This is a genomic window from Nitrobacter sp. MLSD-S21, assembly GCF_058809865.1.
On record NZ_JBXASZ010000001.1, the window covers coordinates 535,658 to 759,408 of the forward strand.

Below are 223,751 nucleotides of genomic sequence, written 5' to 3' on the forward strand. Positions count from 1 at the left end.
GGCCGTGGTGCCGTTCTGGGCGTTGGCATGGCTCAATCGTCCGCTCGTCGGCGTTCGACCCGTCGCGGAATCGGTTTTTGCCGGTCTACTGATGATTGCTGCGGTTTATGTCGGATTTAACGAAGGTCCGAAGAACTGGCAGTCGCTTTGGACCTGTCTGATATACGCCGTGCTTGGGATTACGCTGTGGCGGGCGCGGGCCGCGCAAACCCCAGAATAAGCAGGCCGATTGCAAGACCCGAAAGGCCGACATTATAGAGTACGATTCCGACGCCGGCGGCGACGAGCCCCGCGGTCAACAGCACGATCGACGGCCGGATCACGTGCAGCACTGCGACGACCAGCGCCGTAATGCCGAAGACATGGTTGCGAAACAGATACGTTGCGACGCTCCGGCCCCTGCACAGCATGGTTTGCAGGCCGGCGTCGCAAGCCAGTGATACCGTAGACAGCTCGATCGCAAGATAACGAAGATAGAGCGCGTAACCGACGCTCAAGAAGCCCACGATCAGCAGCCATTGCACCTGATAAGGCGTCAGTCGGAACGGATCTTTTTTCATCGCGTGAATATGATCCGGATCTGTGGACCCCACAACCCGAAATCCGGCCCTTGCCGGATGCATCAGTGTGAAACGGAAGAACCGAATGTCGACGGCTTTGGCGGCAGGGGCAAGGGCGGGGGTGGAGCCGGTGCTTCGACGCTTGTCGACTTCCGGCTATACCGATGTCGCGACGCGTGCGCTGCCTTCGGCCTTTTTGTTGCGAGGGCAATATCATTGTCTTTGCTGTCTTCGAGAAGGCGCTGGCCGTCGAAAACGGCGGTATCGCAGGTTCTGCCGTTCTCGGATAGCACAGCGCAAATCCTCGCCGCGGCTGCCGCGTCGGCCAGCGGCCCGGCGACCAGACGCATCTGCGTGCCGCTCCCGTTATTGGTTTCCTTCAGCACGATGATCGGATGCAGCGGAGTCAGTTCTTTTGCCTCTAATTTCAGAAGGCCTTGCCAAAGCGCTCGCAAACCTTTGATCGAACTCGCGCTTCCGAGATTGACGCCGAAATCGGTGCGCGGCGCCGGAACGGGGCTAGGATAGGAAGGTGGCTGCACGGCATCTGCGATCGTAGGAATGGAGGCAGCTACGATTTGCGCTTCCTTATGATGAAGGTTTCGCGCGGGTTCGGATTCGGTCCCACGGGTTGCTGCTTGGTCTTGTCCGTGAGGCAATGTTGCGGTCGGATCATGTGCGGTCGAGGCTGGCTGTGCTGCGGCTTCAGGCGTGATGGGTGTCGCGACTGCCCCGGACTTCTCCGTTTCAGGCGTGGTCGGCGTGGACCGCGAACCTGCGGTGGGAGAGGGTGCTTGCTGAATGTTTGCGGACCTCGATGAAGCATCCGCGGGGGAGGGGGTGGCGACCAGGAGCTTCACCGCCGCCGCGGTGGTGGAAGCAACCGGTGCAGAGAGAGGCGCATCCGTAGAAGCATTTCTGGTTGTCGATGCGTCTAAACCCGATGAGTCCGGTTTTCTGGCTGGATCGGGCTCAATAGCCGGCGGCATGGAGGCCGTAATCGTTACGGCGTCGGTTCCTCGCGCCGCGTTCCGGCTAATGGAGCCGGTGACGGATTCGAATCCCTGTTCGAGCGCGGCGATACGGGCAAACAGCCGGTCGCGATCACCGTTCAATGTGTCGATAGCGGACGAAAGTCGTCTTATTTCCTTCTTGGCCGCTTCCGCAATCTCCAAATGCGACGATTGCTTTGCGAGATCGGTGGCGACGACTTGGTGGGGCCGGATACCGGCACCGGAATTGTAAGCCAGGAGAGCGACGATTACGGCCCCGACTGACCCGACGCCCCAGAATCCGAGCCGCAATAAAGCGCGGCGGTCGAATCCTTCCTCTTCGGCAAGAAAGCCGCCCGGCCAGCCACCGCTTTCGGTGGTCTGCACGCCTTCGGCTAAACCATTCTGATTCTTCGCCATAACGATGACGCCGGGCCCCCGCTCCGAATCATGTCCGGATGTTAACAGGAAACCTGCTCGATCTCAGGGAGGTTGGCGGTTTTCACTTTCGACAAAAAAAGCTTAATGACGGCGACGTTTGATGCGCTAACCACGAGGATTCGAATGAACGGCCGGAGTTGTCTGACCATCGTGCTTGCAGCGGGTGAGGGGACACGGATGCGCTCCTCGCTGCCTAAAGTGCTGCATTCGGTCGGGGGGCAGACGCTGTTGTCGCATGTGTTGGCGGCCGCGCCGGGCGGACCGGGAACGTTGCTGGCGGTTGTTGTTGGCCCTGGCCATGAGGCTGTGGCCGATGAAGCGAGGCGGGTGCGGCCCGATGTCATGGCGTTCGTCCAGGACCAGCGCCTGGGAACAGCACACGCTGTCCTTGCGGCGAAGGAGGCTATCATCCGCGGCGCCGACGATCTGCTGATCGCGTTCGGCGACACGCCGCTGATCTCGGCCGATACGTTCACCCGCATGCGAGCGCCGTTACAGGCCGGTGCGTCGCTGGCCGTGCTTGGCTTTCATGCCCGCAATCCTACGGGGTACGGTCGGCTGATCGTGACCGATGGCCGGCTTACGGCGATCCGCGAGGAAGCGGATGCCAGCCATGACGAACGCCGCGTTACGCTTTGCAACGCTGGCGTCATGGCGTTCGACGGCAAGACAGCGCTGCAAATCATTGAAAAGATCGGCAACACCAACAGCAAGGGCGAATACTATCTCACCGACGCCGTCGGCATCGTCGGCGAGCTTGGTCTGACGGCGGCGGTGATCGAAACCAGCGAGAACGAAGTGCGCGGCATCAACACCAAGGCTCAATTGGCCGAGGCCGAACAGGTCATGCAGACACGATTGCGCACGGCGGCGCTCGACGCTGGAGTGACGATGGTGGCTCCCGAGACGGTCTTTCTTTCCGCTGACACCTCATTCGGCAAGGACGTGACCATCGAACCCTACGTAGTCATTGGGCAAGGCGTGACTATCGCCGACGGCGCGGCTATTCACGCATTCTCGCACTTGGTGCAGGCGTCAATCGGCAGGAACGCTTCTGTCGGTCCCTACGCCCGGCTGCGGCCGGGAACGTCGCTGGGCGAGGGCGCGCGGATCGGGAATTTCGTCGAGACCAAGGCCGCCGTTCTCGAAGCCGGAGCCAAGGTCAACCACTTGACTTATATCGGCGATGCCTGTGTCGGGGCCAACGCGAACATCGGTGCGGGAACCATTACCTGCAACTATGACGGCTTTAACAAGCACCGCACCGAGATCGGCGAGGGCGCCTTCGTCGGCTCCAATTCGTCCCTGGTCGCGCCGCTTAAGATCGGCGCCGGAGCTTATGTGGGATCGGGTTCGGTCATCACCAAAAACGTGCCTGACAACGCGCTTGCGGTCGGCCGCGGCCAGCAAAGCCTGCGCGAGGGCTGGGCAAAGAGATTTCGCGAGATGAAGCTGCTCGCCAAAAAGCCAAAGAGCGGTTGAAGAAGGAGCCACGGCGAGCAGGCCCCGGAGAACCGAAGATTCACTCGTCTTCGAATTCGGAGAATATAGCCCGCGTGAGGCGCCAGCCGCGCGGCTTCGCCCGCTGTGGCTTCTCATCCGGGGTATGCCGGACGATCTTCGGCTTTGCGGCCGTGCTGCGGAAAGGCGGTGGCCAATGGGCAAGGCGGGATGACGTTTGCGCAAGCGAGCGGGTGGATGCTCGGGAAAAGCGATGCAGTCCGGTGCTCTTGAAATCGCGTGTGTCGCTCACGTTCCATGGCTCCTCTATCATGGAATCTTTCTGCATAAATATTGCGCGTTCGTTAAAGAAGGCCGCAAAATCGAATGGTGGCCGACTCGCCATGGGAGGGGGCGCAGGGCGGAATGCTCAAAGCCTGGACGATTGGTGTGCGGCGATAAAATCCGTCGCGAAGCGTCGGAAAACAGCATAATGTCTGGAATGCCTGCTCCGGTGCCCCGCTTATCGACAGCGATCCCAAAATCAGCCTACCTCACCGCACATTCAACGCATGTGCGCTCATTTCCATTTGGCGCACGGTTTCCGGTTGTTAGAGAGGAAAAAACGACATGAACAGCGAAATGAAGATTAAAATTGTGTTGGCAGTCATTCTCATCGTCGCAACATTGCTAGGCCTCAACGCGCTGATCGCGGCTGTTCAGAAAAACGATCATGGGGCGACCCATACGAGCAATGTCTGGCAGCAGGAACTGCCGCTGCAAGCCGAAAAGATCTGGAAGGCCTGATATTTGTTAGGTGAGGATCCGGGAATTGATGAACCGTATGCTCCACGAGGGTAACAGCCTCGGGTGGTTGAATCAGGCCCTTCCGGGCCTCCGTTTCATTTCCGTCTCGATCTCACCTATAGCCTGACGCAAGGCGAAAAGTGCTTGCTCATCTACCTCGAACGCGATGGAGCCAAGTTCGGTCGTCGCCAGTTCTATCGCGTAGCGACCATCAGGCCGGATCAAAGGGCGTGAAGCCTTTACCGTAACGATGCTCAGTTGATCGGGGAAATTCAATACGTCCATCGGGAGACCCTCGGATAGGACGAAGGGAAAAGGCGCCCAGATCCCGATCATGCCCTTTTCTTGCGTGAGGAGTCGAGAGGGGTGGAAGCGAGATTTTATCGGATCTCATGCTTCGCAGCCAGTCGCTCGCGGTATGCTTCCAGTCCGCGTCGCCAATCCTGCCCGGGTTGCCATTCGCCCCTTTCGTCCATGGCGCCGGACTCCAGCATTGCGGCTGCGATCTCCCAGTGGCGGTCCACCCACCCCTGAATTTCCGATTCAGTCATCTGGTGAGACCGGCAGATTCGTTCAGCCATCGCTCGGGCAAGCGGTTCGATGTTTGATGACATGGACATCTTGATAAATGTTGTTAGGTGCTGCGCGACAAACGGTGCTCTATCTAGATCATGATCCCAATGGAAACCGGCTTTTTGGGCAGGATCATGTTCGATCAAAAAGACGCTCACTCAATGTAGTCGGAACCAGAGTTTCGACCCATTGCGAAGAATGTGCGCATCCGCATCCGCTTGACGCGGGGGTGACCTAGTTTACCGGTGACCTTTTATCTCGCTGCACCATGTCGAGGATGGTTTGCAGCATTTGCGCCGCCTTCCGGTTGGTCAAATCTCCTTTGGAATGCGCTGCTATTCCTTGTTCCAGCATATCCGACGCCTTCTCAGTTGAGATAATTCCGCTCTCGATAAGACCCCAGAACGCGAACTGAGCCAGCGTGAATGCTGCGATTGCAGAACTTTCAGCTTCGTTCTCAAGGTTTTCTTCTGCCATTTAAATCTCCTATGCTATGTGCTGAAGAACAAGGTTGAAATCTCATGCCCGCCAACGGAACGTGTAAAGGACTGAAGTTTTTCGTGCATGAAGGCGACGGCGTTGTAAGACGTGAGTTATGCGACGAAAGCTCCGACGGGTCACGCCTATCGAATGGCACATCATAACTTTCCCGAGGTCTCGTGTACTGGCAGAGTTTCATGGCGGTGTTTGGTGTCCGATGCCGGAACGCCAAAGCCGATGATAAGTGGGCTCACGAAACTATCACTCACCAGTAAGACTCGTCGGACGGTGAGTAACGGAAATTCTAGATGAACCGTGCCCTTCGGCTGATTTTGTTCCTCGTTCTCGTGGTCGGTGGCGGTTTGGTTATCGGCTTTCTGACCATGCCGGGCGCATGGTATGCTGGCCTTGCCAAGCCGTCATTCAATCCACCCAATTGGCTGTTCGCGCCGGTCTGGACCGTCCTCTACATCCTCATCGCGATCGCCGGCTGGCGCGTATGGCACGCCGATGCTTGTGGGTGGCCGATGCGGCTTTGGTGGGGACAGCTCGCTTTGAATTTCATATGGTCTCCGGTCTTCTTCGCTGCTCACCAGATCGGGATCGCGCTCGTCATAATCCTTTTGCTGCTCGCCGCCATTTTCGCCTTTATCGCCACGGCATGGCGGCTGGATCGGGTTGCGGCATGGCTGTTCGTGCCCTATGCCGCGTGGGTTGCCTTCGCCTCGCTCCTCAACGCTTCGCTTTTTGCGCTGAACTGACCGAATGGGCCGGGTCATCACCGTCAACGATCGGATGCAGAGCGGCTATCGCTATCGGTTGATGGCACCGTCCGGCCGTAATTTCGATCCTGCCTTCCGGCCCGAACTCACGCCGAAGCAGATGCTCGAACTCGGCGTGTTTTGCGGCAAATATCTGACCGATTGCCGGGACGAGTTTCCCGCGAACTGGTTCGCGCGGGCCAAGCTTTCACCCTCGGGCCGCGATTGTTCGCTCAATTATTTCGGCGTCGATGCCAGTCAGCCGCTTTCGGTCTGGCGAAGGAAAGGCTGGATTCATCCCGACGACCCGCGTGGTTGGTTTCAGTGGTATTGCCGCTATTACATTGGACGGCGCATGCCGGACGAGGACGCGCGCCAGATCGGCCGCTGGAAGGCGATGCGGCGGCATGTCTCTCAAGTCAGGAAGCATCGCGAGCCGGGCGATCCCATGTGCCGGCCACGCCAACGGCAGGCGCTCTTGCATTGGGCCTATGACAGCCGGAAAATCTAGAAGGCATCCACACGGTCCTGCGCAACCGGCTTTATGTCGCCTGGTTCGAAGGGAACGCGCTGGTCTGAAAAATGGCTCCCGGGCTGGATTTTATTCCTTGTCCATCTTGGCAATGTGTATTGCCTTGACACGCGCCACGCCGAACATGGTCCAGGTGACGGACGCGATCGACAAGAATGGATGTCGAGGAACGTTACTGAGCAGCTTCGGCTCGTGCGGCCACATCTGCGATTCCGGATCTGCATCGGCTCATTCGTTCAGCAAGCCTGTTGAATAGTTCAGCGTTGTTGGTCGGTTGTACAGAGAAGCTTAAGGACGCACCCTCTTTCAGTGAGATGAAAGATGAGTCGTCCAGAAAGATAGAACAAGGCATGGCATCGACATCGTCGGTCTGTGCAACTGAAAATTCCTGTGAATGCGCGAGCGTTGCGCTGATAATCAGCGCAATCGCACTTAAGAAAAACTGTCTCATTTTCGGATGCCCTCAGCCCTGCAGCAGACCTGCCTCTGCGCCGTCCGCAGGTAAACAAAGAACCAATCAAAGTCCCTGTAAGCGCGGTGAATAGACCCGCAGTGGCGGCAGATAACGGAGAAAAGATTAATGTTAGACGCTTAACAACAGGTTCTATTTGACCTCGGACGACACGCGCCAGATGCAGCGCGCGTTGGCGAAAAAGCCGGTGAGCCCATCATGCCCACGTCGATCGACTTGGGCTTGGCGACTAGAGCGGCAGGTTTCCGGCTCGTCGCGGTTAGGCGGGAGCGATGGTGAAGAGGAGGGCGGCGTCGGCGGCCGATGTCCCAATTGCATTTGAGCAATCAGCATAGCTGCCGTGGCCGCTCGAACACGGGTTTCGTTTTTCAGAAAATTCCGCTGCTGTCACATCAGATGCTTCGCTCGGGAAAAGCGCTCCGCTCGCTTTTTCCGGCTTGACTGTCTAGGACATAGTTCTCATTTTGTTCTCTTTGGTCAAGCCGCCCAAACTGCGTTTCCCACGGCATTGGAGCGTACACAGGAAGGGTGCAGGCCTTTCGTCGTCAGTGATGTGCGAAAGGTGTGCTGGTCGCTTACGTGCCTTGCCGAAACGATCTTCAAGGCGTTCGTTTCGCCCATAATCACTGACCTCGGATGAAGCCCGGAGCATTGCGAATGGCGCATCGGTTGATCTGAATCAATTTGGACGGCGACCGCCAGGCAAATAATCAGTCCCTCGAAGTCGTGAATGGCGTTCAAGTATGTATCTAAAGGGTGCGATCCTAATCTTAGGAGGCCCAAAGTCATGTTACTTAATCGGGTTCTCGTTGCTGGAGGTCTAGTCGCGGTCTTTCTGGTTTTCACCCTAAGTATGGCTTACCGATGAAAGCCCCACGGCTATTAATCTAAAAGCATCGTCGAGCGACGCTCCGTCCGCTGCTGACGACAGCTGTCATCTAACAATCGCTGTTCGACGTCCTTCCATTTAGGGCGCGGGCCATATAGGCGCTCGGCGCCGGCGTGGCTGGCGGAACGTTTCTGGGCCGCGTGGTTTATCCAGCCGATGCAATTCGAGGAATGGTATCATGAAAAAGCGGGAACCATTTCCGGACGACGTGTTGGAGCGCGAAACGCGAGCTATCCAGGCCATTGATGCAGCCCACAAACTGCCGAGCGGTCCGGCGCGGATCGAGGCTCTTAAGGCGGCGGCAAAACTTCGTCCCGGTGACGCAGGATCCCAGGCGACCGGAACAAGCTGAATCTGTTTGGCCGACTAATGGATCGACCGGGCGATATGGTTTTCCGGTTGCTTATTTGTGTGTTGCCGCGGTCATCCACGCCGCTCGTTTTTGCACGCACCAGTCCTCGCCTGTCTATGCGGCTGGCTAAGGGCAGCCGATACAAAACCCCGTCAGACGACGGCAGCCACGCGCTGGCCGGTTGCAGCTCATGCCGGCGCTGAGGATCTAAGCGGGAACGCTGAGACTGAGTTGGGCCTGCAAAAAGGCCCGCCAGTGGTGAGAAGACGCGGCGGGCCAATTCGGGTTCGGGGATCATGAAGCTGTGGGTCAACCCGTTCCTGTGATTCAATACAGCCGAAGCAAAGTTGTTCCCCGGGGTTTGATACTGGAGGTGGGGTTGACGACGATGTGACTGCCGCATTGCGCTAGATCAAATAATGCGCCTGAAAGTGATGCTTGAATAATGCTTACGCTACGGGCCCGCCCTGGGCCCTGTTTCTCCTCTGGACTGACCCGGCTGCCTTAACCAGCGGCTGGGTCTTTTTGCTTTTACCGGATCCTTCGCCAGTTTCCGCTTTCCCAATTGCGCCCCTTCTTACCTTCCGGGTTACAGATCGGCGGCGGCTTCTCGCCAAATATAGCGTCGCAAACATAGGTAGATTGCGATAACAGATGAAGTTACGGGGCTAGGTTTGTAACCATTCGAGGGCCTTTACCCTCTCTCCACTGGCGAAGACCCTAATCTCAGGATGTGCAAAGTGTTGTGCTATCGTGGGGGCGATTTTCAAAAAGGCATCGTCCGTAACAATGGCAACGCGATCAATGTTGCGGTGGTGGTCGTGTACGAATCTAAAATGCTCAATAAGCGCGCCGAAACTGTCCCATCCGGGAAAGGATGCTGCCTCAATTAGCAATCCAGTCAGCTTGCCTTTCTCGCGGATATAGGGGTCTATCTCTCCGGAAATTTCACGGAAATCTTCAGCCGAAAGTGCGCCTTTCGGCTCCACAACCAGCACGCCAGCATCGCTGAGAAGCTCGAACCCGATCACTGGACGTTTTCCTGTTTCCTCCGGCTAGCCCCGGATTTGGGACATGAGGCGACGATTGGCCTTGATCTAGGTCAAACGGAAGTGAGTTTCGCTCGCGAGCCACGATGCCGCTGAGTGACGATTCTCAATCTCGGGATCTTCGTTGATCATGCTTCGAGGCACCTGCGCCATCTAAGGACGAGAAGGTCTAGTATCTAACGCAACATCGAATCTAAGCCGATCCAGCACTTGCCGAATGTTAGGGCAGATAGCGCCGCCGCTGTGTTTGCATTTTAGCGCCATCTCCTCTTGTGAAAACGAGAAGGACTTTTCCGATCCGCTGCCCTCAACGTGGGCTTCGATGCCGCATTCGGGACATTTGATTGTGTCGGTGTCGCTTTGCATTTTTACATCCGAGAACAAAGAGTCGAGCCACAACTAAAAATCAATTCCTTCGCGGTCGGCAACTGCAAGCCATGCCGTTTCGCCTTCAGGGGTGATTTTACAGACAGGCATTGGGGCCTTGGATCTTGATCCACACTGGCCACGTAGCCTCTGGCTAAGAGCCGTTTAAGTGTATCATAGCCGGCTCTCTTCATCACGGTCAGGCTGATGCCGCTCTTGCTTCGGTAATAATCGGCTAGAAGACGAGCACTGTGGCCGCGAACCCGGCGAGGACGCCGAACCTGACGTCGACGATGAACACAGTCTCGGCTGGGGCATGGGTGACGTCCAAGAGGGCGGTGTTGGAGCGTCGTCACCAACCTTGGGGAAGGCATCGGCGCCGTCCGAAAGAAGCGGGCTGCGTCGCTGACAGGTGGGAAGGTACTGCGCTGGTGCGAGGTGCTGGCGTAGTACGAGTCACGCGCGAAGGCTTGCCTCGGAAACGTGGCGGGCTACTTCCAAAAGCGGGGAGAGATGGCGGGGAAGGCTGTTTTGATCTTTTGAAAAGAACAACAAAATCAGCTACTTTTCGCTGAAAAATGGCTCCCCGGGCTGGATTCGAACCAGCGACCATTCGATTAACAGTCGAATGCTCTACCACTGAGCTACCAGGGAACACGCGAAGCATCCTTCGCAAGAAGGCAGCCTATAACAAAGCCCCCAACGCTTGCAAAGCAGAAAAGGGCAATCCGGCGCCTCTGGACAAAGGTAAGGTGAATCCGGCGAGGATCGTGCATTTCCTGCGACCGATGGAAAACGCTGCGACAAAATGCGACGGCAAATCAGGCATGCTTAGCAAGGGCTTGCATCGACCATGGGGGTGTCTTAGTCCTCCGAGAACTTTGGCACGGGTTAAGGATCGCCGATGTCTGATTTTTCGACCGCTCGCGGAAAAATGGTTGACGGTCAGGTGCGGACCAGCGACGTCACCGATCCGCGGGTTATCGACGCGATGATGGCGCTTCCGCGGGAGATTTTCGTTCCCGAGGATCGCCGCGCGCTGGCTTACCTGGATCTCGATCTGGACGTCAGCGAAAGGGGGGCGCCGAAGCGGTATCTGATCAAGCCCATGGTCGTCGCCAAAATGATCCAGGCAGCTGAGATCAAAAGCACCGACAACGTCCTCGTGGTGGGCTGTGCCACCGGCTATACCGCCGCGTTGGCGGCGAAGCTCGCGGATCGAGTGACGGCGACCGAGAGCGACCCGGCGCTGGCGGCGAAGGCCTCGGACATTCTTGCAAGCCTCGGACTCGGTCACGTGACCATCGTTACGGCGGCGGCGTGCAAAGGAGCGCCCGCCCACGCACCTTACGACGTCATCATTTTGGAGGGTGCGACCGAGATTGCCCCAGATACGCTTTACGGACAGCTCGCTGGCGAGGGTCGCCTGGTTGGCGTGTTTGCCATGAGTGGCGCACCTCGGGCGGTCATCGTTACCCACTCGCATTCCGATTTCGGACGCAGGGCTCTCTTCGATGCGTCGGTTCCGGTCCTGCCGGGCCTCGAACAACCACCAGCCTTTGTATTTTAACGAAGCAGTTCCGGCGTCGCGCGCGGTCCGGTCAAAAGTCATAGGGTTATCGGGTTCTTATTGATGCCCGCCGGACCTGGAATCCTTGTTTTTGCCAACCCTCGGGCATACGTTCCGCATAGCTTCGGCCAAACGCCGGCCGCCGACTTGGAGGGTTGCAGATGGGTTCACTGAGCATCTGGCACTGGATCGTGGTGGTCGCGGTGATCCTGCTGCTGTTCGGCCGCGGCAAGATTTCCGACCTGATGGGTGACGTCGCGCAGGGCATCAAGGCCTTCAAAAAGGGCATGAAGGATGATGAGAATACTGCGGAAAAGCCCGAACCCGTGAAGACGATCGATCATAATGCGGATGGGTCCGGTGCGGCACGGTAACACCGGCAGCAAGGTCATCTAACGCAGGCTCCGCGCGAGGCCGTTTATCCGCAGTGATACATAATCGAGGCGCGACAACCAGGGATGCGGTACTATCGAAACACGTCGATCCCTGTGCCGGCTTAAAGCAAGATCTGACAAGACGGGACGTCGGCTGCGGTGCGGAAACCGACGCAAGCCTCGCGTAAGCGGAAAGTTTCATGTTCGACATCGGGTGGAGTGAACTGCTCGTCATTGCGGTCGTCGCGCTGATTGCCATCGGCCCCAAAGAGCTGCCTGGCGTGCTGCGCACGATCGGCCAGTGGATGGGCAAGGCGCGCAGGATGGCGGCTGAATTTCAGGGTCAATTCAACGAGGCCATGCGTGAGGCCGAAATGGCCGACCTGAAAAAATCCTTCGACGAGGTGCGCGACGCGACCAGCGGTCTGACCCGCGGCAACCTGATGACCCGGCTAACCGACTCGCTCGGCGAGCCGCCCAGACTCGAGGACCTCGACAAGCCATCCGCACCCGCCAACTCCGCTTCCGTGAGCGGGTCGGCGCCGCCGGAAGCGGGGGGTCCTGAGACTTTGATGCAAGCCGACGCCGAGGCGAGCGCATCCGGGCCGCTGGTGATCACGCCGGAGGTTCAGGATGCTCCCGTTGAACCGCCTGCGGCTGCGTCAGAAACGCCGCATGAGGCGGGCAGGGGCGAGACGATCAGGGACGCCAAAGCGTCATGAGCGACGAAGACATCGAGGCCAGCAAGGCCCCCCTGATGGATCATCTGATCGAACTGCGCTCGCGGTTGATCAAGGCGCTGGTCGGCTTCGGCGTGGCATTTATTGCCTGCTTCTTCTTCGCCAGGCAGATTTACAACATCCTGATATGGCCGTTTGTCTGGGTCGCGGGGCCGGAGAATTCGAAATTCATCTACACCGCGCTGCTCGAATACTTCATCACCCAGCTCAAGCTCGCGCTGTTTGGCGCCGCCTTCATTTCGTTTCCGGTCGTGGCGACGCAGATCTACAAATTCGTGGCGCCCGGACTCTACAAACATGAGCGCAACGCTTTCCTGCCTTACCTGATTGCGACCCCGGCCTTCTTCGTGTTGGGCGCGACGGTGGTGTATTTCGCGGTGCTGCCGATGCTGGTACGGTTCTCGCTCGGGATGCAGCAGATGGCTGGTCCCGAAACCGCGGAAATCCAGTTGCTGCCCAAGGTCGGCGAGTTCCTGTCGCTGACGATGTCGTTGATCTTCGCCTTCGGCATTGCCTTCCAGTTGCCTGTGATCCTGACTCTTCTGGGGCGGATCGGCGTCGTCACAGCGAAAATGCTGCGCGCCAAGCGTCGCTATTTCATCGTCGGCGCGTTTGTCATCGCGGCGGTGCTGACGCCGCCAGATGTTCTGAGCCAGATGTCCTTGGCGCTGCCGCTGCTCCTGCTTTACGAAGGCTCGATTCTCGCCGTGGCTGTCGTGGAGAAGAAAGCGGCTAAGCCGTCTGCCTCCGCCGCCACCTCGCCGCCAGCGGAAAACCCGGCGGAGTAGAGCGCCACTGTTTCCAATCGCAGCCGTTCAGGCTACTGAATGCCCGTTTTCGCGGGCAAAGACCTTCGTGGACTTCAACCGCTTTCTTTCCGGGGCCGATCTTCCATGCACGACATCAAAGCGATCCGCGACAACCCGCAAGCGTTCGACGCCGCGCTGAAGCGGCGAGGGCTTGAGCCGCTGTCGTCGTCGCTGCTCGCGATCGATGAAAAACGCCGCGCGGCAATTCTGGAGTCGGAGCAGGCGCAGGCGCGCCGCAACGCGGCTTCGAAGGAAATCGGCGAGGCCAAGAAGGCCAAGGACGACGCGCGTGCCGCGAAGCTGATGGCGGAGGTCGCCGAACTCAAGACCAACATGCCGCAGATGGAAGCGGCGGCGAAGGCGGCGGATGAGGAGCTCCGCAAGGAGCTTGCGCAAATTCCGAACCTTCCGCTCGACGAGGTGCCCGACGGCACGGACGAGCACGGCAACGTGCAGCATCACATCTTCGGAAAAAAACGCGACTATGCGTTTACGCCGAAACCGCACGACGACCTCGGCGGCGCGCTCGGCGACATGGATTTCGAGGCGGCGGCGAAACTGTCGGGCTCGCGCTTCGTGGTGCTGAAGCGGGGACTGGCGCGGCTCGAACGCGCCATCGGACAATTCTTCCTCGACGTCCACACCGGCGAGCACGGTTACACCGAGGTCAACCCGCCGCTGCTGGTACGTGACGCTGCGATGTTCGGCACGGCGCAATTGCCGAAGTTTCGAGAGGATCAGTTTTTGACAACTGCCGGTGATTTGGCTGAAGCCGTCAGCGCCTTGGCTGAGCAAGCTATAAAGGGTACGATAGAGGAGCTTCCTCGCTTGGCAACTGAAGTCGAACGGAGCCTTGGGGAAAGTGCATCAATCGAAACGGTTGCCGAGAGGATGTCAGAAATCCTAGCCGCTCATTTTCCAGAGTATCAGGCTGAAGTTCTCGATAGATGGATTTCGGATCGTTCGACGCATTGGCTCATCCCCACCGCAGAGGTCTCACTCACAAACCTCGTCCGCGACTCCATTCTCGATGAAAAAGAACTGCCGCTGCGCTTCACCGCATTGACGCCATGCTTCCGCGCGGAAGCGGGCGCGGCGGGGCGCGATACGCGCGGCATGATCCGCCAGCATCAGTTCACCAAGGTGGAGCTGGTGTCGATTACCACGCCCGAGGTATCGAAGGACGAACACGAGCGGATGTTGTCATGCGCGGAAGAAGTGCTGCGGCGGCTCGATCTGCACTACCGCGTGATGACGTTGTGCACCGGCGACATGGGATTCGCTTCGCAGAAGACCTACGACATTGAGGTGTGGATGCCGGGGCAGGGGGAGGGCGGCGCCTATCGCGAGATTTCGTCCTGTTCGGTGTGCGGCGATTTCCAGGCGCGGCGCATGGACGCGCGTTATCGCGCAAGCGACGGCAAGCCGCGCTTCGTGCATACGCTCAACGGCTCAGGCACCGCCGTCGGCCGCGCGCTGATCGCGGTAATGGAAACCTATCAGCAGGCCGATGGCTCCATCGCCGTGCCCGATGTCTTGCAGCCTTACATGGGCGGCCTGAAGGTGATTGCTAAAGGCATGTAGTGAGCGGGACCTTTGGCTCTCGGATTTGCCGGGACGGCGAGTTTGCCAGCCTCGGCCGGGCCGGATATGAGATGTCCCCGAACGGCTAGAGCCTTTCCGCTTCTGATAGAACAGAAGCGGGGCTCTATGGTTTTGATTTGGCGCGTTTTCTTCACGCGAACCGCTATCCACTTCGCTCGAAAACGCTCTCGCGGCGGCCGAAAGAGGCACTCTCACGAATGCGGATTCTCTGTACCAATGATGATGGCATCCACGCGCCGGGCCTCGAGATCATCGAGCAGATCGCAAAGGAGCTGTCCGACGATGTCTGGGTGGTCGCACCCGAGCACGATCAGTCCGGCGTCTCGCATTCGCTGACGCTCAACGATCCGCTGCGGCTGCGCGAACTCGGACCTCGCCATTTCGCGGTGAAGGGCACGCCGACCGATTGCGTGATCATGGGATCGCGGCACATTCTCGGCGACAAAGGGCCGGATCTCGTGCTGTCCGGCGTCAATCGCGGCCGCAACCTCGCCGAGGACGTGGTGTATTCCGGCACCATCGCGGGAGCGCTGGAGGGCACGATGCTTGGGCTGCCGTCTTTCGCGCTGTCGCAGGAGTTCAGCCTGGAGACCGGCGACAGGCCGGTGTGGGAAACCGCGCTTACGTTCGCGCCGCAGATCCTCCGCAAGGTGATCGATATCGGCATCCCGAAGAACACGGTGGTCAACGTCAATTTTCCGGCCTGCGCGCCGGAGGAGGTGGCTGGGGTGCTGGTGACGCGGATGGGGAAGCGCAATCTCGGTTTTCTCAAGATCCATGAACGGCGCGACGGCCGCGGCAATCCGTACTTCTGGATCGGATTCGAGAAGGTCGACGCCGTGGATACGCCCGCGTCGGGCACCGATCTCGCGGCGATCGCGGCGCAATGCGTTTCGGTGACGCCGCTGCGGTTGGACCGCACCGACGATGCATTCGGCGAAATCCTGAAGGCGCGCTTCAAGTAGACTTGCTTGGTGTCTTGTCGCTTGCAGAAGATAAAGACGCCCGACTTCAAAGCGGCCATTCGCCGCCTTGTTCGGCTGGCTCAGGCCGCGGCGCTGCCCTTGAGCGTGCGCTGGATCACGGCGGCAAGACCATCCATCTGGAAGGGTTTCTGCAAGGATGGACGGTTGCGATATTCGGGCGGAAGCCCTTGCGTGCCATAGCCCGTTGCGAAGATGAAGGGCCGGTTGCGGCCCGCGATAACCTCGGCCACGGGCGAAATCAGCTTCCCGTTGACGTTGACGTCGAGAATCGCGACGTCGAAGTTTGTGGTATGCGCGAGCTCCAGAGCTTGCTCGATGTCGCCCGCTTCGGCGGCGATGCTATAGCCGAGTTCCTCCAGCATATCCGCAACCATCATACGGATCATCACCTCGTCTTCGACGAGGAATACCGAGCCGCCGGGCGGCCTTGTTGATACCATGGTAGAAATCTCGATCTTTCGGCCAACGCAGGGTCGCAAATTATGCGGACGAACGCAATCCGTGCCGTTGTCGCGCCCGGGCAGGACGGCCTGAGCCGTCGCGCGGGCTGTTTCCGCCGGAACAAATACTTGTCCCGCCGGATTGACCCGGCGGGTGATCTGCGCAGATTGCGTCAACTTATCGTGGTAATCGTTCGGCGAAGCGCCAGCGCTTGAGAGTTCGCCCATGCCCCCCGCGGATCGTTTGCCGCCCGAAAAGATGATGTTTCAGCTAAACCTGCGGCGACGCGGTATTAGCGATCAGCGCGTGCTTCGCGCGATGGATAACGTCCCGCGCGATGCTTTCGTCGAACAGGACGATCGCGAGGATGCCTGGTGCGATACCGCGCTCGGCATCGCCTGCGGGCAAACCATCAGCCAGCCTTTCGTTGTCGCCTACATGACCGAGCGGCTGGAATTACGTGACGATGACCGGGTGCTGGAGATCGGCACCGGCTCAGGCTATCAGACCGCTATCCTGTCGCGCCTTTGCCGCGAGGTCGTGACTATCGAACGATATCGGGTGCTCGCGGATCGCGCCCGTGTCCGGCTGGAGCAACTCGGTTACGATAATATAGAAGTTCTGCTGGGGGATGGCTTCGACATTCCTGCCGGAGCAGGGCAGTTCGACCGCATCATGGTGACTGCGGCAATGGAGCAGATTCCAGAGGCGCTGACGACCCGGCTTGAGCCGGAGGGGCTTTTGATAGCACCTGTCGGTCCGCAGAACGGACGGCAGACACTGATCCTCCTGCGACGTGCCGCCGCCGGAATTATCCGCAAGGAGCTGATCGACGTCCGCTTCGTGCCGGCGCTGCCAGGTATCGCCCGCGAACTCTAACCCGGCCCCCCGTCCGGCGGCTGCCGCAACACATTGTTCCAGCGATGTTAATTTTGAAGGCCGCGGCGTGTCAGGGTTAAAGGCTTGTTTACTGCCGGGGGTGTTTACTCAATTTGTATCAAGTTGCGTATGAGTGAGTAACATGTCCCGTGTCGTCGAGTTGCTTTACTCGCGTCGCGTACCGCAAGTAGCGGTGCTGGCGCTGGTGTCCATCGGTTTTGCCGGATGCAGCGCGGACATGTCCTCGCGCCTCGCTCAAATCGACCCCCAGCAATCAAATTTCGGATGGCAGCGTGACACGACCGGCGCGGTGCCTGCGGCGCCCGCCGCTCCCGTGGCTCCAATTCAACGCAACGAGTTGCCGCAGTATTCGCGCGCGCAATACCAATCCCAACCGCTGCCTCCGATATCGACGCCAAAATCCTATCCGGTTGCATCGGGCAATGAACGCAGCGTCGTTTCGCATTCAGCTCCCGTGCACCCGATCGAGCCCGCCAGTGCTGTCACAGCGCGGGACGGCTGGAATCATAGCGGCAGCACCCCGATCATTGTCGGCACCAGCGATACGCTGGAAGGATTGTCGCGCCGATATGGCGTATCCACTGCTGAAATCCTGAAGGCCAACGGCTACCACGGTCCTCGCCGGTTGCAACCTGGCCAGCGGCTGATCATTCCGAAGCGCGCGTCAGTGGCGGAGACCCAAACTGCTCCGGCCGCGAAGCCTGTGGGCGCTATGGCTGCGTCCGGTACCCACTACGTCAATCGCGGCGACACGCTGATGAGCATCGCGCGCCGCAATCACGTTTCCGTCGGAGAGCTTGCTCGCGCGAACGGATTACAATCGGGCGCGAAACTGACGACCGGCATGAAGATCACGGTGCCGACGAAGGTTGCTGTGGCGTCCACGCAGCCTGTTGCCGTTCCGACTGCACCCCTTGCTACACCTGCGCCTATGCCGGCAGTTCACGCGGCTGCTGCGCCCGCTGGTCCGGTGCAGAAGGTCAACCTCGCGGTTGCGACGGCGACACCCGAAGCAGCCGTGGTCAAACATGCGGTGAAAGACGCAGAGGCAACCGGCGCTTTGCCGACATTCCGCTGGCCGGTGCGTGGCCGCGTGATCACGGCCTATGGCGCCCGGACCAACGGTAAATCCAATGACGGCATCAACGTCGCCGTACCCGAGGGCACACCGGTAAAGGCTGCCGAGGATGGCGTCGTTGCTTATGCCGGCAACGAACTTAAGGGCTATGGCAACCTGGTTCTGGTTCGGCATTCCAACGGCTACGTGACCGCATATGCCCATGCGAGTGACGTGCTGGTGAAGCGCGGAGATTCCATCAAGCGCGGACAGGTCATTGCCAAATCGGGTCAGTCGGGCGAAGCGGGGTCGCCGCAGCTTCACTTTGAGATCCGAAAGGGATCGACACCGGTTGACCCACTGAACTTCCTTAATGGGGCATGAGATTCTCAGCGGTTCCGTTAGCCTAGATTATTATACACCTGAGTTGGCCGCGAAGTCCGCTTCGCGGCCAACTCCGTTTTGATACTCGCTGCAACGATGTTTGCGCGATCGAATCGTGAATTCCGGATAAATATAACGCTTACGGCAGTATAGGTTCAGGATGACGTCAACCGAGACGGATTTGGCGCACGAAGGGTGTCGGGCCGGGGACCATTGAACTTGTGGGAATCAATGCTCATGGCAGCTCCTATCGCATGACGTCCCATGTGCGTGGGGAGCGGCGCGCGGTCGAGGTATTTGCGGCATTTTTGAAGCTCGGCCTGACAGCGTTCGGCGGTCCCGTTGCTCATCTCGGCTACTTCCGCGATGAATTCGTGATCAAGCGGAAATGGCTTGAAGAAAAGGACTTCGCCGATCTTATCGCGCTGTGCCAGTTCCTGCCGGGCCCTGCATCCAGCCAGGTCGGCATAGCCATCGGTCTGGCGCGCGCCGGTTACGCCGGAGCGGTCGCGGCGTGGACGGCGTTCACGCTGCCGTCGGCTCTGGCACTGGTTACATTCGCCTACAGCATATCCTTGTTCGGGAGCGCGTTGGGCAGCGGGTGGCTGCACGGCCTTAAGGTGGCCGCCGTCGCAGTGGTGGCGCTCGCGATTCTCGGCATGGCGCGAACGCTGACGCCCGATCGCGAGCGCGCCAGCGTCGCGGCGTTGGCAGCCGTCACGGCGCTGGTGATCGATTCAGTCTGGGGGCAGATCGGCGCGATCGTTGTCGGTGCGATCGCCGGCATGACCGTGTTGAAGCGCGAGGCCGTACCGGCGGATCACTTCGGTGCAACACCGCGGACGAACAGGGCGATTGCAATATTCGCGCTGGCGGTATTCGTCATTTTGCTCGTGGGATTGCCTGTCGTGTCGGCCGTCTCCGGCAATGCGGACTTGCGGCTCTTCGATACCTTTTTCCGCACCGGTTCGCTTGTGTTCGGCGGCGGACATGTGGTGCTGCCGCTGCTCCAGGCGCAGGTGGTGCCGCCGGGATGGGTGAGTAACGATGCGTTCCTGGCGGGCTATGGCGCTGCGCAAGCCGTGCCGGGGCCGCTTTTCACGTTTTCCGCCTATCTCGGCGCGGCGATCGGCGGCTGGAAAACGGCTGCGCTGTGTCTTGTTGCGATCTTCCTGCCGTCCTTCCTGCTCGTCATCGGCGTGATGCCGTTCTGGGACGCATTGCGGCGGCGGACCGCGACGAGGGCGATGCTGCGCGGCATCAACGCCGCGGTCGTCGGCCTTTTGCTGGCCGCCTTTTACAATCCGGTCTGGACTTCGGGCATTCTGTCCAAGGGAGACTTCGGACTGGCTGTGGTTGCCTTTGTGTTGTTGCTCGTGTGGCGAACGCCGCCCTGGCTGGTCGTTGTCGGTTGCGCCGTCTGCGCGGAGCTGCTGGCGGCGCTGTGAATTTGCAGCAGGTCGATTACGTCGCGATCCGCACGCCAAGCCGGCCTGCGAGCTCCTGCGTGAACTGCCAGGCAACGCGGCCGGAACGCGATCCGCGCGTGGCCGACCATTCCAGCGCCTCTCGTTTCAGTTCAGCATCGTCGAGCCTGATGCCGAAGTGGGAGCAATATCCGCGCACCATCGCGAGATAGTCATCCTGGCTACATTGATGAAAGCCGAGCCAAAGGCCGAAGCGGTCAGATAGTGAGACCTTTTCCTCGACGGCCTCGCCGGGATTGATCGCGGTCGATCGCTCGTTCTCGATCATGTCGCGCGACAGCAGGTGACGACGGTTTGATGTCGCATACAGGATGACGTTGCCGGGGCGTCCTTCGATGCCGCCCTCGAGCGCGGCCTTCAGCGACTTGTACGAAGCGTCATTGCCGTCGAACGACAGATCGTCGCAAAATACGATGAAACGAAACTCAGATGAGCGAAGCAGTTCCATCAGGCTGGGCAGGCTTTCGATGTCCTCACGGTGAATTTCGATCAGCTTGAGCAGGCCGCCGACTTCGGCATTGACACTGGCATGTGCCGCCTTCACCAGCGACGACTTGCCCATGCCGCGCGCTCCCCAGAGCAGGGCGTTGTTCGCTGGCAGGCCCTTGGCAAAGCGAACAGTGTTCTCCATCAGGATGTCGCGCACTCGGTCGATGCTCTTGAGCAGGCCAAGATCGACGCGGCTGACTCGCGAAACCGGCATCAATCGTCCGTCAGGATGCCAGACGAATGCGTCGGCGCGCGTCATTGCAGCGTGATTGTCGGTCCGTTCAGCGGCGGCAGTCGTGGCGGCGGCGATCACTTCGAGAGCACAGGCGATCCGGTCCGCGGCATCGGACGCAACGGCCGCTTTCCGACCTTTTGTCGCGCCCCCCCGACGACCGGAGTGATCTCCTGGTACCTTAAGAGGGGTTTTTCGAAGGCTTGTTTTCCGAGACTTTTTTGCCATCTTTGCCTTTCCTGAGCGCACACCCTTAGCGAGGTGACCTGGCTCCTGCAAGCAGCGGAATAATGAGGCCCGATCAAGGGTCTGGTGGCGTTGCAATTGGGACCGTGGCCGTTATAGTCCGCGCGAATTTGCCCTTGATCGGCCTGACTCTGTGCTCGTGCCGGTTTGCTCCCAAGGAATAGCCCGAATGTTTATTACCCCTGCCTTTGCCCAGGCCGCCGGCGCCACCGACACCAACAACTTGTTGATGTCGCTGCTGCCCTTCGCGCTGATCTTCATCATTATGTATTTTCTGATCATCCGGCCCCAGCAAAAGAAGGCGAAAGAGCACAACGAATTGGTGAAAAATATCCGTCGAGGTGACACCGTCATCACGTCAAGCGGTCTCGTCGGAAAGGTCACCAAAGTGGTGGATGACGACCAGATCGAGTTCGAGATCGCGGACGGCGTCCGGGTGCGGCAGATGCGGCAGATGATTTCGATTGTCCGCGCCAAGGGCGAGCCGGCCAAGGGCGAGCCGACAAAAGGTGAATCGGCAAAGGGCGCCGCTAAAGGAGATGGCTCCAAGGACGACGCCGCGGCGAGCTAGGTGGTCCAGGCGATCATTCCTCGAATCTGACGAGTTATCTCGATGTTGTATTTTACACGGTGGAAGGCGCTGGCGATCATCATGACCGCTCTCGCGATCTGCCTGTGCGCCGTGCCTAACTTCTTTCCCGAGGCACAGGTCAAGACATGGCCGAAATGGGCGCAACGCCACATCGTGCTCGGACTCGATCTTCAGGGCGGTTCATATCTGCTGCTTGAGGTCGATTCCAACTACGTCAAAAAAGAGAAGCTTGATCAGGTTCGCGATGACGCCCGCAAGGCGCTACGCGACGCACGGATCGCTTATACCGGCCTTGCCGCCAAGAATGGCGCCGTCGAGGTCCGTATCAGCAAAGAGGAGGAATTCCAGACCGCGCTAGGCAAGTTGCGTGAGTTATCGCAGCCGCTTGGAGGTCTGCTCGGCTCGAACGGCCAGCGTAGTCTCGAAGTCAGCAGCGCGGACGGCGGGCTGATCCGCCTGACGGTGCCGCAGGCTGCTATCACTGACCGCATCCGCCAGTCGGTTGAACAATCGATTCAGATCATCGAGAAGCGCGTCAACGAACTCGGCACCGTTGAGCCCCTGATCCAGCGTCAGGGCGCCGACCGCATTCTGGTACAGGTGCCGGGATTGCAGGACCCGACGCGGCTAAAGGAAATCCTCGGCAAGACCGCCAAGATGGACTTCCGCATGGTCGATTCGAGCGTTTCTCCCGATCAGGCCGTGCAGGGCCGGGTGCCTGCCGATTCCGACGTGTTGATGAGTTCGCAGGCGCCCAAGACGCCTTACGTCATCAAGAAGCAGGTGCTCGTCTCCGGCGGCGATTTGACTGATGCTCAGCCAGGATTCGATTCGCGTACCGGCGAGCCGATCGTGACTTTCCGCTTCAACAGCAACGGCGCGCGAAAATTCGCCCAGGCGACAACCGAAAACGTCGGACAGCCGTTCGCCATCATCCTCGACAATGAGGTGATTTCGGCACCGGTCATCCGCGAACCGATCACCGGCGGCTCCGGTCAGATTTCCGGGAATTTTACGGTGCAGGAGGCCAACGATCTTGCGATCCTGCTACGTGCCGGCGCGTTGCCGGCGCCGCTGACAATCATCGAGGAGCGCACAGTCGGACCCGGCCTCGGACAGGATTCGATCGAAAAGGGCGAACTCGCCGCCTATGTCGGATCGATCATGGTGATCCTGTTTATGCTGCTGACTTATCGGCTGTTCGGGGTATTTGCCAACATCGCCGTCGCCATCAACGTCGCCATGATCTTCGGCGTGCTATCGTTGCTGAACGCGACACTGACGCTGCCCGGCATTGCCGGCATCGTGCTGACCGTGGGCATCGCGGTCGATTCCAACGTGTTGATCTACGAACGCATCCGTGAAGAAATCCGGGGCGGTCGTACTGCTATTTCAGCCATCGACGCCGGCTTCAAGCGAGCGCTGGCAACGATTCTGGATTCCAACATCACGACGTTCATCGCTGCCGCCGTGTTGTTTTATATCGGCACCGGCCCGGTGCGCGGGTTCGCCGTAACGCTCGGCATCGGCATCATTACAACGGTGTTCACTGCATTCGAGGTGACCCGGCTGATCGTCGCGACCTGGGTGCGCTGGAAGCGACCGCAAACCGTGCCGATCTGATGACCCGGAGCCGGCTGTGACCCAATGGATCTTAATCGGGCTCGGTGCCCTCATCGTCGTACTGACCATCGTCAGTTGCTTCGGCCTGCTGCCTTCGCTGCGGATCGTTCCCGACGACACGCGTTTCGATTTCACGCGCTTCCGCCGCATCAGCTTTCCGATTTCCGCCGTGCTTTCGATCGTCGCGATCACGTTGTTCTTCACGCATGGCTTGAATTTCGGCATCGACTTCAAGGGCGGCACGCTGCTCGAGGTGCAAGCCAAGACGGGCGAGGTTGACATCGCGGCGATGCGCTCGACGCTGAACGGTCTCGGCCTCGGCGATGTCCAGCTTCAACAGTTCGGCGGCCCGACGGAAGTTCTGATCCGCGTCGCAGAGCAGCCGGGCGGAGACGCCGCACAGCAGGCTGCGGTGCAGAAGGTGCGCGGCGCGCTGGGCGACAGCGTCAACTATCGCAGAGTCGAGGTGGTCGGGCCGCGCGTGTCCGGCGAACTCCTTGCCTACGGCATGGTCGGCCTGATGCTGGCGATCCTCGGCATCCTGATGTATCTCTGGTTCCGGTTTGAGTGGCAGTTTGCGCTCGGAGCCATGGTCGCGAACGTCCATGACATCGTGCTGACCATCGGCTTTATGTCGATTTCGCAGGTCGACTTCGACCTCACAAGCATCGCGGCGCTTTTGACAATCCTCGGCTACTCGCTCAACGACACCGTCGTTATTTACGACCGGATCCGCGAAATGCTGCGGCGTTATAAGAAAATGCCGATGCCCGAACTGCTCAACGCGTCGATCAACTCGACGCTTTCGCGCTCGATCATCACTCACGTCACGGTGACCTTGGCGCTGGTCGCTTTGCTGCTGTTCGGCGGACCGGCCATCCACAGCTTCACCGCGGTGATGACCTTCGGCGTGGTGCTGGTCGGCACCTACACCTCGATCTTTATCGCGGCTCCGATTTTGATCTACCTTGGCGTCGGTGAGAGCCGTGCCGATGTCGAGGAGAAGCCGGCCAAACCCGAGAAGCCGGCTAAATCGCAGAAGCCAGCAAAGCCGTGAGTGCCGACCCGCCGGGCGTGCCGCATCTTCCGCGGCCGGCCGTCATCGAGGCTTATGGCAACGGTGGCTTTCGCTTCGACACCATGTCGCATCGCGGATCGCTGCTTTGCCTGCCGGACGGCGTCTGGGCGTGGCCCGTAACGCGCGCGGATGACATCGACCGTCATGCGCTGGCGCGTGTGTTTGCGGGCTCGCCTCTAATCGATACGCTGTTAATCGGTACCGGGACAGAGGTCTGGCTTGTTCCCACCGAGCTGCGCACAGCCCTGCGCCGCGTTAACATCGGAGTGGACACCATGCTCACGGGACCGGCGATCCGGACTTACAACATCATGCTGGGCGAACGGCGCAGAGTCGCGGCGGCGCTGATAGCCGTTCCATGATTTCCTCCCGCCATCGGCAGCGCCTGACGGCGCTGATAGCCGTTCCATGACAAACGCTAAATCAAGGCAGCTCCTGACGGCGTGATCGCCGTATAGTGGCAAGCGTCATGTTGATGAGCTCCCTATAGGTGAAAAACTCTAGCGCGCATGATTGTGGTGTCATGAACGGTACAACGCAGAACACGTCCGCGGCGTTTTGTGCGGAACTCGTGCGAACTCATGACTTCGACAACTATGCGACGACTTTGTTCGCACCGCTCCGGTGTCGTCGTGCTCTGCTGGCTCTCTATGCTTTCAACGTGGAGATCGTCAGGGTACGAGAGCAGATCACCCAGCCGTTGCCGGGCGAAATCCGCCTGCAATGGTGGATCGATATGGTTAGCAGCACTGGACATGGGGGCGTTGAAGGTAATCCAGTCGCGGCAGAACTTTTGCTAGCGATCCGGGATCATGGTCTGCCGGTCGAGCTGTTGTCGCGACTGATCGAAGCGCATCAGTTCGATCTTTACAACGATCCGATGCCGGACATGACGGCGTTAGAACGATACCTCGGCGATACATCGTGCGCGCTGTTTTCGCTCGCCTCGCGCGTCGTCGGACACCGATCGGAGGAGGCGGATCATCTGGCGCGACACGCTGGTCTCGCGGACGGTATAGCGCGGGTTATCGCCAAGTTCGGTTTTGACGTTTCGCGGCGGCAGTCGTATGTGCCGCTGCCGTTGCTGGAGCAGCACGGCGTCGATCTGGAACAGATGTTCGCGGGCCGGGACACGTCTTCACTTCGCGTGGCCATTGGCAAACTGGCCGATGAAGCACGATCGCATCTGGAGGTGGCGCTGGGTCTACTGCCCAATCTGCCGCCGCAGTCTCGGGGTGTCTATCTTCCACTCGCGCTTGCGCGTCGCGCGCTGAACGATGTCACCGGCCCTGACATCAATCCCTTTGTGCCGCGGCCCGTATCGCGGCTGCGTATCTTGTGGACCATGTGGCGGGCATCGCGCACTCGGCCGTTTCGCGGTTGAACGAGGTCAGGACGGCAACGCCCGGTCGGTCGATTCGAAGTTGAAGCGGTCTCGAAGGTTTTTCCGGCTACCCAGGATGTCGCGGAAGAATTCACGATCTTCCGGACTAGTGATCAACGGCTCAATCAGATCGATCTGATTCATTGCGATGAGTTGCAGGATTTCGGTACGCACTTTGCCGCCGGCACCGCGTGGAAGGCGCGAAACGACCTGGATGTGCTCGGGGGGTTTCGGCTCGTTTGCAGCGGCGAGCTTGGAACGCAACCGCGCTTCGAGCCCGGGCAGGTCTGCCTCGACAAAGGCGTAAAGTCCGACACCGCTGCGGCGGTCCGCGAAGGCAACAATGGCGGCATCACGGACCGCAGGATTTTCCCTGATGCGCGCGACCAGCACAGGAGCATCGTTGACAAGACGTCGGCCCCCGCCTTCGCGGTCGGTGAAACTGAACAGGCCGCGCGTGACGGCTTGGTAGACCTTTTTGCCGGTCATCAGCCAAATGCGCGCAATGACCGACTTTCGCTCAAGTAACTTACGCTCGCGTGGCGTCAGGGCGTCGGGCGCATAAGTGCGTTTGTGTTTGAGAAGGTGCCGCAGGTCTTCGTAAGCAGCGATGCGAAACAGGCGTGATCGTCGTTTGAAGCACGCGGCGAGCTGGAAGTCCGTCAGATAGGCGTTGCCTTCGTTGCCGCGCAGCCAGTTCTGTTCCTTGGCAAGATCATTGTGACATATGCCGGCGCGATGCAACTTGCGCAGCGCTGCCTTGGCCGATCGGAAGTAGGATAGGTCACCGTGGGGTCTGGCGAGATGCAGCGCCACGCCATCGATGAAGTCTCGTACCAATGCGCTGCGGCCGCTCCACAAAAGTTTTGGACCGACGCCGAGATCGCGAGCGAGTGTCAGCGCCTTACGTTCCCGCTCGAACAAATGCCTCGCCACAAGGTGCGACCACCAGGGCACCTGATCAAGGCGCCGCAGCACCGCGTTGATCTCGCCGGAGGCTGTCCGAAGCCGCCCGCGCTCCACGGTCGAAAACACGTCGCGCTTCAGCAGGACTCCTTCAGTCCAGCTCGTGGACAGGAATGCTGCGTCCTGCTTTGGAAGTGACATGAATGATCCTGGAGATGGCGTGTTGAACCTATGCCGCTGCTGCCGGACGAAGTGCATTCGCGATCCAGCGATCGAGGTCCGACAGCGCGCGCGCGCAGATCGCCTGTTTTTTTGCGATTGCCTTTTCGTTGCCGCGCAAACGAGTGCCGTCCGGCTTTTTGTTTGGTGGACTAGCGAGCGGGGGAAACAATCCGAAATTGATGTTCATTGGCTGGAACGAGCGTGGTCCCGCGTCAATGGTCTCGATATGGCCGCCCGTGATGTGGCCGAGCAGAGCACCCAACGCTGTGGTCTGCGGCGGGGCTTCAAACGTATGTGTCCGCGCATCCGCGGCGGCATAGAGTCCGGCTATGAGTCCGATAGCGGCGGATTCCACGTAACCTTCGCAGCCGGTCATTTGTCCCGCAAAGCGCAGCCGCGGCTCGGCACGCAGCCGTAGCTGGGTGTCAAGGAGCTTCGGCGAGTTCAGAAATGTGTTGCGATGCAAGCCGCCGAGGCGGGCAAACTCCGCGCCTTCAAGACCAGAAATGGTACGGAAGATGCGAGTCTGCGCGCCATGTTTCAGTTTGGTCTGAAAGCCAACGATATTGTAAAGCGTGCCCAGTCTGTTGTCCTGGCGCAGCTGGACGACGGCGTAGGGCTTGGTGGTGGGATCGTGCGGATTGGTAAGGCCTACCGGCTTCATCGGACCGTAGCGCAGAGTTTCGCGGCCGCGTTCGGCCATGATCTCGATCGGCAGGCAGCCGTCGAAGTAGGGGGTATCGGTTTCCCAGTCTTTGAAGTCGACCTTCTCGCCCTCAAGCAGCGCGTCCACAAAGGCGTGATACTGCGCTTCGGTCAGCGGACAATTGATGTAATCGGCGCCGCTGCCGCCCGGACCAGCCTTGTCATAACGAGACTGGAACCAGGCTTTCGACATATCGATGGAGTCGCGATGAACGATTGGCGCGATTGCGTCGAAAAAGGCGAGCGCGGATTCGTCGGTCAATGCGCGGATCGCGGCGGCGAGAGGGGCCGAGGTGAGGGGACCCGTGGCGACGATGACGTTGCTCCAGTCCGCGGGCGGCAAGCTATCGATTTCGGCACGGTCGATCTCGATCAGCGGATGGGCGTCAAGGGCTTCGGTGACCGCAGCGGAAAAGCCATCGCGATCCACTGCGAGCGCGCCGCCTGCCGGAACCTGATTAGCATCGGCGCAGCGCATGATCAGCGACCCTAGCTGGCGCATCTCGGCATGTAAGAGTCCGACCGCGTTGTTGGAAGCATCATCGGACCGGAACGAATTTGAACAGACCAGCTCCGCCAGCCCGTCGGTCCGGTGCGCCGCGGTCATTCGGTGCGGTCGCATCTCGTGCAGCATCACTTGAACGCCCTGACTCGCGACCTGCCAAGCGGCTTCCGAACCGGCCAGGCCGGCGCCGACGATATGGACCGTAGCGCGGGAGGATTCAAACTGTGTCATGGGACGAGGGGTAGCGCGTTTTCAAGCCAAAAGGAACGCGTTAGCGCGAGTAGCGGCGACGACACTCTCGTTTCCTTGTATGATCCGCCTTGGATCTGGAACAGAAATGGATGCTGATCCGGCACTTGCAACGCGTGGACGGTATTCACGTCCGGACTTGGTCTGCCAGGAATGCTGACTGTGGAACGCAGCGGCTGCCTCGGTTGGCCAGCGAGCCAGTTCAAAAGCTCCCGACACCGAGACAGCCTTGCGAGAACGAGCGTCTTTCCGTCAATCCGAACTATCGAAGAACCGGTGCTTGCGCCCGTATGGGGGCAACAAGACGGACGGAAAATCGGCCGCGTAGCGTTTTTCTTTCTCCGTTTCCGGAGGCTCGTGTGCTGACGAGGTTAAAGGGCTCTCGATCGCTTTACGATAGAGATGCCACGTCGCATGACCCAGCAACGGCATGACGATCGTGAGGCCGAGGAAGAAGGGAATCGACCCGAGCGTCAGCAGGACAACAACGATCAGACCCCATTCCGCAGCTGCGATCGGATTCTTCGCAACCACGCGCATTGACGTCAGCATGGCGTCGCTCATGTCGGCGTGTTGATGAAGCATTAGCGGGAACGACACAATGCTGATGCACAGCGCGACGGCCGCGAACAGGAACCCGACGCCGACGCCGATCATGATCATGCGCCAGCCCTCGGACGTGGCGAAGACCTGCGTGAAGAAATCGGGCATTGCCGCTGCCGGAGTGTTACCGAAGGTGGACACGTAGATCGCGTGAGCCACTGCCACCCACACGAAGAAAATGACCAGGAGCAAGCCGCCCAGTCCAAGCATCGATCCAAACGACGGCGCCCGTAGCACTCCGAACGCGTGCCAGGCGGAGGCTTCTTGGCCGAGCTCGCGGCGATAGCTCAGTTCATAAAGTCCTAGCGCCGCAAATGGCCCAATCAGGGCAAAACCGGCGGCGACCGGAAACAGGAGCGGCAGGACCGAGTAGCCAAGCGCTATTCGCGCTAAAACAATGCCAATTATGGGATAGATAACGCAAAGGACGATGGCGTGGCTGGGAACCGCCTTGAAGTCTTCCCAGCCCAACCTCAACGCATCGAGGAGGTCGGGTAAGCCGATGTGACGGACCACAGGTCTGTCTGCGCCGGCCATTCCCGAGTGTGACGTAATGTCAACAGGATAAGTGGCCATGTTCGTTGTCTCCCTTTCGCGGGTCGATCTCTGGCCGCCGGAAGGCGCGAGTTCGCCCCTTCGGAAACGATCACGATCAAGACCAGACGCAAGGGCAAGCAACCTGGTCTTGCCGCGACCTGTAAGACCATTCTAATTCCGATCTGCGATTTTAGTTGCTCACGGTTGAGTGAATTTTGATGTCACTCTGCGCCGGGTGACCGGCATGCCGGCACACGTTGGTTCGACTGCCTGCCGTTTTTGTTGTTGCAGCGGAGCGTGCAGGTTTGAATACAACTGGTGCCGAATGCGCTGCCAGCATGTCCGCATTGGCAAGCCACAGTGAGCCGGTTACTCTTTTGGCGATCCGGCGGAAATAGACGCGAGGTTCCGCCGCGAATTTGGTTCAAAGACTGAAGCAATTGGGAGCGGCACAATGAGCATATTTGGAAAGATCATGAGCGCCGTCTTCGGCACGCACGCCGAAGCGGCAACACCGACAGGTGAGGCGGGTAGCGGTGCTGCGCCCTCGTCGGAGGGCTCGGCATCGAAGGGCGTCGATGTCGCGGCCATTCTCGACAAAGCCGTCACCGCCAAGAAGGAAAAGCTGGCATGGCGGACCTCGATCGTTGATCTGATGAAGGCGCTTGATGTCGACTCCAGCCTGAGTGCTCGCAAGGAACTGGCGAAGGACCTGAAATACCCGGGCGACACCAACGATTCCGCGGCGATGAACGTCTGGCTGCATAAGCAGATGATGGCTCAACTGGCAGCTAACGGTGGCAAGTTGCCGCCCGACATGAAGCACTGATGGGATAGAAGAGCGCATCTGGACGGTCCGCTGATGGACACGTCGTCTCGATAAGAGAAAGGCGTGCGTTTTGATGAGGCTGCGAACGCATGCGTTAGACGCGGCCTCATTCCACTCGGTCGGCTTCTTCCGGATGCTTGTCGAGATAAGCGGCCACGAACTCGCAGCGGGCTGCGACCTTGAGGCCCTCAGCCCGGATCAGCGTCAGCGCGCCCTTCACCAACGTCGAGGCGATGCCACGGCCACGCAGTTCGCGTGGCACTTCTGTGTGAGTGATCACGACCATACCGGGCGCAAGGCGGTACTTTGCGAAAGCAACGCCGCCTTCGGCTTCAAGTTCAAACCGGCTCAGGGCTTTGTTGTCGTAGACGGCGGTCATGCCTGAGACGGGGCCTCGCGCCTTCTCACAAATTAGGCCTCAGCAGATCGGCATAGTCCGGATGTTTCTCGAGCCACGCCTTCACGAAGGGGCATTGAGCGCTAGCCCTGAATTTATCCGCGCGCACCTGATCCAGCGCGCCCTTCACCAGCTCTGAGCCGATGCCCTTGCCTTCGAGTTCGGGCGGCACCTTGGTGTGCGTGAAGACAAGAACCCCGTCCAGAAATCGATAGTAGGTTGCAGCGATATGCCCGTCCACTTCGAGTTCGTAGCGATGCTTTTCCATGTTGTTGACGACTTCGGACATTTCACAGCCTTTGTTCTTTATGCCTGAGAGGCAACATTCAAAGTTTTAGTGGGCCAGTCAACAGCCGCAGAACACCTGCGGCCCGTCATTTCTGCGCTATTGCTCGCCTTGGATGATGCCAGACCACGCTTGGATGAGGAGGGTTGGGTAAAGGCGTGTCAGCCGAAGTGCAACCCGCAGATTTGGACCCTTTGGTGCTGCGGTGCTGCCGGCGGACCCCGGGTCGCGCTATTTGGCCGCGGTTGGCTGGACAAGACCTCGGCGGGATGGCATCAAACCAGTCGGAATGCGAACCCTTGCGGAGGGTCCGTGAAACTCCCGCGACGGATTTGCGGCAATGAAGCAGTTTTTCCTCAAACTCTTTACCTGGTGGAACAGCCAGACCTTCGGTACGCAGCTTTGGACCGCGCGATTTGGCGAACTGGTCGGCAAAGACAGCCAGGGTAACTGCTATTACCGGACGCGCGGCGGGAAGATCGACCCGACGCTTGGCTTCGAGCGGCGCTGGGTGATCTACAATGGCCTTGCGGAAGCCAGCCGCATTCCGCCCGAATGGCATGGCTGGATTCATCACATCGTGGATGTTCCACCTACCAAAGAGAACTATCAGCCGCGCGAATGGCAGAAGCCGCATGTGCCGAACATGACCGGGACGCCGGCAGCCTATCGGCCGTCCGGCTCGACGCTGGCGAGCGGCCGCCGTCCGAAGGCGACCGGCGATTACCAGCCCTGGACACCGGGGCACTAGAAAAACCGGCATCAACGCGGTGATGCCGGTCATGCGAGCCGGTTTTGCGAGCAAGCGCTGTCAGCGCTTGGTGCCCGCGAAAATGCCGCTGCCGAAATAATTGTTGTCTCCCGAAATCCCAACGCGCCCACCCATTTCGCCGACCGGGCTGCTCGGACCCTGGAAGAAGCTGCCTTGCAGGGTCATGCTACGATTGTTGTTGTTACCGGCGATCATACCGCCGAAATTGCGTGGGTCGTTGTCAAAATTAACGGTGCCGGAATAGTTGGTGTTGTCGAGATTGGTCACGCTCACCGCACCGGTGCGCGCTCCAAAATCAACGGTGTTCGAGAACCCTCCGGCGACGAAGCCTGCATTATTCACGTTGGCGATGACGTGTCCGGTATAGGTTGCTTGGCCTATCGTTGGGACGTCGCTGATGCTGCCCACTGGCCGGCCGGCGACCCAGGTGCCCACGAGGACTTCGCGCGGGGTTTGGGTGTTCGGATTGGTACTCGTCGATTCAACCGACCAGAAACCCCAGCGCGTATATTCGCACTGACAGGGCGTCAGGTTCGGAATTGCGCCGTTGACGATCTGGCTGGTGGCTGCGCCGTTGGCTGACACCATCACGCCGTTAACCGGTACGCCGTTGACAACACTGTTGTTGGGCGTATTCGCGTAGAAATTGTTGTAGTCTACGTAAGCGCTGTTGGCCGGGCCGCTCGATCCTTTCGACCCGAACTCGAACAGCGCGTGAATTGTGCCGGCAAGCTGCGTGAACGGATTTCTCGAGTCGAACGCGTAGATATCCAGGTTTCCCTGTACGCGATTATTGGCGGCGTCGAGGGTGATTTCGGACGTGCCACTTACCGGTCTCATCGTGGGCTGGTTGTCGTTGATGACGTCCACTCCGCCGACATATCCGCGCAGCGTCACCGACGGCCGGGCGTTGGGCGGGGGCGTGTTGTTGTCCGTCGGTAGAGAGTTGTGATTGTCCGGCGGTGATTTGTCCGTAAGCTGATCCTGTGCGATCTGTTGCACCGCCTCCGCCTGATTGGAGATCTGGATCGACTGGGTGAAAGCTGATGAAATCGCGCTGAGTTGCTCGACAATAGGGGGCGGAGCGGGCGTGGGAGGAGCACCCGATCCGGTCACCATTCCGTTGGAGGATCCTGTCGCTCTTTGCGCAGCCGTCGCAATATTCTTCGCCGATGCCGCGCCTGCGCGTACGCCGCCCGTTTGACCGGCCGCGCTCTGGAAGATAGCGATCTGCTGCTGCACGAACCCTGGCGGCGGTAGGTCGGGCGGCGTTGGGGGGGCACCGGCTTGTGTCTGTGTGAACTCGCCGGCGCCCAGCGCGACGGACCGGCCACCGGACGTGACGGTCATTGTGCCATAGCCGGAATAGATGCCGCCTTTTCCGTCAGTCATCATCACGCCGCCACGAATGCCGATCAAAGCCGACGCGGTCTTGATCTCGGCATCGCCGTTGTGGCTGATCTGACCACCTACGAAACGCAGCGCGCCCTTGCCGAGAGTTGCCGCCAGCTTGCCGGTGTTGGCTTTCGGGTCATAGACGTATTCATCGATTGTGAGGTCGCTGTTCGGACCGATGGTCATCGAGGTCTTGTCGAGGAACAGCAACTGCACCGAGCCGCTAGACTTGGTCTGGATGTGTTCCTTGTGGGCGATCGATTGGCCGATGACGATGGTCTTCAGGTTGGCGGTTGCGGCGGGGTTGACTGCCGATGCAGTGCCGACCTGCTGAGCCTGCGCCGTTGCGCCCCCGAGCGCCAGCGCAGCCGCCGTCATCGCGATATAAAGCCCCTCCGTCCGGCTCATGGCAATTCCCGACACTCAAAACTGACAAATCCGGGGCAAGTATACCCTTGAATAATCGGAATGCGCCAACCCCCGATCCTCTCAAAAACCCTATACGAGCGATTGATCGCGTCTGTTGCTGTAAATCCACGCTGAGCACCTGCATCCTCAGAACCTGCGGAGTGGGGCGTGCTACTCGCCTTGCGGGTGGTGCCGATCCGGCACTAAAGGGGACCGCGGTTCGACCCTCGGTGTCGTCTGCATCTGCGTTCCGCGCGACCAGTTACTCGATGGGGAAAGCGCACTGCAGCAGCCGTCAGTGGACGCGGAGCAGGCCGCCCTTTCCCCGCCGCAATCGACGTGTTAACCGGATGCGGCGAGCGGCTCGGAGCCTTTAATCCCTGTACAATGGTCCGGCCCTGATTCGAGCCTCACAAAGCCGCGCATGATGTTTCGAACTATTGTTATAGCCGGTTGTGCAGCTTTTGCGAGCGCTGCCCTCGTCGTTGCCGCGCCTTCTGCGCGCGCCCAAATTGGTAATATTTTTTCAGACTCCCCGCCGCGTCCGCCCGGCGCGATTCCACAGGGTCAGGTCGCGCCTGAGGACGACGAGGAAGAAGTGCCCGACTTGCCGCAACAAGGACGGGTGCTGCCGGCGCCCATGCATCCTGCGCCGGGGCAAGGTGCTCCACCGCCCGGCCCGGTTCAGTCCCAGCCGCTGCCGCCGCCGCCCGGCACCACCGTGGTTCCGCAGAATGCCCCAAGTGGCAATGCTCCAGGTGGCGTAGCCGTCGCGCCGCCTTCACCTCCTAAGGCTCCCGAACAGAGTTCCACGCGACCGGCGCCGCCAACGCCGGCCACGCTGCAACCCGGCGACGAGGTCGTCACCGAGGCCCCGGCCGAGAAGGTTGTGAACAAGAAGGCGGCATTTTCCGGCCTTGACAAGATCACCGGCCGCATCATCCATTTTGATGAGGATGTCGGAGAAACAGTGCAGTTCGGCGCGCTGCGGGTGAAGACCAACGCTTGCTACACGCGGCCCGCGACCGAGGCCGCTAATACTGACGCCTTTGTCGAGGTCGATGAGATCACGCTTCAGGGCGAGGTGAAGCGGATTTTCTCCGGCTGGATGTTCGCGTCAAGCCCAGGCCTGCATGGCGTTGAGCATCCGATCTATGACGTCTGGTTAACCGACTGCAAGGATCCGGAGACGACTGTTATCGCCGCGCAGCCGGATGAGCCGAAGCCCGCGCCGCCTTCGACCAAGCGCCCACGGCCATCCGCGCGCCAGTCGCGTCAGCCGGCACCGCCATCCCAACCGGCGCCATCGCCTCCGCCACAACGGCAACCGCAGGGCAATCCTTCGTTCCCGCCATTCGGGCGATAGTCCTGAAAGCCTCAACTACGGTTGGCCGGCCGGGAGGCAATTTTGGGTGGCTCTCTCGTGATCCGTCCGTTGCTAACAATTTATTCGCATCTGAGGGCCTATTGCTCCGATCGGCCCGTTATCGTCGGCGATTCGAAACATTGCTAATCAGCCCATACGAGTGCCGCAGCCTAATTTTCTGGAGCTACTTACGATGCGTTTCATCGAGAATCTGCGAATCGGCACAAAGCTCGCGATCACATCGTTACTCAGCGTCGTTATGGTTGTCGCACTGATCTATGCTCAGATGAGCGGTAGCGATGCGGTGCGCCAAGCTAACGAGAAAGCAGGAAATCAGAATCTGCTCGCAAAGAAAGGCATCGAAGCGAAATCATCGACTCGCGGCATGATAATCGGAGTCCGTGATATTCGTCTCGCAAGCACGCGGGCGCAGCTGCTGGCTGCACAAGAAGATGTCGTTAATCATTACAAGGCTGCACGGGGATTCATCAGTGAAGCCCTTAAGCTTTCGAAGTCGGCCGAAAACCGTGCGAGACTTGAGAAGATGAATCAGCTTGCCGACCAGTATCTGAACAATGCGGCCAAGCCGATTGGCGCAGCACGCGGCGAATTGCTGGAGATCGAAGCAAAACAGGGTGCCGACATGAAGGCGGATGTCGGCGCAGGGCTTGCCAAGCTTGAGAATGAGGCTGTCCGACTGACGAAGGAAGTCGCCCTACCGACAGCGAAGGAGTTGGCCGAAGTCTCGGAGAAGGTCGTCGAGTTCGCCACGGGGCGCGTTGAAGAGGAAAAAGCAGCGGCGGCACGCGAAGGAGCGTCGGCTGAACGGATCTCGATGATGCTCGGTGCCGCGGTTGCACTGCTGCTAATCGGCGCCTGCGTCTTGTCGATCGTCACTATTGCCAAACCGATCTCGGCGCTGACCAAATCCATGCTGGAACTGGCCGAAGGCAATTTCTCGGTCGTGCTGCCAGGACTTGGCCGCAAGGACGAAGTTGGCGCCGTCGCTGCCGCCGTCGAGAGGTTCAAGGTCGTGTCCGAGCAGAAGGCTCGCGAGGAAGCCGAAGCGAAGAGGAATCAAGACGAGATTGCCACCCAGCAGCGGAAGGCCGACATGATCAAGCTGGCCGATTCGTTCGAAGCTGCCATAGGCGAGATCGTGGAAACAGTCGCGTCCGCCTCGACCGAACTGGAAGCCTCGGCCAGTACGCTGACTTCCACAGCCGAACGGGCCCAGCACCTGACAACGACGGTTGCGGCTGCTTCCGAGGAAGCATCGACCAACGTTCATTCAGTTGCCGCCGCAACCGAAGAGTTGGCATCGTCCGTCACCGAGATCGGCCGTCAGGTGCAGGAATCAGCGCGCATTGCGAATGAAGCAGTCGACCAAGCCCGTAAAACCAATGATCGCGTCGGTGAGCTGTCTCGTGCCGCGGGCCACATAGGAGAGGTCGTTGAGCTGATCAACACAATTGCAGGTCAGACAAACCTGCTTGCCCTCAACGCCACTATCGAGGCGGCTCGGGCGGGCGAGGCTGGCCGGGGCTTTGCGGTGGTTGCTTCCGAGGTGAAGGCGCTCGCCGAGCAGACCGCGAAAGCCACCGGCGAGATCGGCCAGCAAATTTCAGGCATCCAGGCCGCGACGCAGCATTCGGTCGATGCCATCAGGGAGATCGGCGGCACGATCGAGAAGCTCTCGGAGATTGCCTCGATCATCGCGGCAGCGGTGGAAGAACAAGGGGCTGCGACGCAAGAAATCTCGCGGAACGTGCAGCAGGCCTCGCAAGGGACCCAGCAGGTATCTTCCAACATTACTGACGTACGGCGCGGTGCGACGGAAACAGGCACAGCCTCGTCACAGGTGTTATCGGCGGCGCAGTCACTGTCCAGTGACGGAAACCGGCTTAAGCTCGAAGTCGGGAAATTCCTGAATTCAGTTCGAGCTGCGTAAAGACACTGGCACGCGCTGGGCGCGCCAAAGGCGTTTCAGTGCGGTCGATGGCAAGTGCCGAAGATGTCACCCGCGGCTGGCGATGATCCGGAGCGCTTCGGCGCCTGGTACCGGCTGGTCAAGCGGCAGCGTCCCGAAATCGGCGTCGCCTTCCAGCGCAACATCCAATAAGGCCCGGTAACGCCGGCGCGGGATTTCAATTGCACCGAATCCGCGCAGATGGTCGGTCACAAATTGGGTGTCGAGCAAGACGAAGCCTCCCGCGATCAATCGGGCGACCAGATGCACGAGCGCAACCTTCGACGCGTCCCGCACGACATGGAACATGCTCTCCCCAAAAAACGCGCGGCCGAGCCTGACGCCATAGAGGCCGCCCGCGAGTTGGTCATTTTGCCAGACCTCGACACTGTGACAATGGCCGAGTTCGTGCAGACCTACATAGAGTTCGCGAATACGACGGTTGATCCAGGTATTGTCGCGTCCAGGTTGTGGCGCGGCGCAGCCATCGATCACCGCGTCGAAGGCTGTATCGACGGTCACGGTGAAACTGTCTGATCGGACGGTGCGCGCGAGCCGCGACGGGACTCGGAAGCTCTCAAGCGGAATGACGCCGCGCATCTTCGGCTCGACCCAGAAGAGCGTCGGATCGTCGACACTTTCCGCCATCGGAAAAATGCCGCAGGCATAAGCGCGCAGCAGCAATTCGGGCGTGATCTCGGACGAGGCGGTCTCGCGGGACATCCAGAGTCTTATAGCAGAGCTCTAAGTCTACCGCGTCGATAATCTGCTAAAGCGCGTCCAAAAGTTCAGACTGTTTGCCAACAGATCCCGCTCGAACAAGCGGATACTGCACAGTGTTTTTGATCGCGCTATTTGCCTTGCCTGCAGTTCGCTTCTAATTCTGTGGAAACGAATTGAGCGCCGTTTTGAATCAGACGCCAGGTGCAGGCGCGTTTGCGGTTTGGTGCTGCCGTGCTCAGGCCGCGGTCGCAGATAAGGGTTCTGTGACTGGTGGAATTCCCCGGCGGAACCGCAACACGATACGCGTGCCTGCATGGGCCGGATCGCGTTCGGCTTGAGCGTCGAGCTTCTGCGCCATTGCGGAGACGATCCGCTGGCCCATCCCGGTCGAGCGCGGATCGGTCTTGGCATTGAGGCCAACGCCATCGTCGGCGATTGACAGCACGACATCATCCCCATTGGTCGCGAGTTCGACGTGGATGGGGCCGGGGCCATCGGGATAAGCGTATTTGACTGAATTCATCACCAGTTCGTTGACGATGATTCCGATGGCCACGGCACGGTCGGGATCGATCTCGATCGGTTGGGCCTTCAGGTCGAGACGTGACAGCTGGTTGCCTTCGGTGGAACGTCGGAGGTCCTCGAGCAGAGCTTCAAGATACTGGTTGAGCAGGACGCTCTTCAGGTCGTGTGAGGTATAAAGCCGACGATGCACCTGCGCCACTGCTGCCACCCGTCCCATTGCATTCGTAAGGGCGGCCTTGATGTCTTCCTCGGGGCTTGAGCTGGCTTGCAGGTGAAGCAGCGACGCGATGATCTGGAGGCTGTTGCCGATGCGATGATTGACCTCGCGCAGCAGCATCTCGCGCTCGGCGGCTAGCGCCGCATAGCGGTCGCGCGAGGCGCGGACCTCGGCTTCAGCCTCGTCGCGCGCTTTTCGAACGAGCGCTTGCCGGATCGCCACTTCAGCCGCGAGGTGCAACAGCGGAACGAATTCGCCGAGCGTATCTTTGACAAGATAGTCGGCAGCACCCGCTTTGAGCGCGGTCACTGCGATTTTTGAGTCTTGCGAGGCGGTGACGAACACCACGGGGGGCGCGTCGGGAATTGCCAGAATTCGTCTTAGTGTTTCCAACCCGTCCAGGCCAGGCATGTATTGATCGAGCGCTATCACATCGATGCCGCCATGCGCGATGCGTGCGAGCCCGGATTCACCGTCGGGTGCATGCTCCACGCAAAATCCATGGCGCGTCAGGCCGCGCTCCACCAGGCGAGCCAGCGCCTTGTCGTCATCCACGTACAACAGGGTAGGCTTGACTTTCATGGAGCGGCCTGAGGTACCTGGATGATGGAGAAAAACAGACCGAGCTGCCGGATCGCGTTGGCGAAACTGTCGTAGTTCACCGGCTTCGTAATGTAGACGCTGCATCCGAGTTCGTAGCAACGCTTGATTTCCTGAGAATCGTCTGTTGTCGTCAGCACGATTACTGGTGCGCACTTTAGAACTTTGTTTTCCTTCACGCGCCGCAGGATATCGATTCCGGTCATGTCAGGCAGATTAAGGTCGAGCAGGATGAGCAGCGCCTCTCCCTTATGAGGCATACCGTTGCCATCCGCCCCAAACAAGTAGTTGACGGCTTCCGTACCGTTGCTGAACGGCTTGATCTCATTATTGACACCGGAACGCCGAATATTGCGCTCAATCAGCCGGGCGTGCCCTTCATCGTCTTCGATCATGATGATGGTGACTGGCGTGGTCATGATTGTTTGTCCCGGTTGGTGCCGATCCATGCGACAGGAAGCGTAACGGTAAATGTGCTGCCGGTATTCAGCTCTGACGAGACCGATATGGTTCCTCCGAGCCTTCGCACCAATGCACGGACGTGTGCGAGACCGATACCCTGGCCCGGCCGGTCCTGCGGTCCCGCCCGGCGGAACAGATCGAAAATACGCTGGTGATCCTTCGGATCGATGCCGCGGCCGTTGTCTGTGATCTCAAAAATCGCGAAACCGAGCTTACGCCGACCTCGGATAGCAATATCACCGGGAACATTAGATTTGAGGTATTTCAAGGCATTGTCGATCAAATTGGAGAAAATCTGTTCGATCGCGATGCGGTCGCTGACAATATCCGGCAATGGTTCGACCCGGATCTGAGCGTTGGCCTCGGCGGCCTGATGCGCCACGGTGGATGCAATGCTCTCGATCAGGTCGCGCATGGTGATCGCAGAGGGATGAAATTCGCGACGGCCCTCGCGGGTGAGGCTGAGGATCGCGCTGATCAGCCGGTCCATCTTGGCGATCGACGACTTGATGAACCCGAGCGCCTCGGTGAAATCCTGCGACAATTGCTTGTCCGGTTCGTCGAGAACCGGTTCGGTGGCGGCCGCTGAATCTTCCGTCGCCGGAGGCGGGAGGCCGCCGGGCCGGCTCAGGTCCGCGATCCGTTTGAAGAGGTCGCCGCGCAGTTCCTCGAGCTCGCTGGTGAAACCCATAATGTTGACCAGCGGCGAGCGCAGGTCGTGGCTGACGATATAGGCGAAACGCTGGATTTCCTCATTGGCCTCGCGGAGGTCGCTGGTGCGTTCCTTGACGATGGACTCGAGATTGAGATTGTTATCGCGCAACTGGGCTTCGGCGACGTCGCGCGCGCGGCTTGAGCGTCGCACCAGGAAGATCGACAGCCCTGCGAACACCACGACCAGTCCCGAACCGATGCTGGTGATCGATGCCGAGAGCGACTGGCTTGCATCGGCCGATGTCACCCGCGCCGAGAACAGGCGACTTTCCTCAGCCCTCATCTCGCTGGCGAGGTTACGGATATGCCCCATGGTGTCACGGCCGGCCTCCTGGCGCGCGATCTCGGCAGCTTCGTTCTGCCGGTTCGCCAGCGTCAGGTCGATGCCCCGCCGCAACTGTTCGATCCGTTGATAGGTCTGCGGGATCATCTGCTGGAGCCGCTGCTGCTGATAGGGATTATCGATCGTCAGCGTCTTGAGCCGCTCGATACTCGGCGAAATCTGGCTGCCCGCTTCCTCGAAGGCGCTGCGGAATTCCGGCCTCTGCGTCAGCAGGAAGCCGCGCTGCGCGCTTTCGGCGCGCCGCATCTGCAACAGGGCCAGCGAGATTTCATTCTCGATTTCCATGCTGTGCAGAACCCAGCGTGCGTCGTGGCGTGCCTTGTTGACAAAATAGACGGACATCGCACTGATCAGCGTCAGAACCACCAGACCTGCCGTCAGCAGGATCAGCTGGCCAAGCGCAGTGCGTGACGATCTGGTGGACGTCACCGTGATCGCATCATGTTCGGATCGAGACAGTCTGAATCGCCCCCGCGCGGTTACCAGCTATTTGCTAAACGTCTCAATCCGCAGTCGGTTCCGCACTTCTGCCCTACATAATTTCAGTCCGGGCGGAGTGGGTTCAGGCTCCTGTCAGACCGCCGCTGGAGAGGTACTGCTCCAGCCAATGGATGTGGTAGTCGCCGTCGATAATGCTCGCCTCGCGAACCAGCGCCCGGAACAGGGGCAAGGTGGTCTCCACACCATCCACAACCATCTCGTCGAGTGCTCTGCGCAACCGCATCAAGCATTCGGCGCGCGTCTTGCCGTGAACGATCAGCTTGCCTACCAGCGAGTCGTAATAGGGCGGGATCACATACCCCTGATAAACGGCGGAATCGATCCGGACGCCGAGTCCGCCCGGCGGATGAAATTGCGTGATTTTGCCGGGGGAGGGACGGAAGGTGACGGGATTCTCTGCGTTGATGCGGCACTCGATCGCGTGGCCGCTCACGACGATTTCCTTCTGGGTGGCGGGAAGGTCGCCGCCGGCGGCGATACGGATCTGCTCCAGCACCAGATCGATGTCGGTGATCATCTCGGTGACAGGGTGCTCGACCTGAATGCGAGTGTTCATCTCGATGAAGTAAAACCTGCCGTCCTCGTACAGGAATTCGACAGTGCCGGCGCCGCGGTACCTTATCTCGCTCATGGCACGGGCAACGGTTTCGCCGATCTTGTTTCGGGCTGCCGCCGTCAGCGCAGGCGAGGGGCCTTCTTCCCAGACCTTCTGGTGGCGCCGTTGCAGCGAGCAGTCGCGTTCTCCCAGATGAATGGCACCGCCGCGGCCATCGCCAAGCACCTGAATTTCGATGTGACGCGGCTTCTGCAGATATTTCTCCAGATAGACGGAAGCATCGCCGAACGCCGCTCGCGCCTCGTTCCCCGCGGCCGAGATCGCTATCATCAGGTCGTCGGCTGTCTTGACGATCTTCATGCCGCGCCCGCCGCCGCCGGCGGCCGCCTTCACCAGTACGGGAAAGCCGATCGCCTTGGCAATCGCCATGGCGTCGTCGTCGGGACCGATGCCGCCATCGGAGCCCGGGACCACCGGAATGCCGAGCCGCTTCGCGGTCTTCTTGGCTTCGATCTTGTCGCCCATGAGGCGAATGTGCTCGGCCTTGGGACCAATGAAATGCAGGCGATGGTCGGCGAGAATTTCGGCGAAACGGGCGTTCTCAGACAAAAAACCGTACCCGGGATGTACCGCATCGGCGCCAGTGATCTCGCAGGCTGCCAGCAGCGCCGGGATGTTGAGGTAGCTGTCCTTCGTTGGCGGCGGTCCGATACAAACGCTTTCGTCCGCGAGCCGGACATGCATGGCGTCGGCGTCGGCGGTGGAATGTACCGCCACGGTCGCGATACCGAGCTCCTTGCAGGCGCGCAGGATGCGCAGGGCGATCTCGCCGCGATTGGCTATCAGGATTTTGTCGAACATTACTGCGTCCGCGGTTCGAACGGCGTCATTCAATGATGACCAGCGGCTCGCCGAACTCGACGGGCTGGCCATCCTCGACCAGAATCTGCGTGACGGTGCCCGACCGCGGCGACGGAATCTGGTTCATGGTCTTCATGGCTTCGATAATCAGCAGCGTCTGACCTGCGGCGACCTTGGAGCCGACCTCGATGAAGGGCTTGGCGCCGGGTTCCGATGCCCAATAGACCGTTCCGACCATTGGCGAAGGAACCATGCCCGGATGCTTGCTGATGTCGGCGACGCTCGCAGCCGGCGCGGCGGCAGGGGCGGGCGCAGCCTGATAGGCGGCCGGTACTGCCGCCCCGACGGTGACATTGCGTGCGACACGTACGCGAAGTCCGTCGCGCTCGATTTCAATTTCCGTGAGCCTGGTCTCGTCGAGCAGCGCAGCGAGCTCGCGGATCACATCGCTCTCCTCGCGCGGTTCGTTGCCGGTTTTGATTTTTGTAGGTTCTCCGGGCTGGCGGGACATGATCTCGATCCGAAACTTTCTGGGAAAATGACTGATATGTCAGGGTTACTTTTTCGACGAGCTCACCGCGCCGATTTTGGCGGCAAGGCCATTGATCGCTAGTCGGTAGCCATCAATCCCGAAGCCGGACAGGCTTGCGAACGCGGCTTTTGCCGTGAAGGAATGATGTCGGAAGTCCTCGCGCGCATGGATGTTGCTGATATGAACTTCGACGGTCGGAATTTTGACGGCAACGAGCGCGTCATGAAGTGCAATAGAGGTGTGCGAGTAGCCGCCGGCGTTGATGACGATACCGGCCGCCTGTTTTGCATGAGCCTCATGGATGAAATCGATCAGTTCGCCCTCACGATTTGACTGGCGGCAATCCGCAGCCAGTCCAAAATCGGTGGCCGTTTCGGTGCAAAGCTTTTCGACGTCAGCAAGGGTGGCGCGGCCATAGGTGTCCGGCTCTCTCGTCCCTAGCATATTAAGGTTCGGGCCGTTGAGCACGTAAATCGTTTTGGCCATCTGAATTCCCGAAACGGTCTCCGCCGCTGCGCGCCGGGGTTCGGGTCGTTATATGTAACAAGGGAGCCAAGGGGAAGCCTGAACACTCTCGGATTCGGCTTCAATATACCTCACGCTATTCGCGAGGAATCTTTTAGAACATACGGAAATTATTCGTTAACCAACGTGAACCTGGTACGGAGTGGGCGTCGCCCAGTTGAGCGGTCCCCCGCGGCACGGGTCCAGGATGGAGGACCCGCGCCGCCAATAGGAACTTAGATCAGGCATCCAGAACCGCTACGATCTCCAGGGTGCGCGGGTCCACGACAACAATCTCGTTGCGGACCAAGAAGAACTGATAGCCGCTCCAGGCCGGATAAATGTCAACGATTGCCGTTGGCAGAGGGTAGAAATTCACCGTTCGCGGCACCCGGGTTCCAACCGCAATCGAGAAATTGACATTGGTGACTGGCTGAACCCTTTCGTTCCTGATGACCGTTGTAATCTTGCTGCGTTGTTCGGTCGAAAGCTTGGCGCCGGAACTCGCCTGACCTGTGGTCGTGGTTGACTTCCTGTTGCTGTCGCCAGCGCTCTTGGAAGAGTCCGAATCCCTTCCGGTTCGCTCTGCGGAATTCCGATCGCGATCCTTGGACTTTCCGTCTCGGTCCTCAGCCCGCTGGTTTCGGTTCTCGTCCTTTCTATTGCGGTCCTCGCTCCGCATGTTCTTCTCAGATTTGCCGGGATCACTGCTCTGCGACCGCATGGAGTTCGACCTGTCGTGATCCATGTCGCTCCGAGCGCCTCGGTTTTCATGAGAGGACTTTTCGTAAGAGTCCGTCGGCTTCGCCTGCATGTCGGAACTCGGAGATGGCCGATCGGTCGCGCCGGACGTCGACGGTGCACTTTGCGAAGCGGCTGATCCGCCGCCGGCGCCTTGGCTCATACCTTGCGCGTAAGCAAATCCGGTTCCAGCAATCAACGCCGCAGCGGCGGTTGATACGAGAAAGTGTTTGGTCATCGCTGTCTCCTCAGTGCGTGGGATGCCTTCAACAACGGCGCGATGAGGAGCGATGTTCCGACGCAAACGTGGGTTTCCGGGGATTGTTTTATGAATGCCCGATGAACGGGCGATGGCGCGCGAACGACAAAGCCCCGTTCTACGGAGAGCACTGCTTTGAAGCAGGAGCAAGCAATCAGCAGGAGGCCTTGCCACAACGCGCCGTGTTTATTTTCTCCTTGAGGTTTTCGAGACCCACGGCGCCCACGACGACTTGCTTGCCGATGACGTAGCTTGGTGTGCCATTCATGCCCATGGACTCGGCAAGCTTGAAGTTCTCCTCGAGCGTGGCGCGCACCTCGGGGCTTGTCATATCCTTCTCGATCTTGGCGATGTCGAATCCGGCTTCCTTGGCGGCGGCTAGTGCTCGCGACTTGTCGGCCTGACCGCGGCCACCCAAAAGCTTCTGATGGAAATCGAGATATTTTTTTCCGGTGGGATCCTGCATTCGCGCCGCCACGGCAACCTGCGCAGCCTCAACCGAACTCTGACCAAGCACGGGAAACTCCTTGAGCACGACCTTGAGCTTCTGATCCGACTTCAGAAGTTCAAGCATGTCGATCATCGCGCGCTTGCAGTAGCCACAGTTGTAATCGAAGAACTCGACGAAGGTGACGTCGCCGTTTTTGTTGCCGAGCGTCACGCCGCGCTGCGAGTTGAAAATGGCGTCCGCGTTCTCCGTGACCGCGGACTCATGCTTTAACGCTTCGGTAGCCGCTTGGCGCTTGCCGAGTTCGGTCGAAACCTCTTCCAGAACTTCGGGATGGGCGAGCAGATAGCGTTTGACGATCTGTTCAATCTCGCCGCGCTGGCTGTCGGAGAAGCTCTGAGCTGACGCGGCGGGCGCTGCACCGAACGTGAGCGCAAGAAGGGCGGGAGCGAGAAAACGGAGAGAGGACATTGTCAAATCCTTTGAAAGGGGCAGCGTGGCGGAGCCGTCTAATCTTTCTTGTCCGGGAGCTTGGCTGAGACGATGTCATCCGCCTTGACCCATCCGGGAGTGCCGATTGCGAAACGGGTTTTTGCGCGTGATGCGAGTTCTCGCGCTGTCTTGTTGTCGCCGCGCAGAAACGCGGCCTGAGCCGATGCCAAATCGGCTTGTGCATAGTCGCCCTTGCGGCCGTAAGCTATTGCAAGCTGCATATAACCGAGCGGGGCCTCCGGCTCTCGTGCCAGCGCTGCCCGCAAAATTGCAATGGCTTCGTCGGCATTCGCCTTGTTATTGGAGGCCACGAGCGCCTGACCCAGCAACATTTCGATGAGCGGAGCGTTTTGCGAGAGCTTTACGGCTAGCCGCAGCGGCGCAATGGCCTCCGCGGGACGGCCTCCCTCGAGCAGGGCCTGCCCACGCACCTCGTGGAAATAGGGATTTTGGGGTTGCTGCTTGATAAGCGCATCGATTTGCTCGATGGCCGAGCGAAGATCGCCATGCAGATACGTGCTGATAGCATGTGCATAGCGGGCGGGCAGGCTGGTGTCGGACCGCGGATAGCGCCGGTATACCGTATCATCACGTTCCATGAACGCCGATATCTTGGCTCGTACCATGTCGTGGCGCATCTGCAGCGCCGGATCGTCCTTCTTGTCCCAATTGGGACTTGTCTTAACGAGTTCCGCTAGCGCGGCGACGCGGTCGGCCGGCATCGGATGCGACTGCACGTACGGATCAGCGCCGTGCGCAGCAAACAGGCTTTCGTCGGTGAATCGCTTGAAGGTTTCGTACATCCCCCGGGCGGATTGCCCGGTGGCGTTGAGGAATTTCACGCCAGCGCGGTCGGCGTTTTCCTCCTGCTGGCGCTGGTAGCCCAACAGGCTTCGGCGCGCGATCTCCTGAGGTGCGCTGATTGCGGCCGCGCCGATATTGCTGCCGGCGCTGTTGCTTCCGCGGCCGGCCCCGGCGGCGAGAGCGCCGGCGCCGAGAAGCATTGCGATGATGAGTTGAGTCTGGGTCCGAGCAAGCTGCTCGCGAAACTTGGACAGATGGCCACCGGCGAGATGTCCGGTCTCGTGCGCGAGCACGCCGATCAGCTGGTTCGGCGTGATCGATTGCATGATCGCGCCATAGTTCACGAAGATGCGGCGGCCGTCGGCGACGAAGGCATTGAATGACTTGTCGTTGATGATGACCATCTGAATGTTGTGCTTCTGTAACCCCGCCGCGTTCAGGATCGGCCGCGTATAGTCGCGCAGCAGTTGCTCCGTCTCGCTGTCCCGCAACATCGGCAGTCCGCTGGATTGCTGCGCATGGACCGGAATAGAGGTGCTCGCGAGCGCGCAGGCGGTGACCAGCGTAATCAGCTTCGAGACACGACGTCGTGCGGAGGTGAGGGGCCGCCGGGTCATCTCTTCTTTAGTCATTGCCTTCGGAATCATTGGCGCTGGTTCGAATACGTTGTATGTCCTAACAACCCGCCGAATACGGCGGTAACGCGGCCTTCGGTGATCGCCGCAGGCGAAAGCGCATTAACAGATTTCCATGGTCGATGCGACATCGAGAGAGCGGGCCGCCGGCGTGCTGACGGCATCTAGCCGCAGCCAGGTTCCACCCTTCATGGTCATGGACGTCATGGCGGCGGCGGCGCGGATCGAGGCCGGAGGCGGACACGTCATTCACATGGAGGTCGGGCAGCCGTCGGCGCCGGCGCCTCGAACCGCGCTGAACGCGGCTCGTGCCGCGCTGGAGCACGGCCGGATAGATTACACGTCTGCACTCGGTATCCCCTCGCTGCGGCAACGGATCGCGCGACACTACCACGAGTCTTACGGTTGCACGGTCAGTCCTGAGCGGATCGTCGTGACGACGGGATCATCGGGCGGCTTCATTCTTGCATTTCTTTCGATGTTCGAGCCGGGCGACCGCATTGCGGTGACGGTGCCGGGCTATCCGCCGTACCGGCACATCCTGACTGCGCTTGGCTGCGAGCCGGTGCTGATCGAGACATCAAGTGAAAACCGTCACGCACTGAGCGGAGAGGCGCTGTTGTCGGTACACCGCAAGACACCGCTGAAGGGAGTGCTGGTCGGAAGTCCGGCAAATCCGACGGGAACGATGATGTCGCGCGAGGCGCTGACGCATCTGATGACGGCTGCCGAAAGCGAAGGCATCCGCTTTATTTCCGATGAGATCTATCACGGTCTTGATTATGCGTTTCCCGCCGTAACCGCGGCTGAACTGTCACCGCGTGCGCTGGTCATCAACTCATTTTCGAAATATTTCTGCATGACCGGCTGGCGCGTCGGCTGGATGGTCGTACCGGAACAACTGGTGCGGCCGATCGAACGGCTGCAACAGAATCTATCCATTTCGGTGCCGATGCTGTCGCAGATCGCGGCTGAGGCGGCCTTCGCAGGCCGCGAGGAAATGGAGATCGTGAAGCGCGGCTATGAGGAGAATCGCCAAATCCTGATTGCGGGTCTGCCGCAGGCCGGCTTATGCGAATTCCTGCCTGCGGATGGCGCGTTCTACCTCTATGCTGACGTCTCGAAATTCACGACAGACAGCCATGATTTCGCACGCAAGATGCTGGAGGAGGCACACGTTGCCGTGACACCCGGCGTCGATTTCGATCCAGTCCGCGGCCGCTCGTTCTTACGATTTTCCTACGCCCGTTCGGCCGCCGAGATGCACGACGCTGTCGCGCGCATCAGGCGATGGCTCACTTAGGCTGCCCGAAGCCCCACATCCTGTGGCAATCCGTGATGCTGGCTGACTCCGGTATCATTTGCGTTCGCCTGCATCATGGCTCGGTCGTTGATCCAATCCGCTTATCCGGCGACCACGCCAGGCAACGTTTGAAATCCTTCCGTAAGTCCCGGCATTTTATTGCAATTCCTTACGGAATTCGATCGTTTAGCAGCAAGCCGACGTTGCGCAGGGGGTTCGATTTTGGCATGGTCGCGCCCGATTTGATGTCGCCTTGCGACAAAGCGGACCTCCTTAATACGTCCGTTCGCGGGCTCGCGGCATTGTCGGGGCAACTTCCGGAATTCTGAGGCAAATTCAATGACAGCATTAGTAGTGATTGTGCTCTGCGGAGCGCTTTCGATCATTTATGCCATCTGGGCGACCTCGTCCGTATTGAAGGCGGATGCGGGAAATCCGCGGATGCAGGAAATCGCCGCGGCCGTGCGCGAGGGCGCCCAAGCCTATCTGCGCCGGCAGTACACGACGATCGGAATGGTTGGCGTCGTGATCTTCGCGCTGCTCGCCTACTTCCTCGGGGTGCTGGTGGCTGTCGGTTTCGCGATCGGTGCGATCCTGTCGGGCGCGGCCGGCTTCATCGGCATGAACGTTTCGGTCCGCGCCAACGTGCGCACCGCGCAGGCGGCGACCAAGTCGCTGGCCGGCGGACTGGAGCTTGCCTTCAAGGCCGGCGCGATCACGGGGATGCTGGTCGCCGGTCTGGCGCTGCTCGGCGTGACCATCTATTTCGCCTATCTTACGCACGGCGCGGGTTACGCCGCGAACAGCCGCACGGTTGTCGACGCGATGGTCGCACTCGGATTTGGCGCCTCGCTGATCTCGATCTTCGCCCGTCTCGGCGGCGGCATCTTCACCAAGGGTGCTGACGTCGGCGGCGATCTCGTGGGCAAGGTCGAAGCCGGCATTCCGGAAGATGATCCGCGCAATCCGGCGACGATCGCCGATAATGTCGGCGACAACGTCGGTGACTGCGCAGGCATGGCCGCCGACTTGTTCGAAACCTACGCGGTGACCGCCGTCGCCACCATGGTGCTTGCCGCGATCTTTTTCGCAACCTCGCCGTTGCTGGTGAACATGATGACGCTACCGCTCGCTATCGGCGGCATCTGCATCATCACCTCGATCATCGGGACATTCTTCGTCAAGCTCGGCGCCAGTGAGTCGATCATGGGCGCGCTCTACAAGGGCTTGATCGCCACCGGCATTCTGTCCCTGCTAGGCGTTGGCGGCGTCATCTATTGGCTGATCGGATTCGGTCCTCTGGCGGGCGTCAGCTATACCGGCCTCGAACTGTTCGCGTGCGGCGTGGCCGGCCTTGTCGTCACCGGACTGATCATCTGGATCACCGAATACTACACCGGCACTGATTATCGCCCGGTGAAGTCAATTGCGCAGGCGTCAGTAACCGGGCACGGCACCAACGTTATCCAGGGGCTCGCAATCTCGATGGAATCGACCGCGATGCCTGCGATCGTCATTATTGCGGGCATACTGGTGACCTATAGCCTCGCCGGTCTGTTCGGTATCGCGATTGCCACCACCACCATGCTGGCGCTGGCCGGCATGGTCGTCGCGTTGGACGCGTTCGGTCCGGTAACCGACAATGCCGGCGGCATCGCCGAAATGGCGGGCCTACCGAAAGAAGTGCGCAAGTCGACCGACGCACTTGATGCTGTCGGTAACACCACGAAGGCAGTCACCAAAGGGTACGCGATCGGCTCCGCTGGGCTCGGCGCTCTCGTGCTGTTCGCGGCCTACAATCAGGATCTCAAGTTCTTCATTGGTGATGCCGCGAATCACGCCTATTTCCAGGGTGTTAACCCGGACTTCTCCCTGAACAATCCCTATGTCGTGGTCGGCTTGCTGTTCGGCGGCCTGCTGCCGTACCTGTTCGGCGCGATGGGGATGACCGCGGTGGGACGTGCAGCGGGCGCGATCGTCGAGGAAGTCCGTCGCCAGTTCCGCGAGAAGCCCGGCATTATGCGGGGCACCGACAAACCCGACTACGGCAAGGCGGTGGACCTGCTGACAAAAGCGGCGATCAAGGAAATGATCATTCCGTCGCTGTTGCCAGTGTTGTCGCCGATCGTTGTCTACTTCCTGATCTACGCGCTCGCAGGCGGTGGTGCAGCCGGCAAGTCGGCAGCCTTCTCGGCGGTCGGTGCGATGCTGCTTGGCGTGATCGTGACAGGCTTGTTCGTCGCAATCTCGATGACCTCGGGCGGCGGCGCTTGGGATAACGCCAAGAAGTACATTGAGGATGGCCATCATGGCGGCAAGGGCTCCGACGCGCACAAGGCGGCGGTGACCGGCGATACCGTCGGCGATCCCTACAAGGATACGGCCGGACCTGCGGTCAATCCGATGATCAAGATCACCAACATCGTGGCATTACTGCTTCTGGCGGTTCTGGCGCACTGAGACATCACGATGCGAACAATAAAAAACCCGCGGCGCATGCTGCGGGTTTTTTTATTGTGTACGAGGTGAGGATCGATGAGGACGGACGTCGCTCTTAAGCTGGTCACAGCACGCGAGAAAACGGCAGAACGTCGGATCGCAAATGCCAGCGACCTCCGACTGAAATCCGGTCCGGGGCGGAGTCGCTAAAAAGATAAAGGGCGGGATCGGTCCCGCCCTTTTTGCGTCAAATACAAAACTCGATCCCGCCGAATGCGGGATTGGTGTGTGTCTCACCACCAGGTGCGGCAGACGCGGTGACCCGCACCCCAATAACGGCATCGGCGGTGCATGGGGCGAACTGCCGGGCGGACCACAACCACGGAACCACCACGGTTCATGCGGCAGCCACCGTTGGGGCCGCGATGGAAGCCACGACCGCAGCCGCCGGCGACCTGAATGACGTCAGCGTTCACGCCTGTCGCTGGCGGAGCCAACGGCATGGCATCGGCGATACCGAAGGTTGCGACAGTGGCAACTAGGAAGGCTGCTGCAAAAATTGATTTCATTAATCGTCCTCTGGTTCGGCCGCGACAGCGCGGCAGCTCTAGTGACTCGCACTGGGAACGTCGGCCATGACTCTGTCCAGAATCTGGCGAAACCTGATTCGCCCGAGTATGCCGGTTGGGCAGTTTATTTATTCATACGTTAATCACAACCCAAGCATCAAGAAGTGAGTATCTACAGGTTCATAGTCGCTTACACCGGTCGGTCATGAACGACATGGGTAGGAGAGTTTGATGCTGTCGACAGAAGAAAAACGAGTCGCATTCCACAAACTGCATGATAGCGGCTGCTTCGTGTTACCCAATCCCTGGGATATCGGCAGCGCCAAGGCGTTGCAGGGATTGGGCTTCAAGGCACTCGCGTCGACCAGCGCCGGGTTTGCATGGTCGATCGGCAAAGCCGACAACCACGTTATGCTGGACAATCTTTGTGGCCATCTGAGCGCCTTGTGCGCGGCGGTCGATCTGCCAATCAACGCCGATTTCGAAAATGGCTTTGCCGATGAACCGGAAGGAGTTGCAGCCCACGTGTCGCGCGCGGTGAAGACGGGCATCGCCGGCTTATCGATCGAGGATGCCACGGGCGACAAGGCAAAACCGCTTTACGACGTCAATCTGGCGATCGAGCGCATCCGCGCCGCACGCAAGGCCATCGATACCGATCGCAGCAACGTCCTGCTGGTCGGCCGTTGTGAGGCTTTCCTGTGGGGAATGCCCGATCTCAAACTGACGATCGGGCGGTTGCAGGCCTATGCGGAGGCGGGGGCCGATTGCCTTTATGCACCAGGTTTGAAGTTGAAAGCCGACATTGCGGCCACGGTAAAGGCCGTTCACCCCAAACCGCTCAATCTGCTGATAGGCTGGCCGGGTCTCAACGTTACCGAAGCGGCCGATCTCGGCGTGCGGCGTATCAGCGTCGGCGGGGCATTGGCGCGTGTGGCGTGGGCAGGTTTTCTGCGCGCGGCAACGGATATTGCTGACAGCGGCACATTTGACGGACTCGGCTCGGGCTATCCGGCCGGCGAGCTGAACCGGATGTTCTCTGCATAGTCCCTTTTGCTCGGAGCATATTTTGTCGCACGTGCCTCGTCATCCCAAACCGTGGACTTAGAGGCTTGACGATCGGGGGACGGTTTCAGTCGGCTCGTGGCTACAATAACGTCCTTGCGCCAGACAGCTCTGCAACGACACAAGCCGAAATTGTCCGGGAATTTCTCGTAACGAAATTACGACCCCTTTTTATGCTCGTTTTTATGCTCGTTCCAGCGACCTGATTTTTCTCAAGTGCTTGATTCATGAGATAACAACACTGGTTCTAAAGGATTTGCATCACTAGCTTTAGGAAGGCGGCCAAGGACGAAGAGGGCGCAATGGGTATCAATCAGGGTTCGATCAGCCTCGATCAGAAATACACCCAGGATTCAGGCCACGTCTTCATGACCGGCCTTCAGGCGCTGGTCAGATTACCGATGGCGCAAATCCGCCGCGACCGCGCCGCTGGCCTCAACACCGCAGGCTTCATTTCCGGTTATCGCGGTTCGCCCCTCGGCGGTTACGATCAGCAACTCCTTGCCGCTCGCAGTCATCTCGAACGACACGAGATCAAATTCCAGCCTGGTGTGAACGAGGACCTCGCGGCGACAGCGATCTGGGGTTCGCAACAGGTCAATCTGTCCCCGGGTGCGCGCTATGACGGCGTCGTCGGGATTTGGTACGGCAAGGGGCCTGGCGTCGACCGCTGCGGCGACGTATTCCGTCATGGCAATGCTGCGGGTTCGGCGAGACACGGCGGCGTGCTGTGCCTGGCGGGCGATGATCATGGCGCTAAGTCCTCGACCTTGCCGCATCAGTCTGATCATGCGTTCATCGCTGCGCTGATGCCGTATCTCTATCCGTCCAGTCTCCACGAAATGATCGAGATGGGGCTGCTCGGCATCGCGATGTCGCGCTATTCGGGCTGCTGGGTCGGGATGAAGGTCATCACCGAGACGGTGGAGACGACGGCCGAAATCGATCTGACCGACGAGATGAAGCCGTTCGTCATTCCGCCCGATTTCGAGATGCCGCCAGGTGGACTGAACCTGCGTTGGCCTGACGACCGTTATGATCAGGACCGGCGTCTACAGGATCACAAAGGTTTTGCCGCGGTCGCGTTTGCGCGCGCGAATAAGATCAATCGCATTACCATGGATTCACCGAACGCGCGGTTCGGGATCATGGCGTCTGGAAAAAGCTACGAGGATATCCGCCAGGCGTTGCGCGAGCTGGGCATTACCGAACAGGTCGCCGCGAAAATTGGTCTGCGGCTTTACAAGATCGGAATGCCATGGCCGCTGGAACCGCAGGGCGTGCGCGAATTCGCCGTCGGCCTCGAGGAGATATTCATCGTCGAGGAGCGCCGTGAGATCGTCGAGAACCAGGTCAAGCAGGAGCTGTTCAACTGGCGCGACGACGTGCGGCCACGCATCATCGGCAAGATGGACGATCACGACAAGCGTTTCCTGCCGTTCGCGCAGGAATTGGGCGTCGCTTCCCTGGCGACATTCCTGACTGAGCGTTTACTGCACTTGAACCTTAATCCCGAAATCGCCGAGATGCTTCGAACCAAGGCTGACTGGTTCAACGGTCGTCAGGCGTCGCAAATGCAGCCGGCGACCCCGGTCACGCGTGTACCGTATTTCTGCTCGGGGTGTCCTCATAACACCTCGACCAAGGTGCCCGAAGGCAGCCGGGCCACAGCCGGCATCGGCTGTCACTTCATGGCGATATGGATGGATCGCAACACTGAAACGTATACCCATATGGGCGGCGAGGGTGCGCCCTGGGTCGGTACAGCGCCTTTCACCAACGAGAAGCACATCTTCGCCAATCTTGGCGACGGCACCTATTTCCATTCCGGGAGTCTGGCGATCCGGCAGGCGGTCGCTTCCGGGGCGAACATCACCTACAAGATCCTCTACAATGACGCCGTAGCCATGACCGGCGGCCAGCATATCGACGGCGATTTGTCGCCGCAGCGGATAACCTTTCAGCTTCACGCCGAAGGCATCCGCGACATCTATCTGGTGTCGGAGAACCCGAACAGCTATCGGGCTGCCGACATCGCACCGGGTACCCGGACCGCGCATCGCGATGACCTCGATGCGGTCATGAGAACCTGTCGCGAGATCAAGGGAGCTTCGGCTATCGTGTTCGTGCAGACTTGCGCCGCCGAGAAGCGGCGGCGTCGCAAGCGCGGCACCATGGAAGATCCGCAACGCCGTGTGCTGATCAATCCCGCAGTTTGCGAAGGTTGCGGCGATTGTTCGGTGCAATCGAACTGCATTTCGGTGGAGCCGCTGGAGACCGAGATGGGGCGCAAGCGCACCATCAATCAGTCGTCCTGCAACAAGGATTATTCCTGCCTCAAGGGGTTCTGCCCTTCGTTCGTCACGATCGACGGTGGGCGATTGCGAAAGCGTGCGCCGGCGGACCTCGGCGAGATCGGCGACTTGCCCGAACCGGTTACGCGCCCTTCGCTCGATCGGCCCTACAACATCGGGGTCGGAGGGGTAGGCGGCACCGGCGTGCTGACGATCGGTGCGCTGCTTGGTATGGCGGCCCATATCGAAGGCAAGGCCAGCATGATCCTCGACATGTCCGGTCTCGCCCAGAAGGGCGGCGCGGTTTTGAGCCACGTCCGGCTGTCACAAAACCCCGCGGAGGTGACTTGCTCGCGCATCGTCACCGGCACGGCAGATCTCGTCATCGCCGCTGATGAAGTGGTCGCGGCAGCCAAGGAAACGATCACACTCTGCGAATCGAGCCGCACTTACGGTCTTATCAACACTCACCTTATTCCGACCGCCGCTTTCATTCTTGATCGCGATTTCAATTTCCAGAGCGCCAAGGTTGGCTGCGTCCTTGAAACCGCCTTACGCAAGGATTCGACCTTCTTCGACTTTACCAGGCCGGCTGAAATCCTGCTTGGAGACTCCATCGCCACCAATATGATGATGATGGGTTACGCCTATCAGAAGGGTTGGCTGCCGCTGACCGCGACGGCAATCGAGCAGGCGATCGAGGTGAACGGTGTTGCCGTGAAAATGAATGTGGAGGCCTTCCGGCTTGGACGGCTTGCAGTGGTGGACCCTGCGCGCCTTGTCGCGATGATGAAGGGGATCGATGAGACGGCTCCGCCGAAGGTGCTGGAAGACATGTCGCTGGACGAGATCGTTGTACATCGCTCGGCGTACCTTGCCGGATATCAGAATGCGAGGCTTGCGGACAAATATCGGGCGATGGTGAGCCGGGTCCGGCAGGCAGCGAGAGACGGCGGTTACGGCGATGCCTTGCCGCGTGCGGTTGCGATCAATTACGCCAAATTGCTCGCCTACAAGGACGAGTACGAGGTGGCGCGACTCTACACTGATGGTCGGTTCGAGAAGCAGCTCGGCGATCAGTTCGAAGGAGACTACAAGATCAGCTTCCATCTCGCGCCGCCGGTGTTCGACAGTAAGAAGGATGCGCTCGGGCGGCCTGCCAAGAGATCCTATAACGGGTCACGGATGATGCCGGTTTTGCGTTTGCTGGCGAAAATGAAGGGCTTGCGTGGCACCGCCCTCGACATCTTCGGATACAGCGCCGAGCGCAGGTTGGAGCGAAACCTGATTGCGGAATACGAAAACGATGTGGCCGCTGTCCTCGACAGACTTTCGCCGGCCAACGTCGAAACCGCGATCGAACTGCTGTCGCTGCCTGATCGTATCCGGGGTTACGGCCCGGTCAAAGAGAAGGCGGTGGCCGACACCAAGGCCCGGCATGCGAAGTTGCTGCGCGACCTCGCGAATCCTCCTCCGGTGCCACGGCAGATGGCGGCGGAATAGGCGGCTAAAACAGCGCTCCTGGCCAATGGGGTAACCCTGTCACAGAGCGACGTTGCCGCCAGATCGATCCTCATGTTCCCTGAAGCGGCGATCCGGCCTATATAGGACCATCGGGAGCCGGTCTAAAACACCATGCCATCTGGGTTCAGAGCACTTTTTCGGCGGATACAATCGTCGTCCCTGTCGATCGGCCAGATTACCTTCGGCGGATTCTTTTTGGTGTTGGCGATCATAGTGACAACCAGCGTGGCCAATGTCGTCGCGACGCGGCATCTCGACAATACCTTCGCCGAACTGCAGCGGTTGGACAGCGTAGGCGACCTGGCCGAGGAACTCGACCGCCGCCTGAACGAATTGCGGCTGGCGGCGCGTGATTACGTCACCGATCCAAAGACTCAGTCCAGCCGGGTGTGGGACGCCACATCGTCATTGAACGAGCTGCTCAAGAAGACACGCATCAAGCTAGCTCCGAAGCAGCAGGAGATGATCGATGGCGTCAAACCACGGCTGGAGACCTACCGCAAGGGTATAGAGCGGGCGGCCAACCTGATTGCAGACCGCGCAAAGCTGATCGAAACGCTGTCGCCGCTTCGCGAAAAACTCGAACTCATAATCGAGCAATCCGCCGATCAGTCTGCATCAAGAACACTGTTTCGAGCGCAAAGCGATGTCGCCGCCGCATTGCTTGGGCATGACCCCATGACCGCGGAACGGGCGGCTGAAAAGATGCGCGCTATTCGTGTCGGGGAGCCCAAGGTGCGTGCCGCTGTTGAGGCCTACGCCGATGCCGTGATTGCGATATCCTTGCGGGAGCAAAAGATCGCAGATCTCGATAGGGACGTGCTGGGTGCGGAAGGACGGCTGATCGGGCGAGTAACGGAACTACTGCGCGAACTCAGCGCAGAGCGCGAGCGGGTATTATCGCGCGATTTTGCGCGGACGCTTGCTGAAACCAAATGGCAGAGCATCGTTCTCGGCGGCGTGGGAATAGTGATTGGCTTGCTTGCGGCGGCGTTCGTGGTCCGCCGGACGGTCCGTCCACTGAAGGCGATCGCAAGGGCGATCCGGAAGCTGGCTGGCGGCCAGAAACAAACGTCGATCCCATCAACCGGTGTAGAAAACGAGATCGGGGATATCGCACGGGCCGCCGAGGTGTTTCGCCGAACGCTCGCTGAAGCGGACTCTGCGCGAGAAGCCGCTGTTCGAGCGCTTGCCGAGCAACGCCTCGCCGAGGAAAGCTATCGTAAGCTATTCGAAGGTTCGGTCGACGGAATCTATGTCATGACGCCGGCCGGTCAACTGCTTGATGCCAACCCGGCGTTGGCGCGAATGATGGGGTATGACACCCCCGACAATCTCATCCGTGGCATTGGTAACAGCGCGCAGACGGTTCACGTCGATCCCGAGGTGCCCGTCAAATACCAACTCCGAATGGAGCGCGATGGGACCGTTCGCGGGTTCGAATATCAGGTGCGTCAGTTCGATGGCGGTATCCTCTGGCTCTCCGATAGCGCGACTGCCATACGCGATGAAAGCGGTCGCATGATCCGTTATGAAGGCGTGGTTCGCGATATCACTGATCAGCGGAGAGCCGAGGAGGCGATCGCAGAAGGGCGGCGGCTGCTGCAACTGGTGATCGATACCGTGCCCGCGGTGATTAACGTCAAGAATGCGGAGTTGCGTTACGTTCTGATGAATCGCTACATGGCAGGCATCTTCGGAATAGAACCCGCCGATGCGATCGGACGAACGACGCACGAGGTTATGTCGCGTTACGATGCGGCAAAGACGGATGAGACTGACAGGAGGGTTCTTGAGAGCGGTAAGGAACTCGGCTTTTACGAAGAAGAGTATAAGGATGCATCGGGTGAGATGCGGCAATGGCTTGTCAATAAGCTGCCTATCCGCGACGCCGACGGTCACGTCGAAAATATCGTCACGGTCGCGCTCGATATCGGCGACCGCAAGCGGAGCGAACAGGAAATGCGGCGCGCCAAGGACGCGGCCGAGGCGGCGCTACGCAATCTCCGCGAAACACAGAACTCGCTGATCGAGGCGGAAAAACTCGCGGCGCTCGGTCGCCTGGTGGCGGGCGTCGCTCACGAGGTCAACAATCCTGTCGGCATCAGCTTGACGGTGGCCTCTTCGCTGGAACGGAAAATTACCTTGTTCACCGAGGAGGTGGAGCGTGGGCAGTTGCGGCGCTCAAGCCTCAACGATTTCATCGCGGCGAATCGCGATGCCGCGTCTCAGCTTGTCGCCAATCTCAATCGCGCTGCCGAGCTGGTGCAGTCATTCAAGCAGGTTGCCGCCGACCGCAATTATTCAGACAAGCGAGCTTTCGATCTCGGCGAACTCACCGAGCAGGTTGTGATGAGTCTGCGTCCCGGCCTGCGCAAGCACAATGTGACGCTGACGGTCGATTGCGAGCCCAATCTCACCATGAACAGTTACCCTGGGCCTTACGGCCAGGTGCTGACTAACCTTTTCCTTAATTCGGTGGCACACGCTTTTCCGGACGGTAAGGGCGGCGCGGTCGATATTGTCGTGCGGCGAGTAGGCGGGGACAATGTCCAGATCCTATTTTCCGACAATGGTTGCGGCATGAGCCCCGATGTGCAGCGCAAGGCATTCGATCCGTTCTTCACGACGCGGCGCGATCAAGGAGGAACGGGTCTGGGTCTGCACATTGTCTACAATATCGTAACGAGCCGTTTGGGAGGGCGTCTCGAACTTGATTCCGGTTCCGGACAAGGCACGCGCATCCACATCGTTTTACCGCAGGTCGCGCCGATGGAACTCGCCGCGGAATAACTCGACTGCACAGCAAATGGCTATAATCAGGAGTTCCCCGGGGTTTCCGTGAAACGGTGAAAGACTCTATCGGTCAATCTGCTTCCGCCAACTTTCGCAGCGTGGCCTCGAAAATCTGACTCGCCTTTCCGACCAGCGCTGTGCCGTTCATCGTGCCGGTCGTATCAGTGAATGTTCCGGTAACGCCGATTCCAACCGATTCCGAATTGCCGAACAGCAGGTTCGCGTCGCGACTTGGCGTATGGCGTTGAATCAGAACTTCGCCCCTGAAAGTGCCATCCTCTTTTGTGAAATAGCTGCCCGTATAGAACAGATAAGCATCACCGCCCAGAATTTTTCCATCGCGAAACATCAACACGCCGCTGCCCTTGCCCACACGCCCATCAAGCAAGGCGATGTGAATCGAATACAGCCCATTTTTCATGGTGATCCGCTCGCAGCCGCAATTTTGTCTTGTCCCGATCTCATTATGTCAAAAAGGGCGCAAGCGCGTCAATGCGACACCCCAAGCCAAGGCGCGCGCCTTTTAAAGGGAACCTGCCAGAGCAAAATCCGAGAACTGGAGCCCGCCGGTTTCCGCGAGACTTGGCGCGCTCGGAGAGATTCGAACTCCCGACCCTCGGAATCGAAATCTTAGGCGCCGCCAGAGAAATCAATAGTTTAGCGCTGCGGTGTTGCGATGGTGTTGCTGTCAGCTGCCCAGCAGCCGAACCTGTATGTCCTCGGCAGCCTTCTGGTCGGCCTCGGCATCTTTGAAAAGGTGCCCGTAGGTATCGAAGGTCATCTGAATGGTGCTGTGGCCCATGAGCGTCTGGATCCTCTTCGGATTCATGCCGTTTTCGATCCAGAGCGAGGCGCAGGCGTGGCGGAGGGAGTGCATGCCGTATCTGGGGGCATCTCTCGTAACCGGGTCGCCGCCTCTGTTGATGGTGGGTTGTCCGTTTTCATCCAAAGCCGGCTCGCGGACAGTCATGCCACCCGCCATCAGAATGGGGTTCAGGCCGCGCTTGGCGATGTTGGAGTGGGATTCGACCTGACCATTGCCAGTCGGGAAAACGAGGCCCAGCGCTCCTTTTGGGCACACGAGCTTCCACTCGCGCAAGGCATTGATCACGATCGGGGGGCAGGGGATAGACCTATAGCCGGCTTTCGACTTCAGCCGGCCGATCTTGTGGAAAGCATCGGCGCGCTGGCTGACAATTATCTGGCGTCCCTCAAAGTCGACATTGGACCAGAACAGCCCGCGAAGCTCGCTTCCGCGCAGACCGCAAAATATCGCGACCAGGATGAGAGGCCGCCAACGACCAGTGGCGCCCGCGATGATGACTTGCAGCTCGGCCTTGGTCGGAATGACAGGGCGGGGGTCCTCCCGCCTGGAGAAATTGAGGTCGAGCCCGGCGGTGGGGTCGACCGCCGCCAGGCCGCGTCGGCGAGCTTCCCGAAAGATTGCGCCCAGGGACTGAACCACACGCCGGACCATTGAGGGAGAGCGGCCGGCTTCGCGCAAGCGATCGGCGAAATCGCTCACGCCGGGCATTGCTAGATCGGAGAGCCTTTTTGCCCCGATGAAAGGGGCAATGTGTAGGTCGACGTGCTCTTGGTAACTTTGGATCGTGGTGGCCTCGAGGCGTTTCTCGTCGCAGCGCTTGATCCACAAGGCCGCAGCTGCCTTCACCGTCGGCGATAAACTGTCGGGTGTGTGCAGTCCGCGCTTCACATCGTGCTGAATTTCGACGAGCCAAGCCTCACCATCTGATTTGCGATCGAACAGCTTGGCGCGGCGCTTGCCGGCGCCGTCGACGTAGGATGCTTGCCAGCGGATGAGGCCGGAGGGCAACTTTCGCTTGCGGACGGTACCCATCAGATCAGTCCTCGCGATTACAGGAGGGGTAGGCGGGTTACGGCCGGAACGAGGGTTACCCCGTTCGAAATATCTTTAAGATCCTCCGCGATGCAACGAAGGGACCATTCGCTTATGGATGCTGTTGTCGACAGCCCGAAGCGGGAATTTTCAACTTCCTCTTTCGTGAAGGGACCAAATCCGAAGTGATGAGAAAGAGGCATTTTTCTGTGACGCTCATCCCAAGACAACTCTGCGGATAGGCGCGTCCGATCTACCGACAGCCCTCGTACTCGCTTCATTTTATCGGGGGTCTGGAAAAGGTAGATGAGAGCATCTAACAGCTTCAAATTTCCGGTTAAAAAACAGTGACCGTTTTCCGGCTTCTTAGCAGCGAGCGATTTCGTCTTCTCGTCAACATCGGCCAACGTGTCCGTCGCCAGGGCCGAGAGGATGATTTTGGACACTGTATCATCGGTGGCACGCACGCCACTGCCCGGGCCACGCCCCGGCGGGGCATTTAGATATCCCGATCGCACGAGCAAGCGCTGCCGCTCATAAACTGCATCGGCACTAAGGCTCAGATGCAGGGCAAGGAACGGAGCGTATGTCTTCAGGCCAATCATTACGAAAGATGGCTTAAGCAAAAATAGTGGTGAGGTCCAACATTATTTCTTGCGAACAGGTCGTGAACATGCTCAAAGGTGGATAAATACACCTTTTGGAGTGCGACCCATGACAGATAAGGAAGAGAGTGACCGACGGCTTGTTTATGAGGTTCGAGAGGCCGGGGCGTTGCTTGGTCTTACCAAAAACGGAAGTTATGCCGCGGCCAAGCGGGGCGACATTCCCACGATCCGGATCGGTAAGCTGCTGAAGGTACCGAAGGTCGCGTTTCACAAAATGCTGGCGAACGCTGGAACGACGGGGCCGTCAGAATGATGGCCGCTTTCGCTGCCGTCCTCACATCTGACTCGCCGTCGCGGGCAGTCGTGTCTGAATCCGCAGACGATTATCCCCACGTGGTAGCCGTGCTCAACAGCCGTTGGCGCATCGTCGAATGTCGCCACTGCATTCAGTGGATTCTCCAGCACCGCAATAGCTCAGGAAGCGTCTCGACAGGCGATTGGCGTGGCCGATCGTACTGCCGTACCCGAGAGGCGTTAAGGCGCTGCTGCGATGCGCAGGCGGGCGAGATTGGGCCTTCAGCTCGCAACGTCGTTGCTGCACTCCCTGCGCGGATCAAATGGAGGCGAGCATGAGCGTCGTCCTTCCATTCCCACTTGCTCGCCGCAGGGACCTCATTTGGAGGCAGGCTCAGTACGCCTCACAGCTCTCTCGCGACGCGGCGGAAGGACACATCGCCCGCCAAGTGCGGACGCAAGCCGACGTGATGCGCCGAAAGGGCGTCGATGAGGCTCTGATCTCACGAGAGTGTCAGTCCTTCGAAAATGCAATCCGCGAATTGCTGATCCGATCAGCGTCTGGCGGCGTGCGATGAGCCGGGTGTGGAAAGGCGCTGATAACTCGCGGAAGCGAAAAGCGAGGTCCTTGCCGACTGGCTCCGGCTTTTGCGTGCCCTTGCCGAAGGATCTTCTTGCGAGCCCCGCGTGGTCAGCGATGTCGCGTCAGTGCCGGCGTCTTGTCGACGCGCTGATGATCGAACACGCCGAGCACGGCGGCGAAGAAAACGGTCGGCTGAAAGCCCCTTACGACACGCTTCAGATGCGGGGCATGCGACGCTCGGACATCAAGAACTCGATACACGAGGCCGGCGCCCTCGGGATCATCGCTGCGGATCTGGGTCGCAGGTCGCATGGCGCAAGAAGGCTAGCCTCAACGTTTCGCCTGACGTGGCTTGGGACCTCCGATGGCTTGATGCCGACGAACGAATGGAAAGCGATCAAAACGGATGAGGAAGCCCTCGCCAGGGTGGAAAACGCCCTTCGCATTTTAGCCCGACAGCGAGCGATCAAGGCTGCCGAACGTGCTGCTCGGAGCGACAACCGGGAGGCGAAAGCGGCATGAATACAATTTTCCCCCAGTACCGTTTTCTGCAATTACCAGTACCGGTTTCGTTACTTTTGAGTAGCGAAAGCGGTACTTGGTGGAGAGCCAAAAACCAACAAAACCGGGCACTCTCGCCAAGTACCGTACGGGGGTACTGCTATCTAGATTATGCTAGTAGGGGGGCAACGCTGTGAGCGTGACCGCCACCCTAACCTCCATAGGCCGCGAGCTCGACGAAGCCTTCGGTCAAGCTCGCGAAGCGTACGCCTTCGCGCCCTCGTCGTTCACCGCATCGGCCTTGGCTGCGATCGCCGCTGCCCGCGATGCCTTCGCGGCCTACCACGCCGTCGTGATCGAGGAGGATGGTCTGGAAGCAGAACCGTCATCGGTTGAAGCTCTCCAAACAGTGGAGGGCGCGGCATGACCTCCGATCAGCTCGTCCTCACCCTCATCCGCCGCTCACCGTCTGGAGCCAGCGCTCTGCAAATAGCGAAGGCCGCTCTGGGTCCGAGAGCCAGGCGTCATTCCAAAGACAGTTTGAACATGATTGGCCTCGCGATTGCCGCCCGTCTCTGCGGTTCGGGTGTGCTCGAGGCAACCAAAACCAATCAATTCAGGCTCAAGGCGGAGAGGGCGGCATGACAGGGCTGTCCGCACAGCCATCGTCGCAGCGTGGTGGTGCGTCGTCTGTCGCCGAAGCCGGTCCTAACGCTCCGGTAGGAACAAACGACAGCGGCGTGGCGTTTGGTGGGTTGTTCCACCAAGGACTTTCCGATGAAGAGATTGGCCCTAAGCGCCCACATCGTAATTGCGGCCATGCCGGCGCTGGCGCAGACGAAAGTCCATCCGGAGGAATTCTACGTCATTCGCGACTCAGCCACGAAGACCTGCACCGTCATCGACAAGAGGCCCGCGACCATGACGAACGTCCTGACGAACCCGTCGGCCCCGTCCACTATTGTCGGGCTCGGCGTCTTCAAGACCAGGGAGGAAGCGGAAGCCGCCCTGAAGAAGATGGATGTCTGCGACGACGAAGATACGCGGGACGACAAGCACGGCCATTAAGCGCGTCGCGATCATCGCATCAGTCCACAGCCGCCTTCCAGTCAGGCAGGTCGTCACCTGAGCACCTAGCAAGCCCGCTCGTGAGCGCGGCATGCGCACATCTCCGGACACTGCGCTTCGGTTTTACCGAGTCAGCAAGGCACGGTGGCGGCAGGGCTCGTGCTCTGCGTGCAACGTTTAGGGACCGTATCGGCTCGGCCATGGGGTGCGCCGCTAGGCCGGCCCAGGATCTCTGCAGGTAACGCATTCTAAAAGTTGAACTTCCCTTCCGTTGGAGTGCCCAATGAAACTGGATGAAGACACCGAAGTAACAGCGTCTATCCTGGCTTTGGCGCTGGGAATATCCCGAAAGCGCGTTGAACAGCTTGCGGGTGACGGGGCCATCCCACGCCTCGGGAAGGGTCGCTTCCCGCTACTTGCCAGCATCGCCGGATACGTTGCCTGGCTGAAGGACGAGCAGCGCCGGGTTGCGAAGTCCGCCGGCAACAGCCGGATCAACGATGCGCGCGCCGCGGAGATCGAGGTTCGCACCGCCGAGCGTCTGAAGACCTTGCAGGGATTGGGACGGGACGAGGGCTTGGCGGTGGTCGACGCTGTCCTCGGTCCGATGCGCAGCGACCTACAATCTGTGCCAGCGCGCGTGACGAAGGATCTGGCGCTCAGGCGGCGCCTTGAGGGTGAGCTGAACGGCGTTCTGGACAGCGCTGCGGATCGCGCCCGAATATTTCGACGTCGACCGTCGGCTGATGGCCAGCCTGTTGGTAACCGACGCGCGCGCCGTGCGGCGGCGGCTGAAAAAAGAGCCTGAAGGGTCGAAGGGCCAAGCGATGTCCGAAGCCGAGCAGCAGGAACTGTTACGTTTGGAAAACCGTCTCCTCGAGGTTTTGACAGACGTCGCGCGGCTCCGGATCAGGATGTCCAAGGGGACCGCGCGCGTTGCTGGGAAGGATCAGCCAGCCGCGCCGGTACCAATGTCGACCGAAGTGGCAGTGCCCTCCGACCTGATCGATCTCGCTGCTGCGGCGAAGTTGGCACATCGCCCGAAAGACACGATTCGATCTTGGTGTCGGGAAAATCGCGTCGGCGAACCGGGTGGTTTTGGTTTCAAGGTCGCTAGCACACGATGGATGGTGTCGCGAAAGCCGTTTCTGGACTTCATCCGGCGGTGAGAAATCGCGGCAATCGCGTTAATCGCGTTTTAGCAGCTTGGCACGTCGCGGTTCAGGAATCATCTTTCCACTCGGAAAAAAGAGGGCGAAGGACATGACACACGCTGAGACCGCGACCGCCGAGCGCGAACGTATTGCAAAGATTTTGAATTGCCCGGAGGCGTTGGGCCGTGAGCGGTCCGCAATCATCCTCGCTCTTCAGCCGGACATGCACGTTGAAAAAGCTCGGACTGTCCTGTCAGGCGCGACGCCCGCTCGTCTGGATTTCGAGCGCGGCCAACACATTTCACGATCCCTGAAGGAAAGCACCCGATGAATATGAAAACGATTATCGCGCCGGTGACCTTGCTGCATGAGGGTCAATACGTCCCGCCGGGCACCAAGGTGTCACTGCCGGCAGAAGAGGCCGACAGCATCGTTGAACGCTTCGGCTCGTTCGATGGGCCGGTCGTCATGACCACTGCCGACCTCGAATCGATCAACGCACTGAATGAAAATCATGCCCGCTTCGCCAAAAAGTAAGCCGCCTTCGCTGGAAGAGCAGCTTGCCAGAGCGCGCCAGGATCTCGAGGTTGCGCGTGATGTGGCCGAGCGCATTGCTAACGAAGAGGCAGCGAACCTCGGCAGCGACGAACTCTTCACCGGCTGGCTTCGGAAGAAGCGGGTCGCGGAGCAGGATCAGAGTCGCCTCGAGGCTTTGATCACGTCGCTCGAAAGGCAGATCGATGCATCGGAGCATGCGGCGAAGCTGGAAGTGTTCGCAGCGAGATGGAATGCAGTTGCGGAGCGAAGCGTCGCGGTCAAAGCGATGTACGAAGTAAATTTGCTCCAGGCTTGGGAAATCGTCGCTAAGGTCATCGAAGCCGCGGCGCAGTTGGAAATTGATCGTCAGGTGATCCTTGGCGCGATGCCGGCGGGATTTGAGCCGCCGGCTCCCATTTACCAGCCTGATCTCGAAATTCGCTGTCGTCCATGCCGCGACAAGACGATCTTGAAAACCGAGGTCGTGGACATGCTGACCGACAGGGAGGGGCGGCTATTCGTCGACCAATCGTGCGCGGCAGCCAAACGAGGCGTGGCACGGCAATTTCGTCACGTGACCTATTTGCCAATGCAAACATCGTCCCAGACGCCGCCCTTTTGGCAGCAGCTCGTTTTTCCGCGTCTCAGCTCCGTTGGCGGACCGCTATATGACGGCACCAAGACAAGTTCGCCGCAGGAAGCACTCGCGGCTCTGCGGATGGAACGCCCGGTCGACGTCGAGCGTGAGCCGATGATGCGGATCGAGCCGATACGACAACCGTCTGTCGCTGACTTCGATGGGCCACCAGCCATCTGAAGTCGACGGCAGTGAGGCCGGCCGTGGTTTCCTGGTTTCCGCGGCCGGCCCTTCGTCGGTCCGGGTAGTTAGCCCGGGCCGGTAGCCAGCACTGAGGATCCCGCCGATGTCGAAGATCATTGAAGCAAAAGCCGTCATCAGCGCCCAGGACAAAACCGGGGCGGTGTTCGATAAGCTTGCCAAGAAGTTCGAGGGCATCGCCAAAACCGGGAAGGCCTTCGAAAACATCAAGCCGCCTATGTTCGGCAAGGCCGGCTGGGGCGTGAATTTCCAGCGCGATATCGATGCTCTGCGGATATCTAGCAAAGAGCTCGCGGGTATCCAAAAGGACTGGGGCGCTTTCAACGCCGCAATGTCCCGTAACGGTCCAATGCGCGCATCGCATTATTTCGGCGCGGTCGATCAATGGAAGACAAAGACGCTTGCGAACCTTCGTGAAGTCCGGCTGGGGATGGATGAGACGGAGAGGGCTCACAAACGCTTCCTCTCCGGGGCGAGCCATTATGCCCGGCACACCGCCAGCCATGTCCTAGGCGGGTTCGGCGCCGCTTACGCCACGGGCCATGCCATTAAGGCTGGAGCTCACGCCGCGGCCGCGCGCAATCGCGAAGAGATCAGGGAAGAAATCGCGGGCTTTTCGCCGCAGCAACAAGAAGATGCCAACCGGGTGGCTGACGAGATATCGCGGCGTTATCCGTCCCTCTCCCGCACCGACGTGCTGGAAGATCTTCGCAAGAACACAGCGCGGCTTGGGACATTCGATCGAGCGAAAGAGATCGCTGAGATTTACGCCAAGGCCCGCATCGCCAACTCGATCGCTGGCGGGGATGCTCATGAGTTAGAGCAGGTTGTACGAGCGGCTGAAGGTACAGGCGCTGCCAATACGCCTGATCAGTTTAAGTCGTTTTTGAATGCCTGGATGAAGGCGCGCAGCGTGAACGCGGACTATACCGGCGACCAGTTCCGTTCAGACCTAGCAGCGGCCGGTGCCGCTAAATACGGTCTTGGCAAAGACTACATGGAGAGCATTTTCCCGATCTTGGCGTCACATACGTCGGGCTTTGGTGTGAAGCTTGCGACCAGTAACTCCGCATTGATCGGCGGCCGGCAGACGGCTCGATCCCGTGCGGCGATGAAGAAGGCCGGTCTGCTCGATAAGAATGGCAACCTGATCGATGAGGATGCCTATATAGAAAATCCTTTCGAGTGGACGCAAAAGCATATCAAGCCACGGCTGGAAGCAAAGGGTGTGCACTTCGGCGAGCACATGTCGGCCCACGACAAAGGCATCGTTGAGGCTGAAACCACGAAGATGTTCTCGGCCAAGAACACGTCCGATCAGATCATCACCAACCTTCTTGATGCAGCCCTTGTCGAGAAAGCACGCCACCGGAAGACGAACGTCGACGAAGTCGACAAGCTGCAGCATCGTGATGCCGGCATTGCGTGGCAGGGAGTCGAAAAGCAGCTGGGCGACTTCGCCACGACTGTGGGGAATACAAGCTTCGTCATTGGACGGATGGATAGTTTCGCCAATGCGCTGTCGCGCTTCACATCGACAATCGAGACCGGTAATGTCCCGCTCGAATCCCGCGGCGGCAAGTTTCTGAATTGGCTTAAGGGCAACCAGGCCCCGCTAGAAGGCCCGATCCCCATGCCCAAGGGCGATCCGCGGCGCTTGCCCGACGGATCCATCCTTCCGATGCCGACGAGCGATCCTCGCAATCAGATCCCGGATTTTCCCGACGGCCTGCCGCTGCCAATGCGAGATCCTCGGCGCCTGCACAACGGAAAGCGGATTCCATTTCCTATGACAGATCCTCGCAACGAGGGCGAGAGTTGGTCGCCGCCTCCGGTGGATGGCGGACAGCAGGCTGCGGCCGCACCGGCGAAGGTCGACGTGGAGGTCAGGCCGAGCTCGGACCTGGGCATCAATGTGAAGGTCGAGCCGAGCTCGTATTTCACGACATTAGTTGTGAAAATGGAGAACGCTATCAAGCTGGTCAGCTCGATAGCATCCAATCACAACGGCCCCGGCTCATCTGGTCGATCATCCCCAGATGCTGGCGCGGCTTCGTCAGGTGGACAATGAGCTCTATGTTTTGAGGAAGCGCGCTGCGCCTAACGATTATTTTCTTGGAAATCGGCGAGAGCCGTGTCTACTTGTTCCAGCCGGCAACTGTCCGGTCCAGGAATCGATCAATTCTTAGCCTCGCCTGCAAATGGCGAGGCTTTTTTTGCGTCTGCGCGGCGTCAAGAATTCAACGCTGTGTGGCAGACCAGCTACAGCCGCAACCGAGGTCAAACCGTTAGGATGGATGCTATCGATCGATTCCAACTTTGGGGTTCCCTCATGAAGAAAATTCTGCTTGCGACAGCAGCCGTACTGGTCAGCGCATCGGTTGCTTCCGCCGCTGATTTGGCGGCTCATCCCTACACCAAGGCACCGGCCTACGCGCCACCTGCTCCGATCTACAACTGGACCGGGTTCTATATCGGTGGCCACATCGGCGGTGCCTTCGGTGGCCAGAACAACGTTCTCGCACCGGGTTTTCTCTTCAGCAATAACGATGGCCGGTTCATGGGCGGTGGTCAGATCGGCTACGACACGCAATTCTCGCCGAACTGGGTCTTCGGTATCGAAGCCAACTACAGCTTCCTCGACACCGGCAGCAACTTCGCCAACCGCGGCCTCGGTTCGGTCACCGGCCGGCTCGGCTACTCCTTTGGTCCCGCGCTGCTATACGCCAAAGGCGGCTACGGCTGGGCTGATTCGCGCTTCACCAACGGCTTCGGCGGCAACGGCGGTCGTGACGGCTACACTGTCGGCGGTGGTCTGGAATACCTGTTCACCCAGAACTGGTCGGGCAAGATCGAGTACCAGTACTACGATCTCGGCACTGTGAACTTCGTTGGACCGGTAGGCGCCGCCGGGACCTTCCGCAACGACCAGCACACCATCAAGGTCGGCCTGAACTACCGCTTCAACTGGGGTGCTCCGATGGGCGCTCCGCTTGCCCCGGGATACTGATCGCGTCGTCAAACTGATTAAGGAAAGGCCGGCAGTGATGCCGGCCTTTTTCTTTGCTGGTCTCGAAACGCTGGCTTTAGGCTTCGCTACAGGTCCTACGCCATATTTTACGTCGCGTGACTCATGGCGTTTGCATATTGCTCTCGGTGTCGGTTTCGGCTGTCCCATTGAGATAGGCGGCCATGGCCGTCAGGTCGAACCGACCATCGAGCGCGACGATCCCATCATTTCCCATCGTGCTGCCGTAAGCATCCAGGTCGGTAGCAGAAGCGCGTAGGGCTTCATACAAGTCTAGTGGTGTAATCGAACTCGTTGCCATGCTGCCTATCTTTCGTACGCTAGAGGACCTTCGGTTCCTGCACTCAAGATCGATGCAATAGGGATCTTGAACAGCTCTTCGCCTGCCTCGTTAGTCACCAAGATGAAGTTCTCTTCGCGCACCATGTCAGGTTTTTCAGTTCCGACGCGGTGAGCGATGAAGCTTCCGTGTTCCCTGGCCTCTTCGTCGTTGATGCATTCGTGGCCGATCAGATCGTTAGCTGGAAGCCAGCCTGCTAAATGGAAGAAGTACCTGGGCATGGTGCGGCAATTCCGGCGACGGTCCCGACGTTCCAAATTCGATTGCCCAATCGAGCGGAGGAACCGCTCCTATGGAACTCGAACGGTGCTGCGTCGTTGACGGCCGTTACCGAGCATCGAAGGTCAACATCTCTGATCGTCGGGGATTTAACATGATCGATAATAACACCTTCAAACTCGTTTGCGAGAATTGCGGCAGCTTGACCATCAGGGTTGCGGATCCGGAGCAAGTAGACGCAGCCGCGATGGTCGAGTGTGGTCGCTGCGGTTCTCCGCGGGGAACGTGGGCAGCTCTTCGAGATCTCGCCAGGCAGCCGGGAGCAACCGTATTAGATCTGTGGACAGACCGTCGACTCTTTATGGGCTTAGGCTACTCCGATGCGTCGCTACTATTTTGATTTGCGACGGAGATGATCTCACGCTCGACGAAGAAGGGCTCGAACTCGCATCGGTTCATTCCGCGCAGGAGGAGGCGGCGCTGTCGTTGGCGGACCTCGCAAAGGAGGCCATCCGTAGTCACCAGATCGACGGAGAGGGCGGCCTCTTAGCGGTTGAAGTTCGCGATGATAATGGTCCTGTCTTGCAGGCGCGGTTTACGGTCCGCTTGAATTCTTAGCCCGTGGCGGGAGAAAAGCAGGTTGATGGCGTGGTGGATAGGAACTCTCTCACAGGTTCTTTTTTAGGACGAAGTGGGTTCGAACATCTGGAGCTAATCAGCGATGCGACCAAAGCCAACAGAAGAAGAAATTCGCAAACGTGCCCATCAACTGTGGGAACAGCACGGAAAGCCTGAGAATCGCGTTGATGAGTTCTGGCACATGGCAGAACGTGAATTGTCAGGGATGCAGGATCGCGGTGAGGATATGAAGGGAAGTCCGGACGACCAAAATTGAATTGGTTCTGCGGCTTCGCCGAGTTGTGTCGACGGGGAGCACAAACAGGAAGGCATTCATGCCGAAGCTGTCCCGCGTGCTCGAAACGGCCCTTTACGTGGCCGACCTCGATAAAGCCGCTGCTTTCTACACCGACGTCATGGGTCTTGCGTGCATCCATGCTGATTACCGGATGCGCGCCTACGACGTGGGCGGCAATGGCGTTCTGCTGTTATTCCCGAAGGGTGGATCTTTGCAGCCGATCGAGACCCCAGGGGGCTCCATTCCCCCTCACGACGGATCAGGTCCGATGCACGTCGCGTTCTCCATCGCCGCCGACGAGCTGGCTGCATGGCAGGACCATCTTAAAGCTGCAGGGATTGCTCTGCAGGGTCGGACGGAGTGGCCGAGGGGCGGGATCAGCCTCTACTTCCGCGATCCCGACGATCACTTACTGGAGATCGCCACGCCTGGACTCTGGCAGGGATACTGAGCTTGCGATGTTTTCCGCACCGAGGCCCAGCCTGGGCCGCCGAACGGTGCGTGAGCCGCGAACCTTGCGCCGGAGCAAGGACGCTCTTACACCTGATACAGCGCAATGGTAAAAGGCTGGCAGCATGAGCACGATAGAGAGCATCTGCGCCGATCTCGGAATAACGATTGCTCAGTGTCACGAGCCCACCGGCCCGTTGCGGACGAAGGCCGGTCAGACGCTCCGCCGGATGATCCTCGAGCACGGCGAAGGACATGTGATCATCACGCTGCGAACCATTGTGGAGTCGTCTGGGAATGAACGGGCGCTGACGGCGTCTGGAATTCAGGGCGTCAGTGATCTCATTCTTGCGCATCCGTCTTGGTCTGACCGCGGACTGGCCTGGATCGAAGCATTCGACAACATCGATTTGATCGAGCTCGCCAAGATGGCGAAGGCGAACCGAAAGGCTGTCCCGAAACGCGAGGCCATGGCAGCGATGCTTTATGAGCGCCTGGCTCCGATCTTCGATCCGCCACGCCAGGTACGCAAGTATACCAGAACGACGACGCAACAGGCGCATCCGGAGACGTCGATTATTGGAACGTGAGAAGCTAGTCCCGCGGGCTTCGGTTGGTCGGCCTGAGCGACAGTCCTTCGCTGTGCACCCTCCAGCGGACCGATGCCTCGGTTCTCTTGAGCTTCATCGCGATCAAACGGGTCGGGGTGTTTTGCTTAATGAGGGTCTTGAGCTGCTTAACATCGTCCTTCGACCACGATCGTGGATTTGAACGGCCGTCTTTCTTTTCAGCGCCACCTTTAGCGGACTTCTTCGCCGTCTTTTTCACGGGATTCTTCGGCGCCTTCTTTGCCTTTTTGGCCATGGTCCCTCCTGCAGGTTGATGAGCGAGTCTATGTGATTCTCGAGACAGGCGCGAAATGCGTCTCGCAATGAGTGGAAATGCGGCGCGGCATGGACGTGGAACGAAACAGCTCGGGAGCGTTATCATTTCATGGACAATGAGGATTTCCCATCGCCGCGATTGCCTACCGATCAGGCCACACCTCCTGAGGCAGCTTCGAATTCCAGGTGGCGCAATCCATTTTGGATTGGCGGCCTCGTAAGGCTGCATATTGCTCGTTCTGCTGTACCTATCGGTTTAACAGCTGGCTCCGCACGCGGTTAACCGAACCTGATTCCCGATCCGCCCGGCTTTCCTCCAGGCGACGCGACAGGCGAAGCGAAGTTCGTCCTCAGTGATCATCAGGACGAACTCGCTCGGAATTCCGACCGGGCTTTGCACATCGAGCGCTGCGCCAAATTGCGATAGATTTCGCACGGTGCAGTCGATAGCGTCGCCACCGTCAATTTGAATGCTGCCAGCCTTCAGGACCCGCTGGCGCTTTGTGCTGCGACGTTCGTCCATAGACCGCTCAGATAATCACTTTTCGATACTACTCCAAACCCGCTCTCCATTCTGGTCGGTGCGGGCAGAGTCCTTCTCTCGACACTCTCGCGCGTAGTTCAAGAGTGCGTCACACGTCTGCTGGTCGTTGATGGATCTAGCCAACCGCTCGGCTCGCTCAGCCTGTTCGCGAAAACTCGGGATCATGTGCCACCTCGTTTTAGGCACAAGTTGAGGCAAATGCCTTCGTTCCTGGAAACGTCGGCTCAGGCTTAACGGCGGGTAAATTGTCGGTTTCGTTCAACCCGGACACAAACTGAAACCCGCCAGGCGATGAGGCTCGCCGACGGGTCTAGAGTGGACGGCGCACCGGAGGAGGAAAGGCCGTCCGTCCCCGATCACTCAATGACTTTGACAGCGGACGCATTCCAATTCACTCGGCCATTTAGAATTCGCGCGGCCAATGCAGCACAGAGGCGATCTCGAGCTTATTCAGCGTGAGAACTTCTTGTCGCAGTCCACCAGAGCGCTCATATTCCATGATCGTTCAATAGGAGTTCGACAAAGTGGCGATTGGTACTGTGAAGTGGTTCAACGGGCAGAAGGGTTATGGCTTCATTCAGCCGGACGGCGGCGGCAAGGATGTCTTCGTGCACATCTCGGCGGTGGAGAAGGCTGGGCTTGGCTCGCTCAACGAAGGCGACAAGGTGAGCTACGAGGTCGTCATGAACCGCGGCAAGGAAAGTGCGGAAAATCTGAGGGTCGGTTGATCCATCGCGCCCGCCGAGGGTGACCGGCGGGCTATTATCCCGCAATGCGCATGAGGACGTTTCCTTCGGTTAGCGATCACCGTTCACTCCGACGGATCGCGTGGATCCACCGGCGGCTGCAATCCAGGCGACCGGGACCATGCATCAAACCGGGCTGCCTTTTCCGCCTGCTCGATTTTTTTCAACAGAGCATCACGAGCGGGGCCAGGCTCCAATTTGTCCGCCTGCTCTCGCGTCTTCGCAGCCCAGGCTGAAAGACGGTCCTGAAGGGTGAGTTGCTTGCCGTCATGACGTTCCGCCATCGCTGCACCTCCACCATTTGAAACTTGCAAATTCTAGCGCCGAACAATTTTCTCGCGCGAGCCATTTCTCGCCCGTGCAATCAATCGGGGGTGCGGTGGATTGTCTCGCTCATCGATGCTCGCGGCTTAGCTACGCAGCGTGATGCTCTCTTCACCGTGAGAGCAGGTCGGTCCCTGCTTGCGTGAAAGTCACATAGGTGCCGCTTTCGTGCATCGATAACCAGCCGTTCGCAATGGCCCGGTCCATTCCGGCTCCATATTCGGCTGGCGCCCCGCGAAGCTCTTTCAGGAATGGCCAGTTGATCTTCTCGATGTGGATGCGGCCATCCTCTACCGGTTCGATCGAACAGGCGATCTCGATGAGCTTGCGGGCGGCCGCGTCTGGATCGGCATAGGGTCGGGCTTCAGCGAATCTTATCATACCGACTCCGCGTCCTCTTTTTCGCCTGTCGCAACGACCCTGAGCGATCCGTCCGGCAGTGGCCTTTGCAGCGCCTTGGCTACGTCCCACGGCGCGCGCATCCAGACATCATGCTCCTCGCCGGTGGTCAGGATCACCGGCATCGCCTTGGGATGCACCTTACCAACCTCTGCGTTCGGCTGACAGGTCAGGAAAGCGAAGACGTCTAGGGAGACCAACCCTTCCTTTGCCTTGCGCACGCAGGTCCAGTTCGTCCAGATCCCGGCAAAGGCCAGCAACGGCCGGCTCTCATCGATCGCGAACCAAATAGGGACTTTCTTGCCGTCGATCGTGTCGTATTCGGAAAACGATGTGAATGGCACCAAACACCTGTTGTCAGGTTCGAGCCATCGCTTCCAGTGCATGCTCGACGTGTTGCGGATGTTCGTCACGCCGCTGTCTGGCTCGATCCGCAGCAGTTCCTTGAAGTCGACAGACTGACTCTTGGCCTCAAGCTTGGCCGCACGCTTCTTTGTGGCTTCCATCAGCGCGAATTGCGATGACGGCATCCCCCAGCGCGCCATGACGATCTCGCGATCACTCTCGCTGTCGTTGCGCACGATCGGCGCCGGATAATCTGGAAATATGCCGGGCATTGAGGGCAGGTTGCCGACGTGGCTATTCATCGCTCCGAATAACCGGCGGATCGCGTCGGCGTTCTTCGTCATCGAATAGAGGTTGCACATTCCTATCGCTCGCCCGGCCACCATACCGAGGGCGGCTCGTTCGCCGAGATCGGTGATCGCCTCAAGGCAACCAGTTGTCCGCGCTTGAACCGGTAGCCGCGGACCTGCGAACAGTCCTTGCAAGCCATATGGCGTTCGAGCTCATGGATAGGAGTAGCCTTCGGTCGACGCACGGTCGTCAGATCAACGGCGGAATGCAGGTCGCAGCCAGCGCATCGGACTTCGAGATAGCGGAAGCCGGCACTGAGAGCGTCTCCCAGCATCGGTGAGGGTTGAGCGGGGCCGCGAAAGCCGAGCATGCGCTGCGACCAAGCGATGCAAGCCAACTTATCGGCTTCGATGCGGGCTTCCCGCGCCCGGCGGGCGGACATGCGAACTGACGTGCCGAAAGGTGCTCTCGCGACTTCGTGGTCATGACCGAAAGTGGAGCGGGTCACCATCGGAGTCCAGCCGCTACCGGTTGGGGCCAGTTCCCGATTGCCCCAAGAGCTAGGCGATATACCGGTGCGAGCTTACATTTCCGGCGTCGCAAGTGGAGTATCGCGATGGTCCGTACCCCGAAAGACCTTGCCGATCGGATGGCGGCCCGGCGCCGGCAAGCCAAAGCCGACGACGGCTATGCGCGGGAGACCTTCACACAGCCGCGCGAGCAGGCGCGCCAGACGGCGAGGCGTTCCTGGATCGCTGGCCGGCGGCGGCATACATGTCCGAGATCGAGAATTGGCGCGAACTACCCGGCGGCGAGATCGAGTTCACGATGAAGCGGCTGCGAAGTGCCGATTAATGTGCGAACCCGGCCGACATGTGTCGCCGACGGGATGCGAGCGCCAACTGCTGGCTGGACCGTTCGTAAGCAGGCTAGAAGCTAACCGCCGCTACAATGAGTCCCGACCCGATGAGAGACGCCAGAAGTCCGAAACTGCCTGCAGCCAGGAACAGGTTGTTAGTCGATTCCTGATGCATTTCATCTTCTCTGCCTTCATCCATGCTGATCTCCTGTTTATGAATGTTACTCCTTGGCGTCGGGGATGTTCTTTGCGCCAGACTTAAGGAGCAATGCCTGGGGTCGGGAAGCGTTCCGAGATTACGGATCACCGGGTCGAATCCCGCCGGAAGGTAGACAGCGGGCTAGATCAGACAGCAAAAGGCCCGCCGGTTGCAGTCACAGCGGGCCTGTCGGGAGCGGGATCGGGGATGCCGGCCGATCAACCGTTCCGGCCGTATAATGCAGGCGAGGGAATGTGGTTTCAAAAGAAAAGCCCGCCGGGGAGGGCGGGCTCGGGGGCGCTACCTTGGAGGTCACGCGCGATCTTGAGTGGCCGCTAAATAGTGAGCGGCCAGGCTGGCGTAAGGGACATAGACATCAAGCCATTCTCGATGCGGTAGCATCAGTGTAAATGCCCGAGGCTGGCCGCCACAATTAGTCCTACCCCAACGATAACGAGTAGAAGTCCACCGTAGCCGAGAACATAGAATATATTGTCGGTCGGTCCCCGAGGCATCGGATCTGGTCTGTCCATCTCATCCATTTGAAATCATCCTGTCTTCTGTCGTGGTGGCGTTTTTATTCCGATCCGCCCATTGCCCAGACCGTTGCCATCGTGATGACAATTGCTATGAACTGTAGAAATACCCGCGCCTGCATCAGGCTTTGTGAGAGCTGGGGCCTTCCGCCTCGCACCATATTTGTGAAGCCCATCAGCAACACCGCCGCGACGGAAGCTAGTGCAGTGGGCAAAAAGACCTGGCTCATGAATATGGTCATCGGCGTTGCATCCGGATGATCCTAAATTTAGCAACACCGTAGAGTGGGATGGGTTCCTAAGCCTTCCAAGATTTGGCTTGGGTTGACCGAGGATGGTTCTCTAACCAGCCGCATTTCCGTTAATGACTCAATAAATCGGAATCAGCAAAGGGCGGCACTACGCGTCATGATGCAGTCCTTACGGCTTCCACGCCGCTCCGGCGGGGTTATTCGAGAGACCTAGAGGGGCATAATTTCAACTGAGAATGCTTGTGCGCTTCCGCCTTCTCTCACGGAAAGGAGCGCGCCATGCAGGTGCGGCGTCGTTTCAAGCAGACTACATCGCTTCAGGACCGCCTCTCGGAGTTCGCCGAGGGCGAGCGCGCCAAGGCGGAAAGCATGCCCGACAGCGCTGAACGGTACGAGCATCTCAAGAAAATCCGGCAGGCCGAAGCCGCGGCCAATATCGAGGCGTGGGCGAACTCGCCGAAATTGCAGCCGCCGAAGTAACTGGACGCTGCGCCCGAGGCTGCTAGCAACTAACGCACGTCGTACGCGTTGGCGCGTATGCCTCAGCTTTTCATCTTTGCAATCGTGGCCGGCCTGCTCGTGATCATCGCTGTATTGCTGAGGGTTGGCTTCTTGGCAGCCGCAGCTTAAAATCTGCGACCACCAAAAAGGCCCGCCGGGAGTTGGAGACGGCGGGCCAATTCGGGTTCGGGAGCCGGGTGCGGTAATCAGTCCCGTTCCGGGCGATTCAATGCCAAAGGGTGGAAGAGCGTTCCTTAATAGTGAGATGTTCGAGCACGGGCTTTTTAAACCCTAGTTGTGATTATTTTCCGGCTCCTACCGTTGCACATCTTGCAGATTACCCGAAGCGAGAAGCGCCTCTAGGTCGTCAGCCTGGCGATCATGGCCTTCCGCAAGGCGAGCAAACGTATCGCGCTTCGCCTGATTGGTTGCGAGCCGACTGATCATCCTGCATTCCTCTGCTTTTTTCCGCAGCTTTTCAGCCCATTCCCGAGCATCTTTCATTGTCCTGCCTTCACCTTCAGCGCCTCTTCCGTGATAGTCAGGATCAACTCTAAGTCGCGGCGCACGACGACCGGGTCGGAGCTCCTCAGAGCAACGCGGACCAGCGTCTGGATATCGGCTAGGGCTCCTTTGGGATCGCCGGTTGGCGGTTCTCGGCTATGCGTGTGGTCAGCGTTTCGAAGCCGCACGCCGGCCCCGCCGCCGTTTTCGGGGATGAATTCCACGCCAGCCTCTTCGAGGGCGCGCCGGATCGAGACCCATGTCGACGTCCTGGGGATCGCCTTTCCTCGCTCAATGCTGTTTAACGCCGCCGCTGAAATATCCGCTGCTTTCGCCAGATCAGCTTGCTTCATGTTCAGCATGGCTCGCGCGCCGCGAATCTGAGCGGATGTGATCATCCCTGCGTATAGCGCTTAGAACCTTTCAAAAGTACTTTCGCTCGCCTGTTTCAATTAGATCTTCGTTTTCATCGCTGCGATTCCCGCCGGGGTAATGCGATAGGCGGCAGGCTCAATGACTTCGATCCAGCCTTTCGCTTTCATCTTGTCGATCGTTTCCGGCGCGGGCTGAATATGTTTCCTCTCTAGCTGACCTCGTTCGAGCAGCATCTGCAAGATGATCCGCTCTCGATGAGTAGGCAGGTGACTAGCTCTCGCCGGCATCGTTTGCCTGTTTTCCTAACTTCGCCTTTTCATTCTCCGCCGTACCGGCCTCACGAGCTAGCCGCTCCGCCCGTAGGCGTTCACGATTTCTGGCGAATTCCTCTGCTGCTTTTGCGTTCTCAGCTGTGGCCATTCTAGCCTCGGCTTCCCGGCGCTCTTTACGAGCCTTCTTTTGCTCTGGCGTGAGCGGCTTGCGTAGTTCGAACTGTTCGGGCTTCTTCATTTCAATGCTCTTCTTCAGCCGATTGCCTTCTCGACTCCGGCTGATCTTCTAAAAACGATTGAATGCCATCGGTTTCGAGCACACGGTGAAATTCGTCATATGCCTCCTTATCGGTGGCAAACCGATCTTCCCAAACAGTCGATCCCCCCTCGTGATCGGTCACTTCAAGCGTCCAACCTTCATCTCCTTCCACCAGCCGATAAATTTCGACGTGAACGGTCATGCCGTCGCGAGCCACCGGACCACCCAGCGGCGAAACTTCAATTTCTGGGTCTTCCTCAATCATGCGTCGAACCCTACCTTCCCAGTCCTTTGGCTTCCTTAAGTAGCTTCTCGGCCTTCTCCACCGTCTCTGCCATGGCACGCGGTAAGGCGTCCCTTGTGCGTTTCCGGGCGCGCTCGCGGTTCGAGGCCGCTTTATCCGGTTGAATGCGCTCCAAGCGGCGGGCGGACGTGCGGTCCGTGCCCGCATCGCGGCCGACGATCGTTCGGACGGTCTGCAATGAAAGCCCGGTTTCGTCGGCAACGGCGCGGAACGATTTACCAGTTCTGCGAAGTCTCAGCACGAGGGCGCATTGTGCGGACGATGCGTCAAGCGGGCGGCCGATAGGCTGTGGCGCGACGTTCGCGTTGTATGTGGGAACGAACCTATTCCATTTGGCCAGGAGCTCGTTATAGCGGCTCACCAAGTCGTCGTATCTCTGGATGAATGGATCCCACGTCCACACGCCCTTGTCATTCAGGGCCATGTCGAAGGCCTCTTTCCAGCGCTCTATGACCGCGTTGCCATCGCTCACCTGTTCTACCATCTGGTCAATGAGGTGACGGGCTTCATCCCGTTCGGCCTTCAACTCTGCAATACGGCGTTCGGCGTCAGCACACCGGATCTGAAGGTCCTGCACATCTGCATCATGCGTTTCCATGTGTGCAAAATATCAGATTTTCAACACACCAAAAAGCAATAAAATCAGGCGTTTCTTTCATTAGAAGGATGCGGAGACGGTCTAATTAAGCCGTTGCTGTATATCAACCCGACCGGCGCAGCCGTGCCATGCACGACAGCTTAGCGAGATCGGGCCTATAGTTGCGCAGCTTGCGTTGCCGGATCGTGTTTCCGTAAACTTTCCGGCCTTCCGCGCGTTGGGTCGGGAGGTTTGAAGGAACAATATGAAAAGGCCCGCCAAATCTGCCGCAGAGCTGGAAGCTCTCATTCGTGTTGGGATAGAAGAAGTCTGCGCGTGGCCGACGGGTATGGCGATCACGGTTCAGCCGGATGGCGAGACCTGGAAGGCGACTACCATGCAGGAGGATGGCGAACCCGACGAGGGACTTATCAACATCCTTGAGGCTGTCGTGAATCGGCTTCGCGCCGAATTCGACTTGGCAATCTGATGCGATGTGTTCCGTCCCAGCGGACAAATGGTATTGTATCATCCGCGGAGTCGCCGGAGTTATGAACTCGAATGATCAGCGAAAAACTCGGGCGTCAACTTCGCCGCTACCATCGCGCGCTGCCTTCGACAGGTGCCGCCGCTCGAGATCGTAGGAACGAAGCCGGCGCCTCGGCATACAGTCGGGCGAGCACGTTGTGCGGCAATGTTTGCAAGCCGCCTCGCCCTGACGGGATGGGGCATACGACGATTCCGCTCACGGACCGCAAGCGATGATCCCTGAATGGACGCGACACTGTGTGTTTCACACAGCTCTTGCATCCCCCCGGCCCGGTACAATATGCTAGCGAGAGGTGCTAAGGTTTGTATGGGTTCCCTAAGTAACTGAGTTTTAATGCAATTTCGGAACAATCATTAACAGTTCGACGTTATATAGGCGATATCTCACTTGGATTGAGGTCCGCAAAATGACCAGCTCGCTGAGAATTCGCCGTCTACATACCCCCCGGTCCACAGCGAGGACTGTCCTGACGGGATTCCTTCATGGGCTAGCCCAAATGGGTTCTGCCGCCACGGTTGGAACTCTCTCGGGGTACCCTAAAAGCCGGTCAGAGGATGCCTTCCGTTCCGATTGGAACCATGTTGGAAACGATATGGAGCGCGGAATAGAAAAGGCGCGATCGCGTGAAGAAGCCAAGGCGTAACCGGCCGTCTGTGCCTACGCCGCAGCAGCCAAATCCTCATCAAAATCACAATCAGCAGACTCAAACCGTCGTTCACACGACGGTGGGGTGGAATGGTCCGTTGCCGCCACCCGCGGCTCTGGATGAGTTCAATCGCATTGTGCCTGGGGGAGCTGAACGAATCTTCGTGCAGTTCGAGGAGCAGGGACGCCATCGTCGCGACCTCGAGCAGAGACAGTCGAAATTTGTAGTTCGCGACGCGCACGTTGGCCAGTTGTTGGCGGGGCTTTTCGCATTCATGGGCTTGGGGGTGAGCGCTTTGGCGATCTACTTTAATCAACCGGTCACCGCTACAATACTCGGCAGCGGCACGATCGCCCCGATCGTCTACGCATTTCTCAGGCAAACCTGGCGGTCCAAAGAATAACCCCGCTCCGGCCGGGTTAGTTCAGGTCCGCCGCTTGGGGCAGCGGCGATCAATTCAAGCCCAACATGCCATAGAGCGACACGACAAGTACGGCTAAGCTTCCGACAGCCATTATCATCAGAAAGTAGAGTTCGAGCAGTTCGGTGCCGGGTGACATTGGGCGCTTCCGTACGATGAGAGCTTATAAACGTTCTAGCACGATTTAGTTGCATGGAGCTGAACGCTCAACTCATTCTATCGGGCGCAAAAAGGCCCGCCGGGGAAGCGCCAGCGGGCCAATTCGGGTTCGGGAGCCGGGTGCGGTAATCAGTCCCGTTCCGGGCGATTCAATGCCAAAGGGTGGAAGAGCGTTCCTAGCCGTTTCGTCGCGACCGTCGCGCTAACGCTACGTCAGATGCCAGCGCCTGCTCTTCAGCCAGGTGGCGGCGGTGGTTGGCGCAAAACTCGCGAATTTCCCGATTCTTCTCAGCCTTTTTGCGAAGTGTCTCCCGGTAGGCCTGCAACTCTCCTTGAATGAAGTGGTCATTTGATTGGAAATGCAAACTTGATCGGGCGCGTACCATGTCGTGGAGCTCGTTCATAATTTTTTCCTTATCATCAATGCTGACTAGCGGCTTCAAAACCAGCGCCGCCCAGAGATCTGACTGCCGAAAAAGGGCTGTTATGAGACGCGCAAAAGCGCCCCGGAGGGGATGGATTTTTAAGCAAATCAGTGAGAGCATGTCCGTGGGCTTGATAACCCGGACGAAAGCTACAGGTCGCATTCCCTGGTAGGAATCTCCCGTTCGCCTGGCAGCGAAGGGGCAGCGACCGAATGAAGGCAGCGCATTGGCGTGCGCTCCAACCTGGCCATTATGGCCGGGAGGGCCGCGCCATGTCCAGAGCCTTAGGGCTTAAAAGCGCGAGCCGCCTGTCGCTTTCGCAGGTTATCAACTCCCGGCTGCCGGTCTGACACCGGCGACGGCCTTGATAAGCCGAAGCGAAAGCAAAGCCCAATGACCAAATCCACACAACAGTCGCCCCGTGCGTCCAAAGCAAAACCCGTCGTCCGACAGCGGAAGAGCAGATCGCCAGCGAGCGAGTCTCCAAGGTCCGAAGAACGGACCTTGGTCAAAACCGACATCAGCCCGGAAGATTTCTTCAGAGCGTGGAGCCAGAAAAAGCGAGAGGCGTTGATCGAGCTGCTGATCGAGATGTCAGACGTGGAGGCCGGCGACGCGGACCTTGAACCGATCCTCGCCTCGGTGGAAGCTACCAATCAAACGAAATGGGCGTCAGGCAACCAGGACGATCGTGAAGGTGATCCCGGCTGCGATGATCGCGAGGACGTCTGCGAGGATGAGGGAGCCGAGCACGATGGTCGCGAGCCCGATAATGACGAGGGTGGTGAAGCGGAAAAGGAGGACAACGAGCCTTCGTTGGGTTGGACCTGCGCCGCATCCGAAGGGAATGGCGCCTGGGGCAGCGACAACGACCGAGAGGCAGACGGTAGTCACCTCACCGAGGCCGCACGGCAACGATACAAGCCGTTCGACCGTTACGGCCACAGCAACCCTGATGGCATGCATGTGGACGTCGAGCGTGGCTTCGGCCGGGGCAGCCGTCGGCTCATCAATCTTTCGGATCAGCAACGCGAGGCTCTGGCACCCCGCATCACCTGGGGCGAGGTGCGGATATGAGCGACCCGGACAAATATCAACGCGTCCTGTTCAGGATGGGAAACGACATTCACATCATTCGAGACTGTTGGCGCTTCTCAACCGCGTCTTGGCGTCGACTGATCCAATCGACGAGGATGTCGCCAACGGGATGCTGAGAGTGCCACGCTGATTCAGCAGAGTGCAGACGTGCTGCTCGCAGCCTGGAAAGAAGCATACCCGCCAAGAGCGGTTACCGGAGAGTGATCCCGGCCGCGCAACGGAGAACCGCCGGTCACGCTGGCGGGTTCTTCGTGCGACGATTCGCGAACGAACTTGGAACATCCGTGTTGCGTTTGTGTTGCGTGCAACAGTCGGGACTAATCGGGAAAGCCTTGAATTACAAAGGATTGTGCGAAACGAGCCTGCGACACGAAAAAGAGCAAAAGAACAAAACCGAAATACGAAAAGTATTTATTTTACTTAGAGTTAAGTGGCGCGCTCGGAGAGATTCGAACTCCCGACCCTCGGAATCGAAATCCGATGCTCTATCCAGCTGAGCTACGAGCGCAGGCCTCCTTATAGGAACTGCGGGGTCCGGATGTCACGCGATTTGGCGAGCCGTCCTTCTTCCGGGAGTATTCCAACGGCCGATCGTTGGATGAGTTCGGATTGCTCTGACCGCGTTCGCCCTATGCCACTAAGCTATTGATTTTATTGAATCAATGTGTGGTAAAAAGGTGACGTCGCTCTAAAATCGTGTCAGCCAGCGGCTATCGTTGTTCCAATCGGGGAGGCTGTCGCTAATCTGGCCGCCATAACGTTGCGAATTTGCTCCATATTTCCACGGAGATGGAAGGGAGCTTCGCATCAAGTTAGTAGTTTTGGTGGGTGGCGTGAAACTTATTCAGACCGCGAAAGTCGCGTTCGTCTTGTTTACGATGACTGCGTGCTGTTCGGGTGCCGCGGCCCAATCGACGACGTCTCCCATTTCCGCAGCATCCGTGGTTCAGCAGGATTACGATGCGCTGTTCCAGCAGATGTATAAAAACCCTTCCGATTTGGAAGCCAGTTTCAAGTTCGCCGAGCAAGCCGTCAAACGCGGCGACTATGAAGCAGCTATCGGCGCCCTTGAACGGATGCTGTTCTTCAATCCGAATTTGCCGCGCGTTAAACTCGAATTGGGCGTACTGTACTTCAAGCTCGGCTCATATGAACTGGCGCGCAGCTATTTTCAGGAGGCGATCAAGGCCGCCGACGCCCCTGATGACATTCGCGTCCAGGTCCGCGCCTATTTGACCGAGATCGACCGCCGGCTTGCGCGCTACGAATTCAGCGTATTTACCACCGCCGGCTTGCGGTACCAAACCAACGCTAACCTCGGCCCCTCAAGCCTGATGGTGCGCGCGCTGGGTCAGGATGCAATCCTCAACAGCGCGTACGGCAAGCGTCCGGACTGGAATATGTTCCAGACACTTACAGCCAACTACGCCTATAAGATCGGCACGCGGGGAGACGCCATCGAAGCGAGCTTCCTAGGCATCAATTCGCGCCAATACAAACTCAACCAATTCAACCTTGGTCTGGTCGAGCTCGTGGTCGGTCCGCGCATCGCGATCGGACAGAACGCATCGTTCAAACTTTACGGCATCGGAGACCAGGCCTGGCTGGGCGACGCCAATTATTTCTCGGCTGGCGGCGGCGGCGTTTCCGCGCGCACGACGCTCGGCGATCGCGGCATTCTGGAGGCGTTCGTCGAGCAACGGCATCGTGATTTTTCGAATTCGTCCAACTTTCCGACAGCCGCCCAACAGACCGGAGACCTGCTATCGGCGGTGGTGACCTCGGACGTGGGCTTCGGGTCAGTGCACTGGACGACGCGTGTAGGTTTCGAACAAAATCGTGCTGTCTTCGATTATTACTCATACAAGCGCTATTCGATCGACATGGCTTCTCCTTATGGGTTTGTCTTGTCGGTGTTCGGCACGCCGCATCAGTTTGTATTCGCGCCGACGATCGGCTTCAGCTGGGCCAATTTTGATGCGCCTAACCCGATCGTCGATCCGTTTCAAATACGGAACGACAAAGAGCAACGGTACGGTGCGATCTTCGATGCGCAAGTATACAAGAACGTGGGTTTGCGGACTCAAATTCTGTACACCAAGATCGACTCGTCGTTGCCGAATTACACAACCGACAACTTCTCGGTCTCGATCGGACCGGCCGCGCGGTTCTGAGCCGGAGGTTTAACCCCGATACGTCTCGCGCCCAAGCCGCGCGGCACGAAGTCGACGGTGAACCGCCGAATTCGCCCGCGTTCTTCGCCGATGCATCAGGCGATTACCTATTAGCTGCATCCAATCAACTGCTATTTTTGTACGCCAAACGGAATGGATTCCGCTAATGTGCCGGTAACATTTCGCGATGTCGTTGTGTCTCCACGGATTATCGAGCCGATCACAGAATCATTGAACCGGATTCAGACCCTTTGTCGTCGTCCCTTGATTGCGCCAATCTCAGCTTGCGCAGAAGGCCCGCAGAAACGGGCCGCAAGCCGACGGGCTTTTCAGACTGTATCGGCCATATTCGTCTGTTCGTATTTGAAGCCGAGACGGACCGATGAAGGCTGCAACGCGTTTGCGCAGTACCTTGCGCGTGCGGACGATGTTAGCGTGGGCGCGTCTGCGCCGGCTGACGCGTAACAAGAATCTTCGCGCGGTCGGTGCAGCGATAGCGACCCTTGTGCTGCTTACTTCGCTGCGCGCTTATGATCCGCGTATCGTCACCGAATTGAAGGAGCGTACGTTCGATACCTATCAGCGGCTCAAACCGCGCGCCTATACCGATCTGCCGGTGCGGATCGTCGATATCGATGAAGCCTCGATCTCGGAATACGGCCAGTGGCCTTGGCCGCGGACACGTCTTGCGGCGCTGACCCGTCGGCTTGCCGATCTCGGTGCGGGCGTGATCGCCTACGATGTCATTTTCTCCGAGCCGGATCGAACTACGCCGAGCCGGCTTGTCGACGATTTGCGGGATTCCGGCGCGCCAGATCTCGACCAAACCATGAAGCTGCTCGCGAACCTGCCTGACCACGATCAGGCGTTCGCCGATGCTATCGGCAAGACGGGGGTCGTACTCGGCTTTGCCGCCACCAGAGCCGCCAACGACAACCGCCCGCCCGGCCGGGCCGGGGTGGCCTTTGTCGGCGTCAATCCGACGAAGGTGCTTGCGCCCTTTCACGGCACGGTGTCGAGCCTGCCGATATTCAACGAAAAGGCGGCAGGTATCGGCGGCATCAATTTAAGTTCGCTCGATCGCGGCGGCATCGTCCGCCGGGTGCCTATGGTGTTTTCTGACGGCGTGAGCATCTACCCCAGCCTTGCGATTGAGGCGCTGCGGGTCGCTCAGAACCAGAAAAGCATTATCGTGCGAGGCACGGGAGCGAGCGGGGACAGTGACACGGGCCACGACGCGCTGATCGATATGCGGGTAGGCGCGTTCAAGTTGCCGTTAACGAGCAACGGCGAATCCCGGATCTATTTCAGTCGCGACCGGCCGCAGCGTTACGTGTCGGTGAAAGACATTCTTGATCCCGCTAAAGAGGCTACGGTGAAGCCGCTGATCGATGGCGCGATTGTCCTCGTCGGCGCATCGGCTGCGGGTTTGATGGATTCACGCGCGACGCCTCTGGGCGGACCGGTTCCGGGCGTCGCCATCCAGGCGCAGTTGATCGAGCAGATCCTCGCGCAGGACTTCATCGAACGTCCGGACTGGACGAACGGACTGGAAATCGTCTTGACCGTATTGTTCGGCGCCTTGGTCGCCGGCCTGGTCCTGATGTTCGGCGCCCGGTTTTCGTTCTATGCCGGCGTGGTGGGATTTGTCGCGGGGCTTGCCGGATCGTGGATCGCTTTCTCGCAATTTCGCCTCTTGATTGATCCGATCTTCCCGTCGCTGGCGGCGCTGGCGGTCTATATCGCCGTGGAGCGCGTGCTTCACGTTGCCTCCGATCGAGAGAAGAAGTTCGTACGGCAGGCCTTTGGTCAGTATCTCGCGCCGGAATTGCTGACCCAGCTTGAAAATTCACCGCAGGGGATGCGTCTCGGTGGCGAATCCCGCGATATTTCGGTGATGTTCATGGATGTTCGCGGATTTACCCCGATCTCCGAAGCTCTGACCGCGACGGAACTGGTCGATTTCATCAACACGCTGCTGGCGCCACTGTCGGACGCAATACAGGATGAACTGGGGACAATCGACAAGTACATCGGCGACTCGATCATGGCGTTCTGGAACGCGCCGGTCGACGTGTCCGATCATGCAACCCGGGCCTGCCAGGCGTCGCTCAAGATGCGTGCGGCGCTCGGCGCGCTCAACGACGCCGACGTCTTTGGATTCTCTGCGCGCGGCTTCGACGACTCGCGCGTCAAGATCGGGGTCGGCATCAATGCCGGACTGGCTTGCGTCGGCAACATGGGATCGCAAAGACGATTTAATTATTCGGCTATGGGCGATGTTGTGAACGTGGCGGCACGAATCGAGTCGGCAAGCAAAGCGCTTAATGTGGATCTTCTGGTTTCGGAAGACGTGGCCCGACGAGTCAAAGGAATTGCGCTGCTCGAGGCGGGCGAGATCTTGTTGAAAGGCAAGTCACGGCCCACAAAAATTTATGCAATCGCTGGCGACGATACGATGGCGGGATCGCCAGAGTTCGCCGAATTGAAGCGTCATCACGGCGCGCTGCTGACCGCGATCAAAACAGGCGAGGGGCCTGAGGCGACAGTCGCCCTGGCCCGTTGTCAAGAGCTCGCCGGCGAGGACATGCAGGATTTCTATCACCGCTTGGCTGAACAGATCACATCGCTTCACGCAACGTGAAGAAAACACGTCAGATCAAAATTATGGAGCCGCGCTTCTGATCTTGCCAGAAGCGGAAAGGCTCTAGAAGATCACAACGCTGCGGATCGACTCGCCTTTGCGCATCAGGTCGAACGCTCTGTTGATGTCGTCGAGCGGCATGACGTGCGTGATCATCGGGTCGATCTGGATTTTGCCCTGCATGTACCAGTCGACGATCTTCGGCACATCGGTTCGGCCGCGTGCGCCGCCAAACGCCGTGCCTTTCCATACGCGACCCGTGACGAGCTGGAACGGCCGCGTCGCAATTTCCGCGCCGGCGGGTGCGACGCCGATGACGATCGACTGTCCCCAACCACGATGGCAGGCTTCCAGTGCCTGGCGCATCACCTTCACGTTGCCGGTGCAGTCGAAGGTATAATCCGCGCCGCCGATCTGATCAGCACCGGACTTCGTCATATCGATCAGGTGAGGGACAAGATCCTTTCCGACGTCAGTCGGGTTGACGAAATGCGTCATGCCAAAGCGTTCGCCCCACGCTTTACGGTCGTCGTTGATGTCCACGCCGATAATCATGTCGGCTCCGGCGAGCCGTAACCCTTGTAGAACGTTCAGGCCGATACCGCCGAGGCCGAACACGATCGCCTTGGCTCCGGGTTCGACCTTCGCGGTGTTAATGACCGCGCCTACTCCGGTCGTGACGCCGCAGCCTATGTAACAGACCTTGTCGAAAGGGGCGTCTTCGCGGATCTTGGCAACCGCAATCTCCGGCAGCACCGTGTAATTGGCGAAGGTCGAAGTGCCCATGTAGTGATGGATCGGCTTGCCGTCCAAAGAGAAGCGCGACGTGCCGTCCGGCATCAGTCCCTGGCCCTGGGTAGCGCGAATTGCCGTGCAGAGATTGGTCTTGCGCGACAGGCATGACGGACATTGCCGGCATTCTGGCGTGTAGAGCGGAATAACGTGATCGCCTTTCTTCACCGAGGTCACACCCTTGCCGACATCGACGACAATGCCAGCGCCCTCATGACCGAGGATCGCCGGAAACAATCCTTCCGGATCCGCGCCGGACAAGGTGAACTCGTCGGTGTGGCAGACGCCGGTCGCCTTGATCTCGACCATGACCTCTCCGTCACGCGGGCCATCGAGTTCCACCGTCGTGACTTCAAGTGGCTTGCTGGCGGCAATAGCAACTGCGGCGCGAACGTGCATGGTGACTTCTCTTCGGCAGGCGTTCTGCAATTACAAAGCATCCCACAGGAATGCGTATTACAGCCCAGGATAAGGTCGTGTCTTCAAGGCCGCAATGACGGGCGGCTGACGGGCACGAAATGTCTCAGCAACAAAAAGAAGGGACGCCACTACGGCGTCCCTTCCTGCGTGTTCTCGATTGAATACAGCTCGCGTTACTTCGGCTGCTCGACAATCCGGAAATATGGCTTCGGCGACTTCCATCCCTTTGGGAACTTCTTGCGGGCCTCTTCCTCCGGAACCGCGGCCGAAAAGAACACATCGTCGCCTTGCTTCCAGTCCGACGGCGTCGAGACGCCGTGTTTGGCGGTGAGCTGCAAGGAGTCGATGACGCGCAGCACCTCCTGCCAGTTGCGGCCGGTGCTCATCGGATAAATGAGGACAATCTTGACCTGCTTGTCGGGACCGATCACGAAAATGTTGCGCACGGTCTGATTATCGACAGGCGTCCGCTTGTTGACGTCGCCGGACGTGCTGGCCGGCAACATGCCGTAGAGCTTGGCGACCTTGAAATCGACATCCGCAATCAGCGGATAGTTCGGCGCGACACCCTGCGTCTCCTCGATGTCCTTGGACCAAAGGTGATGCTTGTCGGTTGGGTCGACGCTGATGCCGATTAGCTTGACGCCCCGCTTGTCGAACTCCGGCTTGAGCCGGGCGACGGCGCCGAGTTCGGTGGTGCAGACCGGCGTGAAGTCCTTGGGGTGTGAGAAAAACAACCCCCAGCTATCGCCGAGCCACTTGTGAAAGCTGATGTTGCCTTCAGTACTCTCGGCTTCAAAATCAGGGGCGGTCGAACCAATCGATAAAGTCATAAGTTCACGTCCTCGTGTCACAGTTAAACGGGGGTGGCGGGACTATAAGCTCGGGCCAGACGAAACGGAACCGGTAATGAAAAAGGGCAATATCTTTTCTCCTGGCGAGCGTTGCGGAGCATCTTCCTGTCGACGACTGGCAGGTACAGCGAATTAAAGCCTACGAGATTGTGATCGCAGATGTCCCGATGTTGCCCCATCCGCCCCGGAAGGTGTTGCCATCGTCTTGAACCGGGGTCGCCATGGGGGCGACAACCTCATTGACCATCAAACGCGAGACATGGCGACAGATTGTTCGAATTTTAACGAACGATTCATGCCCTCATGAAATTGCTGATCTGATCCAGAAAAGAGAACCATTCCCATGCTTTCCGACCTGTCCGCCGTCGTCGCCCCTATCGATATTTTTGCCATTGCGAGTCGGAAGGACGTGGTGGCAGCGCTTGCTAAGGTCCGTAACGGGGTCATCACCGGGGAGGGGCCGACCGCCGGAGGCCGCGTTCATTTCTCCAGAATGCTTGATTCCACTGATACGTCTTGGTGTGTGCACCTTTTGACGGCTGCTGCCGTAGACAACCAGCCGGTAAGCCGGGAAGAGGCTGAAGCGCTATTTGAAATCAATGATGCTGCCACCGAGCGAAGCGATGACGGACGGTTCGACGATCTGTTCGCCAAAGCCATCGTCCACCACGCGGCGTCCGCATCAGGGCTTCCGGTGCCGGCGCGCCGCATCGCTTTGGCTCCGGATACCGATATCGAAAGCTGGGCGCCGACCCGGGCAGTGGGCGTCAACATTGAAGTGCTGGAATGGATTGCGAACCAGATGCGTGGCAAACGCCGCAGCAATCGTCAGTTGATGGCACTGGTCGCCAGCCTGATCGGCGCGGCAACCTTGCCGCTGGCGCACCTTCCAAACGTTCTCGACCTCGGCATGTAAGGGACGCGGAATTTACTAAATCGACGAACGGCGGGCTTCTTGCCCGCCTTTTTGTTGAGCGCTCCGGATCGAGCAGTCACAACTGAAGCGGATAGCGAGGTCATAGGCAGTCAGCGGAAAGGTGACATATCGAGGCTCCTCGATGTTCGCTCCCGCTGAAAAGTCTTTGCTGCTGTTTGATTTTTCTGTACGAGGAAACATGACAGCGTCGTAGGCGGGATCGCGTACGCCGTGCTGAAGATTGGACCGCGCCCGAAGGTTGCAGGTCGCCAGGCATGTTCAAACGAATTCTGATCGCCAATCGCGGCGAGATCGCCTGCCGGATCATCAGATCGGCCCGCCGGATGGGCATCGAAACCGTTGCCGTGTACTCGGAGGCGGATCGAGACGCGCTTCACGTCGTGATGGCCGACGAGGCCGTGCCGATCGGCGCCCCGCCGGCCGCCGAGAGTTATCTCGTGATTGAGAAAATCGTGGAAGCCTGCCGCAAGAGCGGTGCGGAGGCCGTCCATCCCGGCTACGGGTTTCTGTCAGAGCGCGCGGAGTTTCCGCGAGCGCTTGCAGATGCCGGCGTCGTTTTCATTGGGCCCAATCCCGGCGCGATCGCCGCAATGGGTGACAAGATCGAATCCAAGAAGGCGGCGGCCAAGGCCGGGGTCTCGACGGTGCCGGGCTTCCTCGGCGTGATCGAGGACGACAGGCACGCGGTGAAGATCGCCGGCGAGATCGGCTATCCGGTGATAATCAAGGCGTCGGCGGGCGGCGGAGGCAAGGGCATGCGCATTGCGCATTCGAGCGCCCAGGTCGTCGAGGGTTTTAACCTGGCGAAGGCGGAGGCGAAGGCCTCGTTCGGCGACGACCGCGTCTTCATCGAGAAGTTTATCGTCGATCCCCGACATATCGAAATCCAGGTGCTCGGCGACAAGCATGGCAACGTGATCCATCTTGGCGAGCGCGAGTGCTCGATCCAGCGACGAAATCAGAAAGTCATCGAGGAGGCGCCGTCGCCGCTGCTCGACGAGATCACGCGGCGCAAGATGGGCGAGCAGGCCGTGGCGCTGGCCAAAGCTGTAAACTACGACTCGGCAGGCACGATCGAGTTTGTCGCCGGGCAGGACAAGAGCTTTTACTTCCTCGAGATGAACACACGGCTACAGGTCGAGCATCCGGTCACCGAACTGATTACCGGTATCGATCTGGTCGAGCAGATGATCCGTATTGCCGCAGGAGAAAAACTGCCAATAGCGCAGAAGGACGTGACGCTGACGGGATGGGCAATTGAGTCGCGCGTCTATGCCGAAGATCCCTTCCGCAATTTTCTTCCTTCAATCGGACGTCTCGTCAAATATCGGCCGCCGGCGGAAATCAGCCGAAACGATGTCACCGTGCGCAACGACACCGGCGTGTGCGAGGGCGGCGAGATTACAGTTCATTACGATCCGATGATCGCCAAGCTCGTGACTCATGGGCCGTCCCGCGTCGCCGCCATCGAGGCGCATGCCCATGCGCTGGATGCGTTCTACATCGACGGTATCCGACACAACATTCCGTTTTTGTCGACCTTGATGGGTCACGCGCGCTGGCGCGCCGGTAATCTCTCGACCGGGTTCATCGCGGAGGAGTTTCCGAAAGGCTTCACCGCGCGCGCGCCGGAAGGCGAGATCGCGCGCAGGCTTGCGGCGGTAGCGGCTGCGATCGATCACGTGCTCGGCGAGCGCAAGCGACAGATTTCCGGCCAGTTGAACGGCCGCCCGGTGGCGAGGGAAGGCGGCCGCGCCGTTTGGCTCGATCGCGATGAAATCCTGCTCGATGTCTCTCGTGACGGCGACGCCATAACGGTTTACTTCGTGGACGCGGGTGAGGGTGCCGGCAAAGCGCATCGATTGCTCTCACGATGGGTGCCTGGCCAGCCGGTCTGGCAGGGCACGCTGGACGGGCATCCGATCGCAATACAGGTGAGGCCGATCACGAACGGATTTCGGCTTGCGCATCAGGGCTGCGAAGTCGCGATCAGTGTGTTTACCAAAACCGAGGCGGCAGCTGCGCGGCTTATGCCGGTGGTGTCGGCCGCTGATAACGGCAAAAAGCTGCTGTGTCCGATGCCGGGCCTCGTCGTCTCGATCGCCGTCACCGAAGGGCAGGAGGTCAAGGCCGGCGAGACACTGGCGATTATCGAGGCGATGAAGATGCAGAACGTGCTGCGCGCCGAGCAAGACGGAACGGTCAAGACGATTGCGGCCGTACCCGGAGCGACGCTGGCGGTGGATGCGCTCATCCTCGAATTCGCCTGAGGTTTCCCATGGCGTCTCCATGCACCGAAACTGCGTGCCGTGCTTCCGCCCGGCGGCGCCCGACCGGAGTTCTGGATGGATGAGGTAGTTCGCCAGGTCGTGATCCGCGGTCGCGTTCAGGGCGTTGGTTTCCGCTACTGGATGATGCGCGAAGCAATCCGCCTCGGTGTTGGTGGCTGGGTACGTAACCGGCGTGACGGCAGCGTCGAGGCTTTGTTCGCAGGGTCGGCCGAGGCTGTCGCAGAGATGACGGCGCGGTGCCAGAACGGGCCGGAATTTGCTCGGGTGGATGGGGTCGAAGACCAGGCTGTGACGGCGAACGCCGTGAAGATGATCCGGCCGGGCGAGCGCTTCTCACAACTTCCGACGGTGTAGGCAAAGATCCGCAACGAAAGGCCTAGCCTGTCCACAGGGCGGACCATGATCGCGCGGCCTTCGTCGCGTGACGGTCAGGCCGTTGTCTCCGTGAGACGCAGTTCCGAGGATCCGAATACTTCGCCGAAGGTGCGCTTCAGAGCGTCATCGACATCTGCCAGCCTGATACGCAGACCAAGGTCGGCGAGGCTCGTCACGCCGTAACGGGGGTCGGTGACACCGCAGGGCACGATGTCGGCAAAATGACTGAGATCGGGATCGACATTGAGCGAGATGCCGTGGAACGATACCCAGCGGCGGATCCGCACGCCGATCGCTGCAATCTTATCCTCGTGGCCCGGGCCTTTGTCCGGGCGCACCACCCAGACGCCGACCCGTTCCTCGCGCCTTTCTCCCTTGACGCCGAAGGCGTGGAGCGTGCGGATGATCCATTCCTCAAGGCGGGCTATGAAGTCCCGAACGTCCGGCCGGCGGCGCTTCAGATCCAGCATGACATAAGCGATGCGCTGGCCGGGGCCATGATAGGTGATCTGGCCGCCACGGCCGGTCGCGAATAGCGGAAAGCGGGTCTTCAGCAAATCGGCTTTGCGCCCACTGGTGCCAGACGTGTAAAGCGGCGGGTGCGCCAGCAGCCAGACCTGCTCCGTAGCCTCGCCCGAGGCAATCGCCGCGGCCCGCCTTTCCATGGCCTCTACAGCTTCCAGATAGGGCACGGGATGATCGGACTGTCGCCACTCCACAGGCTCGCTGGGCGAGGCGGCAAACAGCTTCAAATCGAGGGTTTGACGGTCATTAACCATTGGCTAACCCTAACGTGGTGGTCTGGAGATGGTAGCAATCCGCACGGTTGGTGAGTCTGCATTTCGTGGCGACGCTCGATAAAGTATCTGTCGATCTCATGGTGGTCCTGGGGACCACGTCCATGCCCGTTCATCAGGTCATGCGGCTCAGCCGTGGCGCCATTATCGAGCTTGATGCCACCGAGCAGGACGAGGTCAAGATCCTGGCCAATAACTTGCCGATCGCCAGCGGTGTTGTGATGGTCAACCGGAACCGCATCGCGGTTGAAGTCAAACAGATGCTGCCTCGCACGCCAGACCGCCGATAAAGCTACTCCGATCAAAATTATGGAGCCCCGCTTTTCATTCTGTCAGAAGCGGAGGGGCTCGAAATCTGACATCTGGATCAAAAGAACGCAGAAACGTCCTGATTTCCGGTGTTAATATCGCACGGGGATTGCCGCGCTTTCGGGCCTCGATCGGAGAAGGAACGTCTCGCTGGGCCTTGTCCCTCCACCATTGTTTTGTTAAATCGGCGCCATTGATGGGTCGGGCGCCAGCCTGAACCGACTTTTAAGCGCTCGTGGCGGAATTGGTAGACGCGCTGCCTTGAGGTGGCAGTGAAGAAATTCGTGAAGGTTCGAGTCCTTTCGAGCGCACCATCTGATAAGACGGATCGAATAACCGCCGCGGTGCCCCGATGCGCCTGCGGCGAGTCTTCCCTTTTTGATCCGCGAAGGCTTGCTCCTGCCGCCGAAAGGCATCCCGGGTCTCGGGGTCAACGGCATGTGAGGTTCTTTTAAGTTTCGGAGCCTGAGTGGCCGATTGGTATGTTCCCCGACTCGGGAAAACGTCTTCCTTTTTCAGTCAGAGACCAAGCGATGTGATTGGAAAAACCCGCGATGATCGACCGGGACTTGATCAAACCCAAAGCTTCCAGTTTATCCCGGATGACGATCGTGCTCCTGTCGCTAAGTTCGCAATAATCAGAAATGTGAAGTTTCTGCCGGTACCAGAATCCAATAAGCTCCCGCACGTAGGCTTCTGATGGGCTTTTGAGGAGATGGCCATAGAGCCCGGCAAAAAGGTCGCCCAATAAAATCGGGTGCGAGACCTTGTCCGGTGTCCCTTCTTCCGTTCGATAGATAAGCAATTCCACCGCAACTGGGTCGGCTAGCCCATCTGGAGTCGAACGAGGCGATGACTTGTCACTATCGAGATCGGCAAGCTTTTGACGCAGATCCGTATTCTCGATTCGCAGCTTTTCTAGCTCCTGGAGAAGCTTTGGATTGATGGCCTGATCACCACGTATCCAGCCAATACCAGGTTTCAAATTCACAGCCGTTGCGACGGCCATCACAACTTTCATGCAAAGGTCGTTTTCGTTGCTCCAGGATTCGACGATACGACCGGTCTTCAAACGAGCTTTGAAAGCATCCAGTCTTTCTTTTAGCGGTGCTTCTGATTCAGTGCCGCACGCAATGCCGCCCGGGTTTTCCGGAAGGAACGCAAGTATGGGAATGCCTTTTGATTGCGTATACTCAAATGCGTTTTCCGTGAAAGTCAGTTCATCGCCGGACAGCGAGCCGTAACGGCGGCCGACGATCATGATATAATAATCGCTGCGATCAATGATCCGCTTGATGTAGTCCAGTTGCTGTTGATCAGTTACTGGAAACGATTCCATGCCGGCGGGCATGTATCCTGCTTTTGCCAGCGTGTTGCTGACGGCCTGACGCTCGTCCTTCAAATCGGCGTCCGTCGAAGTAATGAAAATCTGAAAAACCCGATCCACTTGAACTTTTCCTCATCACCGGATTTGACCCTCGCTGCCGGCACCTGGATTCGTCAATCATCTGTCATGTGGCTGGGACAAGTGGAAGGCGTTTCGGGCACGTCGCGGCCAACCCGATGTGAGTCTTAATCTTTGTTTACCAGACCAGAGCATTCGCGCTCACGGTTGGCTGCTGCTTTTAATCGAATAAAACACCGGATTTTAACCGTTGCTGCTCGGCAGAGTGGCGGGATGATGCTCGAGTGCTAGAATTGCAGGATGATCCGGCTTGTCTCAGTCGCCACCGTGATATCCACCTACCAGAAACCGGCGGGCACGGTGGACCCGAATGACAACGCTCAAACCGATCTTTGGGCGAGCCGGCTGAATGTCCCCCGCGAGAGGCTGCTGGAAGCCATTTCGGAGGTGGGAACCTCGCTGGCCGCTGTGCGGCACCGCCTCGAAAAATAGAGGCTCTCCGCCGAAATTTCGCCTGCGCATCCACCATATATTGCCTGAACCTCGGAGCCGAGGCGCAACACCTTGGCCGCCCTGATTCGATGTGCTATCTGGCGGAAGCCGCTTCGATCACGTGCTATTGCTGTTCGCACCCGTGCACTACGGCTGCGCTCCCGAGGGTATTCTGCATGGACTCTTCCGCCAAAACCACCTCCGCCCCCGATCCTTTCTTTGCGGCCACCCTTGCCGAGGCCGATCCGGAGATCGCCGCCGCGATCAACGGCGAATTGGGCCGTCAGCGTCACGAGATCGAGCTGATCGCGTCGGAAAACATCGTCAGCCGCGCGGTTCTGGAGGCGCAGGGCTCGGTGATGACCAACAAGTACGCGGAAGGCTATCCGGGTGCGCGTTATTATGGCGGATGTGAATGGGTCGATGTCGCCGAAACGCTGGCGATCGAGCGCGCCAAAAAGCTGTTCGGCGCCCGGTTTGCCAACGTCCAGCCGAACTCGGGCAGCCAGATGAACCAGGCGGTCTTTCTGGCGCTCCTGCAGCCTGGCGATACTTTCATGGGGCTCGACCTCGCTGCCGGAGGCCACCTGACGCACGGCGCGCCGGTCAACATGTCCGGCAAGTGGTTCAAGGCCGCACACTACACCGTGAGGCGCGACGATCACCTGATCGATATGGACGAGGTGGCTCATCGCGCCGAGGAGGTCAAGCCGAAGCTGATCATCGCCGGCGGTTCGGCCTATTCGCGGCCGTGGGATTTCAAGCGCTTTCGCGAGATCGCCGACAGCGTCGGAGCGTATTTGATGGTGGATATGGCGCACTTCGCCGGCCTCGTCGCCGGTGGCGTGCACGCCTCACCGGTGCCGCACGCGCATGTGACAACCACCACCACCCACAAGTCGCTGCGCGGTCCGCGCGGCGGCCTAATCCTGTGCAATGATGAAGCGCTGGCCAAGAAGTTCAATTCGGCAATCTTCCCAGGCCTGCAGGGCGGCCCGCTGATGCATGTCATCGCCGCCAAGGCCGTGGCGTTCGGCGAGGCGTTGCGTCCGGACTTCAAGATCTACGCGAAAAACGTCGTCGAAAACGCTAAGGCGCTTGCCGAAAGCCTGCGTGGCCACGGCTTCGACATCGTTTCCGGAGGCACAGACAACCACCTGATGCTGGTGGACCTTCGGCCCAAGGGATTGAAGGGAAACATTTCGGAAAAGGCGCTCGTTCGCGCTGGGCTAACCTGCAATAAAAACGGCATTCCTTTCGATCCTGAAAAGCCATTCGTGACGTCGGGCCTGCGCCTCGGCACGCCGGCCACCACCACGCGCGGCTTCGGGGTGACCGAGTTCAAACAGGTCGGCGGCCTGATAGCGGAAGTACTCAAGGCCATCGCACAGTCGGAGGACGGCAAGGCGCCGCTGGTCGAGGCTGCCGTGAAGGAGAAGGTCAAGGCGCTGACGGATCGCTTTCCGATCTATCAGGACAGATGAACTTGCGTATGAATTTGGTGACGTTTCGAAGAGTCATCTTCTGAATTAATTTATGCGCTCATCTCCTTGAAAGTAATAAATTAATATGACAGTAAGAGCGCTCAGAAACCCGGCTTCGAAGAGCCGTTTTTCGGCGATGGTAAGGTGAGTTGAGAGATGCGCTGCCCGAGCTGCAACAGTTTGGATACGCAGGTCAAGGATTCCCGGCCGACCGAAGATTCGGCCGTTATCCGGCGCAGGCGGGTCTGTATGGCATGCAATTTCCGCTTCACAACCTTTGAGCGGGTGCAACTGCGCGAACTCACGGTTATCAAGCGCAACGGCCGGCGGGTGCCGTTCGACCGCGACAAGCTGGTGCGTTCGCTGCAAATCAGCTTGCGAAAGCGGCCGGTCGAACCCGAGCGGATCGAAACCATGGTCTCGGCCATCGTCCGCGAGCTCGAGAGTGGTGGTGAGGCAGAAATTTCGTCCGAAACCATCGGCGAGATCGTAATGGAACACCTGCGAAGCCTCGACGATGTGGCCTATGTGCGCTTTGCCTCGGTCTACCGCAATTTCCGCGAGGCCAAGGATTTCGAGACAGTACTGGGCGAACTTTCCAGCGAGGACGATGCGCGGCGGGTACCGCTGCGCAAATGATCTTCCGCATTCTGGAAGAGCAGAACGGCGCTAACCTCCGGACGGAGAAGGTCGCCGACTTGCATTTCATGCAACTAGCGCTTGCGCTGGGCCATCGCAGCTTGGGCGCGAGCGCACCTAACCCGGCCGTGGGCGCCGTTATCGTGAAAGACGGGGTGATTGTCGGTCGCGGCTGGACCCAGCCTGGAGGGCGCCCGCACGCGGAGGCCGAGGCGCTGCGGCGGGCGGGGGGCGCGGCACAAGGTGCGACCTTGTATGTCACGCTGGAGCCCTGTTCTCACGTTGGAAAAACGCCGCCATGCGCCGACGCCGTGATCGCAGCCGGCATTACGCGCGTTGTGTCCGCGATCGAGGATCCCACGCCCGAAGTCGCAGGGCAGGGCCATGCGCGGTTGCGGGCTGCTGGTATATCGGTGGATGTCGGACTTTGCGCGGTCGAGGCGGCTCACCATCATGCCGGGCATTTCCGGCGGGTCCGGGACAAACGCCCCCACATCATCCTTAAACTCGCGGTGTCCAGCGACGGAAAGATCGCTGCCGCCGGAGGCGTACCGGTCGCGATCACGGGCGAGGCAGCGAGGGCGCGGGCGCATCTGCTGCGGGCCCAATGCAGCGCGATTCTGGTTGGCATCGGCACCGTTCTGGCTGACGATCCTCTCCTGACCTGCCGGCTTCCCGGCATGGAAACGCGCTCGCCGCCGCGTGTGGTCCTGGATCACGCGCTGCGCATCCCGGAAAGCAGCCGCCTTGTTCAGTCCGCGCGCGAAACTCCGCTTTGGATCATGACCTCGGATTTTGCCGAAACGTCAAGGGCGATGAAACTCGGCGCGGCTGGCGCGCACGTGATGCGTGTTCCGGTCGCGGTTGGAACGCCCGGGCTCGATCTCGTGGCGATTCTCCGCGCCCTCTCTGAAAGAGGGGTCAACCGGCTGATGATCGAAGGCGGAGCGCGTGTTGCGGCATCGTTTGTCGCGGCAGCGTTGGTTGACGAAGCCTGGTTGCTACGCGGTCCCGATCCGATCGGCGACGACGGTGTGGCCGCCCTCGGGGCCTTGTCGCTGACCACCATTACCGGGTCACCGCAATTCAAAATGCGTGCGAGCGAAACGCTGGATCAGGACGCTCTCGCGATTTACGAGCGTATCTAAATGGAGTTACGCTAAAGCCGTCGCGCTGTCCTGGCGTCTGGCATCTACATCTTTCAGTCGCCGCGTGTGATGGTGGGGCATGACGAGCGAAGTGACGCCATTCTTTGAACCGAGCGGTTCTGCCATAACGCTCGGAAGTCCTGGATTCGGAAGGTTCTGATGTTTACCGGCATAGTGACCGACGTCGGCGAGATCGAAAGTGTGACGCACACGGCGCAGAACCGGCTGCACCGAGTTCGCATCCTCTGCCACTATGATCAAACCACCATCGCAGATGGCGCCTCGATCGCTTGCAACGGCACGTGTCTGACAGTCGTTCTCTCCGGCGTCGCGGGGGGGCGGACCTGGTTCGACGTCGATGTCGGGACGGAGACGCTCGACGTGACGACCGCAAAGCACTGGGCGGCGGGAACGCGGCTCAATCTCGAACGCGCGTTGAAGATCGGCGATGAGCTTGGTGGCCACATTGTCGCGGGTCATGTCGACGGAACCGCGACCATACTGACGCGCGATGACCAACACGGCATGGCGCGTTTTGAATTCTGCGCCAGCCCGAATTTAGCGCGTTTCATCGCGGCCAAGGGCTCGGTGACATTGGACGGCGTATCGCTAACGGTGAACAGCGTTCGGAAGGAGGCATTCTCGGTGCTCACTATTCCGCGCACGCTCGACCTTACCACGCTGGGCAACTGGCGCCCGGACAGCGAGGTCAATATCGAGGTCGACCTGATGGCGCGTTACGCCGCGCGCCTGAGCGAGATGAAGTGCGCTTCATCGACGGAAATATGATACGCGGGCTGCGGGCCTCTTTGACAGAAAGAATACCGGGCGAGCCCGGCACGGCTAACCGGAGCATGAATGGCAGAGGCAAGGCACGCACCGCTTAAGGATCAAACAAGCGTCTCGGGCGCGTATGTCTTGATCGTGGAAGCGCGGTTCTACGACGATATCCAGGATGCGTTGCTCGAAGGAGCGGTCGCCGAACTGCGATCTGCCGGCGTCCGTTATGATGTCGTCACCGTTCCGGGCGCTCTCGAGATTCCTGCAGCCATTGTCTTCGCGCTTGATGCGGCCGAGCGGAGCAGCGAGCCTTACGATGCTGTGGTCGCACTCGGGTGCGTCGTGCGGGGCGACACCATCCATTTCGAGATTGTCTCGATGGAATCTTCCCGCGCGCTGATGGATCTGTCGATGCAACGGCGGGTACCTCTCGGCAATGGCATCATCACGGTCAACACCGATGCGCAAGCGTGGGCGAGGGCGCGTGCAGGCGAATTGAACAAGGGCGGCCATGCGGCGCGGGCGGCGTTGACAATGCTGCGGATTAAACGCCGATTGGCGAAGGCGTAACGGAGCGATGGCGAACATCAAGGCAGGTATCGACAGGAAGGCAAACAGGCGCGGCGCGGCACGGCTCGCCGCGGTGCAGGCGCTGTATCAGATGGAGATCAGCGGAGCGGGCATTAACGATGTCTTTGCGGAGTTTGATAGCCACTGGCTCGGCAACGAAGTCGAAGGCGACAGATATCTTCCTGCGGAGGCTGCCTTCTTTCGAGACGTGGTGGCAGGCGTGGTTCGCGATCAGGTCAGGATCGACCCATTGATCGACGATGCGCTGTCGAAGAGTTGGCCGCTGAAGCGGATCGCCGCGATCCTGCGCGCGGTGCTCCGCGCCGGCTCATATGAACTGGAGCATCGCATGGATATCCCGGCGCGTGTCGTTGTGTCCGAATATGTCGATGTCGCACACGCTTTCGTCGAAAATGATGAAGCTGGTATGGTCAATGCGGTGCTTGACCAGATCGCACGCCATTTCCGCACCGCCGAGTTTACTCGCTGACGCCTATTCCGCTACGGCTGCGCATGAACCCTGACGGGTCGAAATATGTCGGTTGAGGACGATCTAATCGCTCGCTACTTCAAGCCGATCGCGACCAATCCGGGTGCGTTGGGGCTCACTGACGATGCGGCTGTCTTGCGAGGCGGCAACGACGATCTCGTGGTCACAACCGATGCTATTGTCGAGGGTGTACATTTTCGGAGCAGCGATCCGCCTGAAACGGTCGCCAAGAAAGCCTTGCGTGTCAACCTGTCCGATCTCGCCGCCAAAGGTGCGACGCCCGCCGGATTCGTTCTGACCCTGGCGTTGCGTGAGCCGGATGAGAGATGGCTCTCGGCCTTCGCGAGCGGGCTTGCCGAAGACGCCATCACCTTTGACTGTCCGTTGCTCGGCGGCGATACCGTCGGCACTCCAGGGCCGCTGACGATGTCCATCACTGCGTTCGGTCGCGCGCCGGTTGGTGGAATGATCTTGCGTAGTCGCGCGCAGCCCGGTGACCGTATCGTCGTCTCCGGCACGATCGGCGACGCCGCACTCGGGCTCGCCATTCTCTCAGGCAAAGTGACGGTCGACGCCGCCGCGATTCGTGAGTCGTTGATCGACCGGTATCGGGTCCCGCAACCCCGCATCCCTCTCGCAGAGGCTGTCCGCCACTATGCGCGGGCGGCGATGGACGTTTCCGATGGTCTGGCGGGCGACCTCGCAAAACTTTGTATCGCGTCCGGAGTTTCGGCGATCATTGATGCCGCAGCCGTTCCACTCTCTGAAGCTGCGCGCGGACTGATAGAGCAGGGGCAGACGAGTTTCGTCTCCGCTGTGAGCGGCGGCGACGATTACGAGGTTTTGTGTACGGTCGCGAAGGATCGCTGGGACGACTTCGCGCGGGCGGCACGAAACGTTGGCGTCGTCGTAACTCCGATCGGAGAAATCATCGCGGGCAACGCAGCTCCGAAATGGCTCGATACAAAAGGCGAGGATGTCGCACTTCCGCGGCTTTCCTACAGCCATTTCTGAATAGTGGCGACCGCCAGCTCCACTACATACCAAAACGCCCGGTCTGGCCGGGCGTCTTGCCGTTGAAAAGAAAGGCTCGTTCAGGTTCCGCTGCCGAACCGACGAGACCACCATCCCGCACGTCGCGGTCGGGTTTCGTCCGATACTTCCGGGGGAGACTGTTGCGATTCCGGTGTCGCTGCTTCCGGATGGCTTTGAATGACAGGAACGGCGGGCGATGCTTCTTGCGAGGCGAAGCTCACCTTTTCCCGTACGGTCGAGCGACGGCAAACGGCCTTCTCGGATTCCGAAACGGTCTCGCTCCTGGCCTCAGCCGTGCGGATTGTCGGTTCTGCGGTGTGCTGTTGCGGCTGAGTTTCAGCTTCGGACGGGCTGGTCTGCGTTTCTGGCGCTATCGACACAGAATCGAAGTCCGCAACCGCCTCGACGGCTTCTGATGCTGACGGAGGGTTCAACTCGTCGGAAATCGAGTCGACAGCACTCGCACCGTTGCTACCCCGGCGCCGACGACCACCGCGACGCCCACGACGACGCGGTCGCCGTTCATCTCCGTCCGGAGACTGATCGGCTCGCACCTCGCTGCCCTGCGCCGAAGAGTCCTCTCCATCAGTTTCGACGTCGTCCTCGGTCATAAAGCGTGCCGCGGCGAAATCGGCGGCAATCTGGACGCTGTCCGGACCGTCGACCGTTTGCGGAGGCTGATTATCGCTCGTTTCGCCAGAGCGTTCACGCCGAGGCCGGCGTCGCCTGCGCTTGCGGCCGTCACCCTCGGTTTCACCGCCCGCCTGTTCATCGGCGCGAGTCTCGGCGTCGTCGGCCACGATCTCCGTTTCCACATCGACCGGCTGCTCGTCTTCATGGACCTCTTCGGCCTGCGGCGGGTCTATGGCGAGTTGCGTGGCCAGCAGCGCTTTTGCCGCCTCCAGAGTATGCACCTGCTCGCCGCGATCAATGACGAAGGATTGTTGACCCGCGAGCGAGGGGTCGGCGACCAGGGAGAGACCAACTTTGAAGCTGTGTTCGAGGGCGCGCAGATGTCCTCGCTTCTGATTGAGCACATACAATGCAACGTTAATGCGCGTCCGCACGACAAGGTTGTGCGTCGCTCCTTTTATCAAAACTTCCTCAAGGCTGCGCAACAACTGCAACGCCACCGACGGAACCGAGCGGACATGGCCGGTGCCGCCGCAGTGCGAGCAAGGCTCTGTCGAACTTTCCAGCATACTGGCGCGGATTCGCTGGCGCGACATTTCCAGAAGACCGAAGTGCGAAATGCGACCGACCTGGATGCGCGCGCGATCGTGGCGCAGACATTCGCTCAGCTTACGCTCCACCGCGCGGTTGCTTCGTTTCTCGTCCATGTCGATGAAATCGATGACGATCAGGCCGGCAAGATCACGCAGTCGCAACTGTCGGGCGACTTCCTCGGCAGCTTCCAGATTGGTCTTAAGCGCGGTATCCTTGATGTGATGTTCGCGGGTCGAGCGACCTGAGTTGACATCGATCGATACCAGCGCCTCGGTTTGGTTGATGACGATGTATCCACCGGAGCGAAGCTGCACCGTCGGCAGGAACATCGCGTCCAGTTGGCTCTCGACGCCCATCCGCGAAAACAAGGGCTGGCAGTCGCGATACTGCTTCACTGCTCGGACGTTGGATGGCATCAGCATCTTCATGAAATCGCGCGCTTCATGATAGCCGGCTTCACCGGCCACCTGGATTTCGTCGATTTCCTTGCTGTAGAGATCGCGGAGGGAGCGCTTGATAAGCGAGCCTTCCTCGTAAACAAGTGTCGGAGCCTGGGACCGCAAGGTCATATCTCTTACGGTTTCCCACATGCGGATCAGATACTCGAAATCGCGCTTGATCTCCGGCTTGGTGCGCGAAGCGCCAGCGGTGCGCAGGATGACTCCCATTCCCTCGGGGACATCGAGATCCTGTACCACCTCCTTCAGCCGCGAACGGTCTTGCGCCGAGGTGATCTTGCGACTGATGCCGCCGCCGCGGGCCGTATTGGGCATCAGCACCGCATACCGGCCGGCCAGCGATAGATAGGTCGTCAGCGCGGCGCCCTTGTTACCACGCTCCTCCTTGACCACCTGGACCAGCATGACCTGGCGACGCTTGATGACTTCCTGGATTTTGTACTGACGGCGCGGCCGGTAACCCCGCTCCGGCACCTCCTCGAGAGCATCATCGCCGCCGACGGATTCAACCTGCTCCTCTTCTTCGTCATCGTCACTATCATCATCTTCCGCGCGATCGTCGACGCGAGCTTCGTCCCCATGGAATCCGACCTCATGAGGATGGCCGCCGGCATAGTCACCATTCTCACGATCGTGAACTTCATTGTGCGCTTCATCAGTGGAAACGGCCGGTCCGGTGTGATCGTTTTGAGCGCTATCGTCAGCAAGCGGCTCGACGCCGGTCGCGTGACCCGGTGCTATCGGGGCCGGGTCTTCATCCGATGAAGCCGCGACCAGATCCTCACTAGAGCCCTCCTGAATTTCGTCGCGATGCTCGCGGACCACATCGTCGGAGTCGAGCGCGCCAGCGAAGTCATGCGACTCCTGTAAGTTGTCGGCGCTGTTTAGAGAGCTTGATCCAATGTCGTGCGCAGGCGCGCGTGCGTGATCGCGCTGTATGGCGTCGTCGGCTCCGTCATCCGCGTCGGGATGATCATGATGTTGCCCGAGTTGATCGCCCACTGCTGTTTCATCAGACGGCAAATCAGACTGTGTCGCGTCTATCCCCGCGGCCTCCCCATCCTCGACGATGGTGCTTTGCACGCGTTCGCCGTGATCGCGCCGACGGGCGTTGCGATGCCGCGAACGGCGGCGGTTGGGACGATCTTCGGGTTCTTCCTCTGCCTCGCGATGAGCACGCTCGTCGGCTTCGATCAGCGCCTGCCGGTCGGCGACCGGAATTTGATAATAGTCAGGATGGATTTCGCTGAACGCCAGGAAACCGTGCCGATTTCCTCCGTATTCGATAAACGCGGCTTGCAGCGAAGGCTCAACCCGGGTGACCTTGGCCAAATAGATGTTGCCACGCAGTTGTTTGCGTTGTGCTGATTCGAAATCAAATTCCTCGACGCGGTTGCCGCGGACCACCACCACCCGGGTTTCTTCCGGGTGGGTGGCGTCGATCAACATTTTGTTGGGTTTGTTGGACATTTTGAAGCTCTTGGGGGCGGAGGGCGCTTGGCACGGCACGCGCATCTCGCGCGGCCGGGTAACGCAACGGTCCACCTGATTCGGGGGTGAGGGGAAGGCTGCGACGCGATCTGGAACGCCGTGCCGACCCTGATCCCGACGAGACGCCATGCGCGAAGTTTTCACTTCGCCTCGGTGCGGTCTTTGCGGAAAAAATGGTCAGCTTTTCAGTATGGCGCATCAGGCGTCAGCCCGTCTGAACAGGTTGGCGGCAAAAACACCGCCGCGTATCTATCTCGCTGCCGGACCGACGCGGCGCCAAAGCGCCTTGTCGGTTGTCGTACCGCGTGGCCACAGGCCGGGACAATCGGTTACGACCTCTCCAAGCTGCCCCCAGGTGCAAATGGTAACCTGGGACCGGATCCCTCCCAAACCTGAAAAACACCTCTTCAATTCGGCCGCGCGCTGCGCTGGCTGTGTGGAGGGATCAGAAAACGCCGGAACTTCGAACAATCTGAAGCCCTAACGCTGCACCGGGAAGCTGAACGCGACACAACCGTGAGTTTAACCGTCAGCATTAACTTACATACGTGGATTGCCTGTCGCTTGCAAGGGACCGTGTCGTCATCCGGGAAGTCTTCCGAGCAATAACAGGGTATCGGATTAAGTCCGGATTAACCGTACTGTATCTATTGTGATTAAAAGCAGCTCGGAGGCATGGGTTCGTTGGCTGGCCGCGCAAATCTGCGAATCGTCTGGCTATGCGCCATAGCGTTACTTGCTCCCGGCGCGGCTTCGTTTGCCGCCGGGAACGAACCCGTCCGCCCGGAGATCGCCGGTGATTTTCCGGTCGCCTCCGAAGTGAGACTCGCGGGCGATCTGAATCAGACCCGCTTCATTCTCGATCTCGACAAGAAGATCGATATTCACGCCTTTCTGCTGACTGATCCTTATCGGGCCGTCATCGATATTCCCCAAGTCAGTTTTCGCCTTGCGCCCAAAGCCGGGGAAACCGGACGCGGCCTGATAAAGGCGTTCCGCTACGGTCTGGTTATGCCGGGCGGATCGCGGATTGTCTTCGATCTCGCAGGACCTGCGAAAATCCAGAAAGCTTACGTGCTCGACGCCGCGAACGGTCAGCCCTCCCGCCTGGTCGTCGAACTGGAGGCTGTCGACCGTGCTGCATTCAACGGCCTATTGGCGAGATCGAGCAGCCCGGAACCGGCGAAGGATGCTGATTCTTCAGGGTCCATCCCAGGTACGCCTGGCCTGACCGGACTCGCGGACGGGCGCCTCGTGGTTGTAATCGATCCCGGCCATGGCGGAATTGATAATGGAACCCACGCTTCAACCGGAGAGGCCGAAAAAGATCTGGTGCTGGCATTTGCGTCAGCGTTGCGCGACCGCATAGAGCAGGGCGGCAAATACCGTGTTGTCATGACGCGGACGAACGACACGTTCGTCCCGCTGGGCGATCGTTTGCGCGTCGCCCGCAACAACCGCGCTGCATTATTCGTGTCGATTCATGCCGACGCATTGCCGCGTCACGAGGGTGATGCGCAAGGCGCAACGATATACACACTGTCGGACAAGGCATCGGACCGCGAAGCGGAACGACTGGCCGAAGCCGAAAACAAGGCGGATGCCATCGGCGGTGTCGATCTGACTGAGGAGCCGACCGAGGTGGCCGATATCCTGATCGACCTCGCGCAACGGGAAACACGCACGTTTTCCAATCGCTTCGCCCAGTTGTTGATGAGTGAGATGAAAACCTCCGCGCGGATGCATAAGCACCCGCTGAAGTCAGCCGGATTCAGGGTGCTGAAGGCTCCCGATGTGCCGTCGGTGCTGGTTGAACTCGGTTACGTTTCGAACAAGGCAGATCTTCGCCAAATGGCGTCAGAAGAGTGGCGTTCCAGGACGGTCCGTTCGGTCGCTAAGGCCGTCGAGACGTTCCTTGCAAAAAGGATGGTGTCAGTCGCTCCGGCCGACTGAGGCGAAAAGTGGCGCGCTAAAGGTTAGAAGCCCTAGTTTGGCCACAGCCGCCGCCCTATAGAAAAGTCGTCGTAAGTTCGCAGAATCGGTCAGAACCGGCATACTCATCCGGCAGATGCTTCGGCCAACGAAAGCGTCCGCCCGGCGACAAGGCTTGCAGCCGATATCGTCAAGCCCCGGCAACGAAACGGACATTCAACAATGCGCTTGCTGCTGCGATTCACGGGCTTTCTGTTTGCAGCGGGAACCATCCTGTTTCTGGTCGGGGTCGCGGCAGTAGCGGGATTGATCTGGCATTTTTCCAAAGATCTGCCGGACTATTCCCAGCTTCAGAATTATGAGCCACCCGTGATGACGCGTGTCCATGCGTCCGATGGTTCGCTGCTCGGCGAATACGCGAAGGAGCGGCGGCTCTATCTGCCGATACAGGCAGTGCCGAAGTTGGTCATCAACGCGTTCTTGGCTGCGGAGGACAAGAATTTCTATGAACATGGCGGCATCGATTACCAAGGGATGCTGCGTGCGGCGCTGCTTTATGCTCAGAATTACGGTAGCAACAGGAGACCGCAGGGTGCCTCCACGATCACCCAACAGGTTGCCAAAAACTTTCTTCTGACCAATGAAGTTTCCTTTGCCCGCAAGATCAAGGAAGCGTTGCTGGCGATGCGCATCGAGCGCGCCTATTCCAAGGACAAGATCCTCGAGCTGTATCTGAACGAGATTTACCTCGGTCTTGGCGCCTACGGCATCGCGGCTGCTTCGCTCGTGTACTTCGACAAGTCAGTCAATGAATTGACCGTTGCCGAAGCTGCATATCTCGCGGCTCTACCCAAGGCACCCTCGACGCTGCACCCCGTCAAGAACCGAGACCGCGCGATCGAACGACGCGACTATGTCATCGACCGGTTGCTGGAAAACGGCTGGGTCAACCAGGCCGACGCGGAAAAGGCTCGCAAGCAGCCGCTGATCGTCACGAGCCGAACCAACCTGGCACATACCTTCGCCGGCGAATATTTCGCTGAGGAGGTACGGCGCGACCTGTTCGAGCGCTATGGCGAAAAGAAGCTCTACGAAGGGGGGTTGTCGGTCCGGACGACGCTCGATCCGGAATTGCAGGTGATAGCGCGCAAGACCATGGCAAATGGCCTCGTCACGTATGACGAGGCTCAGGGCTGGCGCGGTGCGATAAGCAAGCTCGATATCTCCGGCGATTGGGGCGTGAAGCTCGCCGAGGTCAAATCACTCTCCGATATCTCGCCGTGGCGATTGGCGGTCGTGCTCGAGTCCGACGACAAGTCCGCGCGGATCGGCTTCCAGCCCGGGCGCGAACTTGGCGGCGCCGTAAGCAAAAAGCGGCAAACGGGCCTGATTACGCTTGAAGGGGTAAAGTGGGCCAAGGCTGCATCCGGGTCGACAAGAGGCCGTACGCCGACAAAGGTGTCCCAAGTGCTTTCGCCCGGTGATGTGATCTATGCCGACCCCCTGATTGCAAAGGACGGCAAGATCGTCGAGGGGGAATACCGGTTGCGCCAATTGCCCGAAGTATCCGGCGCGATGGTGGCGATGGATCCGCGGACCGGCCGTGTGCTGGCAATGGTCGGCGGCTTTTCCTTCGATCAAAGCCAGTTCAATCGCGCCACGCAGGCCTACCGGCAGCCTGGATCCTCATTCAAGCCGCTCGTCTATTCCTCCGCGCTCGACAACGGCTATACGCCTTCGACAGTCGTGGTCGACGCGCCGATCGAGATCGATCAGGGTCATGGCTCAGGCGTTTGGCGTCCGGAAAACTACTCCAAGGAAAAATATTACGGGCCACAAACGCTTCGAAATGCGCTGCGGCTCTCGCTCAACACCGTTACGGTCCGTTTGGCGCAGGATATCGGCATGCCGCTGATAGGCGAATATGCAAAGCGCTTCGGGGTTTACGACGAGCTGCCGAACTATCTGTCCTACGCACTAGGAGCAGGCGAGACCACGGTTCTGCGCATGGTGACGGCGTATTCGATGTTCGATAATGGCGGCAGGCGGGTGAAGCCTACCCTGATCGACCGCATTCAGGATCGCTACGGTCACACCATGTACAAGCACGACACGCGAGAGTGCGGCGGCTGCGATGCGCCGGAAGGCTGGAAGAACCAGTCTGAACCTCAGCTGATCGACCACCGCGAGCAGGTGCTGGATGCAATGACAGCTTATCAGATCACCTCAATGATGGAGGGCGTGGTGCAGGCCGGCACCGCTACGGTCATGCGCGATCTGGGCAAGCCGATCGCCGGTAAAACCGGCACCACCAACGACCAGAAGGATGCCTGGTTTATTGGATTCTCACCTGACCTCGTCGTCGGCATCTATGTCGGGTACGACAAGCCGCGCAATCTCGGCCGTCAAGCGACGGGCGGACATCTGGCGGCTCCGATCGCACATGATTTCATGAAGGTTGCGCTTGCTGACAAGCCCGCTACTCCGTTCCGCATTCCTGCCGGCATCAAGCTGGTTCGCGTCGATTCCAAGACGGGTATGCGCGCAGGGCCAGGTAGTAGCGGCAAGACGATCCTTGAGGCTTTCAAGCCTGGCACCGCGCCTCCCGACAATTACTCTGTGATCGGTGTGGCTGATGCAAACGGACGCGAGCCACAGCCGCTGCCCGACGCGGACCGCAGCTTGTTCCGACCCGGCACCGGAGGGCTTTACTAGAGTCTTTCACCGCTTCGCGGAAACGGTGAAAACTCCATCTTTTTGATTTGACGCGTTTCTTCGCGCGAACCGGATTCCACTTCGCTCAATAGCGCTATAGTGTCCGGTTCAACTGTGTTGGACCGGCTCCAGCCTTATGGTTTTGATGAGTACGATCCCTTTTCAACTTTTGCTCGCGCAGTCTTTCCGGTTTGTTCATGCTCTACACGATTGCGCTTTGCGACCTTCGCAGCTAAATCACCAACCATCGTTGATAGTGTGAGCCGCAGAGAAAACCATGCGCGCTGAAATCGAAAGACTTGTCGAAGAGATCAAGCAGTCGGTCGGGCTGCTGAGGAGGCATCTTTGACGTCGAGACATCGACCGCGCGTCTGGCGGAGCTGAACAAGCTCGCCGAGGATCCAGACCTCTGGAACGATCCCCAGAAGGCCCAGAAACTGATGCAGGAACGAACCTCCCTGGAGGATTCGCTGACCGGTATCGGCAACGTCGAGCGTGAACTCGAGGACCAGATCGGCATGATTGAACTCGGCGAGGCCGAGAATGATCAGGCCGTCGTCAACGAATCCGAAAACGCCCTGAAGACCCTCAAGAAGGAGGTCGCCCGCCGCGAGCTCGAAGCCTTGCTTTCGGGAGAGGCGGATCGCTTCGATACCTATCTCGAGGTTCATGCCGGCGCGGGCGGTACCGAAAGCCAGGACTGGGCGCAGATGCTTCTGCGCATGTATGCACGCTGGGCGGAGAAGCGCGGTTTCAAGATCGAGTATCTGGAAGAAACGCCTGGCGAAGAGGCTGGTATCAAATCGGCGACAATCCAGGTTAGCGGGCACAACGCCTATGGCTGGCTCAAGACCGAAGCAGGCGTGCATCGTCTCGTGAGAATCTCCCCGTTTGATTCCAATGCCAGGCGCCATACGTCGTTTTCAAGCATAGCGATTTTCCCGGTTGTCGACGACAGCATCAAGATCGACATCAAGGAATCGGACGTCCGCACCGATACCATGCGCTCCGGCGGAGCGGGTGGACAGCATGTCAACAAGACTGAATCGGCGGTGCGGCTGACACACGTCCCGACAGGAGTCGCGGTGGTTTGTCAGGCCGGGCGTTCACAGCACAAGAATCGCGCGCAGGCCTGGGACATGCTCCGGGCGAGACTCTACGAGATCGAACTCAAGAAGCGGGAAGAGCAGGCCGCCGCTGATCAGGCCGCCAAGACCGACATCGGCTGGGGCCATCAGATCAGATCGTACGTCTTGCAGCCCTACCAGATGGTGAAGGATCTCCGAACGGGAGTGCAAACGTCAGACACTTCGGGCGTGCTCGATGGCGACCTCGACGAATTCATGGCAGCGACGCTGGCCCAGAGAGCTTTTGGTAGCACGCCTGGTGCCATTGAAGACGTCGATTAAAGCATTTTCGAGCGAAGCATGTTCTCGGGTTTGACCCGAGGATTGATACCGGTTCGCGTGAAGAAAACGCGCCGGAGTGACGATTGGCTCGCTCCATGAAATTGCTGCACCGTTTCGCTCTTGTCGCTCGGCGCCTCGGCTGACCTGAGCCAAGCCACCGGATTAGACGACATGATCGTCGACAAAATTCTCGTCAAAACCGTGCATACGAAAGGCCCATTGGAGGCCGACTACACCGCCCTTGATAGGCTGAATCAGCCATAGCGCCATGAGCAGCGTCATAGGCAAATAGATCGCCCATTGAACCGCCAGCGGCGGCGAAAACTCCTTCTCGATCAGCAACGCAAGCGGTACCACGATGTGGCCGACGACGACGATGACAAGATAGGCGGGCAGGTCGTCGGCACGCTGCGGGGTAAAATCCAGACCGCATTCCGAGCAGGTGTCGGCGGTTTTCAGAAAGGCACGAAAAAGTTTGCCTTCGCCGCATCTCGGGCAGCGGCAGAACAAGCCGCGCCTCACCGCGGCCCAGGCGTCGCGTTTCTCGCCTTCCCGGGTCCAGGTTTTGGCGGCTGTGCTCGCGGGATCTGGAGGAAGCGCCGTCATGATTTGCCCTTCTTCGGTTTGCCAGCCTTGCTCTTGCCCGGCTTGCGCGACGTCTTGCGCGGTTTGTGGCCTGGATGGCCCTTCAATTGGACTTCAGGATGACGCGCGTCCCGACCACGCTGCGCCTTTGGTTTCCGTCCAGCGCGCGCGCGGAGGGAGCGCGACCCCACCTGAGCTCCGGACAAGAGTTCGAAACGCAGAGCGCCAGCCAAGGGTACAGCTTCTACCAAACGAACCTCGACCACGTCACCCAGCTTGTGCATGGAACCGCTGCGCGAACCGACCAGTGCATGGCGGGTCTCGTCGTACTTGAAGTATTCGGTGCCCAGCGAGCGGATCGGGATCAGCCCATCGGCGCCCGTATCGGTCAGTTTCACGAAAAGGCCGGCGCGGGTCACACCGGAAATACGGGCCTCGAAAATATTGCCGATGCGATCGGCAAGAAAATGCGCGATCAGGCGGTCGGCGGTCTCGCGTTCAGCCTTCATGGCGCGACGCTCGGTAACGGAAATACGCGCCGCGATTTCAGCCAGCGTCTCGGCGGTCTCGGAATCCGGCAATGCGCCGTCGCCAAGGCCCAGCGCCCGGATCAGGGCGCGGTGCACGATCAGGTCTGCATATCGCCTGATCGGGGATGTGAAATGCGCGTAGCGCCGTAGGTTGAGACCGAAGTGGCCATAGTTTTCCGCCGAATATTCAGCCTGCGCCTGCGAACGAAGAACCACTTCGTTCACCAGCGACTCCGAGTCATGGCCTTTGACGTGGTCGAGTACCCGATTGAACAGCTCAGGTCTCAGCGCGCCGCTCTTGGCGAAGGACAGATCAAGCGTTCTCAGAAATTCACGAAGGTTGTGAACTTTCTCCACCGTCGGTTCGTCATGAACACGATAAATCAGCGGCAGTTCTTTCTTTTCCAGCATCTCGGCTGCGGCGACATTTGCAAGGATCATGAACTCCTCGATGAGTCGATGCGCCTCGAGTCGATCCGGTACGATCACACGATCGACCGTACCGTCCTTCTTCAGCAAAATCTTGCGCTCGGGCAGTTCAAGATCGAGCGGATCGCGCTCATCGCGCGCCCGCTTCACCAGCGCATAGGCTGCGTAGAGCGGTTTCAGGATCGGTTCGAGCAGGGAGCTGGTGATGTCATCGGGGTTGCCGTCGATCGCGGCTTGCACCTGCGCATAATTCAGCTTTGCCGCCGAGCGCATCAGGATACGATGAAAGGTGTGCGAACGTTTGCGTCCGTCGGGACCGATCACCATGCGTACGGCAAGCGCGCCGCGCTCTTTGCCCGGGATCAGGGAGCAAAGATCATTAGAAATGCGCTCCGGCAGCATCGGGACCACGCGATCGGGGAAATAGACCGAATTCCCGCGCTTCAGCGCATCTTGATCCAGCGCCGATTCAACCCGCACATAGTAAGCAACGTCGGCAATGGCGACGGTGACGATGGCGCCGCCCTTGTTGTTTGGATCGTCGTCTGGCGTGGCGTGAACCGCGTCGTCGTGATCTTTCGCATCGGGCGGATCGATGGTGACGAGCGGTAGCTGGCGCCAGTCTTCGCGTCCTCGTGGCGATACGAGCTTCGCAGCGTCTGCTTCGCGGAGCGCAGCCGGCGAGAACGCTTGAGGGATGTCATGAGCGTGGATCGCGATCAGACTGACGGCCTTTTCGGTCGCGAGCGAACCAAGCCGCTCTTTCACCTTGCCTGAAGCAAGCCCGAAGCCGCGAGTACGCACGAGTTCGACACTCACGAGATCGCCGTCCTTCGCGCCGGCGCTGTCGGCTTCCGCGATGTTCAATTCGCGCCCGGCCTGCTTCTTGTCGACCGGCACGAGGCGTCCACCACCTTGGGGCAAGGCGCGATAGACGCCAAGTATACGCGCACGGGTGCTATCGATCACCCTGATGACACGAGCACGATAGCGTGCGGATTCGGTGGGCTCCATCGCTTCGATGCGCAGTAGCGCGCGGTCGCCGACGCCAGCCACGGTGCCGGGCTTCGCGCGGCGCGGCACATGGATGAGGATCTTCGGCGCGGGCGTCGCTTCCTCGTCCCATTCGGTAGGTGTGGCGATCAGTTCGCCGTCGCTATCGCGTCCCGTAATATCTGCCATCAGCGTCGGTGGCAGCATTTCCGGCTGACGCAGCTTACGACCCCGTTTAACGATCGTGCCGTCGTCCGCGAGATCGCGCAGGATCTGCTTGAGTTCGGCGCGATCGGCATTCTTCAAGCCGAACTCGTGCGCGATCTCGCGCGTCCCCGCCCGGCCGGGGTGTGCACGGATGAAGGCGACGATAGTCTCGCGGTCCGGAAAATCCCTGGCGCGCGGTTTGCTCACGTCAGCCGTTCTTGCCAGCGCTCTTTTTTACGGCCGTATTCACAGGGTTGGGCGGCTGCTTGGCCGCGGCGATCGAACCACGTGCTTTGCTCACAGCCTCAGATTTCGGCTTCGCCGGAGCCTGTTTCGAAGTTGCCTTTTTGGATGGCTTTTCTGCCACAGCGCCGGCCTTGCCGTTCTTTTTGGTGTCGGCGGGCTTGGCTTTCTTTGCCGCGCGTTTCGGCTTGCCGCCACCCTTGGCGGCACGTTCGTCGATCAACGCGATGGCCTCCGGCAGGGTAATGGTGTCGGGGGTCTTGTCGTTTGGAATCGTGGCGTTGATGCCGCCTGCCGTAACATAGGCGCCATAACGTCCGCTCTTCACCGCGACAGTGCCGAGTGTCGGGTGCTCACCGAGGGGCTTGCCGGGATCGGCGCCGAAGCGCCGACTCGGCCCCTTGGCGACTTTCTCGGCGATCAGCGTCACCGCGCGGTTGAGACCGATGTCGAACACCTCGTCGCCGGCTTCAAGGCTCGCATAGGTCTTTTCATGCCGGACAAATGGACCGAAGCGGCCGATGCCTGCCGTGATTGGCGCGCCGGTCTCCGGATGCTTGCCGATCTCACGCGGAAGCGAAAGCAGCTTCACTGCAAGGTCCAGCTCCATGTCGGCGGGTGACGTGTTTTTCGGGATACCCGCGCGCTTCGGCTTCTCGCCGTCGGCGTAGTCGCTGGCCTCGCCGAGCTGGATGTAAGGTCCGAAGCGGCCGGACTTCACCGCGACATCCAGACCGCTCTGCGGATCCTTGCCGAGAACGCGATCGCCGCCAGCGTCGCCATCGGCGGCGAGGGGACGGGTATAGCGACACTCGGGATAGTTGGAGCAGCCGACGAAAGCGCCGAACTTTCCGGCCTTGAGGTTCAGTTTTCCGGTGCCGCAGGTGGGGCACTGGCGCGGATCGCCGCCATCTTCGCGCGGTGCATAGATGTGCGGTCCGAGCATATTGTCGAGCACATCGAGCACTTCGGAAACGCGGACATCCTTAATTTCATTGACCACGCCGATGAAGTCATCCCAGAAATCCTTCAGGACCTGCTGCCATGATACTTCGTTGTTCGAAATGCGATCGAGCTGTTCTTCGAGATTGGCGGTGAAGTCGTACTCGACATAGCGCGCGAAGAAATTTTCCAAAAATGCAACGACAACGCGGCCCTTGTCTTCGCCATAGAGCCGTTTTTTCTCGAGTTTCACGTAGCCGCGATCCTTGAGCACCTGCAGAATCGATGCGTAGGTCGAAGGCCGGCCGATACCGAGCTCCTCCATGCGCTTGACCAGCGAGGCTTCCGAGAAGCGCGGCGGGGGTTCCGTGAAATGCTGGGTGACGCTGAGGTTCTCGCGTTTCAGCGCTTCGCCTTCGCTCATGGCGGGAAGGCGACGGCCGTCCTCGTCTTCCTCATCGTCGCGGCCTTCCTGATAAAGCGCCAGGAAGCCATCGAACTTGATGACTTGGCCGCTGGCTCGCAACTCCAGCGTGCGCGCACCAGCCCGAGCCGCAATATCGACAGTGGTCCGCTCCAGCTCTGCTGATTCCATTTGGCTCGCGATGGTCCGGATCCAGATCAGCTCATAAAGCCTGGCCTGATCGACATCGAGACGACGCTTCATGTCCGCAGGACGGCGCGACAGGTCGGTTGGCCGGATCGCCTCATGGGCTTCCTGCGCGTTCTTGGCCTTGGTCTGATACTGGCGCGGTGCGTCCGGAACGTAGGCGTTGCCATAATCCTCGCCGATCACCTTGCGCGCCTGCGTGATCGCCGAGCCGTCGATCTGTACGCCGTCGGTTCGCATGTAAGTGATGAGGCCGGTGGTCTCGCCGCCGATGTCGATGCCTTCATAGAGCCGTTGCGCGATCCGCATCGTATGCGCTGGCGCGAAGCCGAGCTTGCGGCTGGCCTCCTGCTGCAGCGTCGAGGTGGTGAAGGGCGCCTGCGGATTGCGGCGCGCCGGCTTGGCCTCGACGGTCGACACGGTGAAGTTGGCGGCCTCGATCGCCTTCCTGAAATCTTCGGCCTCGGCACCCGATCCGATGTCGAGCCGCTGAATTTTCTTGCCGTCAGCGCCGACGAGGCGGGCTTCGAAGGCATCGCCGCGCGGCGTCGCCAGGGTCGCTATTAACGACCAGTATTCGCGCGGGACGAATTTCTCGATCTCGAGCTCGCGGTCGCAGACCAGCCGCAAGGCGACTGATTGCACCCGGCCGGCCGAGCGCGCGCCGGGCAGCTTACGCCACAGCACCGGGGAGAGAGTGAAGCCGACCAGATAGTCGAGCGCACGCCGCGCCATGTAGGCATCCACCAGCGCGCCGTCGATCTGGCGCGGGTTTTTCATGGCGTCGGTAACGGCTTGCTTGGTGATGGCATTGAAGACGACGCGCTCGATCTTCTGATCCTTCAGCGCGCGCTTTTGCTTGAGCACCTCGAGCACATGCCAGGAGATCGCTTCGCCCTCACGATCAGGGTCGGTGGCGAGAATGAGCTTGTCCGCCCCCTTGAGCGATTTGGCGATGTCGTTGAGTCGACCGGCTGCCTTCGGATCGACCTCCCAGATCATCTGGAAATTGGCATCGGGATCAACCGATCCATTTTTGGCTGGAAGGTCCCGAACGTGACCGAAAGACGCTAACACCTCATAGGAAGCTCCCAGATATTTGTTGATCGTCTTCGCCTTTGCGGGCGACTCAACAATGACGATATTCATGTTCTTCCAATATCTTATTGATAAATTTCAAACCGATTCGCGAGAGGCTCGTCGGCTGTTTCGGGGCGAACATGGGTGCAGCATGGCCTTAAGTCAAATAGACTTGTGTGAAAACCTATCAGCTCGATTACACCTAGAAATTGTATTTTATCTATAATATAAACCTATAGTTGTTTTATCGTGAAGGGTAATGGCGCTGGATGCAGCTGCCACCTGGCATGATGAGAGGAGTTTTCGGGGGATGAGGGGACGACCAAACCGGAACGAGAAATCTAGCGATCACGAGCCGCGCTTGGGCGAAACCGCGGGCGACGGTGGTCCGGACGAGGCCGCGCGCTATCTGGCGGTTGCGGTTGCCGATCTTGGACTAATTGCCCGGCGTCATGGACTGGATACCCTCGGCTTCCTCCTCGATATGGCGCAGATGGAGGCCGAAGATATCGTCCGACTCCGTGCTGGACGCGAGGGACGCTGAAGGAAGCGATTAATGGACGGCTCGAGTTTTCCGGTATCGCAAGCTCGGTCTGAAGTTCCGAGCTTTCTAAAATGGGACAAACGAGCGGTCCGAGCATGCCCCCGAAACCCGGACGATGCCCTAGTATAGAGCGGATCGCAACGCCGGTTGGCTTCCCGGAATGGCGCGCTTCGCAGCGCTTGCATCGATTGAAATCGATTGCACATTGTCCTCGATAGGACGACCCGTTCCGACCACTGGTTGGGCTTGCGTGGGTAGAGGAACAGCTGTCCGGAACGGCACTGCGGATTTTTCCTGAAGCGCGAAAAAATTCTGTCCAGAAACGAAAAACCTGTCGGTGGCGTTGTCAGTGGCGACCGTCGGTTTGCGCGGCCAGACGGCTCTTTCCTGCAACAGCGGTCCGGCACCGCGAACGAAGCGCTGCGACCGGTCGAAAACCTCTGGCAAAAGAACAAGCTGTTTTTGGTTTAGGTGTGAGTCCCAGATCGCCGAAGCGGGGAGGGTGCCGACGTTGGCAAAACTGAAAGCCGGAGCTTCTTGCCTATGCGCGATCGCGATCGCGACCGTTACCGGCGCAGGACGCATCCGCCAATCTTGCGGCTCCGTGGTCGTCTTCAGTTGGTTCGGCGTGGCCGGCACCACGTGAACAATGCGGTAGCCTCGCTCCTTCAGCGTTCGGAGGATTCTGGGCAGCGCAGCTACCGTCCGCGCCTGGATATCGTGCAATAGCAGAATGCCTTTACGCTTGGCTTCGATCCGGCTGATTGCGAGTTGATAGACGCGCTCGGCCGAGATGTGCCGCCAGTCGTCCGCCGGGAAATCAGCACTCCAGACCTGAATGCCATTGGAAGCCAGGTAATCCTCGACACCCTTCGCCCGCAGCAGACCGGGAATGCGCATGAATGGCGCCACAGCCGCAGGATCGCTCAGTGCGGCTGCAGCGGAAGCGATTCCGTCGTCGATTTCTTGCCGAGCGCGTTCGATCGGCATCCGATTCATGCTGAGCAGATGATTCTGCGAATGGGTGCCGATAGAATGTCCAGCCGCAAGCACTCTGCGGAGATACTGCGGGTAGTTGCGTGCCATCTGCCCGACTGTGAAGAAGGTCGCCTTCACGCACTCACGCGCGAGGATATCGAGAACCTGCTGGCTGTGGGGCGGCAATGGGCCATCATCGAAGGTCAGCACCACCTCGTGATCGCGAAGTGGCAACGTTTCCTGATACTGCATGGTGCCGACACGGGGATGTTCCCGGGGGTCCACCACCAGGGTCCGAAAAGTTCCGAGGGCATTGGAATTGCCGGGACAATCGCCGGCTATAGCCGGAAATGCCGTGAGGTCGAGGGTGGCGGCGAGCAGACCGAGCCAAAGAATCCACTGCGGCCTCCGCCGGCCTCCTTTTAATATCCGTACCATCCAGAACACCTTCGCGCATCCATTCCGGCCGAACCTACGGGCCGCCGATGAACGCGACCTTAACTCATCAGGCCGGTGGAATGGACCATTTGGCGGGAACTATCACGCTCACGCCAATAATCGTACCAATGCGCTCGGAGCCTGCTGCGGCTTGAGGTCGGTGATCTGGCGGGTCTTCAAGCACCCGTCGGCGTTCACGTTTTTGGGCCTTTCGGCTTCGGAACAACATGCACCACGCGGTAGCCATTGTCGCGCATGTATTTCAGAAAATCTGGCAGCATGGCAGCGGTTTGCGCACGGGTATCGTGAAACAGGATGATGCCTTTCCGCGCGGCCGTCAGCCGGCTGGTAATCAACTTCAATTCATCCGTCGGAGTCATCGGTCGCCAATCGCTGGCCCAAAAATCGGCGCCGAACACAACGATCCCCCTGGCTTGCAGCATTTCGAGCAGTTCGGGCGTGGATTCGAAGTACGGAAAGCGGAAAAACCGCGTGTCGGGGACACTCGTCGCCTTGCCGTTGAGGGCGGCTTCGTCAGCGGATATCCCACGGTCGATGTTGTCTCTGGCGGCTGCAAAAGTCATCGCATTGAGATGGGGATGCGACCAGCTGTGGTGTCCCAGCGTATGGCCATTCGTTGCGGCATTCTTGATGAGGCCCGGCGACGCCTGCGAATTCCTGCCGACCTGGAAAAAGGTCGCACGGACGCATTCGCGAGCGAGCGCAGCCAGAATCCGCGGTGTTGTCGCAGCCGGCCCGTCGTCGAAGGTGAGGACCACTTCCTTGTCGTCAAGCGGAAGCGTTTGAGGAAAGCTCTTGAGGCCGACACGGGGATACTTGGCTGCATCGACCTCGAGAATACGCGAAGTGCCGAGGGTTCCCTGGCGCGGGCAGTCGCTGGCCCATGCAGAAGTGGTCCATGCCACAAAAACAAGAAGCGTAACCCTCAGTAGTATGCTCATGGCGCTGTTCCGACCAACGTATGCCATCGTCTGCACGTGTATCTACGTTCGTTATAGCCTTTGCTGATCGCCGGGGCGATGGTCCTGCTGTTCACTCGGACTTAACGCACATCACCGACGATCCTGCGAATCGGAGGATGATAATGCAGCGCTTGCGTTTGAAAGCGGACGGCCGGATCGTTGAAATCCGCGATGGGAAAGAGTTTCCGCTTGCGCCGTCCATGCCGGTCGCGAGTGCCGCTCCGAACGGCGTTGCAAGGTCTGCGCTGGCAGCCGCATCTCCGTTTACAGAGCCTGAAGTCAGAAGCCTGCGTCGACGGGCGCGTTTGACACAGGTCGAATTCGCGGCGCGACTGGGCGTTCCGGTTGAAACCATCCGGAACTGGGAGCAGGGCAAGCGGATGCCGCGCGGACCCGCACGCGCACTTCTTGCAGTCGTCGCGCATGCGCCCGAAATCGTATTCGCCGCTCTCGATGGTCATATCGACTGAACGCGCTCGGGCACCATCGGACTGATTGGCAGCGTTGTCACAAACGGCATAAGGTTTAGCTTGCTTTCGGCTCGATGACCGGAGGGGTGCGATGCAGTTCATTGAAGCCAATGGTGCGCGCATTCCGGCAATCGGATTGGGCACATGGGAGCTTCGCGGCCTGACCTGCGCGCGCCTCGTGGAGCAGGCGCTCAGGTTCGGTTACCGCCATATCGACACCGCGCAGATGTATGAGAACGAGCGCGAAGTCGGCGAAGGCCTGCGCGCGTCCGGTGTCGATCGTAACGATGTTTTTGTGACGACCAAGGTCTGGACTACGCACTTCGCGCCAAATGATTTGGAGCGGTCCGTCAAGGAAAGCCTCAAGCAACTGCGCCTCGCGCAGATCGATCTGGTGTTGTTGCACTGGCCCAATCCGCGAATTCCGCTGTCAGAGACTTTGAGCGCTCTTGCCAACGTCCGGCGGCTCGGCATGACGCGTCACATCGGCGTGTCGAACTTCACCGTCGCACTGATCGAGCAGGCGGCGGCGCTCTGTCCGGAGCCTCTGGTTTGCAATCAGGTCGAGTATCATCCGTATCTCGATCAGGCCAAGGTTCTGGAAACATGCCGGAGCCACGACATGGCACTGGTTGCCTACAGTCCCGTCGCCAAGGGCCGCATCAAGAACGATGAAACGCTGGCGCGGATCGGGGCCGCCTACGGCAAGACCGCGGCGCAGGTTTGCCTGCGCTGGCTCGTTCAGCAGAACGTGGCGGCGATTCCGCGAACATCGCGAATAGAAAGGCTGTCGGAGAACATCGAGATTTTCGACTTCGCACTGACCGATGACGAGATGACGCGGATATCGGCGATGGGCAGTGTCAAAGGACGGCTGACCGATTTCGGATTTGCTCCGAAATGGGACTAGCTCGCAGGACGTGAGATAAACCGTAGTTGTTGATTTCGGCCTACCACTCGCGCATGCAGGACGTCCCCTGCTTACCGGCTGATTGCATGTTCTTCCTGCTCTCCAAAATCATCGGATTTATCACGCTGCCCTCGAACGCGATTGCGATCGTCAGTGGCGTTGGTCTTTGTCTGCTGCTCATGAGGTGGCGGCGCGCGGGTACCGGCCTGCTGACGGTTGGTATCGTTTCGCTGCTGGTGTTCGGATATTCGCCGGCCGGGAATGTCCTGCTGCTAACATTGTCGGATCGTTTTCCGGCATGGCAGTACGACGGACGCGATCCGGACGGCATCATCGTCCTCGGTGGCGCCATCGATGCCGAAATATCGGCGGCCCGCGGTGCCGTCGAAACCAATGGTTCAGCGGAGCGGGTGATCGCAGCGCTCGAACTAGCGCGGCGATTTGCCAAGGCACGTATCGTTTACAGTAGCGGAACTGGGAATCTGATCGCGGACTCCGTTGCCGAGGCGCCGATCGCCAGGCAGCTGCTGGAGACATTCGGAATATCACCCGAGCGTATCGTGCTGGAAAGCAGCTCCCGCACGACTGATGAGAACGCGCGGTTCACCCGCAAGCTTGTTTCACCAAAACCCGGCGAACGCTGGTTATTGGTAACGTCGGCGTATCACATGCCGCGATCTGTCGGCGTATTCCGCAAGGCGGGCTTCGACGTCGAACCCTATCCCGTTGACTGGCGCACGCGGGGCTGGATCGATGCCTCGATGCCATTCGACAGGCTCAGCGCGGGTCTCGCGTGCGCGGATACCGCCGTCCACGAATGGGTTGGTCTGGTTGCCTATTGGCTGGCGGGACGCAGTGACGCGTTATTTCCGGGACCGCGGCGACAATAGAGAGCCGCTCAGTCCTGGCGCGGCAAGCCCACCCTGTACACGCCGCCAAAGTCGAGGGGATCGACCGGCTTACCTTTGCGGTAGATCACGAGGCGTCCGGATTGAGCCAGCGCCACAGCCGCGCGCCGGATCGGCATCAGCAGACTGCGCCAGTCGGATTCAGCGGCGATGGCTTGTGCAAGCTCCGGCGCGCTCAGCGTTCTGGTGACGTCGCGCGTCAGAACCATCAGAATGTCTTCTTCGAGGGAGAGCGTCGAATGCGAATCTTGCGTAGTCATGGATCAATGCCATGTCGCAATGACGGACGCTCTGCAAGAGCGGTCGTCCAGTAGGGGTCTCAACTCAAAAATCGCTACACACGGAACCGAGATCGGTTGTTATGATGGCGGTCCGGGTAGCGTGGCTGGCGGAACGATGGAATCGCAGGTGTTCATAGGCTCCGCCGTTGCGTCGATTGCCGCTCACTTGGCTTTGGCAGCCAGCTTCCTTTTGGCCGAGGCGCGCCCATTCGACAATGTCCCGCAGCAGCTGATTACGGTCGATATCGTTTCGTCGAAGGAGATTCGTTTTCCCGCAAAGGAGGATATTCCGAAACCGTCGCAAACCCTCCCGCCTGATAGGTTGGATAGCCTAGACAATAAGCCGCAGATAGATACGGAGGCTGCCAAGGATTCGGCGCAATCGTCACCGGTTCCGCCTTCAAGCGCTTCCATGCCACCCGCTTCGCAACAGGCGGCGCTTGAGCCTTCGCCGCAGCCGGATGCCGCGCCGCCGTCTTACAATGCGCCCGAACCAGATATCAGCGTGAGGTATGGGGTTCTGCTTGGCCTACCGCCGGGTCGTATTGACGACGATAGCGGCGCCGCGGAAGCCATCAAGGCGGATATTTCGGCGATGGACACCGCGCAATTCCGGCGTCACCTCAAGACCTGTTCGAAGATGCCCGCGTCCCTCTCGCCCAGCGACAATATCCGCATCGTGCTGCGTGTGCCGTTCGCCATCGATGGGACAATCGCCGCGCCGCCTGCCTTGATCGAAGCCAGTGCGTCGGCGAAGGGGCCAGCCTTGATGAAGAGCGCGATTAAAGCACTGATGGCGTGTCAGCCTTACGCGATGCTGCCGCCAGATAAATACGACCAATGGAAGGTCCTCGATCTCAGCTTCACGCCGCGCGATTTCTCAGGCAGCTAACGAAGGGCAGCCTGTGGCGGCGGTCGCCGGCGCGCAGCTTGCGGTGCAGGAGTGAAATTCATGACGATGACGCTCGTGATCGGAAATAAGAATTATTCGTCGTGGTCGATGCGGCCCTGGCTGGCGCTCAGGGTCGGCGGCATCGCCTTCGAAGAAAGGCTCATTCCCCTCTATGCAGGCCCGGCAGACAAACAGCGCATCCTCGATATAACGCCCGCCGGCAAAGTCCCGGCGCTGATCGATGGCGACGTGACCGTTTGGGATTCGCTCGCGATCATCGAGTATGCCGCCGAACGGTTTCCGAAGGCAGGTTTGTGGCCGGCAAACCCCGCACGCCGCGCACGCGCACGGTCGATCTCGGCGGAAATGCATTCCGGTTTTTCGGCGCTACGCAGCGAATGCGGGATGAACCTGCATCGCCGGATCGGCGCTAAGGCGCTTTCCAACAATGCGCGTGCCGACATCGCTCGCATCCAGGAACTGTGGACCGATTGCCGTCGACGATCCGCGGGAGAGGGGCCGTTCCTGTTCGGATCCTTCACCGCAGCGGATGCAATGTATGCGCCGGTGATCCATCGTTTCCGGACCTACGCGATCGAAATGACGTCCCCGGTGCAGGAGTACATGGATGCGATGATGGCGCTGCCCGCCTTTCGCCAGTGGACCGAGGAGGGTCTCGCGGAAACCTTGGTGATCGAGAAATTCGAAATCGATTGAGCTGACGTCCGCTTGCCGTTAGGCGCCACCGTCAGCCAGCCAACGGTTACCGTGCTGCAGACAACGTCTACAACCCTGACTCGCGGACTCCCTCCGACAACAACCGCAATGCGATTACGTTACTGGAAAACCTGCGAAATTGGCAATTTCATGGTATCGTTATGACTCGCCAAACGCCTCGGCGGCATGTTATAGCAGCCTAAAAGCCTGACCGGCCGCACGCGCTGTAGCGCGAAAACCGGTATTGGGGTCGATGGAGAAGGCGTTGAAGCATAAATTTATCGTTGGAGAAACGGTCCTTTTCACCGCGAGCAACGTGGCGCGCCCCGCTGCGAGCGGCACTTACGAGGTGATCCGGCAGCTTCCCACTGATGGCGACGACTTTCAGTATCGGATCAAGAATTCGGCCGAGGCTTTCGAACGCGTCGCAAAGGAAAGCCAGCTCGCCGCCTGCTAGGATCAGCGGCACGATCGAGCTATTTTGCCCAGAACTCTCCGTAACGCACTGGTTTGGACTGATTTTGCCGTATTCCCGGATCATTGAATAGCCGGGCTTCATTGGCATTCGCCGATTGTTTATGCTGGCTCACGGTTCGGCATGAGGGGCATCGAGCATGAACTGGGCTTGGGTGACATCACTCGATCAATTCTGGCGTTCGCCGGCATTCCCTATGTGGCTGACGCTTGCTGGGGCGGTTTTCTTCGCGTTCATTTTATTCCTGACGCTCATTCGTGCCGAGAAGTCGGTTGCCAACGGCGTTTTGGCCATCATCACATTACTCGCGATCGGAGTTACGGCGGCTATTACGCTCCGAGGCTTCGAGTCAGACGGCGGCCGGATTTTGGATCCGAAGAACCGGGGCGCACCAATGAACGTTGCGATGCCTGCGCTGTTCTGCATCGACGGGCTGGCTGGCGAACTAATTGAGAGCGCTTGCGAGAAGGCGCTGTTCGGGATGCCCGATACGGCGGCAGCCGCCGTTTCCTATGTTGCTTCGGAAATCAGCCGACTAAGGTCGTTCGGCGACGTCGCTGCCGCCAATAGCGCCATGTCGCCGGAGTTAGAGGCACTGCGGCGAGCGATCGAACGCGACCGTTATGGTCTGGTCGCCCATGTGTTGGTTGCGCGCGATCATTGCCAGCCGTCAGAATGTCCGGCTTTCCAATCGCTGACTGATCACAGTCGAATTGCAGCGAACATGGAGGAGCAGCTCTACGAAAAAATGGTGATGCGTCACGCATCGTCCTGGAACGCGCCAGCGGCAGCGACGCAGGCGGCCGAACCCGATCCGCCGGCGACGCCGACGCTCGCATCGGAGCCGACTGGCAAACCGACGACCATCGACTATCCGACCGCCGCGTCTATTCCACCGATCAACATCATGACACCCGAGCCGGCGACGGGTACGGCGGCGGCCCCGCCAGCTTCGTCTTCGGCGGCCGCGCAGGCAACTCCGAAGCCGCGTCAACCGCATCCGGCCGCGAAGAAGCCACCCGCACCGAAGCCGCACGCGGCACCGCCCGTCAGCCTTACGCCTCCTGCAGCACCATCGGCGCAGAACTAAAGCTCCGTTCAACAACTATCGCTGACATGCACCTCAACCTGGTCAAACTCGCCGTAGGCTGCGAATCCGTAAACGAGCTCAAGGGCTGGATAGCGGAGCGCATGAAGCAGGCGACCCGGAAAGGGTTGCCGCGCCATCATGTCCACATTACCCGGATGACACCGAAACGCGGCGAGGAATTGCTCGCGGGCGGCTCGCTTTATTGGGTCATCAAAGGTGAAATCGCGGCCCGGGAGAAGCTGATCGGCATCGAGCCGTTCCGCGACGGGGACGGCGTCGGTCGATGTCGTTTGGTCATGCAGCCGAAGGTAGTTGCCGTCAGGCCGCGCCCGATGCGCCCGTTTCAGGGGTGGCGTTATCTATCCGTTGCGGATGCCCCTCCCGACCTCGGCAGCAACGCCGCGAGCGTCGCGGCGATGCCCGAGCCCCTGCGCCGCGAATTGCGCGATCTGGGGCTGCTGTAAGCTGGAACAAGCGGGCGGGGAACTAAACGCCGATGTTGTCGATCAAACGGGTGGCCCCGATTTTCGCCGCGACCAGGAACCTGACCGGACCATCCTTTATCGAACGAACCGGTGACAGCGTTTCGGCGTGGCGGGCTTCGAAATAATCGAGCGAGAAGCCCGCGTCCTCGATCGTTCTTGCCCCATCGGCCAAGACGGCTTCGAGATGATTGCCCTTTCGTAACCGCTCCGCCGCATCCTTCATGACGCTATAGAGCGTCGGTGCGACAGCGCGCTGCTCGATCGACAGGTAGACGTTACGTGACGACATCGCGAGCCCGTCTCGTTCGCGCACGATCGGAACTCCAATGATTTTCACGCCAAGATTGAGATCAGCCGCCATTCGCGCCACGACCTTGAGTTGCTGATAGTCCTTCTGACCAAACAGGGCGAGATCCGGCCGGCATTGAATGAACAGCTTGCCGACGACAGTGGTGACGCCACCGAAAAAATGCGGTCGGAAACGATCTTCAAGACCCGCCATGGCTGGTCCTTCAGTCGATATCCGGGTCGCGAAGCCTTGCGGGTACATGGCGCTGACGTCCGGATGCCATACCAGGTCGACCTTTGCCTCGGCGAGTTTGGCCATGTCGGCCTTCCAAGTTCGCGGGTACGATCCAAAATCTTCATGCGGCGCGAACTGGGTCGGGTTTACGAAAATTGAAACGACAACCTTTGACGCGCGCCGCTTTGCCTGACGCACCAGCGCCAGATGTCCTTCGTGAAGGGCGCCCATGGTCGGCACTAAGGCAATGGTTGCTCGCCGAGCCCGCAGGCGCTCCAGGGCGCGGCGCAGCGAGGGAAGCGTACGGACAACGATAGGAGCGGTTGGCATTGCTGTTCGGTGATAGATCTTAGGGCGCGGCTTGAGCTGCGGCGAAAAGCGAACCTTATCAGGCTCGATCCTGCATCGCCATTCAGACGCAGCCGGATTTCGAGCGATTTGGCGGCGACGGTGAGCGATGCAAGGTATAATCCGCGATTGGCGGCACGGCTTTTGCCTTACATGTCATGTCCATATGACATAAATCCTCGACAAAAGCCGGAAGAGTTCTGGTAGCTGAACTGCTCGATTCCCACTCACGGTTGACCGGCGGAGAAAGAACCGGACGTGGGCTTGGTTTGATCGGGCAGCCGGCTCTCCAGCAGATGCGCACCGCTTGAATTGTCAGCGGTTTGCGCCACATAGTGCCTTTAATCCTTGCGAGTCTCTATGTCCTACGATCCGGAGTCGCTGAAACACCCCCCGAACCCGTCGACCTGCCGGAGCCAGCTATCCGACAGAAGCGCTCCGCTGCCTGACGTAAAATCCTCGTCGTCGTCCGATATCGCCGCATTCGTCGCCAAGGCGCGCTCGATGTCACCTCATTCGGCAGGCGGCCATGGCAGGCTGATGTTCGCGCTCGACGCTACCATGAGCCGGCAGCCGACGTGGGACATGGCCTGCGCCCTTCAGGCCGACATGTTTCGCGAAGCGGTCGGCATCGGTAGCCTCGACATTCGCCTTGTCTACTATCGCGGGCTCAACGAATGTCGCTCGAGCGGCTGGATATCCGACAGTGCAAAGCTCGCAAGGTTGATGAGCACCATCGATTGCCGCGGCGGCAACAGCCAGATCGGCAAAGTTCTCTCGCACGCCCGCAGCGAAGCGGTCGCTTCCGGTATCAAGGCCGTTGTATTTGTCGGCGACGCGATGGAAGAACCGGTCGACGATCTTTGTGCGAAGGCTGGGGAATTGGGATTATTGAAAGTCCCTGTGTTCATGTTCCAGGAAGGACATGATGCGATTGCCGAGCAGGCCTTTCGCGAAATCGCGCGGCTGACCGGCGGCGCCTGGTGTCGTTTCGATCCCGGTGCGGCGAGCCAGTTGCGCGAACTGCTTCGTGCAGCAGCGGCTTATGCAGCAGGCGGCCGGGAAGCCTTGCAACGGCTGTCGACGACGGTAACAAGTGCGACCCGGCTATTGGGACAGATGAAATTAGCTCCGTAGCCCGGATTTCGTAGCGTCTCTATGCCTCTGTAACCGCTGCCTACAACCGCTTTCTTTGACTGCGCCGAACCACTATTTATCCACCATGCCGACCCTGATAGCAGGCCTCTTCACCTTCATTTTTCTGTATTTGCTGCTTCAATTGTTGCGGGCAGCAAATCCGGCTGTACTGGCGCGAGCTATCAGGCTCGCCGGTGGCATCATAGCGTTCGCGATGGCAGCTTTCATCGGCATCAAGGGAGAATTGGCGCTTGCGTTACCGCTGGCGGCTCTCGGTGTCGGACTTTTGGGCTGGTCATCGTCAGGCATGTCCTTTTTCGCCAGGCTTTTCGGCGCAGGAAAGCAGCATACGACCACCGGACATACTTCCCAGGTTCGCTCGCAGTTCCTCGATATGGTCCTGGATCACGATAGCGGTCGTCTCGGCGGACGGATCATTGACGGACCCGACGCCGGCCGCTCACTGGATGATTTCGACCTGCCTCAGCTTCTCGCAATGATGACCGGCTTTGACGCGGAGAGCTGCGCGTTACTTGAAACTTATCTGGACCGCCGGTTTCCCGCCTGGCGTCAAAACGCGCATGGCGATCCGGCAGGGGGGGGGAGCCACGCGTCGCCGGGCGGCAAAATGACGAACGAGGAGGCCTATCAGATCCTTGGCTTGGAGCCGGGGGCGGGAGAGGACGACATTCGTCGTGCACATCGGGGGTTGATGAAGAAACTGCATCCCGATCAGGGGGGGTCGACGTATCTGGCGGCCCGGGTAAACGCGGCCAAGGATACTTTGCTTCGCACTCATCGCAGCTAACTCCAACAACGCTACCAAACGCTACACTGCGAGTTGCTTCTATCTTTCTGTCGGACGAGGCCCCGTTTTCGCCCGCCGTTGTCCGGCGGGTCGATCGTTGCTTGGATATTATCCGCTAATTCTTGACGAGTGGTTTGCGCGGGTGGTTTCGGCCGCAGATGACCTAGAGTCCCGTTTCTGACGGAATCAGAAGCGGGGCTGAATGATTTTGATCAAACGGGTTTTCTTCCCGCGAACCGAAATCAACTTCGCTCGAAAACGCTATTAGCCTGGATCAATCCTGACTCGCATACAATACGGGCTGGGCGATCAGTTTTTGATTGTGATGCAGGATATATCCGAACGCTTCAGGGTGCGGCACGCGGCTTCGGCTTCGTCGCGGTCGAGGCCGGCGAAGCGGGCGCGATAGAGTTTTTTGTTTCCCTTGCCTACAGACTCAGTGAAGGGATCGGCCTTGCCCAACATCTTGGGGGCGCGACCTCGGGCCGTATCGAGACGCTCACGCGCCTGGCTTTCCGTTTCCAGTGCGCCAACCTGAATGATCCAACCCGAATGCGATGCCACTGGTTTCAGCGCGCCATTCTTCTGAACGGTCCGCGGTTGAACCTCTGCTCCTGAATCCGCATGAGCCATCGCCTGCTTTGTCGAAGAAGAAAGACTCGAAGCGGGGAGTACGCCCAAGATGCCCTGACCATTGCCGAAGTTGGCAGGTTGCGGCGGCATATTCGCCCGCGCTACGACAGAGCCCGACGTTTCCGGTGCCCCATCGTGATCCGTTGTGGCGTTGCCGGCGGCCGGCGACACAGAGGGTGCCGGCCCGGCCGAAGCCAACCTGACCGATTTTGCCTTGACCTGCACCGTTTTGACCCGCACCGGCTTCATCGGTTCGGTGGCGCCGGGAACGGCGTCGATGGGCTGGGTCTTGATAACGCCACTCGTCAAAACAGCGGGTTCGGACACAGGCCTTTTCGGGGGCAGCGCAGCGTTCGAAGCCGTTATCAGCGAGCGAGCGGGACGTTCGGGCGGCAGCGTGACGGGTTCGGGCACATTGGACGCGACTTGAACAGCACCGTCCACTTGCGTCACGCTAGTGGGCCGTGACCGCGCCTGATCTTCGGCCGCTTTCGCATTGGCCTCCGCCATACTGCTTTCGGCAATAGCGGCAACCGTCCGCCGCGTTGAAGCCATCTCGAGATTTTGGGCCAGCAATTGGCGCATGGTCGCATCGCGTGAACCGCCGCTGCGACCGCCAAGAACGACGCCGACGAGGTGGCGATTGCCGCGCCTGAGGTTGGTGACCAAGTTGAAGCCGGAGGCTCGAATATAACCGGTCTTGATTCCATCGACGCCATCTACGCTGCCGAGCAAATGGTTATGGCCCCGAATGGTGCGACCGCGGAACGTGAATGAGGTGGTCGCGAAGTAACGGTAGTAACGCGGGAAACGATCTTGCAAGGCACGGCCAAGCGTCGCCTGATCCCGCGCGGTGGTGATTTGATCGTCGTCGGGAAGACCTGAAGCGTTCCGATAGACCGTCCGCGTCATGCCGAGCGCGCGGGCCTTCCGCGTCATCATTCTGGCGAAGTCGTCTTCGTCCCCTGCGATCGCCTCGGAGATTACGACGGCCGCGTCGTTAGCGGATTTCGTCACCAGTCCTTTGATCGCATCTTCGACGCGGATGGTCTGACCCTGCTGCAGACCGAGCTTCGTCGGATCCTGTGATGCCGCGCGCGCTGAGACGCGCATCTCGGTGTCGAGGCCGATCTTGCCGGAATCCAGACGCTCAAAAAGCATATAGAGCGTCATCATTTTGGTGAGAGATGCCGGATGACGAAGACTGTCAGGATTAGTGGACGACAGCGTCGCTCCGGAATTGGCATCCACAACGATCGAAGCGAATGGCGGATTGTAGCTATGCCGCTCCTGCTGCTGATGATGGCGATGGTGGTGACGGGCACGCCGCGCATTCGCCTGATCGATCGTAAAAACGACCGCGACTATCGCTGCAAGTCCGAATGCGCCAACGCGCATCGCGCGCGAGGAAGCCAAGGTGGTATGAAGCATGTACTTCCCCGTCCCCATTTTCGACTCTAGTCACCGGTTCGTGAGGCAAAATTGTGCCCGACCGACTGATCTGGACGTTCAGCGCAAACCGGTTCTCTAGGCGAGGTGGCAGGTCAGATTGCCGTTCTGGCTAAGAGCCTGGTTCCATGGCATTTTTTGCCTTTGCCACGGGAAACGCTCAAGATTCGAATACCAGCGTAGGGGGCTGGAGTTTCGAAAGAGTTAAGCAACTGTTGATGACGCTGGACGGGTTTGAATGAATGCAACGATTGTGCAATGCACAATAACACTTGAATTTATTGTGCATCGCACTATTTTCGTATCAGATCAGCGGCAACTCCCGCTTTGTCACGAAAGGAAGTATCATGACCACGACTGAAGAGATCCAGCAGCAGGGCAAGGAACAGTTGGACGCCGCTGTCGCAACCGCGAGCAGCTTTCACAAGGGCGTTCAGGCCATCGCTGTAGCCTTTGGCGATTACACTCGAAAAACGGTTGAAGATGGCAACGCATTCACCGAGAAACTCGTTGGGGCGAAATCGCTGGACCAAGCCGTAGCGGCGCAAACCGAATATGCCAAAACGGCCTACGAGACGTTCGTGAACGAGTCTCAGAAGATCGGTGGCCTCTACGCCGATCTCGCCAAACAAGCCTACAAGCCGCTTGAGGACTTTACCGCGAAGTTTGTTCCAGCAGCGCGCTAAGAAAAATCTCAAATAAGAAAAGCCCGGCCAATATCATCGGCCGGGCTTTTTGTTGTGCTACCGCGAGCGCGTTATTTGGCGATGCGCAGCTGCGAGATTTGCGTGAGAACGTTCTGAAAGGCGTCGGCAGTCTGCGTCGCCGACGTGATCATCTGAAAATTTCCGTCGGTGGCGCAGTTTTTGAGCACGTCCGATAGGGGATCCTTGCTGCCGATGTTGACCTGGATTGTAAAGACGACGACGCCGCTGTCCTTGACTTTTTGGCACAGCAACGCCTGTCGCGCGTCGATACTGGACGCGCTCGTGTACCAGCGATTCTGCGTGTTCAGGCCGTCGGACAAAAGGACGATATAGTCCTGATAGACGTACGCCGACTCTTTTCCGGGCGCCGCGATGGGACCGTTGGTCGTGCTGAGCGACTGCCAGCCCCAGGCAAGGCCGATACTCTGGTTAGTATTGCCGCTGGGAGACATCGCACCGATCTGTGTTTTCAGATCGCCCCACGCGTAACTCATAGGCGTGATCGTGGCTGGGAGACAGTCTTTCCACTGTTCGGTGTAGAATTTCGTGGAGGGTGTTCCGTCGCTGCCCGTAGAGGGAGCGGCATTTGAAATGTCGTAATCCGGGTCGCGGTCGTTGATGCAACCGGTCCAAGTGCTGTGAGCGGGAGCGGCGTTTTTCGCCTGATCGGTATCGGTCGGATGGGTCCGCCAGTAGTGCTTATATTTTACCTGCGTGCATTTGCGGTTTTTGCCGTTGCCCGAGCACGAGCAGTTGGGTGTTGTGCTGGGACAACTTGCGCCCGATCCAGTTGATACAACTATGCTATTGTCCGTATCGACAACGCTAGTATAGCAGCCATTGTAGTAAACGCTGGTTTTCCCCGGGAACTTCTCTCCGCCGTCTATGCCGGGACAAATCATACCATAATACTTTCCGCCGGGGTCCGACGGGATCAGATATCGATTGGTGCTAACGCTGCTGAGATCTGTTGCGCTGGCGAGGGAGCCCGGCCGGTCCATGCAAGCGAAGCTGAATTTGCCTATGCTACTATTTTGAGTTGGTCGAGGGCTTCCGTTGTTTTTTGTATCGAACGGGCAAGGGGCACCCGGGCCGATATCAGCCCATGTGTAGGTGATGTTGTTGTACTTTACGTTGATTGGATAACTATTCTGAGTGATGATAGGCGGCTCACCCTCCCACTCCGACCAATTCAGCCAAGCTGCGTTGACCTTGGCGGTTCCAACGTTGACGTCCTTTGCGAACGGAACGATTGAAATATAGACATCACCGGTGGTTTTGGAGAAAGCGGACAGCGAATCGATCATGTCTTTCGCGGCGGTTTGCAACGCCGACATTTTGCCGTTGGACGCCATCGAGCCTGTATTGTCCAACACCATCGCGACCCTCATGCGCGAATTACCCCATGTGGATGTGGAACTGGTGCCGAAACTAAGTTCCGGAAAGCCGGCGACCTTCATGAAATCGGTTTTGATCGTGCCCTGTCCGGAGGCGAGGATCGTTGCCGCCGCCGATGACGTGCTCGGGGTATAGGTCGCGCTTACGGTCACGCCGAAAGCGGATTTGTCCGTATAAAGCGACGAAAAATACCGCTGCACCGCCTCCGTGATCTGTTGGGACGACATCGTCGGGTTCGCCGCAGCGTCTCTGGAAACCATGAGCACCGCTGAATCAATGGCCGCCTGCATCGAGGAGCGTGCGGCATTCGCCCGCGTGTAATCGACGGCGGCGCCCACGAAACCTAATATCGGCAGAAGCGCGATCGCAAAAATAGGTGCGATGTTACCTCGAGAATCGCGACTAAAATGCCCGATTGAGTTGCGAGTCCGTTTGTAAATTGACGTCCCAGACATAGTTGTCACCGATCCGTTGGTTCAAGCGCATTTTCGAGCCTCTGGGCTAAACGGGTGGTAAAGTTGTCCTGAGAAAGCAGGTAAATAGCCGCACAAATTGCGACGATCGTTCAAAATTGCTTACCCATCGTCAATGGAGCTTAAATGGGCTTTGCTGACTTTCTGGAGGGGCAGAAGGAGTCGGTTAACCACCAACTGGGCGGTTGATCTCGCTCGTTAGCCGTTTCAGGAGAAATTACGATCTTGCGGTGAGGCGAATACAAACCCATACTTAAACCGTCCGGGCCAGCCGACGTTCACACAGGGATAAGCGGCCCTATACGTCGCAGCTTGACGCGGCGCGCGGTAACTTGGCCGGGGCCGTCGTTGATCGTGAAAAGATATCGAACGCTTGAGCCATGTTGAAGCTGCCTGTCATTCAAATATCTGGATCGTGCGTGAGGGATGTCCCTTCAGCACCAAGAATGAGTGAAGACGAAGACCGCGTCGGCGGCCAGGGCGATCCAGCCGCGTCGGTAATAACCAAAGTCAGGCCGAAGACGAAACGTCCCAGTCTTTATCGTGTGCTCATATTGAATGACGACTACACACCGATGGAGTTCGTCGTTCACGTCCTCGAGAAGTTCTTTCAAAAGGATCTGGAGGCCGCCACCCAGATCATGCTGCATGTCCATCATCACGGTATCGGCGAATGCGGCGTGTTCACCTACGAGGTTGCCGAGACCAAGGTCACGCAGGTGATGGATTTCGCGCGCAAGCACCAGCATCCGCTGCAATGCGTGATGGAAAAAAAGTAACTGCGCCAACCCGATTAGTCGGAACGATTTTTTTGCTTTCTGGTCAGGCCGGTTCAATCAGCGCGGCGGTTCGGCAAAGCTCATGATTCCCAAGCCTCTGTGCGATTCGCGTTGCCGCGCACTATGTTCGCGGAGACGGACCCTTCCCCCCGGACGGTATATTACTATATTGTTGACGAAGGTTGTTGTTGCCTGACGGGGCGATGGCGATCATGATGGCCAAGAGACCCTAGAGGACGCGGAATGCCAACTTTTTCTCAAAGCCTGGAACAATCCCTGCATCGGGCGCTCGCAATCGCAAATGAGCGGCATCATCAATACGCGACGCTTGAACACCTTTTGCTATCGCTGGTCGACGATTCGGATGCGGCAGCGGTCATGCGGGCTTGCAGCGTAGATCTCGACAAGCTGCGCGGCAGCCTGGTGAACTATCTCGAGACCGAATTTGAGAATCTGGTCACGGCGGAAGCTGCTGACGACGCCAAGCCGACCGCTGGTTTTCAGCGCGTGATCCAGCGGGCTGTGATTCATGTGCAGTCGTCCGGCCGGGAGGAAGTGACGGGCGCAAACGTACTGATTGCGATTTTCGCCGAGCGCGAAAGCCATGCCGCCTACTTCCTGCAAGAGCAGGATATGACGCGCTACGACGCGGTGAATTACATCAGTCATGGCATTGCCAAGCGCCCCGGCGTCTCCGAAGCGCGACCGGTGCGCGGCGTCGACGAAGAGACCGAAACGAAGAGTGGCGACGATGCCAAGAAGAAGGGCGATGCGCTTGAAACCTACTGCGTCAATCTGAACAAGAAGGCGCGGGACGGCAAGATCGATCCGGTGGTCGGGCGAAATGCCGAGATCAACAGAGCGATCCAAGTGCTATGCCGCCGGCAGAAGAACAATCCGCTCTTTGTGGGCGACGCCGGTGTCGGGAAGACCGCGATTGCCGAAGGGTTGGCGAGGCGCATCGTCGACAGCGAAGTTCCCGAGGTGTTGGCGGCCGCGACCGTATTCTCCCTCGACATGGGAACACTGTTGGCCGGCACACGCTATCGCGGCGATTTCGAAGAACGATTGAAGCAGGTTCTCAAGGAACTCGAAGCCCATCCGAACGCAGTGCTGTTCATCGATGAGATTCATACGGTGATCGGCGCGGGAGCGACCTCCGGCGGTGCCATGGACGCTTCCAATCTGCTCAAGCCTGCGCTGGCGTCGGGAGCGATCCGCTGCATGGGTTCAACCACCTACAAGGAATACCGGCAGCATTTCGAGAAAGATCGCGCGCTGGTGCGGCGGTTCCAAAAGATCGACGTCAACGAACCGTCGGTCGAGGATGCCATCGCCATTCTCAAGGGCCTCAAGCCGTATTTCGAGGACTACCACAAGCTGAAGTACACCAACGATGCGATCGAGGCGGCGGTGCAATTGTCGTCGCGGTATATTCACGATCGCAAGCTGCCCGACAAAGCGATCGACGTGATCGACGAGTCCGGCGCGGCGCAGATGCTGGTTACCGAGAGCAAGCGGAAGAAGACGATCGGGATCAAGGAAATCGAGACGACGATCGCGGCCATGGCCCGGATCCCGCCCAAGAGCATGTCGAAGGATGACGCGGAGGTTCTCAAGCATCTTGAGCAGACTCTCAAGCGCGTGGTGTTCGGACAGGATCGCGCGATCGAGGCTCTGACGGCGGCGATCAAGCTCGCGCGAGCCGGCTTGCGCGAGCCGGAAAAACCGATCGGCTCCTACCTGTTCTCCGGCCCGACTGGTGTCGGCAAGACGGAGGTCGCCAAACAGCTTGCAGAGGCGCTTGGCGTGGAGCTGCTGCGCTTCGACATGTCCGAATATATGGAACGGCACACCGTTTCGCGGCTGATCGGTGCGCCTCCCGGCTATGTCGGTTTCGATCAGGGTGGTCTGCTGACTGATGGCGTTGATCAGCATCCACATTCGGTGGTGCTGCTCGACGAAATCGAGAAGGCGCACCCGGATGTCTACAATGTGCTGTTGCAGATCATGGACCACGGGCGGCTTACCGATCACCACGGCAAGCAGGTTAACTTCCGTAACGTGATCCTGATCATGACCACCAATGCGGGCGCTTCCGACATGGCGAAGGCTGCGTTCGGCTTCACGCGTAACAAGCGGGAAGGGGACGATCGCGAGGCGATCAACCGTCAGTTCTCGCCTGAGTTCCGTAACCGGCTCGACGCCACTGTCTCATTCGGCCATCTCAGCACCGACGTGATTGGCTTGGTGGTTGAGAAGTTCGTGTTGCAACTCGAGGCACAGCTTGCGGATCGTTTTGTGACGATCGATCTTTCTGATCCGGCCAAAGCCTGGTTGGTCGAGCACGGCTACGACGAGCAAATGGGTGCCCGGCCGATGGCGCGGGTGATCCAGGAGCACATCAAGAAGCCGCTGGCAGACGAGGTGCTGTTCGGCAAGCTCAAGGGCGGTGGCCACGTCCGCGTTGTTCTCGTCAAGGACGAAGCGGTCGCGGGCGTCGATCTCGAGAAGATCGGTTTCGAGTTCCTCGATGGGCCGGTCACACCCAAACCGGAGAAACTTCCGGGCGCCCGCAAGCGGACACCGCCGCGCAAACCCAAGCCTGGCGGCGGAGGGCTCACGTCGAAGGAGCCGCTCCTCAAGGTCTGACCGCGGATACAAAAAAACAAACGGCCGGCACGAAAGTGCCGGCCGTTTTGCCTTGTTCATGGGCTTGAGCGATAGAGCCATTCCGGCTTTGAAATCAATCTACGCGAACCGGTATCCACTTCGCCCGAAACACGACGATGTGGACGCATAAGCGCGCATCCACAGTCTTGTTGAGGCGATTGCGACGGCGGCTAGGAACTTCTGACGAGATTGACAAAAAGACGCGAGCGCCGCTCGTGCGAACGGGATTTATCTCTCCTCAGTGTTCTGCTCGTCCCCCGTGGCTGGCTCGTCATGTTGTGCTTCCGGATCAAAGAATTCGCCGGCGGCGGCGATCGCTTCGGCCGCGGCGTCGCGATCCTCCTGTCGGGTACTGATGTCCTCGCCGCGCTGGATGCGTTCGGCTTCGTCGACGCTGCGGGCGACAGTCACCGTGATTTCAGCCTCAACTTCCGGGTGGACCGCGACCGTCAGCTTCTGCTTGCCTATCGTCTTGATCGGCGCATCTAGCCAGACCTGGGGGCGGGTGACGATAATGCCGTCGGCGGCCAACGAAGCGACGATGTCGCGGACGGTGACCGAACCGAATAGCTGGCCGGTTTCGGAAGCCTGGCGGATAATGACAATGTCGCGTCCGTTGATCTTCTCGGCGACGTTGGCGGCTTCGCCCTTGGCCTTGATGTTGTTAGCTTCAAGCTCGGCTTTCATGCCGTCGTATTTGGCTCGATTTTCGGCGGTCGCGCGCAGGGCCTTGCCGCGTCGGAGAAGAAAGTTGCGGGCGAAACCGTCCTTAACCTTCACGACCTCGCCCATCTGCCCAAGCTTGGCTACACGTTCCAGCAGAATGACTTCCATATTCGATCCTCTTGTTCGGTGTTGAGTAACTGTATTGAGTCACGATTTCGGCGCGAGCGGCGGAGGCCTGTGCCGTTGCAGGTAACGTTGCCGAAATCCAAAAATTGCGTCTGCGATGCCGATGCCTACAATCGTGACGACGGGCCATACGAACATCAGCACGACGGCGTAGACCGAGCCGAGCCATAGCCCACGGTTCCGCATCGTTAGGGTGATCGTGTGCAACACGGCGAAACCTACTAGCGCATACGTCATCATCAGACACGCGGTAACGATCTGGGCCAGGATCGCAGGCAAGCCGCCGACGAAGCACATCGCCAGCGCGACCATCATCGCAACCAGAGCCATCGGCGGGAGCGTCGTTGTCCTCATGTCGGGCCAGGGGCGCCGCAGCCGGCCGGAGGTGGCGGTGACTTTGGCCGCCAGCCACATATTGAGCGTCAGCGTCGCCATAGCAATCGTTGCGGCAGCGGCGGGGGCAATGGCCACAAACGCATCGACGACCTCCGAGGCCCGATCGCGTGACGCTGCATCCTGCACATTGGCGATGCGTACCAAACCGCGCCGCAGGGTATCCGTAATCGTCGATGCGTCGGAGCCAAGCGTAAGAAGCGCGGCGGTCGTGGTCAGCGCGGCGAAGCAGGCAATCCAGATCAGTATGCGTCCAAGTGGATACCAGTCGACCGGGTACAGAGCGGGCGGCACTGCGTCGGTGCTTTGCGGCGGCGTATCCGCGATGACCGGACGGCCGAGCAGCACCAGATGTCCCAGCCACCACGCGGGCAGCGCGACAGTCAGCACGAAAGCTGCGGAATACGGCGGACCGAACAAGACGCCAAGGCTGGCGCCAGCAATAGCGCCGCCGATAGCTGCGCAGGTCGGACCCCATCCCATTGCCGCGACCATCAGCGGCAATGGAGCCAGATAGAACAACAGCAGCGAGATCAGCGCGCCCGAAATGATCGACGCGAACATCAGCGCGGAGGCGCATCCGGCTGCGACCGCAATGAGGAGGTTCATAGTCATCAGCTGTCCCGCTCCTCTCGAGCGGTTAGAGGTCTCGTTCGAGCCCCAACCATCGGCCCCCGGAATAACCCGGAAGCCTTATGAAATATAACGATGATAGACGCCGGCGACGCCGCCGGCGACCGTGAATTACCGGATAACGTATGGAAGTAGACCGAGGAAACGCGCACGCTTGACCGCACGCGCTAGCTCACGCTGCTTCTTGGCGGATACAGCGGTGATGCGGCTCGGCACGATCTTGCCGCGCTCGGAGACGTAACGCATCAACAGCTTGGAATCCTTGTAATCGAGTTTCGGCGCATTCGCACCCGTGAACGGGCAGGTCTTGCGGCGGCGGAAAAATGGACGGCGTGCACCGGCATCAGCCATGATTCTTACTCCTCAACCACTGCGTTGGCGTCATCGCGCGGTCTGCGCGGACCGCGGTCGCCACGGAAACCGCCGCCGCGATCGTCACGCTCACGGTCGCGATCGGCCTTGCGCATCATCGCCGAAGGACCTTCTTCATGTTCTTCGACCCGCACGGTGAGATAGCGGATGACGTCTTCGTGGATGCGTTCCTGGCGCTCGATCTCATTGACGACCGTGGCAGGCCCATCGATGTTAAGCAGCACGAAATGCGCTTTGCGGTTCTTCTTCATGCGATAGGTGAGCGAACGTACGCCCCAGTTCTCGGTCTTGGTGACCTTGCCGCCCAATCCCGTGATCACGCCCGTGATCTGATTGGTCAATTCCTCGACCTGCTGGGAACTCGCATCTTGGCGCGCGAGAAAAACATGCTCATAGAGAGGCATGGATGTCCTTTCCTCAAGTTGGCGCGGACCCCGGCGGCAAGCCCTTCGAGACCTTGGGAAAGGACTCGGGATAAGCTCAGAAGGCGGAAGCACGGGACGACGGGCCGATGGGCCCTGCCGCATCAATATCGCCTGACAGGTGAAATTGCTGAGACCGTCCGTTCAGCTCCCGGCCGGGATCTGCGGATGGCGCGGGTTATACGGATATTCGGGCCGGTTGCAAGAGATAACGGCGTCGCCGGCTCGCGGTCTAAGCCATCAAACCACGAAGCTCAGAGACCGCCGCAAGCAGTTGATGAGCCTTGCAACCACCTGTCTTGACATCATTCGGCCCGCGGTGTCTCTCCGCCCGGGGTTTCAAGGGGCGAGCGTATGACCGCGGCATTCACTTTTCCGGGGCAGGGTTCCCAGACCGTAGGTATGGGCAAGGCGCTGGCCGAGGCTTTTCACGTCGCAAAAGCTGTTTTTGACGAGGTGGATGCGGCCCTCGGCGAAAAGCTGACCGCCACCATCTGGGATGGGCCTGCTGAAACCCTGCAATTGACCGAGAATGCCCAGCCGGCCTTGATGGCAGTCTCTATTGCCACTCTCCGCGTACTCGAAGCCGAGGCCGGATTTTCGGTGGCACGGGATGCCGCCTTCGTGGCCGGACATTCGCTCGGAGAATATTCCGCGCTGGCGGCCGCGGGCAGCCTGAGCATCGCGGATACAGCACGGCTGCTGCGGACGCGTGGCCTCGCCATGCAGAAGGCGGTTCCGGTCGGTGCTGGCGCTATGGCGGCGCTATTGGGCCTTGATTATGAAGCCGCGGTCGCCGTTGCCGACGAAGCCGCGCAGGGTCAGGTCTGCCAGGCCGCGAACGACAATGGTGGCGGACAGGTTGTCGTGTCCGGCGACAAGGAGGCGGTTCATCGGGCAGTCGAGATCGCGAAGACCAAAGGCGCCAAGCGCGCGATGCTGCTGCCGGTGTCGGCGCCGTTTCATTGCAGGCTGATGCAACCCGCGGCCGACGCGATGGCGAAGGCACTAGCTGACGTGGCGATCAGCACGCCGGCGGTGCCAGTCATTTCCAACGTACTGGCCGCCCCGATCACGAACCCTGACGAAATCCGCCGGCGGCTGATCGAGCAGGTGACAGGAACCGTCCGCTGGCGCGAGTCGGTCGCCTATATGGCCGAACACGGGGTGACGCGCTTTTTCGAGATCGGAGCCGGCAAGGTTCTGAGCGGGCTCGTCAAGCGCATAGCGGATGGCGCCATCGGCGTGGCCGTCGGCGGACCGAACGATATCGCGTCGGCCAGGGAAGCGCTGGCAGCCGCCCGCTCGGCTTAAACAAGACAAAGGAGGAGCGATGTTCGACTTGACCGATAGGACCGCGCTTGTGACAGGCGCAACCGGCGGTATCGGCGGCGCCATTGCGAAGGCGCTCCATGCGCAAGGAGCGACGGTTGCCATTTCCGGTACTCGTCGGGAGGTGCTGGAGGCGCTGGCGGGTACGCTTGGCGAGCGCGTTCATGTGCTGCCCTGCAATCTATCGGATGCGGCGGAGGTCGAAGCATTGGTGCCGGATGCCGAGAAGGCGATGGGACGCGTCGATATTCTCGTCGCCAATGCGGGCGTCACACGGGACAACCTGTTTGTGCAATTGCGCGACGAGGATTGGGATGATGTGATCAGGATCAATCTGACAGCGACATTCCGCCTGGCGCGCGCGGCGACAAAACTGATGATGCGCAAACGCTTCGGCCGCATCATCGCGATCACCTCGGTGGTCGGCGTCACCGGAAATCCGGGGCAGGGGAATTACACCGCATCGAAAGCCGGACTGATCGGCATGATCAAAACGCTAGGCGCGGAATACGCGAAGCGCGGGGTGACAGCCAATTGCATTGCACCCGGATTTATCGCAACAGCGATGACCGACGCGCTGAGCGAGAAACAGCGAGAGACGATTCTGACGAAAGTCCCCGCGGCCCGCCTCGGAACGCCGGAAGATATTGCGGCGGCGGCGGTCTATCTGAGTTCGAACGAAGCGGCCTACGTGACGGGGCAGACGATTCATGTCAATGGCGGAATGGCAATGATTTGAGGCGCTTTTAGCCCGTCTACCGGGGCTTGTGGTCAAGGCTTTCGATGTGTGATAACCGGACCAAGAACGGGTGGGCAAAGAACGCCATTGCAGGAATTTGAAACCCTGTATATTGGCGGTGTGGCGGCTGCCGTCGTTTGCCGGTCCGCACCCGCACAAGGCGGAAAAGACCGAAATCCTACACGACTGCAAATAGCGACAGGAATTAGCTAGTTTAATGCTCCACGATGGCTCGTTTGCGGTCGGGTCCAATTGAACAAGCGCGAGGTTTAATGATGAGCGAGATTGGCGAGCGGGTTAAGAAGATCGTGGTCGAGCACCTTGGCGTAGAGCCCGAGAAAGTCGTCGAGAGTGCCAGCTTCATTGACGATCTTGGCGCAGACAGTCTCGATACGGTCGAGCTCGTGATGGCCTTCGAGGAAGAATTTGGCTGTGAGATTCCCGATGACGCGGCGGAGACGATCCTGACCGTCGGCGATGCCACAAAGTTTCTCGAGAAGAACGCGAAAAGCTGACGCTCTTCCGCGATCTTACATGAAGCCGGACGGGTCGTGTTCGAACGGCCCACCGGCTTTTCCTTATGATTTGTAAGGAAGCTGGAGTTTTCCAGATGAGGCGCGTCGTCGTCACCGGACTTGGCATGGTGTCGCCGCTTGGCTGCGGAGTCGAACCGACCTGGAAGCGCATACTCGACGGCATGAGCGGCGCGAAGCAGATCGAGACGTTCGACGTTACCGACTTGCCGTGCCGAATCGCCTGCGTCGTTCCACGTGGCGACGGTACTGACGGAACCTTCAATCCTGACCTGTGGATGGAGCCGAAGGACCAGCGCAAGGTCGACGATTTTATTATCTTCGCGATGAGCGCCGCCAGACAGGCGCTCGACGATGCGGATTGGCATCCTTCAACCGACGAGGATCGTTGCGCGACCGGCACCCTGATTGGTTCCGGAATCGGCGGCCTTTCGGGTATCGCCGACACTGCGGTCCTCATGAAGGAGAGGGGAGCCCGCAAGGTGTCGCCATTCTTCATTCCGGGACGCCTGATCAACCTTGCTTCGGGATACGTGTCGATCGAACACGGGCTCAAGGGACCGAACCATGCTGTGGTGACAGCCTGCTCGACAGGCGCGCATGCAATCGGCGATGCGAGCCGCCTGATCGCACTCGGCGACGCCGATGTCATGGTGGCTGGCGGCGCGGAATCGCCGATCTGCCGCATCGGCATGGCAGGCTTCTGCGCCGCGCGGACGCTGTCCACCGGCTTCAACGACACGCCGCAAAAGGCATCGCGTCCTTACGACAACAATCGCGACGGCTTCGTCATGGGAGAAGGTGCTGGTGTCGTTGTGCTCGAGGAGTACGAGCATGCACGGCAGCGCGGCGCGAGAATTTATGCCGAAATTACGGGATACGGCCTGTCGGGGGATGCCTATCACATCACGTCACCGTCCCCGGACGGCGACGGCGCGTTTCGGAGCATGACCGCTGCCATGAAGCGCGCTGGCATATTTCCATCGGATATCGACTATATCAACGCCCACGGTACATCGACCCAGGTCGGCGATGAAATCGAACTGAAGGCTGTTGAAAGATTGCTGGGTAACGCCGCGTCAAGCACGTCGATGTCCTCCACAAAATCCTCTATTGGCCATCTGCTGGGTGCCGCGGGCGCAGTCGAAGCTATTTTCAGCATCCTTGCGATTCGCGACAACATCGCCCCGCCAACGATCAATCTCGATAATCCTTCGGTGGAAACAGCGATCGATCTCGTCCCACACAAGGCGCGTCAGCGGGAAATCAACGTCGTACTGTCGAATTCGTTCGGGTTCGGCGGGACCAACGCATCAATTATCATGCGGCGCCTCGCCAATTAACGTGTGATGGACGCAAATCCACTGTTTCGCCGCATTCGATGATAAATCCTAGAGACGGCCGCATGCTGTTGGCCGGGGCAGGGAATTCGCCGGCCGCGATTAAACCGACAGGATTTATGTTGCATCGATGACTGAAAGGCCGCCCATCTCTCCGCGCAGTCCGCGCGCCGCGCTTGAACCCGAACAGGTACCCCCGCCACCGAAGCGTTCTGCCCGCGCGCGAAGCCCGCTAGTGGTTGCGGGCAACGCGATCATTACGGTTTTGTTGATCGGGATGCTTGGTGCCGGCGGCGTTTTTTTCTACGGCAAGCAGAAGATCGAAGCGCCGGGGCCGCTACAGGATGAAAAGATCGTCAACATTCCGGCCCGCGCCGGAATGAACGACATTGCCGAAATTCTTCAGCGCGAAGGTGTGATCGACGACAATCGCTGGGCGTTTATCGGAAGCGTATTTGCCTTGAAGGCGCGCGCGGATCTGAAGCCAGGAGAATATGCGTTCCAGAAGCAAGCCAGTCTGCGCGAAGTCATCGGCACTATTGTCGAAGGCAAGGTGGTGCAGCATCCCGTGACTATTCCAGAAGGCCTGACTTCCGAACAGATTATAGAACGGCTTTCGGAGAATGAGATTTTCTCAGGGACCGTTCGAGAGATTCCACGCGAGGGCACATTGCTGCCCGAGACGTACAAGTTTCCGCGAGGCACCAGCCGAGAGCAAGTGATCCAGCGCTTGCAACAAGCTCAGAAGCGCGTGCTCGCAGAAATCTGGGAGCGTCGTGCCTCAGATGTGCCCGTCAAAACATCTGATCAACTCGTTACGCTGGCATCTATCATTGAAAAGGAAACAGGCAAGGCGGATGAACGCAGCCGGGTCGCGGCCGTGTTCGCCAACCGTCTGAAACAGAAAATGAAACTGCAGTCCGACCCAACGATCATTTATGGTCTGGTCGGAGGCAAGGGGACGCTGGGGCGGCCGATCAAACGCAGCGAAATTATGCAAGCGTCTCCATACAACACCTACGTGATTGAAGGGTTGCCGCCGGGACCGATCGCGAACCCCGGCCGAGCTTCGCTCGAAGCAGCGGCAAATCCAGCGCGAACCCGCGATTTATTCTTCGTTGCCGATGGAAACGGGGGGCACAGCTTCACCGAGACTTACGAGCAGCACCAGAAGAACGTCGCTCGGTTGCGGACCATGGAAAAGCAGATTCAAAACGATGCGGTTGAGCCGCTGGACGAGCCGGCGCCGGCTGTCGCGCCCACCACAACAGAAACCGGCACCACACAGGACGAGCCTGCCCCGAAGCCCGCCCCGCGGGCGCGAACCCGGCCAAACCGGTAAGGCGCTGTAGAGCCTTCGCAGCACATCATTCAGCAACAGGGATCGAATCAGACCGCCGTCGGCATTCGGCTTGGTGTCTGATTCACCTTTTGATCGCGCATCATCTTATCCGAAACCGGTTTCCATGTTCGCGTGAAAACGCATCAACCAAAAGCGCAGAACTTCGATTCTGATTCCATCAAAAGCGGATTTCACTCGGCCACAAAATTCTCTAACGTCGGGACGATCCGTTAAACGAATCTCACATCTGGGTGCTTCGGAGAAACCACGCGATGGCGTTGTCGAGCATGACCGGCTTTGCAAGAAGCCACGGCGCCAGTGGGCCGTATGCGTTCGAATGGGAGTTAAAATCCGTGAACGCCAAAGGGTTCGACCTTCGGACGCGGCTACCGACCGGTTGGGACGATATAGAAGCGACGATAAGGAAGCGCGCAGCACAAGTGTTGTCACGCGGAACGGTCTACGCCAATCTAACGGTGAAGCGCAGCAACGCGGTTCCCCTTGTTCGCGTCAATGAACAGGTTCTGGCATCTCTCCTGAAGGTCGCGCGCGATTTGTGTGGCAAAATCGACGTGCTCGCGCCGAGCATTGACGGTTTGCTATCGATAAAGGGTGTTATGGAGGTCGTTGAACCGGAGCTCGACGATGCCGAGGAACTCGCAGCAAAGACCGCCGTCGCTGAAACCTTCGAGCAGGCGCTGCGCAGCCTAGTGGATATGCGCGAGCGTGAAGGAGCTACGCTTGGCGGCGTACTGATGCAGCGCATGGATGAGATCGAGCGTCTCGCGCGCAGGGCAGAGGCCGCCCCTGGCCGTCAACCGGGCGCAGTGAAGGCGCGACTTGCCGAGCAGATTACCGCATTGCTCGACACATCGGACCGCTTCGATCAGGATCGACTCCATCAGGAAGCGATCTTGATCGCTACGAAGGCCGATATCCGCGAGGAATTGGATCGCATTGCCTCGCATATTTCGCAGACGCGCGAGTTGATCGGCAGGGGCGGGCCGATCGGACGAAAGCTTGATTTTCTTGCGCAGGAATTCAACAGGGAAGTCAACACTTGCTGCTCGAAGTCGAACGATCTCGAACTGACCAATGTCGGACTTGAACTGAAAAACGCCGTCGAACAGTTTCGCGAACAGGTCCAGAATCTGGAGTGATCGATGACTGCTCACGATCGGGGTTTCGACGGAGTCGAGCGGCGCGGCCTGATGTTCGTGCTATCGTCGCCTTCCGGTGCCGGAAAAACCACGCTGTCGCGGCTGCTGATCGAGCGCGTCGAGGGCTTGAGCCTGTCGGTCTCTGCGACCACGCGCCCGATGCGGCCGGGCGAGGTCGATGGTCGTGACTACAAGTTCGTCGACGACGCAACCTTTGCGGCCATGGTCAAGCACAATGATCTGCTGGAATGGGCCGTCGTGTTCGACAATCGCTACGGCACGCCGCGCGCACCAGTGTATGCAGCGCTGGCGTCCGGCCGCGACGTACTGTTCGATATTGACTGGCAAGGCACGCAGCAATTGCGCGAGAAGGCACGGGCCGACGTGGTCAGCGTCTTTATTCTACCGCCGTCCGCCACTGATCTGGAACGACGCCTGCATACCCGTGCCCAAGATGCCGATCATGTCATCCGCGAACGAATGGACCGCGCCACGCATGAACTCAGCCACTGGGCCGAGTACGATTACATCGTCATCAACCAGAATGTCGATGAAGCGTTTGCTGAGGTGCAGTCAATTCTGAAGGCTGAACGGCTCAAGCGCGAACGCCGAACCGGATTGACGGCGTTCGTGCGAGAATTGCAGCGGCAACTTGAGACTTAGAGCCTCGCCTGTGATGCATCCGAAGCGAGGCGCTGTGACTTTGATTTGATGAGTTCGCTTAGAAACCTTTTCATTCGCCGCTACGTCGTTGCTCCACGTGATGCCCGAGACAGAATTTCCATGATGTCGCGAGATTGCGCCTCGATGTCCTGGCGTATGCGCAGCACGTCACTGCGGGAGGTTTGTGCCGTATCGGGCCCCTGTCGTTTCCAGGGCGGAGGGTAGCCTTGGTCGACCAAATCCTCGATCAATCGCGAGTGACGGACTTGCAAGAGGCTGCTCAGATTCCCGAACTTGACAGCTGCAAATCCAAGAAACCCTGCTACGGCCAACGCGCCAGCGAGTCCACCCAGCAGCATAGATGACGAGTGGGACTGAATTTCAGCCTCAGGAACGCTGACGACGGCTGAAGCAAGGCTTGGCTCGCTGCGTTCGCCGCGCGCCTGAGTATCAAACTCGATTGTTGCCGCAGAGACCGGCGGGCCGTTCGGCGTCTGCGGACCAGACGTGACTGCGGCTTGTACCGGCGGTTGCGTCGCATTGGCGACCGGTGCTGCGTTGATGGCCGGATCGGGCCACTGTGTGGTAGTGGCCGGTTGCGAGATATTCGTGTTTTGCGCAGGTTCGTCGGAAGAATCCCTCGTGGACGGCAGAGAGTTGGTGTCTGCTGGATCGTTCGCGCTTGTCGCGTCATCGAGCTCCGCATGAGCATTTGTGATGGACGGCCGGAGAGGTGGTGCGGAAGACCTCATTGCCCGTTTGTCCGACGCGGGGGCAGACAGCGACGGCCTTGCTGAGGTTTCCAGCGCAGTCTTGCCGCGCCCTTCGCCGAGATACCAGCAGTGACGCTTCGTTCCCGGCTCGACGCGATAATGCCAGTGACCTCCGCGCGGCGTCGTCGCGCCCGGTTTTACGAGGCAGGTATCGTCCGCGCGTGCCGAGCCATGGACGGTGATCGCAAGCATGCCGCCCGTGAACAAAGCTACCCCAAGGGTTGAGAGACGTTTCCCCAAACGGTTTGACATGCATATCCCCGATCATGACAAGATTCACGATGCCTTTCTTTAATAGTCAGGAAAGACTTGGGTCGCACTGCGCCGTAAATCCGGAATGGTCGGGGCGTAATTGAGGCTGAATGACCTCTCTTCTGCCTACATTTTTTACCTGCTCGGCCACCATAACGTAGGCGCGTGGTCTCGCGGCTTCGCGATAAAGATAACATGTGCACAACAACACCGAACTTTACGGCGATTGCGGCGCATCAACGCCATAACATCGTCTCAGATCCGATCCGTTCTATTGCGGTGTATGTCCGCCAATTCACGAGCCATCGCAACGAAACCGGATATTGGAACCGTCTCCGCGCGCCGCGTGGGGTCGATGCCTGCCGCAGCCGCCAGCGACGCCGGATCAGCGGGCAACGATTTCAGGCTTTGCCGTAGCATCTTCCGGCGATGCCCGAACGCGGCGGCGGCAACTTGCTCTAGCATCCGGCGGTCGCATGGCTCGGGGCTGTCGCGTGGTATCAGCCGCACCACCGAAGACGTGACCTGGGGTTGCGGAACGAAAGCCGCGGGCGAGATGTCGAACAGAATTTTGGTCTCTGTGCGCCAGTTCGACAGCACGGCGAGGCGGCCATACGCATCGTCGTTTTCGCGGGCAACGATCCGTTCGGCGACCTCGCGCTGAAACATCAGCACCATGGCGTCATACCATGGCGGCCAGGGCTCGATGCTGAGCCAGCGGATCAGAAGCGCGGTGGCGATGTTGTAAGGCAGGTTGGCGACGATCTTTGCGCGCATCGTGCCGAGCAGGGGTCGTGGATCGAAGCTTGTCGCATCCGCGTTGACGATCGTGAGGCGGCCGGGATAGCGAGCCGAAATTTCTTCCAGCGCGCCAAGCGCGCGTTCGTCACGCTCGATGGCGATGACGCGCATCGCGCCGAGCGCAAGCAGCGCCCGCGTCAATCCGCCAGGACCCGGCCCGATCTCGATGACGGTCGCATCCTGGAGTGGACCGGCGGCGCGCGCGATCCGGGCCGTGAGATTCAGATCGAGTAGAAAGTTCTGTCCCAGCGATTTTCGCGCCGACAACGCGTGACGTTTGATGACGTCGCGCAGCGGCGGAAGGTCATCAATCGCGCTCATGCCGAACGTGTCGACGCTGCCATCCGCGCGGCGAGGCTCAGCGCAGCGATCAGACTCGATGGATCGGCGCGTCCCGTGCCGGCGATGTCGAATGCAGTGCCGTGATCAGGCGATGTACGGATAAACGGCAGTCCCAGCGTGACATTGACGGCCCGATCGAAAGCCAGCGTTTTGACCGGAATCAGAGCCTGATCGTGATACATGCAAATGGCACAGTCGTAAGTCCGGCGCGCGGCCTCATGGAACATGGTGTCGGCCGGAAGCGGGCCTTTGACGTCGATTGCTTCGGCGCGCAGGATTGCGACGGCCGGTGCAACGATCGTCTGATCCTCGGTTCCGAGCGAGCCGTCCTCTCCCGCGTGGGGATTCAATCCGGATACCGCGATGCGGGGGCTGGTGATTCCAAATCGCGAGCGTAGGTCTGCAACGACAATGCGAACGGTATCCACAATCATGCGGCTCGACAGCATTGTGATCGCATCGCGCAAGGGCAGGTGGATAGTGACGGGCACGACCGCAAGATCAGGCGACCAAAGCAGCATCACCGGTTGCGGTGCGTTGGAGTTCGTTGCCGCCAGTTCGGCGAGAAATTCGGTGTGGCCAGGATGGGCGAATCCCGCCCGGTAGAGCACGCTCTTGGCGATCGGATTGGTGACCACTGCTCCCGCATGGCCCGCTACAACATCGTTGACCGCATGACGGATCGATCCAATCGCTGCGGGGGCGCTGTTGTCGTCGGGATGACCGGGATGCGCGGTTGCCGGATGCCCCGTGGCGACAATCGGAAGTGCTTCATTGAATATCTGGGAAAGGTCTTTCTGGCCAACCTCCGCCAAGGAAAGATCAAGCAAGGGAAGATCAAGTCCGAGCAGCTTTGCCCGGGCCGCGATGAATGCGCTATCGCCAAGAAGATAGAAGGGAGGAACGGCATCGTTCTTGCGGCGCAGCCAGGCCGCGATCGTGATATCCGGTCCGATGCCGGCCGGCTCGCCCAGGGTCAATGCAATCGGCTTCACCACGCGGTGGCTCCAGCGCGGCTTTTGATAGAATACACGCCGCCGTTCATGACATCTGCCGCATCACCCTGCTGGACACGCGGGAAACGTCATTTGTCGCCTTTCTCCGGACGACTTTCACGATATTCGATCATCGCGGATCTTCGAATATCGTCCAGGTAGGATTTGGACCGCTTCTCATACTTGTCGGCAAACATTTTTTCCCGGATTTCCTTTTTCTTCGGGGTGTCCACACTGGTTACCTTCTTTTCGCATACCGCTACCATTTCGACGCCCTGCCGCGTGATTTCCGGTGGAGTCAGATGCCCCACGGGCGTCTTATCGAGCAGATCTCGAAGCGTAGGTGGCAGGTCAGCGGACGTTTTTGTGATCGGATCGCGTAGGGTGGCATTCCGCATCGCCTTGACGGTGCGAACGGCCTCCGAGCAAGACTGAATACGCTCGCGCAAAGAATTGGCTTCGTTGCGCCGCGCCTCCACCACCGGACCCGCCGCGCCGCGCGGAACGATCAGGACAACGGGACGCATCCGGTATTCGACCCCCTCGATTTTCGATTTATCCTCGCCGCTATTCTTCAGCGCTTCATTGACATCACGATCGCTCACAAGAAGACTTTCCTTGAAGCGGCCGCGCACAAGGCTTCCCCAAACCATATCAGCTCTCAGGCGCGCCTTGATCGTGTCCGGGCGAACTCCCTGAGAGCCGATCGATTTTGTCAGCTGTTCGGGCGACATCCCCATCCGCGCGCCCATGCTGGCGTATGCCTGATCAATATCCGTCGAAGTCGGGTTCACGCCGAACTTCTTGGCCTCCCTGATCTTCACCTTTTCGCCGATCAACTCTTCGATCACCTCCTGCCGGGGCGGAGATTTGTGGGTGGATATCTTAATCAGGCGGATGCGCTGCTCGATATCAAAAGTGGTGATCGGCTCGCCGTTGACCATGACCGCGACCGACTGGGCAAGCAGCGGCGAGTTCAAGCCGACGAAAGAAAGAAACGCGAATAAGGCCAGACGGCTCAACGGCCGGAAGAGCAAGATCATTTTCATGTCAATGCGCGCTTAGCAGGTCTATTGTCGTCGAGGTCTGAGTTCATCAGGCGGCACAGCCTGCTTCTTCAAAGTACCACCACTTGAAACTAGCGGATGCCAGAGCCGGTCGATCCTCCGCGGGTCTGGCCCAAGGTTCTCAGCCCAAGCTGAAGCATGAAAGCATGGTTAAGCTGGGGCGGCGTTGCTCCCGCGGAATAAATGTATGACGTCACGTAGTTGAGGCCGAGAACAAAACAATCGTCCACGTATCCCGCGCCGACTGCATACTGGTTGATTTGATTGGCTTCCAGGTCCCAGCGTGCCGCACCCTGCACGACCCAGTTGGATGCAACCTTTATGGAACCGGTGCCCAAAAGACCTCGGCGCCTTGTGAGAAAGCCGAGGGCGGGCTGCTCCGCATAATCGCCGTACAACACGCTCCCGGACCACCGGCTGAAACTGGCGCGGCCTTCGGCTTCGAAGCGCTGCACATTCAAGGTCGCCTCATCAATCCGCGCGCGGGTGCTGAACGTGAAGATGCTGTTGGGCGAATAGTTCACGCTTGTGACGTAGTCGGATTGCGGGCGCTGCAAGCCGGAATTGACGCCGGTATTGGTGATATCCGCGACAGCAAACGAGTTCAGGCCGAACAGCTGATAGGACTGTCCGAACAGAAAGTTGATCGCGCCGCCCTGATCGAATTGAGTCGTCGCCTGTGCGCCGACGTTGGCGCGGCCGCCACCCTCGACACGGTCATAACCGGAGAATTTGTCCACGCTGAAGAGGTTGCTGGCGTCGAAGACCAGGCTTTGCGCATCCTCATTCGGCAGCTTGCCCGCATAGCTTTCATTCGGACGGATGATGACCTGCGCGATCGGTTCGATCGTTGTGGTGCCCCAGGGCTGAACGTTGATGAAGGGATAGCGATATTCGAGACCCACAACGGGCATGAGGCGGAGTGCCTGCGTGGTACCGGGCTGGATGAAATTGGACACGCCCGGCTGGTTCGAGATGTCAGCATTGATGGCGTCGGCGCGAAGCGAAGCGAACGGCGTCCAGATCTGACCAAAGGAATCGGTGAACGACTTCCGCCACTGTGCCTGTGCGGTCAAGCGTGTATAGGTTCCCGGAATGCCTCGAAGCAAACAATTGGCCGGTGTTCTCGCCGCTGGGTCAGCCGACGTTGGCGCGCACACGAACGAGGTATTCGCCAGCGTCGAGATCGGATCGAACTGCGCCTGATCACGCGCGAGATTGACGAAGTTGAACTTGTAGCTGAATTCGCCGCCAATGACCGAATGGTTGATGACATTCGAATAGTCGATGACAGGCGCAACCACCGGAACCAGGCTCTGATTGCCCGAGAAGCTCAGGTAGTGAATCGCGCGGGCGTCGAAGTAGCTACGGGTACCGACGCCGGTCAGATAGAGTTGCGAAATCGCTTCGGTCGGCAGAGTCAGGAACGATTGCATCAAGTCCCTGTACTGCTTCAACCGGTAGTCGGAGAAGAAGAAGTAGTCGCTTAACAGAACGCCGTCCCAACCCCAGACCCATTTATCGTTCAAGGCAAACTGACCTTTGGTATCCACACCGCCGCGGAAGTCCCGGTTGCCGGGCCCCGAACCGAAGGCGTCCGGATCAAGCTGATTGATACCATAAGCACGGATTTGATAGGCGCCGTCCACGAAACGCTGCCTGAACTCGCCTTGCATCAACACGCCTTGTCGCGTGGTGAATCGGGGAGAAAGGGTCAGGTCGTAGTCCGGCGCGAGCGCGAAATAGTAGGGAACCTCGACCCCGACCCCGTAGGGAGAATAGGACGTAAAGGTGGGCACCAGGAAGCCGCTTTTGCGCTTCACAGTCGGATCTGGTGTTGAGAAGAAAGGCATATAGGCCATAGGCACGCCGTAAAATTCCAATCGGGCGTCCTCGAAGTACAACATCTTCTCGGTCTGATCGTGAATGATGCGGGCACCCTTGACCTGCCAAAGCGGGGGCTTTTTCGGATTCTCCCTGCAGGGCGCGCAGGCTGTATAGACGCCGTTTTCGAATACCGTGTAGTTGCCCTTGGTCCGATCGGCCCGGGTTGCGGCCATGCGCGTCGCATCGGCCGTGTCAACTCTCAGCGAATCGACGAAGCCGTCCCGGTAGTCGTCGCTCAAATCCAGGATATTGGCGTAGGTGATCTTGCCTCCCGCATCAGTCATGCGGATGTTGCCTTCGGCATGGAGCCGCTTGGTTTTCTGGTCGTAGATGACCTTGTCCGCCTCGACGCTCGTGCCGTTGTAGAACATCTGCACATTGCCGACGGCCGACACGCGAGAATTGTTGTAGTCGTAGTCGAGCTCGGTGGCTTGAACGAGCATCTGCCCGTCATTCTGAGGTGGCGGCGGCGTAGGCTTGGGCGGGCGAGGATTGTAAGTGAAGCTTTGTGCCACAGCCGGAGTAGTTGCGACGACGTCAATCACAGCGGCGGCAATCAGTCCGAGAACGGCCGCCGTCAGCGAGGCCGGAATCACGGACGCACCAGACCGACGGCGGCGCAGTGAGACGCGCCGCTCGCGAACAGGCGAGCGCTTACGGAGGGTGGCGATTGCAGCCACTATCCGTCCTCCTGATGCAGCAAGACCAAAAAGCCGGTGAGGCTGCCGACGCAGACCGGCAGCCACGCCGCAGCGATTGGATTCATCAGCTCGGCCTTGCTCAAATCCTCAGTTACCTTAGACAGGACATAGAGCAGAAAGCCCGAACCCACGCCACTTAAAACCATCTTTTGCACCCCGCCGAAGCGGAAGAAGCGGAGGCTCACCGAGGCCGCCAGCATCACCATTGCAGCCAGCAAAAACGGCTGTGCGATGAGTTTGTGGTATTGCAGCCGGTATCCTGCGGTTGCAAATCCTGAGCTCTCGGAGGATCTGATATAACCCGGCAGTTGCCAAAATGACACAGTTTCGGGGGTGGAGAAGCTGTTTTGGACCTGTGCCGGCGTCAGACTGGTCGGAAGGACAAAGGTTTCCTGCTCGACCGGCGGATTGTCCAGCGTAAACCGGCGAACGCCTTTGAACAGCCAGCGCCCGTCTTCCAGGGCTGCTTCGCGTGCCTCGATACGTTCCTCGAACTTGGAATGGGGATCGAACGTGAACACGGTGAGCCCCGTCAAGCGCACGCCTTGCTGCTCACTGCGCGCCGCATTGATGATAGCCTGACCGTCGTCGGTCACTTGGTTGATCCAGAAACCGGATGCGTCCTGGAGACCTCCTCCGGAGACGCCGCCAAACAGTTCGGCCTCCATCCGCTTGGACAATTCGCGCAGGTTGGCAGACAAAGGATTGTAGACCGTGGTGGCGAGGGCGCCGAGCACGATCGCGCACACGAGCGCCGGCGAGATGAATTGCCACGCCGAAACGCCGGCGGCGCGGGCCACCACCAGTTCAAGCTGCCGCGACAGTGCGAGATAGCACGTCATGGCGCCGATCAGGACACAGAACGGGGTCAGTTTCTCAAGGAGCTGGGGCACCCTGAAAAGCGATGTTTCCGCAACCACGAGTGCCGATGCCGACGCAAGCCCCGACGTCCTCCGGACCATTTCAATATAATCGACAAGAACGAGTAGCAGAAAAATGCTGACGAAAACGCCGAGCGCAGCCACCATGAAGCGGCCAGCAAAATAACGACCCAACGTGTTCGTCAACATGCTCATGCGAGGGCCGGTTTCTTCCCCAGCAGGCGGAGGAGCCGCTCGTTCGATCTGTTGATCGCCTCCGTTAACGCGGCGGATGGTTCGAGCACGATTCCAGCAACAATCACCCGCAAGCAGATACCAATTGCCCCGAAAAGAAGCAGGTATTGCAGGAGCGCCGCCATCGGCGATTTCACAGTCATGACCGAAAGCGCGAAGCCTGCCATACGAAGGCCGAACACCGCCGCAATTGCCGCTCCCATGGAGAAATTGCGACTCTGGCGCGTGGTGCGCGGTGTTCCGAGGAATGCGAAGGTCAGCGCTGCAAAGGCAAACGGATAGATCGGGGCGGTGAATCGATCGTGAAGCTCGGCGCGGAATTGGCCACGCATCTGCTGAACCAGAGGGTCCTTCTGATCGGGAGCAATCAACTCCCAAAGGTAACGTTCACGAATGCCATAAATAACGTCATGCCCTCGATTGGAGAATTTCGACATGTCGAACGCATAGCGGTCAAACGCGACCATGGCCGGTTCGCGCTTGCCCGTCTCGAATCTCTCCAGGTGCCCATCTTCCAGGATAAGAAACGATCCCTGGTCGTTCTTCATCACCGTTCCGTGGTCGGCGATGATACTGAGGCGCTCTTCAGGATTACGGCGATCATCAATGAAAATTCCGGCGAGTTGGCCACCAGGCTGTCGTTCCCGAATACGAATTGTCAGATTCGGATCCAGTTGCGCAAATCGGCCGGGTTGCAGAACGTTCGCCAGAACGTCGGCGGTGATCTCGGCATCCCATCGCTTCAACCGACGCATCCCATCAGGCGCAAGGTAGGCCGCGATGAACGCCACCAGCAAGGCCACAATCACCGTTGCATAGATGAACGGCCGGAAGAGCCGGAACGGCGATAGGCCGGCGGCGTTCATCACGATGATTTCCGAGTCCGTAGCAAGCTTGTGGAGGGTGTGCGAGATCGCGATCATCAGCGCAATCGGGGAGATGATCAGCACCAGCACGGGGATAGCAAGACTGGTGATCCCCAGAAACGTCAGGATGGTCTGTCCCTGGCTTGTCATCAGGTCGATTCCACGCAACGCCTGCGTAATCCAGATCACCCCTGTCAGGCTGACCAGGACCACCACAAACGACGCCAGCGTCGTCCGGAAAATATACTTGTCGATCGACCCCATCGGTCTGAACGATCCCCAATCTTTCAGGCAAACACATCCGGCAACGCCAGACCGCGACCGAGACGTCCCCAGCGTCCCGCCATGTTTTACCTGACTCGTCTCTCAGTACCATCCCTTTGATCTGTCAACAAAATGGCCGAGGCTTAATGTCCGTCGATTATAGTTAAAATCCGGAATATGTGACACTGCAGCCACGGCGGCGGGGGTTAATTGCGCTCAAAGCGAATTTGTAGCAACGGCGCCGAAAGCTGACACGGTGTTGAACCCTTGGCAGCGTTGCCGTTGACAGGTCATAGTCGCTAAGTCACACGCTGGCCCGATTTCGAGGCCGCACCACCCTGATCCTGGAGGTTTCCGATGCCCGACGCCGTCAAGGTGGGCTTTGTTCCTGTTTCGACCGCTTCGCGCGGGACCCTCGTAGTATTTTGCGATGATGCGCTGAAGTTCGGCCAAGCCGCGAGCAAGGCTCTCGGGTCGTCAACCGCACTTGTCAAACGGGCGGCTGCAGCCAATCAGTTCAAAGGCAAAAGCGCGACGACACTCGATATTCTCGCGCCGGAGGGGCTCAAGGCTAATCGCCTGATCGTTGTGGGTGCCGGCAAAACGTCGGCTCTCAAAAGCAGCGATTTCTTGAAATTCGGCGGTGTTCTTGCGGGAAAGATTCGTAGCGATAACGGCGGCGTCACGATCATTGCGGAGCTGCCATCCGCAATGATGGGTCCGGATCAGTCGGCGGCGCTGGCTTCCGGTATCCGGTTACGCGCTTACAAATTCGATCGTTACAAGACGCGGAAAAAGGACGGCGACGATGCGGTATTGCGCGCCGATATATCGATAGCGGTCGCCGACGTCGCCGCAGCAAAGAAGGCGTTCGCGCCTGTCAATCACGTTGTCGATGGTGTCATTATCGCGCGCGACCTCGTGAACGAACCGCCGAATGTACTTTATCCGGAGGAATTCGCGCGGCGCGCGAGCCGGTTGCGCGCGATCGGGGTCGGTATCAACGTTCTTGACGTCAAGGCGATGACCAAACTTGGCATGGGGGCGCTGCTGGGTGTGGGGCAGGGGTCGGCACGGCCCAGCCGGACGGTCGTCATGCGCTGGAATGGCGGCAAGAAGGGCGAACCGCCCGTCGCTTTCATCGGCAAGGGCGTTTGCTTCGACACCGGCGGAATCTCGATCAAATCCGCCAGCGGCATGGAAGACATGAAGGGCGACATGGGCGGGGCGGCCTGTGTGGTGGGGTTGATGCATGCGCTCGCCTCGCGCAAGGCGAAGGTGAATGCCGTCGGCGTCATCGGCCTTGTCGAGAACATGCCGGACGGCAACGCGCAGCGGCCCGGCGATATCGTGACGTCAATGTCAGGTCAGACCATCGAGATCATCAACACCGACGCCGAGGGCAGGCTGGTCCTTGCAGACGTGCTCTGGTACGTCGCCCGCAAGTTCAAGCCGAAGGTGATGGTTGATCTCGCAACGCTCACCGGCGCGATCATGGTGGCGCTCGGCACCGCACACGCCGGCCTGTTCTCCAACAATGACGAATTGTCGGAACGACTGACCAAGGCAGGCTTGGAGACCGGTGAGCGGGTCTGGCGGATGCCGCTTGCGCCTGAATACGACAAGCTGATCGACTCGCAGTTTGCTGACATGAAAAACACCGGCGGCCGCTATGGCGGCTCGATCACGGCTGCTCAATTTTTGCAACGGTTCATCGACGATACGCCGTGGGCGCATCTCGACATCGCGGGAACGGCGATGGGCGCTCCCAAATCCGACATCAATCAGAGTTGGGGATCCGGGTTCGGCGTGCGGTTGCTGGATCGCCTCGTCGCGGAGCATTACGAAACGCAGCGATGACGGAAGTTCTGTTCTACCATTTGCAGAACATGTCGCTTGAAAAAGTTCTGCCACCGCTGCTCGAGAAAACCTTCGAACGCGGATGGCGCGCCGTCGTCCATACAACATCTGAGGAGCGCGCCGATGCGCTCGATGCTCATCTATGGTCCTATCGTGACGATTCTTTCCTGCCGCATGCGACGTGGCGGATCGAGGACGCCAGCGAACAGCCGATTATCCTGACGGTCGACGGCCGAAATCCCAACCGGGCCACCGTCAGATTTCTAATCGACAGTGCCCCACTTCCGGACAGTCCTGATACCTACGAACGGCTGGTGCTGATCTTCGATGGCGACGATAGTGGCGCGCTAGATGCCGCGAGGGCCGTCTGGACAGAGTGCAAGTCACGAGGGTTTGAGGCGACCTACTGGCAGCCTGACGAAACTGGACGCTGGCAGCGTCGCAAGTAGCCAGATAGAGCGGTTGTAATTTGATGATACTTGAAGCTTTCTGCTCAGACACTAAGGTCCAGTCATGGTCACGCCGCAAATAGGTGGTGGGACAGGTTTTTTACGATCCGTCGGGATAAAATTCGTCGTGAGACAGCCCAGATTTCGCCGAAGGGCCTTGATGTCGCTCCTTCTGATAGCGCCGCTTGTATCGGGCTGCGGCAGCGCATCGGATATTTTGTCGTCAGATCTGCTGTCGAAGGATGCGGACTGGTTTTCGCGATCCGGCAGAGTATTCGTCAAGAACGTTTCGATTGAAACACCGCCGCTCACGCCGGACAAGCCGGTCGCGCCGGACGACCTCATCAGTGCGGACGGTCTTTGTACGGGGATGGCGCCGCCGATCGGCGCAGGGGGATCCGGTGCACCCTCCGACAACGCTACCGCTGCTCCGCCAACTGCAACGGGTACCGTGGCGTTAGGTCATACCGAATGCGACGTGACGCGCGGCATCGGAGTCGCGCCGGATAATGTCAGTCTCTCCAACAATCCGGGGGGAGATCGTGTTGCAGTCTTGACGTTCCTGAGAGGACCACGCGCCGGAACTTATACATTTTCGGCGGGACGTCTGTCCTCGATCGAGCGGGCGCCTGAACTAGCAGCACCTCAGAAGCCGGAGCGGCGAGCGAAAAAACGGTAGAAGCGTGAGCTGGAGCTCCGCTTCCAATAGAATTGAAATCCTTGCTCTATGATTTTGATTTAACGCGTTTTCTTCACGCAAACCAGCATCCGCGGCGCTCGAAAACACTAAAGTTTTCAGCAACGGTTTCCGTCAGCCTGGGGCGTTATCGTAGGACGAGCTGGCCTCCAGCCATTCCTCCTCGGCGCGCTGCAGGGCGTCGACCGCGCTGGCCCGTGCCTTTGTGAGTTGCGCCGCCTGTTTGGGCTCGCGCTTGAACAGATCCGGCAACGCAAGGGCGACGTCGATTTTTTCGATGATGCCGGTGATTCGCTCGATCTCGGCCTCGGCGGCCGTAATCTTCTGTTTGAGCGGCGCGCGCCGTTCGATCCTCTCGCGCCGCGGCTTGTCACGGCCGTCGTCGCGCTCGCCAGACGACCCGCGGTCGCGACCGTTTGTGCGGAGGCCGCGTGCCGACAAAACCGCGCGGCGGTAATCGTCGAGGTCCCCGTCGTAAGGAGTAACGGCGCGGTCTGCCACAACCCACAGCCGGTCGGCGCAGGCCTCAATCAGATAGCGGTCATGCGAGACCATAATGACAGCACCGGGATATTCGTTGATTGCTTCGGCAAGCGCGGCCCGGCTGTCGATATCGAGATGGTTGGTCGGTTCGTCAAGAATGATCATGTTGGGGGCGAAGAACGTCGCAAGCCCGAGTAAAAGGCGCGCTTTTTCGCCACCCGAAAGGCTTCGAACAAGGGTGTCGCCCGCCTTGCCTGAAAAGCCGATGCCTCCCACGCGAGCGCGAATTTTTGTTTCTGGGGCATCTGACATCAGTCGCCGCACATGATCGTAGGGCGAGCCGTCGAGGTCCAGTTCGTCGGTCTGATGCTGGGCGAAATAGCCGATCGATAGCTTGTCGGCGCACACCACTTTGCCGGCGAACGGTTGTAGCTTGCCGGCGAGCAGTTTGACGAGGGTGGACTTGCCGTTTCCGTTGGCGCCGAGCAGGGCAATACGATCGTCCTCATCGATCCGCAAGGTTACGCGCTTGAGGACTGGCGATTCCCGATCGTAACCTACGACTGCCTCGTCAACGGCAATGATCGGCGGCGACAACAGCTTGTCCGGCACGGGAAACGAAATCTCGCGCACGTCTTGTGTCACCAGCGCCGTCACGGGCTTCATGCGCTCGAGCATCTTCACGCGCGACTGCGCCTGGCGTGCCTTCGAGGCCTTGGCCTTGAAGCGATCGACGAAATCTTGAAGCCGCTTGCGTTCGTCGGCCTGCCGCCTGGCGTGCTTGGCATCGAGCATCTCGCGGGCAGCGCGCTGGTCCTCGAACGAGGAGTAGGTGCCCTTGTAGAGAGTGAGCTTGCCGCGATCGAGGTGCAGGATCTGATCGACGGATGTGTCGAGCAGGTCGCGGTCGTGGCTGATGATGATGACCGTGCGCGGGTAGTGCGCGAGGTGATCTTCCAGCCAGAGCGTTCCTTCGAGATCGAGGTAATTCGTCGGCTCATCCAACAGCAACAAATCGGGTGCAGCAAAGAGGGTTGCCGCGAGCGCGACGCGCATACGCCAGCCGCCTGAGAATTCCGAACAGGGGCGGGCCTGGTCCGCCGTTGAAAATCCGAGACCGCTCAGGATCGACGCCGCGCGTGCGGGTGCGGAATGGGCGTCGATATCGACGAGACGCGTCTGGATGTCGGCGATGCGGTGTGGATCGCGAGCAATTTCGGCTTCATGCAGCAGCGCGTGGCGTTCGATGTCGGCCTTCAGCACCACCTCGATCAGGCTTTCAGGGCCGTCGGGAGCTTCTTGTGCGAGGCTACCGACGCGCCAGCGCGGCGGAACGGCAATGGTCCCCGTTTCGGTCGGCAGCTCACCGCGGATGGCATGGAACAGCGTCGATTTTCCGACACCGTTACGACCGACAAAGCCGACACGAGCGCCGGGCACGATCTGAACAGAGCTATGGTCGATCAGCAGCCGTCCGGCGATGCGGATCGAAATATCGGTGATGGACAGCATGGATGTTTTTCACCGCTGCGCCGGCCAAACGCAACTCGTTTGTGGGCGTTCGGGAGCAAATACGGCGAAGGCTTCAACCGAAACGAGACCAGCGCAAGGAGGTCAGCCGTGGCCGTCCTGCGCACTCAGCTGCTGCAACAGCACCTGAAGCCGGAAAGGTAGTTCCGGCTCTTCCGGCCGCAGGTCGGTTCGCAGCCGCTCACCGATCGCTTTCGCGACCTCTTTGCTGGTCTGCGGATCAATCCGATCGGCGCTTTCGGCGATTCGGTCGGGCATTGTGGTTCGGTGTCCCTGCGGTGCGCTATAGGATTAAGCCCCGAAGCGGTAAATTGTTTCGGGGATATGGCCTATCGCGTGCAGTATCTGCAAGCCCGAGGATAACAGCCGATGTGGAAATCAAACGTTTAGACGGGCCAGGGTCTTCGGAAATCGGAGGCCGGGGCCTTCCCCACGCACACAAAACCGAGGCCGAGCAAGTCGTCATTCTCGGCTAGCCATTGTTCAAGCGCGTGCCCGCTCGCAGAAATTTCTGAGGATCGACAGCTTCCCCGTCGATCCTTGTTTCGTAGTGCAGGTGCGGACCTGTCGAACGGCCCGTCGATCCGACCTCACCGATGACCTGTCCGGCCTTGACGGTTTGGCCGATCTTCACATCGATTTCCGAAAGGTGACCGTAGCGGGTCGACAAGCCATTGCCATGATCCACCTCGACCATCCGGCCATAGCCACCCGTCCAGTTCGCGGAGATGACCTTTCCGTTCGCCGTCGTCCGCACGGGGTTTCCTGCCGTAGCGCGAAAATCGAGCCCGGTGTGCATTGCCGGTCGCCCAACGAACGGATCGACGCGAACGCCGAAACCGGACGTGAATTCGAGCTCTCCCACGACCGGCTTGCGATAGGGAACAAGGGCGAGCGCGCGATCCAGCCGGTCGATCTGCGCACGCGTCAGGTTGACGCGGTAAAGCTGACGCTCGAACGGATCAGAATCGGATCGCAGCTTGACAGGCACATAGGGCCCACCCGTGCCGGGATACAGCGTGGCGGTCGCCATCTTCGCCACGCTCAGTCCGAGATCGGAGAAAACTCCACGCATCCGGTGCAGGCGGGAATCCATACCATCCGCGATCGAACTCAATTCGGCGATCTGACGGCTCTCGACCCGATCGAGCGACGATTTCAGCTGCAAGAGCCTGTTGTCCTCGCCGGTGACGTTCATGAGCGGGACCGGTTTTGGACGGGCATTGGCCGGCTGGCGAAAGTCAAGGGGCGCGCCTCGATCGGGTAGCGCCTCGAAAGTAGTAGTATCGTTGATCGGGGAGGGCTTTTCAGACCGCGATGAGCCTGCGTCAGCGTCGTTTCCCGCCTTCCGGGCCGACCCTTTGATTGATCCCGTTACTGAAACCTCAGATATGGCACTCAGGGCACCGGCGCGAGATTCAAGCACCGTCTGACGGCGCATGATCTCGTCGAGCTTTCTCTCGAACTGTTCCTGATCGATCAATTGACGGCTGGTGGTACGATCGACCCGCGAGCGCAATTCGGCAATGCGATCTTCGTAGGCATATTGCATGTCCGCCTGCCGCGCGATGAGCCGCGTCAGCACATCATCGCGGAAGGCGAAATAGGTCGCAGTCGCAGCCGACCAGATCCCGAGCAGCGTGACGGTTCCGACCGCAATCCAGAACACGACCGGGCCAAACCGAACCTGTCTGCCGCCATGAGCAAAAGTGTAACCGCTCCGCTTTTCCCTCATTCCCGGCAAGCTAGCCGCTGCCGCGTAGCGCGAAGGATGTCGATCATGATCGTGGGTGCGATGCGGCGGGTACTCGGCGCACTGACTGGAACGGTACGGCATCGATACTCCTGTGCCGACCTGAAACAGGGCTTCGGACGGCTCAACTTCGATGCTGATTTGAACCATTCATGGTTAATTTTCGGAAAATGGCGGTGCGCTTTTACAGTCGGCGCGCTGCCGCGAGTACCTCGTCAGCGTGACCTTCGACCTTGACGCGGCGCCAGATACGAGCGATCCGCCCGGCTTCGTCCACCAGCACGGTTGTACGAAGAACGCCGGTGAAGGTTTTGCCATACATGGATTTTTCGCCCCAGGCGTTATATGCTTCCAACATGTCGTGCTTTTCGTCCGAAACAAGAGGAGTGGACAGCTTATGCTTGTTTCGAAACGATTCCTGTGCCTTTACGGAGTCGGACGACACGCCCATCACTGTCGTTCCACTGGCCGCGAACTCTTTTGCCAGCCGTGTGAAATCCATGGCCTCCCTGGTGCAGCCCGGAGTGCCTGCGCGCGGATAGAAGAAGATCACGAGCTTCGTCCCGGCGAAATCGGCAAGCGAAACGTGGGTGCCGTCTTCCCTCGGGAGTTTGAATGGTGGCGCCAGGGAGCCTTCCGCAAGCTCACCTGCTTGTGAGAAGGGCGAAGTCAGGCGTGATTTGAGCTTCCCGCTCGCTGTCATATCGACGTTGCGAGCCGGTTTTATGCGGTTGACCGTCGCAGCCCGGGCAGTCCCAGAACTGTCCGACTTGGAGGATTTCTTGCGTATCTTCTTGGACATACGCCTTCCTTTCGTCGCTTTCCAACGCTCAGTATCCGTTCAACTGCGGCAGGCGCCGAGGGCGAATCGGTCAGACCGCCGCCGCTGTGCATGACTGCCGACCGCGGGTTCGGTTACAAGGAATTCGACGAGTTGTCCGCCCCACATTCAGTTCAAGTGGGCACCAGGAGCCGGATGACGCGTAACACGCCAAATCGGGGATTAGCCGAAGGGCCATCACAGGAACGTTCGTCCGGAAACGGCGCGCGGACCGATAAGGGCGAAAGCTCCCGACCAAGCGGGCACTGAGAGGCAATGGCTAAAAAGACGCCGATACGAAATCCGAAATTGCACGGCGATCATCAGGTCTCGCAAGGAGAGGGTGCCGGCTGGGACGAGGACGACGACGAACTCCAAAATCGTCGCATACGTCAATTGCTGTCGCGGTCGGATTCCAGATTCCACAGAGTCGGCGACCGATTCGTGAAATTCAGAAACTGGCTGGCGGGAGAACGCTGGGTCAGACGGCTCGCGATCACCGGCTTGGTCCTGACGATCATGTTCGCGGGCGGGTTCGGTGCGCTCTGGTGGCGTCTCGGCGCTGGTCCCGTCAATCTCGACATGATGACGCCTTGGCTTGTCGCTGCGATCGAGGAAAACATTGGTCACGACAACACGGTGGAAATTGGCGGCACGCAAATCGAGCGGGCCGGCAGAATTCGTATCGCGGTTCGTATTCGTGACGTCGTCGTCCGTGACCGCGATCATGTCATCATCGCGAGCGCACCCAAGGCCGAGGTTAGACTGTCTGGTATAGCGCTGTTGACCGGCCGGTTACGTGCCGAAAGTCTCAATCTGGTCGACGCCGAACTTGCGGTCAGAATTACGTCGGACGGCCAAGTCACTGTTTCGACAGGTGATAACGCTAAGCCGCTTGCCACGGGCGTCGCGCCAACGCGACGATCTGACTTGCCATCGACAGCCGTATCCTCCGAAACATCGTTGCCGACACAAGGAACGCAACAATTCCCCGACGCCCCGACCGCAGTACCGCCGATTTCAGAAGACGGCGGCAACGCGAGCACCTTGTTGGCGGGGTTGGAATGGCTCGACAGCCTCGGCGTAAGGGGGCTTGATGGCCAAAATCTCAACGAGATCGGTCTAAAGAACGGGAGACTGGTGGTTGACGACCAGCAGCGCGGCAACCGTTGGAGCTTTAGCAACATCAGCCTGAGTCTTCGCAGGCCGGGCACGGGCGGCGTCGCATTCACTGTCAGCGAAGGCGGCAGCAAGGGGTGGTCGCTTCACGTCACGGTCGGACCGCCCGCGAATGGTGTCCGTCCGATTGATCTCCAAGCCGCTGGCATTCCAGCAAAGAACATTTTGCTGGCTCTTCGCATCAAGGACCTCACTTACAGCGCCGACATGCCGCTCAGCGGCGAACTGAAGGGCGAGATTGGTCGCGACGGCTTGCCCACGTATCTGCGCGGCAGTCTTGTCGCCGGCAAAGGCACGATCATCGACTCTGACACGCCGGATTATCCCATGGCGATCGATGAGATCGAAATGAACATGGAATGGGATTCGGGACGGCGTGTCCTGGTGGCACCGTTCAAGATGGTGTCCGGCGAAAATAGAATTACGCTGCTTGCCCGCCTCCAGCCTCCGAATGGCAATATTCCGGACTGGCAGATGGGTTTGAGCGGCGGCACAATCGTGCTCGCCGGCTTCGATGGCGAAGCGCCTCTGATCCTCAATCGCATTGCGATCAACCTGCGTTTCGACACAGAACACAAGCAGGTCATTCTGACTCAAGCCGATATCAGCAACGGCGAAATCGGCGTTGCAGGCACCGGCAGCATCGACTATTCGGGCGCACCAAGCCTGAAGCTGGGCTTTGCCGGGACGCCGATGTCAGCCGCCGCCCTCAAGAGTATGTGGCCGGCTCTGATCGTGCCGGAGTTGCGCGAATGGGTTATTGGGCGAATTGATCGAGGCTCTCTCCAGCGCATTGAAATCGGCGTGAATTCGCCGCTTCACAACCTGTCGCGACGCGGGCCGCCGATGCCGGATGACGGGCTTTCGGTTGACATCGTTGCTCGCAATGTGACCCTGCATCCCGTTGATGAAATGCCCTCGGTCCATGACGCCGACTTAAAGGCGCGGGTGACAGGAAGAACCGCGACGGTAACGATCGGGCAGGCCGCCGCCGATACTCCGTCCGGCCGAAAGCTCAACATTTCCGACGTCGTTTTCGAGGTGCCGGATTTGGCACCCAAACCCGCTCTGGCAAGAGTGAAATTCAGAATCGATGCTCCGGTCCCCGCAGCCGCCGAAATTCTCGTCTCGGACCGCCTCCGCGAATTCACCGATAATTTAATCGATCCGAATTCCAGCAAGGGGACGGTTGCGGCACAGATCGCTTTGGGCCTGCCGCTCACGCGAAAGATCACCAAGGAGGACACCACCTATTCCATCACCGCGGATCTCACGGGTTTTGCCGCCGACAAGCTAGTCATGAATCAGAAGCTTGAAGCGAGCGCGTTAAAGGTAGCCGCCAACAACGAGGGGTACCAGGTCAAGGGCGACGTCAAGATCAACGGCCAGCCTGCTTCGCTGGACTACCGCAAGCCGGCCGCGGGCGATGCAGACATCAAATTGCAGACCACGCTGGATGACGCGAGCCGCGCAAAACTCGGAGTTGATCTCGGCGCAGGAGCGACCGGTTCGATTCCTATCAAGCTGGTCGGGAAGATTAGCCGCGACAGGGACAGCAAATTCGCCATCGATGCCGATCTCACATCCTTGAAACTCGACAACGTTCTGCCCGGCTGGGTCAAGCTACCGGGAAAGTCAGGGCACGCGACGTTTAATGTCGTGCATAAAGCGCAATCCACGCGTCTGGAGGACATCGTTATCGACGGCAGCGGCGTCATGATAAAGGGATCGTTGGAGGTCGATCAAAACGGCGATCTGTTGAATGTGAACTTCCCGGTTTATGCGCCGTCAGAAGGTGACAGGGCTACTCTGAAGGTGGAGCGAAACTCGGACGGCGTGATGAAGGTCGTCATGCGCGGCGACGTGTTCGACGGCCGCGGCTTTCTCAAATCGACGATCTCGGGAAAGCAGGCCGACGCCAAAAGCAAGTCCAAGAGCGTCGATTTCGACATCGACCTGAAGATCGGCGCCGTCGCCGGGTTTTACGGCGAAGCCGTTCGCAGCGCGGACGTGAAGATGGCCCGGCGTAATGGATCGGTCCGTAGCCTCACCATGAGCGGCAAGATCGGACGTAACACGTCCCTGTCGGGCGATCTGCGCGGGCGCCCGCAGGGCCGCGACGTCATTCTGATCGAGACCGACGACGCGGGCGCATTCTTCCGCTTTACCGATACCTACGGAAAAATGTTTGGCGGTCAGCTTGCGCTGGCCATGGATCCTCCCACCGCTGAGCCTCGGGCCAAGCAAGGCCTGATCAACGTTCGCGATTTCGCGATCAAGGGCGAAGCGGCTCTGGATCGCGCCGTGGCGGGTGGTCCTCGGACCGCTCAGAACGGTATTTCATTTTCGCGTCTGCGCGCGGAGTTCACCCGGCAGAACGGACAACTCACGGTCCGCGACGGCGTCGTCAAAGGGCCGACCATCGGCGCGACCATCGAAGGCCAGATCGACTATCCTGCCAACGAAGTTCGCATGAGCGGCACGTTCGTCCCGATGTACGGGCTCAACAACATTTTTGGGCAGCTTCCGGTCGTCGGGCTGATCCTTGGCGGCGGCAGCGACGAGGGGCTGATCGGCGTGACCTATGAGGTGGTAGGATCCCCGGGGCAACCGCAACTGCGCGTCAATCCGATCTCGGCCATGGCGCCCGGGCTGGTACGCAAGATTTTTGAATTCCAGACCGGAAAAACGGCTAACCAGATCGAGTTTCCGTCAACGAGCGGCAACTGAACGTTTGCCAAATCGGCTGCTTGAACGCAGCTACGACGAAAAACAATCCGTACCTCCAGGCACGCTATGCAGGCCGCAGCAGCACGTGGCGTTTCTTGCCCATTGAGAGCTTGACCACGCCTTCGGGTGTAAGATGGTCCGGTGTCAACATCATCTTTTCATCGGCGACGACGACATCGTTGATGCGAAGACCGCCACCCTTGATCTGGCGACGCGCTTCGCCGTTTGAGGCGACAAGACCCGCCTTTACGAACAGCGCGAGAACGCCTGTGCCGCTTGCAAGCTCGCTCTGCGAAATATCCAGCGTGGGAAGGCTCTCGGCGATCGCGCCTTGTTCGAAGGTCGTGCGCGCAGTGTCGGCAGCTTTCTCAGCCTCGGGGCGACCATGCAGAAGCGCGGTCGCCTCGGTCGCGAGCACTTTTTTGGCCTCGTTGATCTCGGCGTCCCGCAACGCAGCCAGTTTCGTGATCTCGCCCATCGGCAGGATCGTGAACAGTTTCAGAAATTTGACGACGTCGGCGTCCTCGACGTTGCGCCAGAATTGCCAGAAATCGTAAGGGCTGAAGGCGTCCGCATTGAGCCAGACGGCGCCTTGCGCGGTCTTTCCCATCTTTGCGCCCGATGCCGTCGTCAATAACGGCGTCGTCAGGGCGAACAACTGAGGCGTTCCCATACGGCGGCCGAGATCGACGCCATTGACGATATTGCCCCACTGATCCGAGCCGCCCATCTGCAACCGGCAGCCGGCCCGGCGCGACAGTTCGACGAAGTCATAAGCCTGGCAGATCATGTAGTTGAATTCGATGAAGCTCATCTCCTGTTCGCGCTCAAGGCGGAGGCGAACGGAGTCCATCGTCAGCATGCGATTGACCGAGAAATGCCGACCGATGTCACGCAACATCTCGATCCAGTTGAGCTTGGTCAGCCACTCGGCGTTGTCCAGCATCACCGCGTCGCTCGCGCCCGAACCGTAACGCAGCACCTTGGCGAATACGCCGCGAATGCTAGCCTTGTTGGACTCGATTTCCGCCACGCTGCGGATCGCGCGCGATTCATCCTTGCCGGAGGGATCGCCGACCATGGTGGTTCCGCCACCCATTAGCGTGATCGGTTTGTTGCCGCTCTGCTGGAGCCAGTAGAGCATCATCATGGTCAGGTAGTTGCCGATGTGCAGCGACGGCGCGGTGCAATCGTAGCCGACGTAAGCCGTTGCCTCGCCTTTTGCGGCCAACGTATCAAGACCCTCGAGGTCGGAGCACTGATGAATGAAGCCTCGTTCCTGAAGGATGTTGAGAAAATCGGACTTGAAGGCGGCCATGGCTATAGGACCCCGATCGTTCTTGTTAGGCTCTGTCGCAAACTCGATTCCGGTGGATCATGGCCGGACACCGCCGCCAGGCTTCGCTGTGTGCCATTATAAGAAGTGTGCGTTCGGCACAAGCCGGCCCGCAGAAGGCAACTGGAGACCGCAAGGCGATGATGACGGCAATCGGTCTGATGAGCGGTACCTCTCTGGACGGCATCGATGTCGCCTTGATCGAAACCGACGGTGAGCGAGTAACCGCGTTCGGGCCGACCGGTTATCGTCCCTACACGGATTTCGAGCGCGGTTTGTTGCGTGAGGCGCTCGCGGAGGCTGTCAGTTTGTCGCGGCGCGACGCGCGGCCGGGCGTAATCGGCGAAGCCGAGCGCGCCGTGACCTTGGCGCACGCCGAAGCCGTTGCGGCGTTCATCGCGCAAAACCGCATCGTATGGGAGGATATCGATATCGTCGGCTTCCACGGTCAGACCGTGCTGCATCGGCCCGCTCAGCGGCTGACCGTGCAGATCGGTGACGCGGCGGCCTTGGCGAAAGCGATCCGCGTTCCGGTAATGCACGATTTTCGCGCGGCCGACGTAGCCGCCGGCGGCCAGGGCGCGCCATTCGTCCCTGCCTATCATCGCGCGCTGGCGGAATCGCTCAGTTGCGAGGGACCGATCTGCGTGGTCAATATCGGTGGCGTTTCCAACATCACCTATATCGACGGCGCCGATACATTGATCGCCTGCGATACCGGACCGGGCAACGCGCTCCTCGATGATTTCATGCTCCGCGTGACAGGCCAGCCGTTCGACCGCGACGGCCGGCTGGCGGCAGAGGGCCATCCCGACGCGGACTGGATCGCGCGCGCCTTGAAGCACCCGTTCTTCACGCTGCCCCCGCCCAAATCTCTCGACCGCAACGATTTCGCTTCGCTCGTCCTGCACGACATGATGCCGGCCGATGGTGCCGCAACCCTGACGGCCTTCACCGCAGCGGCCATAGCGCGGATTATTCCGCTGCTGCCGAAGATGCCAGAAAAGTGGATCGTCGCTGGCGGCGGCGCCCGCAATCCAATCATGCTTGAGATGCTGCGGGAAAGAATTGCGCCTGCAACGGTCGAGCCCGCAGATGCCTTCGGTTGGTCGATCGATGCGATGGAGGCGCAAGCCTTCGGCTATCTCGCGGCGAGAGGCCTGAAAGGCTTGCCGTTGAGCTATCCGGCGACCACCGGGGTGCCGGTGCCGATGACCGGAGGCGTGATCGTGCGACCCTGAGCCGTCGCCTGCCGATGTGAGTCCGAGGCGGGGCCAACAAGCAACTGCTGCGCGGAACCGGGATCGTAACGAGGGTGGGCCTCGCAAGGGGGGCCGGCTTCGCCGTGATGAGCTATCGGATGTTGGCGAGTCTCATATCGAGGTAGCTGGTAACCGTCTCCATCAACGGCTCCATCCTGTCCTCGAAGAAATGGTTCGCACCTGGAATGGTTTGCTGATCGATCACGATGCCCTTCTGGGTCTTCAATTTCTCGACCAGCGTCGTGACATCCTTGGCTGGCGCGACAATATCCTTCTCGCCATGGACGATGAGGCCCGACGATGGGCAGGGCGCCAGAAACGAGAAATCGTAACGGTTAGGCTCAGGTGCGATCGAGATGAAGCCTTCCACCTCGGGCCGGCGCATCAGCAACTGCATTCCGATCCAGGCGCCAAAGGAAAACCCGGCCACCCAACAGGCCCGTGCCTCCGGGTTGATGGTCTGCGCCCAGTCGAGTGCCGCCGCGGCGTCCGACAATTCGCCGGTGCCGTGGTCGAACGAGCCCTGGCTGCGGCCGACGCCGCGAAAATTGAAACGCAGCACAGAAAAACCCCGCGCCACGAAAGCATAGTAAACCTGATAGACGATCGGATGGTTCATGCTGCCACGAAACTGGGGGTGCGGATGCAGGACCATCGCTATCGGGGCATTTTTCTGCTTCGCCGGATGATAGCGACCTTCGAGACGGCCGGCAGGACCGGTAAAAATGACTTCAGGCATCGGAATCCTTGGCAAGTCGGCCGCCCACGGGCTGGTTCTGTTCGTAGCCTGACGACGAGGCAACAGGCCCACCGCACGGCAGTGCAGAAAGTGGCCAGTGAACACCGCCGCGTTCTAGCATAGGGCGAGGGGCGAAAAGCAAGCATCTTGCGCGGCTATGTCCGCATCCGCCGAAAATGTCGTATGGTCGCAACCACATGCAAGAGCGAACTTATCTTGACTGGAACGCAACCGCGCCGCTTCGGCGCGAGGCACGCGCCGCAATGGCCGCGGCATGGGACCTCTTCGGCAATCCTTCATCCGTTCACGCGGAAGGCAGGCGAGCGCGGGGGCTAGTAGAAGATGCGCGGGTTAGCGTCGCGGATGCAGTAGGAGGCCGACCCCACAACGTTATCTTTACGTCAGGCGGGACAGAAGCCAACACCTTGGCGTTAACGCCCAGTAGCGGAAAACATAAACAAGATATTGATAATCTTATCGTTTCATCCATCGAACACGCCTCGGTCCTAGCAGGGGGCCGGTTTGCGCTGGATCGGGTTGCGCGCCTGCCGGTCCATCGCTCGGGATTGGTGGATCTCGACGGCTTGCGAACATTGCTCGCGCAGGGGCCTCCGGCGCTGGTCTCGATCATGCTGGCCAATAACGAAACCGGCGCCATTCAGCCAGTTGCCGAAGCCGCTCATCTGGTCCACGAAGCAGGTGGCCTGCTGCACGTTGACGCGGTTCAGGCTATCGGAAAAATTCATATTAGTATCAAAGAATTAAATATCGACCTTCTATCAATCTCTGCGCACAAAATTGGTGGTCCGAAAGGGATGGGCGCATTGGTTTTCGCGGAGAACCAGATCCGTCCGAGTGCGTTGATAAGGGGAGGCGGTCAGGAGCAGGGTGGTCGTGCCGGGACCGAGAATGTGCCCGGCATCGCGGGCTTCGGGGCCGCTGTGATGGCGGCAGAAACAGGCCGCACTACAAACATGGCCCGAGTTCAAACCCTGCGTAACCGGCTTGAGGACGGCTTGAGGCAAACTCCAGGCAGCGTGATCTTCTCGCAGGAGATTCCGCGCCTACCGAATACGACACTTTTCGGTGTGCCTACCTTGAAAGCGGAGACGGCCGTGATCAGATTTGACCTTGAGGGGGTGGCCGTCTCATCCGGTTCCGCGTGCTCGTCGGGCAAAGTGCAGCCATCGCATGTGCTGGAAGCAATGGGGTACGGCCCGGAAATGACCAGAAGCGCATTACGGTTCTCTCTGGGCTGGGAGACCACGGAGGCAGACGTCGATCGGGCTATTAAGACTTGGCGAAAGCTTTCAGGTGCACTACTAAGGAGAGACGAAACAGGGCTTGAACTATTCTAAGACGGTTTCTTCCTTAGAATTGCAGCAAGCCACCAAGAATTCAATCCACCGCGGTCCTTGAAACCGCGAGCGGAGGTAGGAATGGCAGCCGTACAAGAGACGGTCGATCGGGTTCGCCAGATCGACGTCGATCAATACCGGTATGGATTCGAGACGATCATCGAGTCCGAGAAGGCCCCTAAGGGACTGTCCGAAGACACTATCCGGTTTATTTCCGCAAAGAAAAACGAGCCCGCATGGATGCTGGAGTGGAGGCTTGAGGCCTACCGCCGCTGGCTCACCATGCAGGAGCCGACCTGGGCGCGGGTGGACTACCCGAAGATCGATTATCAGGATCTTTATTATTATTCCGCGCCGAAGCCGAAGAAAGAAATCGCCTCGCTCGACGAGATCGATCCGGAGATCCTGAAGACCTACGAGAAGCTTGGCATTCCCTTGCGCGAGGTCGAGGCGCTGGAAGGCGTTGTTCGCCCCGAGGGTGAGCGGAAAGTCGCGGTCGATGCCGTGTTCGACTCGGTCTCGGTGGCGACCACCTTCCAGGAGGAGCTGAAGAAAGCCGGCGTGATCTTCATGCCGATCTCGCATGCTATTCAGCAGCATCCGGAATTGGTGAAGCAGTATCTCGGCAGCGTGGTGCCGACCTCCGACAATTTCTTCGCGACACTGAATTCGGCGGTGTTCTCCGACGGCTCGTTCGTCTACATCCCGCCGGGCGTTCGTTGTCCGATGGAGCTGTCGACCTACTTCCGCATTAACGAGCGCAACACCGGCCAGTTCGAGCGTACGCTTATCATCGCCGACAAGGGGGCCTATGTCAGCTATCTCGAGGGCTGCACGGCGCCGCAGCGCGACGAGAACCAGTTGCATGCCGCGGTCGTCGAACTGGTGACGCTCGACGATGCCGAGATCAAGTATTCGACGGTGCAGAACTGGTATCCCGGCAATTCCGAGGGCAAGGGCGGCATCTTCAATTTCGTCACCAAGCGTGGCGACTGTCGCGGCGCGCGTTCGAAAATTTCGTGGACTCAGGTCGAGACTGGCTCCGCCATCACCTGGAAATATCCGAGCTGCATCCTGCGGGGCGACAATTCACGCGGCGAGTTCTACTCGATCGCTATCTCCAATGGCTACCAGCAGGTCGACAGCGGCACCAAGATGCTGCATCTCGGCAAGAACACCACGAGCAGGATCATCTCCAAGGGCATCGCGGCAGGAAAGTCGCAGAACACCTATCGAGGTCTCGTCACGGCGCACCGCAAGGCGACCAATGCGCGCAACTTCACCGCCTGCGACTCGCTTCTGATCGGCGACAAATGCGGCGCCCACACGGTGCCGTACATCGAGGCCAAGAACACCTCGGCGCTGTTCGAGCATGAGGCGACGACGTCGAAGATTTCGGAAGACGTGCTGTTCTATTGCGTCCAACGCGGACTGTCGCAGGAAGAGGCCGTCGGCCTCGTCGTCAATGGCTTCGTGAGAGACGTGCTGCAGCAGTTGCCGATGGAATTCGCGGTCGAGGCTCAGAAGTTGATCTCGATCTCGCTCGAAGGAAGTGTGGGTTAACCCACGTCACTGCGAGCTCGCTTCAAAGTCGGCTTTTGTGCCGGTTTTGCGCTGGACGAAGCGATCCACCGATGGAAACGCCGGATTGCTTCGCCGCACGAGCACGCTCCTCGCGATGACGTAACGATAGCGAAGGATGAATGATGCCATTGCTTGAAGTCAAAGACCTGCAGGTTCGTGTCGAGGAGCGTGAAATTCTTCACGGCCTGTCGCTGACTGTGAACAAGGGCGAAGTTCATGCGATCATGGGGCCGAACGGCTCCGGCAAATCGACGCTGAGCCATGTCATCGCGGGCAAGCCCGGCTACGAGGTTACCGGCGGTCAAATCCTGTTCAAGGGTGAGGACCTGCTGGAGATGGAGCCTGACGAGCGCGCGGCGAAAGGCGTCTTCCTGGCTTTTCAGTATCCCGTGGAAATCCCCGGTGTCGCCACCATGACCTTCCTGCGCACCGCGTTGAACGCGCAGCGCAAGGCTCGCGGCGAGAGCGAATATTCGACGCCAAACTTCCTGAAGAAGGTGCGTGACGTCGCGGCCTCCCTGAACATTCCGCAGGACATGCTGCGCCGAGGCATCAATGTCGGCTTTTCGGGCGGCGAGAAGAAGCGCAACGAAGTGCTGCAGATGGCGCTCTTCGAGCCTAGCCTATGCATCCTCGACGAAATGGATTCCGGACTGGACATCGACGCGCTTCGCGTTGCGGCCGACGGCGTCAATGCGTTGCGATCACCGGATCGCGCTATGGTCGTCATCACGCACTACCAGCGGCTACTCAATTACATTGTGCCCGACTTCGTGCACGTGATGTCGAAGGGCCGTGTCGTGAAGAGCGGAAACAAGGATTTGGCGCTGGAGCTCGAAGCGTCCGGATATGCACAATTCGAGGAAGCATAGTTCGGACGTGGCCTTCGGTTTCGGACGAGATCATGCGGAAAATACGATCTGAACGGATTTGATGATGGATGTTGCATTGGCAAAGCCGGCTACGGAACGCGCGACCACAGAACTGTTTGCCGCGGCGCGTGACCGTTTGCCGGGATCCGGTCCGGTGAGCGAAGCGCGACAGGTCGCATTCGACGATTTCGCTCGGCGAGGTCTGCCGTACCGGCGCATTGAAGAATGGAAATACACCGACTTGCGCACACTGTTGCGCGAGATTGCGCCGCTTGCTGCCGAGCCTGATCAGGCAGCATTGGCGCGCGCGGCCAAGGCTGTCATCGCGCGTGGCGCGAACGCTATGCACAAGCTGGTGCTGGTTGACGGAGTATTCGTGCCGCAGCTATCCGATCAGGCGCCCGAAACTGGCCTTGAGGTGCGGGCGCTACGTGACATTCTGGAGAGCAATGACGTTGCCGCTCGCGCCGATCTGCTGATCACCACCGCGGCATCCGATACGATGATTTCGCTCAACACCGCGATGGCCACCGATGGCGTTGTCATCGATGTGGCCGAAAATGCGAAGCTGACCAAGCCGCTGCATATCGTCCATATCACCACCCAATCCAACACCGCGGCATTCACGCGTTCGTTGCTGCGGCTGGCAAATGGCGCACGCGCCACGCTGGTTGAAAGTTTCGTCGCAGCCGAGGGTGCCGCTGCCTATCAGGCTCATGACTCGGTTGTGTTGTGGATTGGCGACGGCGCCGAACTGCAACATGTTCGCCTTGTCGAAGATGCCAATGATGCCGCTAACATCTCCACCGCGATCGTCACGATTGGCGCAAACGCGCGTTTCAACTCCCTCAATCTCACGAGCGGCGCGGCGGTGAGCCGATATCAAGGCTTCATCAAGTTCACCCGTGAGGGGTCTCACGCAGACGTGAACGGCGTCAATCTGCTCAATGGTCGCCAGCACGGCGATACGACGCTGGTATTGGATCATGCCGTACCACATTGCAGCAGCAACGAGGTGTTCCGCGCCGTTCTGGACGATCAGGCGCACTCGGTGTTTCAGGGCAAGATCATCGTGCGGCCCGATGCGCAAAAGACCGATGGCAAGATGATGACGCGGGCTTTGTTGCTATCCGATGGCGCCGAAGCCGACAACAAGCCCGAGCTTGAGATTTTCGCTGATGACGTCACCTGTGGTCATGGCGCGACAATCGGCGCACTCGACGAAAGCCTGCTGTTCTATCTGCGTGCACGCGGTCTTTCGGAAAAGGAAGCGCAGGCGCTTTTGATTCAAGCGTTTGTCGGCGAAGCGGTCGAAACCGTTGCCGATGATGGCTTGCGTGATGTTGTTATCGAGGCCGCCGAGCGGTGGCTCGCGGCAAGAGGGTGAATGGACAGGGTCTCGTATTGCTTTGCACCGCGAAAACCGGCGGACGCCAATTATCGCAAGCCGCAATGACGAGAGCGGTTCCTTTACACGGGAGCGGTTCAAGGCCCGACTCCGGAACGATGGATATGGACGTGGAGTGATATGACGCATCCGGCGGTTGCCAACGGTTCCTATGATGTCATGCGCGTGCGCGAGGATTTTCCGGCGCTGGCGATGAAAGTTTACGGCAAACCGCTGGTCTATCTCGACAACGCCGCCTCGGCGCAGAAGCCAAACGCCGTGCTCGACCGAATGACGGAGGCCTACAAGACTGAATATGCCAACGTCCATCGCGGGCTGCATTATCTCGCCAACGCCGCAACCGAAGCCTATGAAGGCGGCCGCGCGCGGGTCGCGCAGTTTTTGAACGCAAGACGGACCGAGGAAATCATCTTTACCCGTAATGCCAGCGAGGCGATCAACCTCGTGGCATCTTCATGGGGCGAGCCGAACATCAAGGCGGGCGACGAGATTGTGCTCTCTATCATGGAGCATCATTCCAACATCGTCCCATGGCATTTTCTGCGCGAGCGCCACGGCGCCGTCATCAAGTGGGCTCCCGTCGACGACGAAGGCAATTTCCTCATCGAGGAATTCGAAAAGCTTCTGTCGCCGAGGACGAAGCTCGTGGCGATCACGCAGATGTCGAACGCGCTCGGCACAGTCGTTCCGGTCAAGGACGTTGTGAAGCTGGCTCATGCGCGCGGCATCCCGGTTCTGGTGGACGGGAGCCAGGCTGCGGTGCATCTTGCCATCGACGTGCAGGACATTGATTGCGACTTCTATGTCTTCACCGGCCATAAGCTCTACGGTCCGACCGGTATCGGCGCGCTGTATGCAAAGCATGATCATCTCGTCTCCATGCGCCCGTACAATGGCGGCGGCGAGATGATCCGTGAGGTCGCGCAGGATTGGGTCACCTATGGCGATCCGCCGCACAAGTTCGAGGCAGGCACGCCCGCGATCGTCGAGTCGATCGGGCTTGGCGCCGCAATCGATTACGTCAATTCGATCGGGAAGGCGCGCATCGCGGCGCACGAACACGATCTTCTGACCTATGCCCAGGAGCGGCTGCGGGAGATCAACTCGCTGCGCATCATCGGCACTGCCCGCGACAAGGGGCCTGTGATCTCATTCGAGATGAAGGGTGCGCATCCCCACGATGTTGCGACCGTGATCGACCGCGCCGGTATCGCGGTTCGCGCCGGGACGCATTGCGTGATGCCGCTTTTAGAGCGGTTCAACGTTTCAGCGACCTGCCGCGCCTCATTCGGTATGTATAATACCCGCGAGGAAGTCGATCATCTGGCGCAAGCGCTGATCAAGGCACGGGAGTTGTTCTCATGAGCGACGTAGCCGAAATGGTTGTAAACAAGACCTGCCACATGCAGACCAGCTCAGCGCTGGCGCCGGATGAAACCGAGCGTATGGGCACGGGGATTGTGGCCGCGCTGAAAACCGTGTTCGACCCGGAAATTCCGGCCGATATTTATGAACTCGGCCTGATCTACAAAGTCGACATCAAGGACGATCGCGCTGTCGACGTCGAGATGACGCTGACGTCGCCGAGCTGTCCGTCGGCGGCTGAACTGCCGACCATGGTTGAAAACGCCGTCGCAAGCGTTCCCGGCGTTGGGGTGGTCAATGTCAGCATCGTCTGGGAACCTGTTTGGATGCCCGATCGGATGACCGACGAGGCTCGCCTCGTCCTGAATATGTGGTGACTATCTTACACCCGTCCCGATGCTATGATCGGGCTTGAATCGCCGTCAGGATTGACCAGATGACAGACATGACGCCAAGCACACCAGCAGCCAAGCCGAAACCCCGGCCTCGTCCACAGGTCATGCGGTTGACTGACGCCGCCGCGGATCGGGTCAAGGAACTTGCGGCGCGAGCCGATTCGGAAATCGTCGGCCTTCGGGTCGGTATCAAGAACGGTGGCTGCGCCGGTCAATCCTACACCGTGGAGTACGCCCACGATATCAAGCCGACGGACGAAGTGGTTGAAGACAAGGGCGTCAAGATTCTTGTCGATCCCAAGGCGGTGCTGTACCTGCTCGGCACCGAGATGGACTACAAGGCTGAAAAGATGCAAGCCCAGTTCGTCTTCAACAATCCGAACCAGGTTTCAGCCTGTGGGTGCGGTGAATCCGTGCAGCTCGCGCCCGCTAAAATCGACGGCTAGTCGCGATACTCAAGCCTATTACAACGGACAATCACGGTCGGCGTTTTTGGCGGGCGAAGAGGCGTCGGGCCATGCGATTTCGGCGTCAGCGAAATATTCTGGATCAGTCTCGCAAACGGCACGGTTGCGGCCGTTGCGCTTGGCAGCGTACAAACAGGCATCGGCGCGTTTAATCAGTAAATCCGGGGTGTCGCCGCGGCGAAGCATCGAGACACCGATAGAGACCGTGACGCGACCCAGGATCTCACCAGTCGATTTTTTCTTCAATTCCTTGGCCATCACGGCGCGGCGAATATGGTCCGCGACCGCCAACGCCTGTTTCAGCGCGGTGCTTGGCAGCACAACCGCAAATTCTTCACCGCCGTAACGCGCGGTGATGTCCTGGCCCTTGATGGTCTGCTTCAATGACATTGCGACCAACCGCAAGACCTGGTCACCGGTCAGGTGTCCATAGTTGTCGTTGAACAACTTGAAGTGGTCGATGTCGAGCATCAGGAGTGACAGCGGCTTGTCTTCACTAGTCGCCCGCGCCACGGCATCCGCCACGGCTCGATCGAAATACTTGCGGTTGCCGAGACCGGTAAGAGGATCTGTCATGCTCTCGGCTCTGATGGCCTCAAGACTATGCTGAAGGTTGCTGATCTCGACCTTCGAGAGATCCAGCCGATTCTCCAGCGCCTTGTTGGTTTCCTGCATCTCGCGGGTTGACTTCATCAGCGCCTGGATGACCGCCCTGACCTGCTCGCGGCTACCGGCAGCGCCGAGTTTCTCGGCGGCGCTCTTCAGGCTATCATCGAAACCGGCCGTCATGCCGAGCACGTCGGCGATGAGGGCCATCACGTCGTCGATCTCATTGATGACCCGCGCACCGAGCTTATCGATGCGTGCGGTAGTCCTCATCGGAGAAAGATAGGTTTCGTAGATCTGTTCGAGGTCGGCATCGCTCAGCGTGCCGTTGCGCGCCAGCGTCTCATTAATGATCCTGCTGAGGGAGCGATTATATCCGGCAGCGTAGACGTACCAGATTTCGTAGTTGCGTGGGACCGCGGTCTGCCGCAACGATCGGATCTGGCCGAGCGCCACCTCGGCGAACGCCATGGTGCGTTCATGTTCGTCTAGCTCAACCACTGATGCGGCCCCGCCGACGATTTGTGCAATCGTCGTCTCAAAACGACAAAAAATATAAACGTAGAATATTGGTTAAAGATAGCAGCAGGGGGTTTACGCGCGGTAAACGGTGTTTTCAACGAGCCGGCCAGTGAAGAACCGCGCCGGCCGAAAGGCTCAGCCGCGGGCGCGGATCGGGCGGAGCAAAAACGCCGGCAGGTGTGAGTGGTCTCCCGGCTCGGAGATCGCTTCCCGGCGTGGTGCGGGTGCGCGTCCGATTGAAGGCGGCGACGGCGCGGCTATGGATGCTGCGGCCGTCGCGGCAGGGGCCTCGTGCCTCTGGCGATCCCCACTGGAACGGCGCGGTTTGCGGGCTTCGCGCTTTCCGCCGCGTGCATGACTCTCGCCGCCCTTGTCGTGTGCCTGGCGGGATCGAGAAGGCTTTCCTGTAGCCGCTTCGCTGGCACCGGCTTCCGCGACTGCTTCGTTCGCGCCGGCATCATAGCCGGGAAGGTCTGCCTTGGGTATAGCCTGACCGGTCAGCTTCTCGATGGCTGCGAGTGATTTGAAATCCGCGGGACAGACGATCGTGATTGCGGTGCCGGCGCGACCAGCGCGGCCGGTGCGGCCGATACGATGGACGTAATCGTCGGGATGGTGGGGGACATCGAAGTTGAGGACGTGGCTGACTTCGGGAATGTCGAGACCGCGGGCAGCTACGTCAGAGGCGACAAGCAGCGGCAGTTCCCCCTTGCGGAATTGATCGAGCGAAGCGGTCCGCGCCGACTGATCCATATCGCCGTGAAGGGCGCCGACGCTGAAGCCATGTTTCTGCAGCGATTTATAAACAATGGCGACGTCGCGCTTGCGGTTGCAAAAGATGATTGCGTTCTTGAGCTCCTTGGCTTCGCGCAACAGGTGGCGCAGCAGCTCACGCTTCTCGTGCGGTTCGCGGCTGCAACTGACCTGCGATTGCGTCACGGTCGCCGCCGTGGTTGCGGGCCTGGAGACTTCGATCTTTTCGGGATTATGCAGAAAGGCATCCGTGACGCGACGGATCTCGTTCGGCATCGTCGCAGTGAAGAAGAGGGTCTGCCGCGTGAACGGCACCAGCTTGCAGATGCGTTCGATGTCGGGAATGAAACCCATATCCAGCATCCGGTCGGCTTCATCGATCACCAATAGTTCGACGCCCGTGAGCAGCAGGCCGCCGCGTTCGGTGTGATCGAGCAGGCGGCCCGGAGTTGCGATCAGCACATCGACGCCGCGAGTCAGCTTCAAATCCTGATCGCCGAAGGAAACGCCGCCGATCAGGAGCGCCACGTTGAGCTTCTGGCCGGCGCCATACTTGTCGAACTGCTCCTTCACCTGAGCGGCGAGTTCGCGTGTCGGCTCGAGGATCAGCGTGCGGGGCATTCGCGCCCGGGCACGACCCTTCTCCAGCAATGTAAGCATGGGCAGGACGAAGGCGGCGGTCTTGCCGGTGCCGGTCTGAGCGATGCCAAGGACATCGCGACGCGCCAGCACGTGGGGTATAGCCTGATCCTGAATGGGGGTAGGGGAGGTATAACCTGCGGCCGCAACAGCGGCGAGCACCTTGTCGGACAAACCGAGATGAGAAAAAGACATTGAGCCTCTAGTGCGGTGTTCAGAAGTTCTCTTCAGAAGTGCGGCAGATTCATCAAGAGAACCTCTGAACCAAACCGCACTAGCATACTTCGTATTCGAGCGTCCTCTCGAATACGAAGCTCGCTCGTCACCCGCGTCCATGCAGGGCGAACTTCGTATTCAGGACGCTCGCCGAAACCGCCGTTCGGAATCGAAGGTAAAAGGCTGTCGCGCTCAACCCCTTAACGGCGTGCTCTTAAAAGCGAAGGGGGCTCTGACTTACGCTGACGGGCGGCTCACCGGGAAATCGTGTTCGGATCCCGGGCCGCGTTGGCCGGAACATAGGGACGAACCAGCCAAAGTCAATGCGGAAATGGCGAAATGCCGAAAAACCCTAATGTTTTTGTCTGATTCGGACAGGGATTCTCAGCGGGCGGGGCTTCTCCGGTCGGCAAAGCAGCCGGCAGCCGGGATGAACCGCGGTCGATATTTGGCCGACTATGGCATAATCCAATTTGCGCGCGGTGATCGCTGAAACACAGGATATGGAAAAGTTGGAATGAGGGGCATTTCGGTCGAACGCGCGGCGCTGTTGGGCATTGCATCCGCGTTCCTGATGCTCGCAAGTCCTGCGCTGGCCGCAAAGCGTATCGCACTCGTGATCGGCAACAACGACTACAGGAACGTTTCGAAACTTCAGAAGGCCGTCAACGATGCCCGAACCATGGGTGACGCGTTGAGGCAACTCGGCTTCAGCGTGATGGTGGCGGAAAACCAGACCCGTCAGGCATTCAGCCAGACGCTGCTGGCGTTTGATCAGCAGATCGAGGCCGGCGACACCGCGTTCTTCTTCTACGCCGGTCACGGCTTCGAAATCGCCGGCCAGAATTATCTGTTACCGACCGATGTTCCGGCCGCCACCGAAGGGCAGGAGGAACTAGTCCGTGACGCTTCGATCCTCGCCGACCGCATCGTTGAGAGGTTGCAGAACAGGAAGGCCCGCACGTCGGTTTTGGTGTTCGATGCCTGCCGCAACAATCCGTTCGAGCGCAAGGGCACGCGCGCGGTTGCCGGCGGCGCAGGACTCGCACCGATGACCGAACTGCCGGAAGGCGTGTTCTCGGTGTTTTCGGCCGGCCCCCGCCAGACGGCGCTCGATCGCCTGTCGGACAGCGACAGCAATCCGAACTCGGTATTCACCCGCATCTTCGCGAAGGAATTGGTGCAGCCCGGAGAGACCATGGTGCAGGTGGCGCAGCGCACCCGCCGCACCGTCAGCGAAATGGCCGAGACGGTGCGGCACAAGCAAGTGCCGGTCTATTTCGATCAGATGGTCGACGATGTCTTTCTGAACGGTCCTGCCAAAGCAGAGCCGCCGACGGCGCACGCCGAACCTACCCAGAAGGTCGCGGCGCTACCCGTCGCACCGCTCAAGCCGCCGACCAACGAAGCGGTCAACGCACCGATTGCAAATTTCTCGCGCCACAACGGCGGGTGGACCGTCGTGTTCTCGATCGCCGATCCCGCGCTCGGGATTTCCTGGCGCATGGGTGACAGCGGCGAGTTCAAGGAAACCGGCTTTCTCGATACGCTCGATCCACGAACCCGAAAGCGCATGCCAAATCCCGCGATCGAGCTTGCCGCCGACGCGCCGGCCGCGACAATCCAGATGCGCTATGTCGATGCCAACGGCGAAGTGCAGGGCCCCTTTCCGATCCGGTTCGATCCGGATGCCGCACTGGTCCGCGATCAGCGGAAAATCCTCGACATGACTGCCACGAGCTGGTTGTCGTTTCGTCAGTTTAATGGGCTACTCGTCTATTATACCCACCTGATGTCATATCGCTGCGCGATCCGCGAGGTGAGGATCGGAATCGACTCGTCGGTGCCGGATCGCGCGCTCAAGATGCCGCCCTGCGATCCGCTTGATCCCGTCGCAATTCCGCATGACGCCACGCCATATTTGAAGCTGCCGCCTGCAACGAAAACCATATCGGTTGAATTGACCTATCGCGACGGTAGCGTATCGGAGATCAAAAGTTTCCGTCGCTGATTTCTCGACTCGAAGGACTCCGCCGACTGTCATAGCGGCGCTGCACATGGCTTTCGACCTCACAAGAGGATCGAACCTCGGTCTCCGGCCGTCAATTAACCCACGGATTATAAGTGCCAATGCTCCAGACTTGGCCCTCAGGATCGCGGCAGGTGAAGTCGCGCCCTCCATAGTCCTTGTCGGAAATCTCGAGAACGATGATGGCGCCGTTGGCCTTGGCCCTAGCATAAACGGAGTCGGCATCCGGCACCACGATGTAAGCACTCTGAGTCACCAGGTGATTGGTCGTGGCCGGCTTCTGAACCTTGGCGAAATCGTCGTCGCGCGCCGATCCCAGCATGATCATGCCGTCGCCTAGAGTGAGTTCGGCATGGGTGACACCGCCGTTGCCGTCGTCATGGACGGCTTTGCGAGTAAATCCGAAGGTATCGCACAGCCAATCAATCATTTTGTGCGGATCGCGATAACGCATCGCGGAAATCACGGTTGAACCCATTGCGTAGCCTCCATGCGGTTGAGGTGTCCGTGAATATGACCGCAACTTGCCGCTGGAATCTAGTCAACTACTTAGCGTACCCCGTGATAATGCTTAAACGTCCAGCATATCCTCGCTGGCGAATTCCGCCTTGTCGGAGATGAAGGCGAAGCGCGCCTCCGCCTTGGTGCCCATCAAACGCTCGACCGAATCCGCCGTATCCTCGCGATCGTCCGCCAGCAGCATCACGCGCAACATTGCGCGCTTTGCCGGGTCCATGGTGGTTTCCTTGAGCTGCGCCGGCATCATCTCGCCGAGCCCTTTGAAGCGGCCGACATCGACCTTGGCGTTGGCGTTGAACTCGCTCTTGAGCAGCGCATCCTTGTGGGCGTCGTCGCGGGCGTAGATCGTCTTGCTACCGTGAGTCAGGCGATAGAGTGGCGGCACCGCGAGGTAAAGGTGACCCTCGTCGATCAGATGCGGCATCTGCCTGTAGAAGAACGTGATCAGCAGCGAAGCGATGTGGGCTCCATCGACGTCGGCGTCCGTCATGATGATGACCCGCGAATAGCGCAAGTCCTCCTCGCGATAATTGGTCCCAGTGCCACAGCCCAGCGCCTGGATTAAGTCAGCCAATTGAGCGTTAGCGACGACCTTGTCTTTGGTCGCCGATGCCACGTTGAGGATTTTGCCGCGTAGAGGAAGCACGGCCTGCGTCTTGCGATCGCGCGCCTGCTTAGCGCTACCGCCGGCCGAGTCGCCTTCGACGATGAACAGTTCCGAACCTTCGGTCGCGGTGTTGGTGCAGTCGGCAAGCTTGCCGGGCAGGCGCAGCTTTTTCACTGCGCTCTTGCGCGAGGTTTCCTTCTCGGCACGACGGCGCAGCCGTTCGTCCGCGCGCTCGATCACAAAATCGAGCAGCTTGTTGGCCTGCACCGGATTGCCGGACAACCAATGATCGAACGGATCCTTGATCGCCTGCTCGACGATCCGCGAGGCTTCGGCGGTGGCAAGGCGGTCCTTGGTCTGGCCCTGAAACTCCGGTTCACGCACGAACACGCTCAGCATCACGGCCGCCCCGACCATCACATCTTCAGAGGTGATTGGCGCGGCGCGCTTGCCGAGGCCGACACGTTCGGCATGATCCCTCAGTCCACGCAGCAGCGCGCTGCGTAAACCGGACTCGTGGGTACCGCCGTCAGGTGTCGGCACCGTGTTGCAGTAGGAGGACAGGAAGCCGTCGGCGTCCGCGGTCCACGCCACCGCCCATTCGCAAGCGCCGTGTGCGCCGTTGCGGCCGGACTTGCCCGAGAAGATGTCGGGATGAACCAGGGTGTCCTTGTGGATCGCGGCGGCGAGATAGTCTTTCAGGCCGCCGGGGAAGTGAAAGGTCGCTTCCGCCGGGACGTCATCGAGGCCCTTGAGCAGCTCCGGCGCGCAACGCCAGCGGATTTCAACACCGCCGAACAGGTACGCCTTCGAGCGCGTCATTTTGAACAGGCGCTGCGGCTTGAACGCGGCCTTTGCACCAAAAATTTCGGTGTCCGGCTTGAAGCGGATGGTGGTGCCGCGGCGGTTGGCTATCCTGCCAAGGTCTTCGAGCTTGCCCCGAGGGTGACCGCGCTCGAAGGTCATCTTGTACAGATTTTGGCTGCGCGCCACTTCCACCTCAAGGAGCGAGGAGAGGGCGTTGACCACGGAGACGCCGACACCGTGCAGGCCGCCGGAGGTCTCGTAAACCTTGGAGTCGAACTTGCCGCCCGAATGCAGCGTGCACATGATGACTTCGAGTGCAGACTTCTTTGGGAACTTGGGGTGTGGGTCGATCGGGATGCCGCGCCCGTTGTCGGTGACGGTAAGGAATCCGTCGGCGGTCAGTTCGACGACGATAAAGGTCGCGTGGCCGGCCAACGCCTCATCCATGGCGTTGTCGATCACCTCCGCGAACAGGTGGTGCAGCGCCTTCTCGTCAGTCCCGCCGATGTACATTCCGGGACGGCGGCGGACCGGCTCAAGCCCCTCGAGCACCTCGATGTCAGCGGCGGTGTAGCCGGCCTCAGCTCCCGATACGGGTGTTGAAGCTCGGGCGGGGAAGCGGCCCTTGACGTCCGAAGCCGCGAAAAGATCGTCAGGCTTCTTCTTATTAACGTTCGATTTCAGTGATTTGGCCATAATTATTCAGATACTGCGTACGGCTACGTATGAAGGAATCGGCTACGCCGACTATGCCATGGTGGTTTCGTGCCGTCCGCGTCTTTGTGACTTGAAGTCGCCGGACGGGGGTGGCTTACCTGTGGCGGGTTTGGCGGGGAAGAGGTTTCCTGGCCGCATTGAGATTTGGCGAGAGGCGCTGTGGAATGGAAGACGTCGCACGTAGCCTGGTCGACTTCGTGCGCGATCATCAGGTTTGGGCTGCCGCTGTCGTTCTGGTGCTTGCTTTCGGCGAATCGCTCGCCTTCATCTCGCTGCTGGTCCCGGCGTGGGGCGTGTTGGTGGCCATCGGCGCGATGATGGGGCCTGGTCAGATCAATTTCTGGCCGGTGTGGGTAGCTGGGGCGGTCGGCGCGGCGCTCGGCGACTGGCTGTCCTATTGGATCGGCTTCACCTTCAAGGAACGGGTCGCTTCGATCTGGCCGCTGTCGCGGCATCCGGGCCTTCTGCCCCGAGGCGTGGCCTTGGTTGAGAAATGGGGTGTCCCATCGATTTATATCGGGCGGTTCTTTGGACCGCTGCGCGCCACCGTGCCACTCGCCGCAGGCATTTTCGAAATGCCGTCCTTGCGATTTCAGTTCGCTAACTGGACATCAGCGCTGATCTGGTCGGCGGTGCTGCTGCTGTTCGGCGACCTGATTTCACGGACCGTCGAATGGGTCTGGAGCGCGATCTGAGTCTCAGCAGCCTCCGCTCTGACGAACGGAGAACCGGCTGTCGCGCAACCACCACAACTGAGTTACAAGCCGCAGACGCGAGCGCGCTCGCGGATGCTAGGATAATGTCATGACCGGCGCAGACACCAGGATGAAAAGCACCGCTTCAAGCGGCGATAAGGCGAGCAGACCGACAGTGTTCGTCGATGGCGCCTCGGGAACGACTGGCCTCGAAATCCGTCAACGGCTTGATCGGCAAGGCGACGTCAATGCCAAAAGCCTCCCTGAGGACAAGCGGAAGGATCCGGCCGCCAAGCGCGCGCTCATGGCGGAAGTTGATCTGGTCATCCTCTGTTTGCCCGACGACGCGGCGAAGGAAACTGTCGCATTGATCGACGACATGGGTGCTGACGCGCCGAAAGTCCTGGACGCCTCGACCGCCTTCCGCGTCGCGCCGGACTGGACCTACGGCTTTCCGGAACTGACGCCGGATCAGGCGGACAGGATCAAGGCGGCGCGCAAGGTTGCGAACCCCGGCTGCTATCCGACCGGATCGATAGCGTTGCTACGGCCGCTGACTGATGCCGGCCTGATCCCGCAGGACTATCCCGTCACCATCAATGCGGTGAGCGGATATTCCGGCGGAGGCAAATCGATGATCGAGAGTTTCGAGAGGGGGACCGCGCCGGCATTCGAGCTTTACGGGCTCGGCTTCGAGCACAAGCACCTGCCGGAAACACAGAAATACGCGAACCTGACGCGACGGCCGATTTTCGCACCATCGGTCGGCGATTATCGGCAGGGTATGCTGGTGTCGATCCCGCTGCATCTCGATACGTTGCCGGGACAACCCGATGGCGCGACACTCCATGCGGCGCTGGCGAAGCGTTACGCAGGCAGCACCTATGTTTCGGTGATACCACTGGACAGCGCTGCTGCGAAAAGCGGGCGGATCGAGCCGGAGTCGCTGAACGGCAGCAACAGGCTCGAGCTTCATGTCTTCGCCAGCGACAAGCACCGGCAGGCCGTCCTGGTCGCGCGGCTCGACAATCTCGGCAAGGGCGCATCCGGCGCGGCGGTTCAAAACATGCGGCTGATGCTCGGGCTGAAGGATGCGGGGACGGATTAGAAGCGCCGTGAGGAGTGACGAACGCCAGATATTTCAGCCGCACTTTCCAGAGGGCTATTATGAGCCGCTGCGGGTTCCGCAGTATCGCTGATCACAAAGCCAGGAAATCTCAATGAACAAATTCGTCAAGTTCACCGACGCCGCCACCAGCCATGAAATCTTCGTCAACGTGACTCATATCATCGCGGTTACCCCGACTTCAGCAGACCGAACGCAAACGTGGATTCACACGGCAAATCCTCAAAATCCGACGTTCACGATCGACGAGAACGTCGACGCAGTGATGCAGAAGCTAGGCGGTTAGCGTTCCCCTTCGGCACCATGCAATCTCATGGCTACTCTTTCGATCTTTCGGAAGGCAGCAACCCGCGTTGGCTGACCCGACCCGGTCGCAAATGACGAGAAGCAGTCATTTGAGCGGTTCAGAAATGCTTCCAGCTAGCCCATCCGGCGTGCGTGCGAATGGTTTCGAATTCTGTGGTAAGTTACGTCCGGTCGGTTTGTTTGTGGGAGATTGCAAATGCCAGGATCATCAGACGCGGTGAGAGTGATCCAGCCCGGCAAGACCTATGTCGGCAAGCAGGGCTTTACCTACGGAGCCGGCGTATCGAAGGAGACGGCTGGAGCAAAGCAGGTCTGTTTGAATGTGCTGCCCATGCCTCCGGGTGCCAAGGCAAAGGTCCATTACCACAAGGGCATCGAAACGATTGCTTACCTTTTGGAAGGTGAATGCGCCGTCTACTATGGCGACACACTTGAGCATCGTCTCGTCGTCAAGGCTGAGGACCAGGTCTATATGCCTGAGGATGTTCCGCATGCTCCATCCAATGAGAGCGGAGCGCCGTGCAAGTGGCTTGTCGTGCATTCATCCGGTAGCGATCAGGACGGCATCGTCCTGCTACCAGACCTTGATGCAATATTGGCGCAGAAGTCGGGCGCGACAGCGTCGTAAGTCATAAATTCGTGCTTCTGCTGTTCGCCCTTTGGGACTGCTGTCCAACTCTGAAATCTCCGTTCCTCGGGGCAGACCGGAAGCGGCGAGCGGGCGATCAAAGCGGCGCTTTTGACCCGAACCGATCACGCATCAGTTAGACAACGATTGATCGGTTCCACGATACCAGATGCTGACTGCTTCCCGCCAATATGATATATTAGGTCAATGCATCCCAATCGGGGGAGCGTGACCGGCACTGCCACGCAAAATCAATGCGATAGGCGTTGAGCCGCACGATGGAGGAAGCTATGTCCATCGAAAGCATTCTGAGGCGGAAGGGCCCTGACGTCACAACAATAGGTCCGGAAGCTAATATCAAGAGCGCGGCGGGCTGGCTCCGCGCAAAAAATATAGGCGCGCTCGTGGTGACGAGTGGAAACGCAATTCTTGGCCTCATTTCCGAACGTGAAATCGTTGACGCATTTTTTCGCTACGGCGAGGCAGCCGGGTCGATGCGTGTGAAGGAAATCATGCAGCACGGTGTGACCACCGTGTCCCCGGACGAAAGCGTCACTCGCGTGATGAAACTGATGACGCACCAACGCGTGCGGCACTTGCCGGTAGTTCATGGCGGCAAGCTAGCCGGCATCGTCAGCATCGGCGATGTAATCAAGTATCGGCTGGAGGAGCTGGAGCTGGAGGCGAACGTCCTACGTGATGCCTACAGCATCTCGCGTTGACGGCTCAAGCATTGTCTCACAAGCGTGCCCGTGTTTGATCTTGTTCCAATTTGAACGAGGGCCCACTCGCTTGGGCTTGGCGTGCATGCTCGCGCGCGCCTTGGGATGCTATTGGTAGTCCATCGGGCGCAAGCGGGTCATCTCACGAGCGCACGCGGACGTAGCTGTCCGGCGCATCCTCGATCGGCGGCTGGCGCTGATCCCTCCTCAATTTGTGCTTTGATCCAAGTCAACATCGGCAAGTTGGGTGCATTCAGGCTTTCTTTTTTGAGCCGCGGAGGCATTCAATGAAACTCAGTAGTTTGCTTGCAGGCGCGAGTCTTTTCGTCCTGAGTTCTGTCTCGGCATTTGCTCAGCAGGTCACGGGTGTTCCAGGTTCACCCGGTGCCACGACCACCATCGACGGGAAGCAGATTCCACCGCCCCCGCCAGCATTCGGCGGGATGATCAAGGAGAAGGCCTCGGAGTCAACCGCCTGGTGGGCGCCCCGTGTCGTGCCGCCGAAGGGCGCTCCCAACGTGTTGCTCATCATGACGGACGACCAAGGTTTCGGGGCACCGAGCACCTTCGGCGGTGTTATTCCCACGCCCGCAATGGATCGCATCGCTGCACAGGGCCTGCGGTACACCAATTTCCATTCCACTTCGCTGTGCTCACCGACGCGAGCGGCCCTTATCACCGGCCGCAACCATCATTCGGTCGGCTTCGGAGTGGTCGGTGAAATATCGACGGGATTCCCGGGTTACGACTCGATCATTCCGATCGAGAAGGGCACCATCGGCACCATCCTGAAAGCGAACGGGTACGCGACCTCGTGGTTCGGCAAGGACCACAACACACCCTCGTTCCAGTCGAGTCAGGCAGGGCCTTTCAATCAATGGCCTAACGGCATGGGCTTCGAGTATTTCTATGGTTTTGTCGGCGGTGACGCCAGCCAGTGGCAGCCGAACCTGTTCCGCAACACCACGGCTATCTATCCTTTCCAGGGCAATCCCAGCTGGAATCTGGAAACCGCCATGGCCGACGAAGCCATCCAGCACATCAAGCAACTCAAGGAGATTGCGCCCGACAAGCCGTTCTTTGTCTATTACGTGCCAGGCGCAACCCACGCGCCACATCATCCGACACCGGAGTGGATCGAGAAGATCGGCGGTATGCACCTGTTCGATGAGGGCTGGAACAAAGTGCGCGAGAAAATCTTCGCCAACCAGAAACGCCTGGGCATTATGCCGGAAAATGCCAAGCTGACGCCGTGGCCGAAGGAATTGCCGCAATGGGACTCGCTCGGTTTGCTGGAGAAGAAACTCTTCATCAAGCAGGCCGATGTCTATGGGGCGTACCTCGCTTACGCAGACCATGAGATCGGCCGCGTCATCCAGGCCATCGAAGATCTCGGAGAGCTGAACAACACCTTGATCATCTATATCGGCGGTGACAACGGCGCGAGCGCCGAAGGCATGATCAACGGTACGCCCAACGAGTTCACGACCTTCAATGGTGTCACGGTGCCGGTAAAGGCTCAGTACCTCTGGTACCCATTCTGGGGCTCGGACAAGACTTTCCCGCATTTTGCTGCGCCGTGGGCCTGGGCGATGGACACTCCATTCAAGTGGGTCAAGCAAGTGTCGTCGCATTTTGGTGGGACCGCCCAAGGCGTCGTCATGTCCTGGCCTGGCCATATCAACGATGCCGGAGCTATCCGTCGCCAATTCCATCATGTCATCGACATCGCTCCAACCATCCTCGAAGCGACCGGCATTTCGCAACCTGAGACGATCGACGGTTTCAAACAGAGCCCTATGGAAGGGGTGAGTATGGCGTACACATGGGACAGCGCTAACGCCGACGCCAAGACGACGCACACGACTCAATATTTCGAGATGCTCGGTAATCGCGCCATCTATCACGATGGATGGGTTGCGGCCACGACACCGATGACGCTTCCATGGAAGCTAAGCAGCGCGCCTCCACCGGATGTGATCACGGGATACAAGTGGGAGCTTTATAACGTCCAGGAAGACCCTACCCAGTTTAATGATCTGGCCGCCGAGATGCCGGACAAAGTCAAGGAACTGCAAGCTATCTTCGATGTCGAGGCGAAGAAGTACAACGTGCTGCCGCTCGATAACACGACGCTCGCGCGTTGGAATACGCCGCGTCCAAGCCTGACCGCAGGGCAGACGGTATTCACCTATTCGGGCGGACTGACCGGTGTGCCGGCAAGCGCTGCGCCGAGCATCCTCAACAAGTCCTATACCATCACCGCCGAGATCGAGATTCCCGAGGGCGGCGCTGAAGGCATGATCGTCACCGAAGGCGGGCGCTTCGGCGGCTACGGGCTGTTTCTGAGCAAGGGTGTGGCGGGCTTTCGGCGGGGCAAGCCTGTGTTCCTCTATAACCTTCTCAACCTGAAGCGCACGATCTGGTCGGGACCGGAGTTGAGCGCGGGCAAGCACACCATCGTTTTCGACTTCAAGCCCGATGGGCCGGGATTGGGAACGGGCGGCACGGGCGTACTTTCAGTTGACGGCAAGGAAGTAGACCGAAAACCCATTGAACACGGCACGCCTGTCGGGTTCTCGGAGGACGAGACCTTCGACGTCGGCCAGGACACCCGCACCGGTGTCGCGATGCTCGAGTATCGCTACGATCCTCCGTTCAAGTTCACGGGCAAGATCAACAAGCTGACGTTCAAGCTCGGACCAGTGCTGAAGGATCCGGCGCAAGCCAAGGCAGAGCTCGGACCAATGCCGGCGCCGGAGCCGGATTCCATTGGCGAGGCGAAGCCTCAAAAACCATCCGCGAACGTTGGAAAGAAATGAAGGGCGCATCGGCGTTCACTGCCGTCAGCGAAGCTGCAACGGGATTGGCACTGCTGATCGCCCCGTCGCTGGTGGACCAGTTGTTGCTGGACGAGCAGCTTTCCGGTGTCGCTGCGCTGATTGCCTTGGGGATAGCCTGCTGGCCAAGGTGGCCGCCACGCGCGGGCATGTTGATCTACAGCGGAGCCGTCGCCCCTATATTTGGCTTACCTCGGTTTCGCAGGCGGATTGAACGGCGTCCTTCTGTGGCTGGCAGTCATCCTTCATCTCATATTGACCGCTCTCTTGATGCGTGGCCCGCAAAGCCGCGACTTATAGCGTTTTCGAGCGAAGTAAAATCCGGTTCGCGTGAAGAAAGCGCATCAAATCAACTGCGTATCTCACGAGCGCACGCGGACATAGCTGCCCGGTGCATCCTCGATCGGTGGTAGCGCGCCGGCCCCGACCTCGCGCGCCGCGATCTCCTTGCCGTCGATATTTCGCAGCCATGCGAGCCAGTCCGGCCACCACGAACCCTTATGTTCCTCCGCACCCTTCAGCCACTGGGCGAGAGTCTTGTTGCGGAGCTTGTCGTTGGTCCAATACTGGTATTTGCCGCGCGCGGGTGGATTGATCACACCTGCGATGTGGCCCGATCCCGACAGCACGAAGCGTACCGGACCGCCAAAAAAGCGCGAGCCGTACAACACCGATTCCGCCGGCGCGATGTGATCGTCGCGGGTCGCGAGATTGTAGACGGGCACCTTGACCTTCGAAAGGTCGAGCAAGGTATTGTCGAGCACCATCGAGCCGGTGGAAAGGCGATTCTCAAGATAACAGTTTCGCAGATAAAAGGAGTGGTTGGCCGCCGGCATCCGCGTGGCATCTGAATTCCAGTGCAGAAGATCGAAGGCGGGTGGTGCCTTGCCCTTGAGATAGTTGCTGACGACGTAGGACCAGATCAGGTCGTTGGAGCGCAGCATGTTGAAGGTCATCGCCATCTTGCTGCCTTCCAGCACGCCGGACCGCTTCATGTCGCGTTCGAGCGCGGAGATCTGATCCTCGTCAGCGAATATCAGCAGATCGCCGGCATGGGTGAAGTCCACCTGAGCGGCGAAGAAGGTCACCGACCTCACGCGCGGCCGCCGCTTATTCGCAAGCCATGCCAGCGTAGCGGCAAGCAGAGTGCCGCCGACGCAGTAGCCGGCGGTATGCACCTTTGTCTCTCCGGTGGCCTTTTCGATGGCATCCATCGCGGCGAGCGGACCTTCCTTCATGTAGTCCTCGAAGGTCTTTTCCCCGAGCCGTCCGTCCGGATTAACCCAGGATATCACGAACACGGTGATGCCCTGGTCCACACACCACTTGATGTATGATTTCTCCGGCTTGAGATCGAGGATGTAGAACTTGTTGATCCATGGCGGCACGATCAGCAGCGGCGTCCGCAGCACGTTTTCGGTGCTCGGCGAATACTGGATCAGTTGCATCAGTTCGTTCTGATAGATCACTTTGCCCGGCGTCGTCGCCAGGTTGACGCCAACCGCGAGCCCGGCGGAATCTGATTGGCGGATGCGCAGCGCGCCTCTACCGGCCTCGATGTCTTCCGCCAGCATCTTCATGCCGCGCGCCAGATTGTCGGCGTTGGAGGCGAAGGTTTCGCGGAGCACCTCGGGGTTGGTCATCACGAAATTGGATGGCGCGACGGCGTTGGTGAACTGCGTGACGTAGAATTCCGCCTTCTTGCGGGTATGCGGATCGAGATCTTGGGCGTCGCGAACCAGTTCGTTCGTCCATTTCGTCGTCAACAGATACGCCTGCATCAGGAAATCGAAGATCAGGTTCGACCGCCATTCCGGATCAGCGAAGCGTTTGTCGCGCGGTTCCGGCTCGATGGCTGGCCTGACCTCTTCGCCGGCCAGGCGGCGCGCGGCATAACCCCAAAGCTCCATATAGGATGCGCCGAGCTTTGCCTGTAATTCGACGGCCCGGGTCTGGTCCGACAGCCAGTATTCACAGACCGTGCTGACGGTCTTGATCAACTCGGCGAACTCGGTCGGCGAGTTGTCGGGGGTCTGGTCGTGCTCACGAGCCTTAAGATAAGCGGCCAGCGCCCTGCCACCGTTTTGCATGGCATTCGCAAGATTCATCGCGAAGGTGTCGGAGTCGAACCCCGTCTTCGGCTTGGTATCGGTGGATACCTCGCTCATGGACGCGTCTGAGGGCTTGTTCATCATTCCGTCACGCAGGTTGCCAATGGCGGGCATTGGATCATGACATAGTCTTGGGGACTTGTTGCCTGATTCGATGTGGTGCCGTGCGACAACACTTCTTGATCCCGCCATACATGGGCCGTGATGACTCGATTGAAATGGCCGCACCTTCTTGGATTTCGAAGTTTTAATATTTTCGGAAGCATAATGGTCTCGCCTACGATTAGGTTTGATAAAACAAACATTTACCGGCGCAAGCTTGGGCGGGACGATGTGAGCAGCGTGACGGTAGCATCACAACGACGGACGAGCAGACGTGCGGGACCCGTGATCGCCTGCACCGCCGCATTGGCGTTGATGTCGCAGGCGCTCGGAGGCTGCACATCGATTGCCGATCTACCTTTCGAGGCTCCGTCGGGTGCGGCGGAACGGTCCCACGACGTATCATCCTATCCTGCGGTGCATGACCTTCCCGCCCCAAGAGATCATGCGGCGATGGATCGTGCCGAGCAGGCGCGGGTCGAAAAGGAACTGATCGACGCGCGCGACCACCAGGCTCACGCCTCACAGGACCACGGCTCGGAACCCAGATAACTTCGCTCGAAAACGCTATAAAACACGCGAAGTGATGGCAGAGCAGGGTGTCCGTGTTAAGAGAGATGATTCAAGCAGAAGGCTGCGCCTGAAACGTCAGACCTCGACGTCGGAGAGCTAACGCTTGAATATGCCAAGCTTTTGAATACACACGTTTTCTGCTGAAGCTTCGTCGACTTCATCGAGGCAATGGGCGATCGCCTCGTCAATCCGGCCTGGAGCCAGGACTTATGGAAGAGTTTTATCGCATCCGCCGTCTGCCGCCTTACGTGTTCGAACAGATCAATCGCGCCAAGGCGGCTGCACGGAACGCCGGAGCCGATATCATCGACCTCGGTATGGGCAACCCGGACTTGCCGACGCCGCGCCACGTCATCGAAAAACTCAAGGAAACCCTCGGCAAACCCAAGACCGACCGCTATTCAGCTTCGCGCGGCATCACCGGCCTGCGGAAGGCTCAGGCGGGTTACTATGCCCGCCGCTTCGGCGTGAAGCTCAATCCCGATACGCAGATCGTGGCGACGCTCGGCTCCAAGGAAGGTTTTGCGAACGTCGCTCAGGCAATCACCGCGCCGGGCGACGTGGTGCTCTGTCCAAACCCCAGCTACCCGATTCATGCATTCGGCTTTTTGATGGCTGGCGGCGTGATCCGCTCCGTGCCGTCGTCGCCGACGCCGGATTTTTTCGCCGCCTGCGAGCGCGCGATCATCCATTCCATTCCGAAACCGATCGGGCTGATCGTCTGCTACCCGTCGAACCCGACGGCACAGGTGGCGAGTCTCGATTTCTATAAGGATCTCGTCGCGTTCGCGAAGAAGCACGAGATCTTCATTCTGTCCGATCTCGCTTATTCCGAAGTCTATTTCGACGATAACCCGCCGCCTTCGGTGCTACAGGTGCCCGGCGCTTTCGACGTCACCGTGGAGTTCACCTCGATGTCGAAGACGTTTTCGATGGCCGGCTGGCGCATCGGTTTCGCGGTCGGCAACGAACGCATCATCGCGGCGCTGGCGCGTGTCAAATCCTACCTCGATTACGGGGCTTTCACGCCCGTGCAGGTGGCGGCCACGGCGGCGCTGAACGGCCCCGACACCTGCATCCGGGAGATGCGCGAGATCTATCGCAAGCGCCGTGATATACTGGTTGAATCGTTCGGCCGTGCCGGATGGGTGATTCCGCCACCTCAGGCCTCCATGTTCGCATGGGCGCCGCTGCCCGAACGTTTTCGTGATCTCGGGAGCATGCAGTTCTCGACCCTGATGGTTGAGAAATCGGGCGTCGTGGTTTCGCCCGGTGTCGGTTTCGGCGAGCACGGCGAAGGTTATGTCCGCATCGCCATGGTGGAAAACGAGCAGAGAATTCGCCAGGCCGCACGGGGCGTTCGCCACTTCCTTGAAAGCGGCATTGAAACGTTGCACAACGTGGTTCCTCTCGCCAACCGGCGGTAGGCGCCAGTCCGGAGAACGGCTTTCCGGTCTTTCGCTCGGATCGTGCCCTGCACGCCGGTTTTCCAGCAGGTTTGTTATGGTCGCACCACTGAAAGTGGGCATCGCGGGGCTCGGAACTGTCGGGTCCGCCGTCGTCCGACTGATAGAACAGCAAAGCCGCGCGCTGTCAGCACGCTGCGGACGCGGCGTTCGCGTCGTCGCTGTTGCAGCGCGCTCGAAAACCAAGAAACGCGACGTCGACCTGACCGACATAGCATGGGCTAAGGACGCCCTGGCGCTGGCGAACGATCCCGGCATCGACTGCTTCGTTGAGCTGATGGGCGGTTCAGGCGATCCGGCGCACTCGGCGATCGAGGCGGCCCTGAAATCCGGCAAGTCGGTGGTGACGGCCAACAAGGCGCTGATCGCCAAGCACGGTCTGCGGCTCGCCGCTCTCGCCGAACAACACCACGGCGCGTTGAACTACGAAGCCGCGGTCGGCGCCGCCATTCCCGTCATCAAGACGCTGCGCGAAGGGCTTGCGGGAACCACGATCAATCGCGTCTACGGCATTCTCAATGGCACCTGTAACTACATCCTGACGCGGATGGAGAAGGAAGGCCTGTCGTTCGCCGAATGCCTGAAGGACGCCCAGCGTCTCGGCTATGCCGAAGCCGATCCGTCGTTCGATGTGGACGGGCACGACACCGCGCAAAAGCTGTCGATCCTGGCGAGCCTGGCTTTCGGCACGCGTGTTGCGCAGAGCGCGGTCTATGTCGAAGGCATTTCCTCGATCGCGCCGGAGGATCTTCGCGCCGCTGAGGAACTTGGCTACCGGGTCAAGCTGCTGGGGGTCGCGGTGCGAACCTCAAAAGGCATCGAGCAGCGGGTGCATCCGACCATGGTGCCGAAGACGTCGTCTATCGCACAGGTCATGGGCGTCACCAACGCGGTGACCATCGATGGCGACGGCATCCCTCCGATCACGCTTGTCGGTCCGGGTGCCGGCGGAGCCGCGACTGCGTCCGCCGTGGTGGCAGATATCGCCGATGTCGCGTCCGGCATTCGGGCTTTGCCGTTCGGCCGTCCCACGGCGAAGCTGCGCGCGACCGAGAAGGCACCGATGGAGCGCCACGAGGGCGGTTATTACATCAGGCTGATGGCACGCGATTTCGCCGGCACCGCTGCGACCATCGCCACGCGGCTGGCCGAGCAGAAGATTTCAATCGAATCGATCGTCCAGCGTCATCCCAACGGCAAGCTGGATGACGAGGAATCCGACACGCCGACTTCGCCGGTTCCGGTGCTCCTGATCACCTATGCAACCCACGAGGATGCGGTGCATCGCGCGCTCCATGCGGTGCGGGCTGACAAGGTCATCACGGGCCGCCCGCAGGTCATACGAATCGAGAAGAATTGAACGAGGATTTTCGTGCCGACGCAGGGGCCTCCACGCTGCCCGAGGGAGTTGAGACGATGCCGACACAGAATTCCGTCCCGCCGGAGCAGGTGCGCGAGCGCCTCCTGACGCTCGAGATCGCGCGCGTGACGGAGCGGGCGGCGGTGTCGGCGGCGCGGCTGCGCGGGCGCGGCATGGAAAAGGCGTCCGATCAGGCTGCGGTCGATGCGATGCGACGCGAACTCAACAAATTGCCGATCAACGGCACGGTCGTGATCGGCGAGGGCGAGATCGACGAGGCGCCGATGCTGTTCATCGGTGAGAAAGTCGGCAACACACGCGGCCCCCAGGTCGATATCGCCGTCGATCCGCTCGAGGGGACTGTGCTGTGCGCCAAGAACATGCCGGGCGCAATCGCCACCATCGCGATGGCCGAAAGCGGCACGCTGCTTCACGCACCGGACTGCTACATGGACAAGATCGCGATCGGTCCCGGCTATCCGAAGGGCACGGTGGATCTCGACGCGCCGGTCGAAGAAAACATCATCAATCTGGCCAAGGCCAAGGGCGTCAAGCCGACTGACATCACTGCCATCCTGCTTGACCGGCCGCGCCATGCGGCGAAGATCGCCGCGCTTCGCAAACTCGGCGCCGCGGTGAGCCTTATCAGCGACGGGGACGTCACCGGCGTCATTCACACCGCGGAGCCGCGAACGGGAATCGACATTTATCTCGGTAGCGGCGGCGCGCCGGAAGGCGTGCTTTCGGCAGCGGCGCTCCGCTGCATCGGCGGCCAGATGCAGACCCGTCTCATTATCGACAGCGAGGTGCTCCGCGAGCGTACCCTGAAAATGGGGATCAAGGATCCGAGAAAGAAATACGAGATCGAGGATATGGTGAAAGGCGATTGCCTGTTTGCCGCTACAGGCGTGACGACGGGCTCGCTGCTGTCGGGTGTCCGGTTCGGCAAAGACGTGATCAAGACTGACACGGTGGTGATGCGCTCGGTGAGCGGAACGGTGCGCCGTATCAAGGCCGCACACCGGCAATTGGACAAGTTCGACCTGGACTGAGTCATGCTCATGGCGGGGAGAGGCTACGCTGTCGCCCCTGCTTTCTATATTCTCGCAAGGCACGGACGACATCATGACCTTGCCAGCCTCCGCGTTGCCGATCGAAGCGCCTGATGCCTTTCTCGGTGTGTCGCATTCGGCGACCGGCCGTCTGTGGCGTGATCGCCTCGATCCGCGCGGCACGGCGCGCGCACTGGCGATCACTCAGCGCCATCGGCTACCGGAAATGCTGGCGCGGGTGATCGCCGGACGTGGCGTCGAAATCGATGCCGTTGAGGATTTTCTCGACCCCACCATCCGCCGGCTGATGCCCGATCCGTTCACCGTGACGCAAATGGAGGCGGCCGCCAAGCGGCTCGCAGATGCCGCGATGCGCGGCGAGAAGGTTGCTATCTTCGGCGATTACGACGTCGACGGCGCGACCTCTGCGGCGCTTCTCGCCTGGCATCTGCGACATTGCGGCCTCGATCCGCTAATCCATATCCCGGACCGCATTTTCGAAGGCTATGGTCCGAACGTCGATGCGATCGACGCGCTCGCGGGCAGGGGCGCGACGTTGCTGGTGACCGTGGACTGCGGCACCACGAGCATCGAGCCGCTGGCGGTCGCAAGACAGCGGGGCATGTCGGTCGTCGTAATCGACCATCACCAATGTGGCGACGACCTGCCCGAGGTCGAGGCGCTGGTGAATCCGAACCGGCCGGACGATCTTTCCGGGCTCGGACATCTCGCCGCCGTCGGTCTCGTATTGGTGACGCTGGTCGCGTTGAACCGCGAGCTGCGCCAGCGCGGCTTCTGGGGTGACGAGCGGCCGGAGCCGGATCTCCTGAACATGCTGCATCATGTCGCGCTCGGCACGGTCGCCGATGTCGCGCCGCTGACCGGCCTCAACCGCGCCTTCGTCGCGAAGGGGTTGATCGCGCTGCGCCGCCGCGATCATGTCGGCCATACCGCGCTGATGGACGTGGCGCGGCTGAACGGTCCGCCGGAAGCCTGGCATCTCGGTTTCATGCTGGGACCGCGCATCAATGCCGGCGGCCGCATCGGACGCGCCGATCTCGGCGTGCGGCTGCTGCTGGAAGGCGATGTCTCGGAAGCTGCGCGGATCGCCGCCGAACTCGATCGCCTCAATACCGAGCGCCGCGTGATCGAGCAGGCGGCCGAAGCGCAGGCCGAAGCCGAGGCGCTGGCCTCGCTCGGTCTCGAGGACAAAGGATCTGTCATCGTCACGGCGTCCGAGGGCTGGCATCCGGGCGTGGTCGGTCTCGTCGCGTCGCGGCTGAAGGACAAGTTTTCCCGACCGGCCTTCGTTGTCGCGATGGAGCCGGGCGGCATCGGAACCGGATCGGGCCGTTCCATCGGCGGCGTCGATCTCGGGAAGGCGGTGCGGGGGGCCGTGGCAGACGGCGTTCTGCTCAAGGGCGGCGGCCACGCCATGGCGGCCGGCGTCACGCTTCGGAAAGAACGGCTCGCGGAATTCCGCGCCTACATGGAAACAGCGCTCGCTGCCGATGTCGCGCGGTCGCGCCACGTCCGCGAGCTTTTCATTGATGGCGCGGTCAGCGCGAGGGCGGCGACGCCCGAGTTCGTGGCGACACTCAATCGCGCGGGACCGTTCGGCGCGGGCAACCCCGAGCCGGTGGTGGCGTTGCCGTCGCACCAGTTGATCCATGCCGACGAGGTCGGGCAGGCGCATCTTCGGTTGCGATTCAAATCCGGAGACGGGGCTATCGTAAACGGCATCGCGTTTCGCGCGGTCGGCCAGCCGCTCGGCAACACGCTAGCGCAAATGCGGGGACAACCGCTGCATGTGGCGGGATCGCTGGCAGTGGACCGCTGGCAGGGCGCGGAGCGTGTGCAGTTGCGCGTGGTGGATGTGGCGACGCCCGATCCCGGGCCAGCGGTTATTCGCTGATCGATTGTTGCGCTGACCGCAATCGTTGGAGGGCAAGGCGCCAGGTTATTGTGCGCGCAGTCGTCCAAGCACCTCGAGTCCGGCATAGCCGTCGGTCGGCAATCCGACGCGGGTCTGAAAATCCTTCACTGCCTTCATGGTGTCGTTGCCGACGCGGCCGTCGGTGCCGCCGGTATCGAATCCGGCTTTGGTCAGGCGCGTCTGCACTTCCTGCACTTCCGCGAGCGTGAGCGCACGTTCCGAACCGGGGAATGGATGAAGGAAAGGCGACGCCCCGAGAATGCGATCGCCGAGATGGCAGATTGCCAATGCATAGTTCATCGACGGATTATAGCTGCGAACCGCGTAGAAATTCGGCCCAAGCAGGAACACCGGGCCGCCCGGTTCCGGGACCCAGAGTTTGGCCGATGCATTCGGCTGCGGAAACGCCTTGCCGTCGGCGCGTTGCACGCCGGCCGCCGCCCACGCGGCATAACTGCGGCTGCCGCTCGCGCCGCCGGGTGCGCGCACCTCATAACCCCAATGTTCGCCGCGATGATATTTCCCACGGTTGACCAGATAGCGCGCGGTCGAGCCCAGCGCGTCGTCGGGTTTTCCAAATGGCGAGACCCGGCCGTCGTGATCGTAGTCCATGCCGACGTTGAGCCAGACCTCGGGCATCCATTGGGTGTGTCCCATCGCGCCGGCCCATGAGCCGCGCATCTCTTCGGGCGTGCTCCAACCCTTGTTCACGATGCGCAATGCATTGATCAGTTCGGTTTCCCAATAGCTGCGCCGTCGTGGTTCATTCCAGGCGAGCGCTGCCAGTGAAGGAAACACCGGGCGCATGTGGTTCTTCTGAACCAGCGGATCGCCAAACGCGGATTCAACCCCCCACAGTGCCAGCAGTGTGCCGCGCTCGACGCCGAAATCGTGTTCGATCCGCGCGAACAGTGCCTCGTTCTTCCGAAGCGCCTCCTTGCCTGCGGTGATCCGCCAGTCCGAGACGCGACGGTTGATGTATTGCCAGGTCTTTTCGTGGAACTCCGGCTGGTTGCGCATCTGCTTGAACACGCTCATGTCCGGCTCGATCCGGCCCATGCAGCGGCTCCAAGTCGCGTCTGAGATGCCCTTTGCCAGCGCGCGGGCGCGAAAGCCGTCGCGCCATGGCTCGAAGCCCTGAGGCGGGGCGGCAAGAGTGGGGAAGGGCGCAAGCGCTGCCAACGCTCCAAGGCATTGCAGCGCGCTGCGCCGGCTGAGCCGGATGTGAGAATCGAGGATTGTCATGCAACGAGCATAACGGAGGGAAGCACCCCGCAGCAAAGCCTCATTGCGTTGCGGGAACCTCGACTCCTCGGACAGCCTTCGGGATCAGTGCTTGTTAGGTTGTCAGTCCTTGGCGCGCTCGACGTAAGAGCCGTCCTCGGTCATGACCACGATCCGCGTGCCGACGCCGACATGGGGCGGCACGCCGGTGCGGACGCCGTTCGACAGCACCGCGGGCTTGTAGGATGAGGAGGCGGTCTGCCCCTTGGTGACCGGCTCGGTGTCGACCACTTCGAGCGTCACCCGCTGCGGTAGCGTGATCGCCACCGGCACCATGTCGTGCAGGGACAGTTTCACCACCATGTTTTCCTGCAGGTAGGGCGCGGCGTTGCCCACGACCTCCTTAGGCACCTGAACCTGATCGTAGGTCTCCGCATTCATGAAGTGGAAGCCGTCGGCGTCTTCATAGAGGAACGTGAAGTTGTGATCCTCGATGGTGGCGCGTTCGACCTGGTCTGTGGTCTTGTAGCGCTCGGAAATTTTCACGCCGTCGCTGATCCGCCGCATCTCGATTTGGCTGACCGGGGTTCCCTTGCCGGGGTGGATGTTCTCCGCGGTGAGGACCACGTAGAGCTTGCCGTCTTGCTCGATGACGTTGCCCTTGCGAATAGAACTGGCGATGACTCTCACGGCTGGATTTCCTAAGGTTTGGCTCGAGACCGGTCCGGACGGGGGCGTCCTGCGGCCGTTGAGGCGGCTTCGGGCCGCAACATACTGATTTGGTTCGCTCGCGCCAGTGGGTTGCGGCTAATTCCGGTCGATTGCTGAGGATGGATGAATCGGATTTCACCCTGGTGGGACCGGGCAAGGCACGCGGACCGGAGGCCGTTTCTGGAAGCGCGCAGGACCGTGACGAAGGCGCTGCGGGCCTGGTTCGACACGCGGGGGTTCGTAGAGGTCGAAACCGGCGTTTTGCAGGTGTCGCCGGGCAACGAAACCCACCTTCACGCGCTCAACACCACGCTGACGATGCCGGGCGGCGACCGAGTCACGCGCCACTTGCGCACTTCCCCGGAATTCGCCTGCAAGAAGCTGCTGGTGGCCGGTGAACAGAAGATCGTGGAGTTCGCGCGGGCGTTTCGGGATCGCGAGCATGGCGTGCTGCATCTGCCCGAATTCACCATGCTGGAGTGGTATCGCGCTGGCAGTTCCTATGACGTCGTCATAGCCGACTGTATCGCCGTGATCGCCATTGCGGCGCAAGCGACCGGGATTCCGAGATTTTCATTTCGCGGCCGGCAGGCCGATCCGTTCGTCGAGCCGGAGCGGTTGACGGTCGCCGCCGCTTTCGACCGCTTCGCGGGGATCGACCTCCTGAGTACCGTCATCGGCCGCGAGGGTGACCGCCCGGCCCTGGCTGCGGCGGCGCAGGGGAAGGTGCGGATCACGGACGACGATAATTGGTCGGATATCTTCAGCAAGGTGCTGGTCGAGCATGTCGAGCCCCATCTCGGGCAGGGCCGGTTGACGGTGCTATTCGAATATCCCGCGCCGGAAGCCGCGCTCGCGCGCGTCAGTCCGTCCGACAACCGTGTCGCCGAGCGTTTCGAGATCTATGCCTGCGGCGTTGAGCTTGCGAACGGCTTTGGCGAATTGACCGACGCCGCAGAACAGCGCATCCGTTTCGTGCAAGCGATGAACGACAAGCAAAGCCGCTACGGCGAGCGCTATCCGCTGGATGAAGATTTTCTTGCGGCCGTGGCCCAAATGCCGGAAGCGGGCGGAGTGGCGCTGGGCTTGGATCGGCTGGTGATGCTGGCAAGCGGAGCGTCGAGAATCGATCAGGTAGTATGGGCGCCGCCCGCGGAGGATGCATGAGCGTCAAGACCGACAGGAGCGTCGTTTCGACATTACGGCGGCCGGAAGACCTGATCGCCCATGGCCTCGCGCCCGCATCAGGGCTGGCCGATCTCGAGAAGGTTGCCGCGCGCTATGCGATCGCGATCACGCCGCACGTCGCCGCCCTGATCAATCCGACCGATCCCGATGATCCGATCGCGCGGCAATATCTCCCAAGCGCCAATGAATTGGCTGCACAACCGGGCGAACGCGCCGACCCGATCGGCGATCACGCCCATTCCCCGGTGGACGGCATCGTTCATCGTTATCCCGACCGGGTGCTGCTCAAGCTCGTTCACGTCTGCGCTGTCTACTGCCGGTTCTGCTTCCGTCGCGAGATGGTGGGACCTGCCAAGGAAACTGCGCTATCGAAATCCGCAACCGCGGGCGCGCTCAATTACATCCGGTCGCATCCGGCAGTCTGGGAAGTGATCCTGACCGGCGGCGATCCGCTGATGCTGTCGCCGCGGCGGCTGGCCGAAATCATGGGCGAACTTGCCGCAATCGATCACGTCAGGGTCGTCCGCGTCCATACGCGCGTGCCGGTGGCCGATCCCGCTCGGGTCACTGACGAGATGGCGGCGGCCCTGCGGACGGACGGCGCCACGACATGGCTGGCGCTGCACGCCAATCACCCGCGCGAACTGACCGCGGCGGCGCGGTCGGCCTGCGCGCGGATTGTCGACGCTGGCATTCCCATGGTCAGCCAGTCGGTGCTGCTGCGCGGCGTCAACGATGACGCAGCAACGCTGGAGACGCTGATGCGCGCCTTCGTCGAATGCCGCATCAAGCCATACTATCTGCATCACGGGGATCTCGCGCCGGGCACCGCACATCTGCGAACCACCCTGGAAAAAGGCCAGGTTTTAATGCGTGCGCTACGTGGTCGCGTGTCCGGCTTGTGTCAGCCGGATTATGTTCTCGATATTCCCGGCGGGCACGGAAAGGTGCCTGTGGGACCGGATTATCTATCGCGCTCAGATTTAATATCCGGGGAAGGTGAACATGGTCCAAAATTGCGTTATCGTATTACCGACTATTGTGGCGGCGTTCACCTTTATCCGCCGGTATTGTAGAGGTTCGTCTGTTCGGCTGGCTTGTCACGGATCAATCACGGAACGTTTGCGCGTTCTCAACCGTTCTTGACAGGCCGATCTCGGACGTTGGAGGCAGCGAAATGAACAAGATCATCGCGTTGGCGGCTTTTGGGGTCTTGGTCGGTGCGCCCGCGGCGCTTGGGCAGTATCAAGCGAGGGACGGGTCGTCACCAGGTTCAAGCGTTGACAAGTCCTCGCGTTACGACGCGCCGATCGGTCATCGCCAGCCGCGCCCGAGCGACTTGCCGCCGGAGAGGGCGGACACGGAGAACCCGACACCGGTCGATCCGGCGGATGCTGCCCTCAAACGCAAGATTAAAAGCATCTGCCGCGGCTGCTGATGCAGCTGGGTCGAATTTCGTAACGTAATCAGGTTTGCGGATTGGCGCCTTCATCTGACGTCTGTCAGAAGGCAAAACGCTCTAACGCGCATTCCGCATGGCGAGCGCCATTCCAATCAACGTGGTACCGCCAAATATCATATTGAGGCCGACCAGCAACCCGATGGCCCAGGCCGCCGATCCCGGGAGGCCGACGATGATAATGCCAGCTATGATGATGTCCATCACTCCCGCGGTCAGCAGCCAGCCCCACCGCAGCGAGAGTTCGCGGCGATGTTCAAGAGCGTACATGATCGTGACGGCACCCTCGGCGAGGAAGTAGGCGCCGAGCAAGATTGTCAGCGTCAACATACCCTGTACGGGCTGCACCACCAGCAGGATGCCGACGAGAATCGACAGCGCAGCCGAGAGCAACGACCACCAAAAGCCCGGCATCCCTCGTGCCCAGAAGGTAGCGACAAGTCCGACGACGCCGCCAACGAGAAACAGCCAACCGAGGAAGATCGTGATGGCGAGGCTCGCCATGGGTGGCACGACGATGACAGCCAACCCCAGAAGCACGAGCAGGATGCCTTCGAAAAGGAAGGCCTTCCAATGCTCGCGGACTTCCGTGCTCACTTTCAACTGAAGGCGTTCGAAATCTTGGGAAGGGGTCGTCATTGGCTGGGCTCCATGAAACGGAAACGCGCATCCCTCGGGGCACCAGCTTAACGCGCGACGGCTCCAAAAGCAGCAAAAAATGCCGACTGCTGCGCGGTTCAAAAGTTCGCGTCATCTCACGACGCGTTGATCAATGCGACCTTCGGAAAGGCTCCAGGAAGCAATGGTCGGACTTGCCGGAGATCGCGGCTCGTCCCCGCCACTAGAAAAGGATACCCGAGAACGCAGATGCCAACTTCATCACCAGCAGCCGGAATCCCGACCGGCACGGTGCCATGGTCAAACCAGCCTGCTTTACGGGGCAGGCAATCCGTACCAAGACGTCGCCGTTCAGACCTGCACACCCTCTCCGTTACAGGGCGCACTGTTCCAATTGCTCCACTGAACGTTGGCAAGACTGCGAAAATCTGTCGTCAGCGGACGCCGTGTAAGTTTCTCGTAAGCGCCGATGACCTTCTCTGAGACGGTGAGCTTGCGCCGTAGGTTAGCCGCTATCCGCAGCGTCTCGACGCGCACTCGCGGATCCGCGGTTTCACCAAAGCGGAAACGGCGAACCTCAATGTCACGCAGAGCTTCGCGATGCTTTTTCAATTGAGCGCGGTGCCATGCGATGGTGCTATCGCTATCAGCCATCAAAAAATCCTCACTCTGCGCGGCTGCATTTAGCCGCAATAAAGAACGAGAGCCGAACCCATCATCCGCTGATTTCGATTCGTCAGCGGAGGAAGGAATTGAGACTGAGAAAGCGTCGACGGATTCTGGTTAATCAAAGGTTAATGAGCATTCACGGCGCTGGGTGAGGCACAGCAACACGCGGGTGATCCTCGATTCCAACGTTCGCAAGAAGGCTTACTGAAGGGGAAAAGGAATGTTTAGAAGCGACCCGCCAACCGTGATTGTTTTATTGACCGGCAGCGGATTGCACGTAATAGCAGGGCCGTGGAAATTGTAGCTTTGCGTTCGTTCTGATCACCGTTTCAATTGATGCGATGAATTATTGACTATGACAATTACGGGTCTCGATAGAGAAGTTCTGCTCACGCTCAACGCATTCGGTGGAGGAAGCAACAACCTCTGGGACCTCGCGAACAATTCGCTTTTCAGGGGATTTCCGGTGTTCTTTTCTCTTGTCGCCCTGTGGTTTTCCGGTGATCAGCCGGAGCGTCGCGGTCGTATGCTAGCCGGGCTGCTGGCGGTCTGTTTGGCGACAATGCTTTCTGTTTGGTCACAGTTTCACACCGCAGTTCACATACGTCCAATTCTGGACTTGGCAATTCCTCTGGATACTGTCATTCCGCGAACACCATGGGACCGAACGAATTCGTTTCCGAGCGACACAGCGACCTTGTTTTTTAGTCTCGCTGCTGTGGTTTTTGTAGAAAAGCGGTGGGTCGGGCTGTTCTGCTTTGTTTGGGTCGCGGCGATAGTCGCGATTCCCCGGATCATTGTCGGGCTCCACTATCCAAGCGACATTCTTGGGGCGTTTATTCTTGGACCGGCGACCGTTTTCCTTTTTGCCACGCTTCCATACCCAAAGGGCCTGTTTGAACGCGCGCTCACGTGGTTCGAAGGCCGTCTGTATATTGTTCACGCACTCTTATTCATTTTTTTGGCCGAAGCGTTCGACCTGTTCCCGAGCTTGCAAGCCCTCGGAAAGGTGTTTGCGCGAATGCTTCACTCCTAGAGCCCTTCCGCTTCCGGCGGCATCAGAAGCGGAACTCCATTTTTTTGACGCGTTTTCTTCACGCGAACCGGTATCCACTTCGCTCGAAAACGCTATAGAGTTTTGCTTGGGCAAAACGATAGGCCGGCTCCAGCCGCGCAGGAGCCGTCAGTTCACGACATCATGGCTGCGCTTGGTGACACTGGCCTAAGCGAGCCGCTACACACGGGAGGCCAACGGAACAACACAGCGACAGGTGCGCCGTTGCCCTGATTTCCCGTATGTCACAGCCCGGCGCCAAACTCCGCCCCGTCTGTTTTATTTCGAGTGCGACTTCCGCGAACTGTGTTTCGTCTCCGGAGCAGACGCAGAAGCAGCGTGCTCCGAAAGTTGATCGAGACGTGTGTTCAGCTTTCCTACGTCCGCTTGAAGAGCGTCTACGGTCGTCTTGATGGACTCAGGATTTTCCGTCTCGGCAACCTTCCTCTTGAGAGTATCGAAATCCGACGCAGAGAAAGCGCCCAACTTAGTTTGTACGGCCGCGATCTGAGACTCCAGGCCCTTGATCCTAGCATCGAGCTGAGCATCAGATGTTGGCGGAGCCTTCATCTTGGCTTCGAGGAGGAGCAAGCGTTGTTCAAGTCCGGCGGTTGCATCGGCGTGCGGCGCAGCCTGGTGTGCAGGGGCGGGTGCCGCCTTCGCTTCGCTCGTAAGCCGGCCGGTACTGCTCCATACCAAGGCCATGCTGCCGAAAAACATCACGCAGATAACGGCTATGCCCCCGATCAACTGATTGGAGCGGTCGTGTTCATTCATCACGTTGCCTCCTTGCGTTGCTAACGTTGCATTGCTTACGTTGCGTTGTCTCCCTTCGAGCCAGTTACCAAGTATGACTGAGCTGCGACATTTTGTACAGGGGCGCACGCATCCATTGGCGGCGTCTGCGGAGGTCTGTCTGCTCATCGCAGCATTTTCGAAAAGACCAGAAAGAGCGACGGTGTTCCATCCAGGAACTTCGCCCTCGGACGCAGTGCAAGCTACCGTCGTCATTCCGCCAAAGCGAAACTGAAAAGAACGGCATCTTACGACGCCAGTCTCAACAAGAAGCACAACATCATCGAGCGCTTCTTAAGCTAGCTGAAGCAGTTCAGGCGCGTCGCAACCCGCTACGAACTATTTGCGACACGTCGGTTAAACAACCAAAGCGCGAGGGCGCTTGCCAGCATCACCAGCCCGCCCAGCAGCACCGACAACGGCGTAGCCCCGAGTCGCTCAAACCATTGAGTATAGAAATGAATACCGCTGAAGACGGCGACGAGGTTGACCAACCAGCGTCGATTTGCCCGAACGGCCCAGAATCCAGCACCGAGCAATGCCACCGCCCACATCACGCTGAATGCCATGGCCGGAATGACGGGTTTGGTCATGAGCGTCGAGGATACGTCCTTGGCAGCGAGCGAACGTATCAGCATCAGTGGATCGCCCCATAGTGAGCCGATCCAGAAGCCGAAATTGATCAACAGCAGCGAGGTTCGCGCGGCTGTGACCGCGAGCCGCGCATATTCGGCTGGCAGACGTCGCGAGGCTCGATACGCGATCAGGGCCACCATAGAAAACACGACCACGGTGAGCGTCGGTTCGAAAATGGCTAGCGAATAACTGGCGTGGCTATAACCCGTGCGTGCTCCCAGGCAAGCCGAAGCGGCCAGCACCGCCAGCGCCATCAAGAGGCTGGAGCGAGCGATGATAGCTGCGAGGCAGAAAACACCCGTGACAATCAGCATGGTGGCAAGGAGGTCGGCACGATAGGCGATAGCGCCGCCGCCTAACATCAGTGCGCCGATGACAAGGCAAATCTGCCCGAAAATCATCCAATGCTGCACGCGATTAAGCGCAATTACGCAACCTGCGACAAAAAGTGTGAGCCCGAAGCTAATCGCCGTCAACGGCGCAGGCGCCAGCGCGACCGCACCCGCCGCAATAGCGACGACAGCGAACCCGACGAGGATGTTGATGCCGAGAGAGATTGTATCATGTGCAGCGAGCTTCGTGAGCTTTTCGGCTTCCTCGCTCGTTAGCTTGCCTTCCTCAACAAGCTTGGAAATGTCCAGCGTGATTTTCATCGTCCCTCGTCCAGCGGAGCCGATCCCTATCCCATATAGAAACTGTCAACCTATCAGAAATCAACATCCACGCCTCACTGTATGATTGTCGGGGGAAGACTACGCGCGCATATGAAATGCAGTTATGCTGTGCATACTATAGTGCGAAATCGGGGAGGCGGGTTACGGCTACGCGCGCGTCAATCATCGGTGGCGCAATTGGGGCCCGCAACAGCTAGCGAAACTGATGACGCTACAGTTTATTGACTTAGATCAACGAAAAGGTCCGCTATCGCACTCCGATGATCGGCAAAGGTCACGTCGGGTGCTGGATAGCCAACTGACCAGTAGATCGGAGAGTTGCATGAGAACCATCAACCCGTTGGTGCTGTTAGCGCTGTTAGTATTGCTCGTTGCGCAATCGGCTTCGACAGAGGCTGCGGATTTGAACGGAGCTTGGGCGATTGATTCCTCGACCTGCGGTGACATATTTACCAAAAAGAATAACAAGCTTGCTTTCAAGCAAGATGCTGATCTCCACGCGGGCGGTATAATCGTTCATGGAAAGCAAATAACCGGCACATTTCAAAAATGCACCATCAAATCATTGCACGATGACGGGCGGGATGTGCGAGTGATTGCAGCGTGCTCGGACGGCATCGCGGTATCGGACATGGAGTTCGACGTGAAAATCTCCGGAGAAAACAAGATCACACTTAGCTCAAAGGAGCCGGTACCGGTGGAAACGCCATATTTTCGCTGCCCGATGTGACTGTCCGGACGGCAACATGGTGGCGAACGATGGTGGTTGGTCATGTCTATGACAGTAGCGTTGCGTGCGGACCTCAAGGCATCTCAGCTGGCGTCACCAAATGAATCGGCGAGACTTAAGGGCCGCAGTCCCTAGCGGACCAGGAGATTAAGCGGTTTCAGGATGTTCGCCTGAAATGAGACCCGAAAGCATTCGGGGTGCCAGTACAGCATCCTGGTTTAGCTTCAGAGATAGGCGACCAACCCTACAGACGACGCAGCAAGCGATATCAGCGCGGCTCCAAGCATCATCCATAGCGTATCGAGTTTCGTCGCCAGCAAAAGAACGAAGCAGACAGCCGCAATGGCGATGGTAATGGGACCTGTCAAGCCGTCATGCCCCAGCGGAATCGCCGCAGCTAACAGTAGCCCAGCACTCGCGATCACAACCGTTTGCAAGATCGATTTGACGCGTGAGTGTTCCATTCTGCAGCCCACGAAGTGAACCAGCGGAATGATGAGGAGCGCAGGCGTAATCATAGCAAGCCATCCAGCGACGGCCCCCGGAATCCCTGCCGCAAAATATCCGACGCTCACGATATAGAGTCCGACAGGTCCCGGCGAACTGCGGGTAATGACGACGGCTTCGTTGAGCTGCTCATTGGTAAGGACATGATAGTGATTCACCAGTGCCTCTTGGATGACCGGCAACGACGCGAGTCCTGCAAAGGAGGTCACCGTGCCCTTCAAGAGCACAAGATAAAGCACCAGTATATTCATGGCAGGAAGCATCCCACGACGGCGGCGATGACCAGCACGTAAATGGGCGAGATGCCGACGACAACATTCAAAAGGAACGCGCTCGCACCAATCAGGATCACGCGCAGTCGTTTACCCGTCTTGAAGTACGGATGCGCGATGGTCCAAACCGTCTTCACCGTAACCGCGACGGCCGCTGCAACCGCGCCCTTGATCGCCGCCTGAGCGAATGCGTTTTCTTGCCATTGGGAAAATAGAATGGTGATGATCACCACGAACGAAGTGCAGGGGATGGAGGATGCCAGCAACGTCACTACCGCACCGGACCATCGTCGCAACATCCAGCCGACACCGACACAGAAGGCAAGAACATTGGTGCCGGGCGTTAGCCGACCAAGGGCGAATGACAGCGCGAATTGCTCTTCGCTAATCCATCGCCGTTTTGCAACGACCTCACTGTGTATGACGGCCGTTGTCGCGCTTCCTCCGCCGAGCGTGAAGTTGGCATAGCGCGCGAAAACACCAGCGAGTTGCTTGAGTGTTGGTTGATTCATCGACATGCACGACACGACCGCTTGGGCGCCTAGTACGCCAGATTAAGACAAGCCCGTTTCCGTCGTGCCGGAGAGTTTCACACCTGCTTACGGCAGGCCGTGAGGCATGCACAAACTAATCAGAACTCCCGGTGGGTTTCAAGCTACGGCTATTCAGCGGTCACAAACGCGAGGGGTAGGGCGCTAAGGAAAACAAAGGGCAAGTTAGCCGTTGGCGCTCCCTGGAGCTGCCGGTCGTCGAGATCGAGTTCACGATGAAGCGGCTGCGCGGCGCGGATTAGTTTTCGGTGCGCAAAACCCGCCGGTGCGGGGGCTCCGGCGGGTTTTGAATGGGGCGAAGGGATTAGAGGAGGAAAATCGCCAACAACACAACGACGGTGATCACAACCGCGGCACCGATCGTCCCCAATTTGATGAAGGACTTATACGTTTCCTCGTGCGCCGGATAATCCATTCCTTCCGCAGTCGAGTACGTCAATTCGCCATGATCAGACATGTCAAGCTTCCCAGTTACGGTTGATCTTGCGTCTCTCACGACGGTGACCGGTGAGACCGATATACCTGCCCGCGGTCACCGCCAATTCATGCAGTTCTGCGAGCTTACGCTGGCGGGTGTTCGCGCCGGCGGCTCTCGGTCTGACGCTCGCCATAAGCTAAAGCTAGCGAGAATATGGCTATGACGCCGGCAACGAATGCGGTCACAATGATTGTGTCGGTTGGCATGTCGATCTCCCGTTTTGCTTTCGACAAGCCAAGAATACATTCAATCACGCGCATGTTTTTCATCTAGCGCAAAGACGCCGTTATTCTCTCACACAGATGCTCCGGGCGGTCAGACCCAGGAATGGATATCTCTTCGCACTATGCGCTGCGGCGTTGCTGATGCTGGGGTTCGGCTTGGCGCTGGAGTGGGCGCAGCGCCTTATTGATCTAGAACAAACTATAAAAATAGCAGGCATGTTAAACGAGTGAATTGCCGGTAGAGACCCCGGCGATATCCAGGCCCGCCCTGGGCCCGTTCCTTCTCTGACTCGGCCCGACGCTTCACGGCGCTGGGCCTTTCTTTTTCGGCTGCGGCTCGCTTACCTTGAACCGTGTCGACCGCCGCTCACCGATCGGCGGCGGCGCAGCGTCATGAACGGCTCGATAGAAGCTGATGCGGGCGATAACCGGCCGCCGTTTCGACCCATGCTCCTTCACGAGACCAAGGCGGGTTATGGCGCCATATAAGGCTCCCGCGCGAGGACCGTTCCGTTTAACCGACACATTGGCGAAGCGCTTCGAGATCCAGAATGTCGATGTGGCGGTGCGAGGAAATTTGAATCACTCCAGCTCGCCGCAGCCGCGTGAGCTCGCGCGAAACCGTTCCAATCGTCAAGCCGAGAAAGTCGCCAATTTCGGCGCGCGAAAGCGGAAGATCGAAAGCCGTGACGCCGTCGCCTCCTGCAAACGGATCGATCTGCCGAACCATCATCATAAGAAAGCTGGCTACCTTTTCGCGTGCCGTCTTGCGTCCAAGCGCCAGCATCCACTCGCGACCCTGATCGACCTCGCGAAGGGCTTGGTGCAGCAGTTTTGCTTCGAGGGCCGGATTTTCTTCGAGCATCTTCCGCAGCGCGCTCCTGGTTATGCTGCAGATCTCAACATCCGAACAGGCTTCGACCCGAACAAAACTCTCCTCTTGATGAAGTCGTCCGACGAAATCGGGCGCGAATTGAAGTCCGACGATTTGTTGGCGACCATCGGCCAGAGTCTTGGTCAGCTTGAGCACGCCGCGCATGACATTGGCATAGGATCTGATCGGTCCTTGCTCCTGTAAGAGAACCTCGCCGGCGGATACCTTTACGACACGCGTGAATTTGGCGAAATTCACCAATTCGTCGGCATTGAGCGCGCCGCACATACCCTTGTGCCGTACATCACAGCTCCGACAGAGCTTCGGCACATTAGAGTTATGGATGTCCTTCCGGGGCGGGTTCATACTGCTCTAGCTTGAGGATAATCGTCTGCAGCGCCGAGACACCGTCTCTTTTCAGCTGTCGGTTCTCCGGACGGATCCTGCATCCCATAAATCTTTCTGTCTTTGCGATCGCGCAAAGGCGAACCTGAATTGTTGCGCTACCGCAATCTGAATAGTTTGAGCGACGAGCGGTGATTGCACGCGAGCGATTTCTGAGCTGACGACCAGTAAACGGCAACGCCCATTGCATATCGCTAGCTCGACAATGGCCAGTGCCGTGAGAAGTGTACACAGCGGTTTATTGGCCATCCATTGGAGACGAAACGGGCTTGTCGAGCTAGCCTATTGAAATCATTGGCGGCTCCCTAGCGGACCAAGACGACTGAGCCGTTCAAGGCGTTGGCCTGAGGTGAGACCCGGAGGCGTTCCACGGGATTCTTGTGCTTTCCAATACGCGTGGCTGACCGGGTGCAAGTGCAGCGCCCCGTTTAGCCATCAGGGAACCAACCCTATCGAAACTTCCCGTCGAAAAACTCGCAGGCGACCTTACCCCTGCGACAGGCCGACCAAATAGGGAACGAACGGTCAGTCGGCGGATTAGTCTACTCAGCACATGCTTGTGCAAAGGAGCATGTCCATGAGTAACGATCACGAAACTGGCCATCTGACCGCCAGCGATAAAGAGTCGGGGAAAGCTGTCTACGGCGCTGAGAACAAGAAGATTGGTAAAATCGAAAGTGTCATGATCGACAAGACCAGCGGGGAAATCGCTTACGCTGTCCTCAGTTTCGGTGGATTTCTCGGTATCGGCAAAGACCATTTCCCGGTCCCCTGGAAGCTGCTGCGATTTGATTCCGAGCTTGGCGGTTACCGTTCCGACATCAGCGAGAACCGGCTGCACGGCGCTCCGAAACACGGTACCGAGACCATCTTCGATTGGAACGCCAGGTACGCAGAACTGGACGACTACTACAACGAGGAAGTCCTTTCTGCTGACAAGCACTGGTTTGGTAAGGTTGGTGAGGCTGCGGGCTCTATTTTTAAGGGTAGCAAACGCGAATGGTAGGGCGTGACGGCTGCGAGAGCAGTTTTCTCCGTACCCCGTCCGCAAAGCCACCGCCTTGAGTGGGACCGGTAAGGTCCGCGAGGGAAATGATTAGACACCGGCGCTAGGAGCTGAGGCGAGAAATGGCCTTTGGCGCTCCCTAGCGGAGCTAGACGACTGAGCGGTTTCAAGATGTTGGCCTGAGGTGAGACCCGGAGGCGTTCCACGGGATTCCTATGCTTTCCAATACGGGTGGCTCACTTTTTGGTCAGAACGTATCGGAGAAGCAATATTCCTTCTCCGAAAAATGTCGACGCCCAGCAAAACATTATCGCGCTTAGGCAGATGTAAACTCGTGGATACGCGAGCATCAAGGCTCGCATCAGATTAGCGTGATACGCCGAGCTAGCGTTCAACGCGCCTATCATTCCCACGAGGCCCATGACCACGTTGGACGCTACCAATACTCTAAATGAACGATGGGACTTTCGAAGTCCCTCGACTATGCTGCCAAAGCTCTTGATTAGCTGCGGTGACAACAGTCCAGCCACAATCCGCCCGCAGCAAACCGCAAGCGCAAGCCAGGCAAATATTTCGAGAAGCCAGAAATCCAACTCCGTGCCGTAACCGTTCAAGTGGTTCTCGATATAAAATAGATAGCTACCCTTCGTGAGGAGGAGGCTTGCACCGCTAAGATTTAAGTCAAACGCCGATAGCAATAGCTGAAGCGGGTGCGTCAATAAGAATGCGAATATTATTGCGATAGTGAAAGCGATGGTCGTTTAAAGTATGCTTGGCTGTACATCCTGATGACCATCCCGCGCCGACAATTGAAACTTCGTATGATTTAGATTTGCCCTTCAAGCAATCGAAAGGTGACAAACGCGAATGGTAGCGCGTGATGGCTGCGAGAGCAGTTTCCCCGTGGCCCGTCCGCGAAGCCACCGCCCTGAGTGGGACCGGTAAGGTCCGCGAGGGAAATGATTAGACACCGGCGCTAGGAGCTGGGGGAGAAATGGCCTTTGGCGCTCCCTAGCGGAGAGCAACTATCAAGTCTTATCAAGGCATTGCTGGTTAAGTTAGCCAGCAATGCCTCCATTGAAATCCTTGAAGAAATTCTCCCACTGGCTAACCGTGGCCGGAACGATGAATAGGCGAGAGCGGCCTATATTGTCATTGGCGGCTTCGAGTCTTATCTACCAATATGTGACGGCAATGCCGTTGCTGTCAGCGTGATTGGCCCTTTCCGCCGAACGCTTTCGCGGCCGAGCCGCAGCCCTTGCTAAAGGGTTTTAGATGTCTCCCAAAACGTCTGCCGACCAGCCGCGTCTGGTCTCCATCAAGACCGTTTGCGCAATGACCAGTATGTCGCGCTCCATGATAAACGCCCTCCGCGACGACGGCGTGTTCGTCGAGGCTGTTGAGCTTGGCCCACGGCGAATCGCCTTCGTTCGTGAAGAGGTCGAGTCCTGGATCAACGACAGGATCGCTTCGCGGCCGGTCAACGACAACGTCAAGATGACGGCCGCCAAGGCCGCCTGATAGCCCGGCGCTATGCCGAGCCACTACGCTCGATCGGCCTTCCTTTTCGCCGAGAGCAAGACGTAACCAAACCTGAGACCCATTATGAAAATCCTAAGTTACCGACCGGCGCCATCAGGCGGCGGTACAATCGGTTTTGCTGAAATCGAGGCCGCTCCCGGCGTCCGGCTTTTTGACGTCAAAATCGTTCGGGCAAACGACGGCAGCTTGCGGGCATATGCGCGCAACACGGCGTTCGATCGCGCTGCTATCGCGGAAATCTCAAAGTCCCTTAGCGGAGGCGAGTGCCTTGACCGACGCCCAAGCTAAGATTGAAACCCGAGACGACAACGTCGCCAGCGCCATCAATCCGCCTGCGGCCAAAAAACCCGCCTTCGTCGCCACGCCTTACAAGTGGATCGATCCTTCGACAATCCCGTGCCGCGGCGAGACAACCCAGAACTGGGTCGCATTCGAGGAGGATATCGACCCACAAATAATGGAATGGATGCGGCAGGCGATGGCCGCGAAGGAAATTATCGAGTCCACTGCACCGCAACCCGCCAACGACAACATGGCCTCCGAAAGCGCACCTGTTGACCTCTGGCAGCGTCGCGCGCATCCGCCGCTTCCGTTTGGTCTGTTGCCTCCGATCATCGAGGAGTTCGCCAGGGTTCAGGGTGAGCTGATGGGAGTCGATCCCGGTGGCCTAGCCGCAGCGGCACTCGCTGTGTGCGCAGCGGCAATTCCCGATTCTATCAAACTTCGGGTCAAGCGTCATGATCCGAATTGGTTGGAATCAGCCCGCCTTTGGGTCGCGCCAATCGGTGATCCTTCAACGAAGAAGTCGCCTCTGATCTCGGCCGCTGCTGCACCGCTTAAGCGGATAGATCGCGATCTGTTTAGGTCCTACCAAGAAGCGCGCCGAAAGTATGATGCGCTATCTCCAGACGTTAAAAAAGACACTGTGACCCCAAAGCACGTTCGCTTACGTCTTGAGGACACTACCATCGAAGCCGCGCAGGAGGTCCTGAAGGACAGTCCAGATGGCGTCTTGTGCCTACAGGACGAACTGTCCGGATGGTTCGGCAGCATGGACAAATATTCTTCGGGTCGTGGCGCCGCGAAAGATCGGGGCTTCTGGTTGCAGGCGTTCAACGGCGGTCCGTATACGGTAAACCGCATCAGCCGCGGTGCCGCCCTGATCGAGAATCTTTCCGTCTCTTTGCTCGGCGGAATTCAACCCGAACCAATACGCGCGTTAGCGTCAGAAGCGCACGATGACGGCTTGCTACAGCGGCTATTTCCGATCGTTCTAGGGGCTGCTGGTGCGGGTGTCGATAAACCGATGCCTGAGGCTACCGCGGCGTACGACGCGATGATTGCCCGCCTAACGCGCCTACGCCGGCCATCTGGAGAGGGAAGCCTTGGGAAGTATATTGATGTTCCACTGCAATTCGATGAAGCCGCACAGGAATTGCGAAGTTCTCGCGCAGCGTTACTTCGACATGCAATGCGCGTGGGAGTCAGTAAACAAGAAACTCGCCTCGCATCTCGGAAAATATGACGGCCTTTTCGCTCGCCTGTGCATCGTCTTTCACTGCATCGAGAGCGAGGGCTGCCGGCCGGCCTCCATTATCAAGGAAGACACAGCTCGACGCGCCAGTGAGTTCTTGGAGCAGTTTCTCTTCCCTCATGCGGTTGCCTTTTACGTCGATATTCTTGGCATGGCAGACCGGCACGATCACGTGTTGGCAACGGCAGGCTACATTCTAGCGCATAAGCTGGATACGATCACGATCCGCGAAGTCCGACGTGGTGACCGGCTGATGCGGGGAATGGATAACGACGAGGCCAGGGCGGTTCTTGAACAACTAGATGCCTTCGGCTGGATACAGCCTGTGCCATCGCATCGGCGCGACTCATCGATGTGGCAGGTTCTTCCATCAGTCCACAAACTGTTCGCGGAACATGCCCAGAATGAGAAGGCAAAACGAGAGAAGGTGCGAAAGATCATTTCCGACTCGCTGCAGTAACAGCAAGTGTCACCAAGTGTCCCTTGCGCGCGCGTCAACTAGAGCAGATTCCACCCCTTTTTATAATCAAGGGACGATCTCAATCTTATTGACTCACGCGCGCAAGGGACACTCGCGGCCAGTCGGACTCAGAGCCGTACCGCCGGCGATTTCCACGAGGAAACGACAATGCACCATCACAACGACAACCGACCCAGAACTCCCGAGCAACATCGCCGGCAAGTAGCGGAGCAAGCCACTCAGGGCGAACGCAACTATCAGGCAGGCTCCTGGCCTCAAGGCCAGCGCTTGCATAAGGCCGGCAACGTCCGCCTTCTGGGCGGCCTAGCAGGATGGCAGATATTAAACCAACTGCCGCGCCTCGCAGCCGCGAATGACAACGTCGCCGTAAGCACGGTCCATGCCGAGGTCACGGAGAGGGACGTTGTCGACGCCGATACGATCATGGCGGCGGTTGAGATGGAGAAAAAAGAACCCGGCAAACACTATCGGGAAGCGACTCAAGAGGTTTTCATTGTCACAGCCCGTGACGATGACGGCCAGCCTATCAAAGGTGAGTGGCGCCCGATTGCAGGCGTGACAGGCTTCGTGCGCAAGCACTCCGGGGCGACCCCCGATTGGACAGTCGATGACACTTCGGAAGAAGACAAAAGGCTTTCCGCCATCGACTGCCAGCGCATTCGCGCCAAACTAGGCACCGCCGTGTGCGCTCTCATGGATATGGCCGCAAGCGGTGCCAGCACAACAGAAATCGCGGATGCACTCTGTGTGAGCCGAGCGAAGGCCGAAAAGTATGTTGACCAGGTAATTGAAAAATATTTGAGCGTCGCTGCTTAAAACCGAAAAAATCCTGCCCCCCGAACTTATAAGGTAAGAGCCTCATTGCTCTTGTTCCTCGTTAAACTTAGCGATGCCACGGATGTACTGGCACCCCTTTTCCCGGCTTAAGCCGACGTACGCGCTTTGGCGCGTTTTTTAAAACCCACCATTCCCAACACCTAAGGACACAAGCATGACCGGACCCGCGGTGACGGTCGGCATCGATGCGCCCGCATGGCTCAGAGAACCGGCCTTCACCCTGAAAGAAATCGCTGCCTTAACCGGCACGCCGCCAAACACTACCACGTATTGGTGCACACTTGCCGCCGCGGCTGGCTACGAACTTTCGGTGAAACCCGGCCCGCGCCGATTGCTTTCGGCGCACGGGGCTTACGTGGTTTCGGTGTTGCGACACCTGTCTCTAGCCCACGTCACACTGACCGCCTCGGCAGTCAAATCTGTTCTGGCGATCGCCTTCAGCCACGGACGTCCCGTTCTTCCGAACCTTTTTGACCAACTACACATCCACGACGGACCGGTTGTTGTCGAAGTCGATCTTTCCGAAATCTGGCTCAAACTAGAGCCAAAGCTATCCCACTATAGGAGTCACTAACTTGAACATCCAAACGCTCATAAAGCGCGCGCAAAAACTCGCGGATTCCATCACTCCAGATATGTCCGAATCCGACGTTGCTGAGATCGAAGCCAGGCACGCTGAACTGGTCGAGCAGATCGAGTTTGAGAGGCATTTTCAGCCGGAAGAGAAGCGGCTGGGGCTGTCTTCCGCAGGCGGAAACGAAAAGCGCCGCTCTGCGCTATTGCAGGCTTTTGCGGACGCAGATGTCCGTATAGATAGTATGGTATCTGCAAACGCGACCACGCACGATCGCCGCGCCGCCATTGCGTCCGCGCTTATCGCGCGCGCTGTGCCGGGCCAGCCGCTTTTATCCGGAGCCGAGCGCTATGCTGGACTCTCACTTCCCGAGATCGCGCGGACACTGTTGTCTGAGCACCAACGAACCGGCGGCTTGTCTCAAGCCGAAGCCCTGACCAGAGCGTTTACAACCACTTCGGACTTCCCGATCATTATGGGTGACGTCGCTCATGCGGTGATGCGTGCAGGATACGCAGCCGCGCCAGCCGCAATCAAAGCAATCGCCCGGCAATCGACGGCGAGAAACTTCAAGTCGAAAGCGAGTATTCAACTTTCGGCGGGTCCGAAATTGGAATTGGTCAACGAACACGGAGAGTTTAAGCGCGGCTCACTGACTGAAGGTTCGGAGAGTTATAGGGTCGCCACTTTTGGTAAAGTGTTTGCGATTACTCGCCAGGCCCTTGTGAACGACGATCTTGGTGCGTTCGACTCGATTGGCAGAGTTCTGGGATCAGCGTCGGCTGAATTTGAGGCGGATTTCCTTGTGAAGCTGCTCGAGTCCAATCCGGTAATGTCGGATAATAACGCAGTTTTTCACGCCAGCCATGGAAACTTCCTGACCGCCGCTGCGCTTTCTGTGGATTCGCTTTCTGCTGCACGCCTCGCGCTACGGATGCAAAAGGGACTCGCGGGCGAACCGATTGCCGTCGCTCCTAAATTCCTCGTGGTCCCGGCAGCCCTAGAGACAAAGGCAGAGCAGCTTTTAGCCTCGCTCGCGGCAGCGACAACCGATGAAGTGAATCCCTTCGCGCAGCGTCTTTCATTGATTGTTGAGCCTCGATTGACGGACGCTAAGGCTTGGTATGTGTCGGCCGATCCAGCCGCTGTGCCGTCGATTGAGTATTCGTATCTCGAAGGCGCGTCCGGCCCGCAGTTGGATACCCGCCACGGATTTGACGTTGACGGTCTTGAGACGCGAGTCCGTTTAGATTTCGGAGCCGGTTTTTTGGATCATCGTGGAATTGTGAAAAATCCGGGCGTGTAGCGTTCAAGGGCGGGCTTCGGCCCGCCCGTTTCTATGAGGACAATTGTGCAAACAAGAACTGAAGCGCTTCGACGAAACACCGCGGACCCTGCCGCGCGCACAGTCGAAGTCGTTTGGACTACCGGAGCGCCGGTTCGCCGGCACCATTTCGATGACTACACGGTGACTCCGTATGAGGAGCGCCTCGCGGTCACAGATAAAGCTGTCGATCTATCTCGGCTCAACGCTGGAGCGCCCGTGCTCGACGGCCATCGCGCTGGCGGCGTCTCCGATCAGCTCGCAGTTGTTGAGCGGGCCTGGATCTCAAGCGGCAAGGGCGTTGCGTTGCTGCGCTTCCCAGACACTGGGACCAGTGCTCGGGCCGATGAGGTTTTTGCGCTCATAGAGCAGGGTATCGTGCGCAACTTGAGCGTGGGATATTCTCAAGACGAATATACGGACGAACCCGCGACCGGAGCCGATGATGTTGCAGTACGAACAGTGACACGATGGACCCCACATGAGATCAGCATCGTGACAATACCAGCTGACGCAGGAGCGCAGGTGCGCAGTGGGGTGGCAGTGCGTGGCGCGGTGGCGCGGCGGGTCGCGCTACGGCAGTCGCTGGCTGCGAGGCTGGCCTCCTGACCCGCCCCTAGTCTAGGTTCCTTTTGGCCCCTCCCGGATAGGGGCGGGTACGCGTACGCCCGATTCCTCGCTCGTTGCAGTTTTTTTCCTGAGCCGCTTCCTTCCTTTTGGAACCATTGATGATTTTGAAGACCGAACGATTTCGTCGGTAGGACAAGCGTGCTCTCTCGTTCTGCGCACGCAGCGCGCATTTGTAGAATAGGAAATCAAGAGTGAAGCGATGATGGAAACTGATGACATGGAGCGCGATCGCATTCGCCGCGGGATTAGGCTTAAGGCGATAGAAATCTTCCAGCCACAAGACGGAGTAGGAGCGCTGGCTCAATTTGACGCGGTGATTCCTGGCCTACTCACCATCAAAAACCTGAAGTTAGTTCGGAGCGAAAACACCAAGGTCCGCATCGTGGCGGCTCGATTGAGAAGCGACGGCGAGCTATCGGTTGAATTTCAGAACTGGCTGCGCAGCGCAATCTGCAAGGTGGCAATTGCCGCGATTCACGACAAGTTCGAATGTTACTTTCATTGGTATAAGAAAGACGCCGACGTCCCGCCTCATATCCCTGGAGTCGACGTGGCGGCGTTGCCGGCGCAGCTGCTGAGGCAAGTGAGGGTTTAGGCTGGAGTGGCCAAGTAGGACGTGAGGGCGGCTATTTATTTATTGAACTGCACGAGCACGGACCCCGCATCGCCCGTCTTGATCTCATAGTAGCCAACCTCAATTCCAGTTAGTGTTCCGTCCACACTGAAGGACGACTTGACCGAAACATCCCTGATACGTGGTTCCTGCTTACGGATCGCAGCCAGAGCGGATTGCTCGACCTGCTCTTTAGTCACGCCGCGTTTTGGTATGCCGTCATCTTCGATACAGTCAAAGCCGAAGTCGCGGCTCATGACTCGCGCTCCGATGGGGGTGGTCAGGATGGTTTCTATACCCTGTCTTATGTGGGCGGGCTCCTCAATGAGCTTGCCGGTATTCCTGTCGATTCCTGACATTTTCTCGCTCCATTAAGAACAGAACTAGTCCCCCTTTAACCGAGGAGTCAAATGATGCTCTACAATAACCCAGGAACGACCCTTAATTACTACCCCGAGAAAATTCTCGATCGCGTCGGAATGTCCGATGCGATATACACCGACCCGCTTGTTATCGGATTAGAGGCGGCGTGCTACGCTACCTCAACCTGTAATGGCCCAGCATATCGGATTGCCGCCGCAGCGTCTGATCTACTGCCATCCAACGCTACAAACTACGAGCGTGGTGTCGCTGCCGGCATGGCTTTTATGCTTTCGGCAGGAGGTTCATAGCAGAATTAGGCGCCCCTCCCGGAGGAGGCTGTGTCTCGTCGGCTTGAAAGCGTGTCTCTGATATTGGCTATGATGGTCTGGACACCTATGTTATTGTTCAAGGATCGGAGACGAAAAATGCGCGAAAACACGAGCAGCCGCTGGAGTGCAAAGCCGACCTTAGGCTCATCCCAAAGCAAGATCGTAACGATTGTGTCGAATACGAAGGCGGGTGGCCGAATCGGATCGATCACAATCCGGAGTGCAGACGCAGGCCGCTTTAAAGCCGCAAAGAGTCTGGCGGCGTCGGTGTTGACCAAAAAGGGCAAGTAAAGGTCACGCTCCTTGGGGGATTACAATCCGATTTTTGAACGGATACTGGCGAGGGCGCAACAGGAAGACGACCTGATCACCGCCTATATCGCCTACGGGATTTATAAAGAGCGTAAGCGCGACTTTTTGATCGATCAGAAGGAGAAGATCGGCGCGCCCGTCCCACAGGCGACCATTGAAATCTACCACGATGGATGGAACGACGGACAGATAGACCTTGCTTGGAACAAGGCTGCTGGGATGCTCGCCACCTTCGCAGTTTCGTATGCCGATGAAGAGAAAAAAGAAGCTGTACGATCCGCATTAAAGGAAGCTGTTCGCGGTAAGTTTTGGAAGGACGTCGGTGTAAATGCCGTTGCTAATCTATTTTTTGCGGTCGGCACGATCGCTCTTTATCTGTTGCTCAAGTTTATAGGTTTTGACTTAATCGATAAACTCCGAACACTTTCGTCGTGGCTTCCTTAAACCGCCTACCATCC

General features: G+C 59.3%; 222 protein-coding genes, 3 tRNA genes and 5 pseudogenes (2 of these 230 running past the window's edge). 131 read left to right on the forward strand and 99 right to left on the reverse strand.

Annotated elements, in window-relative coordinates; genetic code table 11:
- Window positions 1–220 carry the end of a glycoside hydrolase family 17 protein gene (locus tag AC1RT6_RS02665; RefSeq protein ID WP_472789939.1) on the forward strand. 1,415 nt of this gene lie to the left of the window's left edge, so the window shows 220 of its 1,635 coding nt (coding positions 1,416–1,635); the start codon falls outside the window, past its left edge; the stop codon is at window positions 218–220.
- Here AC1RT6_RS02665 and AC1RT6_RS02670 read toward each other — a convergent pair.
- On the reverse strand, window positions 180–560 hold the full coding sequence (locus AC1RT6_RS02670) for a hypothetical protein (protein ID WP_079447045.1): 381 nt from the start codon (window positions 558–560) through the stop codon (window positions 180–182). The genes AC1RT6_RS02665 and AC1RT6_RS02670 overlap by 41 nt on opposite strands.
- Window positions 561–622: 62 nt before the next feature.
- Entirely contained in the window at window positions 623–1,972 is a 1,350-nt protein-coding gene (locus tag AC1RT6_RS02675; RefSeq protein ID WP_079446950.1) for an SPOR domain-containing protein, read from the reverse strand.
- A 144-nt stretch (window positions 1,973–2,116) separates the two neighbouring features.
- On the opposite strand from AC1RT6_RS02675, the gene glmU reads away from it, so the two are divergent.
- Window positions 2,117–3,475: a bifunctional UDP-N-acetylglucosamine diphosphorylase/glucosamine-1-phosphate N-acetyltransferase GlmU gene (glmU, locus tag AC1RT6_RS02680; RefSeq protein ID WP_079447044.1), complete on the forward strand. Its 1,359-nt coding sequence runs from the start codon at window positions 2,117–2,119 to the stop codon at window positions 3,473–3,475.
- A 40-nt stretch (window positions 3,476–3,515) separates the two neighbouring features.
- Here glmU and AC1RT6_RS02685 read toward each other — a convergent pair whose 3' ends face one another.
- Window positions 3,516–3,746, reverse strand: coding sequence for a hypothetical protein (locus AC1RT6_RS02685; RefSeq protein ID WP_079447043.1), 231 nt, complete (start codon window positions 3,744–3,746; stop codon window positions 3,516–3,518).
- A 317-nt stretch (window positions 3,747–4,063) separates the two neighbouring features.
- Between AC1RT6_RS02685 and AC1RT6_RS02690 the strand changes: the two genes are divergently transcribed.
- On the forward strand, window positions 4,064–4,240 hold the full coding sequence (locus tag AC1RT6_RS02690) for a hypothetical protein (protein ID WP_173815977.1): 177 nt from the start codon (window positions 4,064–4,066) through the stop codon (window positions 4,238–4,240).
- Window positions 4,241–4,312: 72 nt separating this feature from the next.
- Here AC1RT6_RS02690 and AC1RT6_RS02695 read toward each other — a convergent pair whose 3' ends face one another.
- The 3 genes from AC1RT6_RS02695 to AC1RT6_RS02705 form a co-directional block, all read right to left on the reverse strand.
- Window positions 4,313–4,525, reverse strand: coding sequence for a hypothetical protein (locus AC1RT6_RS02695; RefSeq protein WP_139372881.1), 213 nt, complete (start codon window positions 4,523–4,525; stop codon window positions 4,313–4,315).
- 95 nt (window positions 4,526–4,620) lie between these two features.
- Window positions 4,621–4,959 carry a hypothetical protein gene (locus AC1RT6_RS02700; protein ID WP_472789934.1) on the reverse strand — a complete coding sequence of 113 codons (339 nt, stop codon included), beginning with the start codon at window positions 4,957–4,959 and terminating at the stop codon, window positions 4,621–4,623.
- Window positions 4,960–5,047: 88 nt separating this feature from the next.
- Window positions 5,048–5,290: a hypothetical protein gene (locus AC1RT6_RS02705; RefSeq protein WP_079446948.1), complete on the reverse strand. Its 243-nt coding sequence runs from the start codon at window positions 5,288–5,290 to the stop codon at window positions 5,048–5,050.
- Window positions 5,291–5,601: 311 nt separating this feature from the next.
- Here AC1RT6_RS02705 and AC1RT6_RS02710 point away from each other — a divergent pair, with 311 nt between their 5' ends.
- Together AC1RT6_RS02710 and AC1RT6_RS02715 are read left to right on the forward strand one after the other, a co-directional pair.
- On the forward strand, window positions 5,602–6,054 hold the full coding sequence (locus tag AC1RT6_RS02710; protein WP_079446947.1) for a TspO/MBR family protein: 453 nt from the start codon (window positions 5,602–5,604) through the stop codon (window positions 6,052–6,054).
- Between the two features lie 4 nt (window positions 6,055–6,058).
- Complete coding sequence (locus AC1RT6_RS02715; protein ID WP_079446946.1) at window positions 6,059–6,565, forward strand: hypothetical protein; 507 nt, start codon at window positions 6,059–6,061, stop codon at window positions 6,563–6,565.
- Window positions 6,566–6,758: 193 nt separating this feature from the next.
- Here the strand turns inward: AC1RT6_RS02715 and AC1RT6_RS02720 are convergent, their stop codons facing one another.
- Entirely contained in the window at window positions 6,759–7,037 is a 279-nt protein-coding gene (locus AC1RT6_RS02720) for a hypothetical protein (protein ID WP_139372880.1), read from the reverse strand.
- 1,088 nt (window positions 7,038–8,125) lie between these two features.
- Here AC1RT6_RS02720 and AC1RT6_RS02725 point away from each other — a divergent pair.
- On the forward strand, window positions 8,126–8,299 hold the full coding sequence (locus AC1RT6_RS02725) for a hypothetical protein (protein WP_158081527.1): 174 nt from the start codon (window positions 8,126–8,128) through the stop codon (window positions 8,297–8,299).
- 668 nt (window positions 8,300–8,967) lie between these two features.
- On the opposite strand, the gene AC1RT6_RS02730 is transcribed toward AC1RT6_RS02725, so the two are convergent.
- Both AC1RT6_RS02730 and AC1RT6_RS02735 read right to left on the reverse strand, forming a co-directional pair.
- The gene (locus tag AC1RT6_RS02730) at window positions 8,968–9,330 is read right to left on the reverse strand and encodes a SpoIIAA family protein (protein WP_079446945.1); all 363 of its coding nucleotides are present in this window, start codon (window positions 9,328–9,330) and stop codon (window positions 8,968–8,970) included.
- A 963-nt stretch (window positions 9,331–10,293) separates the two neighbouring features.
- Window positions 10,294–10,368: transfer RNA gene (locus AC1RT6_RS02735), tRNA-Asn, on the reverse strand.
- A gap of 250 nt (window positions 10,369–10,618) precedes the next feature.
- Here AC1RT6_RS02735 and AC1RT6_RS02740 point away from each other — a divergent pair.
- The 6 genes from AC1RT6_RS02740 to surE all read left to right on the forward strand — a co-directional run bounded on the left by AC1RT6_RS02740 (window position 10,619) and on the right by surE (window position 15,777).
- On the forward strand, window positions 10,619–11,284 hold the full coding sequence (locus AC1RT6_RS02740; protein ID WP_079446906.1) for a protein-L-isoaspartate O-methyltransferase family protein: 666 nt from the start codon (window positions 10,619–10,621) through the stop codon (window positions 11,282–11,284).
- Window positions 11,285–11,445: 161 nt separating this feature from the next.
- The gene (locus tag AC1RT6_RS02745; RefSeq protein WP_079446905.1) at window positions 11,446–11,658 is read left to right on the forward strand and encodes a twin-arginine translocase TatA/TatE family subunit; all 213 of its coding nucleotides are present in this window, start codon (window positions 11,446–11,448) and stop codon (window positions 11,656–11,658) included.
- 200 nt (window positions 11,659–11,858) lie between these two features.
- Window positions 11,859–12,380 carry a Sec-independent protein translocase protein TatB gene (gene tatB / locus AC1RT6_RS02750; RefSeq protein ID WP_079446904.1) on the forward strand — a complete coding sequence of 174 codons (522 nt, stop codon included), beginning with the start codon at window positions 11,859–11,861 and terminating at the stop codon, window positions 12,378–12,380.
- Window positions 12,377–13,186, forward strand: coding sequence for a twin-arginine translocase subunit TatC (gene tatC / locus AC1RT6_RS02755; RefSeq protein ID WP_079446903.1), 810 nt, complete (start codon window positions 12,377–12,379; stop codon window positions 13,184–13,186). Before tatB ends, tatC begins: the two co-directional genes overlap by 4 nt.
- 105 nt (window positions 13,187–13,291) lie before the next feature.
- On the forward strand, window positions 13,292–14,791 hold the full coding sequence (gene serS, locus AC1RT6_RS02760; protein ID WP_079446902.1) for a serine--tRNA ligase: 1,500 nt from the start codon (window positions 13,292–13,294) through the stop codon (window positions 14,789–14,791).
- 218 nt (window positions 14,792–15,009) lie between these two features.
- Complete coding sequence (gene surE / locus AC1RT6_RS02765; protein ID WP_472791524.1) at window positions 15,010–15,777, forward strand: 5'/3'-nucleotidase SurE; 768 nt, start codon at window positions 15,010–15,012, stop codon at window positions 15,775–15,777.
- A gap of 80 nt (window positions 15,778–15,857) precedes the next feature.
- Here surE and AC1RT6_RS02770 read toward each other — a convergent pair whose 3' ends face one another.
- On the reverse strand, window positions 15,858–16,238 hold the full coding sequence (locus AC1RT6_RS02770; protein ID WP_079446901.1) for a response regulator: 381 nt from the start codon (window positions 16,236–16,238) through the stop codon (window positions 15,858–15,860).
- 226 nt (window positions 16,239–16,464) lie between these two features.
- Between AC1RT6_RS02770 and AC1RT6_RS02775 the strand changes: the two genes are divergently transcribed.
- The 3 genes from AC1RT6_RS02775 to chrA all read left to right on the forward strand — a co-directional run bounded on the left by AC1RT6_RS02775 (window position 16,465) and on the right by chrA (window position 20,028).
- The gene (locus AC1RT6_RS02775) at window positions 16,465–17,118 is read left to right on the forward strand and encodes a protein-L-isoaspartate(D-aspartate) O-methyltransferase (RefSeq protein ID WP_079446899.1); all 654 of its coding nucleotides are present in this window, start codon (window positions 16,465–16,467) and stop codon (window positions 17,116–17,118) included.
- 142 nt (window positions 17,119–17,260) lie between these two features.
- Window positions 17,261–18,580, forward strand: a complete 1,320-nt coding sequence (locus tag AC1RT6_RS02780; protein ID WP_472789927.1) for a peptidoglycan DD-metalloendopeptidase family protein — start codon at window positions 17,261–17,263, stop codon at window positions 18,578–18,580.
- Between the two features lie 254 nt (window positions 18,581–18,834).
- Window positions 18,835–20,028: a chromate efflux transporter gene (gene chrA, locus AC1RT6_RS02785; protein ID WP_472791523.1), complete on the forward strand. Its 1,194-nt coding sequence runs from the start codon at window positions 18,835–18,837 to the stop codon at window positions 20,026–20,028.
- Between the two features lie 16 nt (window positions 20,029–20,044).
- On the opposite strand, the gene AC1RT6_RS02790 is transcribed toward chrA, so the two are convergent.
- On the reverse strand, window positions 20,045–21,016 hold the full coding sequence (locus tag AC1RT6_RS02790) for an ATP-binding protein (RefSeq protein ID WP_079447035.1): 972 nt from the start codon (window positions 21,014–21,016) through the stop codon (window positions 20,045–20,047).
- A gap of 187 nt (window positions 21,017–21,203) precedes the next feature.
- On the opposite strand from AC1RT6_RS02790, the gene yajC reads away from it, so the two are divergent.
- The 5 genes from yajC to AC1RT6_RS02815 all read left to right on the forward strand — a co-directional run bounded on the left by yajC (window position 21,204) and on the right by AC1RT6_RS02815 (window position 25,711).
- The gene (gene yajC, locus AC1RT6_RS02795; protein WP_079446897.1) at window positions 21,204–21,605 is read left to right on the forward strand and encodes a preprotein translocase subunit YajC; all 402 of its coding nucleotides are present in this window, start codon (window positions 21,204–21,206) and stop codon (window positions 21,603–21,605) included.
- A gap of 42 nt (window positions 21,606–21,647) precedes the next feature.
- A complete protein-coding gene (secD, locus tag AC1RT6_RS02800; RefSeq protein WP_493029039.1) occupies window positions 21,648–23,249 on the forward strand; it encodes a protein translocase subunit SecD in 1,602 nt (533 codons plus the stop codon).
- 16 nt (window positions 23,250–23,265) lie between these two features.
- Window positions 23,266–24,306 (forward strand): protein translocase subunit SecF, encoded by a 1,041-nt coding sequence (secF, locus tag AC1RT6_RS02805; protein ID WP_079446895.1) that lies wholly within the window; start codon window positions 23,266–23,268, stop codon window positions 24,304–24,306.
- Window positions 24,303–24,689, forward strand: coding sequence for an Mth938-like domain-containing protein (locus AC1RT6_RS02810; RefSeq protein WP_079446894.1), 387 nt, complete (start codon window positions 24,303–24,305; stop codon window positions 24,687–24,689). Before secF ends, AC1RT6_RS02810 begins: the two co-directional genes overlap by 4 nt.
- 161 nt (window positions 24,690–24,850) lie before the next feature.
- Complete coding sequence (locus AC1RT6_RS02815) at window positions 24,851–25,711, forward strand: phytoene/squalene synthase family protein (protein WP_079446893.1); 861 nt, start codon at window positions 24,851–24,853, stop codon at window positions 25,709–25,711.
- A 6-nt stretch (window positions 25,712–25,717) separates the two neighbouring features.
- Here the strand turns inward: AC1RT6_RS02815 and AC1RT6_RS02820 are convergent, their stop codons facing one another.
- The 3 genes from AC1RT6_RS02820 to AC1RT6_RS02830 form a co-directional block, all read right to left on the reverse strand.
- Window positions 25,718–26,818 (reverse strand): serine/threonine protein kinase, encoded by a 1,101-nt coding sequence (locus AC1RT6_RS02820; protein WP_493029042.1) that lies wholly within the window; start codon window positions 26,816–26,818, stop codon window positions 25,718–25,720.
- A gap of 28 nt (window positions 26,819–26,846) precedes the next feature.
- Window positions 26,847–28,280, reverse strand: coding sequence for a methylenetetrahydrofolate--tRNA-(uracil(54)-C(5))-methyltransferase (FADH(2)-oxidizing) TrmFO (gene trmFO / locus AC1RT6_RS02825; RefSeq protein WP_079446892.1), 1,434 nt, complete (start codon window positions 28,278–28,280; stop codon window positions 26,847–26,849).
- A 270-nt stretch (window positions 28,281–28,550) separates the two neighbouring features.
- Window positions 28,551–29,477, reverse strand: a complete 927-nt coding sequence (locus AC1RT6_RS02830; protein WP_079446891.1) for a DUF2189 domain-containing protein — start codon at window positions 29,475–29,477, stop codon at window positions 28,551–28,553.
- A 415-nt stretch (window positions 29,478–29,892) separates the two neighbouring features.
- Here AC1RT6_RS02830 and AC1RT6_RS02835 point away from each other — a divergent pair, with 415 nt between their 5' ends.
- A complete protein-coding gene (locus tag AC1RT6_RS02835) occupies window positions 29,893–30,267 on the forward strand; it encodes a DUF3597 domain-containing protein (protein WP_079446890.1) in 375 nt (124 codons plus the stop codon).
- A gap of 106 nt (window positions 30,268–30,373) precedes the next feature.
- Here AC1RT6_RS02835 and AC1RT6_RS02840 read toward each other — a convergent pair whose 3' ends face one another.
- Together AC1RT6_RS02840 and AC1RT6_RS02845 are read right to left on the reverse strand one after the other, a co-directional pair.
- Window positions 30,374–30,646, reverse strand: coding sequence for a GNAT family N-acetyltransferase (locus AC1RT6_RS02840; protein WP_079446889.1), 273 nt, complete (start codon window positions 30,644–30,646; stop codon window positions 30,374–30,376).
- Window positions 30,647–30,671: 25 nt separating this feature from the next.
- Window positions 30,672–30,953 carry a GNAT family N-acetyltransferase gene (locus AC1RT6_RS02845; protein WP_079446888.1) on the reverse strand — a complete coding sequence of 94 codons (282 nt, stop codon included), beginning with the start codon at window positions 30,951–30,953 and terminating at the stop codon, window positions 30,672–30,674.
- A gap of 337 nt (window positions 30,954–31,290) precedes the next feature.
- On the opposite strand from AC1RT6_RS02845, the gene AC1RT6_RS02850 reads away from it, so the two are divergent.
- Window positions 31,291–31,701, forward strand: coding sequence for an NADH:ubiquinone oxidoreductase subunit NDUFA12 (locus AC1RT6_RS02850; RefSeq protein WP_079446887.1), 411 nt, complete (start codon window positions 31,291–31,293; stop codon window positions 31,699–31,701).
- Window positions 31,702–31,761: 60 nt separating this feature from the next.
- Here the strand turns inward: AC1RT6_RS02850 and AC1RT6_RS02855 are convergent, their stop codons facing one another.
- Window positions 31,762–33,525 (reverse strand): FecR family protein, encoded by a 1,764-nt coding sequence (locus AC1RT6_RS02855; protein ID WP_244553483.1) that lies wholly within the window; start codon window positions 33,523–33,525, stop codon window positions 31,762–31,764.
- Between the two features lie 427 nt (window positions 33,526–33,952).
- Here AC1RT6_RS02855 and AC1RT6_RS02860 point away from each other — a divergent pair, with 427 nt between their 5' ends.
- Window positions 33,953–34,891: a DUF2155 domain-containing protein gene (locus AC1RT6_RS02860; protein ID WP_079447032.1), complete on the forward strand. Its 939-nt coding sequence runs from the start codon at window positions 33,953–33,955 to the stop codon at window positions 34,889–34,891.
- Window positions 34,892–35,084: 193 nt separating this feature from the next.
- The gene (locus tag AC1RT6_RS02865) at window positions 35,085–36,842 is read left to right on the forward strand and encodes a methyl-accepting chemotaxis protein (protein ID WP_079446886.1); all 1,758 of its coding nucleotides are present in this window, start codon (window positions 35,085–35,087) and stop codon (window positions 36,840–36,842) included.
- A gap of 66 nt (window positions 36,843–36,908) precedes the next feature.
- Here the strand turns inward: AC1RT6_RS02865 and aat are convergent, their stop codons facing one another.
- The 10 genes from aat to AC1RT6_RS02915 all read right to left on the reverse strand — a co-directional run bounded on the left by aat (window position 36,909) and on the right by AC1RT6_RS02915 (window position 46,759).
- Window positions 36,909–37,583 carry a leucyl/phenylalanyl-tRNA--protein transferase gene (gene aat / locus AC1RT6_RS02870; protein WP_079446885.1) on the reverse strand — a complete coding sequence of 225 codons (675 nt, stop codon included), beginning with the start codon at window positions 37,581–37,583 and terminating at the stop codon, window positions 36,909–36,911.
- Window positions 37,584–37,818: 235 nt separating this feature from the next.
- Window positions 37,819–38,907 carry a sensor histidine kinase gene (locus AC1RT6_RS02875; RefSeq protein WP_079446884.1) on the reverse strand — a complete coding sequence of 363 codons (1,089 nt, stop codon included), beginning with the start codon at window positions 38,905–38,907 and terminating at the stop codon, window positions 37,819–37,821.
- A complete protein-coding gene (locus AC1RT6_RS02880; RefSeq protein ID WP_079446883.1) occupies window positions 38,904–39,344 on the reverse strand; it encodes a response regulator in 441 nt (146 codons plus the stop codon). Before AC1RT6_RS02880 ends, AC1RT6_RS02875 begins: the two co-directional genes overlap by 4 nt.
- Window positions 39,341–40,873, reverse strand: coding sequence for a sensor histidine kinase (locus tag AC1RT6_RS02885; protein WP_087881151.1), 1,533 nt, complete (start codon window positions 40,871–40,873; stop codon window positions 39,341–39,343). The genes AC1RT6_RS02880 and AC1RT6_RS02885 overlap by 4 nt, the downstream gene beginning before the upstream one ends.
- Window positions 40,874–41,006: 133 nt before the next feature.
- A complete protein-coding gene (accC, locus tag AC1RT6_RS02890; protein ID WP_079446881.1) occupies window positions 41,007–42,362 on the reverse strand; it encodes an acetyl-CoA carboxylase biotin carboxylase subunit in 1,356 nt (451 codons plus the stop codon).
- A gap of 25 nt (window positions 42,363–42,387) precedes the next feature.
- Window positions 42,388–42,873, reverse strand: coding sequence for an acetyl-CoA carboxylase biotin carboxyl carrier protein (gene accB, locus AC1RT6_RS02895; protein WP_079446880.1), 486 nt, complete (start codon window positions 42,871–42,873; stop codon window positions 42,388–42,390).
- Window positions 42,874–42,918: 45 nt separating this feature from the next.
- Entirely contained in the window at window positions 42,919–43,380 is a 462-nt protein-coding gene (gene aroQ / locus AC1RT6_RS02900) for a type II 3-dehydroquinate dehydratase (protein ID WP_079446879.1), read from the reverse strand.
- 259 nt (window positions 43,381–43,639) lie between these two features.
- Complete coding sequence (locus tag AC1RT6_RS02905; RefSeq protein WP_079446878.1) at window positions 43,640–44,377, reverse strand: DUF1236 domain-containing protein; 738 nt, start codon at window positions 44,375–44,377, stop codon at window positions 43,640–43,642.
- Between the two features lie 175 nt (window positions 44,378–44,552).
- A complete protein-coding gene (locus tag AC1RT6_RS02910) occupies window positions 44,553–45,317 on the reverse strand; it encodes a DsbA family protein (RefSeq protein ID WP_079446877.1) in 765 nt (254 codons plus the stop codon).
- A 38-nt stretch (window positions 45,318–45,355) separates the two neighbouring features.
- Window positions 45,356–46,759 (reverse strand): M48 family metalloprotease, encoded by a 1,404-nt coding sequence (locus AC1RT6_RS02915; protein WP_087881157.1) that lies wholly within the window; start codon window positions 46,757–46,759, stop codon window positions 45,356–45,358.
- 133 nt (window positions 46,760–46,892) lie between these two features.
- On the opposite strand from AC1RT6_RS02915, the gene AC1RT6_RS02920 reads away from it, so the two are divergent.
- On the forward strand, window positions 46,893–48,080 hold the full coding sequence (locus tag AC1RT6_RS02920; protein WP_079446875.1) for a pyridoxal phosphate-dependent aminotransferase: 1,188 nt from the start codon (window positions 46,893–46,895) through the stop codon (window positions 48,078–48,080).
- A 339-nt stretch (window positions 48,081–48,419) separates the two neighbouring features.
- On the forward strand, window positions 48,420–50,540 hold the full coding sequence (locus AC1RT6_RS02925) for a sodium-translocating pyrophosphatase (RefSeq protein ID WP_079446873.1): 2,121 nt from the start codon (window positions 48,420–48,422) through the stop codon (window positions 50,538–50,540).
- A 272-nt stretch (window positions 50,541–50,812) separates the two neighbouring features.
- Here AC1RT6_RS02925 and AC1RT6_RS02930 read toward each other — a convergent pair whose 3' ends face one another.
- Window positions 50,813–51,088, reverse strand: a complete 276-nt coding sequence (locus AC1RT6_RS02930) for a GCG_CRPN prefix-to-repeats domain-containing protein (protein ID WP_079446872.1) — start codon at window positions 51,086–51,088, stop codon at window positions 50,813–50,815.
- 231 nt (window positions 51,089–51,319) lie between these two features.
- Between AC1RT6_RS02930 and AC1RT6_RS02935 the strand changes: the two genes are divergently transcribed.
- The 3 genes from AC1RT6_RS02935 to AC1RT6_RS02945 all read left to right on the forward strand — a co-directional run bounded on the left by AC1RT6_RS02935 (window position 51,320) and on the right by AC1RT6_RS02945 (window position 58,764).
- Window positions 51,320–52,135, forward strand: a complete 816-nt coding sequence (locus tag AC1RT6_RS02935; RefSeq protein WP_420799282.1) for an isocitrate lyase/PEP mutase family protein — start codon at window positions 51,320–51,322, stop codon at window positions 52,133–52,135.
- Window positions 52,136–52,455: 320 nt separating this feature from the next.
- Window positions 52,456–55,950, forward strand: a complete 3,495-nt coding sequence (locus AC1RT6_RS02940; protein ID WP_472789907.1) for an indolepyruvate ferredoxin oxidoreductase family protein — start codon at window positions 52,456–52,458, stop codon at window positions 55,948–55,950.
- Between the two features lie 132 nt (window positions 55,951–56,082).
- Window positions 56,083–58,764: a PAS domain S-box protein gene (locus AC1RT6_RS02945; RefSeq protein ID WP_079446869.1), complete on the forward strand. Its 2,682-nt coding sequence runs from the start codon at window positions 56,083–56,085 to the stop codon at window positions 58,762–58,764.
- A 73-nt stretch (window positions 58,765–58,837) separates the two neighbouring features.
- Here AC1RT6_RS02945 and AC1RT6_RS02950 read toward each other — a convergent pair whose 3' ends face one another.
- The 3 genes from AC1RT6_RS02950 to AC1RT6_RS02960 form a co-directional block, all read right to left on the reverse strand.
- Complete coding sequence (locus AC1RT6_RS02950; RefSeq protein WP_079446868.1) at window positions 58,838–59,188, reverse strand: GrlR family regulatory protein; 351 nt, start codon at window positions 59,186–59,188, stop codon at window positions 58,838–58,840.
- 267 nt (window positions 59,189–59,455) lie between these two features.
- Window positions 59,456–60,625 carry a tyrosine-type recombinase/integrase gene (locus AC1RT6_RS02955; protein ID WP_472789904.1) on the reverse strand — a complete coding sequence of 390 codons (1,170 nt, stop codon included), beginning with the start codon at window positions 60,623–60,625 and terminating at the stop codon, window positions 59,456–59,458.
- A 17-nt stretch (window positions 60,626–60,642) separates the two neighbouring features.
- Window positions 60,643–61,230, reverse strand: a complete 588-nt coding sequence (locus tag AC1RT6_RS02960) for a hypothetical protein (RefSeq protein ID WP_472789903.1) — start codon at window positions 61,228–61,230, stop codon at window positions 60,643–60,645.
- Window positions 61,231–61,339: 109 nt separating this feature from the next.
- Between AC1RT6_RS02960 and AC1RT6_RS02965 the strand changes: the two genes are divergently transcribed.
- The 13 genes from AC1RT6_RS02965 (at window position 61,340) to AC1RT6_RS03025 (ending at window position 69,218) form a co-directional block, all read left to right on the forward strand.
- The gene (locus tag AC1RT6_RS02965; protein ID WP_472789901.1) at window positions 61,340–61,546 is read left to right on the forward strand and encodes a hypothetical protein; all 207 of its coding nucleotides are present in this window, start codon (window positions 61,340–61,342) and stop codon (window positions 61,544–61,546) included.
- A gap of 316 nt (window positions 61,547–61,862) precedes the next feature.
- Window positions 61,863–62,105, forward strand: coding sequence for a DUF6074 family protein (locus tag AC1RT6_RS02970; RefSeq protein ID WP_472789899.1), 243 nt, complete (start codon window positions 61,863–61,865; stop codon window positions 62,103–62,105).
- 50 nt (window positions 62,106–62,155) lie between these two features.
- Entirely contained in the window at window positions 62,156–62,632 is a 477-nt protein-coding gene (locus AC1RT6_RS02975; RefSeq protein WP_472789897.1) for a hypothetical protein, read from the forward strand.
- 172 nt (window positions 62,633–62,804) lie between these two features.
- Window positions 62,805–63,038 (forward strand): hypothetical protein, encoded by a 234-nt coding sequence (locus AC1RT6_RS02980; protein ID WP_472789895.1) that lies wholly within the window; start codon window positions 62,805–62,807, stop codon window positions 63,036–63,038.
- Window positions 63,035–63,256, forward strand: a complete 222-nt coding sequence (locus tag AC1RT6_RS02985) for a hypothetical protein (protein WP_472789893.1) — start codon at window positions 63,035–63,037, stop codon at window positions 63,254–63,256. Before AC1RT6_RS02980 ends, AC1RT6_RS02985 begins: the two co-directional genes overlap by 4 nt.
- Window positions 63,257–63,388: 132 nt before the next feature.
- Window positions 63,389–63,679: a hypothetical protein gene (locus AC1RT6_RS02990; protein ID WP_472789891.1), complete on the forward strand. Its 291-nt coding sequence runs from the start codon at window positions 63,389–63,391 to the stop codon at window positions 63,677–63,679.
- Window positions 63,680–63,962: 283 nt separating this feature from the next.
- Window positions 63,963–64,487 (forward strand): hypothetical protein, encoded by a 525-nt coding sequence (locus tag AC1RT6_RS02995; protein ID WP_472789890.1) that lies wholly within the window; start codon window positions 63,963–63,965, stop codon window positions 64,485–64,487.
- A gap of 19 nt (window positions 64,488–64,506) precedes the next feature.
- Entirely contained in the window at window positions 64,507–64,848 is a 342-nt protein-coding gene (locus tag AC1RT6_RS03000) for a hypothetical protein (protein WP_472789888.1), read from the forward strand.
- A gap of 94 nt (window positions 64,849–64,942) precedes the next feature.
- A complete protein-coding gene (locus AC1RT6_RS03005) occupies window positions 64,943–65,164 on the forward strand; it encodes a hypothetical protein (RefSeq protein WP_472789886.1) in 222 nt (73 codons plus the stop codon).
- Entirely contained in the window at window positions 65,161–65,370 is a 210-nt protein-coding gene (locus AC1RT6_RS03010) for a hypothetical protein (protein WP_472789884.1), read from the forward strand. The genes AC1RT6_RS03005 and AC1RT6_RS03010 overlap by 4 nt, the downstream gene beginning before the upstream one ends.
- Window positions 65,348–66,187 carry a hypothetical protein gene (locus tag AC1RT6_RS03015; protein WP_493029053.1) on the forward strand — a complete coding sequence of 280 codons (840 nt, stop codon included), beginning with the start codon at window positions 65,348–65,350 and terminating at the stop codon, window positions 66,185–66,187. The genes AC1RT6_RS03010 and AC1RT6_RS03015 overlap by 23 nt, the downstream gene beginning before the upstream one ends.
- A 106-nt stretch (window positions 66,188–66,293) precedes the next feature.
- Window positions 66,294–68,279 carry a hypothetical protein gene (locus tag AC1RT6_RS03020; protein ID WP_472789881.1) on the forward strand — a complete coding sequence of 662 codons (1,986 nt, stop codon included), beginning with the start codon at window positions 66,294–66,296 and terminating at the stop codon, window positions 68,277–68,279.
- A gap of 261 nt (window positions 68,280–68,540) precedes the next feature.
- Window positions 68,541–69,218, forward strand: coding sequence for an outer membrane protein (locus tag AC1RT6_RS03025; RefSeq protein ID WP_472789879.1), 678 nt, complete (start codon window positions 68,541–68,543; stop codon window positions 69,216–69,218).
- 121 nt (window positions 69,219–69,339) lie between these two features.
- Here the strand turns inward: AC1RT6_RS03025 and AC1RT6_RS03030 are convergent, their stop codons facing one another.
- Window positions 69,340–69,537, reverse strand: coding sequence for a hypothetical protein (locus AC1RT6_RS03030; RefSeq protein WP_472789877.1), 198 nt, complete (start codon window positions 69,535–69,537; stop codon window positions 69,340–69,342).
- A 5-nt stretch (window positions 69,538–69,542) separates the two neighbouring features.
- On the reverse strand, window positions 69,543–69,797 hold the full coding sequence (locus AC1RT6_RS03035; RefSeq protein WP_472789876.1) for a DUF6894 family protein: 255 nt from the start codon (window positions 69,795–69,797) through the stop codon (window positions 69,543–69,545).
- A 337-nt stretch (window positions 69,798–70,134) separates the two neighbouring features.
- Here AC1RT6_RS03035 and AC1RT6_RS03040 point away from each other — a divergent pair, with 337 nt between their 5' ends.
- From AC1RT6_RS03040 to AC1RT6_RS03055, 4 genes are all read left to right on the forward strand, one after another.
- Complete coding sequence (locus tag AC1RT6_RS03040; protein ID WP_472789874.1) at window positions 70,135–70,413, forward strand: DUF6894 family protein; 279 nt, start codon at window positions 70,135–70,137, stop codon at window positions 70,411–70,413.
- 103 nt (window positions 70,414–70,516) lie between these two features.
- Window positions 70,517–70,690 carry a DUF2934 domain-containing protein gene (locus AC1RT6_RS03045; RefSeq protein WP_493029055.1) on the forward strand — a complete coding sequence of 58 codons (174 nt, stop codon included), beginning with the start codon at window positions 70,517–70,519 and terminating at the stop codon, window positions 70,688–70,690.
- Window positions 70,691–70,748: 58 nt separating this feature from the next.
- Complete coding sequence (locus AC1RT6_RS03050; RefSeq protein ID WP_472789870.1) at window positions 70,749–71,162, forward strand: VOC family protein; 414 nt, start codon at window positions 70,749–70,751, stop codon at window positions 71,160–71,162.
- 124 nt (window positions 71,163–71,286) lie between these two features.
- Window positions 71,287–71,751, forward strand: a complete 465-nt coding sequence (locus AC1RT6_RS03055) for a hypothetical protein (RefSeq protein WP_472789868.1) — start codon at window positions 71,287–71,289, stop codon at window positions 71,749–71,751.
- Window positions 71,752–71,755: 4 nt separating this feature from the next.
- Here the strand turns inward: AC1RT6_RS03055 and AC1RT6_RS03060 are convergent, their stop codons facing one another.
- Together AC1RT6_RS03060 and AC1RT6_RS03065 are read right to left on the reverse strand one after the other, a co-directional pair.
- On the reverse strand, window positions 71,756–72,025 hold the full coding sequence (locus tag AC1RT6_RS03060) for a hypothetical protein (protein WP_472789866.1): 270 nt from the start codon (window positions 72,023–72,025) through the stop codon (window positions 71,756–71,758).
- 276 nt (window positions 72,026–72,301) lie between these two features.
- Window positions 72,302–72,568 (reverse strand): PilZ domain-containing protein, encoded by a 267-nt coding sequence (locus tag AC1RT6_RS03065; protein ID WP_472789864.1) that lies wholly within the window; start codon window positions 72,566–72,568, stop codon window positions 72,302–72,304.
- A 545-nt stretch (window positions 72,569–73,113) separates the two neighbouring features.
- Between AC1RT6_RS03065 and AC1RT6_RS03070 the strand changes: the two genes are divergently transcribed.
- Complete coding sequence (locus tag AC1RT6_RS03070) at window positions 73,114–73,317, forward strand: cold-shock protein (protein WP_472789862.1); 204 nt, start codon at window positions 73,114–73,116, stop codon at window positions 73,315–73,317.
- Window positions 73,318–73,400: 83 nt separating this feature from the next.
- On the opposite strand, the gene AC1RT6_RS03075 is transcribed toward AC1RT6_RS03070, so the two are convergent.
- From AC1RT6_RS03075 to AC1RT6_RS03090, 4 genes and pseudogenes are all read right to left on the reverse strand, one after another.
- Entirely contained in the window at window positions 73,401–73,619 is a 219-nt protein-coding gene (locus tag AC1RT6_RS03075) for a hypothetical protein (protein ID WP_472789860.1), read from the reverse strand.
- A 151-nt stretch (window positions 73,620–73,770) separates the two neighbouring features.
- A complete protein-coding gene (locus AC1RT6_RS03080; RefSeq protein ID WP_472789858.1) occupies window positions 73,771–74,040 on the reverse strand; it encodes a hypothetical protein in 270 nt (89 codons plus the stop codon).
- The gene (locus AC1RT6_RS03085; protein ID WP_472789857.1) at window positions 74,037–74,765 is read right to left on the reverse strand and encodes an SOS response-associated peptidase; all 729 of its coding nucleotides are present in this window, start codon (window positions 74,763–74,765) and stop codon (window positions 74,037–74,039) included. Before AC1RT6_RS03085 ends, AC1RT6_RS03080 begins: the two co-directional genes overlap by 4 nt.
- 2 nt (window positions 74,766–74,767) lie before the next feature.
- Window positions 74,768–75,180 (reverse strand): annotated as a pseudogene (locus AC1RT6_RS03090) (hypothetical protein).
- A 130-nt stretch (window positions 75,181–75,310) separates the two neighbouring features.
- Between AC1RT6_RS03090 and AC1RT6_RS03095 the strand changes: the two are divergent.
- Window positions 75,311–75,549 (forward strand): annotated as a pseudogene (locus tag AC1RT6_RS03095) (hypothetical protein).
- 74 nt (window positions 75,550–75,623) lie between these two features.
- On the opposite strand, the gene AC1RT6_RS03100 reads toward AC1RT6_RS03095, so the two are convergent.
- Window positions 75,624–75,752 (reverse strand): hypothetical protein, encoded by a 129-nt coding sequence (locus tag AC1RT6_RS03100; RefSeq protein WP_493029059.1) that lies wholly within the window; start codon window positions 75,750–75,752, stop codon window positions 75,624–75,626.
- Between the two features lie 577 nt (window positions 75,753–76,329).
- Complete coding sequence (locus AC1RT6_RS03105) at window positions 76,330–76,530, reverse strand: twin transmembrane helix small protein (protein ID WP_493029061.1); 201 nt, start codon at window positions 76,528–76,530, stop codon at window positions 76,330–76,332.
- 288 nt (window positions 76,531–76,818) lie between these two features.
- Between AC1RT6_RS03105 and AC1RT6_RS03110 the strand changes: the two genes are divergently transcribed.
- Complete coding sequence (locus AC1RT6_RS03110; protein ID WP_472789851.1) at window positions 76,819–77,019, forward strand: hypothetical protein; 201 nt, start codon at window positions 76,819–76,821, stop codon at window positions 77,017–77,019.
- 336 nt (window positions 77,020–77,355) lie between these two features.
- Here AC1RT6_RS03110 and AC1RT6_RS03115 read toward each other — a convergent pair whose 3' ends face one another.
- From AC1RT6_RS03115 to AC1RT6_RS03140, 6 genes are read right to left on the reverse strand one after another with little or no spacing between them, the layout of a single operon-like run.
- Window positions 77,356–77,544, reverse strand: coding sequence for a hypothetical protein (locus AC1RT6_RS03115; RefSeq protein WP_472789849.1), 189 nt, complete (start codon window positions 77,542–77,544; stop codon window positions 77,356–77,358).
- Window positions 77,541–77,942: a helix-turn-helix domain-containing protein gene (locus AC1RT6_RS03120; RefSeq protein ID WP_472789848.1), complete on the reverse strand. Its 402-nt coding sequence runs from the start codon at window positions 77,940–77,942 to the stop codon at window positions 77,541–77,543. Before AC1RT6_RS03120 ends, AC1RT6_RS03115 begins: the two co-directional genes overlap by 4 nt.
- A 54-nt stretch (window positions 77,943–77,996) precedes the next feature.
- Window positions 77,997–78,158: a hypothetical protein gene (locus AC1RT6_RS03125; protein WP_472789846.1), complete on the reverse strand. Its 162-nt coding sequence runs from the start codon at window positions 78,156–78,158 to the stop codon at window positions 77,997–77,999.
- A 31-nt stretch (window positions 78,159–78,189) separates the two neighbouring features.
- Entirely contained in the window at window positions 78,190–78,429 is a 240-nt protein-coding gene (locus tag AC1RT6_RS03130; RefSeq protein ID WP_472789845.1) for a hypothetical protein, read from the reverse strand.
- Window position 78,430: 1 nt separating this feature from the next.
- Window positions 78,431–78,715 (reverse strand): hypothetical protein, encoded by a 285-nt coding sequence (locus AC1RT6_RS03135; RefSeq protein WP_472789843.1) that lies wholly within the window; start codon window positions 78,713–78,715, stop codon window positions 78,431–78,433.
- A gap of 10 nt (window positions 78,716–78,725) precedes the next feature.
- A complete protein-coding gene (locus tag AC1RT6_RS03140) occupies window positions 78,726–79,280 on the reverse strand; it encodes a helix-turn-helix domain-containing protein (protein ID WP_493029064.1) in 555 nt (184 codons plus the stop codon).
- 316 nt (window positions 79,281–79,596) lie between these two features.
- Here AC1RT6_RS03140 and AC1RT6_RS03145 point away from each other — a divergent pair, with 316 nt between their 5' ends.
- On the forward strand, window positions 79,597–79,821 hold the full coding sequence (locus AC1RT6_RS03145) for a hypothetical protein (protein ID WP_472789839.1): 225 nt from the start codon (window positions 79,597–79,599) through the stop codon (window positions 79,819–79,821).
- A 713-nt stretch (window positions 79,822–80,534) separates the two neighbouring features.
- Complete coding sequence (locus AC1RT6_RS03150) at window positions 80,535–80,930, forward strand: DUF2335 domain-containing protein (protein WP_472789837.1); 396 nt, start codon at window positions 80,535–80,537, stop codon at window positions 80,928–80,930.
- Window positions 80,931–81,283: 353 nt separating this feature from the next.
- Here the strand turns inward: AC1RT6_RS03150 and AC1RT6_RS03155 are convergent, their stop codons facing one another.
- The gene (locus AC1RT6_RS03155; protein WP_472789835.1) at window positions 81,284–81,652 is read right to left on the reverse strand and encodes a hypothetical protein; all 369 of its coding nucleotides are present in this window, start codon (window positions 81,650–81,652) and stop codon (window positions 81,284–81,286) included.
- 384 nt (window positions 81,653–82,036) lie between these two features.
- On the opposite strand from AC1RT6_RS03155, the gene AC1RT6_RS03160 reads away from it, so the two are divergent.
- The gene (locus AC1RT6_RS03160) at window positions 82,037–82,609 is read left to right on the forward strand and encodes a hypothetical protein (protein ID WP_472789833.1); all 573 of its coding nucleotides are present in this window, start codon (window positions 82,037–82,039) and stop codon (window positions 82,607–82,609) included.
- A 452-nt stretch (window positions 82,610–83,061) separates the two neighbouring features.
- On the opposite strand, the gene AC1RT6_RS03165 is transcribed toward AC1RT6_RS03160, so the two are convergent.
- Window positions 83,062–83,138: transfer RNA gene (locus AC1RT6_RS03165), tRNA-Arg, on the reverse strand.
- Between the two features lie 325 nt (window positions 83,139–83,463).
- Between AC1RT6_RS03165 and AC1RT6_RS03170 the strand changes: the two genes are divergently transcribed.
- On the forward strand, window positions 83,464–84,804 hold the full coding sequence (locus AC1RT6_RS03170; protein ID WP_173815973.1) for a tetratricopeptide repeat protein: 1,341 nt from the start codon (window positions 83,464–83,466) through the stop codon (window positions 84,802–84,804).
- Between the two features lie 382 nt (window positions 84,805–85,186).
- Window positions 85,187–87,448, forward strand: a complete 2,262-nt coding sequence (locus AC1RT6_RS03175) for a CHASE2 domain-containing protein (protein WP_079446867.1) — start codon at window positions 85,187–85,189, stop codon at window positions 87,446–87,448.
- A 63-nt stretch (window positions 87,449–87,511) separates the two neighbouring features.
- Here AC1RT6_RS03175 and AC1RT6_RS03180 read toward each other — a convergent pair whose 3' ends face one another.
- Together AC1RT6_RS03180 and AC1RT6_RS03185 are read right to left on the reverse strand one after the other, a co-directional pair.
- Entirely contained in the window at window positions 87,512–88,639 is a 1,128-nt protein-coding gene (locus AC1RT6_RS03180) for an S-(hydroxymethyl)glutathione dehydrogenase/class III alcohol dehydrogenase (RefSeq protein WP_079446866.1), read from the reverse strand.
- 194 nt (window positions 88,640–88,833) lie between these two features.
- Window positions 88,834–89,493: a peroxiredoxin gene (locus AC1RT6_RS03185; RefSeq protein WP_079446865.1), complete on the reverse strand. Its 660-nt coding sequence runs from the start codon at window positions 89,491–89,493 to the stop codon at window positions 88,834–88,836.
- 364 nt (window positions 89,494–89,857) lie between these two features.
- Between AC1RT6_RS03185 and AC1RT6_RS03190 the strand changes: the two genes are divergently transcribed.
- The 3 genes from AC1RT6_RS03190 to AC1RT6_RS03200 all read left to right on the forward strand — a co-directional run bounded on the left by AC1RT6_RS03190 (window position 89,858) and on the right by AC1RT6_RS03200 (window position 93,096).
- Window positions 89,858–90,430 carry a hypothetical protein gene (locus tag AC1RT6_RS03190; RefSeq protein ID WP_079446864.1) on the forward strand — a complete coding sequence of 191 codons (573 nt, stop codon included), beginning with the start codon at window positions 89,858–89,860 and terminating at the stop codon, window positions 90,428–90,430.
- A gap of 275 nt (window positions 90,431–90,705) precedes the next feature.
- Window positions 90,706–92,721 (forward strand): acetyl-CoA carboxylase biotin carboxylase subunit, encoded by a 2,016-nt coding sequence (locus AC1RT6_RS03195; RefSeq protein ID WP_472789828.1) that lies wholly within the window; start codon window positions 90,706–90,708, stop codon window positions 92,719–92,721.
- A 75-nt stretch (window positions 92,722–92,796) separates the two neighbouring features.
- On the forward strand, window positions 92,797–93,096 hold the full coding sequence (locus AC1RT6_RS03200) for an acylphosphatase (protein ID WP_079447030.1): 300 nt from the start codon (window positions 92,797–92,799) through the stop codon (window positions 93,094–93,096).
- A gap of 74 nt (window positions 93,097–93,170) precedes the next feature.
- Here the strand turns inward: AC1RT6_RS03200 and lipB are convergent, their stop codons facing one another.
- Window positions 93,171–93,896, reverse strand: a complete 726-nt coding sequence (gene lipB, locus AC1RT6_RS03205) for a lipoyl(octanoyl) transferase LipB (RefSeq protein ID WP_079446862.1) — start codon at window positions 93,894–93,896, stop codon at window positions 93,171–93,173.
- Window positions 93,897–93,961: 65 nt separating this feature from the next.
- Here lipB and AC1RT6_RS03210 point away from each other — a divergent pair, with 65 nt between their 5' ends.
- On the forward strand, window positions 93,962–94,204 hold the full coding sequence (locus AC1RT6_RS03210; RefSeq protein WP_079446861.1) for a FliM/FliN family flagellar motor switch protein: 243 nt from the start codon (window positions 93,962–93,964) through the stop codon (window positions 94,202–94,204).
- Between the two features lie 248 nt (window positions 94,205–94,452).
- A tRNA-Leu gene (locus tag AC1RT6_RS03215) sits at window positions 94,453–94,537 on the forward strand.
- A gap of 137 nt (window positions 94,538–94,674) precedes the next feature.
- On the opposite strand, the gene AC1RT6_RS03220 is transcribed toward AC1RT6_RS03215, so the two are convergent.
- Entirely contained in the window at window positions 94,675–95,670 is a 996-nt protein-coding gene (locus AC1RT6_RS03220; protein WP_079446860.1) for a DUF4062 domain-containing protein, read from the reverse strand.
- 258 nt (window positions 95,671–95,928) lie between these two features.
- Here AC1RT6_RS03220 and AC1RT6_RS03225 point away from each other — a divergent pair, with 258 nt between their 5' ends.
- From AC1RT6_RS03225 to thiL, 8 genes are all read left to right on the forward strand, one after another.
- Window positions 95,929–96,120, forward strand: coding sequence for a DUF3606 domain-containing protein (locus tag AC1RT6_RS03225; protein ID WP_079446859.1), 192 nt, complete (start codon window positions 95,929–95,931; stop codon window positions 96,118–96,120).
- A 176-nt stretch (window positions 96,121–96,296) separates the two neighbouring features.
- Complete coding sequence (gene glyA / locus AC1RT6_RS03230) at window positions 96,297–97,604, forward strand: serine hydroxymethyltransferase (protein WP_079446858.1); 1,308 nt, start codon at window positions 96,297–96,299, stop codon at window positions 97,602–97,604.
- Between the two features lie 156 nt (window positions 97,605–97,760).
- Entirely contained in the window at window positions 97,761–98,243 is a 483-nt protein-coding gene (gene nrdR / locus AC1RT6_RS03235; RefSeq protein ID WP_079446857.1) for a transcriptional regulator NrdR, read from the forward strand.
- Window positions 98,240–99,391, forward strand: coding sequence for a bifunctional diaminohydroxyphosphoribosylaminopyrimidine deaminase/5-amino-6-(5-phosphoribosylamino)uracil reductase RibD (gene ribD, locus AC1RT6_RS03240; RefSeq protein ID WP_079446856.1), 1,152 nt, complete (start codon window positions 98,240–98,242; stop codon window positions 99,389–99,391). The genes nrdR and ribD overlap by 4 nt, the downstream gene beginning before the upstream one ends.
- 159 nt (window positions 99,392–99,550) lie before the next feature.
- Entirely contained in the window at window positions 99,551–100,180 is a 630-nt protein-coding gene (locus AC1RT6_RS03245; protein ID WP_079446855.1) for a riboflavin synthase, read from the forward strand.
- A 69-nt stretch (window positions 100,181–100,249) separates the two neighbouring features.
- The gene (gene ribH / locus AC1RT6_RS03250; protein WP_079446854.1) at window positions 100,250–100,741 is read left to right on the forward strand and encodes a 6,7-dimethyl-8-ribityllumazine synthase; all 492 of its coding nucleotides are present in this window, start codon (window positions 100,250–100,252) and stop codon (window positions 100,739–100,741) included.
- A 7-nt stretch (window positions 100,742–100,748) separates the two neighbouring features.
- A complete protein-coding gene (nusB, locus tag AC1RT6_RS03255; protein ID WP_079446853.1) occupies window positions 100,749–101,231 on the forward strand; it encodes a transcription antitermination factor NusB in 483 nt (160 codons plus the stop codon).
- Window positions 101,232–101,276: 45 nt separating this feature from the next.
- Window positions 101,277–102,245, forward strand: a complete 969-nt coding sequence (gene thiL / locus AC1RT6_RS03260) for a thiamine-phosphate kinase (RefSeq protein WP_079446852.1) — start codon at window positions 101,277–101,279, stop codon at window positions 102,243–102,245.
- Window positions 102,246–102,325: 80 nt separating this feature from the next.
- On the opposite strand, the gene AC1RT6_RS03265 is transcribed toward thiL, so the two are convergent.
- The gene (locus tag AC1RT6_RS03265; protein WP_244553482.1) at window positions 102,326–105,421 is read right to left on the reverse strand and encodes an Rne/Rng family ribonuclease; all 3,096 of its coding nucleotides are present in this window, start codon (window positions 105,419–105,421) and stop codon (window positions 102,326–102,328) included.
- Window positions 105,422–106,126: 705 nt separating this feature from the next.
- Here AC1RT6_RS03265 and AC1RT6_RS03270 point away from each other — a divergent pair.
- The 3 genes from AC1RT6_RS03270 (at window position 106,127) to prfB (ending at window position 111,498) form a co-directional block, all read left to right on the forward strand.
- Complete coding sequence (locus tag AC1RT6_RS03270) at window positions 106,127–107,395, forward strand: N-acetylmuramoyl-L-alanine amidase (protein ID WP_079447029.1); 1,269 nt, start codon at window positions 106,127–106,129, stop codon at window positions 107,393–107,395.
- 201 nt (window positions 107,396–107,596) lie between these two features.
- Complete coding sequence (locus AC1RT6_RS03275; RefSeq protein WP_079446850.1) at window positions 107,597–110,089, forward strand: penicillin-binding protein 1A; 2,493 nt, start codon at window positions 107,597–107,599, stop codon at window positions 110,087–110,089.
- A gap of 277 nt (window positions 110,090–110,366) precedes the next feature.
- Window positions 110,367–111,498 (forward strand): peptide chain release factor 2 gene (prfB, locus tag AC1RT6_RS03280; RefSeq protein ID WP_139372876.1). Its coding sequence is split into 2 segments (ribosomal slippage): window positions 110,367–110,435 and window positions 110,437–111,498, totalling 1,131 coding nucleotides; the frame shifts between segments, so codons are not numbered across the junction.
- A 162-nt stretch (window positions 111,499–111,660) separates the two neighbouring features.
- Here prfB and AC1RT6_RS03285 read toward each other — a convergent pair.
- From AC1RT6_RS03285 to topA, 3 genes are read right to left on the reverse strand one after another with little or no spacing between them, the layout of a single operon-like run.
- Window positions 111,661–112,104, reverse strand: coding sequence for a DUF983 domain-containing protein (locus AC1RT6_RS03285; RefSeq protein WP_079446848.1), 444 nt, complete (start codon window positions 112,102–112,104; stop codon window positions 111,661–111,663).
- Window positions 112,101–114,449: a ribonuclease R gene (rnr, locus tag AC1RT6_RS03290; RefSeq protein ID WP_079446847.1), complete on the reverse strand. Its 2,349-nt coding sequence runs from the start codon at window positions 114,447–114,449 to the stop codon at window positions 112,101–112,103. Before rnr ends, AC1RT6_RS03285 begins: the two co-directional genes overlap by 4 nt.
- A 1-nt stretch (window position 114,450) precedes the next feature.
- Window positions 114,451–117,186, reverse strand: coding sequence for a type I DNA topoisomerase (gene topA, locus AC1RT6_RS03295; protein WP_079446846.1), 2,736 nt, complete (start codon window positions 117,184–117,186; stop codon window positions 114,451–114,453).
- A gap of 292 nt (window positions 117,187–117,478) precedes the next feature.
- Between topA and AC1RT6_RS03300 the strand changes: the two genes are divergently transcribed.
- Window positions 117,479–117,661 carry a hypothetical protein gene (locus tag AC1RT6_RS03300; RefSeq protein WP_464592692.1) on the forward strand — a complete coding sequence of 61 codons (183 nt, stop codon included), beginning with the start codon at window positions 117,479–117,481 and terminating at the stop codon, window positions 117,659–117,661.
- Between the two features lie 120 nt (window positions 117,662–117,781).
- On the opposite strand, the gene AC1RT6_RS03305 is transcribed toward AC1RT6_RS03300, so the two are convergent.
- Window positions 117,782–119,077, reverse strand: a complete 1,296-nt coding sequence (locus AC1RT6_RS03305; protein WP_079446844.1) for a polysaccharide deacetylase family protein — start codon at window positions 119,075–119,077, stop codon at window positions 117,782–117,784.
- A gap of 194 nt (window positions 119,078–119,271) precedes the next feature.
- Window positions 119,272–120,039 carry a polysaccharide deacetylase family protein gene (locus AC1RT6_RS03310; protein WP_079447028.1) on the reverse strand — a complete coding sequence of 256 codons (768 nt, stop codon included), beginning with the start codon at window positions 120,037–120,039 and terminating at the stop codon, window positions 119,272–119,274.
- A gap of 143 nt (window positions 120,040–120,182) precedes the next feature.
- Between AC1RT6_RS03310 and AC1RT6_RS03315 the strand changes: the two genes are divergently transcribed.
- The 3 genes from AC1RT6_RS03315 (at window position 120,183) to AC1RT6_RS03325 (ending at window position 122,330) form a co-directional block, all read left to right on the forward strand.
- Window positions 120,183–120,530 (forward strand): helix-turn-helix domain-containing protein, encoded by a 348-nt coding sequence (locus AC1RT6_RS03315; RefSeq protein ID WP_472789817.1) that lies wholly within the window; start codon window positions 120,183–120,185, stop codon window positions 120,528–120,530.
- A 91-nt stretch (window positions 120,531–120,621) separates the two neighbouring features.
- Window positions 120,622–121,440 carry an aldo/keto reductase gene (locus AC1RT6_RS03320; RefSeq protein ID WP_079446842.1) on the forward strand — a complete coding sequence of 273 codons (819 nt, stop codon included), beginning with the start codon at window positions 120,622–120,624 and terminating at the stop codon, window positions 121,438–121,440.
- Window positions 121,441–121,526: 86 nt separating this feature from the next.
- Window positions 121,527–122,330 carry a YdcF family protein gene (locus AC1RT6_RS03325; RefSeq protein ID WP_079446841.1) on the forward strand — a complete coding sequence of 268 codons (804 nt, stop codon included), beginning with the start codon at window positions 121,527–121,529 and terminating at the stop codon, window positions 122,328–122,330.
- Window positions 122,331–122,338: 8 nt separating this feature from the next.
- On the opposite strand, the gene AC1RT6_RS03330 is transcribed toward AC1RT6_RS03325, so the two are convergent.
- A complete protein-coding gene (locus AC1RT6_RS03330; RefSeq protein ID WP_079446840.1) occupies window positions 122,339–122,608 on the reverse strand; it encodes a DUF3253 domain-containing protein in 270 nt (89 codons plus the stop codon).
- 136 nt (window positions 122,609–122,744) lie between these two features.
- Between AC1RT6_RS03330 and AC1RT6_RS03335 the strand changes: the two genes are divergently transcribed.
- The 5 genes from AC1RT6_RS03335 (at window position 122,745) to AC1RT6_RS03355 (ending at window position 126,267) form a co-directional block, all read left to right on the forward strand.
- A complete protein-coding gene (locus AC1RT6_RS03335) occupies window positions 122,745–123,521 on the forward strand; it encodes a hypothetical protein (protein WP_079447027.1) in 777 nt (258 codons plus the stop codon).
- A 60-nt stretch (window positions 123,522–123,581) separates the two neighbouring features.
- Window positions 123,582–124,238 (forward strand): glutathione S-transferase family protein, encoded by a 657-nt coding sequence (locus AC1RT6_RS03340; RefSeq protein WP_079446839.1) that lies wholly within the window; start codon window positions 123,582–123,584, stop codon window positions 124,236–124,238.
- 253 nt (window positions 124,239–124,491) lie between these two features.
- A complete protein-coding gene (locus AC1RT6_RS03345; RefSeq protein WP_087881150.1) occupies window positions 124,492–124,695 on the forward strand; it encodes a hypothetical protein in 204 nt (67 codons plus the stop codon).
- A 157-nt stretch (window positions 124,696–124,852) separates the two neighbouring features.
- Entirely contained in the window at window positions 124,853–125,803 is a 951-nt protein-coding gene (locus tag AC1RT6_RS03350; RefSeq protein WP_079446838.1) for a hypothetical protein, read from the forward strand.
- Between the two features lie 26 nt (window positions 125,804–125,829).
- Window positions 125,830–126,267, forward strand: coding sequence for a DUF1489 family protein (locus tag AC1RT6_RS03355; protein WP_079446837.1), 438 nt, complete (start codon window positions 125,830–125,832; stop codon window positions 126,265–126,267).
- A gap of 22 nt (window positions 126,268–126,289) precedes the next feature.
- Here the strand turns inward: AC1RT6_RS03355 and panC are convergent, their stop codons facing one another.
- Complete coding sequence (gene panC / locus AC1RT6_RS03360; protein WP_079446836.1) at window positions 126,290–127,141, reverse strand: pantoate--beta-alanine ligase; 852 nt, start codon at window positions 127,139–127,141, stop codon at window positions 126,290–126,292.
- 378 nt (window positions 127,142–127,519) lie between these two features.
- Here panC and AC1RT6_RS03365 point away from each other — a divergent pair, with 378 nt between their 5' ends.
- Entirely contained in the window at window positions 127,520–128,296 is a 777-nt protein-coding gene (locus AC1RT6_RS03365) for a hypothetical protein (protein ID WP_087881149.1), read from the forward strand.
- An 85-nt stretch (window positions 128,297–128,381) separates the two neighbouring features.
- On the forward strand, window positions 128,382–129,104 hold the full coding sequence (locus AC1RT6_RS03370; protein WP_079446835.1) for a DnaJ domain-containing protein: 723 nt from the start codon (window positions 128,382–128,384) through the stop codon (window positions 129,102–129,104).
- Window positions 129,105–129,413: 309 nt separating this feature from the next.
- On the opposite strand, the gene AC1RT6_RS03375 is transcribed toward AC1RT6_RS03370, so the two are convergent.
- Window positions 129,414–131,168 (reverse strand): D-alanyl-D-alanine carboxypeptidase, encoded by a 1,755-nt coding sequence (locus AC1RT6_RS03375; RefSeq protein WP_079447024.1) that lies wholly within the window; start codon window positions 131,166–131,168, stop codon window positions 129,414–129,416.
- Window positions 131,169–131,533: 365 nt separating this feature from the next.
- Here AC1RT6_RS03375 and AC1RT6_RS03380 point away from each other — a divergent pair, with 365 nt between their 5' ends.
- Window positions 131,534–131,872, forward strand: a complete 339-nt coding sequence (locus AC1RT6_RS03380; protein WP_079447023.1) for a phasin family protein — start codon at window positions 131,534–131,536, stop codon at window positions 131,870–131,872.
- A gap of 71 nt (window positions 131,873–131,943) precedes the next feature.
- Here AC1RT6_RS03380 and AC1RT6_RS03385 read toward each other — a convergent pair whose 3' ends face one another.
- Both AC1RT6_RS03385 and AC1RT6_RS03390 read right to left on the reverse strand, forming a co-directional pair.
- The gene (locus AC1RT6_RS03385; RefSeq protein WP_244553487.1) at window positions 131,944–133,353 is read right to left on the reverse strand and encodes a vWA domain-containing protein; all 1,410 of its coding nucleotides are present in this window, start codon (window positions 133,351–133,353) and stop codon (window positions 131,944–131,946) included.
- A 204-nt stretch (window positions 133,354–133,557) separates the two neighbouring features.
- Window positions 133,558–133,746 (reverse strand): annotated as a pseudogene (locus AC1RT6_RS03390) (TadE/TadG family type IV pilus assembly protein); the annotation flags it as partial.
- Window positions 133,747–134,210: 464 nt separating this feature from the next.
- On the opposite strand from AC1RT6_RS03390, the gene clpS reads away from it, so the two are divergent.
- A complete protein-coding gene (gene clpS, locus AC1RT6_RS03395; RefSeq protein ID WP_244553481.1) occupies window positions 134,211–134,543 on the forward strand; it encodes an ATP-dependent Clp protease adapter ClpS in 333 nt (110 codons plus the stop codon).
- Between the two features lie 243 nt (window positions 134,544–134,786).
- Entirely contained in the window at window positions 134,787–137,195 is a 2,409-nt protein-coding gene (gene clpA / locus AC1RT6_RS03400) for an ATP-dependent Clp protease ATP-binding subunit ClpA (protein ID WP_079446832.1), read from the forward strand.
- Between the two features lie 249 nt (window positions 137,196–137,444).
- Here clpA and rplI read toward each other — a convergent pair whose 3' ends face one another.
- The 4 genes from rplI to rpsF all read right to left on the reverse strand — a co-directional run bounded on the left by rplI (window position 137,445) and on the right by rpsF (window position 139,870).
- Window positions 137,445–138,050 carry a 50S ribosomal protein L9 gene (gene rplI, locus AC1RT6_RS03405; protein WP_079446831.1) on the reverse strand — a complete coding sequence of 202 codons (606 nt, stop codon included), beginning with the start codon at window positions 138,048–138,050 and terminating at the stop codon, window positions 137,445–137,447.
- A gap of 39 nt (window positions 138,051–138,089) precedes the next feature.
- Window positions 138,090–139,076: a hypothetical protein gene (locus AC1RT6_RS03410; RefSeq protein WP_079446830.1), complete on the reverse strand. Its 987-nt coding sequence runs from the start codon at window positions 139,074–139,076 to the stop codon at window positions 138,090–138,092.
- A 129-nt stretch (window positions 139,077–139,205) separates the two neighbouring features.
- The gene (gene rpsR, locus AC1RT6_RS03415; RefSeq protein ID WP_079446829.1) at window positions 139,206–139,445 is read right to left on the reverse strand and encodes a 30S ribosomal protein S18; all 240 of its coding nucleotides are present in this window, start codon (window positions 139,443–139,445) and stop codon (window positions 139,206–139,208) included.
- Window positions 139,446–139,450: 5 nt separating this feature from the next.
- On the reverse strand, window positions 139,451–139,870 hold the full coding sequence (gene rpsF / locus AC1RT6_RS03420; RefSeq protein ID WP_079446828.1) for a 30S ribosomal protein S6: 420 nt from the start codon (window positions 139,868–139,870) through the stop codon (window positions 139,451–139,453).
- 372 nt (window positions 139,871–140,242) lie between these two features.
- Between rpsF and fabD the strand changes: the two genes are divergently transcribed.
- The 7 genes from fabD to gmk all read left to right on the forward strand — a co-directional run bounded on the left by fabD (window position 140,243) and on the right by gmk (window position 146,997).
- Complete coding sequence (gene fabD, locus AC1RT6_RS03425; protein WP_079446827.1) at window positions 140,243–141,202, forward strand: ACP S-malonyltransferase; 960 nt, start codon at window positions 140,243–140,245, stop codon at window positions 141,200–141,202.
- 19 nt (window positions 141,203–141,221) lie between these two features.
- Window positions 141,222–141,959: a 3-oxoacyl-[acyl-carrier-protein] reductase gene (fabG, locus tag AC1RT6_RS03430; RefSeq protein ID WP_309772990.1), complete on the forward strand. Its 738-nt coding sequence runs from the start codon at window positions 141,222–141,224 to the stop codon at window positions 141,957–141,959.
- 275 nt (window positions 141,960–142,234) lie between these two features.
- The gene (locus AC1RT6_RS03435; RefSeq protein ID WP_009799564.1) at window positions 142,235–142,474 is read left to right on the forward strand and encodes an acyl carrier protein; all 240 of its coding nucleotides are present in this window, start codon (window positions 142,235–142,237) and stop codon (window positions 142,472–142,474) included.
- Window positions 142,475–142,569: 95 nt separating this feature from the next.
- On the forward strand, window positions 142,570–143,835 hold the full coding sequence (gene fabF / locus AC1RT6_RS03440) for a beta-ketoacyl-ACP synthase II (RefSeq protein ID WP_079446825.1): 1,266 nt from the start codon (window positions 142,570–142,572) through the stop codon (window positions 143,833–143,835).
- Window positions 143,836–143,962: 127 nt separating this feature from the next.
- A complete protein-coding gene (gene mltG / locus AC1RT6_RS03445) occupies window positions 143,963–145,174 on the forward strand; it encodes an endolytic transglycosylase MltG (RefSeq protein WP_079446824.1) in 1,212 nt (403 codons plus the stop codon).
- A gap of 272 nt (window positions 145,175–145,446) precedes the next feature.
- Entirely contained in the window at window positions 145,447–146,334 is an 888-nt protein-coding gene (locus tag AC1RT6_RS03450; protein WP_079446823.1) for a YicC/YloC family endoribonuclease, read from the forward strand.
- A 3-nt stretch (window positions 146,335–146,337) separates the two neighbouring features.
- The gene (gene gmk / locus AC1RT6_RS03455; RefSeq protein ID WP_079446822.1) at window positions 146,338–146,997 is read left to right on the forward strand and encodes a guanylate kinase; all 660 of its coding nucleotides are present in this window, start codon (window positions 146,338–146,340) and stop codon (window positions 146,995–146,997) included.
- 80 nt (window positions 146,998–147,077) lie between these two features.
- On the opposite strand, the gene AC1RT6_RS03460 is transcribed toward gmk, so the two are convergent.
- The 7 genes from AC1RT6_RS03460 to lptF form a co-directional block, all read right to left on the reverse strand.
- The gene (locus AC1RT6_RS03460; RefSeq protein WP_244553480.1) at window positions 147,078–148,022 is read right to left on the reverse strand and encodes a hypothetical protein; all 945 of its coding nucleotides are present in this window, start codon (window positions 148,020–148,022) and stop codon (window positions 147,078–147,080) included.
- Window positions 148,023–148,277: 255 nt separating this feature from the next.
- The gene (rsmA, locus tag AC1RT6_RS03465; protein ID WP_079446820.1) at window positions 148,278–149,144 is read right to left on the reverse strand and encodes a 16S rRNA (adenine(1518)-N(6)/adenine(1519)-N(6))-dimethyltransferase RsmA; all 867 of its coding nucleotides are present in this window, start codon (window positions 149,142–149,144) and stop codon (window positions 148,278–148,280) included.
- Entirely contained in the window at window positions 149,141–150,163 is a 1,023-nt protein-coding gene (gene pdxA, locus AC1RT6_RS03470; RefSeq protein ID WP_079446819.1) for a 4-hydroxythreonine-4-phosphate dehydrogenase PdxA, read from the reverse strand. The genes rsmA and pdxA overlap by 4 nt, the downstream gene beginning before the upstream one ends.
- 86 nt (window positions 150,164–150,249) lie before the next feature.
- Complete coding sequence (locus AC1RT6_RS03475) at window positions 150,250–151,209, reverse strand: SurA N-terminal domain-containing protein (RefSeq protein ID WP_079446818.1); 960 nt, start codon at window positions 151,207–151,209, stop codon at window positions 150,250–150,252.
- An 89-nt stretch (window positions 151,210–151,298) separates the two neighbouring features.
- Window positions 151,299–153,794 (reverse strand): LPS-assembly protein LptD, encoded by a 2,496-nt coding sequence (locus tag AC1RT6_RS03480; RefSeq protein ID WP_079446817.1) that lies wholly within the window; start codon window positions 153,792–153,794, stop codon window positions 151,299–151,301.
- Complete coding sequence (gene lptG, locus AC1RT6_RS03485) at window positions 153,794–154,891, reverse strand: LPS export ABC transporter permease LptG (RefSeq protein WP_079446816.1); 1,098 nt, start codon at window positions 154,889–154,891, stop codon at window positions 153,794–153,796. The genes AC1RT6_RS03480 and lptG overlap by 1 nt, the downstream gene beginning before the upstream one ends.
- The gene (lptF, locus tag AC1RT6_RS03490) at window positions 154,888–156,060 is read right to left on the reverse strand and encodes an LPS export ABC transporter permease LptF (protein ID WP_079446815.1); all 1,173 of its coding nucleotides are present in this window, start codon (window positions 156,058–156,060) and stop codon (window positions 154,888–154,890) included. Before lptF ends, lptG begins: the two co-directional genes overlap by 4 nt.
- A gap of 357 nt (window positions 156,061–156,417) precedes the next feature.
- Between lptF and AC1RT6_RS03495 the strand changes: the two genes are divergently transcribed.
- The 3 genes from AC1RT6_RS03495 (at window position 156,418) to AC1RT6_RS03505 (ending at window position 159,048) form a co-directional block, all read left to right on the forward strand.
- Window positions 156,418–157,920, forward strand: a complete 1,503-nt coding sequence (locus AC1RT6_RS03495) for a leucyl aminopeptidase (protein WP_079446814.1) — start codon at window positions 156,418–156,420, stop codon at window positions 157,918–157,920.
- On the forward strand, window positions 157,917–158,369 hold the full coding sequence (locus AC1RT6_RS03500; RefSeq protein WP_079446813.1) for a DNA polymerase III subunit chi: 453 nt from the start codon (window positions 157,917–157,919) through the stop codon (window positions 158,367–158,369). Before AC1RT6_RS03495 ends, AC1RT6_RS03500 begins: the two co-directional genes overlap by 4 nt.
- A gap of 160 nt (window positions 158,370–158,529) precedes the next feature.
- Window positions 158,530–159,048: a hypothetical protein gene (locus AC1RT6_RS03505; protein WP_079446812.1), complete on the forward strand. Its 519-nt coding sequence runs from the start codon at window positions 158,530–158,532 to the stop codon at window positions 159,046–159,048.
- Between the two features lie 132 nt (window positions 159,049–159,180).
- On the opposite strand, the gene AC1RT6_RS03510 is transcribed toward AC1RT6_RS03505, so the two are convergent.
- The 4 genes from AC1RT6_RS03510 to AC1RT6_RS03525 all read right to left on the reverse strand — a co-directional run bounded on the left by AC1RT6_RS03510 (window position 159,181) and on the right by AC1RT6_RS03525 (window position 163,634).
- Window positions 159,181–161,061: an ABC-F family ATP-binding cassette domain-containing protein gene (locus AC1RT6_RS03510; protein ID WP_472789796.1), complete on the reverse strand. Its 1,881-nt coding sequence runs from the start codon at window positions 161,059–161,061 to the stop codon at window positions 159,181–159,183.
- Window positions 161,062–161,163: 102 nt separating this feature from the next.
- Window positions 161,164–161,337, reverse strand: a complete 174-nt coding sequence (locus AC1RT6_RS03515; protein ID WP_158081522.1) for a hypothetical protein — start codon at window positions 161,335–161,337, stop codon at window positions 161,164–161,166.
- Window positions 161,338–161,551: 214 nt separating this feature from the next.
- Complete coding sequence (locus AC1RT6_RS03520) at window positions 161,552–162,916, reverse strand: M23 family metallopeptidase (protein ID WP_079447022.1); 1,365 nt, start codon at window positions 162,914–162,916, stop codon at window positions 161,552–161,554.
- A gap of 100 nt (window positions 162,917–163,016) precedes the next feature.
- Window positions 163,017–163,634, reverse strand: a complete 618-nt coding sequence (locus AC1RT6_RS03525) for a peroxiredoxin (RefSeq protein WP_079446810.1) — start codon at window positions 163,632–163,634, stop codon at window positions 163,017–163,019.
- A 294-nt stretch (window positions 163,635–163,928) separates the two neighbouring features.
- Here AC1RT6_RS03525 and AC1RT6_RS03530 point away from each other — a divergent pair, with 294 nt between their 5' ends.
- Window positions 163,929–167,561: a YhdP family protein gene (locus tag AC1RT6_RS03530; protein ID WP_079446809.1), complete on the forward strand. Its 3,633-nt coding sequence runs from the start codon at window positions 163,929–163,931 to the stop codon at window positions 167,559–167,561.
- 64 nt (window positions 167,562–167,625) lie between these two features.
- Here AC1RT6_RS03530 and tyrS read toward each other — a convergent pair whose 3' ends face one another.
- Window positions 167,626–168,879 carry a tyrosine--tRNA ligase gene (tyrS, locus tag AC1RT6_RS03535; RefSeq protein ID WP_472789792.1) on the reverse strand — a complete coding sequence of 418 codons (1,254 nt, stop codon included), beginning with the start codon at window positions 168,877–168,879 and terminating at the stop codon, window positions 167,626–167,628.
- Window positions 168,880–169,037: 158 nt separating this feature from the next.
- Here tyrS and AC1RT6_RS03540 point away from each other — a divergent pair, with 158 nt between their 5' ends.
- Window positions 169,038–170,138, forward strand: coding sequence for an anhydro-N-acetylmuramic acid kinase (locus AC1RT6_RS03540; RefSeq protein ID WP_079447021.1), 1,101 nt, complete (start codon window positions 169,038–169,040; stop codon window positions 170,136–170,138).
- 112 nt (window positions 170,139–170,250) lie between these two features.
- Here the strand turns inward: AC1RT6_RS03540 and AC1RT6_RS03545 are convergent, their stop codons facing one another.
- On the reverse strand, window positions 170,251–170,898 hold the full coding sequence (locus AC1RT6_RS03545) for an alpha/beta hydrolase (protein ID WP_079446807.1): 648 nt from the start codon (window positions 170,896–170,898) through the stop codon (window positions 170,251–170,253).
- Between the two features lie 197 nt (window positions 170,899–171,095).
- Here AC1RT6_RS03545 and AC1RT6_RS03550 point away from each other — a divergent pair, with 197 nt between their 5' ends.
- The 7 genes from AC1RT6_RS03550 to AC1RT6_RS03580 all read left to right on the forward strand — a co-directional run bounded on the left by AC1RT6_RS03550 (window position 171,096) and on the right by AC1RT6_RS03580 (window position 178,326).
- On the forward strand, window positions 171,096–172,256 hold the full coding sequence (locus AC1RT6_RS03550; protein WP_472789789.1) for a cysteine desulfurase family protein: 1,161 nt from the start codon (window positions 171,096–171,098) through the stop codon (window positions 172,254–172,256).
- Between the two features lie 81 nt (window positions 172,257–172,337).
- Window positions 172,338–173,819, forward strand: a complete 1,482-nt coding sequence (gene sufB / locus AC1RT6_RS03555; RefSeq protein ID WP_079446805.1) for a Fe-S cluster assembly protein SufB — start codon at window positions 172,338–172,340, stop codon at window positions 173,817–173,819.
- A 143-nt stretch (window positions 173,820–173,962) separates the two neighbouring features.
- Window positions 173,963–174,712: a Fe-S cluster assembly ATPase SufC gene (gene sufC, locus AC1RT6_RS03560; protein ID WP_079447019.1), complete on the forward strand. Its 750-nt coding sequence runs from the start codon at window positions 173,963–173,965 to the stop codon at window positions 174,710–174,712.
- A gap of 64 nt (window positions 174,713–174,776) precedes the next feature.
- Window positions 174,777–176,099, forward strand: coding sequence for a Fe-S cluster assembly protein SufD (gene sufD / locus AC1RT6_RS03565; protein ID WP_079447020.1), 1,323 nt, complete (start codon window positions 174,777–174,779; stop codon window positions 176,097–176,099).
- A gap of 141 nt (window positions 176,100–176,240) precedes the next feature.
- The gene (locus AC1RT6_RS03570) at window positions 176,241–177,485 is read left to right on the forward strand and encodes a cysteine desulfurase (protein ID WP_079446804.1); all 1,245 of its coding nucleotides are present in this window, start codon (window positions 176,241–176,243) and stop codon (window positions 177,483–177,485) included.
- The gene (locus AC1RT6_RS03575; protein WP_079446803.1) at window positions 177,482–177,862 is read left to right on the forward strand and encodes a DUF59 domain-containing protein; all 381 of its coding nucleotides are present in this window, start codon (window positions 177,482–177,484) and stop codon (window positions 177,860–177,862) included. The genes AC1RT6_RS03570 and AC1RT6_RS03575 overlap by 4 nt, the downstream gene beginning before the upstream one ends.
- A 59-nt stretch (window positions 177,863–177,921) precedes the next feature.
- On the forward strand, window positions 177,922–178,326 hold the full coding sequence (locus AC1RT6_RS03580) for a HesB/IscA family protein (RefSeq protein WP_079446802.1): 405 nt from the start codon (window positions 177,922–177,924) through the stop codon (window positions 178,324–178,326).
- A gap of 18 nt (window positions 178,327–178,344) precedes the next feature.
- Here AC1RT6_RS03580 and AC1RT6_RS03585 read toward each other — a convergent pair whose 3' ends face one another.
- Both AC1RT6_RS03585 and AC1RT6_RS03590 read right to left on the reverse strand, forming a co-directional pair.
- Window positions 178,345–179,424, reverse strand: a complete 1,080-nt coding sequence (locus AC1RT6_RS03585) for a GGDEF domain-containing protein (RefSeq protein WP_472789783.1) — start codon at window positions 179,422–179,424, stop codon at window positions 178,345–178,347.
- Window positions 179,425–179,610: 186 nt separating this feature from the next.
- Window positions 179,611–181,062, reverse strand: coding sequence for a DEAD/DEAH box helicase (locus AC1RT6_RS03590; protein WP_079446801.1), 1,452 nt, complete (start codon window positions 181,060–181,062; stop codon window positions 179,611–179,613).
- A gap of 538 nt (window positions 181,063–181,600) precedes the next feature.
- Here AC1RT6_RS03590 and AC1RT6_RS03595 point away from each other — a divergent pair.
- Window positions 181,601–183,094 (forward strand): caspase family protein, encoded by a 1,494-nt coding sequence (locus tag AC1RT6_RS03595; RefSeq protein ID WP_079446800.1) that lies wholly within the window; start codon window positions 181,601–181,603, stop codon window positions 183,092–183,094.
- A gap of 91 nt (window positions 183,095–183,185) precedes the next feature.
- On the opposite strand, the gene AC1RT6_RS03600 is transcribed toward AC1RT6_RS03595, so the two are convergent.
- Window positions 183,186–183,590, reverse strand: coding sequence for a VOC family protein (locus tag AC1RT6_RS03600; protein WP_079446799.1), 405 nt, complete (start codon window positions 183,588–183,590; stop codon window positions 183,186–183,188).
- A 93-nt stretch (window positions 183,591–183,683) separates the two neighbouring features.
- Window positions 183,684–185,741 carry a DNA topoisomerase IV subunit B gene (gene parE / locus AC1RT6_RS03605; RefSeq protein WP_079446798.1) on the reverse strand — a complete coding sequence of 686 codons (2,058 nt, stop codon included), beginning with the start codon at window positions 185,739–185,741 and terminating at the stop codon, window positions 183,684–183,686.
- Window positions 185,742–185,926: 185 nt separating this feature from the next.
- Between parE and AC1RT6_RS03610 the strand changes: the two genes are divergently transcribed.
- The 6 genes from AC1RT6_RS03610 (at window position 185,927) to AC1RT6_RS03635 (ending at window position 192,061) form a co-directional block, all read left to right on the forward strand.
- Window positions 185,927–186,457, forward strand: a complete 531-nt coding sequence (locus tag AC1RT6_RS03610) for a DedA family protein (protein WP_079446797.1) — start codon at window positions 185,927–185,929, stop codon at window positions 186,455–186,457.
- 109 nt (window positions 186,458–186,566) lie between these two features.
- On the forward strand, window positions 186,567–187,565 hold the full coding sequence (gene argC, locus AC1RT6_RS03615; protein ID WP_079446796.1) for an N-acetyl-gamma-glutamyl-phosphate reductase: 999 nt from the start codon (window positions 186,567–186,569) through the stop codon (window positions 187,563–187,565).
- Window positions 187,566–187,677: 112 nt separating this feature from the next.
- Window positions 187,678–187,869, forward strand: coding sequence for a hypothetical protein (locus AC1RT6_RS03620; protein ID WP_079446795.1), 192 nt, complete (start codon window positions 187,678–187,680; stop codon window positions 187,867–187,869).
- A gap of 216 nt (window positions 187,870–188,085) precedes the next feature.
- Window positions 188,086–188,517: a cupin domain-containing protein gene (locus AC1RT6_RS03625; RefSeq protein WP_079446794.1), complete on the forward strand. Its 432-nt coding sequence runs from the start codon at window positions 188,086–188,088 to the stop codon at window positions 188,515–188,517.
- Window positions 188,518–188,807: 290 nt separating this feature from the next.
- Window positions 188,808–189,239: a CBS domain-containing protein gene (locus AC1RT6_RS03630; protein WP_201789015.1), complete on the forward strand. Its 432-nt coding sequence runs from the start codon at window positions 188,808–188,810 to the stop codon at window positions 189,237–189,239.
- 287 nt (window positions 189,240–189,526) lie between these two features.
- Window positions 189,527–192,061, forward strand: coding sequence for an arylsulfatase (locus tag AC1RT6_RS03635; protein ID WP_079446792.1), 2,535 nt, complete (start codon window positions 189,527–189,529; stop codon window positions 192,059–192,061).
- A 380-nt stretch (window positions 192,062–192,441) separates the two neighbouring features.
- Here the strand turns inward: AC1RT6_RS03635 and phaC are convergent, their stop codons facing one another.
- Window positions 192,442–194,247, reverse strand: a complete 1,806-nt coding sequence (phaC, locus tag AC1RT6_RS03640) for a class I poly(R)-hydroxyalkanoic acid synthase (RefSeq protein ID WP_079447017.1) — start codon at window positions 194,245–194,247, stop codon at window positions 192,442–192,444.
- Window positions 194,248–194,532: 285 nt separating this feature from the next.
- On the opposite strand from phaC, the gene AC1RT6_RS03645 reads away from it, so the two are divergent.
- From AC1RT6_RS03645 to recJ, 5 genes are all read left to right on the forward strand, one after another.
- Window positions 194,533–194,844, forward strand: coding sequence for a hypothetical protein (locus AC1RT6_RS03645; protein ID WP_493029090.1), 312 nt, complete (start codon window positions 194,533–194,535; stop codon window positions 194,842–194,844).
- 230 nt (window positions 194,845–195,074) lie between these two features.
- The gene (locus AC1RT6_RS03650; protein WP_079446791.1) at window positions 195,075–196,292 is read left to right on the forward strand and encodes an LL-diaminopimelate aminotransferase; all 1,218 of its coding nucleotides are present in this window, start codon (window positions 195,075–195,077) and stop codon (window positions 196,290–196,292) included.
- Between the two features lie 76 nt (window positions 196,293–196,368).
- Window positions 196,369–197,691, forward strand: coding sequence for a homoserine dehydrogenase (locus tag AC1RT6_RS03655; RefSeq protein WP_079446790.1), 1,323 nt, complete (start codon window positions 196,369–196,371; stop codon window positions 197,689–197,691).
- Window positions 197,692–197,747: 56 nt separating this feature from the next.
- Window positions 197,748–198,743, forward strand: a complete 996-nt coding sequence (gene glpX / locus AC1RT6_RS03660; RefSeq protein ID WP_079447015.1) for a class II fructose-bisphosphatase — start codon at window positions 197,748–197,750, stop codon at window positions 198,741–198,743.
- Between the two features lie 73 nt (window positions 198,744–198,816).
- On the forward strand, window positions 198,817–200,658 hold the full coding sequence (gene recJ / locus AC1RT6_RS03665) for a single-stranded-DNA-specific exonuclease RecJ (RefSeq protein WP_079446789.1): 1,842 nt from the start codon (window positions 198,817–198,819) through the stop codon (window positions 200,656–200,658).
- 45 nt (window positions 200,659–200,703) lie between these two features.
- Here the strand turns inward: recJ and AC1RT6_RS03670 are convergent, their stop codons facing one another.
- Both AC1RT6_RS03670 and efp read right to left on the reverse strand, forming a co-directional pair.
- On the reverse strand, window positions 200,704–201,924 hold the full coding sequence (locus AC1RT6_RS03670) for a lytic murein transglycosylase (protein ID WP_472789769.1): 1,221 nt from the start codon (window positions 201,922–201,924) through the stop codon (window positions 200,704–200,706).
- Window positions 201,925–202,026: 102 nt separating this feature from the next.
- Window positions 202,027–202,593, reverse strand: coding sequence for an elongation factor P (gene efp, locus AC1RT6_RS03675; RefSeq protein WP_079446787.1), 567 nt, complete (start codon window positions 202,591–202,593; stop codon window positions 202,027–202,029).
- Between the two features lie 144 nt (window positions 202,594–202,737).
- Here efp and epmA point away from each other — a divergent pair, with 144 nt between their 5' ends.
- From epmA to AC1RT6_RS03690, 3 genes are all read left to right on the forward strand, one after another.
- Window positions 202,738–203,781 (forward strand): EF-P lysine aminoacylase EpmA, encoded by a 1,044-nt coding sequence (gene epmA, locus AC1RT6_RS03680; RefSeq protein ID WP_079446786.1) that lies wholly within the window; start codon window positions 202,738–202,740, stop codon window positions 203,779–203,781.
- On the forward strand, window positions 203,778–204,878 hold the full coding sequence (locus tag AC1RT6_RS03685; protein ID WP_472789766.1) for a lysine-2,3-aminomutase-like protein: 1,101 nt from the start codon (window positions 203,778–203,780) through the stop codon (window positions 204,876–204,878). The genes epmA and AC1RT6_RS03685 overlap by 4 nt, the downstream gene beginning before the upstream one ends.
- Window positions 204,879–204,979: 101 nt before the next feature.
- The gene (locus tag AC1RT6_RS03690) at window positions 204,980–205,240 is read left to right on the forward strand and encodes a hypothetical protein (RefSeq protein ID WP_079446785.1); all 261 of its coding nucleotides are present in this window, start codon (window positions 204,980–204,982) and stop codon (window positions 205,238–205,240) included.
- Between the two features lie 81 nt (window positions 205,241–205,321).
- Here the strand turns inward: AC1RT6_RS03690 and AC1RT6_RS03695 are convergent, their stop codons facing one another.
- Together AC1RT6_RS03695 and AC1RT6_RS03700 are read right to left on the reverse strand one after the other, a co-directional pair.
- The gene (locus AC1RT6_RS03695; RefSeq protein ID WP_079446784.1) at window positions 205,322–205,900 is read right to left on the reverse strand and encodes an HdeD family acid-resistance protein; all 579 of its coding nucleotides are present in this window, start codon (window positions 205,898–205,900) and stop codon (window positions 205,322–205,324) included.
- A 330-nt stretch (window positions 205,901–206,230) separates the two neighbouring features.
- Window positions 206,231–206,533: a hypothetical protein gene (locus AC1RT6_RS03700; protein ID WP_173815970.1), complete on the reverse strand. Its 303-nt coding sequence runs from the start codon at window positions 206,531–206,533 to the stop codon at window positions 206,231–206,233.
- 370 nt (window positions 206,534–206,903) lie between these two features.
- Here AC1RT6_RS03700 and AC1RT6_RS03705 point away from each other — a divergent pair, with 370 nt between their 5' ends.
- Window positions 206,904–207,584 carry a phosphatase PAP2 family protein gene (locus AC1RT6_RS03705; RefSeq protein WP_079446782.1) on the forward strand — a complete coding sequence of 227 codons (681 nt, stop codon included), beginning with the start codon at window positions 206,904–206,906 and terminating at the stop codon, window positions 207,582–207,584.
- A 297-nt stretch (window positions 207,585–207,881) separates the two neighbouring features.
- Here AC1RT6_RS03705 and AC1RT6_RS03710 read toward each other — a convergent pair whose 3' ends face one another.
- Both AC1RT6_RS03710 and AC1RT6_RS03715 read right to left on the reverse strand, forming a co-directional pair.
- Window positions 207,882–208,379, reverse strand: coding sequence for a hypothetical protein (locus tag AC1RT6_RS03710; protein ID WP_079446781.1), 498 nt, complete (start codon window positions 208,377–208,379; stop codon window positions 207,882–207,884).
- Between the two features lie 350 nt (window positions 208,380–208,729).
- On the reverse strand, window positions 208,730–209,686 hold the full coding sequence (locus tag AC1RT6_RS03715) for a hypothetical protein (RefSeq protein ID WP_079446780.1): 957 nt from the start codon (window positions 209,684–209,686) through the stop codon (window positions 208,730–208,732).
- A 343-nt stretch (window positions 209,687–210,029) separates the two neighbouring features.
- Between AC1RT6_RS03715 and AC1RT6_RS03720 the strand changes: the two genes are divergently transcribed.
- Window positions 210,030–210,437, forward strand: a complete 408-nt coding sequence (locus tag AC1RT6_RS03720) for a hypothetical protein (protein WP_079446779.1) — start codon at window positions 210,030–210,032, stop codon at window positions 210,435–210,437.
- A gap of 224 nt (window positions 210,438–210,661) precedes the next feature.
- On the opposite strand, the gene AC1RT6_RS03725 is transcribed toward AC1RT6_RS03720, so the two are convergent.
- The 5 genes from AC1RT6_RS03725 to AC1RT6_RS03745 form a co-directional block, all read right to left on the reverse strand.
- The gene (locus AC1RT6_RS03725; RefSeq protein ID WP_079447013.1) at window positions 210,662–211,195 is read right to left on the reverse strand and encodes a chromate transporter; all 534 of its coding nucleotides are present in this window, start codon (window positions 211,193–211,195) and stop codon (window positions 210,662–210,664) included.
- Complete coding sequence (locus AC1RT6_RS03730) at window positions 211,192–211,734, reverse strand: chromate transporter (protein WP_087881148.1); 543 nt, start codon at window positions 211,732–211,734, stop codon at window positions 211,192–211,194. The genes AC1RT6_RS03725 and AC1RT6_RS03730 overlap by 4 nt, the downstream gene beginning before the upstream one ends.
- 337 nt (window positions 211,735–212,071) lie before the next feature.
- Window positions 212,072–212,224, reverse strand: a complete 153-nt coding sequence (locus tag AC1RT6_RS03735; RefSeq protein WP_079446777.1) for an aa3-type cytochrome c oxidase subunit IV — start codon at window positions 212,222–212,224, stop codon at window positions 212,072–212,074.
- A 104-nt stretch (window positions 212,225–212,328) separates the two neighbouring features.
- On the reverse strand, window positions 212,329–212,451 hold the full coding sequence (locus tag AC1RT6_RS03740) for a hypothetical protein (RefSeq protein WP_274533960.1): 123 nt from the start codon (window positions 212,449–212,451) through the stop codon (window positions 212,329–212,331).
- 532 nt (window positions 212,452–212,983) lie between these two features.
- Window positions 212,984–213,709, reverse strand: coding sequence for a Crp/Fnr family transcriptional regulator (locus AC1RT6_RS03745; protein WP_079446775.1), 726 nt, complete (start codon window positions 213,707–213,709; stop codon window positions 212,984–212,986).
- A gap of 616 nt (window positions 213,710–214,325) precedes the next feature.
- On the opposite strand from AC1RT6_RS03745, the pseudogene AC1RT6_RS03750 reads away from it, so the two are divergent.
- From AC1RT6_RS03750 to AC1RT6_RS03795, 10 genes and pseudogenes are all read left to right on the forward strand, one after another.
- Window positions 214,326–214,676: pseudogene (locus AC1RT6_RS03750) on the forward strand (PRC-barrel domain-containing protein); the annotation flags it as partial.
- 1,353 nt (window positions 214,677–216,029) lie between these two features.
- Window positions 216,030–216,275: a helix-turn-helix transcriptional regulator gene (locus AC1RT6_RS03755; RefSeq protein ID WP_472789762.1), complete on the forward strand. Its 246-nt coding sequence runs from the start codon at window positions 216,030–216,032 to the stop codon at window positions 216,273–216,275.
- Window positions 216,276–216,564: 289 nt separating this feature from the next.
- Window positions 216,565–217,821, forward strand: coding sequence for a DUF3987 domain-containing protein (locus AC1RT6_RS03760; protein ID WP_493029102.1), 1,257 nt, complete (start codon window positions 216,565–216,567; stop codon window positions 217,819–217,821).
- A pseudogene (locus AC1RT6_RS03765) lies at window positions 217,763–217,897 on the forward strand (hypothetical protein); the annotation flags it as partial. The gene AC1RT6_RS03760 and the pseudogene AC1RT6_RS03765, both read left to right, overlap by 59 nt.
- An 84-nt stretch (window positions 217,898–217,981) precedes the next feature.
- The gene (locus AC1RT6_RS03770; protein WP_472791563.1) at window positions 217,982–218,290 is read left to right on the forward strand and encodes a hypothetical protein; all 309 of its coding nucleotides are present in this window, start codon (window positions 217,982–217,984) and stop codon (window positions 218,288–218,290) included.
- A gap of 168 nt (window positions 218,291–218,458) precedes the next feature.
- Complete coding sequence (locus AC1RT6_RS03775) at window positions 218,459–219,127, forward strand: hypothetical protein (RefSeq protein WP_472789758.1); 669 nt, start codon at window positions 218,459–218,461, stop codon at window positions 219,125–219,127.
- A 175-nt stretch (window positions 219,128–219,302) separates the two neighbouring features.
- Window positions 219,303–219,722, forward strand: coding sequence for a hypothetical protein (locus AC1RT6_RS03780; RefSeq protein WP_472789756.1), 420 nt, complete (start codon window positions 219,303–219,305; stop codon window positions 219,720–219,722).
- A 1-nt stretch (window position 219,723) separates the two neighbouring features.
- Window positions 219,724–221,028: a phage major capsid protein gene (locus AC1RT6_RS03785; protein ID WP_472789755.1), complete on the forward strand. Its 1,305-nt coding sequence runs from the start codon at window positions 219,724–219,726 to the stop codon at window positions 221,026–221,028.
- 45 nt (window positions 221,029–221,073) lie between these two features.
- Entirely contained in the window at window positions 221,074–221,655 is a 582-nt protein-coding gene (locus tag AC1RT6_RS03790) for an HK97 family phage prohead protease (RefSeq protein ID WP_472789753.1), read from the forward strand.
- 238 nt (window positions 221,656–221,893) lie between these two features.
- Window positions 221,894–222,271, forward strand: a complete 378-nt coding sequence (locus AC1RT6_RS03795; protein ID WP_493029105.1) for a hypothetical protein — start codon at window positions 221,894–221,896, stop codon at window positions 222,269–222,271.
- A 35-nt stretch (window positions 222,272–222,306) separates the two neighbouring features.
- Here the strand turns inward: AC1RT6_RS03795 and AC1RT6_RS03800 are convergent, their stop codons facing one another.
- On the reverse strand, window positions 222,307–222,648 hold the full coding sequence (locus tag AC1RT6_RS03800) for a GPW/gp25 family protein (RefSeq protein ID WP_472789749.1): 342 nt from the start codon (window positions 222,646–222,648) through the stop codon (window positions 222,307–222,309).
- A gap of 636 nt (window positions 222,649–223,284) precedes the next feature.
- Between AC1RT6_RS03800 and AC1RT6_RS03805 the strand changes: the two genes are divergently transcribed.
- On the forward strand, window positions 223,285–223,737 hold the full coding sequence (locus AC1RT6_RS03805; RefSeq protein ID WP_472789745.1) for a hypothetical protein: 453 nt from the start codon (window positions 223,285–223,287) through the stop codon (window positions 223,735–223,737).
- Window positions 223,738–223,742: 5 nt separating this feature from the next.
- Here AC1RT6_RS03805 and AC1RT6_RS03810 read toward each other — a convergent pair whose 3' ends face one another.
- Window positions 223,743–223,751, reverse strand: partial view of a hypothetical protein gene (locus tag AC1RT6_RS03810; RefSeq protein ID WP_472789743.1) — the end only. Its footprint extends 375 nt past the window's final position; only the last 9 of its 384 coding nucleotides appear in the window; the start codon falls outside the window, past its right edge; the stop codon is at window positions 223,743–223,745.

Coding starts and splice junctions, on each gene's coding strand:
- AC1RT6_RS02670 (WP_079447045.1), bottom strand. CDS start 560: ATGAAAAAAGATCCGTTCCGACTGACGCCTTATCAGGTGCAATGGCTG.
- AC1RT6_RS02675 (WP_079446950.1), bottom strand. CDS start 1,972: ATGGCGAAGAATCAGAATGGTTTAGCCGAAGGCGTGCAGACCACCGAA.
- glmU (WP_079447044.1), top strand. CDS start 2,117: ATGAACGGCCGGAGTTGTCTGACCATCGTGCTTGCAGCGGGTGAGGGG.
- AC1RT6_RS02690 (WP_173815977.1), top strand. CDS start 4,064: ATGAACAGCGAAATGAAGATTAAAATTGTGTTGGCAGTCATTCTCATC.
- AC1RT6_RS02695 (WP_139372881.1), bottom strand. CDS start 4,525: ATGGACGTATTGAATTTCCCCGATCAACTGAGCATCGTTACGGTAAAG.
- AC1RT6_RS02705 (WP_079446948.1), bottom strand. CDS start 5,290: ATGGCAGAAGAAAACCTTGAGAACGAAGCTGAAAGTTCTGCAATCGCA.
- AC1RT6_RS02710 (WP_079446947.1), top strand. CDS start 5,602: ATGAACCGTGCCCTTCGGCTGATTTTGTTCCTCGTTCTCGTGGTCGGT.
- AC1RT6_RS02715 (WP_079446946.1), top strand. CDS start 6,059: ATGGGCCGGGTCATCACCGTCAACGATCGGATGCAGAGCGGCTATCGC.
- AC1RT6_RS02720 (WP_139372880.1), bottom strand. CDS start 7,037: ATGAGACAGTTTTTCTTAAGTGCGATTGCGCTGATTATCAGCGCAACG.
- AC1RT6_RS02725 (WP_158081527.1), top strand. CDS start 8,126: ATGAAAAAGCGGGAACCATTTCCGGACGACGTGTTGGAGCGCGAAACG.
- AC1RT6_RS02740 (WP_079446906.1), top strand. CDS start 10,619: ATGTCTGATTTTTCGACCGCTCGCGGAAAAATGGTTGACGGTCAGGTG.
- AC1RT6_RS02745 (WP_079446905.1), top strand. CDS start 11,446: ATGGGTTCACTGAGCATCTGGCACTGGATCGTGGTGGTCGCGGTGATC.
- tatB (WP_079446904.1), top strand. CDS start 11,859: ATGTTCGACATCGGGTGGAGTGAACTGCTCGTCATTGCGGTCGTCGCG.
- tatC (WP_079446903.1), top strand. CDS start 12,377: ATGAGCGACGAAGACATCGAGGCCAGCAAGGCCCCCCTGATGGATCAT.
- serS (WP_079446902.1), top strand. CDS start 13,292: ATGCACGACATCAAAGCGATCCGCGACAACCCGCAAGCGTTCGACGCC.
- surE (WP_472791524.1), top strand. CDS start 15,010: ATGCGGATTCTCTGTACCAATGATGATGGCATCCACGCGCCGGGCCTC.
- AC1RT6_RS02770 (WP_079446901.1), bottom strand. CDS start 16,238: ATGGTATCAACAAGGCCGCCCGGCGGCTCGGTATTCCTCGTCGAAGAC.
- AC1RT6_RS02775 (WP_079446899.1), top strand. CDS start 16,465: ATGCCCCCCGCGGATCGTTTGCCGCCCGAAAAGATGATGTTTCAGCTA.
- AC1RT6_RS02780 (WP_472789927.1), top strand. CDS start 17,261: ATGTCCCGTGTCGTCGAGTTGCTTTACTCGCGTCGCGTACCGCAAGTA.
- chrA (WP_472791523.1), top strand. CDS start 18,835: ATGACGTCCCATGTGCGTGGGGAGCGGCGCGCGGTCGAGGTATTTGCG.
- AC1RT6_RS02790 (WP_079447035.1), bottom strand. CDS start 21,016: ATGGCAAAAAAGTCTCGGAAAACAAGCCTTCGAAAAACCCCTCTTAAG.
- yajC (WP_079446897.1), top strand. CDS start 21,204: ATGTTTATTACCCCTGCCTTTGCCCAGGCCGCCGGCGCCACCGACACC.
- secD (WP_493029039.1), top strand. CDS start 21,648: ATGTTGTATTTTACACGGTGGAAGGCGCTGGCGATCATCATGACCGCT.
- AC1RT6_RS02815 (WP_079446893.1), top strand. CDS start 24,851: ATGAACGGTACAACGCAGAACACGTCCGCGGCGTTTTGTGCGGAACTC.
- AC1RT6_RS02820 (WP_493029042.1), bottom strand. CDS start 26,818: ATGTCACTTCCAAAGCAGGACGCAGCATTCCTGTCCACGAGCTGGACT.
- trmFO (WP_079446892.1), bottom strand. CDS start 28,280: ATGACACAGTTTGAATCCTCCCGCGCTACGGTCCATATCGTCGGCGCC.
- AC1RT6_RS02830 (WP_079446891.1), bottom strand. CDS start 29,477: ATGGCCACTTATCCTGTTGACATTACGTCACACTCGGGAATGGCCGGC.
- AC1RT6_RS02835 (WP_079446890.1), top strand. CDS start 29,893: ATGAGCATATTTGGAAAGATCATGAGCGCCGTCTTCGGCACGCACGCC.
- AC1RT6_RS02840 (WP_079446889.1), bottom strand. CDS start 30,646: ATGACCGCCGTCTACGACAACAAAGCCCTGAGCCGGTTTGAACTTGAA.
- AC1RT6_RS02845 (WP_079446888.1), bottom strand. CDS start 30,953: ATGTCCGAAGTCGTCAACAACATGGAAAAGCATCGCTACGAACTCGAA.
- AC1RT6_RS02850 (WP_079446887.1), top strand. CDS start 31,291: ATGAAGCAGTTTTTCCTCAAACTCTTTACCTGGTGGAACAGCCAGACC.
- AC1RT6_RS02855 (WP_244553483.1), bottom strand. CDS start 33,525: ATGAGCCGGACGGAGGGGCTTTATATCGCGATGACGGCGGCTGCGCTG.
- AC1RT6_RS02860 (WP_079447032.1), top strand. CDS start 33,953: ATGTTTCGAACTATTGTTATAGCCGGTTGTGCAGCTTTTGCGAGCGCT.
- AC1RT6_RS02865 (WP_079446886.1), top strand. CDS start 35,085: ATGCGTTTCATCGAGAATCTGCGAATCGGCACAAAGCTCGCGATCACA.
- aat (WP_079446885.1), bottom strand. CDS start 37,583: ATGTCCCGCGAGACCGCCTCGTCCGAGATCACGCCCGAATTGCTGCTG.
- AC1RT6_RS02875 (WP_079446884.1), bottom strand. CDS start 38,907: ATGAAAGTCAAGCCTACCCTGTTGTACGTGGATGACGACAAGGCGCTG.
- AC1RT6_RS02880 (WP_079446883.1), bottom strand. CDS start 39,344: ATGACCACGCCAGTCACCATCATCATGATCGAAGACGATGAAGGGCAC.
- accC (WP_079446881.1), bottom strand. CDS start 42,362: ATGTTCGACAAAATCCTGATAGCCAATCGCGGCGAGATCGCCCTGCGC.
- accB (WP_079446880.1), bottom strand. CDS start 42,873: ATGTCCCGCCAGCCCGGAGAACCTACAAAAATCAAAACCGGCAACGAA.
- aroQ (WP_079446879.1), bottom strand. CDS start 43,380: ATGGCCAAAACGATTTACGTGCTCAACGGCCCGAACCTTAATATGCTA.
- AC1RT6_RS02905 (WP_079446878.1), bottom strand. CDS start 44,377: ATGACCAAACACTTTCTCGTATCAACCGCCGCTGCGGCGTTGATTGCT.
- AC1RT6_RS02910 (WP_079446877.1), bottom strand. CDS start 45,317: ATGTCCTCTCTCCGTTTTCTCGCTCCCGCCCTTCTTGCGCTCACGTTC.
- AC1RT6_RS02915 (WP_087881157.1), bottom strand. CDS start 46,759: ATGACCCGGCGGCCCCTCACCTCCGCACGACGTCGTGTCTCGAAGCTG.
- AC1RT6_RS02920 (WP_079446875.1), top strand. CDS start 46,893: ATGGTCGATGCGACATCGAGAGAGCGGGCCGCCGGCGTGCTGACGGCA.
- AC1RT6_RS02925 (WP_079446873.1), top strand. CDS start 48,420: ATGACAGCATTAGTAGTGATTGTGCTCTGCGGAGCGCTTTCGATCATT.
- AC1RT6_RS02930 (WP_079446872.1), bottom strand. CDS start 51,088: ATGAAATCAATTTTTGCAGCAGCCTTCCTAGTTGCCACTGTCGCAACC.
- AC1RT6_RS02935 (WP_420799282.1), top strand. CDS start 51,320: ATGCTGTCGACAGAAGAAAAACGAGTCGCATTCCACAAACTGCATGAT.
- AC1RT6_RS02940 (WP_472789907.1), top strand. CDS start 52,456: ATGGGTATCAATCAGGGTTCGATCAGCCTCGATCAGAAATACACCCAG.
- AC1RT6_RS02945 (WP_079446869.1), top strand. CDS start 56,083: ATGCCATCTGGGTTCAGAGCACTTTTTCGGCGGATACAATCGTCGTCC.
- AC1RT6_RS02950 (WP_079446868.1), bottom strand. CDS start 59,188: ATGAAAAATGGGCTGTATTCGATTCACATCGCCTTGCTTGATGGGCGT.
- AC1RT6_RS02955 (WP_472789904.1), bottom strand. CDS start 60,625: ATGGGTACCGTCCGCAAGCGAAAGTTGCCCTCCGGCCTCATCCGCTGG.
- AC1RT6_RS02960 (WP_472789903.1), bottom strand. CDS start 61,230: ATGATTGGCCTGAAGACATACGCTCCGTTCCTTGCCCTGCATCTGAGC.
- AC1RT6_RS02965 (WP_472789901.1), top strand. CDS start 61,340: ATGACAGATAAGGAAGAGAGTGACCGACGGCTTGTTTATGAGGTTCGA.
- AC1RT6_RS02970 (WP_472789899.1), top strand. CDS start 61,863: ATGAGCGTCGTCCTTCCATTCCCACTTGCTCGCCGCAGGGACCTCATT.
- AC1RT6_RS02985 (WP_472789893.1), top strand. CDS start 63,035: ATGACCTCCGATCAGCTCGTCCTCACCCTCATCCGCCGCTCACCGTCT.
- AC1RT6_RS02990 (WP_472789891.1), top strand. CDS start 63,389: ATGAAGAGATTGGCCCTAAGCGCCCACATCGTAATTGCGGCCATGCCG.
- AC1RT6_RS02995 (WP_472789890.1), top strand. CDS start 63,963: ATGAAACTGGATGAAGACACCGAAGTAACAGCGTCTATCCTGGCTTTG.
- AC1RT6_RS03000 (WP_472789888.1), top strand. CDS start 64,507: ATGTCCGAAGCCGAGCAGCAGGAACTGTTACGTTTGGAAAACCGTCTC.
- AC1RT6_RS03005 (WP_472789886.1), top strand. CDS start 64,943: ATGACACACGCTGAGACCGCGACCGCCGAGCGCGAACGTATTGCAAAG.
- AC1RT6_RS03010 (WP_472789884.1), top strand. CDS start 65,161: ATGAATATGAAAACGATTATCGCGCCGGTGACCTTGCTGCATGAGGGT.
- AC1RT6_RS03015 (WP_493029053.1), top strand. CDS start 65,348: ATGCCCGCTTCGCCAAAAAGTAAGCCGCCTTCGCTGGAAGAGCAGCTT.
- AC1RT6_RS03020 (WP_472789881.1), top strand. CDS start 66,294: ATGTCGAAGATCATTGAAGCAAAAGCCGTCATCAGCGCCCAGGACAAA.
- AC1RT6_RS03025 (WP_472789879.1), top strand. CDS start 68,541: ATGAAGAAAATTCTGCTTGCGACAGCAGCCGTACTGGTCAGCGCATCG.
- AC1RT6_RS03030 (WP_472789877.1), bottom strand. CDS start 69,537: ATGGCAACGAGTTCGATTACACCACTAGACTTGTATGAAGCCCTACGC.
- AC1RT6_RS03035 (WP_472789876.1), bottom strand. CDS start 69,797: ATGCCCAGGTACTTCTTCCATTTAGCAGGCTGGCTTCCAGCTAACGAT.
- AC1RT6_RS03045 (WP_493029055.1), top strand. CDS start 70,517: ATGCGACCAAAGCCAACAGAAGAAGAAATTCGCAAACGTGCCCATCAA.
- AC1RT6_RS03050 (WP_472789870.1), top strand. CDS start 70,749: ATGCCGAAGCTGTCCCGCGTGCTCGAAACGGCCCTTTACGTGGCCGAC.
- AC1RT6_RS03055 (WP_472789868.1), top strand. CDS start 71,287: ATGAGCACGATAGAGAGCATCTGCGCCGATCTCGGAATAACGATTGCT.
- AC1RT6_RS03060 (WP_472789866.1), bottom strand. CDS start 72,025: ATGGCCAAAAAGGCAAAGAAGGCGCCGAAGAATCCCGTGAAAAAGACG.
- AC1RT6_RS03065 (WP_472789864.1), bottom strand. CDS start 72,568: ATGGACGAACGTCGCAGCACAAAGCGCCAGCGGGTCCTGAAGGCTGGC.
- AC1RT6_RS03075 (WP_472789860.1), bottom strand. CDS start 73,619: ATGGCGGAACGTCATGACGGCAAGCAACTCACCCTTCAGGACCGTCTT.
- AC1RT6_RS03080 (WP_472789858.1), bottom strand. CDS start 74,040: ATGATAAGATTCGCTGAAGCCCGACCCTATGCCGATCCAGACGCGGCC.
- AC1RT6_RS03085 (WP_472789857.1), bottom strand. CDS start 74,765: ATGTGCAACCTCTATTCGATGACGAAGAACGCCGACGCGATCCGCCGG.
- AC1RT6_RS03100 (WP_493029059.1), bottom strand. CDS start 75,752: ATGGATGAAGGCAGAGAAGATGAAATGCATCAGGAATCGACTAACAAC.
- AC1RT6_RS03105 (WP_493029061.1), bottom strand. CDS start 76,530: ATGACCATATTCATGAGCCAGGTCTTTTTGCCCACTGCACTAGCTTCC.
- AC1RT6_RS03110 (WP_472789851.1), top strand. CDS start 76,819: ATGCAGGTGCGGCGTCGTTTCAAGCAGACTACATCGCTTCAGGACCGC.
- AC1RT6_RS03115 (WP_472789849.1), bottom strand. CDS start 77,544: ATGAAAGATGCTCGGGAATGGGCTGAAAAGCTGCGGAAAAAAGCAGAG.
- AC1RT6_RS03120 (WP_472789848.1), bottom strand. CDS start 77,942: ATGATCACATCCGCTCAGATTCGCGGCGCGCGAGCCATGCTGAACATG.
- AC1RT6_RS03130 (WP_472789845.1), bottom strand. CDS start 78,429: ATGAAGAAGCCCGAACAGTTCGAACTACGCAAGCCGCTCACGCCAGAG.
- AC1RT6_RS03135 (WP_472789843.1), bottom strand. CDS start 78,715: ATGATTGAGGAAGACCCAGAAATTGAAGTTTCGCCGCTGGGTGGTCCG.
- AC1RT6_RS03145 (WP_472789839.1), top strand. CDS start 79,597: ATGAAAAGGCCCGCCAAATCTGCCGCAGAGCTGGAAGCTCTCATTCGT.
- AC1RT6_RS03155 (WP_472789835.1), bottom strand. CDS start 81,652: ATGCTCTCACTGATTTGCTTAAAAATCCATCCCCTCCGGGGCGCTTTT.
- AC1RT6_RS03175 (WP_079446867.1), top strand. CDS start 85,187: ATGAAGGCTGCAACGCGTTTGCGCAGTACCTTGCGCGTGCGGACGATG.
- AC1RT6_RS03180 (WP_079446866.1), bottom strand. CDS start 88,639: ATGCACGTTCGCGCCGCAGTTGCTATTGCCGCCAGCAAGCCACTTGAA.
- AC1RT6_RS03185 (WP_079446865.1), bottom strand. CDS start 89,493: ATGACTTTATCGATTGGTTCGACCGCCCCTGATTTTGAAGCCGAGAGT.
- AC1RT6_RS03190 (WP_079446864.1), top strand. CDS start 89,858: ATGCTTTCCGACCTGTCCGCCGTCGTCGCCCCTATCGATATTTTTGCC.
- AC1RT6_RS03195 (WP_472789828.1), top strand. CDS start 90,706: ATGTTCAAACGAATTCTGATCGCCAATCGCGGCGAGATCGCCTGCCGG.
- AC1RT6_RS03200 (WP_079447030.1), top strand. CDS start 92,797: ATGGATGAGGTAGTTCGCCAGGTCGTGATCCGCGGTCGCGTTCAGGGC.
- lipB (WP_079446862.1), bottom strand. CDS start 93,896: ATGGTTAATGACCGTCAAACCCTCGATTTGAAGCTGTTTGCCGCCTCG.
- AC1RT6_RS03225 (WP_079446859.1), top strand. CDS start 95,929: ATGATCCGGCTTGTCTCAGTCGCCACCGTGATATCCACCTACCAGAAA.
- glyA (WP_079446858.1), top strand. CDS start 96,297: ATGGACTCTTCCGCCAAAACCACCTCCGCCCCCGATCCTTTCTTTGCG.
- nrdR (WP_079446857.1), top strand. CDS start 97,761: ATGCGCTGCCCGAGCTGCAACAGTTTGGATACGCAGGTCAAGGATTCC.
- ribD (WP_079446856.1), top strand. CDS start 98,240: ATGATCTTCCGCATTCTGGAAGAGCAGAACGGCGCTAACCTCCGGACG.
- AC1RT6_RS03245 (WP_079446855.1), top strand. CDS start 99,551: ATGTTTACCGGCATAGTGACCGACGTCGGCGAGATCGAAAGTGTGACG.
- ribH (WP_079446854.1), top strand. CDS start 100,250: ATGGCAGAGGCAAGGCACGCACCGCTTAAGGATCAAACAAGCGTCTCG.
- nusB (WP_079446853.1), top strand. CDS start 100,749: ATGGCGAACATCAAGGCAGGTATCGACAGGAAGGCAAACAGGCGCGGC.
- thiL (WP_079446852.1), top strand. CDS start 101,277: ATGTCGGTTGAGGACGATCTAATCGCTCGCTACTTCAAGCCGATCGCG.
- AC1RT6_RS03265 (WP_244553482.1), bottom strand. CDS start 105,421: ATGTCCAACAAACCCAACAAAATGTTGATCGACGCCACCCACCCGGAA.
- AC1RT6_RS03275 (WP_079446850.1), top strand. CDS start 107,597: ATGCGCTTGCTGCTGCGATTCACGGGCTTTCTGTTTGCAGCGGGAACC.
- AC1RT6_RS03285 (WP_079446848.1), bottom strand. CDS start 112,104: ATGACGGCGCTTCCTCCAGATCCCGCGAGCACAGCCGCCAAAACCTGG.
- topA (WP_079446846.1), bottom strand. CDS start 117,186: ATGAATATCGTCATTGTTGAGTCGCCCGCAAAGGCGAAGACGATCAAC.
- AC1RT6_RS03305 (WP_079446844.1), bottom strand. CDS start 119,077: ATGGTACGGATATTAAAAGGAGGCCGGCGGAGGCCGCAGTGGATTCTT.
- AC1RT6_RS03310 (WP_079447028.1), bottom strand. CDS start 120,039: ATGAGCATACTACTGAGGGTTACGCTTCTTGTTTTTGTGGCATGGACC.
- AC1RT6_RS03315 (WP_472789817.1), top strand. CDS start 120,183: ATGCAGCGCTTGCGTTTGAAAGCGGACGGCCGGATCGTTGAAATCCGC.
- AC1RT6_RS03320 (WP_079446842.1), top strand. CDS start 120,622: ATGCAGTTCATTGAAGCCAATGGTGCGCGCATTCCGGCAATCGGATTG.
- AC1RT6_RS03325 (WP_079446841.1), top strand. CDS start 121,527: ATGTTCTTCCTGCTCTCCAAAATCATCGGATTTATCACGCTGCCCTCG.
- AC1RT6_RS03330 (WP_079446840.1), bottom strand. CDS start 122,608: ATGACTACGCAAGATTCGCATTCGACGCTCTCCCTCGAAGAAGACATT.
- AC1RT6_RS03335 (WP_079447027.1), top strand. CDS start 122,745: ATGGAATCGCAGGTGTTCATAGGCTCCGCCGTTGCGTCGATTGCCGCT.
- AC1RT6_RS03340 (WP_079446839.1), top strand. CDS start 123,582: ATGACGATGACGCTCGTGATCGGAAATAAGAATTATTCGTCGTGGTCG.
- AC1RT6_RS03345 (WP_087881150.1), top strand. CDS start 124,492: ATGGAGAAGGCGTTGAAGCATAAATTTATCGTTGGAGAAACGGTCCTT.
- AC1RT6_RS03350 (WP_079446838.1), top strand. CDS start 124,853: ATGAACTGGGCTTGGGTGACATCACTCGATCAATTCTGGCGTTCGCCG.
- AC1RT6_RS03355 (WP_079446837.1), top strand. CDS start 125,830: ATGCACCTCAACCTGGTCAAACTCGCCGTAGGCTGCGAATCCGTAAAC.
- panC (WP_079446836.1), bottom strand. CDS start 127,141: ATGCCAACCGCTCCTATCGTTGTCCGTACGCTTCCCTCGCTGCGCCGC.
- AC1RT6_RS03365 (WP_087881149.1), top strand. CDS start 127,520: ATGTCCTACGATCCGGAGTCGCTGAAACACCCCCCGAACCCGTCGACC.
- AC1RT6_RS03370 (WP_079446835.1), top strand. CDS start 128,382: ATGCCGACCCTGATAGCAGGCCTCTTCACCTTCATTTTTCTGTATTTG.
- AC1RT6_RS03375 (WP_079447024.1), bottom strand. CDS start 131,168: ATGCTTCATACCACCTTGGCTTCCTCGCGCGCGATGCGCGTTGGCGCA.
- AC1RT6_RS03380 (WP_079447023.1), top strand. CDS start 131,534: ATGACCACGACTGAAGAGATCCAGCAGCAGGGCAAGGAACAGTTGGAC.
- AC1RT6_RS03385 (WP_244553487.1), bottom strand. CDS start 133,353: ATGAAGGTCGCCGGCTTTCCGGAACTTAGTTTCGGCACCAGTTCCACA.
- clpS (WP_244553481.1), top strand. CDS start 134,211: ATGAGTGAAGACGAAGACCGCGTCGGCGGCCAGGGCGATCCAGCCGCG.
- clpA (WP_079446832.1), top strand. CDS start 134,787: ATGCCAACTTTTTCTCAAAGCCTGGAACAATCCCTGCATCGGGCGCTC.
- rplI (WP_079446831.1), bottom strand. CDS start 138,050: ATGGAAGTCATTCTGCTGGAACGTGTAGCCAAGCTTGGGCAGATGGGC.
- AC1RT6_RS03410 (WP_079446830.1), bottom strand. CDS start 139,076: ATGACTATGAACCTCCTCATTGCGGTCGCAGCCGGATGCGCCTCCGCG.
- rpsR (WP_079446829.1), bottom strand. CDS start 139,445: ATGGCTGATGCCGGTGCACGCCGTCCATTTTTCCGCCGCCGCAAGACC.
- rpsF (WP_079446828.1), bottom strand. CDS start 139,870: ATGCCTCTCTATGAGCATGTTTTTCTCGCGCGCCAAGATGCGAGTTCC.
- fabD (WP_079446827.1), top strand. CDS start 140,243: ATGACCGCGGCATTCACTTTTCCGGGGCAGGGTTCCCAGACCGTAGGT.
- fabG (WP_309772990.1), top strand. CDS start 141,222: ATGTTCGACTTGACCGATAGGACCGCGCTTGTGACAGGCGCAACCGGC.
- AC1RT6_RS03435 (WP_009799564.1), top strand. CDS start 142,235: ATGAGCGAGATTGGCGAGCGGGTTAAGAAGATCGTGGTCGAGCACCTT.
- fabF (WP_079446825.1), top strand. CDS start 142,570: ATGAGGCGCGTCGTCGTCACCGGACTTGGCATGGTGTCGCCGCTTGGC.
- mltG (WP_079446824.1), top strand. CDS start 143,963: ATGACTGAAAGGCCGCCCATCTCTCCGCGCAGTCCGCGCGCCGCGCTT.
- AC1RT6_RS03450 (WP_079446823.1), top strand. CDS start 145,447: ATGGCGTTGTCGAGCATGACCGGCTTTGCAAGAAGCCACGGCGCCAGT.
- gmk (WP_079446822.1), top strand. CDS start 146,338: ATGACTGCTCACGATCGGGGTTTCGACGGAGTCGAGCGGCGCGGCCTG.
- AC1RT6_RS03460 (WP_244553480.1), bottom strand. CDS start 148,022: ATGTCAAACCGTTTGGGGAAACGTCTCTCAACCCTTGGGGTAGCTTTG.
- rsmA (WP_079446820.1), bottom strand. CDS start 149,144: ATGAGCGCGATTGATGACCTTCCGCCGCTGCGCGACGTCATCAAACGT.
- AC1RT6_RS03475 (WP_079446818.1), bottom strand. CDS start 151,209: ATGAAAATGATCTTGCTCTTCCGGCCGTTGAGCCGTCTGGCCTTATTC.
- lptG (WP_079446816.1), bottom strand. CDS start 154,891: ATGAGCATGTTGACGAACACGTTGGGTCGTTATTTTGCTGGCCGCTTC.
- lptF (WP_079446815.1), bottom strand. CDS start 156,060: ATGGGGTCGATCGACAAGTATATTTTCCGGACGACGCTGGCGTCGTTT.
- AC1RT6_RS03495 (WP_079446814.1), top strand. CDS start 156,418: ATGCCCGACGCCGTCAAGGTGGGCTTTGTTCCTGTTTCGACCGCTTCG.
- AC1RT6_RS03500 (WP_079446813.1), top strand. CDS start 157,917: ATGACGGAAGTTCTGTTCTACCATTTGCAGAACATGTCGCTTGAAAAA.
- AC1RT6_RS03505 (WP_079446812.1), top strand. CDS start 158,530: ATGTCGCTCCTTCTGATAGCGCCGCTTGTATCGGGCTGCGGCAGCGCA.
- AC1RT6_RS03510 (WP_472789796.1), bottom strand. CDS start 161,061: ATGCTGTCCATCACCGATATTTCGATCCGCATCGCCGGACGGCTGCTG.
- AC1RT6_RS03515 (WP_158081522.1), bottom strand. CDS start 161,337: ATGCCCGACCGAATCGCCGAAAGCGCCGATCGGATTGATCCGCAGACC.
- AC1RT6_RS03520 (WP_079447022.1), bottom strand. CDS start 162,916: ATGCCGTACCGTTCCAGTCAGTGCGCCGAGTACCCGCCGCATCGCACC.
- AC1RT6_RS03525 (WP_079446810.1), bottom strand. CDS start 163,634: ATGTCCAAGAAGATACGCAAGAAATCCTCCAAGTCGGACAGTTCTGGG.
- AC1RT6_RS03530 (WP_079446809.1), top strand. CDS start 163,929: ATGGCTAAAAAGACGCCGATACGAAATCCGAAATTGCACGGCGATCAT.
- tyrS (WP_472789792.1), bottom strand. CDS start 168,879: ATGGCCGCCTTCAAGTCCGATTTTCTCAACATCCTTCAGGAACGAGGC.
- AC1RT6_RS03540 (WP_079447021.1), top strand. CDS start 169,038: ATGATGACGGCAATCGGTCTGATGAGCGGTACCTCTCTGGACGGCATC.
- AC1RT6_RS03545 (WP_079446807.1), bottom strand. CDS start 170,898: ATGCCTGAAGTCATTTTTACCGGTCCTGCCGGCCGTCTCGAAGGTCGC.
- AC1RT6_RS03550 (WP_472789789.1), top strand. CDS start 171,096: ATGCAAGAGCGAACTTATCTTGACTGGAACGCAACCGCGCCGCTTCGG.
- sufB (WP_079446805.1), top strand. CDS start 172,338: ATGGCAGCCGTACAAGAGACGGTCGATCGGGTTCGCCAGATCGACGTC.
- sufC (WP_079447019.1), top strand. CDS start 173,963: ATGCCATTGCTTGAAGTCAAAGACCTGCAGGTTCGTGTCGAGGAGCGT.
- sufD (WP_079447020.1), top strand. CDS start 174,777: ATGGATGTTGCATTGGCAAAGCCGGCTACGGAACGCGCGACCACAGAA.
- AC1RT6_RS03570 (WP_079446804.1), top strand. CDS start 176,241: ATGACGCATCCGGCGGTTGCCAACGGTTCCTATGATGTCATGCGCGTG.
- AC1RT6_RS03575 (WP_079446803.1), top strand. CDS start 177,482: ATGAGCGACGTAGCCGAAATGGTTGTAAACAAGACCTGCCACATGCAG.
- AC1RT6_RS03580 (WP_079446802.1), top strand. CDS start 177,922: ATGACAGACATGACGCCAAGCACACCAGCAGCCAAGCCGAAACCCCGG.
- AC1RT6_RS03585 (WP_472789783.1), bottom strand. CDS start 179,424: ATGGCGTTCGCCGAGGTGGCGCTCGGCCAGATCCGATCGTTGCGGCAG.
- AC1RT6_RS03590 (WP_079446801.1), bottom strand. CDS start 181,062: ATGTCTTTTTCTCATCTCGGTTTGTCCGACAAGGTGCTCGCCGCTGTT.
- AC1RT6_RS03595 (WP_079446800.1), top strand. CDS start 181,601: ATGAGGGGCATTTCGGTCGAACGCGCGGCGCTGTTGGGCATTGCATCC.
- AC1RT6_RS03600 (WP_079446799.1), bottom strand. CDS start 183,590: ATGGGTTCAACCGTGATTTCCGCGATGCGTTATCGCGATCCGCACAAA.
- parE (WP_079446798.1), bottom strand. CDS start 185,741: ATGGCCAAATCACTGAAATCGAACGTTAATAAGAAGAAGCCTGACGAT.
- AC1RT6_RS03610 (WP_079446797.1), top strand. CDS start 185,927: ATGGAAGACGTCGCACGTAGCCTGGTCGACTTCGTGCGCGATCATCAG.
- argC (WP_079446796.1), top strand. CDS start 186,567: ATGACCGGCGCAGACACCAGGATGAAAAGCACCGCTTCAAGCGGCGAT.
- AC1RT6_RS03620 (WP_079446795.1), top strand. CDS start 187,678: ATGAACAAATTCGTCAAGTTCACCGACGCCGCCACCAGCCATGAAATC.
- AC1RT6_RS03625 (WP_079446794.1), top strand. CDS start 188,086: ATGCCAGGATCATCAGACGCGGTGAGAGTGATCCAGCCCGGCAAGACC.
- AC1RT6_RS03630 (WP_201789015.1), top strand. CDS start 188,808: ATGTCCATCGAAAGCATTCTGAGGCGGAAGGGCCCTGACGTCACAACA.
- AC1RT6_RS03635 (WP_079446792.1), top strand. CDS start 189,527: ATGAAACTCAGTAGTTTGCTTGCAGGCGCGAGTCTTTTCGTCCTGAGT.
- phaC (WP_079447017.1), bottom strand. CDS start 194,247: ATGAGCGAGGTATCCACCGATACCAAGCCGAAGACGGGGTTCGACTCC.
- AC1RT6_RS03650 (WP_079446791.1), top strand. CDS start 195,075: ATGGAAGAGTTTTATCGCATCCGCCGTCTGCCGCCTTACGTGTTCGAA.
- AC1RT6_RS03655 (WP_079446790.1), top strand. CDS start 196,369: ATGGTCGCACCACTGAAAGTGGGCATCGCGGGGCTCGGAACTGTCGGG.
- glpX (WP_079447015.1), top strand. CDS start 197,748: ATGCCGACACAGAATTCCGTCCCGCCGGAGCAGGTGCGCGAGCGCCTC.
- recJ (WP_079446789.1), top strand. CDS start 198,817: ATGACCTTGCCAGCCTCCGCGTTGCCGATCGAAGCGCCTGATGCCTTT.
- AC1RT6_RS03670 (WP_472789769.1), bottom strand. CDS start 201,924: ATGACAATCCTCGATTCTCACATCCGGCTCAGCCGGCGCAGCGCGCTG.
- epmA (WP_079446786.1), top strand. CDS start 202,738: ATGAATCGGATTTCACCCTGGTGGGACCGGGCAAGGCACGCGGACCGG.
- AC1RT6_RS03685 (WP_472789766.1), top strand. CDS start 203,778: ATGAGCGTCAAGACCGACAGGAGCGTCGTTTCGACATTACGGCGGCCG.
- AC1RT6_RS03690 (WP_079446785.1), top strand. CDS start 204,980: ATGAACAAGATCATCGCGTTGGCGGCTTTTGGGGTCTTGGTCGGTGCG.
- AC1RT6_RS03695 (WP_079446784.1), bottom strand. CDS start 205,900: ATGACGACCCCTTCCCAAGATTTCGAACGCCTTCAGTTGAAAGTGAGC.
- AC1RT6_RS03700 (WP_173815970.1), bottom strand. CDS start 206,533: ATGGCTGATAGCGATAGCACCATCGCATGGCACCGCGCTCAATTGAAA.
- AC1RT6_RS03705 (WP_079446782.1), top strand. CDS start 206,904: ATGACAATTACGGGTCTCGATAGAGAAGTTCTGCTCACGCTCAACGCA.
- AC1RT6_RS03710 (WP_079446781.1), bottom strand. CDS start 208,379: ATGAATGAACACGACCGCTCCAATCAGTTGATCGGGGGCATAGCCGTT.
- AC1RT6_RS03715 (WP_079446780.1), bottom strand. CDS start 209,686: ATGAAAATCACGCTGGACATTTCCAAGCTTGTTGAGGAAGGCAAGCTA.
- AC1RT6_RS03720 (WP_079446779.1), top strand. CDS start 210,030: ATGAGAACCATCAACCCGTTGGTGCTGTTAGCGCTGTTAGTATTGCTC.
- AC1RT6_RS03725 (WP_079447013.1), bottom strand. CDS start 211,195: ATGAATATACTGGTGCTTTATCTTGTGCTCTTGAAGGGCACGGTGACC.
- AC1RT6_RS03730 (WP_087881148.1), bottom strand. CDS start 211,734: ATGTCGATGAATCAACCAACACTCAAGCAACTCGCTGGTGTTTTCGCG.
- AC1RT6_RS03735 (WP_079446777.1), bottom strand. CDS start 212,224: ATGTCTGATCATGGCGAATTGACGTACTCGACTGCGGAAGGAATGGAT.
- AC1RT6_RS03740 (WP_274533960.1), bottom strand. CDS start 212,451: ATGCCAACCGACACAATCATTGTGACCGCATTCGTTGCCGGCGTCATA.
- AC1RT6_RS03745 (WP_079446775.1), bottom strand. CDS start 213,709: ATGAACCCGCCCCGGAAGGACATCCATAACTCTAATGTGCCGAAGCTC.
- AC1RT6_RS03755 (WP_472789762.1), top strand. CDS start 216,030: ATGTCTCCCAAAACGTCTGCCGACCAGCCGCGTCTGGTCTCCATCAAG.
- AC1RT6_RS03770 (WP_472791563.1), top strand. CDS start 217,982: ATGGCAGACCGGCACGATCACGTGTTGGCAACGGCAGGCTACATTCTA.
- AC1RT6_RS03775 (WP_472789758.1), top strand. CDS start 218,459: ATGCACCATCACAACGACAACCGACCCAGAACTCCCGAGCAACATCGC.
- AC1RT6_RS03780 (WP_472789756.1), top strand. CDS start 219,303: ATGACCGGACCCGCGGTGACGGTCGGCATCGATGCGCCCGCATGGCTC.
- AC1RT6_RS03795 (WP_493029105.1), top strand. CDS start 221,894: ATGGAGCGCGATCGCATTCGCCGCGGGATTAGGCTTAAGGCGATAGAA.
- AC1RT6_RS03800 (WP_472789749.1), bottom strand. CDS start 222,648: ATGTCAGGAATCGACAGGAATACCGGCAAGCTCATTGAGGAGCCCGCC.